The sequence below is a fragment of the Clostridium sp. JNZ J1-5 genome (assembly GCF_053901425.1).
In genome coordinates this window covers 3,013,771-3,244,456 of the sequence record NZ_CM132773.1, presented here as the reverse complement: position 1 = coordinate 3,244,456, position 230,686 = coordinate 3,013,771, and the positions used below count along the sequence as shown (strand labels likewise).

Sequence of the window (230,686 nt, the reverse complement as noted above, 5' to 3'; positions counted from 1 at the left end):
CTTAAAGATAACTGCTATGAAAATGCTAAAAGCTCCTATTGAAACAGCCAAATTGCATTATTCAGAACATGAAGGTAAACCATATTTTAATGATTTAATATCTTATATAACAAGAAATCCGTTATGTGCCTTAATTGTAGAAGGTGAAAATGCTATTTCTAGAGTTAGGGAAATCAATGGCAATACTGATCCCTCTAAAGCAGATAGAAATACAATAAGAGGTGAACTTGGCATTTCAAAAACCGAAAACTCAGTTCATGCTTCAGATAGCCTTGAAAATGCAAAAAAAGAAATAGACATTTGGTTTAAGTAAGCAGCAAATTTATTTATTATGTCTAACCATAAAATTAAGCCACTAAAGAAAGTGGCTTGATTTTATGATTTCTTACTACTTTTCAAGTAATAATATGACATTAAAGTTTTACTATCATTTATATTTCCTTCTAATATATTTTTCTCGAATTCTTTAAATGGCATCCATAGAGCTTCTGTTACATCAGCGTCATTAACTTTATTTGACTTAAGACTTTCTTGTTTTATTACAGTTTTAAATATTGTCATAGTACTTGTACTAAATCCCATAATAGGTTTATATTCTATTATCTTTTCTAAACTTTCTGGAGGAACTTCTACATTGGTTTCTTCTTTTATTTCTCTTGCTAAGCAATTTTCTATACTTTCACCTTCAACATCAAGGCATCCTGCTGGTATTTCTAAAGTTTCTTTCATATAAGCAGGTCTAAATTGTTTTACTAAAAGTATTTCATCTAGCTCATTTAGTATTATAGCTGAAACAGCATCATAATTTTTTAAAATATCATATCTTCTGCCATTTACTTCTCTGCTATATACTTTTAACCATCCATCATAAACTAATTTATCTTCCATATTACCATCCACCCTTTGCTGTTATATTATTACTGATTCATTAAATATAATCTTTTATATAGCTAATTAAATTATGATTCCTATAAAAATATTTAGCCCTTCATTAAATTACAGATATTGATAAGTCCTTTTCAGCACTTTTTAAAATTTTATTAGTAATTTTATGGTAGTTTTCAATATCTTTTATGAAGTTGGCAAGCTCTAAATTTACTGCAATGTTTTCAACGTCATATATTAAAGTAATTATCGCCATATCATTTTTCACAATACTTTCCTGACCATTTTTATTAATATAATACATAATCTCATCAATTAATGCTTTAACTTTTTTAATAGTAGTATCAGAGATTATCCCCTGTTCATGTTCTACTACTTTAAAAGCTAAATTTTCAAAAGTAGATTTTTCTTTATCAACTACAATTTCTAATATAGTCTGCTTGCCTTTTCCATCTGATACTCTATCCACTAAAATTCCTCCCTAACACTTTAATTATTATAATACTTTTACATTCTTCCAAAACTCTTTTTATTATTTGTAAAAAAACTTTTTTTATTTATTGGCTATTTTTAAAATCATCTATCACCTCTATCACTACATAGCATATTTATATATTGAATTCTTTTTTATAAGCGTTTTTAACTTAACGCCTTAATATTCTATTTAAAAATTAATAAGGAGGCTTTCTTATGTATTCAATGGATATGGGATGCTATTCTCCATCCACTGGAATGTATCCAAATATGGGAGTGTATCAAAATTCTGAGCTGCTTGATTTAATGGTTGAGGCAATGAAAGATGAAAGGTCAGATAGAGTAAAGTATAAAAAAATGATGGACATGGCTGACGATAAAAAGATGCGAAAACAAATTAATTTTGCTTATGAAGATGAAGGAAAACACTATAAAATGTTTCAGCAAATATATTATATGTTGACAGGTCAAATGATAAATATACCTGAGCCTAATCCGCCAAAACTTGGTTCATTCTTAGATGCTATAGAAAGTAGTATTAATGGCGAACTTGGAGCCGTTGAATTATATAGAAAAATTCGTTCTATGCTTCCTACCACTCAGATGAGAGATATGCTATATGAAATAATTACAGATGAACAAGAACATGCAACAAGATTTGTATACTTATATTCTATGGAGAAAAAACATTAATGTAAAAGTTCATATTTAATATAATAATCCTTCAGGTTTTTAACCTGGAGGATTATTATATATTATAAAAAGAGTTATACAAAATCGATTTTTTAAGATGACTTGTCTATGATAATTTTATCATTTTTTATATCTATAACTGCATTTCCTCCATTTGATAGTTTTCCAAATAGAACTTCATCAACAAAATAAGGTTTTATACCCTGCTGTACTATACGAAGTATTTCTCTGGCTCCATATATTGAGGACAAACTTTTTTTTGTAATCCAATTATAACATTCTTCCGTTACACTGATACTAATGTTTTTAGATAAAAGTTTTTCTGCAAACTGATCTATAGCTTTTTTAGCTATTAGATATGCCATATTTTCATCCATCTTGTTAAAGACAACTATCTCATCAAGCCTATTTCTAAACTCTGGAGAAAAAATTCTTTCAACCTCTTTTGTAATAGCATCGTCTTTTATCATTCGATCTCCAAACCCTAACATTACCTTTCCTACTTCTCTCGCTCCTGCATTAGAAGTCATAATCAAAATAACGTTTCTAAAATCAGCTTTTTTACCATTATTATCTGTAAGAGTTGCATAATCCATTATTTGAAGCAAAACATTTAGGATATCAGGATGAGCTTTTTCAATTTCATCTAGTAGAAGTACACAATAAGGATTTTTTCTTATTGAATCAGTTAATAATCCACCTTCTTCATACCCTACATATCCTGGTGGAGCTCCAATAAGTCTTGCTACTGTATGTTTTTCTTGGTATTCACTCATATCAAATCTAATTAATGGTATATCTAAACATGCTGATAATCTTTTTGCAATTTCGGTCTTTCCAACCCCTGTCTGCCCTACAAATAATAGATTAGATATAGGTTTTTCTTCTTCATTAAATCCTGCTCTAGACCTTTTAATAGCTCTAACAACAGTTTTAATGGCCTCATCTTGGCCAAATATAGTTTTCTTCAGTTCTTTATCTAAATTTTTTAATCTATCCAATTCGCTTAATGAAATATTTTTCTCAGGAATTTTCGCCATAGAAGAAACTATTTTTTCAACTTCTTTTTCCGTAATTATTATGCTTTTCTTTTCACAATCATCAAGTCTTGCAAAAGCTCCTGCTTCATCTATTACATCAATAGCTTTATCTGGAAGATATCTTTCATTAATATATTTAGCAGACAACTCTACAGCACTTTTCAATGCCTTGTCAGTATATACAACCTGATGAAACTTTTCGTAATTTGATTTAAGACCAAGTAAAATATTATAGGTATCCTCTTTAGAGGGTTCTGATACCTCTATTTTTTGAAATCTTCTAGACAAAGCTCTGTCCTTTTCAAAATACTTTCTATATTCCTCATAGGTTGTTGATCCTATAAATTTAAGTTTTCCATCAGTTAAGAAAGGCTTTAATATATTAGCAGCATCCATTGCACCACCTGAAACCGATCCTGATCCTATAACAGTGTGAATCTCATCAATATATACAATGGCCTTTCCTTGTTTTTTTATTCTAATTAAAACTTTCTTAATTCTCTCTTCAAAATCCCCTCTATACTTTGCTCCAGCTAGTAAACTTCCCATATCTAAGGAGTATATTTTACTTCCTTGGAGCACTTTAGGAACTTTATTTTCAATAATTAATTGTGCAAGACCTTCTGTTATTGCTGTTTTGCCTACCCCTGGTTCTCCTACATGTATTGGATTATTCTTTAATCTTCTTGATAACACTTGAAGGGTTCTCTTTAAGATATCCTCTCTTCCAATAAGAGGATCAAGCTCTCCTTTTTTCGCCCTTTCCGTAAGTTCTACAGTAAATAGTCTAAGTATATCATATCTACTCATTCTTTCACTGTCTTCCTCATACATTTCTTCATCACTATCCTCATCTGAATCTATAGAGATTTCATCCTCAAATTCCTCCTCTTTCCCCAATCCATAGGAAACACATTTTAGAAGTTCTAATCTTTGTATTCCCTGCTTCCTCATAAAATAGCTAGCAAAGGATTCTTTTTCATCATACATTGCTACTAACAAATGTGAAAACTTTATCACGCTTCTTTCAGAGGATAGTACCTGTGATCCAGCTGATGATATTATATTTTGAACGCCTATTGTTTGTATAGGCTCTCTTTCTTCCTCTAAAACTGGCACATGTTCTTTAAAATAACCTAACAAATCATTCTTAAGACTTTCAACCTCTCCACCACATTTTTCTATAATTTCTTTTCCTGCATCAAAAAATAGAGCAGAATATAATATGTGTTCCGGTGTAAAATATTCATGTTTTCCAATTTTAGCTTCACTATATGCAGCTATAAATATCTCACTTAATAAATTATCTAATTCCATAATTACTCCTCTTCAATAGTCAATTTTAGTGGAAATCCTTCTTGTTCAGCCATATAAGTAACCTGCCTTACCTTAGTTGAAGCAATATCGTATATGTATATACCAGCAATTCCAAATCCTTTTTTATGCACATCATACATAATCTTAGTAGCTTCTGCTGAGCTCTTATTAAATACCTTTATCAAAATCTCAACAACAAAATCCATAGTCGTGTAATCATCATTATGCAATATAACCTTGTACATATTCGGTTTTTTTAAAATTAATTTATTTTTTTCCTTAAAAGTAACTTTTTCTTTCAAATTGAACAACTCCACATATTAATTTATTATTAATAATTATAACAAAAAATACCCCACATATAAAATTATAAAGTGGTTACTATAAATAGTGTCAGAACGTTTCAAAGTTTAACTAAGATGTTTTAGCAATTATGTTAAGCAATAGGTAGTCATACTCTATGTTTGCATTAGTACAATCTGTATTCTTGTAGAATAAGGTTGACTGTCTATTTTAAATTCTTAGTGGCTATTGGCAAATTTATTAATAAATATTACAGAAGTGTTTATTGATAAATCAATAGCTATGTTAATTTGAACTTCTGATCATATAGATAAAGGTAGGTGTTCATACACCTACCTTTGCCTATTATATCAGATTAAATACACTTCTTGCAATCTTAACTGCCTCTTGTGCATCTTTTGCATAATAGTCAGCCTTTATCATATCTGCATATTCTTGATTTAAAACAGCTCCTCCAACAAAAATCTTGCAATCAACTTTATTTTCTCTAAGGACCTTTATTGTATCCTCCATATTTTTTACTGTAGTTGTCATAAGTGCGCTTAATCCAACAAGCTTTATATCTTCTCGCGTTGCTGTTTCAACTATATCTTTAATAGGTACATCTTTACCTAAATCTATAATCTCAAATCCGTAGTTTTCTAAAATTACCTTTACAATATTTTTACCTATATCATGGATATCTCCCTTTACTGTTGCTAAAATAATTTTTCCTTTTGTCACCCCTATTTCTCCTTCTGTTGACATTCCTTCTTTTATAATTGCAAAAGCATTTTTTACTGTCTCAGCAGATTGTATAAGTTGAGGTAAAAATATTTCTCCATTTTCATATCTACTACCAACAATGTCTAATGCCGGCAATAGATATCTGTTTACAATAGTTAAACCGTCCTGACTTTTTAAAAGCTCTCTTGTCTTTGGTGCAGCTTCTTCTTTTACTCCTCTAATTATTATCTCTTTTAAATCTTTATCACTGGATGATTTCCATATATCTCTTTCCTCTACTTCAGAGTAAGCATATATATAATTTTTTGCCTCTTTATCTATATTGGCCAGTACTTTAAAACTTCTTATAACATCCATTATGCCTTTATTATTAGGATTTAATATAGGTATATCTAATCCTTCAGCTAATGCCATGGCAAGAAAAGTTTGATTCAAAATCTCCCTTTTAGGCAATCCAAAGGACACATTGCTAACTCCTAAAAGTGTTTTAACTCCTAACTTTTCCTTTACAAGTCTTATAGTCCTTAATGTCTCCATAACTTCTTGTTGCTGGGCAGAAGCTGTAAGAACTAGACAATCTATTATTATATCTTTTTTACCTATACCGTATTTTTCAGCAGTATTTATAATTTTTTCAGCTATCTCTAACCTCTCTTCTGCGCTAGATGGAATTCCACTTTCATCTAAAGTAAGTCCCACTACGCAGGAACCATACTTTTTAGCAATAGGAAATACTGCCTTCATTATATCTTCTTTACCATTTACAGAATTTATAACAGGCTTACCATTATAAGTTCTTGCAGCAGCCTCTATAACATCTGGACTTGAACTATCTATTTGAAGTGGAAGATTAATTATGGATTGTATCTCATTAATTGCTCTAACCATTGTCTTAACTTCATCTATCTCTGGTAATCCTACATTTACATCTAATATATCTGCTCCTGCTTCCATTTGATTTATAGCTTCATTTAATATATGTTCAATATCATTATTTACTAAGGCTTCTTTAAACTTTTTTTTGCCTGTAGGATTTATTCTCTCACCAACTACTTTTACTTCCTCCCCTAATATCACAGATTTTGAAGCTGAACATACAGCAGTTATATTTTTAGGGGTTATACCTATAGGCGATAATTCCTCCAATTCTTCTACTGTCTTTTTTATGTACTCCTCATTTGTGCCACAACATCCACCTAGTATTCTCACACCTTTTTTAGCCAAAATTTTCATATAATATGCAAATTCTTTTGGAGTTATATTATAAATTGTCTCTCCCTTTAAAACCTTAGGCAGTCCTGCATTTGGCTGAACTATAACTGGAATAGATGAATATTGTAAAATTTTTTCTACTATAGGTATTACTTCTTTTGGACCTAATGAACAGTTTACCCCAAGTGCATCAACACCTAATCCTTCTAAAAGAATAACCATACTAAGAGGGTCTGTTCCCGTAAAGGTTCTTTCTTTTTCCCCAAAAGTCATAGTACAAAATACAGGTAAATCACAGTTTTCTTTTGCAGCTAAAACTGCCGCCTTTGCTTCATATAAATCTGATATAGTTTCTATCAATATAAAATCACACCCTGCATTAACTCCAGCCACTACTTGCCTTTTAAAAATTTCATAAGCCCTTTCAAAGCTCAATGTTCCTATAGGTTTAAGCATTTGGCCAATTGGCCCTATATCAAGAGCTATATATTTTTCTCCTTTAGCTTCTTTTGAAATTGCTACTGCTTTAGTTATAATCTCTTCTACAGAATACTTTGTTTCCTTAAGCTTTAATTCATTTGCTCCAAATGTATTAGTAGTTATTACATTTGAACCAGCCTTAATATATTTTTCGTGTATACTTTTTATTATATCTGGATTCAAAATATTATACACTTCTGGAATTTCTCCAGCAGCAAGTCCCTCTTTCTGAAGCATTGTACCCATAGCTCCATCGAAGAATAGAAATCTTTCTTTTAGTATATTTTTAATCTCCACAATAGCTACCTCCTCTCTTAAATTCACACCATCTAGAATTATTGCACTTTCTGCACCCAGGATGATTGCTTACTATATTTTTATCTTGAAATCCTATAATGGCTGTTATTGATTTTCTTGGTATTAAAATATTTTCTTCAGTAACTGTAAGTCCAATATTTTTTTGTGTTTCTAAAACATTTAATATTTTTGATTGAATATCTATTGGAAAATCTCCATATCCCGGACTATATCTATAAGTTATTCCTAAGCCATATATTTTAGCTTCTTCTTTTATTAAGCTCTGAACCTCTTCACAAATCCATTCTATAGCAGTGGATGCACATGCATCTAGTATTAAAGCTTTTGTAAGATTAACCTTTTCATAATACTTTATTTTTGTTTCTATCTCATTTCCTAAAGTCATTGCTAAAACAGCACACATTTTTGAATCTTTAAGATGCTCTGCTATATCCCTACCTTCAAATACCAATTTACTTCCAATTATTTTTACTTCACTATTATCTATTTTTATATCAAAAATCTTATAGGTATATCTATAGTTAATATAGTTTTTTATTTCTTCAATAGATTTATTAATAAGACTCCAAACTTCATCATATATTATTCCTCTTTTATATCCTAAATATCTTAAAACTTCATCTCTATCAATGTACAAATATCTTCCTCCTATAATTTTTATTTTTAGTCTTATGCTATATTAAAACTATTTAATGCAGTTACTATTGACGATATATTAGCTACTATTTTCTTAGCTACCTCTGGATTATTCATAGTATAAATATGAATACCATCAATTCCAGAAGATAATAAATCAATAATCTGCTCAGTAGCATAAGCAATTCCAGCATCCTTTAAAGCCTCAGGTCTGTCTATATATTTATCAAGTATTTTTACAAACTTATCCGGAACATGAGCTCCGCAAAGAGAAGTTATTCTCTTAATCTGTCTACTATTTACAACTGGCATTATGCCAACTTCTATAGGAATATCTATCTTCATAAGTTCTGTTTTTTCTTTAAAGTTATAAAAAATATTATTATCGAAAAATAGCTGGGTAATGAGGAAGTCAGTACCTTTTTCAACTTTATTTTTTAAATTAAACAAATCATCTACAATACTCCTGCATTCAATATGTCCTTCTGGATAACATGTCCCTCCTATACAAAAATAGCTATCTTTTTTTATATGCTCTACTAAATCCACAGCATGTGTGTAATGGATAGGGTTTGGAAATTTCAAATTAGGATCTTGTGGAAAATCTCCTCTAAGAGCAAGAACATTTTCTATATTATTTTTCTTTAATTCATCCAAAATATTATCTATTTCTTCCTTTGAAGATGCTATACAAGTTAAGTGTGCTAAAGATTCTATATTATATTTATTCTTTATAATAGACGCTATTTCAACTGTTGCGTTCTTACTAGTGCCGCCCCCAGCACCGTAAGTCACACTTATATAATCAGGATTTAAAGGCGCCAAAGCATCTATAGTTTTATAGATACTTTCAATTGAATAATCTTTTTTAGGCGGAAATATTTCAAATGAAATTACAGGTTTTTTATTTAAAAACAAATTTTTTATAAACATAAAATGCCCCCTTTTAAATAAAAAAGCTGCTTTCCCATAAGAAAAGCAGCTTAAATATCTTTACATAATTTACACTTAACTAATTTTAGCAGCTTTCTTATCTCTCAAAATCAAAGATTTTGCAGGATTTGACACCGTTGTATTTTTTTAATACCGGTTGTCGGGTTTCAAAGGGCCAGTCCCTCCACCTCTCATGATAAGAATTCTTTCTATTTAATTAAAAACTATTCTAATACTTTTATATTATGCTGTCAATGTAAAATAAAATAACTTTTTTAGGTAATAATATATTTACATACGAACTTATGTTCGGTAATATATATTTAAGATATAATTGGTATAGGAGAACTATTATGGATATGTTGGAAAAGTTAAAGATACTATCAGATGCAGCTAAATATGATGTTTCCTGTTCTTCCAGTGGAAGTAGCAGAAAAAATTCTAAAGGAGGTATAGGCAATGCCAGCTCTAGTGGAATATGCCATAGTTTTACTGCAGATGGAAGATGTATTTCATTACTTAAAATTTTACTTACAAACTACTGCTGTTATGATTGTGCCTACTGTATAAATAGATATTCTAATGACCTTCCTAGAGCAACTTTTACCCCTGATGAAATAGCTGACTTAACAATAAATTTTTATAAACGTAATTATATTGAAGGCTTATTCTTAAGTTCTGCAGTTTTTAAAAATCCTAACTATACTATGGAACAGATGCTAAAAGTTGTATCTAAACTTAGAAATGAACATAACTTTAATGGATATATACATATAAAAGCAATACCGGGAGCAGATCCAATATTAATTAAGAAAGCTGGGGAACTTGTAGATAGAATGAGTATAAATATTGAACTTCCTTCCTCATCTAGTCTTAAGTTACTAGCTCCGCAAAAAACTAAAGAAAATATATTAAAACCTATGTCTTTTATAGGATCTCAAATTGCTGTTTCAAAATATGAAAAAAAGTTATATAGAAATGCTCCTTCTTTCGTTCCAGCAGGCCAGAGTAGCCAGCTTATTATTGGTGCAACACCTGAAAGTGATTTGCATATTTTAAAGCTCTCTGAAAATCTATATAAACGCTTTGGATTAAAAAGAGTCTACTATTCAGCTTATGTGCCAGTATCAAATAATCCAAAGTTACCTGCACTAAATAGTCCTCCTCTATTAAGAGAACATAGACTTTACCAAGCAGACTGGCTTCTTAGATTTTACGGATTTTCGGCAAAGGATTTGTTAAATGAAAACAATCCAAATTTCGATGTACACCTGGACCCTAAAACTGATTGGGCTCTTAGAAATATAGATAAATTTCCAATAGAGATTAATAAAGCCTATGCAAAAGATCTTATAAAAATACCTGGTATTGGAGTAAAATCAGTACGGAAAATTGCCCTTGCTAGAAGAGTCCACTCTTTAAGTTTTGAGGATTTAAAAAAGTTGGGTGTGGTTCTAAAAAGAGCTCAATATTTTATAACCTGCAACGGAAGATATTATGGTCAAGTAGATTTTAAAGATATATTAATAAGAGAAAAGTTAGTAAGTGATGCAACTAATAAATTTAAATCAAATCCTATCTATAATGCTAAAAAAAATTATGAACAGCTTTCTTTTCTCTCCTCTCCTCCAGCCATATACCGCCCAGATGATGCTTATACAAGCATCACTGGAGAACTTTAAGAAGGTGAAATAAATGATTTGCTATATCTATGATGGCAGTTTTGAAGGCCTATTAACATCAATATATGAGGCATATTACAGAAAAGATAAACCTGAAGAAATATTTAGAGAAGATGAATTTATTCCTACTCTTATAACAAATCCGATTTATATAAAAAAAGATATGTCCAAATTTTCTAAGGTTTATGATGCTATTAGAAATAAAATTTCTTATAATTCTTTAAGATATGTATTTTATGTGTATCTCTCTGATATAGAAGGCTCTAGTACTTTAATCTATAAATACATAAAACTTGGTTTTAAATTAGGGAAAGATTTAGATATGCATCTTTACAAAGATTGTGTACTAAGAGTACATCAAATAGTAAAGAAAGTATTTGGAGAATATCATAGAATGCTTGGTTTTGTTAGATTTAACAGTATAAATAATAAATTTCTCTACTCACCTATAGAGCCAGATCATAATATACTAGCACTTATAACTCCTCATTTTACTAAGCGTCTTTCTAATGAAAATTTTATTATTCATGACCTAAAAAGAGGAATAGCCGCTGTATATGACAAAACTGATTGGTCTATTACTGAACTTTCTAAAGAATATGGATTAACCTTGCTTAGCAAGCATGGTAATTCTCTTTATGAAGAATTATGGAAAAGCTATTTCAAAAGCACCACTATTAAGGATAGAATAAATCCAAAACTTCAAATGGCACATATGCCAAAGCGTTATTGGAGCTTTCTAACAGAAGTCAATTAATTTTAAAGACCTTACTAGTAAATCCTAGTAAGGTCTAAAATATTTTATATTAATATATCTCTCTTTTTAAATACTACATGGGAAATAACGTAACTTACTATTGTCCATCCTAAAAGTATAGCTATAGAGAAAGTTGGTGTAATAACAGGATTGTTAGACCTTAGTGCAATATTTCCTGTTATTATTTTTGAAGGATCTCCAAAAGTAGTAAATAAGTAATGAGCATATTTATTTATATAAGGTATTGTTTGAGCTATAGTAAATGCTATTATTATAACTGTAGTACTTGCCATAGATACCATACTGCTCTTTACAACAGTTGATAATAAGAAAGCAAAAGATGCTGATGCTATTATGAATAATATTTGAATTCCAAACATTTGAACTATATATTTCCACATAGGTATAATGTGAGAACTTCCAGCTATTGCTGTTATTGCTTTTTGTCCCATTTCGCCTTTGACAGTTAAATCATACATAAACCTAGTTCCTGTAGTTACTGGATAGTCCATATTTCCAAAACTAAATATAAGCCCCATGATTAGAAATGCTAAAATTTCTATCACTACTATAATTATTGAAGAAGAAAGTATTAAAGCTATAAACTTTGAAAATAATACCTTTCCCCTTGAAACTGGCTGTGTCAGCAAAAATTTCATAGTAGGCGGAGTATATTCCCCCGATACCATGTCTGAACTAAATATAATTACTCCAACTGCAAGGAAAATCGCTCCTAGAATTTCAAATAATTGTCTTACAAACGCAGTTGCTGTTACATCATATGAATTATACTCTGGCTGTATATTATTTTCTAATAAGTATTTCTTAGTCATAAGCTCCAATTTTATAGACTCTTTGTCTTGCTCTCTTATTTGAGTATCCTTTAATTGTGCTTCCATTCCACTTATTTCTTTCTTTAAAGTTACTCTCCAATCAGGTTTTGCACCTTGTTTTTCTTTTTTAATCTCTTCAATCCTTTCGTAGGATTGCTTAATATCCTCATCAAAACGTTTCTTTTCCTCTTCAGGAATTTTAGGATCTTTTTTAAATTCTTCTAAGTGCCTTATATTCTCTTGTTCATTTTGTATTCTGCGCTCTGGTTTATTCCATTCCTTCATGCTTTCTGATGACTTATACATAGCAAAACCTATAAATGCTACTAAAATTGCAAATGCAATAGTTATTATAACTGTCTTTTTCCTACTCATTAATTTTATCATTTCATTTCTAATTAGTGTAAACATCATAATGATCTCTTACCCCCTTCTACAAGTTCCATGTATCTCTCTTCAAGTTCTGCATGTTTCTTATAAATTTCTTCTATATGAATACCTGCTTCAGCAAGTTTAAATATAACTTCAGGTACAGAATCCTTATCAACAGTACATTTTATCATATCATTTTCCCAGGAAATATTATGAACAATCTCTAATTTCTTTAATATTTCTTGGCACTCTTCCTTCTCTCTAACAGATAAAACTATATTTTCTGTATTATCCTTTACAACTTCTCCTCTTATACTTTCAACAGACTTTATTACTCCATCATTTATAAAAGCAACGGTATCGCAAACCATTTGAACTTCGCTTAAAATATGTGATGATATAAATACAGCTGCATCAGTTTCCCTTGCTGCCTTTTTAACTATGTCTCTAAAATCCATTATTCCCGTTGGGTCTAATCCATTGGTAGGCTCATCTAGAATTAGAAGTTTTGGCTTTGCAATAAGTGCTGCTGCAAGTCCCAATCTTTGCTTCATACCAAGTGAATACTTTTTAACTTTATCATCTATTCTTTCTTTAAGATTTACTAACTCTATAATCTTCTCCACATAATCTTTTTCAATTTTTCTAATCCTTGCAATTTGCATTAAATTTTCTCTTCCTGAAAGATATGTATACAGTTCAGGATTTTCAACTACTGCACCAACTGCTTCTAAAGCCTTTTCTCTTTCCTTTTCAATATCATGTCCATTAATTACTATGGTTCCTGAGTTGGGATGGATAAGTCCAACTAACATTCTTATTGTTGTTGTCTTTCCTGCTCCATTTGGTCCCAAGAACCCAAAAATCTCTCCAGCCTTTACATTAAAGGTTATTCCTTTTATTATTTCTCTCTTACCAAGATGCTTTTTTACATCTTTAACTTCTAATATATTCATCTTTAAACCTCTCTTTCAAATAAATTATATATATTTATTTCTTATTTGCTTCAATGATTTTACCAGTTACTACATACACAATGCATCCACATAAAAGTGCTATTAAAACCGTCAAACTTATAGCTTTATCAATTATAGGCAGGTGTTCTTTAACATTGTTAGAATTTGCTATTCTATAAAGCTCATAATAGGATGATATAAATCCTGAACCTATTGTCCCTCCCACAAGGCCAAAGCAAACAGATACTCCTATTTTTAATACAAACTCTAATGGTCTATAAATTACAACATATCCTATTCTTTCAAAGGGTAAGTTTTTGAATGAGTATATCATTAAAACTAATACGATTATAATGGATATTGCTAAAATAAGTTCCCTTTTATAGATTGATAAATTAAAACCTATGTTTTCATTATTGTAGAACCCTAAAGATATATTACTAAAAAATCTATCCATTCCATTAATAAAGCTATTGTATCCATCTCTTGTAAATACCTCAGGATTATAAGTCATAATTTCTGTGAATCCTCTAATTAAAACCCCTAACCCAAAAGGAAGCAATAAAAATATTGAACCAATAATCCCTCCTAGTATGTTTTTACCTAATAAAGTTTGTATAAACATTATAAAACTTATAATAAATAGATACGTAAGACTATTAATCAAAGCCCACTGTTCAATCATATTCCCATTTATATAAGGACTTAAAATATCTTTATTACATAAGTACATAATCTTTATTATTACAAAACTTAAAAAAATAGGTATTATTGTAGTCAAAGCTGCTACTATCCACTTTGTTACTATTATCTCTTCTCTTTTAAATGGCATAGACCCTATAGTGTCATATCTTCTCCCCATAATGTCCATCCCTACTATAAAAGTTCCTATAATTATCAAGGTAATTACTGTAAATTCTATTTCTGCTCTATTATTTCTAAAAAAACTGGTAAAAAAATATTCATATTCACTATATTTATATTCCCCTCTATTAATAGATTTTTTTAAATACTGCACATTATTAATAAATGGAACAATTAATTGTAAGCTCACCTGAAACAAAAACATAATTGATAGCCATTTTACACTTTTCCACTCTTTATAAAGGAGGGCTTTATTTAAATATCTCTTCATAATCAATATCACCTCCAATAGAGTAAATGAACATATCTTCAAGACTTAAATCAATCTCTTCCTGGAACATTAATTCACAATCATATAACTTTTTTTGAAAACTAGTATTATATTCCTTAGTAACTATATTGTAGACTCTCCCAATTTTCTCCACCTTTATTATCTCATCCCAGCTTCCTAAATCCTCTGGTGCCTTATCTTTGAAAACTACTTGTATTTTTCTAATTTTATTTTTCATGTCTTCAATTGAATTTGTATATTTCACTTCTCCATGATCCATAATTGCAATACTATCACATATTCTTTCTAATTCTCCAAGATTATGTGATGATATAAGAATAGTAGTCTCTCTTTCTGCAACGTCCTCTAAAAGTATATTCATAAACTGCTTTTTGACTATAGGGTCAAGTCCATTTGTAGGTTCATCTAATATTAAAACTTCAGGCATAATACTTAAATTTAATATTATGGAAAGTCTCATCTTCATCCCCTTAGAAAACTTTCTTGTAGGTGTTTTTTCTGGAAGATTAAAGATTTTGTTTAATTTATTAAATCTATCTCTATTAAATTTTTCATAAGTTAAAGAATAAAATTTAGCTATATCTTTTAGATTAAATGAATTAAAATAAGTATTTTCATCTGATACATATCCCATTATTTTTTTAATATCTGTACTTTTGAAAACAGACTCACCTTTAACCTTTATATCACCTTTATCCAGCCTATAAATTCCCATTATATTTTTAATTAAAGTAGTTTTTCCTGCCCCATTTGGACCTATAAGTCCAAAAATACTCCCTTTTTTCACACTTATATTTACATCCCTCAAAATAGATTTTCCACTTAGGCTTTTATGTCCATTGATAATTTCTATCAATCTTTTTTCACCTCTTCATAAAACTCATTTATGATTTTCAAAATCTCCTCTTTTGTAATTCCCATATAATGGGCTTCTACAATAATTTTCTTAATATCTTCCTTCAACTTTTCCATCCTCTCTTCCTCCACTTTAGGTTTGTAATCAGAAGATACATAAGTTCCCTTTCCTCTTACAGTTTCAATAACACCTTGTCGCTCTAGCTCCATGTAAGCTCTACTAACTGTATTAGGATTAGTGGTTATAAGTGAAGACATTTCTCTGACAGAGGGTAACTTATCTCCTGGCATTAATATTCCTTTTAGAATATTTTCCTTTATTCCATCTATAATTTGTTCATAAATAGGCCTACTACTTCTTACATCAATATTGATCAAGTTTCATGTCACCTCCCGGTGAATTTATATTATTTTAGCTAAAAAATTTTTAAAGTGTACTAAGTGTATTAATTGTTCTAGTACACTAATATTATAATGCTACCCCTAAATTTTGTAAAGGAATATTCTCTTAAATAAATCTTAAATATTTCTTAAACCGTATTAAATGCCTGTGTATTTCATATATTCAGCCTTTTAATCAGTCTGTCCTAAAGCAGTTATATTAGTTTATCCTTAACACAATTATGACTTTAAGGTATAATTATACATGTAAGTTGTTTGTTAACTTTGTTCATTACTAACATTAAAGATTAAAATTGTACTACCACTTATTTGAAAGTAATACTAGTAATATTTAATTAAATCTATTTTGTATTGGGGGAAATTTAAATGATAGATAAAGATATACATATTCTAGAAGGCATATGCGAATCTCTTCCCTACTTAAACCCTATAACACGAGATGATATAGCTTTCTCCGTAACTGATTTAGAAAAATGTATAGCCTATATCCCAGCTAATAATTTTAATTTAAATGTAAAAGTTGGGGACTCTATTTTAGACTCTAAAATTATAATAAATTGTATAAACACTGGAAAAATCATTAAGGATAGTGTACCAAAAGAAATATTTGGAGTAGATATAAAATTATTTGCCCATCCTATAAAAAATCATGAGGGAAAAATTATAGGTTCCATAACTTCAGCTATTGATCTTAATGAAAGCTTAGAATTAATTAATGAAATTAACGAACTTGCTGTATCTACTGAACAGGCTAATGAAAGTATAGATCAAGTAGCAGCAAGTGCTACAATTCTTGCTAAGTCCGGTCAAACAGCCACTGAAAAAGTTCAAGAAACTTTGAAAAAATCATTACAGACTAATGAAGCTTTAGAACTTATAAAAAATATATCCTCACAAATAAACTTATTAGGTTTAAATGCTGCAATTGAAGCTGCAAGAGCTGGTGATCAAGGAAGAGGATTTGGAGTTGTAGCAAGTGAAATTCGTAAGCTTGCAAATCAAAGTCAAGAATCTGTAAACAAAATAAAAAAGATACTTGAGGATATAAATAATGCCGTTCATCAAATAAGTACTGATATTGATAACGTAGCTTCCATAAGTCAAGAACAAGCTGCTTCCACCGAAGAAATAGCATCAGCTTTAGAAAATATTCATAATGCTACAAAGCACTTAGAAATTTTCTCAAAAAAATTTAGCTAACATATAATAAATATGTGATTATTAACGTGAAAGAGACTATATTAGTTTTTTTATTAGCCCTAATATAGTCTCTTATTTTAAACAAAATTATAATTTTTCAAATAATGTTTTAACTCCTGTAATCAGCTACATATCTATTAAAATTCCACTTACTTAAAAATTTTTCAGCACTTTCATATCCTGATTCAAATAGTTTATTAGCTAAATCCTTAGTAATATTAATTTGAGTAGTTCCTACATTTAATGTTGGTATTGGTATAGTTCTCACCCAATCTTTATTTTTAATATATATTTCTTCATTTTTATTTATCATTGCACTAATTACATCAAATGTAAAAGATATAATATCTGTTTTTCCACCTGCTGTAAATGTTTTTTTATCTTCTATGAGCTTCATACCAAAGGTTGGCCATCTAGGTTTATTATTTACATCAAAAACCCATATAGGATAATTACTTAAAATCCCTCCATCTACTATAAAACTCACTTCATTTTTATAACTCAGTTTTACAGGTTTGAATATAAAAGGCATACTGATACTCATTCTAACAACTTTGGCAATTTCAAATTCCATTGGATCAATATCATATTTTATTAAATCATCTGGAGCTATCAGCATATCTCCTTTAGTTATGTCAGAAATGATTATTTTAAGATACGATTTACCTTCTACGCTCAAATCTTTAAATTTTGTTTTTCCTTTAGCCTCTAAAAGTTCTCCTATGTATTTTTCTATTGGATCTCCTGAATATACCCCCCTATCTTTGAAGAGTGTAATAAAATTTTTTGCAAACATCAATGGTCTAATTTTTTTCAATTTATTATTATCTAAAAACTCATTATAATTAAGATTCATTATAATATCTTTTAATTCTCTGCAGCTATATCCTGCAGCTAATAATGCTGCTACAATAGCTCCTGCTGAAGATCCTGCAAAATTTTTTATATTATACCCTTTGTCCTGAAGACAACATGCTGCACCAACTAACCCAATAGCTTTCATTCCTCCACCTTCAAAAACAGCATCTATATTCATATAATCACCCCTTAGTATATAAGATATGTAAATAAAAACAGCTGTTGATAATTTTATTTAATAATTAATTATGAAACAACTTATGTACAATCCAATAGTTTATGGTATAATTTATATAGATAAAATTAAATATACGTATTGCAGGGGTGCCTATAATGGCTGAGAGGAACATATTCTAACCCTTTGAACCTGAAACTAGATAACACTAGCGTAGGAAGCAATGAAGAAGTTTATATAGTATATATAGCTCCTTTTGCTTTGTGCATAAGGAGCTTTGATATTATAAATAACTATTTGTTACTATAAAACACCTATGCAATCTTATCTCTGTATGGTGTTATTTTTTTCATCAAGAAAGGATGGGTATTATGATAAAAGTATTAACTATTGCCGGTTCCGATAGCTGTGGAGGAGCCGGAATACAAGCAGATTTAAAGACTATGAGTGCACTTGGAGTATATGGAATGAGTGTAATTTGTGCTGTAACAGCTCAAAATACTCAAGGAGTTACTGCAGTTCAAGAAATTAGTAAAGAAATTGTGGAAGCTCAAATGAGAGCAATTTTTGATGATATTGAAGTAGACGCTGTAAAAATAGGAATGGTATCTAATTCAGAAATAATACGAACTATAAAAAATATATTACTTGAATATAAAGTTAAAAACATCGTTTTAGATCCAGTTATGATATCTAAAAGTGGATATCATCTTTTAAAGCCTGAAGCAGTTGATGAATTGAAAAGTTTAATCCAAATTGCTGATATTGTAACCCCTAATATTCCTGAGGCTGAAGAACTTACAGGAATGAAAATAACATGTGAAGAAGACATGAAAGTAGCTGCCTTAAAAATAAAAGATTATGGAGTAAAAAATGTATTAGTTAAGGGTGGACATAGATGTAATAACTCAACAGATATCTTATGTTATGGAGATGAATTCTTAACACTGGAGGGAAAAAGAATAGATACTATTAACACTCACGGTACTGGCTGCACACTTTCTTCAGCAATTGCAAGTTTTCTAGCTAAAGGCTATTCTATTAATCATTCTGTTAAATTAGGAAAATATTACATAAAAATGGCAATTGAAAATTCTTTTCCTATAGGTCATGGAGTTGGACCTGTTGGCCATTTTATAGACTTATATAAAAAAGCTAATGTTAAATATGAATAATAAATAAATTACAAACTTACAAAACTAAATTTACTTAATTGGGGGAATTAATATGATTAACAGTGTTTCTAAAACTTTAAAAAAAGTTAGACAAACTACACCTCTTGTACATGCCTTAACAAACTATGTAACTATCAATGACTGCGCTAACATACTATTAGCCTATGGAGCATCTCCTGCTATGGCTGAAGCTTACGATGAATGCTACGATTTTGCAAAAATTGCTTCTTCTATCTATATAAACGTAGGAACTCTTACTAAAGAACAAGAACAAGCTATGCTTATGGCTGCTCTTTCTGCTAAAAATAATAATATTCCAGTAATTTTGGATCCAGTTGCCTGCGGAGCTATAAAAAGAAAAATAGATTTCATTGAAAGACTTTTTGAAATTGGTAAGGTAGATATAATTAAAGGAAACCTTGGAGAAATAAAATATTTAGCTGGTTATGAAGCTAAAACTAGAGGTGTAGATTCTATAGATGATGGAAGTAATTCAGTAGAAGCTTGTATATCTCTTGCTAAAAAACATAATTGCATAGTTGCTGCTACAGGGGCTGAAGATATAGTTACTGACGGTGAAAGAACAGCCATAATTAAAAATGGCACAAGTCTTTTAACATTAGTTACAGGGGCAGGATGTATGGTAGGAGCACTTACAGCTGCTACTGCTGCTGTAGAAGAAGACAAGTTTATAGCTGCTGTAGCTTCAGTTTTATCTATGAATTTAGCTGGAGAACATGCAGAAAAAGTAGCTAATACTCCTGGAAGCTTTAAGGTTAAACTTATAGATGAAATATACTTATTAAAAGATGAAGATATTGTGAAGGAAGGTAAAATTCAATGGATATAGATTACAAATTATATTTAATTACTGATAGATCCTTTTTAAATGGAAGAAACTTAAAGCAGTGTGTTGAAGATGCTATAAAATCTGGAGTAACGCTAGTACAAGTAAGAGAAAAGGATGTATCTACAAGAGAATTTTATGAGATTGCAAAAGAAGTTAAAGAAATTACATCAAAATATAATATTCCTATACTAATAAACGATAGAATTGATATAGCCTTAGCTATAGATGCTGATGGAGTTCACCTTGGTCAAAGTGATATGCCTATAGAATTTGCTAGAAAAATACTAGGCAAAGATAAAATCATAGGAATTTCCGCTAACACTTTAGAAGAAGCCCTAGAAGCGCAAGAAGCTGGTGCTGATTACGTTGGTCTTGGTGCCGTTTTCTATACTGGTACTAAGAAAGATATTAAAGAACCTATGGGACTTGAAGGGCTAAAACATATTGTAGATAATATCAATATACCTTCTGTGGCTATAGGTGGAATAAACCATGAAAACGCTAAGTCAGTTATATCCACTGGAGTTAACGGGCTTTCAATTATATCCTGTATTTTAGGCAGCGATGACATAGCCTTTGCAACAAAAGAATTATCAAAATTTTTCTATGAATAAACTTTTCATGGTAAAAAAAGGGCTTGAATTCTTAGTTATACTATAAGGATTCAAGCCCTTTTATTTTATTCATCTAATTCTAAAACACTCTCACCGTAATACTCATTATTCTCTAACTTTTCAGTATAATTTTTTATATTTTTTATTCTCTCTTCTACCTTTTCGTCTAACTTTTCTTTACATTCAGCTTCTTTTCCTATAACGCGGCCATCTTTGCATTTGTAAAAAAATTCTATTTTCATCCATGACACCTCCTACTATTATATATTATTATTAAAGGAGGTTTATGCTTTATATTGCCCACCTGTTGTTTTTGTTTTGTTAAAGTATAGTTCTATTTTTGATTACTCTGGTTCCACTTAATCCTCTTAATGCATCTTTAGCTTTATTTAAAGAAGCTATTATAGCAACTTTATTTTCTCCAAAAAGTACAAACTTTTTAGCAGCCTCAACCTTAGGCAGCATACTTCCTTGAGCAAACTGTCCTTGAATTATATACTCATCTAGTTCTGCAACTGTAACTTCTGATAATTCACTTTCATTAGGCTTATTATAATTAATACAAACCCTATTCACAGCAGTTAATATTAATAGCATGTCAGCATTTATTGTTTCTGCCAACTTTTCTGCTGCAAAATCTTTATCTATAACAGCTGCAATTCCCCTAGTTTTTTCACCTTCATATACTACCGGTATTCCTCCTCCTCCACAGGATATTGTTACTATTCCAGAATCAGCCATTGATTTTATGGCTTGCTTCTCTAATATATCTATAGGCTTAGGGGATGGCACCACTCTTCTATATCCTCTTCCAGCATCTTCTTTCATGATATAGCCATTTTCCTTTGTTAGTTTTTCTGCCTCTTCCTTTGAATAAAACTTTCCAATTGGTTTTGTTGGGTTGTTAAAAGCACTATCGTTTATGTCTACTATTACCTGAGTAATAATAGTTCCAACTGCCTTTTGTAAATTCCTAAATTTTAACTCATCTTCAATAGAATTTTGAAGATGATATCCTATATATCCCTGTGAATATGCACCACAAACATCTAAAGGCATTAATATATTTGTTTCTGAATCATACTTATATGCTGATTCAACAGAGCTGACAATTTGTCCTACTTGAGGGCCATTTCCATGTACTATAGATATATCATGACCCTCTTCAATTAAATCCACTATAGCCTTAGCTGTTTTTCTACAAGTTTCAAGTTGGCTTTTTGAAGAGGCATCCTTAGGGTTTAATTGAAGTGCATTTCCCCCCAAGGCTAAAACTATTTTCATTTATTTTCCTCCCATTGTAAGAACCATAACAGCTTTTGCAGTATGAATTCTATTTTCTGCTTCATCATAAACTACTGAATGAGGTCCATCTATTACTGAATCCTCAACTTCGTTATTTCTATCTGCTGGAAGCGCATGCATGTAGACAGAATTTTTATTAGTAAGAGCCATCATTTCTTCTGTGCACTTCCATCCCTTATAGGATTCTAGTAAATCATCTACAACTTCATTGCTTTGGTTATTAACCCAGCTTCCCCAGTTTTTAGGGATTACTACGTCTGCTCCTCTATACGCCTCTTCCATGTCATGAGTTATTCTAAATCTTCCACCATTTTCTTCTGCATTTTTCTTAGCTTTTTCTATTACCCAGTCTGGTAAATCATATCCTTCTGGATAAGCTAAAGTTACATCCATGCCAAACCTTGGGAATAATAGCACTTGAGATACCGGAACTGATATTGGTTTTTTATGAGTAGTTGCGTAAGCCCAAATTACAGAAACCTTTAAGCGTTTTGTATCATCAAATTTTTCTTTTATTGTCATAAGATCTGCAAGCCCTTGCATTGGGTGATAAAGGTCACATTGTAGATTCATTATTGGAACTGAAGAGTGCTCAGCCATTTCTCTTAAATATTTATTTCCTACTCCCCAGAAGCAGTTTCTACATGCTATAGCATGACCAAATCTTGAAAGTATTACAGCTGTATCCTTTGCAGATTCTCCATGGGAGATTTGCATAGTACTTGTATCAAGATAGTTTGCATGTCCTCCAAGTTGAGCTATACCTGCTTCCATAGAGTTTCTTGTTCTAGTTGACTGTTCAAAGAACATTAAAAACATAGTTTGATATGGTAAATATGGAGTTGTAACTCCCATAGCCATCTTTTTCTTTAAATCCCATGCTACTTCAAGCATAGTTTCAATTTCTTCTTTAGTATAGTCCTCTAGTGTTATAAAATGTCTTCCTCTAAATACTGTTTGCATTATAGGATCCTCCTTAATCTTTTAAATTGTTTCTATTTTTATTTTATTTTTGTTTATTTCCATACTCATTTACATATAATTTTGGAATAATTGCATACATAGCAGCACATTTAACCAGCTCGCTTTTCCATGTCTTTTCATTTGGTGCATGTGCTTGGTCTTCATGTCCTGGACCAAATCCTATACATGGTATTCCATACCTTCCCATTATTGAAACTCCATTAGTTGAAAATGTCCATTTATCTACAAATGGTTCTTCTTTGAACAATTTTTTATAAGAATCTACTAGTGTCTTACATGCCTCATCCTCTTCTGGTAGAACCCATGAAGGGAAATAGGATTCTGTAGGGTATACTAATCCTGTATATGATGGTCTTTCGTAAGTGTATATTTCTACTTCTGCCTTTGATGCCTTTACAGATGGAAGATTTCTAATTTGTTGAAGAGCATGCTCCCAAGTTTCTCCATCTGTTAACCTTCTATCTATGGAAATACTACAACCATCAGCTACTGCACATCTTGATGGAGATGAGAAAAATATTTCAGATACTGTTAAACTGCCTTTTCCTAAAAATTCATCATCTTTAAGATTTTCAGCTAGCGCTCTTAGCTCAGTTAATATAGGCGCCATTTTAAATATTGCATTATCCCCTCTCTCTGGAGCAGAACCATGACAACTCACTCCACGAGTTGTAACTTTTATTTCCATTCTCCCTCTTTGTCCTCTATATATATTGCAGGAAGTAGGTTCTGTAATAACTACAAATTCAGGTTTAATCTCATCTTCCTTTATAATATATTGCCAGCACAATCCATCACAGTCTTCCTCCTGAACTGTTCCTGTAACTAATAATGTGTAATCATCCTCAAGATTTAGATCTTTTATTATCTTTCCTGCATAAACCATGGATGCCATACCACCCCCTTGGTCACTTGCTCCTCTTCCTAAGATTATCTCTTCATCTTCATATCCTTCATAAGGGTTGTAATTCCAGAGATTAGCATCTCCTACTCCAACAGTATCAATATGAGCATCCATAGCAATTACATGCCTTCCATGGCCTATATATCCTAAAATATTTCCCATAGGATCAATATCTACTTTGTCAAATCCAACCTTTTGCATTTCTTCTTTTATTCTTAAAATTACCTTTTCTTCTCTACAGCTTTCACTTGGAATAGCTATCATATCTCTTAGAAACTTACTCATATCATCCTTATATTTTTCTGCCAGCTTTAATACTTCATCAACCTTTAAATCCTTTGACACATTACTCCCCCCAATTATTAATCTTTTTATTTCTCTTTATAAATCTTCCATAGCCTTTTTCTCCTATAAAAACATTGTCTCTTACTATTATCCTGCCTCTTACCATAGTCATTACTGGATACCCTTTAAGTTTAAAACCTTCATAAGCTGTATAGTCTATATTTCCATGAAGCATATGTTTTGTTAAAGTTACGTCTTTATCTGGGTCAATAAGTACTATGTCTGCATCTGCTCCCACTTGAACAGCTCCTTTTTTAGGATATAGTCCAAATATTTTTGCCGGAGCTGTGCAACATACATCTACAAATTTGGTAATACTTATTTTCCCCTTCATTACTCCTTCTGAAAACATAAGAGGTATCCTTTCCTCTACACCTGGAGCTCCATTAGGACATTTAGTAAAATCATCTTTTCCTCTCTGCTTATCTTTACCGAAAGCAAATGGACAATGATCTGTTGCAACAGTTTGAATATATCCATCTCTAAGTCCATCCCATAAGTGTTTCTGATTTTCTTTTTTTCTAAGTGGCGGACTCATAATATATTTAAGTCCACCATTATCAGCTTCACTATATTTCTCCTCATCTAAGAAGAGATATTGAGGACAGGTTTCTGCATACACATGCTGTCCCCTATTATGAGCTAGTTTTATATAATCAAGACCTATTGATGTGGATAAATGGACTATATATAGTGGAGCATCTCCTGCAATAGCTGCTAGATTAATCATCCTATTTATGGCCTCTCCTTCACATTCACAAGGCCTGCTTAGTGCATGATAAATTGGTGAGGTTAATCCATTTTTTACATAGTAATTCCTAAGATAATTTACAGCATCATTATTTTCACAGTGAACTGTTGTAATTCCACCTAATTCTTTAAGCCTTAAAAGTACCTTTATGGCACCTTCATCATCTACTCTATAATCATAGGTTAGATATATTTTAAAGCTAGGTATCCCCTCATTTTTCAATACATCACTCATTTCCCCCAATATGTCATCATTAACATGCTGAATTACCCCATGAAATCCATAATCTATTACAGAATTACCATCTGCGTATCCATGATATACCTTGGCTTGGTGGTGTAAATTACATCCTTTTGGTCCAAATCCCATGTGATCTACTATAGAAGTAGTTCCTCCGCAGGCTGCAGCTACTGTACCTGTATAAAAATCGTCGTTAGATCTAGCTATTCCCACATCTAAATTAAAATGTGTATGAACATCTACCCCTCCAGGAATTACATACTTGCCTTTAGCATCTATTGATTCATCAGCTGATCTATCTATGTTGATTCCTATTTCTTTAATAATCTCATTTTCAATATATATATCTCCTATATACGTATCACTGGCAGTTACTATTGTTCCGTTTTTAATAATTATTGACATAATATTCCCCTCACTGGTTATATGGATATTTTCCATCCCAAACTATTTTTCTATAGTTTTCAGGGTCAGTATCTCCTTCTGTACTTATAAGAAGTATTTTTGAACTTTCATTAATATTTAGCATTTCTTTTATTACTCTATACTTATTATCTGTCAGTATTGTATACAAAAATCCCATGGTAGCTGCTCCAGACTCTCCTGATATAATCTTTTTATCTTCGCCCATAGGATTACCTAATACTCTCATACCATTTGCAGCTATATTATCTGGACATGATGCAAAAAGATCACAATAGTCTTTTAAAATTTTCCATCCCATAGGATTAGGCTCTCCGCAAGCAAGTCCTGCCATTATAGTATCCATATGTCCTGTTACATTAGTGATCTTCCCATTTACTGCTGATCTGTACATGCAGTCTGCTTTATTAGGTTCTATTACTGCCGTAATAGGTCTTTCTCCATTATAGTAAGATGCAACAAACCCTTGTACTGCACCTGCAAGAGATCCAACCCCGGCTTGAATAAATACATGAGTTGGTCTTTCTACACCATATTCTACAAGTTGTTCTGCAACTTCGAACATCATTGTTGTATAACCCTGCATAATCCAAAGTGGTATATTTTCATACCCTTCCCAAGCTGTATCTTGAATAATCTGCCAACCATACTTTCTTGCATTTTCTAATGATAATCTAACAGCATCATCATAGTTTAATTCTGTTATATATGCCTCTGCTCCAGTGGCCTTTATATTGTCTAGTCTTATCTCAGAAGAACCTTTAGGCATATATACCACCGCCTTTTGTCCCAACTGCTGTGCAGCCCAAGCAACTCCTCTTCCGTGATTTCCATCTGTAGCTGTGGTAAAAGTAATTTCTCCTATTCTATCCTTTGTTTCATTGCTTCGAAGTTCGTCAAAGCTCATTTCAGATATATCTACACCTAACTTCTCTGATACAAACTTTCCTATTGCATAAGAACCGCCTAACACCTTAAAAGCATTTAGTCCAAATCTGTAAGATTCATCTTTTACAAATATATTAGATATTCCTAAATGCTCGGCTAAATTTTTCAGTGAAACTAATGGCGTCGGGCTATACATATGGAAGCTTTCATGAAAGCCTTTTACTTTTTTTATTTCTTCAGCACTTAGATAATCCACTGAAACCTTATTATCTATCTTCCTTGCTCTGGCATTTTTTATCCATTGAATTCTTTCCCCCATATTCATCCCCCTTCCTTTACTCTTATATGAATAGCATTATTTATGCCAACTTATTACAGTACATATTATCTACATTTTATAGAATTCACTATATAAAAATAGTTATCAATGTGATAATTTTTATCACACTGATAACTACTTTTTTCATAATTTTACTCATTATTTTATGCATTATACAGGTATATATATTATCATTTTGATAATATATAAATTAGCTCCATTTTTTTGTTAAATGCTTATTCCCCTGAATATTGTATCTTATCGCTTGTATTTCAGCTATTACAGATAGTGCTATTTCCTCAGGAGAATCTCCACCTATATCTATTCCAACTGGAGCATATAAAACACTTAAATCTATATCTTTTCCTACTTCATTTTTTAACTTTTCAATAATAATTCTGGCTTTTCTCTCCGATGCTAAAAGTCCAATATATTTAGGTTTACATTTTGAGCTGTAAATAGCCTTCAGCATTTCATAATCAATTTCATGAGTATATCCAGTGACTACAACATAACTCTCATCAGGTATTTGAAGTTCCTTTACTATACTTGAATAGTCACCTACTAGTACTTCATGTTCTCTAGCGATTTCTCTAGCAACCTCCTCTCTATCGTCAATTACTGTAGTGGTATAATCTAAATTTATTAATATGTCTGCTAGGCATTTTCCCACATGCCCAGCGCCTAATATGTATATTCTAGGGCTTATCCCTATATATTCATAATATAGAGTGACTAGGCCTCCACAAATCATGTCCACACAAACATCTGCCTTAGTTAGGTTTTCACCAGTAAAATCGTAGCTTACCATTGAATGTTTTTTTTCTTTAAATATATCCACTGCCTTTTCTATAGCAAAATACTCTAGTTCTCCTCCTCCTACAGTTCCCTTCTTACTTCCATCTCTATATACCAACATCTTTTTTCCAACATTAGCAGGACCATGTCCCTTTCTCTGAACAACAGTTACTAGAACTCCTTCTTTAGAACTCTTTTTCAGCTTATATATTTCTTCATACATATCCATAAAAGTTTTCTCCTCTCTTATATAAAATTTATGAACAAGTATCTATTGTCTTATTCATAAGATAATAGATACTTGTCGTCGGATTAAGTATTTTAATTATCCTCTATTAGACTAATTAGGAATTTTTCTAATAGTCTTAGAGCAGTTTTTTTTCTATAATCTGCAGTAGATCTTTGATCACTTATTGGATTGATGAGTTCAGAATACATTTGCTTTATGGATTTTATATCATATACTTCTTTTGATTCAGATATCATATTAATAATTTTTCCCTCTATATCTCTACTTCTTATTGTAGTTGGTGCCACTGCCCCAAACGCTATTCTTGTGTCTTCTATATTTTTATCATTAACCTTAGCTAATCCTATAAATGATATTTTAGATAAAGCCGTAGACTTTCTAGTCCCTACCTTCTTATAAAAAATATTATTAAAGTTACTTAGCTTAATCTTTATATCTGACAAGATTTCATTATTTTTCAAACGGTTCTTTCCTGGTCCTAATATAAATTCACTTATTGGTACTGTTTTTGTTCCATCTAAACTATTAATTACTAATTCAGCATCCAAAGCATAAAGTAAAGGTAAACTATCTCCCGCCGGAGATGAATTGCATATATTTCCGCCTATAGTAGCAATATTTCTTATAGCTGGTGACGCCATAAGCAAGAATACTTCTTTAAAATATTCAGGGACTATAAAACTTTCCGCAATGTCAGTACATGTACATGCAGCCCCTATGGTTAAAATTTCATCATTAATCTGAATCTTCTTAAGCTCTTGAAGATGTCCAATAAAAACTACATTTTCATTAAAACTAGGTTCTACCCCGGACCACTGTTTATTTTTAACCATTAAATCTGTACCACCTGAAAAAAGTAAACAGTCTTCCTTGTTGATTATTTCTAGTGCTTCTGTTAAGCTATTAGCTCTATATGCCTTTACCATAGACCGTCACCTCTTTTTTCAGCAAGTTTTATAGCATCTATAATCATGTTATAGCCTGTGCATCTGCATAAATTGCCCGATAATCCCTCTCTTATTTCATCTTCACTAGGATGAGGATTTTTGCTTAATAATGCCTCTGATGCCATAATCATTCCTGGAGTACAAAATCCGCACTGAACTGCTCCAGCTTCTTCAAAGCTATCCTTTAATACATTATATCTTTTAGTTTGCTGAAGTCCTTCTATGGTCAAAACTTCTTTCCCTTCCACTGTTCCTATGGGTACCATACATGAATTAATAAGCTTTCCATCTATAATAACACTACAAGCTCCACATTCCCCTTCTCCACAGCCTTCTTTTACTCCCGTGAACCCCATATCTTCCCTTAATACGTCTAATAATCTTTTTAATGGATTTATTGCTATTTCTATATCTTCAAAGTTCAATTTAAACCTTATGCTACTTGTCATGTTCTAACACCTCCATTAAATGCTCCGGCCTTACTGGTATCTTATTTATACTTACTCCCGTTGCATTTTCAACTGCTAATGCATAGGCTGAAGGTGATCCTACTAAAGTAAGTTCTCCTAATGCCTTAGCTCCAAAAGGTCCATAGTAATAAGGTTCGCAAATTAATTCACTTTCTATTTTTGGAGCATCTTTTGATGTTGGTATAATGTAGTCTGCATTACTTCTTTGCATAAACCTTCCATCCTTATTTTCCATGACTTCTATACCTGCATAACCTAATCCCTGAAGTATTCCTCCATCAATCTGTCCTTTTACTATTCTCTCATCAATAGCATTACCTATATCAAAAACAGCCCAGACCTTATCTATAGATGGTATCAGTGTAATAGGATCTACTTCTACCTCTACCACATTAGCACCCCATGAATAAGAATTATAAGCATCTCCAATAAAATGCTCATCATCCCAATAAAATCCTTCTGGGTGCTTATATTCAGCCATTACCTCTACTTTATCACTTTCATTCCATTTAAGCTTTAATGCTTCAGCAGCATCTTTTAGAAGCTTGCCAACAATTACTGTAGTTCTTGAAGCTACAGTAGGCCCTGAATTTGGAACTCTATCAGTATCTGGATTCTCGTATATTACCTTTTCTAAAGGTATTTCTAGAGTATAGGCTACTATTTTTCTTAAAGAAGTTTGAGTTCCTTGTCCCATTTCAACATTTGCAATTAATATTTCAACAATTTCATTAGCATGTTTAACTAATTTAACTTTAGATTTAATGTGCTCCCTCTCTCCACTTCCTGTAAATCCTCCACCATGAAAAAATAGGGATAATCCTATTCCTTTTAGCTTTCCACGCTTCCTCTCTTCTTGAAATCTAATCTTTTTTTCCCTGTAAGAAGATATTTCCAGTACTCTTTCAATCATTTTAGGCAATGGAACATTTTCTCTAAAAATTCCTCCTGTAGAAGACTTATCCCCCTTTTTAAGCAGATTTTTCATCTTAAATTCTAGGGAGTCTATACCTAGCTGCTTTGCTATATGTTCCATATGCATTTCAACTGCAAAAAATGCCTGTGGTGCTCCAAACCCTCTAAAAGCTCCGCTTACAGTTTTATTTGTAGCAACTGATTTTCCCTTAACTACTACATTTTCAACATTATAATTGCCTATTGCTGCAAACATAGTTCTCTGTAAAACCACATTGGACAAACCTGAATATGCGCCTGCATCTAGCTTTATATCTACTTCACTGCCCAATATCCTGTAATCTTTATCTAAATAGCTCTTTATCTTTATTTTTGATGGATGTCTTTTAGGAGTTACTTCTAAGTCTTCGTCCCTATCGTATATAATCTGTACGGGACGTTTAGTCTTTAGTGCTGCGCAGGCCGCTTGTCCTGCTATCAATGATGGGAAATCTTCCTTTCCGCCAAATCCTCCTCCTGTCACCGCCTGAATAATTCTAACTTTATCCTCTGGAGGCCCCATACATTGTTCAACAGCACCTTTTACATAATAAGGACACTGTATTGATCCATATATGGACACTTTATCTCCCTCACATACAGCAATAACCCCTTGTGGCTCAAGATAAAGCTGTTCTTGATATCCTGTCTCATATTCCCCTTCTACAACATAAATGCTTTTTTGTTTTATATCTTCAACATTACCTTTTTTATATTCATAATCTCCAAAGCAATTAGTATCTCCATATATGGCTTCCTTAGATTTATTTAATCCATCATCTATGGTCAGTATTGGTTCCAACTCTTCATATTCTATATTTATTTTTGATAATATATTTAATACTTCCTTTTTATCCTCTCCAACAACCAAAGCTATAGCTTCCCCAATATAATTTACTCTTTCATCAGCAAAAAAAGGTTGATCATTTATTATTATTTTTACTAAATTAGTTCCCGGAACATCATCTTTATCAACTATATAATATCCATCTGGAAGTTTTGGATATTCAATTTTTACTATTTTTGCCCTTGCCTTTGTAGACCTTAGAGTCTTTCCATAAAGCATTCCCTCCAGCTTATAATCTCCTATATACTTAGCCTTTCCAGCAATCTTATCAGGGACATCGATTCTCTTTGTAGGTTTACTGATATTGCATTCCATGAACTTTATTGCACCTCCTACCTACTATTTTTTTGTAATCTTCCATAGTATCAATATCTAAAAGTATTCCTTCGTTTTCTACAGGTACAAAAATTTGTTTTTTAACTTTTATGAATTCTCTAAGATTCTCGTATTTATCTTCTTCTAAAACTTCTTTTGCCATACTAGTCTTTATCAGTATTGGATGCCCTTTTCTTTCATTATACGTAGGAATAATTATGTCTCCATGATAGTTTAGTAGTTTTTCACATACCTTCTTATCTATTAGAGGATAATCTCCTGGCATAAAAAAAAATCTTTCTTCTTTTACCTTTGAAAAACCTTTTTTAACAGAACTAAACATACCTTCCTGAAAATTATCATTGTAGACTAACTGAACCTTTTCATATTTTGAAAGTATAGGTATTAAATTTTCAAATTTATATCCTCCTACTACAATAACTCTAGAACAAAACTCCAATATACTATCTATAGATCTTTCTATAATGGTTTTATCTCCTATTTTAAGTGTCATCTTATATGCTTTAGCTCTTGAAGAAAAACCTGCTGCTAAAATTACTCCTTCAACTCCCATTAAAGACCTCCTGTTTTTATTTTGGCTCTGTTTTAAATGAATGTTGGTTTTTACATTCATTTAAAACTTTCCATTAGTACGTTAAAGCTATTTTAAAGATTGTTGAGTTCATTATAATAAGAAACTCCTTGTCATTCTTCCAAGGAGTAAGCGATTCACACCAAATCATAGATTTGGGTTCTCTGCTTATGAAAAATTACAATTGTTATACTAAATTTAGAATTATTTTCGATATTATACGAAATCAACAATCTCTTAAAACTTAGCCTTTATTTTTTAAACCCATAAGCACCTTTTCAGGAGTTATAGGCAATTCTTTTATTCTCACTCCTGTAGCATTGTAAACTGCATTAGCAATAGCAGCTGGAGGAGTGTCTATGCCTATTTCTCCTACGGATTTAGCTCCATATGGTCCTGTAGGTTCATAGCTTTCAGTAAACTCCACAGTAAATTTATTAATATCTTCTCTTGTAGGAATTTTATAATTCATAAGATTATTAGTTAGCAATTTGCCTTTGTCATTGTATTTTACTTGCTCAAACATTGCCATACCTACACCTTGAAGTAATCCTCCCTCAACTTGTATAAGAGCAAGGTTAGGATTAATGGTCGTACCGCAGTCCACAATTGCTGTGTAATCTAATAAGTCTACTTTACCAGTTTCCAAATCTACTTCAACTTCTGCAAATGCAGCCATGAATGGTGGAGGAGATATTTCTCCAAAATAGGATTCACAGGCAACTAATTGTTTCTGAGAGTTACTATAATAAAGCTCTGTAGATAAATCTTTTAATGATATACTATTATCTCCATTTAAAGTTTTAATATTTTCTCCATCAAAAATAACTTTATCTTTAGATACATCTAATCTTCTTGCACCTTCTTCTTCTATCATTTCCTTCATCTTTTTTGCTGTTTTTATTACGGCATTTCCAGACACATAAGTTGTACTTGATGCATAGGCTCCACAATCAAAAGGAGTTAAGTCAGTATCAGAAGAATATACCACAACTTTACTTGTTGAAACTCCTAATACTTCTGCTGCAATTTGAGCAAGTATAGTATCGCTTCCTGTTCCAATATCTGTAGCACCAATTAAAAGGTTAAAAAATCCTTGATCATTCAATTTTAAAATAGCTGATCCCATATCAATATAAGGTATACCTGACCCCTGCATAGCTATTGCTGTTCCAACTGCACGAACCTTGCTTCCATTTACCTCTTTATTTTGGAACTTTTCCTTCCAATTAACTAGTTCAGCTCCTCTGTCTATACAGTAGTCTAGTTTACAACTTTCAACTACCATATCTACTCCTTCTGTACCCTCTCCCATTATCTTGAAAACAGGAGAGCTTTCACCTTCTTTTATAGAATTCATTTTTCTAAATTGAACAGGATCAATTCCAATCTCCTCAGCCAATTGGTCTACTGCTGATTCTAACGCAAAGTTACCTTGAATTGCTCCATATCCTCTAAATGCCCCTGCTGGTATAAGATTTGTATAAACTACTTTTCCTCCGAACCTTACTGCATCTACTTTATTGTATAATGGTAGAGTTTTTGAAGCTGAAACCATGAAAACTGTTAGAGCATGTTCTCCATAGGCTCCCGTATTTGATAGAAGATTCATATCAATAGCCTTTATATTACCTTCTTTATCCGCTCCAATGGCCACATTAAACCTCATAGCGTGCCTTGAATAACTAGCTTCAAAAACCTCTTCTCTTGTATAAATAAGTTTTGCTGGTTTTCCAGTTTTAAGAGCTACCAGTGACACTAAAAATTCTCCGTGTAACCCTTGTTTTCCGCCATATCCTCCACCAATCCTCGGTTTTATGACTCTGATTCTATCTATAGGCAAATCTAATGCTTCCCCTACTATTCTTCTAACATGGAATGGAGTCTGAGTAGAGGATATAATAGTAAGCCTTCCTTGAAGATCAACATAAGCTAAAGATGTATGAGTTTCTAACGCTACATGGGCTTGAGCTTGTGTGTAGTATGTATCTCTTACTACATACTCACATTCACTTAATATTTTTTCTACATCTCCTACATTCATGTGATATTCTGCTGCTATATTTTTCTTTGGATCAAATCCAATTGGAAACATTTCATGAGCTTCTGGTTCTGGATGTATTATAGAAGAATGTCCTTCAGCTTTTTCAAAATCTAATACCGGCTCCAGAATGTCATATTCAATCTTAATTAACTTTAATGCTTTTTTAGCAACTTCTTCACTTTCTGCAGCTACTGCAGCCACTTCATCTCCCACATATCTTACATATTCATCTAGAATATACTTATCATGAGGAGATGGTTCTGGATAGCCTTGCCCTGCTCTTGTTATAATATTTCTTGGAACATTTTTATAGGTTAAAATACATTCAACACCTGGAAGCTTTTCAGCATCTTCCGTGTCTATACTTTTTATTTTTGCAAAGGCATAAGGACTTCTTAGCACTTTAACTATCAATGAATTTTGAGGTGCCATATCATCTGTATATGCTGGCTTACCTTTAGCTAAACCTATTCCTTCAATCTTTGGAATAGACTTATTTACTTCTCTCATTCTGCCACCTCCTGTAAGTATTTTTTAACTGCTCTTAAATGTCCTAGGTATCCTGTGCATCTGCATAAGTTTCCAACTAAATAGTGTTTTATTTCATCTTCAGTAGGATTATTTAAAGCTTTTCTCATAGCAATTACAGTTAATATAAAGCCTGGGCTGCAGTATCCACACTGTGCGGCTCCTTCATCATTCAGAAATTTTCCTATTATTTCTGCCTCTTTACTAACTCCCTCTATAGTTGTTATATTATGTCCTTCTGCCTTTAATGCTAAATATGCACAGGAGGCTATAGGATTATCATCTATTAGGACAGTACAAACCCCACAGGAACCTGTCCCACAAGCTTTTCTTACACTTGTAAATCCATTTCTTCTTAAAACATCTCCTAGCATTTCACCTGGTTCTACTTTAAAGATTCTTTCTACATTATTGACTTTCAACTTTAGTTCCACTATATCACCTCCATAACTGCACGTTTAACTAAAGCTTTACAAACCTCTTCTCTATATTCTGCTGAACCTCTTAAGTTTGTTGTAAATTTCAATTCTTCTGCTACCTTTTTTCCAATCTCCTGAATATTTTCTTCATTTAATTCTACTTCTTTTGCAAATTTCATAGCTTCTAGAGCTAATTTAGCTATTCCAGGTCTTGCCCCCACAGCAATCTTCAATTCTTTATCTAATCTTGACACTGCTACATTAAGTACCGCAAAGTCAGTGCTTGTATTTCTTAAGCTTTTAAATGAAACCTTTCTTCCATCTTTATTAATAAGAACCTTTGTAAGTATATCTTTTTCGCTGTTATCTTCTTTTAGAAAGTCTTCTAGAGATACTTTTCCTCTATGATAAAATTCTAAATAAGTATCAAGTGAAAGAAGTGCTGTTATTACATCTGAAAAACCATATTTACCACATATACTTCCTCCTATAGTAAATATATTTCTCATTTGTACTCCTAAAATTGGTTTAACTGCTTCTACTAAAATTCCGTTAAAGTTATTTTTAATTGTAGGACTTACCTCTATTTGCCTTAGACTAGTCATAGCTCCTATTTCAATTATCTGATCTTTGTTCTTTATATAGGTTAGATTTAAATTTGAAAGATCAATAGCTGTATTTATCTCTCTATCCCATAGCCTTATATATGCTCCTCCACCAATTAAATTAGCTCCTTCCTTAGATGTCAAAATCTCATAGGCTTCATTTAAAGTTGACGGTCTAGCGTATTCTTTTATTATCAACTACCTCACTCCTTTCATTTAAATTATTTCTTTAGAACTCCACTTATTGCTTTCTTAGGACATTTTGATTCACATAAAGAGCATCCAAAACATTTGTATTTGTCTACATTTACTTTATCTTCAACTTTTATAGCAAAATATGGACAAATCTTTTCACAGAGGCCACATTTTATGCATTTATTATCATCTACTATAGGATTATCTGGAGTAAATTTTATTTTTCCTTTTGATAAGCTGGTATTGACTACTTCTTCTACGCTTGAAAAATTGAATTTATTAAGAGCTGCTGGTAAATCTTTTACTATCTTTTCATATAAATCTTTTCCTTTTAACATAGCTGCTGAAAGCATTTGTACTGCATCAGCACCAGCTAATAGGAATTCTATTACATCCTCCGCTGAAGCTATACCACCTACCCCTATAACAGTAAAATCTGGCATAGCTGTTTTTATTTTATTTACAATGGCTAGTGCTATTGGTTTAATTACAGGACCTGAAGCCCAAACTTCTCCACTTTCATTTCCAACTAACACCTTTCTATTTTCAATATCTATTTTCATGGTTGGACCTAGAGAGTTGATTGCTACAATACCACTTGCCCCATTTTCCCTTACTACTTTTGCAAAAGCCACAGGATCTGGAATGTGAGGACTTACTTTCATGAATATAGGCTTATTTGTATTATCTCTTATAGCCTTAACTGTTTCTCCAATAATACTTAAATCTTTTCCTACATAGTGTGTTGAAATTTCGAAAGCATCCGCATATTTATCTAACTTTGGTATTAAGACCTGCATATCCTCTTTTATGTAACCTACGCTGATTATAAGTGGAATATTAAGATTATTTTTTAGTTTTGGGAGTACTTCATCTAGCCAGTACTCTGGTGGATATTCTGACCAAAGTTCTGCATTCATTATCATATCTTTTTCACCATATATACATGGCCTTGGTACTCTTGCCCCTGCTGTTGAAATAGTTTTTGTAACCATACATCCTAAACCAAATCCTTCAAGAATCATCATCTTTTCATAGTCCCCAACCAATGGTCCTGAAGCAGGCATTAATGGGTTTTCTAATTTTATACCTGCAATAGTAGTACTTAAATTCATCTAACCACCCCTAAACTTATTTTTTAATTCTATTCCAAACTATCTCAGCTTCTTTAGAAGCTCTAGAGTATATACTCTCTATATCAAAATTAACTTTATAGTCCCTCATCAAACACTCTCCAGAACACCAGGTATCTCTTGGATGAAAGTAATCAAAAACTCCAAAAAAGATATGTCCCATTATATTGTTGCTATCCATTGGAGTCGGCGGAATATATGGAATAGTTATAAAGTCTGATTTATATCCCTCTTCAAATTTTCCAAGTTTTATACCTAAAAGGCTGCTTACATAATCATATCCATTTAATATAGCTTTAATTAAATCGTTTAAATCAAACTTTGTAGGACTTTTTAGTTTATACTTCATTCCAAATGTTAAATTAAGATATTCTCTAGTAATATTAGCTCCTAGTCCATCATTTCCAATAATGCAAGATATATTATGTTTTCTTAGAAGTTCATAATCTGGAAGGCCTACTGAATTATTCATATTTGATGTAGGATTTACTGCAACTATACAGCCTCTTTTAGCTATAATCTCCGCTTCCTTCTCATCTATATGGACACAGTGTGATAAAATAGATTTTTTATCTAATAGATTAAAGCTTTCTAATCTTTCAACTATACTTTTCCCATACATATGTCTGCATTTTCTTTCATCTTCTTCACTTTCAGCCACATGAATGTGTATTGGAATATCTCCTCTAATCTCCGATATCTTTTTTAGGGTTTCATCACTTAAGCTCATAGAAGCATGCATACCAAATAATCCAGCATGTCTATCACTTTTTGTCTTTGCAAATGCTATATTTTCCTTTATACATTCTTCCACACTAAACCTATCACTAGTTTCAAAACAGAATATTCCTCTCATTTTTAAATCATCACAAATACTCAATTTTAGTTCTTTTAATGTACCTTTTATCTTTAGACCACTGGCATGATGGTCTATTATAGATGTAACTCCGTTTCTAATACATTCACATCCATAAACTAGCCCACTATAATAAACTGCATTTCTATTTAACATACTGTCTAATTTCCACCAAAGTTGATCTAATATATCCTGAAAACTCATAGGATTGAAAGGTACACTCATACCTCTAGAAAAAGTTGAATAAATATGGGTATGACAATTTATTAGTCCTGGCATTACTATAGTTTCACTACAGTCATAAACTTCATCTGCTCCTGGGAAGTTTTCCATATTTCCAACTTCCACAATTTCATCCTTAAATAATACATACTGATTTACCCTAAAGCTGCAAAAATCAAACAATGAGGCATTTATTAGTGCTTTCAACTATTATCACCCTCAACTTAAAATTTAATTTAAAATTAATTCTACTTAACTATTAAATTAGCATTAATTATGCCAATTGTTGTAAGCTTTAAAATTAAGGTTCTTCGCAATTTCTAGAGTTCAATTTTACTATCAACTTGATAAATTTTATCAAATTAATAAGAACACTTTTTTGTAAATTATCCATCATTATACATATAGTCGTTTGACAATATATTTATCATTTTGATAAATCATATTCTTCTATTTTTCTATATAATGTTGCTATTCCTATACCTAGTTTACTTGAAATAATTTTCTTACTTTGTGTCGTATTACCGTACATATCTAATGCTTTCTTTATTTCATTCTTTTCCAATTCCTTTAATGTGAGAATATCCTTTAACTTATTTCTTACTCTTCTTTCATTATTTAGAATACTAGGAGGTGCTAACCCTTTATTCATTATTCCCTCTGGCCCTAACATGTTTATCATGAATTCTACTGCATTTTCTAATTCCCTCACATTTCCAGGCCAAGAATATTCATAAAAAACTTTCCAGAGATCTTTATCTATATTTATTGATGAAAATTCTTTATTGAGGAGCTTTGTATACTTATCAATAAAATAATGGACCAAAATTTCTATATCTTGAATTCTTTCTCTTAAAGGTGGGATATTAAAAGGTATGACATTAAGTCTATAGTATAAATCTTCTCTAAACTTATTTTGTTCTATAAGTTTTATTAAATCCTTGTTAGTAGCTGCAATTACTCTTACATCTATATCAATGGGCTTATTAGAACCAATCTTTATTATTCTTCTATCTTGGATAACTCTTAAAATTTTTGTTTGCAGATGAAGAGGCATATCACCTATCTCATCTAAAAAAATTGTTCCTTTATTAGCAAGTTCGAATTTTCCTAATTTTCCTGATGAATCTGCACCTGTAAAAGCTCCCTTTGTATATCCAAATAATTCACTTTCTAAAAGTGCGTCTGGTATAGCTGCACAATTAATAGCTATAAAAGGCTCATCTTTTCTATTTCCTTCGTTATGTATAGCTCTTGCAAACATCTCTTTTCCAGTACCACTTTCACCTAAAATTAGAACTGTAGAATTAGATAATGCTATTCTCTTTATATTCTTTTTAAGATTGTTCATAACATCACAATTTCCCAGTATATCTTCAGCTAATATCTTTCTATTTACATTACTGTATTTTGAAACTAACTCTTTTAAATTTTTAGGATCTTTAAATATAAATATTTTATCAAATTGACTTTCATTTAGTTCCATAGGATATAGATTACCAATAAAATAAAAATTTTGGTTTCCTATTGTAAGTCTATACTCATGCATACCAAGCACACTATCTCCAGTGTGTTCAATGTTTACTATATTCTCAAAACTTCTATCAACAAATTTTAATAGTTTTATTGCTTTTTCATTTATGTGAGTGACTTTATTTCCTTCATTTAATATAATTATTCCTTGGTCCATCTTATCTATTACTAAGTTTAGGGATTTTAATAATTTCTCTTCTCTTGCTTTCTCAATCCTCTCATAAGCTGTAATACTTATAAATTCAGAAATTTGCTTTAAAAAACTCATATAGGTTTCAAAGTCTGACATTAGGTGATTCTTTTGTTCATTATCAATGCAAACTAACCCTATTACTCCAATGCTTTCATTTCCTAATTTTATAGGTGTACACATTTCAAATTTTTCTTCACAGGTGTCTCTCTTAGGACAAGGTAAACAAAGTTCATCCTTACCTGGGTTATAAATTATTTGAGGCTTTCCTGTTATCAAGGCAGTTTTGTATACATATCCTTCTCTAGACATATTTCTATTGGTTTTATTTTTAAATATCCCAGTTCCTGCAATTCTAACTAGATTACTGTCTGCTATTTCAACCTCTACCTTTAAAACCTTTGATATTATATTGGCGTATCTCATTACAGATCCTTGAATATTCTTTAAGATAGATGCCAAAACCTTACCTCCTTAAAATAAATTACTTTCCAAAAGAACAATTAGGATACACACAATTTTCACAGAAAAGACAGTATCCTCCGTGACCAAGTGACACTATATGCTTCCTTTCAATTATTTCCCCTGATAATATTCTTGGTAATAATAAATCTAAGGAAGTTATTTTATAATACATACCTGCACCTGGAATTCCTAAAATAGCCACATTACCTCTATAAGCTAACATAAGCATATTTCCTGGCATAGCAGGTACTCCATAGGATATAACTCTATCTGAAACATTTTCTATGGCTAAAGGCGTTACATCATCAGCATCTACAGACATTCCCCCAGTAGCTAGTACTATTTCTGCCCCTTCATTTATAAGTTCAATTATTTCATTTTCTATTTTTTTTCTATCATCTGGAGCGTACTTAACACTTAAAAGCTTTGCTTCATAGTTCTTTAACTTCTCTTTTAATACTGGAGCAAACTTGTCCTTAATCCTTCCTTCATATACTTCAGTTCCTGTAATAATAATTCCGACCTTTAAGGACTTCATAATGCTTATGTCTATAACTTTTCCCAGTCTATTACATATTCTTTCTACTTCTTCTATTTTCTCACTCTCTATAATTAAAGGTATTGCCCTTGTAGCCCCTAATACTTCATTCTTTTCAACTAAAATATTATTATGTCTAGTAACTAAAGTTAATTTTCCTATACTATTTATAGCTTCTAATGCCTCTAGATTTATTTTTAATATTCCTCTTTCTTTTGCCATAAAGTTCACTTTTCCTTCTGAAGGCTCTGTAATATAAACCCCTTCACCAGATACTGCCTTGGCAATTCTTAAGCCTGCATCATTTTCATGCAAGAAATTTTCTGGTAACTCAATGACATTGATACGATTTTTGCCTATTGACTTTAACACTTCAATGTCTTCCTCTCTAATAATATGGCCTTTTTTAAAAATAGGTCCTTTCAATTTTCCTGGTATAATCCCAGTTAGATCATGTCCTAGTACTGTTCCTATAGCATCTTCCACAGAAATTTTCTTCATATGGTTTCCTCCTTAATTCTCAAATAGTCTTATATATTTATAAGATTTTGCTATAAATAAATATTGATTTTATATTTATTTATAACTTTCCATTAATAGGCTAATGCTGTTTTAAAATTAAATATTATTATTTCGTCCCCTGATTTTACATGTCCAGATTTAATCACCTTTGCAAATACTCCTTCTTTTGGCATTATACATTTACCAACCGATTTTTGTATTTTGCAGCCCTCATGACATTCCTTCCCTATCTGAGTTATCTGAAGCTCAGCTTCTCCAATTATAAGTTTTGTTCCAATTGGTAATTCATATAAGACTAAGCCTTCTGTCGTTAGGTTTTCTCCAAATTTTCCAGATTCCAGTCCCTCTACTCCTAATTTTTTCATTTTTTCTATACTTTCTTTTGCTAAAAGACTTACTTGTCTATGCCAATTTCCGCCATGCGCATCTCCACTTAAACCATAACCTTCTTCTAAAAATCCCATTTCTATTGGATTTTTAAATGTTCCTTTTTTATCACTTATATTTATTGATATAACCCTGGCCATAAAATCATTCCTCTCTTATAAAATCTCCGGATTTACCTCCGCTTTTTTTTAGAAGCCTCACATCTGTAATCACCATTTTTTTGTCTATTGCCTTACACATATCATATATAGTCAAAGCTGCTATTGATGCTGATGTGAGCGCTTCCATTTCTACGCCAGTCTTTTCAGATTTTATAGGAATAAGCTCTGGAAAAATTTCTAGTATCCTTACATTTATAAACGCTCTTATTACTACTAGGCATACAATATATGCACCTTAAATTACATTTATCTGTCAACGAAATTCTTAGATAGTCTATTTTTCTTTCATGGCTGTCCAACATAAATACTTCTCTCCTCTTATGAAATATTCTATCTTGCACATTCTTTTGCATTTCCCTTTAATATATCAATTCCATGTTTTAAAACTGGCATTACTACATGAAGGTTTTTTGCCGCTCCTTTAGGGCTTCCTGGAAGATTAATAATTAAAGTAGAATTCCTTATTTCTGATATTTCTCTTGATAATATAGCCTTTAGTATCAAATCAACTTTTAATTCATCAGCTATTTTATCAATATCATCTGGAATTATTTTATAATACGATACATCATATCCATTTTCTTTTAACATTTCATTTATAACTTTTCCTGTAACATCTTCTCTTTCTCCAATAAAACCTCTATCATTAATGGTTAAAATGGAAGTTCATAACATTATATCACCTCACTAGTATTCACCTTTTATATTCAATTTGATAAATATGATAAATAAAATTTAATTTAAACCTAATATTAAAGAAATAAAATTATAGTTAGTATTATTATATTATTATTGTAATTTTTTTACAATTATTTAAATATTATATTTATCATTTTGAAAATGAATTTTTAAATGTTTTATATTTTGCAATTACGTTTTTGGTAAATATTCCTATATGATGTTGTACAAAATTAAAAAAATGTAAAAATACTATTTAATAAATATAACTTTTAAAATTTGAATTATTAATATGCATAATATAAAATAGGATTATAATGTAATTAAATTACATAAATTAAATATAATTCCATAATCGAATAAAGGAGGAATACTCATGGACTTGCTATTAAAAAATCTATCACAAGTAGTTACTTTTAACGATAAAGACGAAATTTTATGCAAGGCAGATATATTAATCCACAAAAATGAAATTATATCCATAGATAAGAATATAACTCCACATGAAAATACTGAAGTTATAGATTGTTCTGGTTTAATTGCTTTGCCTGGCTTTGTGAATACTCATCATCACCTTTATCAAACTCTTTTCAGAGGTATAAAAGAAGTTCAGGAAATGCCCTTATTCCCATGGTTGAAAGGTCTCTATGAATTTTGGAAACATATAGGTCCAGAGGCTGTTTATTATGGATCATTAGTTGGTTTTAGTGAACTATTAAGAACAGGTTGTACAACAACAATGGATCATCACTATGTATTTCCCGAGAATAGTCCTTCAACACTCATTGACGAACAAATAAAAGCCTCTTCTGAAATAGGTATACGTTTTCATGCTACTCGCGGATCTATGTCCCTTGGTAAAAACAATGGTGGATTACCACCTGATTCAGTAGTTCAAAATGAAGATACCATATTAGAAGATTCTGAAAGATTAATTCATAAGTACCATGATAGTAGTAAATTTTCCATGCATAGAATAGCGCTAGCTCCTTGTTCCCCTTTTTCAGTAAGTAAGTCTCTTATGACTGGTGCAAGAGATTTAGCTAGGAAAAATGGAGTTATGCTTCATACACATCTAGCTGAAACTAAAGATGAAGAACAATTCTGCTTAAAGATGTATGGAAGAAGACCAGTAGAACTTATGGCCGACTTAGGTTGGACTGGACATGATGTTTGGTTTGCCCATGTAATTCACCTTAACGAAGCTGAAATGGGAATATTAAAAGGTTCAGGTGTAGCTCATTGTCCATCTTCTAATATGAAGCTTTCCAGCGGAATATGTCCTACTAATGATCTTCTAAAAGCTGGAGTTAAAGTAAGTATTGCAGTAGACGGAAGTGCTTCTAATGATGGTTCAAATATGTGGGAAGAAGTTAGACGTGCTTACTTATTAAATCACTTAAAATACGGATATGATGGCTTAAACGCTTATGAAATATTAAAATTATCCACAAGAGGAGGTGCCGAGGTTTTAGGAAGAGATGATATAGGAATTTTAAAAGAAGGAATGGCAGCTGATATTGCTATTTTTGATTTAGATGATATTGCTTACTCTGGATGTCACGATCCTTTGGTTGGGCTAGTGACCTGTGGAAATACTAGTCTAGTAAAAATGACTATAGTTAACGGCAAAGTTGTAGTTAAAGACGGAAAGCTCCTTACAATAGATACTCTAAAAACAGCAATTGAAGCACATAACGTAGCTAGTAAATTAGTTAAATTACAAAGGGGTATGGCATAAAAACTAATTATTTACCCTATTGAAATTTTATACAATATACTTTACAATGATGCATTTTTATATTTAACAGCAAAAATGGATGTTGAAAATCAACATCCATTTTTCATGCAATTTAACTATTAAATAAATCTATAAACTTAAAATTATTAAAATCAAATAATCCTCTAGCTGTTATTTTTAATTCTGGTATAACAGGAAGAGCCATAAAGCCTAATGTTAGAAATATATTCATATCTTTGTCAGCTCCATACTGTATACAAATATTTTTCATTCTTTTTAATTTATCCATTACAAAATCAGAATTTCTAAATGTCATAAGTCCACCAATTGGCAAGCTTAACTGTTCTAAGACTTCTCCTTTTGAAACTACAGCTATTCCTCCACCAATATTTATAACAGTATTAACAGCTATCTCCATATCTTTATCGTCACTGCCAACTACTATAATATTATGAGAATCATGTGCAATTGTTTGAGCTATGGAACAGTCCCTAATTCCTAGCCCCTCTATAAATCCTATAAAGTGCTTACCTGTATTTTTATGTCTTTCAAAAATTCCTATTTTCAGTATATTAGGATGCTTAACTTTTTCTAAGTATCCATCTTTTATCTCTACTTTTCTTAAAACTTTTTTAGTTTCAATAGTATTTTGTAAAACTTTAATCACGTTTATATTTTCCGATTTAGCTCTAATTTTGAAAACTTCATTATTTATATATCCAATATTCATGGAATTTTTAAAGGATATATCATAGTCTAATTCGTCTTTATCAACATAGATTTCTCCATCTCTAATTACTTCTTTTACTTTGAAATTTTTCAAATCTTCTATAATAGCTAAGTTGGCCTTATATCCAGGTGCAACTGCTCCTAATTTTTTCAATCCATAACATTGAGCTGCATTTAATGTAGCTATAGTAATTGCCTTTATTGGATCCAGTCCTTCCTGTACTGAAATTCTAAGACATTCATCTATAGAACCCTCTTCTATTAAATCCACAATATTTTTATCATCAGTACAAAATAGAAACCTATGAAAATTACTATTATCAACAGCCGGAAGTAAGTTTCTTAGGTTTTTAGCTGCTGATCCATGTCTAAGCATAACGTACATTCCTTTACCAATCTTGTTTAATGCTTCCTTCGGAGTTGAACATTCATGATCAGTATATATTCCACAGGTAATATAAGCATTTAACCACTGATTATTTATCCCTGGACAGTGCCCATCTAAATATTTATCTTCAAATAATTCTATTTTTTTAAGCATACTGTGATTTCCATTTACAACTGAAGGTACATCCATTACTTCCCCAAGTCCTAATACATTTTTATGGTTAATAAAATAAGCTAATTCATCAGCGCTTAATAATGCACCATTATCCTCGAATTCAACAGCTGGAACACAAGAAGGCATCATAAAAAATATATCAATTGCACTTTTTTTTGAATCATTTATCATAAATTTAATACCATCTGTCCCTAAAACATTAGCTATTTCATGAGGATCTGCAATACAAGTGGTTACCCCTTTTTTTATTAGTAAATGTGAAAATATTTCTGGTGTAACTTTTGATGACTCTATATGAACATGTGCATCTATAAATCCAGGAGCAACATAGTAGTTTGTACAATCTATTTCTTTTTCTCCGTTATAATTTCCAATTCCAACAATAGTATCTCCATTTATAGCTATATCTCCAGTTTCAATGCTACCTAGAAATACGTTCACAATTGATGCATTTTTCAAAACAAGCTGCGCCCTTTTGTTTCCTAGTGCAATATTAAGATTATCTTTTAACTTATTCATAAAATTCTCCTTCGCATGGCAGTCTTTTACATAAATAATACTTTATAATGTAATAAGTCTCAATATGAAAATTACGGCTAAAACATAAATTGTTGGTGAAATATTTTTAGACTTTCCTCCAAGTAAGTTAAATACTACATATGCAATAACTCCAAACATCAATCCGGTAGCTATACTATAAGTCAAAGGCATTAAAATTATTGTTAAGAAAGCTGGTATTGCTTCTGTATAATTTGTGAAGTCTATTTGAGTTATATTCTGCATCATAAATAATCCAACTATAATAAGTGCTGGAGCTGTTGCACAACCTGGTATTGCCATAAATATAGGTGCAAGGAATAGTGAAAGTAAAAATAAAATACCTGTAGCAATAGCAGTAAGTCCTGTTCTTCCTCCCTCTGCTACTCCTGCTGAACTTTCAACATAAGTTGTAACTGTAGAAACTCCCATTAAAGCTCCCATAGTAGTTCCAATAGCATCTACTAATAGTGCTTTATCTGCTCTTAATACATTTCCATCTTTATCTATCATATTAGCTTTAGACGCAACTCCAACTAGTGTTCCTACTGTATCAAAAAAATCTACAAATAAGAATGTCAATAAAATAGATATGAAACTTACAAGTCCCTCTGTATGAGTAAATACTGAAAAGTCTAGTTTACCAGCTATAGGCCCTATTCCATGGAAAGCAAATATACCCTTTGGTAAATAAATTCCATATAGTTCAGCAGCTTTAGCTGGTCCAATTATAACAGCATAAATCCATGATATAATTGTACATGCTAAAATGCCCCAAAGGATTGCACCTTTAACTTTTTTGTAGACTAGAGATCCTATGATTACTACTCCAATTACAGCAATAACTGCTCTAGGATCTTTAAATGTTCCTAATGTAAGTAAAGTGGCATCATCATTAACTACTATCTTTGCATTTTGAAATCCTATTAATGCAATAAACAGACCTATACCAGCGCTTACAGCTATTTTCAATGTTAAAGGAATTGAATTAACAACCATCTCTCTTACTTTAGTTACAGATAGAATTATAAATATAATTCCTTCAGCAAATACTGCAGTTAATGCAATCTGCCATGGCACTTTCATATTACCACACACTGAAAAGGCAAAGAATGCATTAAGCCCCATACCTGAAGCTAGGGCAAAAGGTAGATTCGCATAAATTCCCATAAGAATTGTAGTAAGACCTGCTGCAAGACATGTAGCCGTTAAAAGAGCTTCCTTAGGCATACCCGTAGTTGATAAAAATTCCGGATTAACTGCGATAATGTATGCCATAGTTAAGAATGTAGTTAATCCTGCAATCAATTCAGTTTTTACTGTTGTCCTATTTTCCGTCAACTTAAAAGTCCTCTCTAAAAAACTGTCGTTATTAATACCACTGTTCATACTCATAATACCCCTCCTTTCTTGCATCTTGGATAATATATTTAAATCCAAAATACTCTAATAAATGAGTATGCAAAATGTAATTAATTTAGAAAAACATTATGTCTTAGATCTAATAGCTTTAGACTATATAAGAGCAATATTAATGCCAAGTTTAAACATAACAAAATTAAAGATGAAAATGTAAATATCACTAAATTTACGTATATATCGCAAAGCCAACTATCATATTGATAAATTCTTTAGAATAATGACTTGGAACAGTGTATAATATTTAAGTTCAATTGAATTTATCAAAACTGTAAATTTTACCATTTTGATAGATGATTTATAGTTCCCTAATAATTTATCAAATATTTATTTATAAATTTTTCATTACCCTATTAACATTTTTTTCATTTATATGTTGACTTTTACATATAAATATTTTATACTGTGATAGTAAATTAAATAAAAATGATTAAAACTTAAAGGAGGTAGAGTTATGTTTAATACATGTATCAATATAAATACACTTAAAATTCAATACAGAATGTGTGAAAATAACTCTGCTGTAAAATACTCATTTTAAATACTATATAACCACATATGTAGATATTTAATAACAAGTAATTTCCGCCATGAGTTATAGTACTCATGGCTTTTAGTTTCTAATAATATATATTTTTCAAAATTTATTATTATGTTTTAAAGCCGTGATATTCACGGCTTTTTATATTTTAAAATTGACTTTATAAAAAAGCTAATATTATTTTTAAAAGTTATAATTAGCTAAAAAAAAGTCAAAAATTATAAAAAAGGAGTAGATGACTATGATCAAATTAGCAAATCCAACAACAAATTTAACAAACGGAAAGCAAAATAAAATATCAGGAGGTAATACATTTGTTAAAGCCCGGAGTAAGTTTTCAATATTTGAACCCTAATTTTAATTACCATAATCTTAATAGAGGATTGGAATATCAACTAAAAGATTATTGCAAATCTGAAGGTATAAATCTTTATTATTACTTATATTTATTAGAAAATAATAAATATAAAATTTCTAAATTCAAATTATTCGCTTTATCAGGAGGAATAATTAGCCTAGGAGTATTTATAATGACATTATTTTATTAATTTTAGTTAGACTTATAAATTGTAAACTTTATTACTATAAAGAAATTTTGGTCTTAATACATTGTTTATATGTATTAAGACCTTTTCTATTTTGTAAAAGATTATGCATAAGTTAATAATTAGTTTTCATTTTATTAAAACTCATGTTATTTACTCCGGGTAGATTATCTGTTAAAATTAAAGTTATGATAATTAATTACTAAATAATACATTATATCTTATGCAAAATGTCGATTAGACGGTAAACTTAAATATTAAAATACAAATAGGAGTAGGATAACTAATGAGTAAAAAAAGTAAATTTGATAATAACTACAGTTCTCTTGAAAGTAGCGAAGATACGAAAAAGTACATAAAAGAAATGCACGAAATGGCAGATAAAAATGCTAGAACTAGTAATATAGTTTTTACAGCCGTAGGAATACCTATTTTAGTTATTATTCTTGTTACAATAATACAAATGTTTTCTTTTACTATTAATCTAGCAAAAGGAAACGGAAAAATTAAAGCTCCTGAAGTAGTTTCGGACACTAATAAACCATCTCAGGGTAATTCTGATAAATCTGGGACAGATCAAAGTGGACAAGACAATAAAAATACTTCTGTTCAAGACAATACTGGTAAACTTAATGATAAAATTTATACTTATCTAAATGATAAAGCTAATAGAACTTCATCATTAAATAAAGCAATAAAATTGAATAACGGAAGTGATAAGGGTCTTTCTACAATATTTGTAGCACAAATTCTCCGCGATAATGGATATAATATTCCAAATACAGTTATAAATACAGATTCTTTAGTTAAGCAGCTAGAAAAGGATGGCTGGGAGAAAATCACAGATTATAACAAATTAGAAAAAGGTGATGTTTGTTTTACAACTAAATCCAAATCAGGGTCCCCTTCACAAACTTATATTTTTATGGGATGGATAACTGAAGGTAAAACTGATTATGGAAATATAGTTGATAATCAAGTTTCTGAATATAAGGATACTCTTCATAAGAGAAATATATCTGTTTCAACTCCTAAGAAAGATAAATTTGAATTCTTAATGAGAAAAAAACAATAATAAAAAAATCTAGACCTAAGCTTTTGGGTCTAGATTTTTTTATTTATTCTTTACTTTAAAATTTAAATATTTAATCTAATCAATACCCTTATATTCCATTTGATAAAGTTAATCATATAATGTAAACTATAATCATAACCATATGTAAAGGTTTTAATTACTCTAAATTGAGTAAAACTTTGTTCTGGTAGAGCCTATATTCTATCTAAATCCTAAAATATTAAATTGAGGTGAAATACTATGAATAATACTTTAAATATTATAAAGGATAAAGTGTTAACTTATGAACAAAAGGTATTAAACCTTGCAAGAGAAGCTGAAAATAGCCTTGACGTTTTAAATATAAGTAAAGAAGTTCAAGAGTACAGAAATGAAGGCATAATTTGTGATCTTAACGAGGGACTTGCTCCCTACAGACCTAGATATATAGCTCCTGACTACGAAAGTTTCATAAAAAATGGAAGTGAATTTTTAGGACTAGAACCTCCTAAGAATATTTGGGAAGCTACTAATAACTTGTTAATTCTATATAAACACGTACCCTCTATAACTTCATTTCCTGTATACATTGGAAATATAGATACTTTACTTGACCCATTTATACAAAATGAAGATGAAGCCTATTTAGCAATTAAGCTTTTTATAACTCATATTGATAGAACAATAACTGATTCTTTTTGCCATGCTAATATTGGTCCTAAAGATACAAAAGCAGGGAGAATAATCTTAAAAGTTCAAAGAGAACTACAAACCTCCATACCTAATATAAGTTTAAAGCTGAATAATGATACACCAGATAATTTTGTAATTGAAGCTATTAAAACAGCTCTAATTACAGCAAAACCAAGCTTTGCAAATGATTCCATGTTCTCAAAAGAATTTAATAATAACTATTGTATAGCAAGCTGCTACAATGGACTTCCTATTGGCGGAGGAAGTTACACCCTTGTAAGATTGAACTTAGCTACTCTAGCAAAGAAAGCTCTAAGTGAAGAAGATTTTATAAACAATTTTCTTCCAGATGCTGTTGTTAGAATGACTGAATATATGGATGAAAGAATTAAGTTTATAGTTGAAGAAAGTAACTTTTTTCAAAGTAGTTTCTTAGTTAGAGAGGGTCTAATTTCAAAAGATAGCTTCACAGCAATGTTTGGAATGTTTGGTCTTGCAGAATGTGTGAATCACTTTATAGATTCAAATGATCAAAAAGGTAGGTTTGGACATAGCGAAAAAGCTAATGATTTAGGCTATAAAATTATAAAAAAATTATATGAAGAAGTTAACAAGCATAAGAATCCATATTGTAAGATAACAAATGAAAACTTTCTACTTCATGCACAAGTAGGAATTGAAACAGATATTGGAATAAGCCCCGGATGCAGAATTCCTATAGGAGAAGAACCAGAACTTCATGAACATTTAATACAATCAGCTAGATTCCATAAATTTTTTCCCTCTGGTATAGGTGATATATTTGCATTTGACGAGACCACTAAGAAAAACCCTGATTTTCTACTTGATATTATTAAAGGTGCATTTAAGCAAGATATGAGATATATTTCATTATATTGCACTGACTGTGATGTAATTAGAATAACAGGATATTTAGTTAAAAAATCTGAAATAGAAAAGCTAAACCGTGGAGAACAAGTACTTCGTGATACCGTAGCATTAGGACTTGGAGCCGTTAAAAATTCAAGAATACTAGAAAGAAAGGTTAGAACTAATGAATAAAGGATTAATTAATAGAATTCTTCCATTTAGTTCAGTAGATGGTCCTGGTAATAGGACAGCAATTTTTCTCCAAGGTTGTAACTTTAACTGCTTATATTGTCATAATCCAGAGACAATTAATCTATGTTCTCACTGCGGAAAATGTGTTTCTAATTGTCCTTATGGTGCTCTTAATCTTGATGAAAATAAGGTATTTTGGAATAAGAATCTGTGTGAGAAATGTGATATATGTCTTAAAGTTTGCAATAAATCTAGTTCTCCAAAAGCAGTATATATGACAGTAGAACAGATTATAGCGAAAATTCAAAAAACCAGTGCCTTTATTTCAGGAATAACTGTTTCAGGTGGAGAGTGTACCCTCCAATCTGAATTTTTGATTAGATTATTTAGTGAAGTTAGAAAAATGGGATTAACCTGCTTTATAGATACTAATGGCTCTACTCCTCTATCAGAAAATAAAGCTTTAGTAGATGTAATGGATATGGCTATGGTAGATTTAAAATCCTATGATCCTGAAGAACATAAATTTCTTACAGGCATGGGCAATGATGTAGTTATAGAAAATATTAAATATCTCTCTAAAATTAATAAGCTTTATGAAGTTAGAACTGTTATTGTTCCTGAGCTTCTAAATAATAAGTACAATGTAGATATGACAAGCAAACTTATTGCTTCATTAAATCCAAATATAAAATATAAATTTATTAAGTATAGGCCTATGGGGGTTAGAACTGAAATAATAAATAGTTATACTCCTTCAGATGAAGTTATGGAAGAACTAAAAATAGTAGCACTTGAAAATGGCTGTACTGACGTAATTTTAGTTTAATTTTAAAGTAAATAGGTTATCTCAAAAGAGAGAGTAAATAGATTTATGTAAATTTAAATCTGTTTGCACTATTTTTTAGCTCATAGATAAAAGCAGCTATCTAAAAAATCTGGATAGTTGCTTTTTTTAAAATTTATATAATCTAGTCTATGCACTTTTTCAATGATACCTTTGTGTACTTTTAAATCTCTGTTAACATTATCAAAGATTTCGATAAAAAGATGTTTTTCCAAATATTGACTGAAACATATACATATTATATAATGAAAACAACTGGATTAAATGATTTTTATGGCGAAAGAACTATTTTCAAGTATTTGGCTATTAACTCATGGAATAGCTTATACTATTGCCATAAATCAGTATTCTTTTGATGAACAAAAAATCAGGAGAATTTTAATAAATTCATTCAAGGGTATATCATCTAACTGCAAAGGAGGAATTACTATATGAAAAGTAAGTTATCTGAAAAGCAGAAGCAGCTTGACACTGATATTTGGATTATTGCTTTATTCACAATGGCAGCATTCATTATTTATATGACATTTGAAAATGAAATGATGAAATATGTAAAAGATATAACGCACCCTATTATACTGAAACTATTAGTTAATGCTGTAGTACAGTTCTCTATTGCAGGGTTAGGAATTGTAGTTGTTTCTCTTATCCGTAAAGAAAGTTTTTTTCAATTTGGGTTATTTAAGTCAGGTGCCTTCAAATCCATTTTAGGATCAACTCTATGTTTTATTCCAAGTTTGATTTATATTATTACTTCAGGGCAATTTGTTAGTTATCGTCCTCTTTCTATCTTGATTTCAGATGAAATTCTCCAAAGTAGATTTCCTATAAATGTTTTAGGAATGGCGATTATTGCACTGGTATGGGGATTTTTTGAGGGATTTAATTATGTAGTTATCAGTGACAAACTTAATAAAAGATATCCTTCCAACAAAAAATGGATAAATATAGGGGCTATTACTTGTGCTTTAATTTGCATTTTATTTCACCCTTTCAGCACTTCTTTTTGGGGAATTATCGAAATAATCACCACATTTATTCTTATATATGGAATGCTTATAGTTAAGGAAAAAACAGGTAATGCCTGGGGATGCGTATTTGTTTTCTGCTTCTTGTGGAATGCGTTTTAGAGACTATTAAAGTCAGGTGGCAGCATGTGAAAATTATATAAAGACATTTATATTAAATAACTTTTTCATCTAGTCTAAAATCTCTCCACAGACTCAATAAGAAAAAACGCCTAAACCTCAAAACACTATATCTATGCGGAGTCTCGGCGTTTTTAATATTCTTATTTTACGATTAACATATTTGAGAATATGGAAAATATGTTACTTTTTATAGTTTTCTGTATTGTATACGATCTAAATCGTCTTCCCTGATTACCATGCCATAAAATTCATTTTCAACTTCCGATTTAAATTTCTTTCCATCTTCAGTATGTTCTTCTACAGGAGAGTCATCCATTACCACGTCCCTATATTCAAAAGGATGTGCTGAAGGTACATCATTTAATTTATCCATATCAATATGACTTTTCTTCGACATAATCATGCCTCCTAATCTATTAGGCTTATTCAGCCTAATATTAGTATATACAACTCTACATGATATTATTATTTTTCTTCAGCACCTTTATTTTCTTCTATAGACTAGTTAATAATAACATTACATTTAATATAGTAACTATAAATCCTATAATCCAAAGTAATATTCTTTCAATTCCTGCATTCGCGTATTTTCCCATAACTTTTTTAGATGAAGTCAAGTATATCTGTAGAAATATCGATATAGGTAATTGTATACTTAAAAACATCTGTGAATATACAAGCCCTTTGAAAGGATTACTTATAAAAAATATAACTATTGCTGCTGCAATTAATGTTATTCCTACTCCTATCTTTGTATGACTATCGTTTATATCATAAGGTTCTTTAAATATTCCAGCAAATATACTACCGCCTGCCATACCGGCTGTAACTGAAGATGAAATTCCTGCAAGCAGCAATGCAATGGCAAATACTATAGAAGCTGTATTACCTAATAATGGTTTTAACATTTGCTGTGCTTGATTCAACTCTGTAACTTGAACTCCTCTTGTAAAAAAAGTTGCTGCTGCTATAAGTATCATAGCACTATTTATAGCCCATCCTATTATCATAGAAAAGAAAGTATCTAAAAATTCGTATTTTAATTGTTTTGCAATTATTTTATCATCTTCTAAATTCCATTGCCTGCTTTGAATAACTTCTGAATGTAAGAATAAATTATGCGGCATAACTACAGCACCAAGTACACTCATTATTATTGGCATTGATCCACTTGGAAAGCTAGGTTTTACCCAACTTATAGCTGCTTGATTCCAATCTACATTTACAAAGCTTAATTCTATAATAAATGATATACCTATTAATGAAACAAAACCTATAATCCATTTTTCAAGTTTTTTGTAGGAATTAGTATAAAGCATCCACATAATAACAGCTAAAACAAGCAATGAACCTATTTTTATAGGTATATTAAATAGCATCTGAAGTGCTATAGCTCCCCCAAGAATTTCTGCAAGAGCTGTTGATATGGCTGCTAGCATCCCTGTACCAAGAGTTAATCTGCTAATCCAGGGTTTTAGGTAAACAGTAGCTGATTCTGATAAACAATACCCTGTTACAATACCAAGATGAGCTGCATTATGTTGAAGTACAATCAACATAAAAGTTGAAAGTGTAACCATCCAAAGCAATGTATAACCGTAGTCTGAGCCTGCTGCTACATTTGATGCCCAGTTGCCAGGATCAATAAACCCTACTGTTACTAATAACCCTGGTCCTATATATTTTAAAAAATCTAATGCCATTAATTTTGCTTTATGTTCTCCACCAAACATTTTTATTTTCTTTAATTTTTCCATATGTTAATTTCCTCCCCTCTGCCACATGGCTTACGGAAAGTTTTAAATGAATATAAAACTAATATTCATTTAAAACAGTTTAAAAAATTATTTATTAAATAACTACTTTTCCGATGTATTGCCCTTTTATATATTATACTAAAAATTGCTTTAAAATCAAATAATAATTATCAATTAATATTAAATATCATTTTATGTAAGGGTAATCATATTAATTATATGGAATTTAAGATTTTATTTTATATAAAAGTATAGACTGCATTTTAGTAGTTGTAGATATAATAATTTTAATTATTATATAAATACTAAAACACAGTCTACTATAAAGGAAATTTTAGTGAGAACTTAGTGATTAAAATCATATTAGAATAATTATAGAACACAAAAAATATTTTGTTAGATTTAATAATTTTAATTTGTTATTTTAACATTCTACCACACTAAATTATTAAAGTATATAGTTTTTTTAATTTTTTTACAAAAAACTAACGAAATTTACATAACATAATGATAAAATACCTCAGGCTTTATGCCTGAGGTATTTTATATATCTTTTCCCATTATCCAAACTTTTATGTCTTCTATTAGATTTTTGTCATATATATCTGCTAAAATATTTAACTTATTAAGTATTTCATTTTTAGTAAATTTTATTCCCTTTAAAGCTTTCTCTATATCTTTAATTAAGTTTGAATCCATAGCATCAGAAAATACTGCTATATCGCTTACATGAGCATCTTTTAAATTTAAGTTGATATCTAAATCTCCCCAGGTAAATCTATTATAAAGATTTATTTCAAAGTTCGGTGTCTCTCCATATCTCCATTTCCAAGAGGAATACTTCTCGTAAAGTTCTCTAAACTCACTTGTGTCTCCATCCTTTATTATGGCTTCACTTATTGTATTGTTATATATTAATTGAAAACTTTCCTCTAAGGCTTTACTTAAGCTATTTATATCTATAGCTGGATTTATATTGCTGAGATTTGTAACCCTAGCTTCTACAGATTCAATTCCCTTTGATTTTATCTTTTCTTTGCTCACTTGAAGATATTTAGCAAGCTTAGTCATCTCTGATGCCACTAAAAGTGTACCATGATGATAACAGTTATCTTCGTCATAATAAAAAGCATTTCCTGAAAACTTTCTTCCTTCTGCTATTATATCATTTCTTCCTGAAAACTCTGCATTTATGCCAAGAAGCTTAACTGCTTCTATAATTACCTGAAGTTGTTTTTCTATATTAAATATATTTTTTTTAGCAATAAAGGTAAAATTTAAATTTCCCAAGTCATGATAAACTGCTCCACCACCAGAAAGCCTTCTAGCTAACTTTCCTCCATCACCTTCTAGCTCATTATATCTACATTCTCTCCATGGATTTTGATTTCTGCCTATTACAACGGTATTATCATTCTGCCATAAATAAAATATTACTTCATCACTTTTTACGTTGTTAAAAAGGTATTCTTCTAATGCTAGATTATACCAAGGATTATAACTTAAAGATTTAACGAGTTTTAGTGTGAATTTATTCTGCAAAATGTAAAGCTCCCCCTTCTACAGATAAAACTCCTTCATGAATTACCTCTGCTGTTGTTGGATGAGCAAAGATTGTTTCTACTATCTGTTTTGTTGTCAATCCATTCTTAATAGCTAAAGTTAATGGAGATATTAAATCAGCTGAGTTTATTCCTATTATTCCTGCTCCTACTACTTTGTTTGAAGCTTTATCCTTTATAACTTTAATAAAGCCTCTTTCATCTCCCATAGTAAGCGCTTTTCCATTAGCTGCATATGGGAATTTTCCAACTTCTACATCCATGCCTTTTGATTTTGCATCTTTTTCTGTTAATCCTACTGTAGCTATTTCTGGATGTGTGAATATAGCACTTGGTACAGCTGAATAATCCATTCCTACATTATGTCCCATTATATTTTCTACTGCTACGATACCTTGATGAGAAGCTACATGAGCAAGTTGAATTATATTTGTAACATCACCAATAGCGTATATATTAGGTATATTAGTCTGCATTTGTGAATTTACCTTAATTCCTTTTTTGTTATCGTTTAACTCAATTCCAGCTTCTTCTATTCCTAAGCCTTCAAGATAAGGTTTTCTTCCTACAGACATTAAAACTTTATCCACTGATATATATTTTGACTCTCCACCTTTTGTAAACCTTACCACACACTTTTCATCTTCTGTATCTATTATTTCTTCTACTCTTGAGCCTGTATATAGCTTTATTCCTTTTTTCTCTGCAGCAGTTTTAATTTCATCTATTATATCTTGATCTAACATTTGAAGTACATTATCTAAATACTCTACTACAAATACCTCTACTCCAAATGATGCATATATAAAAGCAAATTCCATTCCTATTACTCCACCGCCTATTACAGCTAGCTTTTTAGGAAGCACCTTCATATCTAATATTTCTTTGCTTGTTAAAACGCCTTTAGAATTTGCTCCTGGAATAGGAAGATATACTGTTTCAGAACCTGTAGCAAGTATTATATTCTTACTATTTACTTCTACAATTTTATCTTCTGCTTCTGCTCTAACTGTGTTTTTATCTACTAATTTTCCACTTCCATTAATTAGTTTTATGCTATTCTTTTCTACTAGGTATTGTATACCTCCAACTAACTTACTTACAATGGAACTTTTTCTATTGATAACCTTTTCCATATCTACACTGTATTCTTTCACACTTAGTCCAAAGCTTTCAGCTTCTTTTAAACTATCATATACTTCTGCTGAACGAACTAAAGCTTTTGTAGGTATACATCCCCAATTTAGGCATGTACCTCCTAAGGATTCTTTTTCAACTAGCACAACCTTAGCTCCCATTTTAGCAGCTTTAATTGCAGCTACATATCCCCCAGGACCTCCACCAATTATAGTTATATCACTTTCAATTTTTTCAACTGGTTTTATCTTCTCTTCTTTAGCACTTCTTGTATTTGTTTCTACACATTGATTAATTTTGAACAATACATCTGTGGCTTTTACTTGTGCTCCTTCCTCTACTTCTATAGCTTCTATAGTTCCAGAAGATTGAGCTTTAACCACTGCATTACCTTTTTTTGTTTCTAATGATAATAGCTCTTGGCCAGCTTCAACTTTGTCTCCGACTTTAACATTTATCTTACCTATTGTCCCTAGTCTTGGACTCTTTATTAATACTGTCTCTACTTTTTCTTTTTCTACGCTAATTGTATTTTCTTCCTCGATTTTATCAACCCTAACTAAGACTTGCGCAGCTGTTACTTGCATTCCCTCTTCTACTTCTATAGCTTCTACAATTCCTGAAAATTGAGCCTTAACTACTGCATTTCCCTTTTTAGTTTCTAATGACAATAATTCTTGACCAGTTTCAACTTTGTCTCCGACTTTTATATTTATCTTACCTATAGTTCCTAATCTTGGACTTTTTATATCTACACTCATTTTATTTCCTCCAAAATTTTACTTTTAACAATCATAACGAAAAAACTAGCTACATCTATAACTAGTTTTCCCAACTTTATTTTATTAATTATCTTTCCATTGTAATTTTAGTTCTTTCAAGCTTTACTCCCTTGCCTAATGAATCCCCAACTGGGCATCTTTTTTCAATGAACTCTACAAATTCTTCAATTTTATCCTCTGGAGAACTACTCTTTATATGCATATTAAATCTTACATGTGAATAACCAGGTCTTACATCTGCTAGTCCTAAGAAACCATCAGTATCAAGGTCTCCTTCTAGTTCAACCCAAAAATCTTGTAAGTCTATTCCAAATTCATCTGCAAATGCTGATGCAACTATTGTTTGACATGCTCCAAGTCCGCATAATAATACTTCAACTGGATTCATTCCTGTATTTGTTCCGCCTAATTCTTCTGGTTCATCAAGTGTAATTTTAAATCCTCTTGCTTCAGTTTCTACTGATAATCCTTCTTTTTTTCTTGCTATTGCTTTAAAAGTTGTTAATGGCATTTAACCCACTCCTTTTTTAATAATTAATAATTTCTAAAGGTTATAATAAATATGTGTTATTAAAGTAATTGCTATTACAATAATTAGTATAGCAATTATTTTTATTTAAAGCAATATATAATTTGTACAAGTTGTTAAATTTTTTTCAATCTTTTTATATAATTGCACATAATGCTTTCTTTTGCATTATTTTTAACAATTTTTTATTTTTCTACTTTGTTTTGTTTTAAATGAATGTTAATCTTTACATTCATTTAAAACTTTTCATTTTATTTTTACCATTATCATTATAAAATTATACTGATATCAGATTTATATTTCAGGTATATTTCTTATCAAAAGCGTAACAATTATAGTTAACCAGAGTTAATAATAAAAAAGTTACTGCACTTTTAAGTGCAATAACTTTGTCTTTTCTATACTATTTTTCAATTGTTATCTTAGTTCTGTTAACTTTTACTCCTTGTCCTATTGTATCCCCTACTGGACATCTTGCTTCAACAAGTTCAACTAGATCTTTAATTTTTTCTTCTGGAGCATCACTTTTTACATGAATATTGAATCTTATGTCTAAGAAACCAGGCCTTACATCAGATAACCCTGCATTGCCATCTGAATCAATTTCTCCTTCAAGTTCTACCCAAACTTCTTGTAAATCTATACCAAGCTCAGGAGCAAGTACAGTTGCCATTATTGTTTGACAAGATCCAAGACTGCATAATAGAAGTTCAACTGGTGTCATTCCCTTATCTGTTCCTTCTTGGTCTATTGGCTCATCAATTAAAAGTTTAAATCCTCTTGATTCAGCTTCAACTAATACGCCTTCTTTTCTTCTTGTAACTGCTTTATATGTTCTTATCATTTAAGCTAATCCTCCTATTAAAATAATTGTCATCCTCACAATTAGTATATCAACAATCACTATATAAATCAAAACCGTTATAGACGATTTTTTAGGTATTTCTTAATTTTCTTCCTTCTCCACATTATCTGCCATAGCTTTTAGAACTTTTTTAAAAATTTTTATATCTTCATCTGAAATATCTTTACGTACTATTTCACTCATTCTTTCTCCTTCTGGAAGTAACTCTTTCCTTAGTTTTATTCCTTTATCAGTTAGCTTCAAGTATATTACTCTTCTATCTTCAGAACTTCTGACTCTGGAAATGTACTCCTCTTTCTCCATTCTGTCCACCAATCTTGCTACAGTAGAAGCTTTTATATTCATGAGGTTAGCAAGTTCAATTTGACTTATTTTTTCATATTTGCCTACATAATAAAGAGCTATCCACTGTACTTTAGTAACACCTTTCTTAAAGAGTCTCTCATTAAATGCATCACTAATTTTTTTAGCAGAATATCCTGTTATATATGCTAAACATGTATCTATATCAAACATCTATATATTCCTCCTAAATAAACTTATTCTCTTTATAATACATTACATAATATTATTATAATTCTTTTATAATTTCAATATGCAATTTATAGAACATTAAAAAACTGAAGATATATTATATTTATTAAAAGCTTAAACCCTATTAATAATAATTATTAATATTTTTATAAAAATAATACAGCTACACCTAATATAGTTATAATAGATCCTAATATTTCTTTTGGAGTAATTTTCTCTTTAAATAAAATAATTGCAGGAGGTATTATTAGGACAGGTACTATAGATGTTATTGTTGAAGATACGCCAGCCGTAGTATACTTTAGTGACATAAGCTGAAAAGATACCCCTAAAAAAGGCCCAAATAGAGCTCCTATAGAAATTTTCCCAATAGCATTTTTGTCTTTAAAAGCTTTGGCTAAGTTTCCCCATTTTTTCATAATGAAGAATAAAACCGCAAATCCAAATAATCCTGCTATTATACGTATTTGTGTTGCTGCAAAAGGATCATAATCCTTCATACCGAATTTACTTAAAATCATCCCCACAGATTGTCCAACAGCTCCTAAAAAGGCAAAAAGTAACCCTCTTTTAGGGTGTGAAAGTTTTATCTTTCCTTTACCTTCTGATTCATCCTCATTCCTTTTTAAAACAACAACAGCAATTCCAAGTACAGTAATAGACATGCCTATAATATTAGGCTTTGTAAGCTTTTCTCCTAAGACTATAAAACTTATTATTGCTGTTATAGGAGGAACAGACGCCATTACTAGCATTGAGATTCTAGATCCTATTTCAACATACGCTTGAAATAAAAATAAATCTCCTACAACCATACCTATAGCGCCAGATATTAGCAGCCAAAACCACGCACTTCCTGTAGCATCAATTGGTAAAAATAATCCTCTTGTAATTAGGGTATATATGCTTATTAATAAAAATCCAATAATAAGCCGTATAAAATTAACTGATAAAGAGCCTACTCTTTTTCCTGCTGATTCAAAAAAAAGTGATGTAGTAGTCCAAAATACTGCCGTTAATAGTGCTATAAATTCTCCTAAGTGTGCCTGAAACATTGTCATCCCCCCAAAATGCAAACCAAGTTTTTAAAGTTTTATTACTTTTCACCATATAGTTAACAAGCTAAGTATAACAAAAAAGTTTACTGTAAAACAATATCTTTATAAACTTACTTATAAAAGTTAAAGGAGATATTTCAAATTTATTTTCTTTGAAATATCTCCTTTATACTTATTGTATACCTACTTTTATAGGTAAATTTAGCTGAACAAGCCCTTTATCCATGCTACGAATCCTTTTTTATGTTCTTTTGTATCTACTTTTGCTTCTACTTTTGTTTCATTTTTTTCAGGAGTAGCAACTTTTATTTCGTCAGTTTTCATTATAAACTTAACTTTACCCTCCATATTTGTTCCAATTCCTGTGAAGGTCCCATAATTGTCTGATAATTTTATGAGCTCATCTTTAGCATCGATTATTTCCTTTACATTTCCTGTTTTATTTGAAACTTCACCACTTAGCTTTTTAATACCTTCCTCATCAAATTTCTTCATATTTGCACTTAACTCTTTTGTTCCATCATTAAGCTTATTTGCACCTTCTGTAAGCTTAACAGAATTTTTGGCAACCTCATTCACTCCATAGCTTAATTTTTGTGAACCAACCATTAATGGAACTATACCTTCTTTTTGAAGTTTAACCACACCTTCTGCTACACCTTTTGCTCCTCCTTGAAGTTTTTCAGTGTTCTCTACAAATGTGTTTGCTCCTCCATTAATTGATTTAGCTGCTTCTCCTAGTTTTTCAGCGCCTCCATAAAGTCCTTGACTCCCCTCTTTAAGGTTTGCACTTGCTGGCTTTAATTGTTCCGCACCATTTGCAAGTCCTTCTGCTCCTTTTGATATTTCTCCCATTTTGCCTGCCACTTGTTTTGTAGCCTTTGTTAATTCTCCTGCACTTGAAGCAGCTTTCTTTTGTCCCTCTTGTAGTTTATTCATACCAGAGTTTATATTCTCTGAACCTGCTTTAATTTTAGCTATTCCATCTTCAAGTCCAGTAAGCCCTGCCAATAATTCGTCCCCGCTACTTTTTAGCTGCATTAGCCCTTGCTTTTCATTTTCTAAACCTACTTTTAGCTTCTCTGCAACTTCTCCTGTTCCAGGTATTTTTCCTAATAATGAAACTAACCCATGTATTCCATCAATTCCTACTATTAAAGCATCTACTGCTTTCAATTCTAATTCTTTACCCTTTTTCAATTTTTTTATTCCTGATAAGCTTTGATCTGCTCCATCTATTACTTGTTTTTGACCTTGTTTTAGTTGTTCTGTGACATCAACTAATCCATTTAATCCCCCAGTTAGTCCTTCCATATTTTCAGCAACTTGAGAAGTTCCTTTTGATAGTTCATTTGCTCCATTGGATATAGTTTTTGAACCTTCTACCAGTCCACTAGTTCCCTCTGCTACTTTTACAGCTCCATCTGAAAAAGCACCTGCATTTTTAGCAAAATCAAGAGAACCGTCCCCAAATTGTTGTATTCCTCCACCAAGTTGTTTTGAACCTTCTGCTAACCTTCCCATACCATCAGAAAGTTGGTTTGCTCCATTTTGTAGGCCCATAGTAGCATCGTTTAATTTTAATAATCCATTATTAAGCGATGTAGCTCCTACTCCTAATTGGTTCATAACCCCTGATAATTTTATAATATTTGTTGTTAACTCTTGCTGTCCTTTTACAAGCTTATCAGAACCTTCAGCTAGTTTACCACTAGCATCCTTAAGCTGCTCTATTCCATCAATTAGCTCATTAATATTAGAAGCATTCTTAAAACTATCAACATCTGGAAGCTCTGGTGTTGCAGTTACAACAATAGGTCCCATTTCAAACTTTTCAGCTTTAGCTGTTATTTCAAGGGTATCCTTTAACCCTAATAAATCATCCTTTATATCAAGACTATCTTTCATTCCTGGGAAAGCTATAAAAGTTACAACTTGGTTATTCCCGTCATTAATCATTTTTCCACTATTAGTTTTTATATCTTTAAAGTTATCAAGAGGTAAATTTACTACTGCTACTGTACTAATAGGTGTATAAATAGTCCTGTCTTTACTATTTATTTTCACACTATGGCTATCTTTATTTTTTAAATCAATTTTTATTTTAACCTCACCAGATTTTCCTGCTAACTCCTTTGGAGATATAGCTTTCCCATCTAGTGTATAGGATACTTTAACCTCTAATGGCAGTTCCTTATCTACTGTTCCTCTATAAAATACATCATTTCCTTGAACTTTCCACACAATATTTTCATTTTCTATTATTGGCTTATCATCACTTTTTACATTCTTTATATCCTTTAATATAGATTTATCTCTAATTTCAATATTATTAACATCAGAGTGAAGCCAATCACTTACAATTCTTTCCTTCACATCTCCCTGCTGTGATAGTGTAACATACACTGTCTCATCTTTTTGTATAGTTTCGGCTGCATAAACTCCATTACTTGCAAAAATTGATCCAATAATAACTAAACTTATTACTTTTTTTGACATGCACTTTCTTTCTGTATATTTCATATTAATTTTTCCCCCTTTTAATTTTCCACAGTTTCTAGTTCAGCTGGATCTTCACTCTTTTGAACAAATCCTTTTGAAGTTGCAACTATTACTTTCTCTGATACTAGAAGTATTGATGGAAGTACAAATAGGATAATGGCCATACTTATCAAGGCTCCTCTTGCCATTAGGATACATAGTGAACTTATCATTTCAATGTTTGAAATAATACCAACCCCAGCTGTAGCTGCAAAGAAGCTTAATGCACTAGTAACTATTGATCTTGCGGATCCTTGAACTGCAATTTCCATAGCTTTGAATTTGTCATAGCCATTTCTCATTTCTTCTCTAAATCTTGTGGTTAGCAAAATAGCATAGTCGACAGTTGCTCCAAGTTGAATGGTTCCTATTACTATGGATGCAACAAAAGGTAATACCGTCCCTGTATAATATGGAATACCCATATTTATAAAAATAGCAAGTTGTATAGCTAAAACAAGTATTACTGGAATTGATAGGGACATGAAAACTATGAGTATTATTCCAAAAATAGCTATGATTGAAGCAATACTTACACGCTTAAAGTCTGTATCTGCAATTTCGATTAAATCTTTTGTAAGAGGACCTTCCCCTGCTACCATAGCAGTATGATCATAACTCTTTACTATCCTATTTAGTTCCTCTATCTGCCTGTTTTCCTCATTAGTTGCTGCCTTGTATCTTGAATTTGCAGCAATTAATTTATATCCACCCTTTTCAAAATTTTCTTTTATACTTTCTGGTAAAAAGCTACTTGGTATCTGAGGTCCTAAAAGCTCGTCACCTGAGAGAACACTTTCTATTCCATCTAGCTTTTCTATTTTCTTCACCATTTCCCTAACTTTATAACTTTGAAGAGTATCCTTTACAATTATAAAATGCGTAGTTGTCATTTTATAATCTTGCTTTAGTTTATTTGTTGCAACAATTGATTCCATATCCTTTGGAAGAGATTCATCTAAGTTATAATAAACTTTAGTATGATTATTTCCGTATATTGCCGGTATAAAGGTTATTATAAATATTACTATGAATACTTTATATTTACTTGTTACTATGGAAGCTGTCTTCTTAAACTCTGGAAGCAATGTCTTATGGCTAAATTTATGGATTGGTGTATCAAATACCAATATAAAGGCTGGAAGTATTGTTATTGTAGATATAACTCCTAATAAAACTCCTTTTGCCATAACAAATCCTATATCTTTTCCTAATGAAAGCTGCATTACACAGAGGGCTAAGAATCCTGCTATTGTAGTTAATGAACTTCCTGATATAGCAACTATAGTTTTTGATATAGCTTCTGACATAGCTTCCACTTTATTATTCGGCATAAGCTCTCTCTCTTCATCATACCTATGCAGCAAGAATATAGAATAATCCATTGTTACTCCAAGTTGAAGCACAGCCGCTAAAGCCTTTGTAACATATGATATTTCTCCGAAAAATATGTTGGTTCCAAGGTTATAAATGACAGCATAGCCTATACCCAATAAAAAAACAAATGGTATTATAACCGATTTATTAGTTAGTGATAATGCTATTACCGATAATATAACTGCGATTACTACATAGAAAGGTGTCTCTTTATCTGATAAATCCTTAGTATCTTTAACAATAGCTGACATTCCGCTTAAAAAACATTGCTTATTAGTTATCTTTCTTATACTTTCAATACCTTTTTGAGTAGTTTCTGATGCTGGTGATTCCTTAAATTTTATAACTAGCATTGTAGAATGATCTGTATACAAAGCATTTTTTACTTTATCTGGTAATATTTCTTTTGGTACAGTAATATCTACAAAATCATTTGTCCATATTACCTTTTCTACTCCTTCAACCTTTGATACTTTATCTTTGATTTTTGCTGCATCTTTAGATTCCATATCTTCAATGATGAGCATAGAAGTAGCTGCATTAGAAAAAGTTTTGTCTAATACTTTTTGACCTTTCGTAGAATCTAAATCTTGCGGCAAATAGGTTAAAATGTCATAGTTTATCCTAGTGTTTACCATCCCCAAAATTGATGGAATCAACAAAATAGTTGCGATAATTAATACTACTATTCTGTTCTTAGCTATAAAACTCCCGAATTTTTTCAATTTTGTCATCTCCCCCTAAATATTTAATGTTATTTTGATAATATTTTTTTAATAGCTTTATACAGCACTGGTTTCATGTTGTCTATATTGTCCGGCTCCTGAAGTATTATAGAGCTATAGCAAACAGAACCAACTAACTCAATTATTATAAATAGATTTTTCTCTGCCTCATCTTCATCTGTAGAATCATCTATAAAATTTTCCATAAATAGTCTAACTGTATGTCTCATTTCTTCATATTGCCCAGTTTCAACCACAGCTTTTCTATACATTCCCCAAGAAAGATTTTTATATATTAACTTTAGTAGTTTTTTATCATTTCTTAGATATTCAATTAAGTAATCCACAAAAGCTATTACTCCGTCTATAGGATTTTCATAATTTTTCATTAAAGTTGCTTCTATGGCTTCTCTCAAAATTTTAGAACTCTTTCTTAGGACAATCAGTTCCACAATACAATACTTATCTTTAAAGTATAAATAAAATGTTCCCTTAGCTACTCCCGCCATTTTCACGATATCATTTATAGCTGTATCATTTATACCTTTTGTTGTAAAAAGTTCATATGCTGCTTCATATAGTCTTTTTTCTTTTTTTAGCTTGTTCTCTTCTACTTTACTTAGCATCTTATTCATTTCTTCATCTTCTGCCATGATTTTCATATCACCCCCAAATATGACTGTAAGTCATTTTTACTACAATTGCTATTCTACTCTTTTTATGACTAATAGTCAATATATTTATTTATTACAATTTTGTTAACTAATTATTAATTCAAAAAATAGAAAAGAAGCTCTTGGAATTACTTCCTTAGAACTTCTCTAGCTTCTTCACTAATTATCTTTATTCCATTTTCTATATCTTTCATAGATGTTCTTGAAAATCCTAATCTAATAGAATCTCCCCCATTTCCATCAGTATAAAATATATCTCCTGGAGTAAATATAACATTTCTTTTATAACATCTTTCAAGTAAACTTCTAGCTTCTATTCCATCTAGCTTTATAAATAAATATAATCCTCCATCACCTAATATAAATTTATGAGGAATATATTTTTCCACAAGTATTCTACACAAATTGTATTTTTCTCTATATATGCCTCTAACCTTCTTAACATATTTTTCAAAACCGCCACTTTTCATATATTCATACAATATTCCCTGATCTAAAAATGATGTATGAATATTTTTACTCCGTTTAACGCTTTCAAGCACGTCTATAAGCCTCTTGTCTCCAAATACCCATCCTATTCTCATTCCCGGAAATAAAATTTTTGATAGACTTCCAATATATATAACTGAATTTTCTTCTCCACAAATAGCGGCTATAGGGGCAATATGACTTCCTAAATGCTGCAATTCCTCGTTGAACCCATCCTCAACAATGGGAACCTTATACTTTTTTAATAAATTATACACGTTTTCTCTCTTTTCATAAGACATTACCATTCCAGTAGGATTGTGATAAGAAGGAATAAGATATGCTGCCTTAATAGAGTTATGTTTAAGTGTATTTTTAATTTCTTCTAAATCTATGCCATCTTCATCTATATCAATGCCTATAATATTCAATTGATGAAGCTTCATAAGCTTTATTGCAGTATTATGAGTAGGGTTTTCACAAATTATATTATCACCTTTCTGGACTATAGATGATAGAACTATATCAAATCCTTCTGTAAAACCGTTGGTTATTATGACATCCTTACCTTTTGTATTTACACCTTTTTCTTTCATATATTCCATTATAAAATCGATTAATGGTTTATAACCTTTTGCGTATCCATAATTTAAGAGTTTCTCCCCTTCAATAGAAATTCTATTTAAAAAAGCTCTTTTAACTTCCTCCACATCAAATAAGCTTTCATCTGGAGCTATGCTTTTAAAAGAAATCATTCCTTTTTTATATAACTTTTCATGTTTCATTATATCCAACTCTTCTGCCATCTTTGCATAGTTAGTTATATTATTTTCCCAATTAATTTCCCATTCACTTTGTTTTACTAAGGGTACTTTTGATACAAAAGTACCTCTTCCTTTTATTGTGTGAACTAAGTTATTATCTTCAAGAAGTTCATATGCCTTTACTATTGTAGTTCTGCTTACATCTATCATTAAAGCCATTTCTCTTGTAGATGGAAGTTTACTGTCCTTAGATAGCATTCCATTTTCTATTATTTCCTTTAAATAGCTGTAAATTTGGATATAGATTGGCTCATCTTCATGAAGCTTCAAATTAAAAAACATTAAAACACCTCAAAATCAATTTTTACTTTCTCTTAGTGAAATTTCTATTATTTTATCTAATAGCTCACTAAAATTAAGCCCATAGGACTCAGCACTCTTTGGAAGCAGGCTATTCTTAGTCATTCCAGGAAGAGTATTTATTTCAAGTACATACACATTACCATCCTTTACTATCATATCAATTCTACAGTATACTTTCAAATCAAAGCTTTCCCAACACTTTAATGAAATTTTTTCAACTTCATTCTTTAGATAACCATCTAGTTCAACTATGACTTCTTCTGATTTTTCAGCATCGTACTTTGATCCATAATCAAAAAAATCAGTTTTATAGTTAATAGCAATTATAGGAAGGACTTTTCCATCAAGCATACAGCAGGTTATTTCCTGTCCTTTAATAAACTCTTCAACTAAAATATCATCATATTTTAATGCTTTGTTTAATGTTTCTTCTAACTCATATTTATTATTAATTATAGTTATTCCTATACTGGAACCCCCGCTATTTGGCTTTATTATAAGTGGATAGCCTATTTCTTCAATTTTGCTATAATCAATCTTACTTAGTTTTTTTATTAAAACCCATTTAGGAGTTTTTATATTTTCTGCAATAAATATTTTCTTACTCATACCTTTATCCATACATAATGCACTTGACAATACCCCTGATCCTGAATATGGTACTTCAAGACTGTCAAGTATTGCTTGAACTTTTCCATCCTCACCAAAACTTCCATGGAGAGCAATAAAGGCAAACTCTAAACATTTAACCCTATCTATAAGCTGAAATTTTGTATCTATTGGTACTGGTAAAACTTCATATTTATTTTTATCTAAATTATCTATAATTTCTTTTCCTGTCATAAGGGAAATCTCTTTTTCGCTTGATACTCCACCCATTATAACTCCAATTTGCATAGTATCCCTCCTAATTATCCACTAATCAGCAATAATAATTTTATTTACTTAATATAATTTTATTTGAAACTTTAAACAATAGAAATATCCACAATGTACTTATTTTATATATCATGTGGACTAGGAATCTAATTTTCTAAAGAATATTCTAATATATATATTTTTGTATACTAAAAAAATATATATTATCTATTATTAAAACTTAATTACTTAGTAATAAATATTATTTTAAAATAATATTTATTGACATTTTGTTATTGTTATTGTATTATTTAATAAAGAGTAAATACTTTCCACATTAAAGAACCTTTACTATTTTAAGATAGAATGATTAAGGTTCTATATAGTATTACAAATTTAGCCCTTAGCTTTATTCCTATAAAAAATTAAATCTTCCTTCTAAAATATTAATTTAATGTTTATACAGAGTAGCTAAGGGCTTACCCCTAAATACAATTAATATAATCCATAAACCCTAAATAAATTTAAAAGAAAAGATAGTTTTTATTATAAAAACTATCTTTTCTTACATTTTATAATCACTATTGCATTTTCAAACTAACCAAGTCAAATTGTTTAGTATATTCATAAATCTACGTCTTATAAATTGGTTATCATAGACATTTTCAAATATATACTTCCACTCATCTAAAGTTAATGTTACTTCATTCTCAATGATTTCTAGGGCTTCTTCGCTGCATACCTTCATAATATGCTCTCCAATTTCCATAGGAGTTTTGAAAACGTTAACAGAAAATAATACATCTTCTCTGTATGCCCAATATCTATTAAACTCATTTGAAAACTCCTTAAGTAATTCTAAGCATTCTATATCTCCTAGCTTCCACAAGGAATGTAATTTCCCAGCTTGTCTATTCATTTCAGGCATGTCCTCTTTATTCCTGCCTGTATTCAAATTATTAGACATGTAGATTAATTGATCCATAGTTCCAACTGGCAATATAAATTTTCCATCATATTCACTCATTAAAGCTTTAAAAAAAGCTGTAGTTAAAAATACATATTCTATAAAGCCTAGTGCAGCCTTTATATTAGGATAGTATACCCACTGATTTGAATTACAACCTTCGCAATCCATAATTATAGTATTAATAAATACTGATCTACGAGTTAAAGGCATTTTTTTAAAAGAATGATTCCATAAGTTCTCATGATTTTTTATTAAGTATTCCCAATAATAATAATCAATATAAGGTTTATCTCCCATAGCACTATCTCCTTAGTATGATAAGTAAGTAAACTTTACTATATAATTTATTTTATAGCATATTATAGTTTTTAAGCAATACAAAAATAAGGCTATGCTTTAAGATATTGTTGATTTCGTATAATCTCGAAAATATTTCTAGATTTAGTATAACAATTGTAGCTAAATCTTCATTAACTCGCATAGCTCAGACAAATGAAAGTTCTTAACGCTATAATAGTTATGCTAAATAAAAATTATAATTTCCTATAAGCTGAGAATCCAAATCTATGAATGGAAAGTTTTAAATGAATGTAAAAATCAACATTCATTTAAAATAGAGCCCAAAATAAAAAACACTAAGCAAATGCTTAGTGTTTTTTTATTTTACCTGGCTACGACCTACTCTTCCACACCGTCTCCAGTGCAGTACCATCGGCGCTTTGAAGCTTAACCTTCGTGTTCGGAATGGGTACGGGTGTTACCTTCAAGCCATAATAACCAGATAGCCAGACATCCAAAATCTTCGATTTTGTGATGGTCGGCTACTCATCAGCTATGCTGAGGAGTTTCCTTGAAAGAATTTTGTTCTCTCAAAATTGCACAGTGCTGGTTTGTCAAAATTCTATGATTTTGGTAACAAACCAGTACTCCTAAGTTAGATTAGGAGTTTCATATATTTTATTGATCAAGCCCTCGATCTATTAGTATCAGTCAGCTTAATGCATTGCTGCACTTACACCTCTGACCTATCAACCTGGTAGTCTTCCAGGGATCTTACTAGCTTACGCTATGGGAAATCTAATCTTGAGGTGGGCTTCACGCTTAGATGCTTTCAGCGTTTATCCCTTCCCGACATAGCTACCCAGCTGTGCTCCTGGCGGAACAACTGGTGCACCAGAGGTCAGTCCATCCCGGTCCTCTCGTACTAAGGACAGCTCCTCTCAAATTTCCTACGCCCACGGCGGATAGGGACCGAACTGTCTCACGACGTTCTGAACCCAGCTCGCGTGCCGCTTTAATGGGCGAACAGCCCAACCCTTGGGACCGACTACAGCCCCAGGATGCGACGAGCCGACATCGAGGTGCCAAACCTCCCCGTCGATGTGGACTCTTGGGGGAGATCAGCCTGTTATCCCCGAGGTAGCTTTTATCCGTTGAGCGATGGCCCTTCCATACAGAACCACCGGATCACTAAGCCCGACTTTCGTCCCTGCTCCACCTGTATGTGTCGCAGTCAGGCTCCCTTCTGCCTTTACACTCTACGCGCGATTTCCGACCGCGCTGAGGGAACCTTTGGGCGCCTCCGTTACCTTTTAGGAGGCGACCGCCCCAGTCAAACTGCCCACCTAGCAATGTCCTGTGACCAGATTCATGGCCGCCAGTTAGAATTCCAGTACTATCAGGGTGGTATCCCAAGGACGACTCCACGAAAGCTGACGCTCTCGCTTCTAAGTCTCCCACCTATCCTGTACAGACAATACCGAAATTCAATGCTAAGCTACAGTAAAGCTCTACGGGGTCTTTCCGTCCAACCGCGGGTAGCAAGCATCTTCACTTGCACTTCAATTTCACCGGATTTGCTGCCGAGACAGTGCCCAAATCATTACGCCATTCGTGCGGGTCGGAACTTACCCGACAAGGAATTTCGCTACCTTAGGACCGTTATAGTTACGGCCGCCGTTTACTGGGGCTTAAGTTCACACCTTCGCTTGCGCTAAGCATTCCCCTTAACCTTCCAGCACCGGGCAGGCGTCAGCCCCTATACATCAGCTTACGCTTTAGCAGAGACCTGTGTTTTTGATAAACAGTTGCTTGGGCCTGTTCACTGCGGCCTGCTCTCGCAGGCACCCCTTCTCGCGAACTTACGGGGTTAATTTGCCGAGTTCCTTAGCAGCAATTCTTCCGACGGCCTTAGGATTCTCTCCTCATCTACCTGTGTCGGTTTGCGGTACGGGCACCAATTTGCTCCATAGAGACTTTTCTTGGCAGCGTGGAATCAGATACTTCGCCAAAATAGGCTCCCCATCACACCTCAGGCTCAGTTGAGCGGATTTGCCTACTCAACACCCTAAGTGCTTAGACGCACATCCAATAGTGCGCACATCCTATCCTCCTGCGTCATCCCATTTGTCAAACGCATTTTGGTGGTACTGGAATATCAACCAGTTGTCCATCGCCTACGCCTTTCGGCCTCGGCTTAGGTCCCGACTAACCCTGGGAGGACGAGCCTTCCCCAGGAAACCTTAGATATTCGGCCAACAGGATTCTCACCTGTTTTTCGCTACTTATGCCAGCATTCTCACTTCTGCACTGTCCACCACTCCTTACGGTATGGCTTCAACCTGTACAGAAAGCTCCTCTACCACGTGTCGTTAGACACATCCATAGCTTCGGTGGTAAGTTTGAGCCCCGTTACATCTTCGGCGCAGGATCTCTCGACTAGTGAGCTATTACGCACTCTTTCAATGAGTGGCTGCTTCTAAGCCAACATCCTAGTTGTCTTAGAAATCCCACATCCTTTACCACTTAACTTACACTTTGGGACCTTAGCTGATGGTCTGGGCTGTTTCCCTTTTGACCACGGATCTTATCATTCGTAGTCTGACTGCCGGGGTACGAGTATATGGCATTCGGAGTTTGATAGGGTTCAGTAACTGTTGTCAGCCCCTAGCCCATTCAGTGCTCTACCTCCACTACTTATTACCCGACGCTAGCCCTAAAGCTATTTCGAGGAGAACCAGCTATCTCCGAGTTCGATTGGAATTTCTCCGCTATCCACAGCTCATCCCATGGTTTTTCAACACCAACGTGGTTCGGACCTCCACGAAATTTTACTTTCGCTTCATCCTGGCCATGGATAGGTCACCCGGTTTCGGGTCTACGATATGCAACTAGTTGCCCTATTCAGACTCGGTTTCCCTTCGGCTCCGCACCATAAGTGCTTAACCTTGCTACATATCGTAACTCGCTGGCCCGTTCTACAAAAAGTACGCCGTCACACATTAACGTGCTCCGACCGATTGTAGGCACACGGTTTCAGATTCTATTTCACTCCCCTCCCGGGGTTCTTTTCACCTTTCCCTCACGGTACTTCTCCACTATCGGTCACTAGGTAGTATTTAGCCTTGGGAGATGGTCCTCCCTGCTTCCCACAAGGTTTCACGTGTCTCGTGGTACTCTGGATTAGATCTTGCCTCATTTCCTTTTTACCTACAGGGCTATTACCCTCTGCGGCTGAACTTTCCAGTTCTATTCGGCTAAAGAAACTTTGGCGTTATGATCTATCCTCAACCCCAGAAACAAAGTTTCTGGTTTGGGCTCTTCCCCTTTCGCTCGCCGCTACTGAGGGAATCGATTTTTCTTTCTCTTCCTCTGGGTACTTAGATGTTTCAGTTCCCCAGGTGTTCCTCTATGCACCTATGAATTCAGTACATAGTATCTAGCGTTAGCTAGATGGGTTTCCCCATTCGGAAATCTGCGGATCACAGGCTATTTGCGCCTACCCGCAGCTTATCGCAGCTTATCACGTCCTTCATCGGCTCCTAGTGCCAGGGCATTCACCGTGCGCCCTTTGTAGCTTGATCTTTTTAGTATATTTAATATACTTAATTCAGCTTATTACTAAGTTTTACTTAGTTCTAGGTTTAATCTTTATATTCACTGTGCAATTTTCAAAGAACAATTTGATAAATAAAGTGTATAATCTAAATCAATAAATTATACACTCATAATGGTGGAGATAAAGAGATTCGAACTCTTGACCCCCTGCGTGCAAGGCAGGTGCTCTCCCAGCTGAGCTATACCCCCATATAAGAGAAACATTTAGTCTCTCAAAATTAAACAGAATTAAGAACCAGTCTATGAAAGCAGTGCTTTCATTTCTCCCTAGAAAGGAGGTGATCCAGCCGCAGGTTCTCCTACGGCTACCTTGTTACGACTTCACCCCAATCACCAATCCCACCTTCGACCGCTGGCTCCTTACGGTTACCTCACGGGCTTCGGGTGTTACCGGCTCTCATGGTGTGACGGGCGGTGTGTACAAGACCCGGGAACGTATTCACCGCGACATGCTGATTCGCGATTACTAGCAACTCCAACTTCATGTAGGCGAGTTTCAGCCTACAATCCGAACTGGGACCGGTTTTATAAGTTTAGCTCCCCCTCGCGGGATTGCATCTCATTGTACCGGCCATTGTAGCACGTGTGTAGCCCTAGACATAAGGGGCATGATGATTTGACGTCATCCCCACCTTCCTCCTGGTTAACCCAGGCAGTCTCGCTAGAGTGCTCAACTTAATGGTAGCAACTAACAATAGGGGTTGCGCTCGTTGCGGGACTTAACCCAACATCTCACGACACGAGCTGACGACAACCATGCACCACCTGTCTTCCTGTCCCCGAAGGGACTTCCTCAGTTACGAGTAATTCAGGAGATGTCAAGTCTAGGTAAGGTTCTTCGCGTTGCTTCGAATTAAACCACATGCTCCGCTGCTTGTGCGGGTCCCCGTCAATTCCTTTGAGTTTTAATCTTGCGACCGTACTCCCCAGGCGGAATACTTATTGCGTTTGCTGCGGCACCGAGGGTGGTACCCCCCGACACCTAGTATTCATCGTTTACGGCGTGGACTACCAGGGTATCTAATCCTGTTTGCTCCCCACGCTTTCGTATCTCAGCGTCAGTTATAGTCCAGAAAGTCGCCTTCGCCACTGGTGTTCTTCCTAATCTCTACGCATTTCACCGCTACACTAGGAATTCCACTTTCCTCTCCTACACTCTAGACACCCAGTATCAAATGCAGCTCCCAGGTTAAGCCCGGGGATTTCACATCTGACTTAAATGTCCGCCTACATACTCTTTACGCCCAGTAAATCCGGACAACGCTTGCCACCTACGTATTACCGCGGCTGCTGGCACGTAGTTAGCCGTGGCTTCCTCCTTGGGTACCGTCATTATCGTCCCCAAAGACAGAGTTTTACAATCCGAAGACCTTCATCACTCACGCGGCGTTGCTGCGTCAGGGTTTCCCCCATTGCGCAATATTCCCCACTGCTGCCTCCCGTAGGAGTCTGGACCGTATCTCAGTTCCAATGTGGCCGATCACCCTCTCAGGTCGGCTACGCATCGTCGCCTTGGTGAGCCGTTACCTCACCAACTAGCTAATGCGCCGCGGGCCCATCTCAAAGCGGATTACTCCTTTGATTATCTCTTCATGCAAAGAGATAATGTTATGCGGTATTAATCTCCCTTTCGGGAGGCTATCCCCCACTTTGAGGCAGGTTGCCCACGTGTTACTCACCCGTCCGCCGCTAATCCATTCCCGAAGGAACTTCATCGCTCGACTTGCATGTGTTAGGCACGCCGCCAGCGTTCGTCCTGAGCCAGGATCAAACTCTCAATTTAAAAGTTTAATCTTACTCAAATTTATTGACTGGCATTTCTTTTTACCTTAATTCTGTTTAATTTTCAAAGACCATTTCTGTTGCTGTCCCTTGACAGCTTATTCATTATATCAATTCGAAACTTTATTGTCAACAGCTTTTTTGAATTTTTTTAATCTTCTCAAATTCATTAGCTGTTTCCAGTTTTAATATTACTGGGTCGCCCTTGCGACGACATTGACTATCTTATCATAAATATAAAACTTTATATATTATTTTTAGCCTTTTAAGATGAATTAAATTCATCTTTCTTAAAATTACTCTGTTTTTTTTCATTTTTCTTAATTGGACACGCTTGGATATGTATTCTGTATATTTATTTTGGGCTCTGTTTTAAAGATTGCTGAGTGCATTATAAGCTATACTAAATTTAGAATTATTTTCGATACTATAAGTCATCAACAATCTCTTAAAACATAGTCTTATTTTTCTACATTATATCGATATGAGAGGTACGTGATTGTACCAGTAAATATTATTATTTGTCATTATTAAATCTTTGCATCTTCATTGTTGGATAAACCTTAGGAAAATAATTATATTGATAAAATTTCATAGTTTGTTCACTCCAATTTATTTCCTCTGCCCTTCCTATTTTCTTTAGATAATCCCTTAATATATCATCATATTCATCAATAAGCTTTGGAAGCTTTTCTTTATCATATATTTCATCATGTCTAAATGCTTCTTTTGGCATTCTTGGCTTTTTTTCAGAACAATCTGCTGGATATCCTATAGCTAAGCCCACTATAGGATAAGTATATTCTGGTAAATTTAAAATTTTTATCATTTCATCTGGACTATTACGAATTCCTCCAATTGGCACTATTCCAAGTCCTAATGACTCAGCAGCAGTTATTACATTTTGCATAGCAAGACCAATGTCTACAGCCATGACAAGAATGCCTTCAACACTTTCTGGAATTATAAGATTTTTTCCTACTTTTTCAGCTGCTATTTTAGCTTTATAAAAATCTCCAACAAATGTAAAGAACACTGGTGCTGTCCCTATCCATGGCTGTCCACCAGCAAGTTCAGCAATTTTTGCTTTCTTCTCTTTATCTCTTATAACTATAACACTTGTATGCTGTCCATTAATGGAACTTGGCGCAGACTGCGCAACTTCAATTAAAATGTCGATAATCTCTTCTGAAACTTGCTTATCTAAATAATCTCTTATAGATCTGTGATTTTTAATTACCTTTATTACTTCATTCATATTTTTCTCTCCTTTTTAGATATAACTTAACTCTATTAATTATTATTTTCTTTATTTTCAAAAAACTTTATACATATCCCCCCTTATCGATATATTAAATATTCTTAACACTTTTTTCTAATTTATATTTCGAATTTTAATTAATAATCTTTATTACATAATACATATTTTTATTGACAAGTTTTTATTTGCATTGTATAATAAGTACATAAAATATATTTAGTAAATATATTTTATGTACTAGTAAACATGATTAATTCCCTACCTCAATTAAATTACTAAACCAAAGACAAAGTTTTTAATAGCCCAGTTTTCAAACTTAACCATTATATCCTCTTACTCTACCCACAGTTTATTTACTAAACTATGGGTAGAGTTTAGTATTAATCATTTAATAACTCCTATCTAAAGTAACTGAGAAAAATAATTTGAATTAGTAAAATTATTTTTCTCAGTTATTTTAGATTTCCAATAATCATTATTAATAAATACAAATTATTATTGACATATTTTTCTCTATATAGTATCATAAAGGTACAAGATACATCAATTAGACTAGTTTTTAGTATTAGCTATAACTTATACTTATTGATGTATTAATGAAAAATATAAGAAGATGACTCCTACTAGGAGCATCTAACTTATTGAAAACCCATTAGTACAATTTAAAAATAATTAGCTACCCCAAACAAACCTATAAATATAAATATAAAAAGTTAGTGGAATAAATTAATTTATTCCACTAACTTTTTATATTTATTTAATTTTTCATTTTATGAAAATATACATATTTTCCCTTATATGTGATTTTAACATTGGTCACATATTAGTTTCATTTTTGTTTAATTTTAAATATATTCTATTAGACTCCCTAAAGCTATTGCTATTATCTGAGTTACATTTATTAACACAAAATTTTTAACTGCTAAAACAAATGTATCTTTTTTGGTTTGATTTTTATAAAATAGAATAATATTTTTTCTTACTGGAATTATAGTAAGTATTGTAATGAAACCTAGTATAGGTTCAATCTTCAATATTAATAAAATTATTATATCAATATAACTTATATAGTACAAAGCCTTAAATAGCTTTAAAGCATTCTTTTTACCTATGTAAATTGGCAATGTATATCGTTTGTTTTCAATATCTTCTTCAATATCACAGGTATTATTAGCAAGCATAATATTTGAAATTCCACTTACTGCCGGCAGTGAAATTAAGAAAATGTACAATAACTGCAAAACATTAATCTCCATACTTAAAATACCATCTTCATACATAAACGAAACTATATTTTCATCATATACATGTATGTATGTAGATATAAATACAATTACAAATCCCATACATAGTCCTGAAAAAATTTCGCCTAACGGCATCCTAGATATTGGCAATGGACCAAAAGAATACAGAATTCCTACTAAAAATGATAAAGCACCTATAATAAGTATCACAATATTTGTATTCAAAAACAACATAAATCCAAATATTGTAGCAATAATTAAAAGCATAAATATAGTACATAAAACTGCTGATTCTTTTAGATTATCCCTTACAATTGCATTATGTTTTTCATATCCGTATCCCTCAGTTTTATTAGCTTTTTTATAATCCATGAAATTATTTATAGCAGTTGTTGCCATATCAAATGCTAATAATGATATAAGCATAAATACAAAGTTTTTAAAGTTAAATCTATGAAAATGATACAAAGCATAAAGTGTACCTAGTGAAAATGGTATAATACTAGCAACTTTAGTTTGAATTTCCACTAATTTCAAGAAACTACTTAATGACATATTTAGCTCATTCCCCCTAATTTGTTTTTATCTTCTAAACTATTGTATCATAATCTAAAATGGCTTAGTTTTAAAATACGTATATCTTTTTAAAATTTAATTACCATTTATTATCTATTATAGTGTAATGTTAATAAAATAAAAATCGCCCTAAAGAAGCGTTCACTTAGGGATTGAAGAAAAACTTAAATGAGCAGCTTCAAGCGGAGGCAAAAAGGCCAGCCATATCCAAGCATATGTACTTGAAATGGCTGGTCTTTGTCTTTCGTCATTTTACTGTAATTCATTTTCAGACATTTTTTCTGCTTGTTCAATAATTAATTTAACTGCATCTGCCTGTTTATCAGGTGGATACTTATATTTACGTAGAAGCCGCTTAACGGTAATGCGCATCTGAGCACGTACACTTTCACGTACATCCCAGTCAACTTTCATGCTATTTCGTATATTAATTGTTAGTTCTTTTGCAATTTGCTTCAGCACATCATTTTCATAGAATTCTCTGGCGGATTCATTTTCAGATATAGCATCATAAAATGCTAACTCATCATCAGATAAACCTAGTTCTTCACCTCTTTTATGAAGACTATTTAAATCTTTTGCCATTTCGATAAGCGTCTTTATAACTTCAGCAGTTTCGATTGACCGTTTAGCATACTTATTAACTGATGCTTCTAGCATTTCTGAGAATTTTTTAGCTTGAACAACGTTTTTTCTAGAAATCGCCTTAATTCTACCATCAAGCAATCTTCGTAATAGTTCTAATGCTAAGTTTTTTTGCGGAAGCCCTTTAACTTCCTCTAAAAATTCATCAGAAAGTATGGATATATCTGGTCGATTTAAGCCTACCGCTGCAAGAATATCTACTATCTCTTCTGAAATAACAGATTTTGAAACTAGTTGTTCTATTTCATATTCAACTTGATCTTTTGTTTTCTTAGGTTTACCCTTGGGTAACAATTTTATTATTCCGGCTTTGACCGCTTTAAAAAAACTTATCTCAAGGTTAATTTCTTGTGCTTTTTCTGATGTGGCGCACAGAGCATATGCTTTTCCTATCTCAACTACAAAGTTTAGAAAGTCTTTTTTTTCTTCTTCTTTTTTTCCAAGAATGAAGTCTACACATCTAACTATACAATCTATTCTTTGAGATGCTGTACCATCTAAGTAACAGCTATAATCGAATCCGTATAACAAACCTTTTATTTGCTCATATTTTTCCATCATTAAATCTACTGCAACCTGAGGATCAATACCAGTTGTTTTTCTATCAGAAGGGGTATATTGTGCAAGGGCACTTCGAAGATTATCAGCTATACCGATGTAATCTACAACTAATCCACCAGGTTTATCTTTAAACACACGATTGACTCGCGCTATAGCTTGCATTAGGTTATGCCCGCTCATAGGTTTATCAATATACATAGTATGCAAACACGGAACATCGAAACCTGTTAGCCACATATCACAAACAATCACAACCTTTAACTCATCATGCGGGTCTTTCATCCTTTTTGCAAGAATTTTTTTCTGAGCAGAAGTAGTTGAGTGCATCTGGAATTCTGGTGGATCTGACGCAGCAGATGTCATAATAACTTTGATTGTTCCTTTATCCACTTCAGAATTATGCCATTCTGGACGATATTTAATAATTTTTGAGTATAGTTTAACAGCTATGTTTCTAGACATTGTTACAAACATAGCTTTGCCACTGAGTGCATTCTGTCTCAGATCATAATGGTGTAAAAAATCCTTTGCAATAACATCAAGACGAGTATCGGTTCCTACAAGAGCTTCAAGTCTAGCCCACTTTTTTTGTTGATTGATTACATATGTTTCTTCTTGTTCTTTTACAATTTCTGCATATTCAATATCTATTTTAGGCTTGAACTCCTGAGGAATATCAAGCTTAGCAATTCGGCTTTCATAATATATAGGAACGGTTGTTCTATCTTTGACTGCCTGCGTTAAATCATAGATATCAATATAATCTCCAAATAATGCAGGTGTGTTTTTGTCACTCAATTCTACTGGAGTACCAGTAAAACCTATAAAAGAGGCATTTGGTAAAGCATCGCGCATATATTTAGCAAATCCAAAAGATACCTTGCCATCCTTCTCTTTTGCTTCTAGTCCATATTGGCTACGATGTGCTTCATCTGCAATTACTATTACGTTACGACGATTTGTTAGTGCTTCATTACTTTGATCACTTTCATCAGGCAGAAATTTCTGGATAGTAGTAAATATAACTCCACCAGATTCAACACTTAATAAATCTCTTAATTGTTTTCGGTTTTCTGCTTGCTTTGGAATTTGACGTAGGTAGTGAGCACTTTTGGCAAATGTTCCGTAAAGCTGATCATCTAGATCGTTTCTATCTGTAATAATAACTATCGTAGGATTGTTTAGCTCAAGAACTAATTGTCGGGCATACATTAGCATGGAAAAGCTTTTTCCACTTCCTTGTGTATGCCAAATAACACCTACTTTTCTATCTCCATTTTCTGCAGCAGCAATATGTGTTTTATATAATGCTTTTTTTACTGCAAAATACTGGTGATAACCAGCAAGTATCTTAAAAGATTTATCCTCTTCATGAACAAAAAACGTGTAATTAGATATTATGTCCAAAATACGTTTTTTGTCCATCATTCCTTGTAGCATTACTTTCAATTGAGGTGAAGATTCTGGTGCTTCACCGTTTCCATCAACAGTTCGCCAAAACATAAAACGATCAAAATCTGAAGAAATTGTTCCTACCTTTGCGTTTATTCCATCGCTTGTAACTAAGAAAGCATTGTAATTGAAAATAGTAGGAATATCTTTTTTATATGTTTGTAATTGATTGAAGCCTTCAACAATACCAATATCTTCATTGGACGCATTCTTCAATTCAATGATTGCAAGCGGTATACCGTTTATAAAGACAACAACATCGGGACGACGTTCTTTACCATTCTCGATAATTGTATACTGGTTTACAGCTAAAAATTCATTATTATCAATGTCTGTTAAATCGAAAATATAGGCTTTTTCAGTTTTTACATTTCCGTCTTTTTTTCGTATTTCTACGTCGATCCCGTCAGTTATCATTTTAAAAAAAGCGACATTGTTCTGTGTGATAGACATACTTTGATGGCGCGTTATTTTTTTTACCAAATCATCAATTACCTTATCAGGGTACTGTCGGTTAACTCTCTTGAGGGCACTGTGCAGACGATCATACAAGACAACATCTCCAAAACTCTCCCGTTCAGCAAAACTGCCGCCAGGTGAGATATCTGGGCCATAAATTGTTTGGTAGCCTAAATCTTGAAACCACTCCATTACTGCTTGCTCAAGATGGTATTCAATAAAATTTGACATATCACTCACCTACCTTTATGTGATGTTTGCTTTTTATGTATGAAGTCTGATGTTCAAGCTCTGGATACACAAAAGCTTCATTAATACCTATAATATCTAGTTCTTTAAGTATCGATTGTTTGTGCTCTTGCGGAATAACCAATGAGCGTGGAATGCCATCGCCAAAGTCTTTAATAAGCTGATCCTTTAAATTAAATGTGTTCTTAAGAAAATAATCTGGTTTTTCAATGTCTATACCCAGTAGTAAGAAAGCTCCATTTTGCCTTTTAATTCGTTCGTTATTTTTGGGGGCAACAACAGGAATATATTTTGTTCTAAATATGTTCTCAAGTTTTTCATTCTTTTCTTTATAATCTAAAGCATTATTTATTAAACCTTTTTGAACAAAATAGTCGACAAAAGCTTCAATGCTTTTTCCATCATATTCAGCAAGTGCAGCAAAATACTGTACTTGTTTTTCTGTTGGACGCTGTAATGATTCTATAAGAATAAGTATTTCGCCATCTTTATCTTCGCAAGTTTTATCAGAGCAGGCAAAATATAAAGCTATAAGAGGATTTGTTGTAACATCAATTAACCTTGTTGGAAGCCCATAATGCTGCATTTTCACGAGCTGCTCAAAATCAGTCATGTGATTACCAAACTCATATGGTTCTTGCAAAATCAAGTCATTAATTAAAGCTGTTTCTTTACTAATCATGTTGTTGCGAAAAATACTAGCATCCATTGGAAAGTCAATATTTGCTTGCCCTCTAAATAGCAAAGTGCCTGTTGTGTTGTTTTCAATAATTGTGCTATTATATCTTGAAATCTTGTCGAATAAGTGTCCAACACTAAAAACTGTAGCTTCCTCTTCGAATGCTTCTTGTACATATTCTTCATAATCAGTCATTATGCTTCACCTACTTCCACTGGTAATTCTCCGCTTATAAGCTTTGGTAAAAGAGTATCTCTTATTTCAGCCAAAACAGCATTTTCTTCTTTTAGTTTTGCAATTTTCTGCTCTATAGGTTTTGCTATTTCTTCAAATCGCAACTGAAGCTCCATTGGAGGTACGATTATATCAAACATTTTAAATGCTTCAAACGGAAAATTCTGGCGTGTTGTACCTATAGCATGGTGCTTGATATTTTCTAAAAACATAGGCTGTTTCATATAATAATAGAAAAAAGTTGGGGTTATGGTCTCTTTCAATTCGAAGACAACATATATTGGGCTTACTAACCCAACATCAAAATCAGTCAGCATAGCAATGGAACCAATATTTGCTCTAGCAGGATTATATGCTACCTGATTACGTCTTACAATTTTGTAATTGGTAGTATCTTTGCTGTATACCTGTTTGGTAAAGATATCATCAGAAAGCTTAAATTCACCTTCTTTTACAACTGAAAGTACTGGATAGTCGTTATTTTCTTTATTTTTCTCTTTAACTTCAATTATGTTGTTAAAAACATTTGACTTTACCCAATCTTTTGGAATAACATTATCCAACTCTTTGGTTGCATTCGAATAACTAAAATCAGAAAACCAGTTATTATAAAGTTCAAACAATATTGAAAACAATATATTAATTCTTGAATTATTTGATTTTATTTTTAAATCAAGTGGTCTTAAAATACTTACAATTTTATTCTGAACTTCTATAGGTGGATATATAATAGGCAGCTTTCTTTGAGCTGTAATGCCTATATATGGTCTTGTGCTACCTGCTCCTGCTACAGAAGTTAATATAGCTTGAAATATTGGAGAATCAAAATAATATTTAAGAAAATAGTTATTCAGTTTGTGTTTAACTCTATAATAAGTTACTTGTGGGGTTAGAACAATTTCACAATGAGTATCATCTACAATAGCTGTTCGCCCAATAGTCCCCTTATGCGTCAGAAGTACATCGCCACATTTAGAAAACCCTTTTTTTAGAGTACTTGAAAGTTCTTTGGAAATATACGCACAAGAACTAAAGTTAACTTCACCATTTGACAAATCATTTGCCATTATAAATGGAATACCTTCCTCGACATAATCTGAAACTTTAGGGTGAGTTTTTCCATGATTGCCGTCCATTGGGGGTTCAATAATATTTTCATTTATTAATTCTTCTACGGTATAAATAGGATATTTAGACATTTCTTCACCACCTTAAATTTTCCATCCTATGCTACTAAGCTGCTCTTGAATCAATGCATCAATTTCTTTTGATTCTGCTATAATCTTTGAAAGTTTCATTGTCAACCTGCTCATTTTTTCTTCAAACGGCTCAGTATCTTTTTCAATAGGAGTGATACCCACATAGCTTGCAGGAGTAAGGTTATAATCTTTTGCTCGGATTTCATCAAGAGTAGCAATTTTCCAAAAACCTTGCTTATCTTCATAGGTTATTTCTGCACCATCTGCTCTTATTGCTTTCTTTTCATGATTTCTGAAAGCATGATAAATTGATGTAATATCATCGATGGTTTTATCTGTTAATTTTCGTTGTGTACGGCTATCTTCTAGTGGTTCAGTTTCCATATTGCGTGCATCAATAAAGAGTATTTCACCATGTCTATCACGATGCCCATTTTTTAATTTGTTTCTTGTTATAAACCAAAGGCATACAGGAATAGAGGTGGTCGAAAATAATCCACCTGGTAAGGTTACAATACAATCAATTTTGTCATCTTCTATTAAGTTTTTACGAATTGTGTATTCGCTTATAGTGGACGACGAAAGAGAACCATTAGCAAGAACAAAACCAGCTGTACCGCTCGGAGCCAAGTGATATAGCATATGTAGAATCCAAGCGTAGTTAGCGTTACCTGCAGGAGGGATTCCGTATTTCCCCCAACGTGGATCATCAATTAAACGCTCGCCTCCCCAATCGCTTATGTTGAATGGGGGATTGGCCATGATGTAGTCCGCCTTAAGATTTTTGTGTTGATCATTGTGGAATGAGTCGGCATTCTGCTGACCTAAATTCGCATCTATACCACGAATGGCAAGATTCATTTTGCAAAGTCTCCATGTATTATAATTGGACTCCTGTCCATAAATTGCAAGTTGACCGTCGATTCGTCCTTGCCTGTCTTTTACAAACTTTTCACTTTGAACAAACATTCCTCCAGAACCGCAGCAAGGGTCATATACTCTTCCATCGTGCGGCTCAATCATATTTACGATTAGTTCAACAACACTTCTAGGAGTATAGAATTCGCCTCCTAGTTTACCTTCAGCCCTAGCAAATTTACCTAGAAAATACTCATAAACTGTTCCGAGAGTATCTTTGTTTGGGTCATTCCCAATTTCAATATTTGCAAGTAAATCAACAAGCTCACCTAAGGCAGTTTTGTCTAGAGAAGCACGAGCAAAATCTTTAGGAAGAACTCCTCTTAAAGATGGATTTTCTTTTTCGATTGTATACATTGCATTATCAATTACTTGACCAATTTCTGGTGTTTTAGCTCTTGCAACAATATTATCCCAACGAGCTTCTTGGGGCACCCAGAAAACATTCTTAGCAGTATATTCATCTTTGTCTTCAGGATCTGCATACTCATCTTGTGAAATTTCTGCATATGCTTTGACAAAGCTGTCAGAAATATATTTTAAAAATATAAGTCCTAAACAAACGTGTTTATATTCAGCAGAATCCATATTATTTCTAAGTTTATCAGCCATTATCCATAAATCTTCTTTTCTTAACTCAGCCATTATAAAACTCCTCCATTACTAATGATGTTAAATGCTAAACATGGTTTTCATGAATTACATACCAAACTGATAGCAATTATATGTCGACACCTTCTTGCTCTTTTAACCTTATATATCTTTCATATGAAATAACAACAGCCTGCGGTTTATTCTGCTTGTTAACAATTACTATCTTGTCTTTTTCATTAACCTCTCTGAATATTCGAGATGCCTGTCCTTTTAAAAATTCAGTAATAGAATGATACTCTGGTATTGGATTTCCTTTTTCATTTACCACATGGACACCTCCTTAAGACAGCCATTTTGAATAATTATATCATAAAATCATTATAATTGTAAATACCTTTGACTAGATAAAAGTAATGACTTTTGATATTATATATTTCTTAAATTTCATTTTAAATAGGTGACTCTGAATCAAACTTTTAGACAAAAAAGTCGGAAAGTCTAATTGAAAAACCCAAAACTACAGCATTCAGCCTCCTTAAACTTAATACCACTTTCGCTCAAATTTGAGCAAAAGCATAAGCATTTCAGCCGTCTTTATCGGAAAAAAGACAGGCTGTTTTTTTATTTTAAGGGGTTCGAATCAATAGAATTCTTCGCTTATGAATGAGGAAGAAAATTATTTTTCTAAAATCCTCAACTAATGTGCCCTACCGTGGCTATAAAGTGAGAGGAAAAATAATCCCCCAATGAAAGCATAGTTTTTCTCTCACTGCTCCTTGACAACTGAATACCCCGAAATGCAAGAGATATTTCAAGCAGAATATGCCATGACGATAATTCCGAGCGCATTCCTTGAAAGATAACGAGGTTGTGTCAAACAAGGCAAACCCTCTGGAACAGTAGCGTTTCGGGTCATTTTTAACAGGCAAGGAGGTGAAATAACTGAAACCACAATATGATAACTTGCCACAGATACTCAAAAGTAAGCCACAGTTTTGCTGTTGGAAATATGAAGAGCGAAGTGGCAGAAAAACCAAAGTTCCCTATAATCCAGTAACAGGAAAAAGGGCAAAACCAAATAAACGTGATACATTTAAAGATTTTAGTTCGGCGATAGCTGCTATAAGTAAATATGACGGTATCGGATTTTTGGTGGGTAATGACATATGTGTTATCGACTTAGATGATTGCTTTGATAGCAGCGGTAAGCTTAAGCCTATTTCCCAAAGTGTTGTAGAGGCTTTTAGTGGTTGCTATATGGAACACAGTCCATCTGGAAAAGGGCTTCATATTTTCTTTAAGGCCACTGGCTATAACTTTGACAAAACAAAATACTATATCAATAACAGAAAGCTGGGAGTTGAGGTCTATGTGGCTGGAGCTATTAATCGCTTTGTTACCGTAACGGGAAATATGTTTGCAGATGGAGAGATAGCGGAGAAATCGAATGAGCTTCAGATGATACTAGACAAGTATATGCTACGTTCTACCCCTGTGAAGCAACTTCAGGATACAGAAAGTCAATCCTATCTGTCTGACAAGTCTGTTATTGAGAAGGCATTAAAATCGGCAAATGGAGAAAGGTTCAAAGCATTATGGCAAGGGGATACATCAGGCTATGCTTCTGCCAGTGAAGCTGATTTGGCACTTTGCGGTATGCTGGCATTTTGGTGTGGCAGGGATATTGGACAGATGGACAGACTTTTCCGGCAGAGCGGCCTAATGCGAGATAAATGGAATAGACCGCAGTCCGGCAGTACTTATGGAATGATAACCATAGAAAAAGCAATCGCAAATGCTACTGAAATATACAAACCAGGTGGTAAGCGTTCATCATCTACAGAGGATTTTGGTGAATGTTCTCTTACTGGCTTTAAGCCTGAGAGTAACGATCGCTACCCTTGGACGGATATTGGGGCAAGCAGGTTGTTTGCTGATTATTATAAGTCTTTTGCCCGCTATGTTCCTGAAAGGAAAATGTGGTTTTGCTATGAGAATGGTATTTGGATTCCTGATGTCGGTAATCTCAAAGTGATGGAAATGTGTAAATCATTGGCTAACCAACTGCTAACCTATGCTTTGACTATTCAGGATGAACATCAAAGAAAGGCATACATTGACTATTGCCGAAAGTGGCAGTCAAGAAGATACCGAGAAACGGTGCTTAAGGATGCACAGAGCGTATATCCCATATCAATGGCTGAATTTGACCAAGACCCGCAGGTGCTCAACTGTTCCAATGGAACATTGTTTTTAATATCCATGGATTTTCATCCCCACAACAGCGAGGACAGACTCACAAAGATATCTGGCGTTAAATATGACCCAGAAGCAAAAAGCGAGCGATGGGATAGATTTATCCATGAGATTATGAGCGGAGATGAGGAAAAGGCAAAATTCCTCCAAAAAGCCTTTGGCTACAGTATCAGCGGAGACACTCGGTATGAATGCCTGTTTGTTCTCTATGGTGCTACAACTCGAAACGGTAAAGGTACGCTATGTGAGAGCATTCTTAAGGTATTAGGCAGTTATGGCTGTACCGCAAGGCCAGAGACTATCAGTCTGAAAAAGAACAATAACAGTTCAAGTCCAAGTGAAGATATTGCCCGGCTTGCAGGAGTACGCTTTGTAAATATCTCAGAACCTAGTAGAGGACTTGTCTTAAATGCTGCACAAGTAAAAAGCATGACAGGTGGTGACACCATTAACGCAAGGTTTCTACATGAGAATTCTTTTGATTTTTCGCCAAAGTTTAAGCTGTATATCAACACTAATTATCTGCCCGTTATTACGGATATGACGCTGTTTTCCAGTGGCAGAGTGGTGATTATTCCTTTTGAACGACACTTCGATGAAAGCGAGCAGGATAAAAACTTAAAACGTGAATTCGCCAAAGCGAAGAATCAGAGTGCTATCCTCAACTGGCTAATTGAAGGCTACCAGTTGTTAAAGGAGGAGGGCTTGACTTTACCTGATTCCGTTAAGACAGCAACGGAGGCTTATAAACGTGACAGCGATAAAATAGCATTATTTTTCGAGGATGCCCTGGAGGAAAGTCCTAACAGTGAGGTGCGGACATCTGAAGTGTATGCCCGGTATCAGCGTTGGTGCAGTGCCAATGGATGTTATTCGGAGAATGCAAGAAACTTCAAACAAGCATTAACAGCTATCGCCCGTGTAGAACGGAAACGACCACGTTCTGGTGGTGGAATGACCACAATGCTTATCGGATATAAGCTGACAGAAGAAGAATTTCTTCTTATTTAAACACAGTGTAGCAGCTTGTAGCAAGAAAAACAGGTTATATAAAAAATCGCTCTCGTATAGAGAGTTTAGTTTTTACCTGCGACATCTTGCTACAAAGCTTAAGACCACTGGAAACAACCCTATGTGTTAATACCAGCCCCTAGGGGAGGTCAAATCTCCACACCTTTTCATCTGGACAACGGGCGTGGGGCAACGCGTAAAAAAACGCGGTTTCAAACGGGGTATATACCCCACATTAATAAAATTTAGGAGGTAAACGATTATGGCAACATCAACAACTTATAATAGAGCGTTTTGGAATGTTATGAAAGGAAGAGAAGAAAATAATCAAAATCTAAGCGAGGGCTTTGATAATGCAGGAGCCTATGTCGCACCAGATGAGTTCAGAAAAGGCTTTAACACTGCTTTGGCAAAGGAGAATATATTCCGCAGATTTGCTACTGTTATCAATCTATCTTCTGCAGAAGGTAAAATTCAAGCGGTATCCTCAACGGGTACAGCAGATTGGGTTGAAGACGGAGCTCCAATCCCCGAAAGTGCCGATACATTTACACAGTTTTTAGTGAAATCATATAAGCTGGCATCTCTTGTCAAGCTAAACCGCTCATTTGTCACCGATATGAACTTTAATCTAGAAAAATATCTGATTGGTGATTTTGCGAAGCGTTTTGGCAAGGCTGAGGAAAATGCATTGTTTAATGGAAATGGCACAACTCAGCCAACAGGTATACTTACGGCAGACGCAGATGTAACTACAGCAGACAATAGTACCATCTCTTTTGACGAGATTATCTCTCTGTATTTTTCATTAAAAGATGAATATCGCAATAACGCTGTGTTTATTATGCACGATAATACAGCCATGCTTCTTAGAACCCTTAAGGATACAAGCGGCAGTTATCTGTGGAATTCTTCAGATAACACCATCTTCGGAAAGCCTGTAGTTACCTCTCCATATATGCCTACAGTATCAGCAGGAGCAAAAAGCATTGTATTTGGAGATTTATCATACTACTGGCTGATTGAACGTCAACCAATAACGATAAAAAAATTAAGTGAGTTATATGCATTGCAGGGGCAAATTGGATTTTCTGCTTACGAGAGATTGGATGGCAAGCTAATTCAACCGGATGCTCTGAAAATATTACAAATAAAAGCTTAAATAATGGATTAGGCACTGAGTCATCAATTCTGCTCAGTGCCAGTTCCTTCAAAACATCGGACAGGAGGTCAAGATATGGAAAACCAAATTAACAGCCGCACAACCAAATCCGATATCGGAGGTACGGTCTATGTGGTGGAATCACGAATAAGTGATTCAGCAAAGGAAAGTGCATATTCCAAGCTGAAACGACTGATTACAGTCAACGCAAAAAGCCTTTCAAAGTTATCAGATAGTTCATATAAACCCACGGAAATCAACTCGACTTCTTCAAGGTAGTACGGTAGTATACATAGTGCTAAACCGCTTGAAGACTGTCGGAAATGGAGGAGAAAAATGAATAGACAGTCAACATTTAGCACTATACGTAAATCAACATTAGCATTTGAAGAAGCAAAAATTACTGCTCTGTACTGCAGGCTTTCACGTGATGATGAGCTTGCAGGAGACAGCAACAGTATAGTAAACCAGAAGGCAATTCTAAAAAAATATGCTGAAGACAACGGTTTTCGCAACATCGAATTTTATGTGGATGATGGGGTCAGCGGTACAACTTTTGATAGACCAGACTTTAACCGCATGATTGCAGATGTAGAGTCCGGTAGAATCGGAACGATTATCATCAAGGATATGTCCCGTTTCGGCAGGGATTACCTTAAAGTAGGTTATTATACCGAGATTATGTTTCCTGAAGCAGATGTACGATTCATTGCTATTAACAACGGTATTGATAGTGCAAACCAAGCAGACAGTGACTTTACACCGTTTCTTAACATTATTAATGAATGGTACGCTAAGGATACTAGCAAGAAAATCCGTGCTGTGTTCAAATCCAAGGGACAGTCCGGTAAGCCACTCTGCACCAATCCACCTTACGGTTATATTAAAGACCCTAAAGACAAGTTGCACTGGATTATAGATGAGAAAGCCGCCGAGGTGGTCAGAGATATTTTCCGACTGTGCATGGCTGGCTTTGGACCCACGCAGATAGCAAAGCAACTTGAAAAGCGATGCATTGATACACCTACGGTTCATCTTCGCAAAATGGGTATTAACACTCCAGCAAGACCACCTGAAAACCCATATGCTTGGTCGGCTCGTACCGTAGCAGATATTTTGGCTAAAATGGAATATCTAGGTCACACGGTAAATTTCAAGACTTCTAAAAAGTCATATAAGAGTAAAGTCAAGATATTGAACAATCCAGAAGATTGGCTGGTTTTCAAAAATACCCATGAAGCAATTATCGATGAGGGCACTTGGGAAACAGTGCAGAAAATCAGAGATGGCAAGCGAAGACCATCACGATTAGGTGAAATGGGAATGCTTTCTGGCATGATGTTTTGTGCCGACTGTGGAGCAAAGCTGTATCAGGTTAGAGGCAAGGGATGGACACACGATAAGGAATACTTCGTTTGTGCGACTTACCGCAAGAAAAAGGGTATGTGTAGTTCACACCAGATACGCAATGTTGTAGTGGAACAGCTTTTGCTGGAAGACTTAAGACGTGTAACCTCCTTTGCCAAAGACCATGAACAGGAATTCATCCGTATAGTTATGAATAATTCAGAAAAGGAGCTTGCCAAAGAACTCCGCCAAAGTAAAAAGGAGTACGAACAAGCACAGGCTCGTATTTCTGACATAGACAAAATCATTCGAAAGCTATATGAGGACAATGTAATGGGCAAAATTGCCGAAGAGCGTTTTTACAAGATGTCAGCTGAATATGAAGCCGAGCAGAAGGCTCTGGAAGAAAGGATAACCAAATTAAAGCATACCATTGATACAGCAAATGAACAGTCCCTCAATACCGACCGCTTTTTGGCACTGGTTAAAAAGTACACAGAAATTACAGAATTGGATGCAGAAATTATCCGAGAGTTTATTGACAAAATTATAGTATTCAAGGCTGAAAAGGTAGATGGTCGCAGAACCCAGCGGATTCAGATTTTTTATAACTGCATTGGTGCTATCGACTTACCAAAATAAACGAAAAAACGGCATAGCCGAATATCAACGACTATGCCGAATTTTTCAGGAATTATAAATCCCTATCTGACCGCTCCTAATGGACGATTTTTATTTTATTATTTATATTATTAGACAAACTTTACCATCCCTATTTAGCTGTTTCTGCATTTGTCCCTTTATTGACTTTACCTTTTGCTGAAGGCGCAATTAATATTACAAGTAAAGCTGATACAAGCATTAAATATGGATATACATTATATTTCATTATTTCAATAGTTGTTATTTTAGCAAGTCCTGCTGCTGCTAGTAATTGTCCACCATAAGGTATTATACCTTGGAATGCACAAGAGAATGTGTCAAGTAAGCTAGCAGATCTCTTAGGTTCTATTCCATATTCATCTGCTATATCCTTAGCTAAAGGTCCAGTCATTATAATTGCTATTGTATTGTTTGCAACACATATATCAACTATACTTACAAGGAAAGCTATTCCAAGCTCAGCTCCTCTTTTTCCTTTAATTCTTGAACCAACAAAGTCTATTAAGAAATCTATTCCTCCATTAGCTTTGATAACTTCAACAAGTCCACCTATTAATATAGCTATCATTGCAAGGTCTTCCATACCCATCATACCATTAGATGCTGATTGTATGAATTTTATAATAGTAAGATCTCCATAAGCTATTCCAACTATTCCAGCAAATATAGTTCCACCTATTAAAACAAGTAAAACATTTATTCCTATTAAAGCTGATGCAAGTACTGCAACATATGGTAATACTTTTATTATTTGATAAGGATGAGCTGCTGAACTAGCATTTCCTTGTCCAGCTGTCATTACAGCAAGTAATATCATAGTTGCTATAGCTGCTGGTAAAACGATCTTAAAGTTTGCTCTGAATTTATCTTTCATTTCGCAGCCTTGAGTTCTAGCTGCTGCTATAGTAGTATCTGATATCATAGAAAGGTTGTCACCAAACATAGCTCCTCCAACAACGGCAGCTACACATATTCCAAGTGATATTCCTGTTTGTTGAGATATACCAACTGCAATTGGAGTTAATGCAACTATTGTTCCCATAGAAGTTCCTATTGAAAGAGAAATAAAACATCCTATTACAAACACACCTGCAATTAATATATTTCCTGGCAATACGCTAAGACCTAGGTTAACTGTAGATTGAACTGCTCCCATATCTTTTGCAACTTGCGCAAAGGCACCTGCTAATATGAATATGATACACATTAAGATGATGTTAGGTTCTCCTCCACCTCTACAGAAATTATCAACCTTAACATCTAGTTTTAATTTCTTGTTCATTGCAATTGCAACAGCACCACAAATAACAAAGGCTACATTTACAGGCATACTGTAAAAATCTTTAGTTACAAGACCTGTTCCAATAAATAAAATTAAGAATAATAGCATTGGTAATAAAGCTTTGGCGTTTCCCTTGTACTTCTTTTCATTTGACATATTTTTTCCCCCCTGCAATTTTAATCTATAATAAACTTTTAGTTTATTAACACATTTACTTAAACTTATTTTTTTAGTTCAAAACTTTTTCTCAAGTATACGTTTACAATGGCTGTAACTGAAGACGACGCTTAATTCATCGTCTATTATAGTTAGTTTCATTTATTATATTTTTTAAGTGTTTCTATAAATTGCTCTCCTGTTTCATATCTACTTCTATTCATTATAAACTCTTTACCTGTTAAAATTAATATTTCTTCAACCTTAGCTCTTTTTTCTTCGTCTTTAATACTAGTAATGTCTTTAACTTTAGCATCTCCAACAATACGCCTTATCATCTCTAGCCCTACACTTCCAGCAGTATCTTCTAATATCCCCTCAAGATACCAGCTATCAAAGCCTTCAGTTTTAGCTAGTAGGTCTGAAACTTCTTCTTTGAACTTCTTAATAAATTTGTCCTTAAACATATTTACTATATCAACAATACATTTTTCTATATTTGATAAATAACTTAATCTTTCATCTTCATTTTCAATAGTTGCATATCCATGTCCCCATGCTAAAAACAAGTTAGCTATTACATTTCCCACATCATATCCTATTGGACCATAAAATGCGAACTCTGGATCAATTACTTTTATATCGTTTTCATTAATGAATATTGAACCAGTATGCAGATCTCCGTGTAGTAAAGCTTGTGCATTATTCATAAAATTAAATTTCAATTTTGCAGCCTCAAGTCTTAGCTTAATATCATCATAAAGATTTTTTTGTACAAAATCTTTCATTGAATCAAGGACAATATTTTCTCCTGAAAAATTACCAAATGGGTCTGTAAAAACTAGTTGTTCACTTATATCACACAAATCTGGATTTATGTGTCTCTTCACCAATTTCTTTTTCTCTTTATGGTTTAAAACTACATCAGTTGTTGGCAATAACGTATCAACCATAAACGTTGTTATATTGTCTGCAAAATGTGAAAACGTTTTATTTTGCAAAAGTGCTGTACGCATGATTGCATATTTAGAAAGATCCTCCATTGCATAGCAGCTCATAACTTCATCACACATATATATTTCAGGGGCAAATCCAGGACAATATTCATTGTAAAGTTGTAATATCTTACATTCTAATATATTTCTATCAATATTTAATTTTCTTCCTGATTTTGCTCTAGTATCTTCAGAAGAATGTTTTAAAATTAGTGATTTATTAGACTTTGTATCCACAACTCTAAATACATAATTTAAATTTCCGTCACCTATTTCTTTGCACTCTAAACTTAATGTATCTTCAAAGAAATCTAATTTTTCTTTCACATATTCTAATATATCACTTTCATCCATTAAAAAGTATTTATCAAAACGTACTGATTTTACACTAGTTTGTGCTTTGCTCATTTCACAATTTTTATTATCACCCATGACATTTCCCTCCACTTGATAATTATCAGCTATTAAATTATTCTGCGTATGTAGAAATAATTTTTCATAAACTACAACAAATACAATTCACTTTGGAAGGAGAGACATTGCCTACTCCTTCTCCTTATTCTTCATAGTACTTATTCAGATTATATGGAGAATAAATACCCTTGTCTGTAACAATTCCAGAAATCAATTTAGGTGGAGTTACGTCAAATGAAGGATAAAATCCTTTAACTCCCTCCATAGTAGTTTTTACTCCCATAGCTTGCGTTACGAAATCTCCATCTCTTTCTTCAATTTTAACAGAGTCAATATCTGGATGTTCATTATTAGGTATACCTGTAGTAAAGTAAGGTATTCCCCAATAATGGGCAGCTAAAGCCATTTGGAATGTACCAATTTTATTTACAACGTGCCCGTCCATTGTTATAGCGTCTGCAGCTGAAGTAAATAAGTCTACATTTTTTAATTTCATTACATAACCTGGCATATTATCAGTTATTACAGTTACATCAATTCCCATATCCCTAATTACGCTAGCTGTTAAACGAGCTCCTTGGAAATAAGGTCTAGTTTCTGCGCAGATAACCTTAATATTGTTGTTATTTTCTTTGCAAATTCTCATTAACATTCCAATAACTGTTTCACCAAAGCATTGTGTCATAATTGTTCCATCTTTAGGAACTTTCTCATATAGATATCTAGCTACTTTTTCATATCTTTGATATTTCTTATTAGCTTCATCAATTGCAGCTTCCATTACAATTTCAACTGCATTTTCACGGTTGTCAGCAACTTCAAGAGCAGTCTTGTAACATCTATCTACAGCTTTTATCATGTTTGCAACTGTAGTTGGCCTTGAATAACATAGTGTATGGGCAGCTTTATGAATGAATTCAATATATTTATCCTTTGGTAAATCCTTTGCCTCATAAACAGCTAAAACCATTCCCATATTTACTGCAGTATAAGGTCCTCCACTTTGAGTTACCATATCAGCTAAAGCTTTAGAAACTTCAACATGAGTTTTACATTCTACATATTTTGTTTCTAGAGGGTAAATTCTTCTATCTAAAATACGAACTTTTCCATCTTCAAACCATGCCACATTTTCATATTGTAATATAAACGCTAGCCCTTTATCTGCTCTAAACATTTTTACACCTCTTTTATATATTCATAATAAAGCTATATCTACAGATTGATTTAAGAGTTTCTCATTGCATTTATCTCTTCTTCTGAAATAACCTTTACGTCTCCACCAGTTTTAGCTATGTGGTATATTTTCGCAGCGTCTTCAAGATATATTGAAGCCATTAATGCTTTGTTAATTGTTTCTCCAATTGCTAGAGTTCCATGGTTGCTCAATAAGCAAGCTTTTCTGTCTTCTAACACTTTCAGTGCTTCAATTCCAATATTTTCTGTTCCCGGCATTCCAAATTTTGCAACCGGCACATCTCCTCCGATAAATGGTACCATTTCAATTAAAATTACTGGTATCTTTTCTTGGCATACAGCAAAACCTGTAGCATATGGAGAGTGTGTGTGTAAAACGCATTTAATGTCTTTTCGTTCAATATAAACTTTTGCATGCATTTTCCACTCTGAAGACGGCTGGTTGTAGCCTTCAATAATTGAACCATCAAGTTTTAATACAACTAAATCTTCTAAAGTCATTGTGTCATAAGGTATACTTGATGGAGTTATAACCATGACATCCGCTTCACTATCATAAGCACTTACATTTCCGCTTGTTCCAGCTACAAGACCTAATTTGTAAGAAGCTTTTGCCGTTTCTAATAATTCTTGTTTTAATTCCTTCAAATTCATCTTGCACACTCCTAAATTTTTATAATTCAACTACTATTAAGTCCTCTAAGTAGATACTAACTAAATTGCTAGTTTTAAAATTTCAACTATATCATCTTTTTTAAGTTGTTTAAATCTACCTACAAATTCTGAACCACCTATTGCTTTTAGCGCCATTTCTTCAAATCTATCTACAGGAACTCCCGCCTCAGTTAAGGTAGTTTTTAAGCCTAGTGATTTGAAAAATCCTTCTAAACGAGCTATCCCACTATCTACTATTGCTTGTTTATCTTCACCATTTGGAACACCAAACACTCTTGTAGCTAATTGTTCGAATCGCTCCATGTTTTCATTTTTAACATACTTCATCCAAGCTGGGAAAACTATAGCCATACCAGCGCCATGAGTTATATCATAAAGTGCACTTATTTCATGTTCAATTCTATGAGATCCCCAGTCTGAAACTCTTCCAGCATCCAGCATACCATTATGTGAAACTGTTGCTAGCCACATGATCTCTGAACAGTAATCATAGTTTTTAGGATCTTTCTTTATCTTAGGTCCAACTTCTAACACTGCTTTCATTGCACCTTCTAATAAATGATCGCTCAACACTGAACTTTTTGTGGTAGTAAAATATCTTTCAAATAAATGAGATAGGATATCAGCTATTCCACAAGACATTAAATATGGTGGTATTGTATAGCACATTTCAGGGTTTAAAATAGAAAACTCTGGAACAATCAATTCACAGTCTATACCACATTTTAAATTTTTTTCTTCGTTAGTGATTATGCTGCTTTCTGACATTTCCGAGCCAGAACCTGGTATTGTTAGAACCGTTCCAACTTTTAAAGCTGATTTAGGAGTAGCTTTACCAGAATAGAAATCCCATACATCACCATCATACTTTGCTCCTAATGCAATAGCCTTAGAAGAATCTATTGCACTTCCTCCACCAATAGCTAATACAAAATCAATGTTTTCTTCCTTACAAATCTTGATACCTTCATATACTAATGATAATCTTGGATTAGGAACAACACCATCTAAAACAACATATTCTATACCGTTTTTTTCAAGTGATTTAATAATTCTATCAAGGATTCCAAATTCTTTGAGATAATCTCCGCCGTAATGAATCAATACTTTACGACTGTATTTGGCAATATACTCTCCAACAGTATTTTCAGAATTCTTTCCAAAAACAATTCTAGTACCGCTTTTAAAAACGAAATTTTCCATTCTTATTTTCCCCTCCCACCATCGCTTGCGATAATTATTTCCACTTCACTTTTTAATAAAACATCTCTATATTTTTTAGTAATTTTTTTATCTGTTATAATTACATCCAACTCGCTTAACTTACAGATTTTATTGATTGAAGGTGAATCGAATTTAGTATAATCTAAAGCTAAATATTTTTTCATAGAATTCATCAACATCTTTTTTCTTACCATTGACTCTAATTCATGGTTATCTGTAACACCGAAATCTGCACTTATTGATGTGCAGCTTATAAAAGCTTTATCAGCAGATAATTTTTCTAGACCGTCAGTTGTCATGTATCCAACAAAAGAACTGGTGCTTTTTCGAAGTGTTCCACCGAGACAAATCAATTCAACATTTTTATTATTTTGAAACTCATCTGCGATTTTTAGAGAATTTGTGATAACAGTAACTTTCTTCTTGCTTGCATTTAAGTTTTTAGCAATATGTAGTACAGTTGTACTACTATCAAGCATTACACAGTCACCTTCTTCAATTAGTTCCACACATTTTTTGCCAATTAATTCTTTTTCCTCTAAAAATATTTTCTCCCTTATTCCAATTGGAACTTCATGGTCTGATGTTTCAGGTAAATAAGCCCCACCTCGGACACGTTTTAATTTATTTGTTTTTTCTAATTTTTCTAAATCTCTTCGAATGGTTTCTTCTGAAACATCTAACAACTCACTTAAATTACTAATCATCACACTACCGTTTTCCATTAGTAATTCTTCTATTTTTTTTAACCTGTCAACTGCTAACATTACTTTTCATAACCTCAACATTCTTAGTTTTATTTAGTTTTTAACTAACAACATCTTATCACATTTAGCCACTTTAGTCAACATTAAATAATATTTTTACACATTAGAACAGATTTAGTCACATTTATCCACATTTATTTCTTTAGTCTTATTTAAATAACTTGTCCCATAAAAGCCTATGACTTCTAAGTGCATCTGTATCCTTAAAAGCTGCATTTAATTCTTTCTCATCTATTTCATCTATATATTTAAACATTTTTTCTACTATTTCTATGGAATGTTCAACAGCCTCTATTTGATCTTCTCTCCAAGGTGACATGTCAAAACCTATCCACTCATTGTAATTACATTTCTTTAAATAATACAAAAACTCCAATGTTTCCCACAGATGATAAGTGCCTGTAATTAGGTCATCATCCCAATCTCTAGTATTATCATTTAAATGAACGTGGAATAATTTATTATATCTATTTAAGAACGCTGCTGCTTCAGCTGGACTTTCCTTTGCTGCTATAGAATGTCCAAAGTCTAAAGTAACTCCTAGATTTTCACTTTGAATTTCATTTGTAACTGCTAAAGCTTTACATGCAGTTCCAATTGTGGATCTCATTCTTGGTTCTCGTAATTTATATTCAAGAGAGTACTTAGTACTCGGATTAGCTTCTACGAATTGTTTTACTGAATCCATTAAAAGGTCATATTCCTTAATAAAATCTATTTGAAAAGAGTAATCAAATCCATCCGCTCCAGGCCATACATTTACAAGGGATGCGCCGAAATATTCTGACATTTCCCCCGCTTCTTTAACTATATCTACAGCCTTTTGTCTTACTACAGGGTCTGTTGCTGTTAAAGCTCCTTTGGCAAATATTCTGTTTCCGAAAGTTTCACAATTTATTGCAGATACTTTAAGTCCTGTGTCCTGTATTATCTTTCTTGTTTCTTCTGCATTTGCCTTAGTAAAATCTCCGTTATAATGTATTTCTATCCCATGAAGACCTTTTACTTTACCTGCACATTCTACTTTTTCTTTAAAAGTTTTCTTTTCATGATACCCTGATTCGCAAAATCTATCACTACAAGAGCCAAAAGCCCATACTCCAACTGAATATAAGCGTCTTTCCATAAGTGCTAACCTCCATTTTTAATATTGCTCTGTTTTAAATGAATATTGATTTTTACATTTATTTAAAACTTTCCATTAGTAGGTTAAGGCTGTTTTAAAACAGCCTTTTATTTATACTAAATTTTATCAAATGCTTGTTCTAAATCTCTAATTATATCTTCTGGATCTTCTATACCTATGGATAATCTTATTAATCCATCAGTAATTCCACTTACTCTTCTTTCTTCAACTGGTAATGATTTATGAGTCATTGTAGCTGGATGTTCTATTAATGTTCCAACATCTCCAAGACTTACTGCTATTTTTATCATGTTTAAGTTGTTGCATAAATCTTGTGCCTTTTCAAGTCCACCCTTTACTTCTATACAAATTATAGCTCCAAAACCTTTCATTTGTCGCTTTGCAAGTTCGTATTGTGGGAAAGATTTAAGTCCTGGATATATTACTTTTTCAACTTTAGGATGTTTTTCAAGATATTCAGCAACTTTCATTGCATTAGATAAATGTCTATCCATTCTAAGAGGTAATGTCTGCATTCCTCTCTTTACTAGGTATGCTGTAAAAGGAGAAATTAATGCTCCTAATTTTGTAACTCCTTCATGAAGTCCTTTTGTTATAAATTCTTTTGGTCCTACTATTGCCCCTGCAATGCAATCCCCATGACCATTTAAGTATTTTGTTGCACTGTAAACTACAAGGTCCGCTCCAAGCTCTAGTGGTTTTTGAACATAAGGAGTACAGAAAGTATTATCTACAACTAGCTTTAGATTATGTTTTTTGCAAAAATCAGAAACTTCTTTTATATCAGTTATTCTTAAAGTAGGATTTGCTGGAGTCTCTACATGAACAACCTTTGTATTAGGTTTTAATGCTTTTTCTAAAGCTTTCATATCTGAAGTGTCTACATAAGTTACATCTACTCCGAAGGGTCTTAACATTTTATCAAATAAACCATAAGTTCCTCCATATACAACATCCCCGCATATAGCATGGTCTCCCGCTTTCAAAAGCGCCATATGTGCATTTGCAATAGCAGCCATTCCTGATGCAAAGAACTTACAAGCTTCTCCACCCTCTAATGCTGCCAGCTTTTCTTCTAATTGTATTTCTGTTGGACTATGGTCTCTTCCATATAAGTAGCCAAACTTTTCACCTGTAAATATTTTATTTGCTTCATCTGTACTTTCATATGAATAAGTTGAAGTTTGGTATATCGGTGCTACCAATGCTCCTGTCGCTGGGCAAGGTTCTGACCCTACATGTACCGCTTTTGTACTAGGTCCCCAATTTTCAAATTCATTCATCTTCTCTTCCTCCTAAATAATTTATTTATATTGGTATAACATTCTCTCACCTTTTAAAAATTTTTTTATATCTTCAACAATCATTACTGAATGGTTATCTATAGCATCATATGTTGCTCCTGCAAGGTGAGGAGTAATAACTATATTATCTAATTCTGTTACAAATGGATGTTTTTTATATATTGGTTCAGCATGAAATACATCAAGAGCTGCTCCTGCTATTTTCTTTTCTCTTAAAGCTTCTATTAGTGCTTCTTCATCTACTATAGCCCCTCTTGAAGTATTTATAAAATAAGCTGTGCTTTTCATCATATCAAATGCTTCTTTACCTATAAGCCCTCGTGTACTTTCATCAACTTTGCAGTGACAGCTTATAAAATCTGATTCTCTAAGTAGTTTTTCAAAAGAGACCTTTGTTTGAACATTGTCATTTAATTCAATTTCTGAAACAAATGGATCATATATAAATATGTTCATTCCAAAAGCTCTTGCAATATTTGCAACTCTTTTTCCTATACTTCCATATCCTAAAAGTCCTAATGTATGGCCCTTAAGCTGCATTCCTTTAAACTCTATATATGGTGTTCCAGGTCCAAGGGCCCAAGTTATATCTTCTTTTAAGCCATCTTTAATTTGGCTTTCTGTATTTTCTTCTGACAAGTGTTTTCCATCCTTTAAGCTTTTATAGGCCATTGGAATTTTTCTTCCTATACTTAACATTAATGCTATGGTAAATTCTGCTGTGCAATCTGAATTTCTTCCAGGAGTATACAAAACAGGGATGTTTCTTTCTCTTGCACATTCGATATCTATATTTACAGGATTAGCTCTAGTACAAGCTATTAATTTTAGCTTTGGGCAAGCTTCTATAACTTTTCTTGTAATAGGATCATAGCTTGTAATTAAAATCTCTTTGTCTTTAAGATAATGAATCATTTCATCTTCTGTAAGCTTTCTTAATTCCTTTACCCATCCTTCATAGGTAAGTTCCATATAGTCTTTAAGTCCATTTATTATACTCTCATTTATTTCAGCAGTAACTAAAGCTCTCATTCTGTCCCCTTCTCTCTTTTGTTATACTAAATTTAGAATTATTTTCGATATTATACGAAATCAATAATCTCTTAAAACATAGCCGCTTTATTTTCCGTAAGCGTTTAAAAAGAAATCTCTCATGAAGCCTACTTGTTCGTCTGAAAGCGTTACAGGACTTCCTATACTCTTTGCAAGACAATATGATTGAAGAGAAACTTCTACAACTTTAGTTATCTTATAAGCATCTTTCATGTCTCTTCCAACGCATACTCCTCCATGGTTTGCAAGTAATACTGCCATTCTATCTCCAAGAGCGGTCACGCAATTTTCAGCAAGCTCTGCTGATCCTGGAAGTGCATACTCAGCAACCTTTATTCCACCTCCAACTATCTGTGCCATTTCGTCTAATACAGGAGGAACCTCTTCTCTTGTAGCTGCTATTGCACAAGTATATATGGAATGTGAATGCATAATAGCATTTACATCTTGTCTTTTCTTATATATAGCAAGGTGAAGTCCAGCTTCGATAGAAGGCTTTTTACCAGAAATTAAGTTTCCATCCATATCCACTACTGACATCATTTCAGGAGTTATGATTTCATAATCTACTCCACTTGGAGTTATTATCATATACTTTCCATCATCTGAACGAACGCTTATATTTCCCCACGTTCCCACAGTATATCCTTCCTTTAGCATTGACTTACCAGCTTGTATTACATCATTTTTCTCTTTTAAATAATTTCCCATCCAAATCACCTCATATAATTATATTTAAATCTAATTTAAGCTAACTTTAGTTTTTACATTGATAATAACTTTTTACTTTTAATCTATTTAATTTCCATGAAAAATTTCACTTCTAAGATTCCAATAATGAGATTCTACTTCTCTTAAACCTCTATATAATTTGTAAATTTTATCGTACATGACTTTATTTTTTTCATTTGGTATAAAAGTCTTCTTTATACGCAGAACACTTAAGGCTGCTTCACTTATACTACTGTAAACTCCCATTGCAACTCCTGCAGATAAAGCTGCTCCTTTTGCTGCATATTCTTTTCCGCTTTGTATTACCACTTCTTTTCCTGTACAATCTGCTATTATCTGAGCCCAATAATAACTTTTTCCTCCTCCTCCTCCTAAGTATATCCTGCCCTTACTTTCAACATCCTGCAAACAATCTTTAATAGATAGTGCAACTCCTTCATATATTGATTTTAATATATGATGTTTATTTGCATTAGACGAAATGCCAAAAAACTGTGCTCTAGCATTTGGATTAAAAAAAGGTGCTCTTTCTCCCCCAGTACTTATATATGGGTGGTGGATTATTCCTCCTGAACCTGGAGCTATGTCTTTTATAGACTCCTCTAAAATTTTATATATATCTTTTCCTATTTTTTTTGCCTCTTCTTTTTCACTTTGGAAAAATGTATTTATTGCCCAATCTAAGTTTGGTGTTCCTGCCATAGAAGCTATTACATTTAAGTAAAGATCTTGTATTGCGTGACACTCAAACCCCGAAGTATTTTCTCCATTAACATAGCAGCTCTTTCTTACAACACTATTGCAACAGGTTGTTCCTAAAATAGTACAACTATCACCTTCTTCTACTGCTGCCATTCCAACTGCTGCTGCTACAATATCCATAAGCCCAGCTGATACTGGAGTTCCTTCTAAAAGCCCCGTTAAATCAGAAGCTTCTTTTGTAACTCTTCCTACAAGCTTACAAGAATTAGAAAGAGGCTTGAATAGGAACTTATATTCACCAATTCCCAATATATCCAATATCTCTTCTGATATTTCTCCGGTTATTAAGTCTAACAAAGATGTTGATGTATCTGTAGTTTCAAGGCACAAATTTCCAGTTAACTTATACCTTAGCCAGTCCTTGCAAAATATGCACCCATAAGCTTTATCCAATGTTTCCTTTTCATGCATGGATAGCCATTTCAGTATAATCGAAGTGGCTCCCGGAAAAGGATGGGAACCTGTTATTCCCTTAATTTTGCAGGTCATCTTTTCATCCGTTTTTATACTTTCAACTATATCTATAGCTCTTCCATCAGACCACAGTATTGCGTCTCTCACAGGATTACCTTGATTATCTATAAGCCAGCAGCCTTCTCCTTGTCCTGTTATTCCCACACCAAGTATACTCTTAGGATTTATACCGTTATTAATCAAAACATTTCTTACTACGAAACAAAAATCTTCCCATAATAAGTTCATATTTTGTTCTGTCCAAGTTCTATGTTTAGTAATGATAGTATTATTTTTTTCTTCTACAAAGAGTTCTTCTCCCTTAAGATTAAACACTACTGCCTTTATATTAGAGGTACCTGCATCAATACCTAAAAGATAATTCTCATACACCATTTACACCCCCAAACTTTAATACTATGGCTTACTAATAATATTTAATATATTTTCAGCGGCTATATTATCAGTAATGAGAACATCTATAAATCCTCCTCTTAGCGCACCAAGTATAGCCTCAGCTTTATCTTTTCCTCCAGCTATACCTATCACTTTTGGAATTTTCTTTAAATCTTCCATACTTATCCCTATAACTCTGTTGCTTATACCTTCTCCTATTATCTCACCATCTACTGTGTAAGCTTGCAAACATATATCACCAACACCCTTATTTTCTTCTATCTTTTTAATTTCTTCTTCATTTAGATAGCTTTGCATATAGCTAGAAGATTTTTTAGCTATATTGCCTATACCAACTATTGCCATAGTACACTTTTTTATAATATTAAATGTATTTTTTATACTCTGTTCATTCATCATAGCTTCTTTAAAGTGCTCATCTTTTACTACGGCAGGTGCATATATAAGGTATGGTGTTCCATTAAGTTTTCTTGCCATAACTCTCGTTATTTCATCAGCCTTTATAGAAGGGTCCCTAAGGTTTGTCCCTCCAACAATTTGTACAACCGATATGTTATTCTTTCTGGCATTACTTAATGATGCAACAGTATTTGAAAGAGTTTTTCCCCAAGAAACTCCTATTATTTCATCATTATCTATAGCTCTTTCAAGATAAGAAGCTGCTGTCTTTGAAAGTCTATCTAGTAGATCATCCTCTTCTTCTACTGATGTTATCATTACTTCCCTTAAGGAAAATTCTTCTTCTAAAATTTGTTCTAACTTAACATAGCTTCCATCATAACCATTTACTTTTATTGTTACTATACCTTCTTCAACAAGACTGTTTACTATCCTATTTACTTTCTGCCTGGACATTTGAAACTTTTTTCCTATCTCTTCTTGAGTCATTCCAATATTATAATAATAATGGGCTATCTTAATAAGAGTCCTTCTATCTTTCATATTAGATTGATCTTCCTTTTCGTTTATTGTTACATTTGCTCATTTCATTTACTTTTGTCTTTTTATGCTTTTATTATACTCTGTACAATTTTGTTTTTCAATATATTTTTATAACATTTTATATTATTATTGTTTTTTATAAGTTTTGAGCATTTGTCACATATGTTGCATTTAAAAAATCATGTCAATATTTTTTCATATAAAAAAAGCTGTCAACAAAATTCTCTTGTTGACAGCTCTAAAATCAATAGCTCTTTTCTATTATCTATTCATAATTTTTAATATATATTCTGCAGTTTCATTATCAGTTATAAGAACATCTATAAAGTTTCCTCTTAATGCCCCAAGTATGGCTTCTGCTTTTTCCTTTCCTCCTGCTATACCTATTACCTTTGGAATCCTCTTTAAATCTTCTACTCCTATTCCTATTACCCTGCTGCTTATACTATTTTTTATTATTTCACCATTGATATTATAAGCTTGTAGACATATGTCTCCAACACATTTATCTTCTTCTAATCTTTTCAGTTCTTCCTTTGATAGGTAATTTTGCATGTATATTGTAGATTTTTCACTTAAGTTTCCTATTCCAACTATTGCTATAGTACACTTTTTTATTAGATTAAATATATTCTTTATACTTTGTTCACTCATCATAGCTTCTTTGAACTGCTCATCTTTTACTATAGCAGGAGCATACATAAGATATGGAATCCCATTTAGTTTACTAGCCATAGCCCTTGTTATTTCATCAGCTTTTATAGACGGATCTTTAATATTAGTACCACCTACTATCTGCACTACTGATATATTATTTTTTTTAATATTCCCTAAATTAGCCGCTGTTTTAGAAAGGGTTCTTCCCCAAGAGACTCCTATTATGTCATTACTATCAATTGTTCTTTCAAGGTAAGAGGCTGCCACCTTAGAAAGTTTATCCATTAAGTCTTCATCATTTTCTTTTGACGTTACTATTACTTCCTGTAATGAAAATTCTTTTTCTAAATCTTGCTCTAACTTTACATAGCTTTCTTCATAACCATTTATTTGTATAGTCACTATTCCATTTTCTATAAGACTATTGATTATTCTATTTACTTTTTGCCTTGACATTGAAAGCTTCTTTCCTATTTCTTCTTGAGTCATTCCAATATTGTAATAATAATGAGCTATTTTAATAAGAGTTCTTTTATCTTTCATAATTTACTTAATCATCCTTTACTTTTATTGTTGCATTTTATCATTAACTATCTGCCTTAATATATATTTGTAATTATTATACTTTGTGAATAAATTTAATTCAATACACTATTACATTTCGCTGAATTTATATATTTTAATACATACTTAACATTTGCTCACAAAAATATATTATATCTAGTCTCCATTTTATATTGACACTAGATATAATCTTTATAAATTAATATAATATATATGGCGATTCAATTTATATAGCAATTTACATTGATATTAATGAGATTAATTTTAAAATTAGATTAGAGGTGAAAATGTGAAAAGGACATATGGGATATTATATGCCATACTTTCTTCAGCAGCATTTGGTTTTATGCCAATTTTTGCAAAGTTAGCATATAATAACGGAAGTAACGCTCTTACAGTTTTAACACTAAGGTTTTTACTAGCTGCAATTATGCTTTATATATACTTTTCTATAAAAAAGGTTAATTTAAAAATTAGTAGAAATCAGCTTAAGATAATGTTTTTAATAGGCGTTATTGGTTATACTTCTACAGGAATAGGTTTATTTTTTTCCTATAATTACATTTCTGTAGGACTTGCAACTACAATGCATTTTGTATATCCTGCTGCTGTAATTATAATGAATTATATGATATATAAAGAGAAATTTACTAAATATAAAGTATTTTCTCTAATTTTATCACTGATAGGTGTATATATTTTAATAGGAGTAAAAGGACAAAGTATCCATCCTATTGGTGCAGCTTTAGCTATTACTTCAGGATTCACATACGCTGCATGTATTATGGGAATGAATCATCCTGAGATAAAAAAATTAGATAATACTATTTCGGTTTTTTATTTTTCTCTTTTTGCAGGTGCTTCACTTTTTATATTTACTGCTTTAAGCAATAAACTACGCTTTGATGTAAATTTTTATACAATTTCATCTGCTATAGGAATTTCTTTTTTATCTACTATAGTATCTATTGTTTTATTTATTAAAGCATTAAAAATAATAGGTTCTTCCTCTACATCAATATTGGGTACTTTTGAACCAATAGTAAGTATAATAATGGGAATAATATTATTTGGAGAAAAAATTACAATACCAATTATTATAGGAACCATTCTAATACTTTTTTCTGTAGTAATTATTGCAAAAGGTCAAGAAAAACCTAAAGAAGCTGATGTTCCTTTATAAAAATTTCAAATATAAAATAGTATTTTAAAAGCTTTATATAATTATAAATACAGGAATTTTCCTTGACTTAACTATATATTTTATTTAAAATTTGATTATTAAGTAAAGATAGGTGATAAATGATGAAATTACCCGAATTAATTATTGGAGATTTAAAAGCTTCAGTGCCAATAGTACAAGGTGGAATGGGAATTGGTATATCCCTTCACAAATTAGCTTCCGCAGTTGCTAATTCTGGCGGAATAGGAGTTATTTCTGCAGCACAAATTGGATTTGCAGAGTCAGATTTTCTAAAAAATAATCTTCAGGCTAACTTAAGAGCTTTAAGAAAAGAGATTAGATTAGCAAGAGAAATCAGTCCAAAAGGTATACTAGGAGTAAACCTAATGGTTGCAGCTAACAATTACAATGAATATGTTAAAATATGTATAGAGGAAGGCATAGATATAATCATATCTGGTGCCGGACTCCCACTTGAATTACCAAAGCTAGTGGAAGGAAGCAAGATTAAGATTGCTCCTATAGTTTCTTCTGCTAAGGCAGCTTCACTTATATGCAAAACTTGGGACAGAAAGCACAATGCTGCTCCTGACCTAGTTGTGGTAGAAGGACCTGAAGCTGGTGGTCATCTCGGTTTTCACAAAGAAGATATAACTGGCAATTCCACTACAATAGACGAAATTGTGGTAGCTGTAAAGAAAGCAGTTGAGCCTTATTGCGATAAATATAGTAAACATATTCCAGTAATTGCTGCTGGAGGAGTATTTGATGGCTATGATATTGCAAGGCTATTAAAACTTGGTGCAGATGGTGTTCAAATGGGAACAAGATTTGTAGCTACATATGAATGTGATGCTAGTAATGCATTTAAAGAAGCTTATGTAAACGCTCAAAAAGAAGACGTACAAATAGTAACTAGTCCAGTTGGTATGCCTGGAAGAGCCATTAAGAATAAGTTTATTGAAAGTGTTAATGGTAACGAAGGTAATATTAAATGTCTTTATAACTGTTTAAAACCTTGCAATCCAAAAACTGCTCCTTACTGTATATCTAAAGCATTAATCAATGCTATGGAAGGAAATCTAGATGAAGGACTAATCTTCTGCGGAAGCAATGTATATAAAATAGATAAAATAGTTTCTGTAAAAGATTTAATTCATGAATTAGTCCAACAAGCGGAATCAGTATAAAATCAGAGCCAGTTCTCTAGAATAAGTTTCTAGGGAACTGGCTCTTGATTATTAATTATATGATTTCCAAAAGTCACCATTAACATCAATAATATTCATTATTTCACTATAAGGTATCTTAAAGGTTGGGAATCCTGCCGCATATGGAGCTATTTCATAAGGATTAAAGTAAATATATAGTGCATCCTCATCTACATAGAAAGGCTGATCTTCTTTTATTCCCTTGTAACTATCAGGCCATACATAAGAATATTCTTTATTATTTTTTATTTCCTTCTCTATAATGTCACTTAGTACTTTTACGTAGTTACTGTCTTTTTTAAATAAATCTTTTAGGCTATAAAATTTTCCACTATTTAAATCTATATGATGATAATCTTTAGATGGAATACCATGAGCAGCACCAAAATAGTATTTATAGCCTATAATCTCTAATACAAGTAAATTCTTTTTAAAGAACTCCACTGAAAAATCACTAAGATATGTGTAATCTAACTGAATATCATTAGGGACATCTTTAACTTGTGATAATTCCTTTAGCTTTTTATTCACATCAACTTCTACACTTTTATCTTTTATACCTTCTATTTGTGGATAATACACTAAATAATCTTTATTAGGCTTAAACTTTTCTTCTCTTATCCTATATCCGTCTTGAAGAGGAATAATTGTGTTTTGTGTCCATATAATTTTTCCATGTTCATCTAAATAAGATATTCTAAAATCCACATCTGCTTTAATTAAATCTCCTTCAAAAGATAATGTGCCACTTCCATTAACTGTTGGCAATCTTTTTACTTGCTTTCCAGTGCTATCAATGAAAAATGTATTTTTAGCATCATATGCAGAAGCTAAGCCTTTATTATAATTAGATATACCGTAATAAATAAAACCTGTAAGGAAATTTCCATCAGTGTCAACCACAGCATACTTAGAACCTATATAGGGCTTTTCCTTATCTATAGCTATTCCAACAGCTACTCTATTTTCTCCTAATAAATTTATATTATTATATTTAGGATCTATTACATAATTACCTTTCTTATCAATAAGTCCATATTGGTTAATATAATCTTCTGACATATTTACTACAGCTCTTCCACCACTAAATGCTTCAACCCCTGTATATTTTGGAGGGATAACTACATTTTCATTTTCATCCATAAACCCAAATTTATCTCCATCATTTTTTTGAAAGGCTAAAAGCCCTTCTCCCATATTTCCCACATAGGAATACCTATTATAATTCTTCAATACTTCTCCATTAATTCCTATTAAAGCGTACTCTCCATTTCTTACTTTGACAATAGCCTTTTTATCTTTAAAATCACTAGCTGATTCATAGGCAGCATGAATTACTTCTTTTCCTTGTCTATCTAAATATCCATAAATCCAATTTCCTGCATTATCTACATCTGCATATAATGCTCTTCCTTCTTGAAAACTTCCTATAAAATTATAAGGTTTATCAGTTACTTCTCTTCCCATTTCATCTATTAAATTAAATCCATTGCTGTCAATAGCAACGGCTCTACCTTCTGAGAATTCATCTATGGTATCATATTTGGGATTTAGAATATATTCTCCCTTCATGTTTATAATTCCGTATAAACTATCAACTTCTACTATAGCAATACCATTTTCATTAAAATCACCGGCATATTTAAACTGAGGTTTAATTATGAAATTTCCCTTTTCATCTATATATCCCCACTTTACTCCATTAATAGTTTTAATAGATGCTGGATAAAGCTTTGTAACTCTATTTCGTGATTTTGACATTACCTCTTCTTTTAGCTTAGTCAACTCTTCTATAGATGGATATGGATACTGAAGCTTCATTGCTATTTCAATAGACTCTAATGCTTTTTTAAGTTCTCCAGACTTTATCTGTGCATCTGCAAGATAATACCAATAAAAACCAGCTTCTGGCATTTCTTTAATCTTTTCTTCATAATATTCAGCTACTTTTTTGAAATAATATGGGTATACATCTTCCGCTCTTACTAGCTTCCCATTTTCCCATCTATATACATCAACTTTATATGCTTCCCCTGTATCATGTCTCCAGAGTGCTATTTCATCTTTTCCATCTCTTCCAGATTTACTAGGCATATCTTCAACTTCAATTTTACTATAATATATGTCTTCATCTACTATATTTTTAAAGCCATAAGGCATCCATTTGTAGATATTAAGCTTAGCCCAAATTGCTCCTACCTGCCATCCTATAACTATTTCACTTGATCTCTTATTAGTAATAGCTGCAACCTTTAAGTAGTTTACATTATATCCTTCTCCTTCTATGTCAGCTACTACATGCCAAGAATTATAATAATTTTTCAATACAATAATATAAACTTTTTCTTTCCACTTATAAGCAGCAATTACTTCTGCTATTCCATCATTATCTATATCTCTTAGATATATAGCTGGCTTTTTCACAGAGTCCTGTAATTCTATAATCTGCCCTTCAGGAGGGAGATATTTTTTTACAAGATTAGAAAAACAAATATGGTACCACATAAAAAAACCCTTTCATAAATTTATATTCTCAAAATATTATATGAAAGGGTTTTTAACATGTGATTTTATATAGTTTAATTTAATTGTGCATCTCTTTTAATTTATTCATATCTTAATGCATCTATTGGGTCTAACTGAGCTGCTTTCCTCGCAGGATATATACCAAAGAATATTCCAACAGCAGAAGAAAATATTATAGATCCTAATACTGCAGCAATAGAAATAGATGGAGTTATCCCGGCAAAATTACCTATGATTTCTGCTCCTACAATTCCTAATGTCATACCAATGATTCCGCCAATTAATGAAATTATGATTGACTCAGTTAAAAATTGAACTAATATTATTTTAGTAGTTGCCCCTATTGCCTTTCTTATTCCTATCTCTCTAGTTCTTTCTGTAACGGATACAAGCATAATATTCATAACTCCAATACCTCCCACAAGCAGGGATATTGCAGCAACTGCTCCTATAAATGCAGTGAATATATTAAGAACATTATTAATTTGATCTACTGCTTTAAGTGCACTTTCTGCTGAATATACATTTTTCCCTCTATTATTATGTCTTGTTTGAATCAAATTTACTGCTGCATTTCCTGCAGTTTCACTATTTTCTTTTGAATCTGCCATAATTGTTATTACATCCATTTTAATTGGATTTGCTTGAATGTTTCCTATAAAAGTTATAGGAACAGTAACTAGTATAGGTCTACCGCTGTCATCTCCATTTCCGAATGGACTAGTGAATCCTTTTTCAACACCTATAATATTTATTTTCTTGCTGAGAGGTCCATCCCCTATTTTTATACTCTCTCCAACTACATCTTTATATCCAAATAATGCATTTGCAGAATATTCGTCTACTATTCCAACAGCTGCTCCTTTTTCGTATTCTCTTTCATTGAAGAACCTACCATGTGTTATTTCTGAATTATTAATATATACAAAGTCATGATTTCCAGCAGTAATCACAGCTCTTTTACTTTTTTCCTTTGAAACAGCTAATCCTCTTGTTTGAACTATAGGACTTACACATTTAACAGAATCAATTTTTTCTTTTATTTGTTCCACATCTTCAAAAGTAAAATAATCTGTAGATTGTGCTTTTGATTGGTCTAATCTAATATTTACAGAGGAAGCTCCAATTTTTTCGAATTCTTCAGTTATTGTCTTCTTTCCTCCTTGGCCTAAGGATATTATAGTTATAACTGAACTTATCCCAATAATTATACCAAGCATAGTGAGGAAAGAACGCATTTTATTTGCCTTTATACTTTCAAATGCCATCTTTACACTTTCAAATATATTCATTTTTTATCTCTCCCTAAAAGGATTCTGTTCTCTACCATTGAATCCGAAACAATTTCACCATCTTTAAAACGAATTACACGTTTTGCATGTTGTGCTATATCATTTTCATGAGTTACCATTACTACAGTAGCCCCTTCATTATTTAAATCTTGAAAGATTTTCATAATGTCTAAGGATGATTTTGTATCTAAATTCCCTGTAGGCTCATCTGCCATAATTACAGAAGGTGAGTTTACAATGGCTCTTGCAATAGCTGCTCTTTGTTTTTGTCCACCTGATATTTCATTAGGAAGATGTTTTGCTCTATCTCTAATACCAACCTTTTCAAGTGCATTTAGTGCCTTTTCCCTTCTCTCTTTTGATGTTATTCCTGCATATAACATTGGCAGCTCCACATTCTCTAAAATACTCATTCTTGGTATTAAGTTAAAAGCTTGAAATACAAATCCTATTTCTTTATTTCTAATATAAGCAAGTTCTTCATCCTTAAAACTTGATACATCTTTATCATTTAAAATATAACTACCGCTATCCATTTTATCAAGACATCCAAGTATGTTCATAAAGGTTGATTTTCCTGAACCTGAAGGTCCCATTATAGCAGCGAACTCACCCTTTTCTATTTTAAGATTTATGTTTTTTAAAGCAGTAAACTCTATGTCACCAGTTCTATATGTTTTGACTACATTATTTACCTTTAACATTGTCTTCTCCCCCTATAGACTCCTTTGCTTTTGTTCCATCTTTAATAGAAGTTGAAGGATTTAATATAACTTTTTCTCCTTTAATAATTCCTTTTTTAATTTCCATATATGTATCTGACTGAAGTCCTATTTCAACAGATTTTTCTTTAGCAATTCCATTTTCTAAAACATATACTAAATTTTTATTTCCCTTTTCAAATTTTACGCTTTCTACTGGAACCTTCAAAGCGTTATCTACCTCTCCTATGAGTATATCTATATCCACATCAAAATCAATTTTTAACTCTGGAGCTTTTTCTAAAATTGCTACCTCAACTCCTAATGTAGTATCATTTCCTGCCATTGAAGATATTTTTTTTGCTGCTGGATCAATAAAGGTGACCTTACCTTTATAAATTTTCTCTCCCCCTTTTATGGTTACTTCCTGTCCTACTTTAACCTTATTAGCATCATATTTTCCAAGAGAAACTATAGCTTTTAAATTCTCTATATCCTGAACAACAACAACTGGCTGCATTCCGTTACTTGCTGCTCCCTCCACTGCATTTAAAGCTGTTACAATACCTTCATTTTCCGCTATTATTGAACTTTGATTTTTCGAAAGATTTTGTTTTGCCATATCTAGTGATATTTTAGCTAGATTTACAGCATTATTTGTTTGTTTTAATTTTTCATCTGATATTGGCGTAATAGAACTTCTTTGCTGTTTTAGTGTCTCTAATTTAGCCTTATCCATTTGATTAGTACTTTTCTCAAGAATGCTAATCTGCCTATCCATATCTGATATTTTTTCTTTTATAATCTTACTTTGGTTGTACAAATCTTCCTTTTGAAGAATTGCATTATCATATTGTATTTGTGCTTGCTTTACTGTTAATGTTAAATCTTGAGTTTCATAAGTTAATAGTGTGTCCCCCTTCTTAACCTTATCTCCAACTTTAACATTTATTTTTTTTATCTTACCTTGGGTACCATAATATTCTTTGCTGTTTTGAGACTTTATAGTTGCTGTTGTAGATAAATATGACTTAATTTGTCCAACTTCGGACAAAGCTGTCTTTACGTTTGCCACACTATTATCTTTTCTTTTTCCTCTAATCCAAAATACTGCACTTATAATTACTAAAATAATTAAAATATAACTTATTAACTTTTTGTTTTTCATTAGTCTACCTCCAAACTTTATTCTAAGGCTTCCAGACTTAGCAATATATTAAGTCCATATAATTCACTTTATAACAATAACGCTTACTATTCAATGAAAAGCTGTAAAATTATATAAATTTCTAAACATCTACTGGCCTTTTAAGGACATTTATCATTAAAGCTGTGATTACTGAACCAATAAAAATTGAAACCAAATACATCGGCCAATTCTTAATTAATGGAAATATGAAAATTCCTCCATGTGGTGCTGGTGATGATGCACCAAAAATCATGGATAGTGCTCCTGCTACAGCTGAACCTATGACTATCGAAGGCAATACTCTCTTAGGATCTGCTGCTCCAAAAGGAATAGCACCTTCTGTTATAAAAGATAATCCCATTATATAATTAGTTTTTCCTGCCTCTCTTTCTGCTCTAGTAAATTTATCTTTAGAAAATGTAGTTGCTAGTGCAATTCCAAGTGGCGGAACCATCCCCCCAGCCATTACTGCCGCCATAATATGCCCATTTCCCTCTGCTATTGAGGCAACACCAAATACGTAAGCGGCTTTATTTATAGGCCCTCCCATATCTATAGCCATCATTCCACCCAAAAGTAATCCTAAAAATATTTTATTAGAGCAACTTAGAGAAGCTAACCAAGAATTAATCCCAATATTAATAGTTGATACTGGAGGATTAATAACAAATATCACCAAAAAACCTTCAAGCAATATTCCAAACAGTGGAAGCAACAATACAGGTTTAATGCTTTCTAGGGATTGTGGTAGTCTGCTAAAAGCTTTCTTTAAACCTCTAACTATATATCCAGCTATATACCCTGCTGCTAGTACCCCCAAGAATCCTGACCCACCAGATGCTGCCAAAGCTCCTCCTACAAATCCAGGAGCAAGAGCTGGTCTATCAGCAATAGCTGATGCTATAAATCCAGCAAGTACTGGCAGCATAAATCCAAAGGCTACCTCTCCCAAATCTTTAAAGAATTTAGCTATAACGTTTACAGAGCCATAGTTAGCTATACCGACATTGTTAATATCTAACATAAAGGATATTGCAACTAATATCCCCCCTCCTACGACAAAGGGAAGCATGTTAGAAACTCCATTCATAAGGTGCTTATAAGTCTGTATTTTGATACCATCTTGCTTAAACTGTTTGACACTTTTATCAGCTTCAAATATATCTCCCTGCTTATTTAAGGCCTTTTCTATAAGTTCTTGGGGCTTTTTTATTGCCTCTGAAGTAGGAACTTGAATAACTACTTTACCATGAAATCTATCCATATCTACTTGTTTATCAGCTGCAACTATTATTGCTGCAGCTTGCTTAATTTCATCAGCAGTAAGCATATTTTTAATTCCAGTAGAACCATTAGTTTCAACCTTAATATCTATATTCATTTTATTAGCCTTGTCTTTAAGGGCGTCTGCTGCCATATAAGTATGCGCTATACCAGTAGGACAAGCAGTTACAGCTAAAATCTTCATATTATTCTTAGTATTATCTTTTAAAGTATTCTCTGACTTTGGTTCTACATTATTTTTTTTATCTCCAAGTACTTTATTTTCTTCTTCATCTATTAACTTCAGTACTTCCTCTTCTGAATTAGCTTTTAAAATTCTTTCTCTAAAACTTTTATTCATAAGTAAAGTGGATAATCTTGAAAGAGTTTCTAAGTGCTCATTGTGCGCCCCTTCACTAGCAGCTATCATAAAGAATAACTTTGCAGGCCCACCATCAAGAGAGTCATAGTCTATACCTCTTAGAGCTCTTCCAAAACATATAGCTGGATTTTTCACTGCTGTTGTTTTTGCATGTGGAATGGCAATCCCCCTACCAATTCCAGTAGTGCTTTGACTTTCTCTCTCTAAAATTGCTTTTTTATACTCCTCTTTATTATTTAAACTTCCTGCATCATAAAGCTTTTCTACAAGTTTGTTAATAACGTCATCTTTTGAGGAAGCATTTAACTCTAAAACTATGGCCCCTTCTTTAATTAAATCTGTTATTTTCATTTTGTTCCCCCTGACATTTAAACTAGCTTCTTAATATCAACTTCCTTTAATAACCTCTTAACATCCTCTATTTTACACAAATCCTGTGAAAATGCTGTAGCACTACCAGCTGCAATTCCCCATTTAAAGGATTCTAAAATATTTTGCGATTTTGAATAATTGGCTAAAAACCCACCAATAAGAGAGTCTCCTGATCCTACAGAGTTTTTAACTAAACCCTTAGGAGCAATTGAATAGAATGCACCCATATTCGATACGAGGATTGCTCCTTCTCCTCCCATTGAAACGATTACATTCTCCGCTCCTAAATCAATTAACTTTTTGCCATAATTAATAACTTCTTCTTTACTATCTATTTTTGATTTAAAAATTTCACTTAATTCATAGAGATTAGGCTTTATTAAAAAAGGTCTATTCTCAAGAGTTGATGTTAGTGCCTCTCCTGTAGTATCAACTATTATTTTAGCATTAGTTTTTGAGCATCTCTTCTGGATCTTTGAATAGATATCTCTCGGTATTGACCTCTGAACATTTCCTGAAAGTACTAGAAAATCTTCATCTGTCAGTCTATTTAACTTTTCAAATAATTCATCTATTTTTTCTGATTTTATATATGGCCCCTGTCCGTTTATTTCAGTTTCACTATTTACTCTACTTTTTCCATTTTCATCAGTTCTTTCACTGCCGCTAATCTTAACATTTATCCTTGTATCCTCTTCTATTATTATAAAATCAGTATATATTCCTTCATTTTTTAAGCATCTGTCAATATATCTTCCAGTAAAACCTCCTATAAAACCTGAAGCTATGCTATCTGTGTCTAATCTTTTTAATACTCTTGATACATTTATTCCTTTTCCACCAGGATATTTATAGTTTTTCTCTGCTCTATTAACTTCTCCTATTAAAAGCTCTTCTACCTGAAGATAGTAATCTACTGATGGATTAAGAGTTACTGTATATATCATAGTTATATCACACCTTTTTAAGAGCCAGTCCCCCGGGAATTATTCCCAGGGGACTGGCACCTGCTTAAATTTGTAAGTTGCATAAAGCTGCCTTGATACTCATATAATCAACTTCTTCTGGAAGAGCATCCTTTATAGGTCTTAACTTTTCTCCCCCAACTTGTTTTATTGTTTCATATATAAGTTCTTTGTGTTCATTTGGAATAAAATCATCCAAATTAACTTCTAAACCTTCAAGATAGCATCTTATAATATGATCTTGTATGGTTGTAATTTTCAATTCTCTTTCTCTAGATATTTCGTCTAAAGGTTTACCCCCTTTATACATATTAAAAGTTATTACATGGCTTGGAATCTTTTCTTCTTCACTACTGTATTCTTCTTCTTTTTCTGAAGATGTAACTCCATTTTCCTCAGCATACTTTTTTATAATTTCTAAAAATTCCTCTCCGTACCTTTTAAGTTTCGATTCTCCAACACCTTTAATCTTAAGTAATGCAGATTCAGTTTGTGGAAGATACTCACTAATTTCTCTAAGAGTACTATCTGGAAAAATGATGTAGGGTGGAACTTTTTCTCTTTCAGATATAGACTTTCTAAGGCTTCTAAGAATCTCAAAGAGTGAATTATCCACTTTTGTTTTCTGAGCTTTTTTCTGAATCTTTTTAAATACCTGCTCTTCTCCTTTAAGTACAGTAAGTGCCCTTTGTGTTAGACGAACTACTGGATATTCACTTTCCGTAAGACACATATATTTTTCAGCAATTAAAACATTTATCATATTTTTAATTTCTTTTTCACTATATTGTTTCATAATTCCATAGGTAGATAACTTATCAAAGTTTTGCTCAAAAACTTTTTTATTCTTAGACCCCTTAAGTACTAACGCTATAAGTGTAGTTCCAAATCGCTGATTCATTCTTGCTACACATGAAAATATTTTCTGCGCCTCTATAGTTATATCTACACTTTCAGTTTCATTATTACAAGAACTACAATTATTACAGTTTTCTCCGAAATCTTGTTCTCCAAAATAATTTAATATATATCCTCTAAGACATCTTTCAGTATGGCAGTAATCGGCCATAATTTGAACTCTTTTATATTCCATTATTTTTCTATCATGAAAATTTGTATTTTGGTCAATTAAATATTTTTGAAGTACTACGTCCTGTTCTCCAAACAATAATATACATTCACTAGGCTCTCCATCTCTTCCTGCACGTCCTGCCTCTTGATAATAGGCTTCCATATTTTTAGGCATATTGTAGTGAATAACGTATCTTACGTTGGATTTATCAATCCCCATACCAAAGGCATTTGTTGCAACTATAATACTTATATCATCATATAAAAATGCCTCTTGATTTTTCTCTCTTTCAACTTCACTTAATCCTGCGTGATATCTGCCAGCACTAAAACCTTTTCTACTCAGCAATTCATATAAGCTGTCCACTTCTCTTCTAGTTGCAGCATATATAATCCCCACTTTATCCTTATTATTTTCCACATAATCTAATATAAAGTCTTTTTTATCTACTCCCTTTACAACAGATAAATAAAGATTTTCCCTATTAAATCCTGTTAAAAATACTTTAGGATTTCTTAATTCTAGTAGCTTTACTATATCTTCTTGTACTTCTTCTGTTGCAGTTGCTGTAAAAGCTGCCACAGTAGGTCTATTAGAAAGTGTTCTTATAAATCTTGCTATTTGTCTATAGCTAGGTCTGAAGTCATGTCCCCATTGTGAAACACAGTGGGCTTCATCCACTGCTATTAAAGAAATATTCATACCCCTCAAAATTTCACAAAAACTTTCAGATTCCAACCTTTCTGGAGCAACATATAGTAGAGAATATCCACCATTTTCAGCTTCCCAAATTCTTTCTTCCACTTCCAACTGGCTTAAAGTGCTATTAATATAAGCTGCTTTTATCCCCATATTATTTAAAGAATCTACTTGATCCTTCATAAGAGAAATAAGTGGAGATATTACTAGAGTCAGCCCTTCTAGCATAAGTGAAGGAATCTGATAGCATATAGATTTTCCTGCTCCTGTGGGCATTATAGCAAAGGTATCTCCCCCATTTAGAATGTTACCTATGCTCTTTTCTTGCCCAACTCTAAATTCGGAATACCCATAGTATCTTTTTAACAGTTCTTTAGCTCTTTCCAACAAAATAAATTACCCCTTTTGATTTTATTGTTTTTATTATATTTATTGTATTTATTTCCAATAAGCATTTTTTTATACTATCATTTTAATTATATATTATCACACTATCTTAACACGGCGAAGATTCTCTGTTGAATTATTCTTATGTTAATAATTCAAATATAGTTACTGTCTTGTTTCATCTTGATCCTCTAAATATTCAGGTCTTTTTTTAGAAAGCACTATATTACTCAAAAAGAAATCTTTTAAATCTTCAAAATTGAAAGGTGCTATAGGTGCCGTATAAGGTATTCCATAGCTTGTTATAGATGCTAACTTTACAACTATAAATGTAACTCCCATAATAAACCCAAACAATCCAAATATACCCGTAATGATTATAACTCCAAACTTTAATAGTCTTATAGGATCCATTATAGTATAATCTGGAATAGCAAAGGAAGACATTAGTGTAAGGGCTACTATAATTACCATTAATGGACTAACTAATCCAGCAGCAACTGCAGCCTGACCTATAACTATAGTTCCAACTATACCTATTGCTGGTCCAATCTGTTTTGGGAGTCTTGCACTGGCTTCCCTTAGCAATTCTACTACCATCTCCATAAGCACTGCCTCTACTAGTGCATTTACAGGAACTGTAGTTCTTGAAGCTGCAAGGGCTAATATATATTGTGAAGGTATAATATCAGCATGAAATGCAACTATTGCAACATACAATGCCGAAAGAGTAAGCGTTATAATTAGTGCTTCAATTCTTAAAACTTTAACAAATAATGCTATATAGGTACTGTCATAATGGTCATCGGATGAATCTAAAAATTCAATAAAATTTTTAGGGGTTATTAAAGCTAAATTGCTTCCATTAGCCATGACGCACACTTTTCCATCTAATATACTTGCACATGTAGAGTCTGATTTTTCAACAACCCCAATCTGCGGGAATAAAGTGGTTTCCTTATTAGAAATAAACTTTTGAATATATCCAGATTCCATGATTCCATCAACTTCTATGCCCTCTATCTTTTTCTTCACTTGATCTACATATTTTTTATTGGCTATATCAGCCATATAAATTACTGCTACAGTGGTTTTGGTTCTTTTTCCAACAATAATATAATCAATCTTCAATGATTTATCCTGTATTCTATATCTTATTAAGGATAAATTTGAATCTAAATTTTCAGTAAAAGCATCTTTCGGAGATCTTATAGTAGTTTCAACTTGTGGTGATTCAACACTTCTTTTTTCAAAACTTACAGTATTGGCAACTAAATATTTATCTTCATCTAATATTGCAATAACAGTTTTGCCTTCCAATACATATTTTTCAATTTTTAATTCATCCTTATCTTCAAAAACATCATCTATATAAATAACAGAACTAAAAATTGTATCTAAGTTTAAAGGCTCTTTTTTATTATACTGAAGTAGTGGTCTTATTATATTATTTGATATACTATCCCTATTTGTAATTTGTGGAATAAAAACTATATGAACCTCTTTATCATTAATCGTTATCTTTCTAACTATTAACCCAGAAATTTCATTTGTAATCTGTTGAATTTTATTTATATATTTATTTTTCATATGTTATTACCTCAATATTTTTTCTTCTTATTAAGATTTATTAAATTTACATCCTTAATTTTTGTTTTTACATTAACGTTTATATTAGCGCTAGGATATTCTTCTTTCCAATTTATTTCTTTGTAAGCTTTCGGATTATCTGCTTTAAAGTATCTTGAAAAATCAAATATATCAACTTTTAGCTCCTTTTGAGAACGACTTATAGCATATAAAACCTCTTTTTTTACCTCTTTAGTTATTTCATCTTCCAGTTCTTTTATAATACTTTCATTTAAAAGTTTTGTATAATATTGGTATTGCAGGTAAGAGCTTAATTTTAAATCTATATCTATATTTATTTTTTTATCAATATAACTTGTTTTTATTTTTCTTTTCTGTAGGATAGTTCTTACAGAATAAATTGTATCTTCCTTTCCGATCTTATAAATAGCCTTTGTGCTGGTAGTTTTTTTCGGCAGTAAATATAAAAAACCATTGCAATCATCCCTGTTAATTACTTCTATCATCTTATTATCAGTACTCATTACTGCTAAACCTAAAAAATCTATAGTTTTATCTTGCATTCCAATATAGGGAATAACATAACCTATCTCTTTGTTTTGTATGTCTTCTTGAATTTCCTGAGCTGTTTTATATATAGATTTTCCATTTTTGTACAATTGCCTTATTGTATCTTCTATGGCATATCCAACAGTGGTGTCATTCACTACTTCTTTTTGTAATAATTTTTCTGGAGCTTCTCTACTTATTACAATAGGGAGGGATTTTCTTAGTTCTGTTAAATGGTTAACTCTGTTTATATAGGATTCTATTCCACTTTCAGCATAACTTCTTCCAAAAATTATCACCCTTATGGCTCCTGAAAAATCTTGTAATGGATACTTAAAATCATATTCCTTTTTTGCTTCCTCAAAACTTCTGCCCATGGATACAACTGTATAATTGTTTTTATTTTGTGAACCTCCAATTTTTTCATTTCCACCTTGTGAAAACTTTGCAATCTCACAGGTAAACTGCTTCATATCATCTACTTCATCTACTCCAACTGTAAGTGTAATATTTCTTTTGTTAATGTCTTTATAATCCCAACAACCTGTTAGCAATGAAGATATTATTAACATAATAATTAGTTTAAATTTTCTTTTCATAATATCTCTTTTCTATTGCTCCTTTTTATTGTTAATATTAATTAAATTTACATCGCTAAATTTGGTTTCTATATTTAAATTAATAGTTGCCTTTGGATATTCTTCTTTCCAATTTATTTCTTTATAAGCTTTAGGATTTTGTGCCTTAAAATATTTTGCAAATCCAAATACATCAGATTTATATTCCTTTTGTGAAAGATTTACAGCATATAAAACCTCTTTTTCTACCTCTTTAGCTACCTTATCTTTTAATTCTCTTATAATACCCTCATTTAAAGCTTTTGTTTGGTACTGATATTGAAGTTGCAGAACTAATTTTAAATCTATATCAATATTAATTTTTTTATCATTATAATTTGTTTTTATCTTTCTTTTTTTAAGTTTAGTTCTTACAGAATATATGTTTTCTTTATTTCCAACATCTGAAATAGTTTTCATATCTGTAGCTTTATTTAATAATAAGTATAAAAATCCAAAGCTTTTTTCATTGCTAATTATTCCTATCATTTTATTTTCTTTCATTATTACAAACCCTAAGAATTCTATAGTATTGTTTTCTATCCCCACATAAGGAAGAATATATCCTATATCTTTATTTTGAATATCTGTCTGTACATCCTGTGCTGTTTTATAGATGCATTGGCCATTTTCATTCAATTGCCTTATAGTATCTTCTATGGCATACCCTATTGATATATCATTTGTAACTTGTCTTTGAAATAATTGTTTTGGGGCTTCTCTACTCACTACAATAAGAAGTGATTTTCTTAAATAAGTTAAATGGTTCACTCTATTTATATAGGGTTCTATACCATCTTCAGCATAATTTTTTCCCAAAACCACAACTCTCATAGCCCCTGAAAAATCTTCCTGTGGAGCTGATTCATCAAGTTTTTCTTTAACTTCCTCCAAACTTCTACCTGATGCAGTGTAATAGTAAGTCACAGGTATTTGTATTTTTTCTCCACTCTTTTCTGCTCCAGCTATAAGGCTTGCACTTTCACCATTGAAATCAAATCCATCCTCTGTCTTATCCAAACCAACTGAAAGTCTAATATTCCTTTTATTAACATCTTGATAATCCCAACAACCTGTTAATAATGAAGATAATATTAAAATAATCAGTAACCTATGATACCGTTTTGTCATTCTTCTTCACCTTCATAATTATTAATAAAATACCAGGTATTATAAATGCAGTTAAATAGCCTAAATATCCATTATATTTAAGCAGATTTTCTACATCATTAGTACTTCCAGGAATTTGAGATACAATAAATGCTAAAATTATTACATATATAGTCTTATCTCTACCTTGTGGACCCTTAAAAACTTTGTTTACGCATGTTACTAATCCATATCCCCATAAGCTGACACTACAAAATATATTAAAGGTCCAAATTATTACATATATACCATCAAGTCTTCTGAAGATTTCAAGATATGGTACGTCTACACCCCTTACAATATTAAATAAAGAAGCTTTATATAGCATAACCGTATCTACACCAACAACTGATATAACCGATTCTGCTGCTAGAATATATAATCCTCCTATTAATCCTATAATCCCAGTTGTATACTTAAAAGAATTCTTATTAGTTGTTTTGTTAAAAGGTATAAAAAGCAGCATTTCTATTCCTAAGAAAGCAAATATTAATTTAGGTATTCCAGTTATATATGTTAGCATATCCTCTTTTACAAATGCTGGTCTTAAATTTATAATTTTTCCTTGGGTAAATAAAATAATCCCCATAAAAATATTCCCTACTATATTTATAATTCCATACATTTCGCAAACTCTAGCAATAACATTTAATCCTTTTTTTAAAGCATAGTATACAACTATGAAGAAAAATAAAGCCATGGTCCAGGATGGAGTTTTAGGTAAAATCGTAATGCGCACTGTTTCAGAATATATCCTTGTAATCATAGTAAAAGATACAAAAAAGTAAATAGCATATACGATAAGTACTATGTATGCAAAAAACTTACCCGCCAACATTTTACAGAACTCAAATAAATCTTTTTCTTCAGCTATATATGCAATATAATTTACTGCATATGCAACTGCTATAAACATTAAGGTTAGAATAATTATTGTAACCCATCCTCCTGTTTCTCCTGCATCTGCAGCATCCCTAGGAATGTTTACTACACCAAATCCCACTATTGTGCAGTAAACAATAAAAGCAATTTGCCTATTTGTTAAAGAATTATTCATACCAATGCTCCCTTTAAGTAATTTAATATTAGTTTATCCATTTTTTATTTATAAACACATGTTTTTTACGCTTTAATCTAATTAAGGCTATGTTTTAAGACATTGTAAAAATCAACATTTATTTAAGACAGAGTCTTAAATAGAAATAATAAAATAGTACCTATAAAGTTTTAAACGACTTATAGGTACTACTTCTTGATTTAAAATTTATTTTATTTTTCTGCTCTCTCTACTCTAACTTTTTTCCCTTTTATAGTAGTATCTTTAAGTGCTTCTAAAACTATTTTTCCCTTTCCATCTAATATATCCACATAAGAGAATCCATCCTGCACATCTATAATTCCAATATCTTCTGGTGAAACCCCTTTAATATTAGTTATTGCTCCTACAATATCTCCAGCTCTTATTTTCTTTTTCTTTCCTGCATTTATATAAAGCTTTGTAATTTGTTTATTTAAACTAGCACTTTTATCTAATTTTTCTTTTGGTTTTAATTTAGCTTTTTCTTTTAAGATTCTTTTTCCTCTTTCAACTTCTTCTTCTGAGGGAATCTCTTTTTTAGTTATTCTATATTCTAAATATTCTTCAATAATATTTAAAAATTTAATTTCATAAGGATATACAAAGGTTAGAGCCTTTCCTATTTTCCCAGCTCTACCTGTTCTACCAATTCTATGGACATAGCTTTCCTTCTCTGTTGGAACATCATAATTTATAACATGAGTTATATCTTCTATATGAATTCCTCTAGCAGCCACATCTGTTGCAACTAAAAATTGAAATTCTCCTTTTTTAAATCTTTCCATTGTGTCTATTCTATCTTTTTGCTCCATTCCTCCATGCAATTTACTACAAGAATAATCTCTACTAACCATTTTTTGAAATACTTTATCAACTTCTTCTTTTGTGTTGCAGAATATAATACAGCTTTCTGGCAATTCAGTGCAAATTATTCTATTCAACAAGCTAAACTTTTTGTTAACTTCAGCATCGTAACAAACTTCTTCTATTTTTTCATTTGTAATATTTTGTGAATTAATTTCTATTCTATTAGGGCTATTCATGTATTTATTACATAAGGATTCAATTTCATCACTTATAGTAGCTGAAAATAACATAGTTATCCTATTTTTAGGTAACTTATTAATAACTGCTTCAACTTGTTCTATAAATCCCATATTCAGCATTTTATCTGCTTCATCAATAATTAAATATTTTATATCTTGGAAGTTCACATTTCCTTTTTCTATATGGTCTAATGTTCTGCCTGGTGTCCCAACCACCACATGTACTCTTTGCTTTAATTCCCTAACTTGAATATCCATGGGATGTTTCCCAAAAACAGCTGCACATCTTATTCTCTTCAGTCTTCCTATATTGGATACATCTTCTTTTATCTGTATTGCCAGCTCTCTAGTTGGAGTTAATATTAATGCTTGCGGTTCTCTCTTTTCAATTTTAATCTTTTCACAAATAGGAATAGCAAAAGCTGCAGTTTTTCCACTTCCAGTTTGAGACTTTACGATAATATCCTTATCTTCAATAGCGATAGGAATAACTTTTTCTTGTACTTGAGATGGTTTTTCATATTCTAGCATATGCAGCGCCTTTAATATTTCTTCACTTAAATTAAAATTAATAAAACTTGAATTATTCATATCTTCATACCTCATTTATTGCTGTATTTTATGCCTATATTATAATTTACGTTTCATGTAATTATACTCCATTATCTCATAAACTGCTTAACTTTTATAATTTTTTCTCACACTTATGTAAATTTACTAATAATTTATAGTGGACATCTTCTCTCAGATTCACCTAAATTATCTCTATGTTACTATTCCTCTAATTGATTAAATTGAAATGTTTTACTGATGATAATATAATATAGTCATTATATTAACTTAACTTTCAAATATTAAATAAAGGGGCGATAATATGTTTTCAAAAAAGATAGTAAACAATCTGAGCAAATCATCTTGGATAAGACTTATGTTTGAAGAAGGTGCCAGACTTACTGAAAAATATGGGGCAGAAAATGTATATGACTATAGTCTTGGGAATCCTTATGCAGAACCTCCTGTGGAAGTTCTGGAATCTCTAAAGAAGCATATATTAAATGATGAAAAAGGAATTCATAGGTATATGAACAACGCTGGATATCCAGAGGTTAGAGAAAAAATAGCTTATAAATTACAGAAGGAAAGTGGAGTTGAACTCTCAGCAAATAATATAGTTATGACAGTAGGTGCTGCTGGTGGATTAAATGTAGTTTTAAAGTCGCTTTTAAACCCTGGTGAAGAAGTGATTGTTTTTGCACCATATTTTGTTGAGTACACTTTTTATACTGATAATCATGGTGGAAAAACTGTAGTTGTACCTCCTAACCTTTCAAATTTCGAACCAGATTTAGTTGCTTTTGAAAAAAGTATTACACCAAAAACAAAAGCTATAATAATTAACAATCCTAATAATCCGTCAGGCGTTATATATAGCAAAGAAAAACTTAATGATATTGAAGAAATTATATTAGAAAAGGAAAAAAAATATAATACAAACATCTATATTATTTCTGACCAGCCATACAGTGAAATAATTTATGATGATATTGCACTTCCTAATATACTTTCTATTTTTAAAAATGCTATTATAGTAAATTCCTTTAGTAAATCTTTAGGTCTTGCTGGAGAAAGAATTGGATATATCGCTGTCAGCAGTAAAATTAAGAATAGTGATATTCTTATTTCAGCCCTAAGTTTTTGCAATAGAACTCTTGGATTTGTAAATGCTCCTGGATTATTTCAAAAGGTTGTAGCTGATGCACTAGATGCAAAGGTAGATATTAGCGGCTACAAAATGAGACGGGACTTTCTGTATGAAAATCTTACAAATATAGGATTCCAATGCGTAAAGCCTACAGGAGCATTTTATCTATTTCCAAAAGCATTAATTGATGATGATGTAGAATTTGTTAAGAGAGCTATGAAGTATAATCTACTTCTCGTTCCTGGCAGCGGCTTTGGCTGTCCAGGATATTTTAGAATGTCTTACTGTGTAAAGTTTGATATAATACAAAATTCCATCCCAGCTTTCCAAAAACTAGTTGAAGAGTTCAAATAGTTTTTAAAATTTTAGATTTATTGTGTATTATTTAATACAATGGGGCGCCCCCGGAAATAAATTCCAGAGGGCTGCCCCATTGTATGCTCATATAATTTCCCAAATAGGTGATACTATATTTAAACTTAACATAAATTGAAAGGAGTTTATAATATGGCAATTACTAATAAGGAAAAAACTTTAATTCAAGATAACTTAGTAGCAGAATACTTATGTATAAGAAAATATGAACAATATGCCGCGCTCTCTTCAGACCAACAACTAAAACAAGTATTTACAGACCTTGCAAATAAAGAAAAAGAGCATGCAACTACTTTAAAAAACATACTTACTCAAAATGGTATAAACAATCAAAATTTATTTGAAAGCTACACATCACCCCAAGGCGACTTATCAAATATGCAAAATAGCCTGGGTACTAGTGACGCTCAATTATTAAATGATGCTTTATCTACTGAAAAGCATGTGTCCAGTTCTTATAATAATGCTGTATTAGAATCAGTTGATCCTAATATAAGAAAACAACTTCAGCATATTCAGCAAGAAGAACAGGGTCACGCTGAAACACTATTTAATGCAATGAAATCAAGAGGATGGTACAATGTAGAATAGCAATAATCATTGTCAATTTGGCAAATGTAAACATAATATAAAGTAAAACTAAAGATTTAGATAGTGCTACTACTCTATCTAAATCTTTAACTAAATTAATTGGACTAGCATTTTTATGTATATCATAATAAAGTTAATCCTGGTTTAGGAGGAAAGTATATGGAAAATCTTAAAATTTCAGAAATTGCCAAAGCTATAGACGGTGAATTAGTAAATTGCAAGGAAGATATTAATATAAACGATATTGCTATTAAAAGTTGGAAAGTTAAATCTAATGACCTATATATAGCATTAGTTGATAAGGGCTCAGACCCTAGCGAACCTGTAAAAGTAGCTCTAGAGAATGGGGCTATTGCAGTCATTGTTCCGAAAAAAACTGATTTTAGCATACCTCAGATAGTAGTTGGTGATACTTGGTCTGCTTTATATTCCTTAGCAAAATATTATAAGAATATCTTTAACCTACCTACTATAATGGTTACAGGAAGTTCTGGAAAAACAAGCACAAAAGATATGGTAACCTCAGTTTTAAGAGAAAAATATAAAGTTCACAAAACACAACAAAATAATAATAGTAACCTAGGTGTACCTTATACAATTTTTCATATGAAAGGCATTCATGAAATATCTGTTTTAGAAGTTGGAATGGACAATTTTGGTCAAATAAAAAGTATGGCTGATTTAGTTAGACCTAAAATAGCTATAATGACAAATATAGGGACAGCCCATATTCAAAACTTAAAAACAAAAGAAAATATTCTTAAGGCTAAAATGGAAATAACAGAATACTTTAATGAAAACAATATATTAATAATTAATAACGACGATGAATATCTTTCAAGAATAAAAGATAAACCGTATAAAATAATAAGAATATCTACCTATGGAAAAGGAGACTACAATGCCTTTGATATAGTGAACTTAGGTGAAGCTGGAGTCCAATTTAAATGCAAATACAGAGATGAAATACTTCTTCTAAGAACTAACGCTGTGGGTATTCATAATGTATATAATGCTCTAGCTGCTATAGCAGTAGCAGACTTGTTTGATTTAGATGGTGGTGAAATACAAAGAGGCATTCTAAAATATAAATCTAGTCAAATGAGAATGAATATAATACGCCTTGAGGATCATATAACATTGTTAGAAGATTGTTATAATGCTAATCCTGACTCTATGAAATATGCTATAGATGTACTTTACTCTTTCAATGATGGCAGAAAAATAGCTGTTCTTGGTGATATGCTAGAGCTGGGAGAGTACAGTAAAATATCCCATGAAAATATTGGTAACTACTTGATAGACAAATGTGATGTTTTAGTAGCCGTTGGAAATGAGGCTAAATATATTTATGATAAAGCAAATTCCCGTATTACAAGCAAGCATTTTACATCTAAAGAAGACGCTTGTAGATACCTAGAAAAGACTATAAAATCTAATGATGTTATTCTTATAAAAGCTTCAAGAGGTATGGAAATGGAAGAGATAGTAGAATATCTAACCGCTAATAAAAAAACAATAGTATAATTAACTGTATAAATAAAAAATACTGTAGTAGATTTATAATTAAATAAATTCATTACAGTATTTTTATATAATATTTAATTTTAAGCCTGCAAAAACTTCATTCTACATAAATTCAATCATTAAAACCTACTAAATACCTTGCATATTCAAATATAGCTAGGTTTTGAGGAGGTATTCCGTCAAAATCATCATATCCTTCCACAAGATCTTTATCAGGTTTTGTATTTGCTTCTATAAACCATAGCTTACCATCTATATCTATAGCCATATCCATTCCAATCTCACCAAAGGAACCAAAAGCTTTTTCAATATATTCCGCAATCATAATAGTAGATTCTTCAATCTGTTTTTCACTTGGTATTTTATCTTCACCATAGAAATCTATTAAATCATTATACATATTTTCATAAAGTTCAAGTCCTCCTCCTGCACAATAATTTGTAATAGTGTAGTTAGCTTTTGCAATTCTACTCCAATTGCTTATAACTCTCCATTTCCCCTGATTATTTTTTATAGTAAGCAGCCTCATGTCAAAGACTTGACCTTTGTATTTTAGCAGCCTAATTCCCTCTTGAATTATAAATTGCCTTCCTTCTGTAAAATTTTCTACATAATCTCTTACTTCATTAATTTCTTTTAGATCTAGTTCTTTTAACCCTCCAGAATAGAATATAAGTTTATATTCTTCATTTTCCTTTTCTATAGATAATACCTGTTTTCCACCACTTCCAAGGGAAGCTTTTATAAAAACAAAATCATATTGCTTTAACATTATAATTACGTCGTTAAAACTTGTATAATTTATTGTTTTCGGGAAAAATTTATTGATTTCAGGGTATTTAAATAGCTTTTCATATGTTTCTTTTTTTGATAAATAGTTTCGTCTGTTTATTATTTTCATATTAGGATAATTTTTAAGTCTTTTTCGTATTTCTTTAACTAGCTGCTTTTCTTCCTGCTCAAATCCAACTCCTCTATCATAAATTACATCTGGCATAGGAAACCATCCATTAGCCCACTCTTCTGATGATGGCAATAAAGTATATCCCTTTATTCTTTTTTCATTCCAATCTATACTTTCTGTAGAAAAATAATAGCATAAGCAGTTTTGAGATATTGCTCCTCTAGCATGATGTTTTGGTGCAGATCCATCTTCATATAGCGGAAAATTGTAATGATTTATAAATATTCCTACTATAGGACCTAGATATATATTCTGATTTTCTTTTTTTATATTTAAATCTAGTTCATCTACTAAATATAATTTGTCAAATATATTATCTGGAATCATTATAGTATTTACTTCATTTTCTAATACTTTAATAAATGAATAATAATTAAGTTGTCCAACATGAATATTATACTCTGCTTTATCTGATAAATTTAATTTATCAAATATATCCCTAGAAATTAAACATTTATCATTATATTTATCATCAGATAATCTATTTACCTTAACTTTCATAAAATTCACCTCAACTTTAAACTATTAACATACTCTATGAATTTTTCCATAGATATTTTCCATATTCTAAAGGATTTAAAAAAGATTTTTTTATAGTTTCATTATCATAGGATAAATAAACAGTGTCTTTTCCTGGTTTTGCATTGCATTCTATAAACCACACTCTCCAATTTTTATCTATAGCAAAATCAATTCCTAATTCACCAAAGTTTCCATATTCATTTTCTATACATTTAAAATAAGAAAATAAAAATGTTTTTAGTCTTTCTTTTAATCCATTGATTTGCCCATCTGAGTAATTAAAAAACTTTTTAAAGAAATCCTCTAATGTATATACTGAAGAACCAGATCTTGTACTTGTAATTGGACATTCGGCTTTTCCTATTCTAACAGGGAAAGCCGTTGCTTCCATTTTGCCTTCACTGTTTTTTTGTACTGTAGCTCTCATATCTACATTACCCCCATCAATTTGCAACAAATCAATAGCACTCTGTATTATTACTTTCTTTCCCTGAAAAATATTTTCTATTTCTTTTATCAATTCATCAAATGAATTTAGATTATATTTAAATAACTTTTTAAAAAAATGACTTAATTCATATTTATTTTCTGAAAGTTTAACTACTCTCGCAACTCCTACACCGTTGTTACCGACACAATCTTTCATATATACAACAGAACTTTTTCCAGCATACTTTCTAAATTTTCAGGTTTATTATACAAAATTGTTAATGGCATCCACTCTCCTACATTCGTGTATTCTTTAAGCCTCTCATAAACATCCCACTTATCGAAAAAATATCTAGGGTTAATTTTAATTAGCTCTTTATTCTTTTCTAGTTCTTTTCTAATATAGTCTGATATTAAACTTTGGGACTTTAGTGTACCTCCTCCCCTATCATATAATATATCTGGATAAGGAAAATAGGTCCTTTCCCACTGCATATTTTCATAATTATAATAGGTTCCAAGGATTTTCTTGCAAGCAAAATCTACATCTTTTATAGAAAAATAGTATACTATTGTATTTGCAATTTCATTAGCTTTCATAGTTTCTATCCATCTAAAATTAGGATTTTGAGCATTTGCTTTTCTTACTTGTCCATTACTAATAAAAATTCCTATTACTGGACCAATGCAAATTTTATTATCTTTTATGACTAAATTAGTTATCTTATTATTAGATAATCCCATATATTCCTGAAGTTTTGATGAAAGCTCTAAAGTATCTTTAGTATGATTAGGTCTACATTCTACTTTCACTTCTAAATTTCCAACTTTAAAATTTACTTGGAGTTCACTATTTAGTTGCTGGTATATTTCATCTGGTAAACCTATACTGTGCTCTTCCCAGGAATTTTCTTCATAACTTCTTATAATTATATTCCACATCTCTTTATTCATTTTTTCATTCTCCTTTTACTTAAAGTTAAGTAAACTCAAAATTCATCTATAAATAGGGATATTTTTAGTAAATTTACATTATTATTTTTTACTCACTACTATAATATTCCCAGTTTATGCTTTAGTGAAGGCAATAAAAACTTTTATTGCTAATTCAGTACAATATCAATTTTAAAACATAATATGGTAATAGAAATCCTTAAATAAAAGTAAACATTCAATAAATTATAGCAAAATTAGGAGGTAACGTATGTCTGAATATGAAATCAAGAAAAACATTTCATTAAAACGAGCTGATGAATTAAAAAATAGAATATCAGATTATCTATCAATAAAAGATACTATTCCAAGGGGAATGTCATCAATTCAAGAAGAGAAAATAGAGGCTAAAAGAAACAAAATACTCCATGTGTTAAATGCAACTATAGAAGATTGGAAAGATTGGAAGTGGCAATTAAAAAATAGGATATCTAATATAGAATTATTGTCACAAATAATCAGCTTAAGCGATACAGAGATAGATCACATAAGAAAAGTAGAGAAGAACTTTAGATGGGGTATTTCACCATATTATGCTTCTTTAATTGACGATGAGGACAAATTAAATCCTGTTAAGCTTCAATCTATCCCAAATATATTGGAGCTTAATCCTGGTGGATGTCTTGATCCTATGGCAGAAGAATATACCAGCCCTGCTGCTGCAATTACAAGAAGATACCCTGATAGACTTATAATAAATGTAACCAATGTATGTCCTTCCTTTTGCAGACACTGCCAAAGACGAAGGAATATAGGAACTTTTGATAAAACTAAGCCAAAATGTGTTATTGAAGAATCCATTGAATATATTAGAAATAACCCCGAGATAAGAGACGTTTTAGTTACTGGTGGAGATGCACTTATGTTATCTGATAACATGCTAGATTGGTTACTTGGAGAACTCCACAATATTCCCACAGTAGAGTATATTAGACTAGGTACAAGGGTACTTGTAACTATGCCTCAGAGAATTACTGAAAGCCTTTTGAACATCCTAAAAAAATATCCTCCTATTTATATTAATACCCAATTCAATCATCCTCTTGAAATAACAAGAGAAGCTAAAGAAGCCTGTGATAAACTATCTAATATAGGAATACCACTAGGCAATCAAGCTGTATTATTAAATGGAATAAACAATGATAAATATATAATGCGTCTTTTAAACCAAGAACTTCTTAAATGTAGAGTTAGACCTTACTACATGTTCCATAGTAAAAATGTAGTAGGAACTACACATTTTAATACCTCTATAGATGATGGTATAGAAATAATGGAGTACCTAAGAGGATATACTTCTGGAATGGCTATCCCAGCATATATAATAAATGCTCCAAATGGCAATGGAAAAACTCCTATATTGCCTGAATACATTATCTCCAGAGGTAAAAATTATATCAAGCTAAGAACTTGGGAAGATAAAATATTTGATTACCCTAATTATCCTACTGAAGATTTACAGAAATTTTTAAACGAATATAGTGATTAAACTGAAAAAATCCCTAGTTTTATAACTTATGGATTTTTCTTATTATCTTTTATTAGTATTTAATTTTATAGCTATATTTCTTCATCAACTTCCTCTTTTTTATCTTTAACTTTCATATACACATAAAATGGTATACCTAAAAGCATCATTATAAACCCATACATTACAATAGTTGCTCCTGTGCCATAAATTGCATATATAGAGTAAGCAAAGGCTACCAGTGCAATGAAAGAACTTTTTATAAAATAGAACAAATTAAAATCTTTAGACTTCTTTACCAAAAGCTTCATCTCTGCTGCTGCTGTAAAGGTATAGACTGGAATAATTGATAAAGTTGAAAGCAATAATATAAAATTAAAAGCTGAAGTAAGACTACTTATATAATTAGTTATTAATAAAAGATTAGTACCTATGCTAGCTATTATTATAGAAGTATACGGAGTTTTATATTTAGGATGAATTTTACTAAATATGCTTGGAAACAATTTATCTTCTGCCGCTGCAAAAGAAGACCTACCTGATATTAGAATCCATCCTGAAATAGTTCCAAGAGTTGAAACTATTGCTCCAAAAGCTATAAAAGGGCCTCCCCAACTTCCACCAGTTGCCGCATTTATAATATTTGCAAGGGGTGCGTTAGAACCTGCTAATTTATCTTGTGACATAGCTCCAATAGCTAGTACACTAATTAAAATATATATAGCAGCAGTTACTATAGTTCCATATATAGTGCTTATCTTTATATTTCTTTCTGGATTCTTAATTTCTCCAGCCGGAACAGTAGCACTCTCTATTCCTAGAAATGACCATAGAGTTATACTAACTGCTGCTGGAATTGTAGATAAACCTTTTAATTCTGGAGATGACACAGTGCTAAAGTTACTTTCCTGAAAGTGTGTTGCTGCTATAATTACAAATACTATCAATGGAATTATCTTAAATATAGTAGTCACTATACCTGTAATTCCAGCTTGCTTTACTCCTTTTACATTTATAATAGTAAATATCCAAAGTATTGATGATGAAATCAAAAATGCTAATAATCTACTTTCTCCAAGTATAGGGAAAAAGTAACTTAAATAACTAGTTGCAGCTGTTATAATTGCTGCATCACCAACCCATATACCTATCCAATATAGCCATGCTACTAAAAAAGCAGCAAATTCTCCAAAAGCAGCTTTAGTATATACTATTGGCCCTCCTGTCTTTGGCATTGCCATACCAAGCTTTGCAAAGCTTAGTGCTAAGAAAATGGAACCAATAGAAGTAATAATCCAAGCGATAATAGTAGCTTTTGGACTTGATGCTGCTGCAAGCCCCTGTGGTGCCATAAAAATTCCTGACCCTATGGTATTGCCCACTACAATGGCTATTGCAGCAAAAAGTCCTAAATCTCTTTTTAATGTCACTGGTCCATCTGTATCTTTATAATTCTTCATTTTATCACATCCAATTTAGAATATATTTTATTAAATTTTTAGCTAAATTTTTCTCTGTATTAATATATGTTGTATTCTTTCTAGTGTGTCCAATTTATTCTTTATATTTATTTATCTTATTTGTAGCTAAATATATTGCATATTTAAAAATTGATAAAGCTTGAGGTAAAATTTTATATTGATTTTTAGTACTTATATTTCTATATTTTTCTGGTTTTGTATTTGCCCCTAAAAACCATATCTTATCATCCTCATCTATTGCTATGTTTATTTCCATTTCTCCAAAGTGTCCAAATTCCCATTCAATAAACTCACCTATTTTACACACTATCTCTGAAAATTCACTTTCACTAAAACTTTCCCATTTTCCTTCTTGATTTTTAATAATTAATACTTTTAAATTTCCTTTTTCATCATTACATTTTATTCCCTGTTGTACCATAAAACTAGTTTTACCTTCTTTTTTGCTGACATACTTTTCTATAGCACCTCTAATTTTCTCTATTTTATCTATAAGTGTAATTTTATATTTGCATGTATTAAACTGAAGTTTATATTTTTCACCTTCTTTTTCTATAGACAATACTTCATCTTCATGGCTTTCCTTTGAAGGCTTAAAGAATACATAATTAAACTTTTCAAGCATATATGAAACGTCATCAAAACTTTTATAGTAAATAGTTTCAGGTAAATAAAAATTATTTTCACTGTATTTCAACAAGCTTTTGTATAATAAATATTTATTTAAAGTTTCATTAGAATTAATAAATTCTATACTAAAAAAATTTTTAAATTGTCTTCGAACCTTATTGGATTCATTTGTATCATTAGGATTGTCAAATGGATCTCTATCGTATATAACATCTGGCATTGGAAGCCATAATTCTTGCCAATAATTCAACCTTTTTACGAAAGTATAACCTTTAATTTTTTTATTTTCCCAATCAATGTTGTCATTGGAAAAGCAATAACTTAAACAATTTACGTAGGGACTTGCATTTTTTATATAATCTACAATACTAACTGATATCTTATTGTTTTTTATTAATTTAAAGCTACTTTTACTCATATAGATTGCTACTACAGGTCCTAGATATAGATGATTATCCTTTTTCCACATATTTAAAGAAAGATTTTTATGAAGAAAAAAATAGTCATATAAAAATTTTGGAAAATAAATACAACTATTGCTATCATCTGTTGACTTTATTGAACAACTATTACTAAATTGCCCTAAATGAATTATATATTTATCTCTAGTATCTATTTTCAGGGCATCATATATGTCCTTGCTAAAATAACATACATTATTTTCTCTATCACTATATATTTTTTGCACTTGAATCTTCAAAAAATCACCCCACTAAAATTCATTAGCTCTCATCAAAGTGCCTATAATTTATTAAAATTTAATATATGTATTTCCCTATATTATATTGATACTACCATGGTATTCAATGATAAATTAGTGGTGATAGTATAAAGCTGATGTTAGTAAAAACTTAGTTTGTAAATTTATTTAAAATTCATTAACATAGCTAAATTAAATCTCATATATTGAAGTAGAAACATATGGGAGTGAAATTATGCTTATAAACAAATTAAAGATAAAGTACTTAAATTCAAATAATGTACTAACTTGCTATTTAACAGATAATCATATATCAAATTTAGAACTAAACAGCGAAAGCGATTATATGATAATATCTGCCGGCTCAATTACCCTTCGTTTAAAGAAGATTATCGTAAAAAGTAATGAATTAAATCCTAAAATTCTCTATTTATCTGAGGATTTAAAAAATCTAATTTATATACCAGAAGGTACAGTATTTCAGATAAAGACTTTATCTAGTGATAGATTAGAGTTAGGTCCAATTATAGGAATATTCATACCTGAGGAAGATATAAATAATTTGATTAGGGGAAAAATTATTAATTCTTATATCCACTTTACATTTACCTGTAAAATCCTAAACGGACTTTGTTGTTTTTTTTCTACTGGAAATATTGATTTTATAAATAATACTGTTAAAGGAATTGTTAGACAAAATTCAAAATGGATTCTAAGCACTTTTCCACTTCCTAAGGTAATTTATGATCAAAATCATAGAATTAATTCCCGTATGTACAGTATAGACTTGAGAAAAAGGCTTGGGAAAGAATATAACATACTTAATACCATGGCTAGACTAAAAAAATGGGAAACAATTAGAACACTTGGCAAATTTCCTAAACTTGCAAAATTTATTCCTAAAACAACTCTATATAAGTCTATTCTAGATTTAGAAAATAGCTTAAGAGATAACTCTTCTGTCTATTTAAAACCAAACTTTTTGAGTAAAGGAAAAGGAATTTTTAGAGTTACAAAGATAAGTGAAATTAAGTATAGAGTTGAATATAGGACTAATGAAGAAAATCACGTAGCAACCTTAAATTCTTTATATGATATAAATAAATTACTCTTTCAATATTTTTTTATTGGTAAAGGATATATTATTCAGCAGGAAATAAAAAAGGCTCTTTTTAGAGGTAAAGCCTTCGATCTTAGAGTTTTATATCAAAAAGATTATCAGGGTGAATGGCAGCCTAGTGGTATATCAACACGCATAAGTGCATTAGGAAGCATAATAACTAGTCCAAGGAGTGGTGGTACTGTTAAAGACTTCTCTACTATTTTAAATGAAGTTTTTAATGAAACTCTTTCCACTGAACATGGATTATACCAAGATATACTTCTTTTAGGTAGAAAAGTATGTCTAGCAATAGAATCTGCATTTGGCAATTGCGTGGAATTAGGGCTAGATATAGCTATAGATATACATGGACATATTTGGATTATTGAGGTGAACGGTAAGCCACTAAAACTAAGTTTAAAGCGTTTAAATGATCCAGAATTAATCTATAAAATTAACAGTCGCCCTATTGAATATGCTGCTTACCTATTAGGTTTTGAATCAAAACATGTTTTGTAAGGTAACTTATAAAAATATATCATTCTCTAACTAAGATTCATTTAAGTAAATAAAAAATTTTTTAATATAATTTTTTAAAATATAAGGTATAGGAGGTAAGATAGTTATGTCAAATGAAAACAGTTGTGATAAAATAGATGAAAAATTTGAATACGGCAAAACTTACTATTTTGATAAATCAGGAATATATATAAATGAAACTGAAGTACAAACTCTTAAAACAGAATGCGTTTCAATAGTGAAGGCTTGTTGTAGATTGCAGTTACCAAAGGGATTTAATTTTTCACATGATTGTCCAGGAATGTGTTTTGATCTTTCCAATTTAACTTGTATAAAAAGTCCTCTAACACAAAGATTAATCATTCCAGATGTAGGGAATAAACATGCTATTGAATGTGAACCTGTAGTAGGTTACGAAATTAGAACAGTTGGAGATGTAAACTTCTCAGTAAGTACACCTCTATGTCCAGTAAAAGGCAGTTGTTTTCCAGTAAGTTCTCACACCTGCTGCTCTGCCACAGCTCCAGTTAATCATGTTATTTCATATTCTTGCTGTCCACAACCATGTCCTCCAGGTCTTCCTTGCGTAGATTGGACTTTTGCTTTCTTCGTTGTTCGCAAAATAGAAGATCCTTGCGGTCCTTATTTGCATATAAATATGGGTGTAGCACTAGAATATACTGGTGTTTGTGAATGTGACGAAGAATAAATTTTAATACTTTAATGCTATCTAAAAGATTGTTGATTTTCATATACTGAAAATCAACAATCTTTTAAAATATATCTTGACTTTTATCTACTTAATTACTTTAAATTATCAGGATTTAAACATTTCAATTCATCGATTACAAATAATCCATCTTTTCTTATAAGTACATCATCAAAGTAAATTTCACCACCACCATATTCTGGTCTTTGAATGTATACTAAATCCCAGTGGATAGATGACTTATTTCCATTATCACACTCATCATAAGAAGCCCCTGGTGTAAAGTGTATTGAACCTGCTATCTTCTCATCAAATAGTGTATCCTTCATAGGCTTTAATATATATGGATTTACACCTAATGCAAATTCTCCTACATACCTTGCCCCTTCATCTGTGTCGAATATATGATTTATTCTTTCAGTATCATTTGCCGTAGCTTTTATTATTTTTCCATCTTTAAACTCAAGTCTAATATTCTCAAAAGTAAATCCATCATGAAGAGCTGGTGTATTGTATGTTATATATCCATTTACAGAATCCTTAACAGGTGCTGTAAATACTTCTCCATCTGGTATATTAGCTTCTCCATCACACTTAATAGCAGGGAGACCTTTTATTGAGAAACTTAAATCTGTATTTTCACCAACTATTCTAACTTTATCAGTTTGCTCAAGTTTTAAAACCAAGCTATCCATAGCTTTTGACATTTTGCTATAATCAAGGTTACATACATTAAAATAAAAATCCTCAAAGGCTTCTGTGCTCATGTTAGCACTTTGAGCCATAGATGGTGTTGGATACCTTAAAACAACCCATTTAGTCTTTGGAACTCTTATTTTCCCATGAACTTCATTCCAAAAGTATTTATTGTAAATTGTAAGTTTTTCTCTTGGCACGTCAGAATGTTCATCGGTATTCCATGCTGCTCTAACACCTATATAAGCATCCATATCAGCCATTCTTGCTGCTTCATATTTTGCCATCATCTTCATTTGTTCTTCGGTACAGTTCATAAGCATTGACCTATCTACTGTCTTATTTTTTATTGTTACAAAAGGTATTACCTTTGCCTCATAGGCAGCTTTTACAAGTTCTGTTATGAAAGGTATATCAGGATCAAAAGCCTCTATTAAAACTTTTTCTCCTCCTTCTAATTTACAAGAATAGTTAATTAGATTTTGTGCAAGTCTTGTCTGTCTTGGATCTAACATATTTTCTCCCTCCATTTTTTCATTAAATACTCAGGGGACTGTCCCCCGGACAATATTTACATACTTTCTTCTAGTGTTGATAAATTATGTTGCTTTGATAAATTGAATTTTCTAAGCTTCATATACAATATAAACCAAGTTGTGAGTACAATTCCTTTTATAATGCTTGAAATACTTATACTCCACCAAACTCCATTTAACCCTAAAAGCTTTGGTGAGGATAAAATTAAAGCCGCTGGTATTCTAAGACCAGTAAATATTATACCTACAAGGGATGGTGGTAGTGTTTTTCCCATTCCATTAAATGCTCCTGCAGTTGCTATCTCTATACACATAAAGAATTGGGATACTCCAAGTATTCTAAGATAAGCTATACCATAAGGTAGTGTTCCCTCCTCAGGTATAAAAAATGCAAATATAGACTCTGCTCCGATTATCAAGAGGAGAGTTGCAAATATTCCTATAACACTTACACTAAGTATTGCTGCCTTGTATCCCTTTGTAATTCTGTCCCACTTCCCTGCACCATAGTTTTGTCCTACAAAAGCACTTATAGCTGTTTGAAAACCTCCTGCTGTCATCCATGATATAGCCTCTATTTGAGAACCTACTTTTTGAACCGCTACAGGAACTTCCCCCCATCTTGCAATTATTCTAGCTATAATCATTGCAAAAATACAGAAAAGTCCATTTTGCATAGCTACTGGCAGTCCTACTTTAAACATCTTTTTTATATATTCCAGGTCAAATTCTTTAAATGAAAAGCCTTTGATTAATATAGAATGTTTTGCTGATATTATAAATAAAGAAGTTACTACTGCTTGCGAAAATACTGTAGCTATAGCTGCTCCTTTAACTCCCATAGCTGGGAAAGGTCCCATTCCAAATATAAGAACTGGATCAAGTATCATATTACTTATAAGTCCTACTACATTAAATCTAAAGGGAGTTTTACTCTCTCCTGATCCATTATAAATTCCAGTAAATACAGGATTTATAAAATAAAAATTTATTCCTAAAGCCACTATAACTAAATATTCTATGGCCATGTCTACTACATCTTTATTTTGAAGGTTAAAAAATCCTATAAGCTGTTTTCTAAATATAATTAAAAAGGCACCATAAAAAACTCCTAATATAATATTAAGAATAATAGTGTTCTTTGCGTATTTTTTTGCTGCCTTCATATCATCTTTACCTATAGATTGAGATACACCAATTTCAGCACCTATTTTAGGTATAAGAATTAGTGCCATGGCAAACCAAGTAAAAAATCCGGCTGTTCCAACCCCTGCTACAGCACTACTTCCAAGCCTTCCAATGTATATCATATCCGTCATGTTATAAGCCATTTGAACAAATGATGTTCCCATTATTGGAAGCGCTAGTTTTATAAGAGTTGATAATATTTTGCCTTCTGTCAATTTATTTTTCATTTAATCCCCCCATTAACCCCAGTTAAACTTTATTCTTTATTGTAATTTACATATGCATAAAAAAGATATGTTCATTATCTGAACATATCTTATTATATATTAATATTCATTTGTATGCTATTGGATTTTCTGTAAATTTTCCCGAAAACCTATATTCATATCATTGTTTTTGATCTTAAAATATTTTAGTATTCTATTCTATTTCTAGAGCCATAGCATCATATATAAAACTAGCATCTTGAAAACTATAATAGTATTTTCCTATTTTACTAAATCCACATTTTTCATAATACTTCATAGCTTTAATATTATCTTCGTGTACATCAAGCCAAACTGTAACAGGGGCAAATTTTTTAAATAATTCTTTGCACACTTCCATTATGGCTGTACCTATGCCTAATCTATGATACTTAGATATTAAATATATCTTCTGAAGTTGTATCTGATTTTTTGACTCATCAATACCTTCATATTTAGAATTTTCTTTAATCTTAACATATCCTACAGGTTCATCATCCAAATAAGTAACAAAGAAGTGGTTCTCTCCTTTTTTAAGACTCTCTTCTATCTTTTCACAGCTAAAAGTAGTTTCTAAATAATTCTCTAAGGTTTCTTGCTTAAATAGATATCCAAATGTTTCACTAAAAGTTACCTTTCCTAAATAGGATACATCTTTGTAATGTTTAGGCTCTCCCTTCACTATCTTTAATTCTCTGTTTATCCCATTATCATTTATTATTAACTTCTTCATAATTTGTTCCACCTTTCATCTTTCTATATTGTTTTGGCGTTATATCCATATGTTTCTTAAAATTATCATAAAAGCTGCTTAAGCTATTAAAGCCTACACAATATGCAATTTCAGTTATACTTTTTCCTGAGTTAATTAATAGTTCTTTAGATTTTTCTAACCTAATTTTAGTTACGTATTCTCTAGGAGTATGTCCATATTGTTTTTTGAACACTTTCATAAAATAAAACTCATTTATACCTAGGCATTTTGATAGTTTTTTTATAGATATACTATTTTTATAATTCAAATCAAAAGTTTTCTTAGCATTATCTATTATTTTTAATATCTGCTTATCCTGTCCTTCTAAAAGATCTGGCCTGCATCTTTTACATGGTCTAAAACCACTATTATATGCTTCAAAAATATCATTAAAGAATACTATATTTTTTTCTAGTGGTGCCTTAGATTTACAGGAGGGTCTACAGAATATTCCTGTGGTCTTTACTCCATAAAAAAATACTCCATCATAATTTGCATTGCATTCTGTAACTACCTTATACTTCGTTTGTTCTGAAAGCTTTCTCATATTTTTCACCCTATATTATTTTTATTAGGTACATATCTATTATAATTTATTATCTTCTTTTTTTCTTCTTGATTTTTGTTTTGTAATTTTTACGCAAAAATCACCTTTCAAAATTCATATGAGTAGGCATTTGAAAGGTGATTTTACATATTGTATAATTTTAATTTAAAACTTATTTAGGATAAATTTCTCTTAATAAAGAGTAGCCTCTATATACCTTTATCTTAGCATAGATTTCCCCTTGTAAAGCCTTTTGCTCCAGCTCTTTTCCTGTATTTTCCGGTAAGAAGTACTTATCTAATCGGTAATCTACAGCAATTCCAGTTATCTTTCCATTAGTGTTTTCAACGAAAACTGGATGCGAGTATTTAGCCATAATAAATATTCCATCCTTAGGCTTTTTTAAAGTTACTTTGTCTACAATGTAGAATCCTTTATCCTCTTTTAGTGTTACATATAGTTTTTTTCCTCTTAATACCTTAAAAGGATCATAATCTTCTTTCTTATCCTTCATATTCAGTATTCTATCCTCTAATCTATCTAGAGTTATATCGTTAATATCGTAGTATAATTGAACATAATCTCCTCTAAATACATCTCTTGGATCAAAGGGTTTTGTTTTAATTGTAATCTCTTTTCCAAATGTATTAGTCATCATAGGCTGTACAGTCATAGAAATCAGCATAAAAAACATCACTAAGAATGCCACTAGATATCTATTTCCTCTTTTTCTAAATATTTTTTTCATCTAAGGCACCTCCTGAATTTTTTCTAAGTCTTTCAAAATAATATCCAAAACCTAAAAGTATAAATCCTCCAACAATAAAGAATAATGATTTTGGCATAAAGTCATATAAAGTATCAAAATAATATCTCAAAATTAAAACACAAGTAAATACTAACGCTGTCAAAGAACCTCTTCTAACTAGATATAGCAGATATATTAAAAATAGAATTCCAAAACATATAGCTATATAACTACCATTTTTTATAAATAGTAACTCTTCCCAGCCCTGCTTATAAGTAAGCATAACCCCACTTATCCCAGATACAATAATTCCTTGAAGTTTAAATACCTCTATATTCAAGCGATGTTTTCCATAATACATAATAAGTCCTACTATAAAGAAAACTATTGCAACATATATATTATCTAAATACTTGTAATATAAAAAGTATAAAAGAAAATCTAATGCAACTAGATTGTTAAAAAATGTCACAATTTTATCATGATTAAAATACTTGCTTGCTATATAGAAAACACATATAAGAATTAAACTATAAACTATTATATTTTCATTAAAACTTCCACTTATATATATAATTGATAGCACATGGGCAAATAGGAATAATAACTTTTCTCTCAATAAAATTGACATGACTAAAACTCCTACTGACCACAATAGAAAAGCTAATTGGAACTCTCCACTATAGTTAAATATCTGCTCCATTAAAAATATTCCTGCACCATAAATTAACGTACTCAAATATAGCATTGCTCTTGATGTCTTAGGGTACCCCTTTTCCAACCTAAAGGATGCAAATATAGAAAATCCCAAAAATACTACAATAATCAATATCTTTGCAATCTTACCTATATACTCCCAGTTACTGGCTATAAAGCTTAGAATTCCAAGACCTATTAAAATAGAACCAATTGTAACTAATATTTTTATAAAATTTATTCCTGAATCCTCTTCATAGAAAGTCATCATATCATCTAATTGCTGCTGATTTATTATTCCTCTATCCTTATGCTCTGTTAACTCTGTCAGAAAGAATTTATAATTTGATTTACTCAATTTCTTCTTCATTGTCTTTTCCTCCTTCTAAAAGCAACTTGAATTTTTCTAATATATATTCCCTGTCAAAGGAACTGTACCATCTTCTATTGTTTCCATCTATTATTCTATAGTGAGAGCTTATTATATTTTTCTGAACTTTAAATTTACCTTTCACTTCAATGTCTCTCCATAATACTTTCCCACCACCAGTTAAATTTTTAGGCGAATCTATATTTTTAAATACTATAGCTTCCACTAGCTCTATTGGATCCTCACCTAAAATCATCTTCAATATTTCACTTTCTCTGAAAAGACCACAAATTGCTATTACCAAAGTCCATGAAGCTTCTGTTCTTTCCTTTTCAATTTGAATTAAGGTTTTTTTTGAAATTCCTAAAATTTCTACCATTTTATCCTGTGAAAAATTATATTCACTTCTTATAAGCCGTATCTTTTTTGAGACTATATCTATTAGTTCCTCTTGAGTTAATCCATTCATTTCAGCACCTCTATCATATATACACTTTTAATGTATTTTTATATCTTTAGTGTAATTTTACACTATAATAATTCTTTTTACAACTAGTTTTTAATAAATTTTTTCCTTATCTACCAGTCTAAATTGATATATAAATATAGCTTTATTTAAAATAAAACAAATATTAAAAGTAAACTCTCTATTATGGATTAATAATAATTAATATACTAATTTCCTATATCTAAAAATATCTGTCTAAACTAAAGTCTACTCTATACATAATAATTCCTTAAATGCTTATACTATTAACGACATAATATTACATACTTAATTTTAAGGAGTGATTAAAGTGGGCAAAAAGAAGGTTAAAGATAGTAAAGTTATGGATAAGAGAACTTCCAAACCAGATATCATCCATGAAGATGAAATGAAAAAACACAGATCTAAAGGCGTAATCAGAAACACTGATGGAACTGTATAGCAGTAATAGCTTTTAAAAAGGAGATACCTATGTCAAATAATAAAATGAGAAACACACAAAATAATAAAAAAGAAGATGGCAAATTCAAAAAAATTAATATAAAACACGGCCAAGCTGAAAGCTCAAGAGCTGCTTTTAATCCTAACGATGGAAAGGACATAAAAGAATAAAAAGGCATGTTATGTTATAGACAATAAACATTATAGTTAAAAAACTAAAGAGATTACTGTAAAAACTTCAGTAGTCTCTTTAGCACCTAAATATATTCATACTATAAAATTATATCTTATAATTTTATAGATTCTTTTAAGGTATGCCATGCTAGTACTGCACATTTTACACGTGCAGGCATATTGGATATATTCTTAAAGGCTATTGCATCTTCTAACATTTCTAGCTCTTCTTCATTATCAATATCTTTTTTTATCATACTTATAAATGTGTCAACAAGTTTTAATGCCTCTTCTTTTGATTTTCCCTTAATAAGATCTATCATTATAGAAGTTGAAGCTTGGGATATGGCACAGCCATTACCTGTAAAAGAAGCGTCCTCTATCATATCTCCATTAAACTTTATTTCTAAGGATATTTCATCACCACAGCTAGGATTATGGCCTAATTCTGTAACGTCTGGATTATTTAAATGATGTTTATTATGGCCACTTTTATTGTGTTCCATTATTAGTTCAGTGTATATTTCACTAAGCTCCATATCCTAACCACCTCCTTACATTTTTTAAACTCTCTATAAAAACATCTATTTCTTCTTTTGTATTATAGAAATAAAAACTTACTCTACAGGTAGCATTTAAATTCATATATTTCATAAAAGGTTGAGCACAATGATGCCCAGATCTCAAAGCAACTCCATAGGCATCTACTATAGAAGCTACATCATGTGGATGTACATCTATCATATTAAATGAAATTACAGCCCCTCTCTCTTTTAAATCCCTAGGTCCGTAAAGTTGTAGATTTGGAACTTCCGCCATCCTCTTAAGAGCATATTCAGTGAGCTCCTTTTCTCTTTCTTCTATAAACTCAAACCCTATATTTTCAATGTAATCTATAGCTGCTGCAAGACCAACAGCACCTTCTACATTTTGAGTCCCAGCTTCTAATTTAAATGGAAGCTCTGCAAAGGTTGCCTTCTGTTCAGAAACATATTCTATCATATCCCCACCATATAGAAATGGAGGAACTTTTTCCAGCAATTCTTCTTTTCCATAAAGTACACCTATTCCCATCGGGCCAAGCATTTTATGTGCTGAAAATGCCATAAAATCTACATTTAATTTTTGAACATCTACTTTCATATGGGGAACACTTTGGGCTCCATCTAAAACAACTATTGCACCTTTGCTATGTGCATAATTTACTATATTTTCTATGGGATTTATTACTCCAAAGGTATTAGTCATATGAGCAACAGAAACTATTTTTGTATTCTCAGTTATTTTTTCCTCTATTTCAGACTGTAAAAGCCTCCCCTCTTTATCTACATACATATATTTAAGTTTAGCCTTCTTCGCTTTAGCTACTATTTGCCAAGGTATTAAGTTACTGTGATGTTCTGATATTAAAATTACAATTTCATCACCTTCATTTATAAAGTTCATTCCATAAGAATTTGCTATAAGATTTAGAGATTCTGTAGCATTTTTAGTAAATATAATCTCTTTTGAGCTTTTAGCATTTATAAATTTCCTCACCTTTTCTCTTGAAGTTTCATAAGCTTCTGTAGCTCTTACACTTAAATAATGCGCTCCTCTATGAGGATTTGAATTTATACTTTTGTAGTACTCATCAATAGCTTTTATAACACACTCTGGCTTATGTGTTGTAGCAGCATTATCAAAATAAATAATATCTTTACCCTTTACCTTCTGAGACAGTATAGAAAATTCCTTTCTTATATCTTCAACATTATGTTTATTGTAATTAAATTCCAAATCAATCATTTATTATTCTCCTTTGAATTTCAGAATCAATAATATTTTTTATATCTTCAGAAGGTATTTCATCTATAATAGGTCTAAAGGCTGCTTCAATTATGAGCTTTTTAGCTTCTTTCTCACTGAAGCCTCTGCTCATAAGATAGAATAACTTATCTTCATTTATCTTTCCTGCACTTGCTGCATGCTGTCCTTCTACATCATCTTCAGCACATAGTAAAAGAGGTACAGCGTCTGATTTCACCCTAGGATCTAGAAGAATTGTATATTCTTCTTCAGAACCCTTAGCTTTCACAGATCCTTTTTTCAAATCTATAGTTCCTCTAAATATTTTTTTAGACTTATCCTTCAAGACTCCCCTGGTTTCAATATTACTTAAAGTTCTCATGGCACTGTGATTCATTTTATAGCTTAAATCTATAATTTTATTTCCGTCACCAAAATATATAGATTTAAGCTTTGCCTCTCCTGTAGGTTCATCTAGGTTGTTTACATAGTTTGTAACACTTATTGAAGCACCTATTTCCAGGGAAATATAATTTACTTTTGATCCATATCCTATAAATCCAACCACTGAATCGAAATGCTTTGAATTTTCATTCATAACTTGAACCTTTATAATATTTACCTTTGCTCCATCCATTGCATATATTTTAGTAATTCCATTGTGAAATACTTCAACTTCATCATTAGTTTTGTAATTAATAATTACGGTTATCTCACTATTTTCTTCTGCTACTATAGTATTATTGTCTATAAGGACAGGATTTTCTTTAGACATAGAGTAATCTATAATTATAGGCTGTGATATCCTAGAATTTTTATCTAGTTTTATACTTAATGGAGCATTATAGTTACTTTCAGCTAAATCTAAAAGCCTCTTTGAAACTCCATAACTTTCTCCTATTGTCTTAAATTTATTTGAATAATCTACCCTATTAATTTCTTTCTTTATCTCTACTACCTTCCCATTTTTTAGCTCTCCAAATTGTTTTATATAATCCTTTTTATAATCTGGAATGTTAGTAATTTCTCCTAAGTTTAGATCAAGATCATTTACTTTAAGCCATCTCCAAGTTATAACTGGGAGTTCATTTATATTTTTTAATTCCATAATGTATTCTCACCTCCTAACCTATAGTCCCTTCCAATTCTATATTTATAAGATTATTCATCTCTACCGCATATTCAAGGGGAAGCTCCTTTGATATAGGTTCTACAAATCCTCTTACTATCATAGCTTTAGCTTCTTCTTCACTTAATCCTCTACTCATAAGATAGAATATAGCTTCATCACTTATTCTTCCTATTTTTGCTTCATGACCTAAATCTACTTCATCATTCAATATGTCTATAACAGGTATTGTATCTGATCTTGAAATATTATCTAACATTAATGATTCACAGGATACAGTAGACTTTGAATGATGGGCATTAGCTGCCACCTTTACAGCTCCTCTATATATAGCTACTCCTCCATCCTTTGATATGGATTTTGAATTTATATTGGAGTAAGTATGTGGTGCTGCATGAATAACCTTAGCTCCTGTGTCTAGGTACTGTCCATTCCCCGCAAAAGTTATACCTGTAAATTCGCATCTTGCTCTCTCACCCTTTAATATACTCATTGGATACAACATAGAAACCTTTGATCCAAAAGAACCAGAAACCCATTCTATAGTTCCATCTTTTTCTACAATAGCTCTTTTTGTATTTAAGTTATACATATTCTTTGACCAATTTTCTATAGTGCTATATCTTAATGCTGCTCCTTCCTTAACAAATAGTTCAACACATCCTGCATGGAGGTTATTTACAGAATACTTTGGAGCTGAACATCCTTCAATAAAATGAAGCTTTGCTCCTTTTTCAACTACTATAAGTGTATGTTCAAACTGACCTGCTCCTGGAGCATTTAATCTAAAGTAAGATTGAAGCGGTATATCTACCTTGACTCCTTCTGGTACATATACAAAGGAGCCACCTGACCAAACTGCTCCATGCAATGCTGCAAATTTATGATCACTTGGGGGAACACACTTCATAAAATACTGCTTTATAATATCTTCGTATTCTCTTACAGCAGATTCCATATCAGTATATATAACACCCTGTCTTACTAGATCTTCCTTTATACTATGATATACAACCTCTGAGTCGTACTGTGCTCCTACTCCTGCTAGAGACTTTTGCTCTGCCTGCGGTATCCCAAGCCTATCAAAAGTATCCCTAATATCCTTAGGAACTTCATCCCAGCTTCCCACCATCTCTGTATCTGGCCTTATATATGTCACTATATTTTCAATATCAAGATCCGTAATATCTGGTCCCCAAGGTGGTAAATCTAATTTATTATAAATTTGAAGAGATTTTAATCTAAACTCAGTCATCCATTCAGGTTCATTTTTTTCTTTTGAAATTTGCATTATAATTTCTGGAGTAAGTCCGTTTTGAACCTTATAGCTGTATCTTACTTGATTTTTTATATCATATATTCCTCTATCAACATCTTCTATATAGGTTTTTTTTCTATCTTCCATATAAACTCACCCCTTAACTTTGAAAAACTTCTTCTTTAAAGCTTTCATATCCCTTTTCTTCTATTCTTCTAACTAGGGACATATCTCCAGTTTTAACTATTCTTCCATTTACAAGAACATGAACATAATCAGGCTTTAAATACTCTAAAATGTTATTATGATGTGTTATTATAAGTATTGATCTATTCTCATCCGCTAGAAGTTTAACTCCTTCAGATACTACTCTAACAGCATCTACATCAAGTCCTGAATCAGTTTCATCAAGAATTGCAAGCTTAGGCTCTAATATAGACATTTGAAGTATTTCATTTTTCTTCTTTTCTCCTCCAGAAAAGCCTACATTTAAATATCTCTTTGAATATTCTTCATCCATTTTTAAAAGTTTCATTTTCTTTTTCAGCTCTTTTTTAAAGGCCATGATTTTTATAGTTTCCCCTGTAACAGCTGCCTTAGAACTTCTTAAAAAGTTTTCTACAGTTATTCCCGGTACCTCTTCTGGATATTGGAATGATAAAAATATTCCCCTTTTGGCTCTCTCATCAGTTCTTAGATCATTTATAATCTCTTCTTCAAAATATATATCCCCTTCAGATATTGCATATCTTGGGTGCCCCATAAGAGTATTTGCAAGAGTTGATTTTCCTGCTCCATTAGGTCCCATTATTACATGAACTTCTCCTCTTCCTATCTCCAGATCTAGCCCTTTTAATATTTCTTTTTCATTAACTTTTGTATGAAGGTTTTTTATATCTAAAAGTAACTTTGACACTTTATTTCATCTCCTTAAATTCAAATTAAATTCTAAATTATTTATTATACAGTTTTATAGAAAATTATATCCGAGTATTTCACTCTGATATATTGTAATTATATCATACTATTTTACTCTGAATTAGTCAAAAAAATTTTTTGTAAAAAATAAAAAATCGACGAAAAACTTTCGCCGATTTCTAGGATATAATCTTATATATTTTATTATATAAGAGGGAGTTAGTATTATTTTTTAATTCTATATATGTCTTTTCTACTTGTATACATTATATATCTCATAGAATTCTTTAGCAAATGTATGGGTACAATACTTTTAATCTTGTTTGCAAACGTCTATCCATTTTCCGTTTGTTATGTTTTGAAGCTGCTCTAATGTAATTCTAACTGCAGAATTTTTTGAACCTGCTGCTGGATAAACATAATCGTATTTCTTTAATGAATTATCTAAATATATTTCAAGAGGATTTTTAAGTCCAAATGGGCAAACTCCTCCTACAGGATGACCTGTTATTTCTAACACTTCATCACCACTTAGCATTTTAGCTTTTGTTTTAAAGCAATCCTTATATTTTCTATTATCTATTTTAGCATCACCTTTTGAAACTATAAGCACATTTTTATCTCCTAGTTTCAATGCCATAGTTTTAGCTATTTGCCCAGGCTCTACCCCTATAGCCTCAGCTGCTAATTCTACTGTAGCTGTACTACCATCCATCTCCATAATCACAAGTCCAAGATTTGACTCATCTAAATGTTTCTTTACACTTTCTAAACTCATAAATATCGCCCCCGTTTATTTATAAATATTTTTATCATCTATTATAACATATCATTTTAATTATACATACTTTTACCGTTATTACTCATTATTATTAAAGATATTAAGCACAAAAGAGCTGTCGCACTAAGAACAAATACTACAATATATTGTTTTAACTTTAAACTTGCAAAACAGTATATTGTATGTAATTGCTTAATGCCACAGCCCCGTATTATCTTATTTTTCTACTGTAAATTCCATCCTAATTGGTGCCACTAACTTACTAGATTTTTCTCCTTTTACTGCAGCTTGAATACCTTTAATAAATAATGTATATTTTTTCCCTTTTTCATATGAAGCTTCTGGTTCTACCATAATAGATTTATTTTTCTTATCGTAACTTAGTTTTATTTTAACTTGGTGATTTTTATCATCTAACACATAAACATTTGATGCATTTACGGTCAATTCATCAAGTTCTTTAGAGAATTTAACATTCCATTTCTTCTCTACAGGAACATTTTCCTTTTTCTCTAAATCTAAAGCTAGTGATTTTTGATCCTCAGAATTCAAAATGCCCTTTATAACAGCAAAATTTTTCTCGTTTTCTTTTATCTTTGTTTCTCCTCCAACGACGCATAAATAATCCTGTTTTAATAGTGCATCTATGACTGGAGCTAAATTTCTTATGTCCTCTGCTTTAGTTGATATGATCTCTTCTCTTTCCTTTTGAATATCCTCTTGTTTAGTCATGCTTATATAAAAATTATCTGCCATCATTCCATCTGCAGCAGGTCCGATAATATTTCTTAGCATATTATTTGCACTATCGGCTTTTCCAATAGTTCCTATTACATAATTAGTCATCTCTTCTTCATCTGCATTGAAGTTTTTAAGATATTCTGGAATTCCATTAATAGTGTCTAAAGTCTCTTTTAAATTTGGATCTCTATAAGATGAAAAAATCAAGCTAGAGTTATTTAAAGTTACATTAGCTCCATAAGCTCCACCTTTTATTCTTATATTGTTCCATAAATATCCGCCTTCTAATATATTAGCAAGAACTTGAAGTTTTCCAGTTGCTTCATAACCTATTTTTTTCAAATCCCCGCCTTTTACTACATATTGTACTTTAGAAGGTGTCATTATTCCTTCATTTACCATAGAACTATCGAAATTATATGTGTTACTCTGAAGTTTTTCGTTTCTTAAATTGTCTGAGAAATTTTTAAAGTTTACAGTAAAATCTTCATAATCCTTATTTTCTCCTGTGTAACTTCCTATCATATCTTGCTTGTTAAATACAAGATTTCTAACTTCTTGTAAGCTTTTTACTATTTCATCACTTTTACTATCAAAATTTTTATCTAAATCACATAAAAATTTATAGAACTCTTCACTTGTATAGTTATCATATTTACCTGACTCTGACATATATGATAATAACTTTTGCATTGCCATTATATTGCCACTAGCCATTAATTCTGCTTCTTTCATCATTTTCATATTGCTTACTATTTCTTTTAGTCTTTTCTTATCATCTATTTTACTGTCATATACTATTTCTTTTACAAGGTCAAAACTCTTGGATGTTTTTTCTTTTAATGACACTATACTTACCATCATTTTAGGATAGTATAAATTATTGTCTTTACGATTTATGAAGTTAGTATTAGCAAGAGAAATTCCACCTGAATTATTTAGTATTTCCTCTACTAAACTCTCTTTAGTATAGTTTTTTGTATCAATATTACCCAAAGTACCCTCTAATAAATATAAATAACCTAGTTTCTCCTGAGGTACTTTAGTTGTATCAAAATATAATCTTATATAATCTACTCCATTAGTATATATAGGATGATGAAGCACCTTAACTCCATTTTCATTTTTTTCAATAGTACTATATGTCTCAGCTTTGCTTCCTATGTCTTCACGAGTAAGACTTGGTAATTTGCTTAAAGCTTCCTTTGAGTTTGGAGTCTCCTGCCACTTTTTAAGCTCTTTAGTTTCCTGTACTATTTTATTTATATCCTCTTTTGAAAGAGAATTCTTAATTTTTGCCAATTTTGATTTTAATTCTGTTTCCTTTTTTTCTTCAAGACCAGGTACAGGTTTTAAAACTACTAAAGAAGCATGTTTATTATCTACTAAGTATTTTTTTACCAATGTCTGTAGATATCCACTTTGCACCTTATCTCTTAAGTTATTCATGTCTGAGTCCAAATTTAAATATGCAATAGGATCTCCATCATATAGCCAGCTTCTCATTATTAAAGTGTTGTACATAAGAGCAAAATTACCCTTTACAGTACGATTAGAAAGCTCATACATATTGAGTACAGAGTTCAATAATTTTTTATCAAAGCCATTTTTAGCTATATCTTGAAGTGTTTCGTCTATTACTTTTTGGAACTTATCTTTTTGATTTTCATTTACATTTTGAGCTTTTATAGTGAAAACTGGCTGCAAGTAATTTATGTCAAATCCAGTAGTAACATTTTCGCCAAATCCATTATCCATTAATGCCTTTGTAATAGGAGAAGATGGTGTTCCACCAAGCAAGGTTTGAAGCAGTAAAAATCCTAAAATTGTGTCTTTATCTTTAGCTGTTCCTATTACATAGTTTGAACTTAAATATGTTTTATTTTCTATAGGAGTACCACTTGGTACTGAATATTCAGCAACTTTCGTCTTTCTTTCATCAAATGGTTTTTGAATCTGTATTTCAGTATTTACTTCTTTCTTTTCAAAATTATTTAGATATTTTTCTCCTATAAATTTTAATGTATTTTCTATATCTAAATTTCCAGATAAATAAAAATAACTATTTGAAGGAGTATAATATTCTTTATATGTACTAACAAATTTTTCATAAGTTAGATTTGGCATTTCCTCAGGATATCCGCCAGATTCATATTTATATGAAGTGTCTGGAAAAATCGATTGCATAATAGCTCTATTCAATATAACTTCTGGTTGAGAGTAATTTCCCTTCATTTCATTATAAACTATACCATTGTATTTTAATTCATCCTCAGGAGAATTCAGTTCGTATCTCCAACCTTCTTCTTGGAAAATCTTTTTATCATTAACCATATTAGGGTAGAAAACAACATCTAAGTATATACTCATCAAATTTTTAAAATCCTTATCATTTTTACTTGATACTGGATACATAGTGATATCGCTTCCTGTTAAAGCATTTAAAAAAGTATTTAGAGAACGTTTACTCATCTCTATAAATGGATCTTTTACAGGGTAATTTTTAGATCCCTGTAGAACAGAATGTTCTATAATATGATTTATTCCTGTATCATCCTTAGTCGGTGTTCTAAAAGCTACTGAAAACATTTTATCTTCATTTTTATTGTCTAAATATATAAGCCTAGCTCCACTCTTAGCGTGTTTATACTCATAAGCATTACACTTTAAGCCTTCAACCCATTTCTTGGATACTAACTGAAATCCCCCTAATGAATCATTTTCTAATAATGCCGCTCCATAATAAGCCTTGGAATTTAAATCTAATGCTTTAGCTTTAGTGAAATTGCCAAGCACTAAGGTTTGAGAAAACATAGTCACTGCTAAAGCTACAACCACTTTAGATTTTAACTTCTTATTCATTTGCAACTCCCCTTTTCATAAAATTTACATTACCAGTTCATGTTAGCATATAATCAAATTTTATACAATTATTGCAATCCCCTTTACTATTTAGATAATGCTAAGTTAAAACATTTCATATAATACTTAATTCCTTTTATTTAAATTTTCTTATCTTTTATCAATAATGCTGCTAAAATTATATATTTAACTTTTTCCCTTAAAACAAATATACCCAAGTAGACAAATATTATATATATAATTTAATTTTATTTATTACTTTTAGGAATATATACGATTCTTATACCATAGTTTTTACGTCTGCCTGATCTTGGGTGCAACTTACCTTGTATATATTATGAAGTAATGATAAAATAATGAATAATTATACAAATACTACTCTCTATTATCTTCTAGCATATTTTCTAAAATCACATTGAAGGGAATGAAATTAATATGGTTGAAAAAATTAAAATGAAAACACCTCTTGTGGAAATGGACGGAGATGAAATGACTAGAATAATCTGGAGCATGATAAAGGAGCATCTTTTAAAGCCTTATATAGAGCTTAACACAGCATATTATGATCTTGGGCTTGAAAAGAGAAACGAAACTGATGACCAGATAACTACTGATGCGGCAAATGCAATAAAAAAATATGGTGTAGGAGTAAAATGTGCCACAATAACTCCTAATGCAGACAGAGTTAAAGAATATAATTTAAAGAGTATGTGGAAAAGTCCTAACGGAACCATTAGGGCAATACTGGATGGCACTGTATTTAGATCACCAATAATAGTTAACAACATTGAACCTTTTGTAAAAACTTGGACAAAACCTATTACTGTTGCAAGACATGCCTATGGAGACATTTATAGAGATGTTGAATATAAAATAGATGGAGCTTCTAAGGTTGAATTAGTAGTTACAAAAGAAAGTGGTGAAGTATTACGTCAAACCATTCATGAATTTAAAGGTGATGGCGTGGTTCTAGGTATGCATAATACTGATAAATCTATTGAAAGCTTTGCAAGGTCATGTTTTAATTATGCCCTAGATCAAAAGCAAGACATATGGTTTGCCACTAAAGACACCATTTCAAAAACTTATGATCATAGGTTTAAGGATATATTTCAAGAAATATATAATGCAGAATATAAAAATAAGTTTGAATCTTCTGGAATAGAATATTTTTATACTCTTATTGACGATGCTGTAGCACGTGTTATTAAGTCAGAAGGGGGATTCATATGGGCATGTAAAAACTATGATGGAGATGTAATGTCCGACATGGTAGCCACAGCCTTTGGAAGTCTTGCAATGATGACTTCAGTACTGGTTTCTCCAGATGGATATTATGAATACGAAGCTGCCCATGGAACAGTTCAGCGTCACTACTATCAACATTTAAAAGGCAATCAAACTTCTACTAATTCTATGGCTACTATATTTGCTTGGACAGGTGCCTTGAAAAAAAGAGGAGAACTTGATAATAATGAAGCTTTAATTAATTTTGCAGATAAATTAGAAACTGCTTCAATTAAAACTATTGAAGCAGGTGTGATGACAAAAGATCTTTCCCCTCTTGCTAATATGGAAAATATTAAAGTTGTTAATACTGAAGATTTTCTATTAGAAATTAAGAATCATCTAGACAGTTTAATGTAAATTATATATTTATTTTTCTAAAAATAAATAAGTGTAATGTTGTGAGAAACAGCTAAAATCAGAAATAGCTTATATTACAACATTACACTTTTAATTTATATTATAAATTAAAATTCAAAGCTACACTTTTCTAGGCTACATTCCCACTTTTTCTAGAATTCAACAAATGGTTTGTCCTATCTATGGCAGCTTCAATATTATTGCAGAAGTTTTCCCTACCTAGTCTTTCTACATATTCATACTTTTCTAAAACCTTATATACATGTTTTTGTGCATTTAATATAATAAGCTCAGTATCTTGTTCTTCACATACATTATATAAATTTTCAAGTTCATGATATGCAGTTGCATCTATTGTTGATACTTTGCTCATTTTTATTATAAGGACATTGCATTTTTGTTCTAAATCCTTAGCAACACCTGCACACTTACCTGCTGCTGCAAAAAATAGCGGTCCTTTAATTTCATAAAAAGATACTTCTCTTGGAAAACGAACTTCCTCCATAAGCTTTAGGCAATCTTCATCCTTATTTTCATCTGAAAGACATTTAACATCTGCATAGTCCTCCATTTTCTTCATAAATAAAAATGCAGATACAACTACCCCAATTCCTATTGCAACTACTAAATCTAATAAAATAGTTAAAGAAAATGCTATTAAAAATACTAATGCATCACTTTTAGGTGCATTTTTAAGTCTTTTAAATACTTCCCACTCTCCCATATTATAAGATACAATTATAAGTATAGCTGCTAAAGATGACATAGGTATTAATTTAACCCAAGGCATAAATAGCATCATTATAAGTAATAAACTTATTGCATGGACAATGCCTGTTATAGGAGTTCTCCCACCATTCTTTACGCTGGCAGCAGTTCTTGCTATTGCTCCTGTAACAGGAATTCCTCCAAAAACTCCTGAAAATACATTAGCTACGCCTTGTGCAACTAACTCCATATTAGATCTATGATTTCCGCCAATCATTCCATCAGCAACTACAGCAGATAAAAGTGACTCTATAGCTGCTAATATAGCAATAGTTATAGAAGGAAGAATTAATTTCTTTATCATATTCATATTTATACTGTGAATTGCTATTTTAGGAAGTTCAGCAGATAAATTGCCAAAACGGCTTCCTATTGTCTCCACATTCAAATTAAATGTCATAGTTATTAAAGTCGCTGCTATTAACGCTATAAGTGTCCCAGGTACTTTTTTATTTATTTTAGGCCATAACAATATTATAGCAATAGAAATGGCTCCTATAGATGCAGCCTGTACATTTATTGTGTTCATATGGCTTATATAAGAGGCCCACTTATGTATAAACTGTGATGGTACAGTTTCTATATTCAATCCAAAGAAATCCTTAATTTGGGTTGAAAATATACAAACAGCAATACCACAGGTAAATCCAGTAGTTATTGGATATGGTATATATTTTATGGCTTTTCCGAACTTTAATACTCCCATAATAACTAAAAATACTCCTGCCATCATGGTGGCAACTGTAAGACCTGTTATACCATACTTTTCTACAATGCCATAAACTATTATAATAAAGGCTCCTGTAGGCCCACCAATCTGAACTCTACTTCCTCCTAAAAACGATACTATAAACCCACCTATTATAGCTGTATACAATCCTTTTTCTGGAGATACTCCTGATGATATTGCAAGGGCAATTGACAATGGTAGAGCTATTACAGCCACTATTAATCCTGCAATAAAATCTTTAAAAAATTGTTCTTTAGTGTATTCCTTCATACACGTAAATAACTTGGGAATTAACACGTATTTTCCTCCTCTTTTAATTGTTTTTAAAACCTTTTAATTAGCACAACATTATTGATTATATTACTATTTTCTCTTGTTGGCAACAATAAAAAGGGACAGTCCCCCAGGAATAACTTCCAGGAACTACCCCATTTTTTTTATTTCCATTTCCCTCATGATACCAAACTTACCCTTATACTGAAGCTTATTATCTTTAATTAGCTCTAATACTCTCCAAAATATATATGTATCACTTATTGGTTTTTCACTAAATCCTATTACATTTCCAACAGTTCTTGCAGATTTTCTAAATTCATTTTCAGTATACTTCATGATTAAGTTATCAAAATAATCTTCGCCAACACTTATGACACTACCATTTTCATAAACTCTAAGATTTCCATTTTCTTGTATTAAGGTTGATAGATTGTCCATAAAATTTTCATAGCAATCCTTTTCCACCTTCCTATTTATTTCTACAAAGTTTGGAAACCTTTCTGGTGCAACCTCCCCTACAGCCCTTGGAGTAAATTCATTTTTCATACCCTGATTATACGTAACTTTAGATACGTTTATAATATAAATATTGTATAAATCAATACTTAATAATTGAAGAGTATACATTAATCCCATTAATTCCATAGCATTTTCAGAACACCATAAATAAATAGTGTCATCGCTAGTTATTTCTAAGATATCTTTATTAAATTTATTATAGTTTTCTTTTAAAAACTCTCTTGTATCAAATTCATCAGATGATTCTAGATACTTCCACCATTTTACTCTATCTCCTATATCATTTAAATTACATATGGATCCATTAGAAAGGTCATCAAAAAATCCTATAACTTTATCTCCATCTATTATCTTACTTTTAATAGCATGTTTTAAACCCCCAGCAGAGCTTACCGAAAAGCATACATGAATTATTTTCCCCATATTAAATCACTCCTACTTTAACTTTTCAAAGGACAAATCTAAAATATTAAATTTATAGCTAGCCTTGCCTACAATATCATTAAAAGCTATTACACCTAACTCTCTACTATCTGAACTGTGATCTCTATTGTCTCCTAAAACAAAAACATAACCTTCTGGAACATTTACTTTCATTTCAGGCTTTGTATTCACATCGCTAGGAATGTAATCTTCGTTTAATATATTTCCATTTATATATACTTTTCCATCTTTAATCTCAACTACTTCATTAGGCATACCTACTATTCTCTTAATATAGTTAGCATCATTTTTATCATGGGATTTTAATATGATAATATCTCCTCTATTATAATTTTTTGAGAATCTCTTGTATTTCTCAACTATTACTCTATCATTATGGCTTCCATTATTTAATGTGGGATACATAGAAATGCCATATACCCTTGCATTTCCTATAATAAAAATATTAATCACTAATACAACTAATATAATAGCTAAAGTTTCCAGTAAATCTTTTGTTTTTTGACTAAGTTTGCTCATATTTAACGCTCCTCCTATTGTATGTTTTAAGGTACAATAAATTTTTCCATTTTTAGCTATTATACATCTTTTCATCAACATTTATCAACCTTCTGAATTCTTATCTTCTAGTTCCCCTCCTAATAATTGTTGGCGAGGCCTGATACCTATCTCTAGAAACTACTTCATCTTTAACAAGTTTTCCGTTTTCATAAACTCTCTTTACAAGTCGGGATTCATATCCTTCCTGCCCTACCTTTTCTATAAATGTTTTTCCTAGCCTCATTGTTGAATCATCTACATATTTTATTGGAATCTCTATATTTTTTAAAGTTTCAGCTTTAAGTTCTACCCATTTGTTACCCTTAGTTCCGAATAGGTCAAAGGTAATGGAGGTTTCAGTAATATTGGCATGAATGTATATATAATGATTACTATTATTTTTAAATTTAAAATCTTTATGCCCATAACTTACTGCTGCATCCCTGCTTAAAGGTACATAGTGAACTATTAAACTATGGTTACTTCTTTCCACAATTTCTAAATCAGCTATTAATGCTGCATTATATAAAGTAGTAGATACCTGACATATCCCACCACCTAATCCCGTATCTAGATTACCATTAATAAACACCCCAGCCTCCTGAAATCCACGCTCTTTTGTCCTCTCCCCTACTATCTTATTAAATGAAAAAATTTCTCCAGGTGCTATTACAGTTCCATCTATTATCCCTGCTGCTAGCCGCATATTAGTATTTCTTGGTTTGTTATAAGAAGTAAATCCTGTAGTAAAAGATGAAATTTTTTCCCTAATGCCTTGTTTTTCTAAAATTGTTTTTGTTATTTTAGGATTATCTTCTTTTACTTTTAATACAAATTCTTTCTGTTCTTCATTTATTTTTTTTAATAATTCCTCATATAAACTTTTTATATCTAATTCATATCCCATTTGTTCAGGAATAATTTGTATTTGCCCATTCTTATACCTGTATTCTGCATTAATAGGCTTAGGCAATTTAGAATTATCAAATACCTGTAGAGCATGACAAAATTTTGCATATTGAAGGCTATTAATAAATTCGAATTTTCTGCTGTGAATTCTTATGTCCACATAGTCTTTAACTTTTTCTATAGGATTTAAGTCATTATAGAGTATTGCAGAAATCTCTCTTTTAATTTCGTATTCATTTGTACAATAACCTAGCTCCTTTAATTTAAATTTATGTACTTGAGTATCACCATTGTAACTAAACTTAATAATTATCTCTTTGTTTTCAGCAGTTTTAACTTCCTCGTCAATAAAGCTTTCAACTTCTTTAAATGTCTTTCTTCCAACATCTATTTCATCTATATAAACATTTTTAGGCAATCTTTTTTCTCTTTTACCTATCATTTCTGAAGCGTAAGCTGATATAGGTATATTTAAAATAAAAGATAAAATAATAGAAACAGTAATTATATTCTTTCTTTTTAATCTAGCTTTCATTGGATGAGCCTCCATCTTCACTTAATATTCTTTAGTAGTTTGAATCAAAACAATAAAATTTATAAATAATCTTATTCACTATATACAAAACTAGTAATATTAATTGAAAAAGGCAGTCTAATGACTGCCCTCTATTCGCTCCTTATTTTCCTAAACTTTGCTTAAACTCAATTTTGATATTTATAAATTGTTCCATATCATTTAAAAACTGAATTAGCATTGCTCTATTTTCAAATTCTTCTCTAGTCAATGGAAGTGGCATTTTTCTAAAGTCTTCTCTTAATAATTCTAAGTCTTCCAGCAGTTCTTCTGCAGTATTCTCTTCATATATTGAACGTGCTACCTGCTCTGTAAAATTTGATATCATAATTGTTTGATCATAAGTCATAAAAAACCTTTTAAAATGTTCTCTCATTCTCTTAATAGTTTGAAATTGCTGTATTCTCATTTCTACATATTCTACATAATAGCTTGCATCCCAAAAAAAATAATTATTTAGGTTTTTATATGCACGACTTCGGGCTGATTTTAGTCTCATTCTAAGACCGTTGAATAATACTTCTTCATTTATTGAAACATAATTTTTTCGAAGTGCCTCAGCCATATAGAGCAAAATTCTCTTCATATGTTCTTCTATATAAACTTGATCTTCTCTAATCTCATTTTCTATATTAGGTATGTATAGATTTAATAATATAGCAACTCCTATACCAACGAACATAAGTGATAACTCATTTATAATCCAAAACATTCCTACCGATTTTTCAATTAATAAATGACTTATGAGAACAGAACTTACTACTATTCCCTCCTGCATATTGAATTTTACTGTTAGTGGAATAAATATTATCAAAAACATGCCAAAAACTATTTCGTGATACCCAAATACTTTGAAAATAATAGAAGAAATAATCAAAGCTAAAATACAAGCACCTATTCTATTAAATGCCACCTTTACAGACTGTCTCTTAGTACTTTGAATACTTAAAATAGTAATAATTCCTGCAGCTGAAGCGTATTCTAAATTCAATTTTTTTGCAATAATCATTGCTATTGCAGCTCCTATTCCTGTTTTTAATGTCCTACTCCCAATAAGCCTCATAGTTCCCCCTAGTTCCTAATAAGTTTCTTATTATTATATTATCATAATATAATAACTAATTCACCGTATTCTCTTCTCTTGGATAATTAGTCCATTTTATCAACCTTTTCAAGATGTAAAAACTTTACTATAATGCTTATATAAACATTTTCATAAATAATTATGATAATATATGGATTTAATATGTTAAGGCTAATTTAAGAGAGGAAGATTTAAATGAATTGGAAAACATCAAGTAAAATACTAAAAGGAAATATTATCTTCACTTCAAGTCCTGAAAAATTTACTATAGTAAAACATGGATTTATAGTTGTTATTAACGGTAAGGTAGATGGAGTTTATAAAGATCTACCGAAGGAATACAAGGACTGTGAAATAATTGATTATGGAAACAGATTAATAATTCCTGGCATGAATGATCTTCACTGTCATGCTTCACAATTTAAACATCTAGGAATGGCTATGGATAAAGAATTACTTCCTTGGCTTAATGACTATACATTTCCTGAAGAGTCAAAATTTCAAGATAGAGAATATGGTAAAAAAATATATCAAAGATTTATTAAAGAAATTTGGAAGCAAGGTACCACTAGAATAGCTGTATTTGCCACAGTACATAAAGATGCTACTATGGATTTAATGGACTTATTTATAAAATCTGGACTAGGAGCTTATGTTGGAAAGGTTAATATGGATCTAAACTGCCCTCCATTTATATGTGAGTCTTTAGAAAATTCTCTTAGAGATGCTGAAGAAATTATCCTTAAATATGGAAATAAGTCATCTTTAGTAAAACCTATAATAACTCCTCGATTTGTACCAAGCTGTAGTGGTGAGCTTCTAAGTGGATTAGGTATGCTTTGTAAAAAGTATAATACTCCAGTTCAGTCCCATCTATCAGAAAATAAAGGAGAAATCCAATGGGTAAAAGAATTACATCCTGACTCAAAATATTATGGGGATGTGTATAATAAATGCAATCTTTTTGGACAAACTCCAACTTTAATGGCTCACTGCAGTTTTTCTTCTGAGGAAGAAATAGCTTTAATGAAAGCTCATGACGTTTTTGCAGTTCATTGTCCAAGCTCTAATCTAAATGTCGGTAGCGGCATGATGCCCATTAGAAAATTTATTGACAATGATATCAAACTTGGCTTTGGCTCTGATATAAGCGGCGGACATACTACTTCGCTTTTTAAAACAATGGTATATGCAATTCAAGTGTCAAAGTTATTTTGGGCAAATTCTAATAAAGAAATACCTTTTCTCTCTAATTCCGAAGCTTTCTATATAGCTACAAAAGCTGGTGGAAGTTTTTTTGGCAAGGTAGGAAGTTTTGAAAGTGGATATGAATTTGACGCTCTTGTTATAGATGATTCTGAATTAAACTACTACGATTATTCACTAGAACAGAGATTAGAACGATTTATTTATATTGGAGATGATAGACATATATATCATAGATATGTTTCCGGTAATTTAATTGAAGAGCCAATATTCTAATGTATGCTCAGGTATGACCTCTATTTATCCATGTCTAATCTTTGTTTTTCTCACTTATATCTAATACACGCTTTTTTTATATTGGCTTTTGAAATATAATAGATAATTGAGCAGACTACTCCTTTGCTCATTTTACTACGGAATATTTTAAGATAATATAGCAAATGTAAGAAACTTTTAATGGAGGTTAACTTATGAAGAAATTAACTATGCTGGGTACTGGCTCTGCTATGGTTACAAAATGCTACAATACCTGCTTTACACTTTCAAATGATGATGAACACTTTCTTGTAGATACTGGCGGTGGAAATACCATCCTTACTAATCTTGAGAAAACTGGTATACCTATTAATAGGATTCACAGTGTCTTTATATCTCATGAACATAACGACCACCTTTCCGGGATTATATGGATAATAAGAGCAGTGGCTACAGAAATATCTAAGGAAAACTACACTGGCGACTTACATATTTATTGCCATAAAAATATAGAGGATATAACTAGAAAAATTTGTGCACTTATTCTTCAAACCAGATTTACCAAATTTATAGATAATAGAATCTTCTTTCGTGAAATTGAAGATAACCAAACTGTTAACATTTTAGGGTGTGATACTACTTTTTTCAATATTCAAAGTAAAGAAGTAATCCAATTTGGATTTCGCACAACACTGTCTAACGGAAAAATCTTAACTTTTCTTGGAGATGAAGCTTATAGAGATGCGGTTTTTGATTATGCCAATGAAGCGGATTATCTTTTACATGAAGCTTTTTGTCTATATTCACAAAGAGATATATTTCATCCTTATGAAAAGCACCATGTAACTGTTAAAGAAGCCTGTGAAAACGCTGAAAAGTTAAATATTAAAAACTTATTATTATTTCATACCATAGATCATGATATTTCTAACAGAAAAAAACTCTTCATTCAAGAGGGAAGTAAATACTTTAAAGGTACACTCTTAGTTCCTGATGATCTTGATATTATAGAGCTATAATAAAATAAGGCGCCAAGTATTTGGAAATTTAATCCAGAAAACTATCCCTGGATATTACTTCCAAACTCTTAGCACCTACTCTATTTATCTAAAAAATCTATTGCATATTGAACATAAAGTGCTGTTCCTATTTCTAATCCATCTTCGTCAACTGTGAAATTTGGATGATGTTGAGGATAACAAGCACCCTTTGCTTCATTTCCAACTCCTACAAGAGCAATTACCCCAGGTACTATATTCATAAATTCTGCAAAATCTTCTCCACCCATTAACTTTTCAAGGTGTACCGGTTTAGCACCTAATTTTTTTACCGCCTCAGTGGCTATCTTGGAACATTCAGTATCATTTATAACTACAGGTGTGGCAAAATCGTAGTGCAATTCTGCCTCTGCCCTATAGCTGCTTGCAGTGTCCTTAGCAATTCTTTCAAGCATTTTAGGGAAGTTTTCTCTTATCTCCATATTAAAACATCTTGTAGTTCCTTCTAATATTCCCTCACTTGCAATTACATTAAATCTTGAACCTGCTTTAAGTGCCCCTACACTAACAACTGCTGATTCAAGTGGGCTTAATTCTCTACTTACGATTGATTGTAAATTCATAACTATTGCAGATGAAGCAACAACTGCATCTATTCCTTGATGAGGAGCAGAGCCATGTCCACCTTTTCCTTTTACAGTTATAGTAAATAGATCTGCAGAGGCCATTCTAGGTCCTTCTTCTACACATACTTCACCACATTCTAAATCACTCCATACGTGTATTCCAAATACTCCATCTACTCCCTCAAGTACTCCTTCTTTTATCATGTTTTTAGCACCTTGTGCAACTTCTTCACCTGGTTGAAAAAATAATTTCACAGTACCATTTAAATTGTCCTTAATTTCATTTAGCACTTTTGCTGCACCTAAAAGCATAGAAGCATGGCAATCATGTCCACATGCATGCATAAAACCTTCATTTTTCGATTTAAATTCTATATCATTAACTTCTGTAACTGAAAGTGCATCTATGTCCCCTCTTAAAGCTACAGTCTTTCCACTCTTTTTACCTTCTATTGTTGCTACTACCCCTGTATTTGCAACTGAAATATACGGAATTCCCATTTTCTTTAATTCTTCTTTAATTCTTTTAGAAGTTCTTACTTCCTGAAGACTTGGTTCAGGATACATATGAAATTCCCTTCTTAAATCAATTACGTATTGTTTGTACTTCTTAGCTAAATCTCTTGTTTCCATATTAAATCACCCCCGCTAAATTTAAAACTTCATGATACATTACCTCAATACCTTTTTGTAGATCCTCATATTCAGTCCATTCCTCTGGACAGTGACTTCTTCCATCTTTGCTCTTAACAAATATAAGTCCTACATTTGTAATTGATGCCATTACCATAGCATCATGCCCAGCCCCACTAAGCATATTCTTCTTTGATAATCCTAATTCATCGCAAATGTTTTGAAAATCTTCTATGATTTTCTCATTTAGTTTTACAGGTAGCACACTTAATTTTTCTTCTATGCTGTATTTTATTTTACTTTTATGTGAAATTTGCTCTATCTCTTTTTTAATTTCACCAACAACATAATTAATAGATTCTTGTTCTTTTGATCTTATATCTACAGTAAACTTCACTTCCCCAGGAACAATATTTGAAGAACCTGGTGAAATATTAATTATTCCAACTGTAGCCACTGTACCTTCTCCTGCTCTATTAGCAAAACTGCTTATTTTACTTATTAACTGAGCTGATGCATCCAAAGCATCGATTCTCATGTTCATTGGAGTGGTACCAGCATGATCTGGCCTTCCTTTTACAGTTACTTCAATTTGACATATTCCAACTACATATTCTACGATTCCAATGTCCTTTACTTCATTTTCTAGTACAGGACCTTGCTCTATATGAAGTTCTAAAAATGCTCGTACTTTTTCACTTTCCCTAACAGCTTCATGAATTTTATCTGGATCAAATCCGAAACTTTTCATAGCAGCTGCTAAATTAATTCCATTAATATCTTTTGATGTGTCCAACTCATCTCTGCTTACTTTTCCCGTCATAGCTCTGCTAGCAAATAACCCCTTACCAAATCTTGCTCCTTCTTCTTCTATCATTGCAACGAATTCAACTGGAAATTTCAATCTTATATTACTTTCATTAATTACTCTAGCAACTTCGAGAGCTGTAACGACTCCTGCAGGACCATCAAAATTGCCTCCATTTCTTACGGAGTCATAGTGTGACCCTATCATTACAACTGGTGCATCTTTTATTTCACCATCTAGCCTCCCAACTATTGTACCTGCCGCATCCTCGTAGACTCTAAGGCCAGCTTTTCTCATTTCACTTTTTATATATTCTCTTGCTCCAAAGTCCTCTTTAGTAAAGGATAATCTAGTAAGACCCATGCCAACTGCTTCATTAAATTTTGATAATTCTTCTATATCATTTCTAATTCTATTTATATTAGTTTTCATCATATCTTACTCCTATTTTTAAACAATTTTAATTTAGCTTCAGTTGGAATATAAATTCCCACCGAAGCTAACATTTTTACTTTAAATTATATTGAATATCTATAATAGAGGAACAAAGAAACCTGCTATAATTACAGAAGCAATAGTTACAGTGGTAAATCCTCCTACAAGCATTTGTGGCAGCATATTATCTAAAACATATGCATTTTCTTCATCAGACTCACACACTGATTTTACTGCTTCATGAGTTAATATATAATCTGCTGGGAATCCAAACAATGCAGTTAACGCTACAGAGAAGGCCATTTCTTTAGTATATCCTAACAGTTTTCCTGACACCATTGAGAATACTGCAAGGCCTATAACTCCTAATATTATTATTCCGAAAAGTGGAACCACAATTTCTCCAAGCATAGCTGGTGTAGCCTGTGAAAGATTTGCAAATATAAATGCCATTAATACTGTCATAAGCCATCCAAATGCATTAGCTTTAACCAAAGCTTTTTCCTCAAGGAACCCTAATTCGCAAGCTATAACTCCGAAAACAAGACATATAACAAACTGATTTACATGAACAAAAGGTGCAACTTTATATGCTGCCCAAGCAACAATTGACAATTTTAATAATATTACATAAGAAGTCTGATATTGTTCAGGCAATGGTGGTATAAGCTTTTTCTTTACTTTAGGTGCTGATGCAGCGGCAACCTCTGTAGATGCTTGCACAACCCCATTTTCTTTATTTCTAAATATTTGAGATAATCTTTTTGCTTCTTTTTTCAAACATAATGCTGTTATAGGATAACCCACAAACCCTTGCATAACATACATAGCAGTTGCAAGTAAGGCTATGCTTTTTAATCCTTTTGCTGCTGCTGCTTTTGACATAAGTATAGATGCAACAACTCCGCCAGTAAGAGGAGGTGTTCCAGCTACAACCGTCTCCCATCCAAATAGCAGTCTACCAATAGTTAAAGTCATTAAACACATGCCTACTAATCCTAAAATAGCTATTAAAACTGTTCTCCACTGGCCAATCAGTTCCCTAACACTCATCAAAGTTCCCATGTGAGTTAACAATAGAAACATTGACAGATTGACAACTGGAGATGTTATAGATCCTAGTTCCATTAAATTTTTAGGTAAAAAAGTCCAAAATCCTATTAAAAAAATGATTGCAGAAATAAATACAGACGGTACAAAGGCTTTGGATTTTATTGATACAAATTCACCCGCCGTTAATACCAAAAGAATGATGCAAAACGCTGAAATTAAGCTTAAATTCATTAAAAGCCCCCCTTTATTATTTTATAGCGCCCCGTGCATATTTATATTGATTCATTTATAAATATGCTAAAGTTTTCTTATAAGATTATCAATATTTTTATCAATTGTCAAACAATTTAAAAATTCGAACACAATATTTTCGAAGGATTTATGTCCTTTTTTAACTTATATTTCTAATATTTCAGATATAGATTTAATTAAATATGAAATTATTATAAATATTTTGCACAATAATCTGACAATTGAATGATGTGCGTATAATTTGATTTCTACTGAATAATTTCATTGATATCTATTTTATCTTATATTAAAAATGTATAAAAATTCTTATTCTACATTTCAATTTATATAATAAATTATCTATTTCTACTAGTTTACGCTACATCAATGACACATTTAAATTCACAATCAAAATAAGACAACAATTTTCTTATGCAAGTATACTTTCTGTAAAAATTTTTTTATAATTTTAAAAATTTTTTTATGTAACTATTAATATTCATATCTATTCCTTAAAATATTAATTTTCTTTAATTAATTCGATTCTGCTTTTTTACGAATATTATAATATGTTTTATTGAAATATTTCGTATTATATGATATTATTACTTTGCATTTAAAGCACAATATTCGCTCTTATATATTTCTGATAATATGGTTCAGAAGTTTCTACAGAATAGCCGTAAACTATTCCACTATAGGAGATCTTGTTAAATTAAAATGATTTTTATCATAATATTTTAATGATATCTCCTTCTATCTTTAAGAGTAGACATAATTGAAAGGAGAAAAAATTATGAGTTTATGGAAAGACATTTTAGCAATCTTAAGTGTAATTCTTAATGGATTGCCTCAAGGACTACTTGCCCTGTCCTTTGGTTTTGCATCAATTCCTACTGCATTTGCATTTCTTATAGGAGCTGCTGGTAATGCAATAACAGGCAGTGTAGCACCTATATCATTTCAAGCTGAAACAATTACTTTAGCCGGAACTATGGGGGACAACCTTAGAGAAAGACTATCAATGATATTTTATGGTGGCTGCATAATGACTCTAATTGGAGTATTTGGACTAATGAGCAAAATTGTTGATTTTATTGGCCCTGTTATTACAGCTGGAATGATGGCTGGTGTTGGAATAATGTTAGCTAAAGTTTCCGTAGAAATGGCTAAGAAAGATAAAATCATAGGTTTTGTATCTATAGCCTCTGGAATAATAACATATTTACTTACCAAAGACCTGGTTTACACAATAGGAGTATCAGTAATATTATCAGCTATTATCTATAATATAGTTAGCAAAAATGTTGAATCTCCCGTAATTACTAGAGAAAAGATTCAGATGCAAAAACCTACATTAAGTGTGAAAATTTTAAGAGGAGCTATGAGTATGGTATGTCTAAATATAGGTGCTAACATAGCATTTGGTAATATTACTGGACAACTTGCTCAACGTGATGTTAATATAGATCACCTTTCTATAATTAGTTCTTTAGCTGATATGAGTTCTTCTCTTTTTGGAGGAGCACCTGTAGAATCTATAATTTCTGCAACAGGAGGCAGTCCTCATCCTATAGCTAACGGAATTATAATGATGTTGATTATGGCCGCAATTTTATTTGCAGGATTTCTTCCTAAAATCGGAAAGTACATACCAACTGGATCAATAGCTGGCTTTTTATTTGTATTAGGTGCATTAGTTACAGTACCAGTAGATGCCGCTGCTGCTCTTGGTTCTACAGTACCAAGCGGTTCACTTATCGGTGGAGTTACTATGGCAGTAACTGCTATAACAGATCCTTTTCTCGGAATGATTGCAGGATTATTATTAAAAATACTATTACCTATAATTGGATAAAATTTTTAGGAGGCTTTTATATGGATAAATATTATGAATTGAATATATGTGGAATTAAACGTAATCTTCCAATAATAAAATTAAATGAAGAACTTTCCATAGCTAGTTTTGTAATACTTGGAGATACTGAACTTATATCCACAACTGCTCCATTTCTAGCTGAAAAGTTGCCTGAGGTAGATGTATTGGTTACAGCAGAAGCAAAGGGAATTCCTTTAGTATATGAAATTTCAAAGTTACTGAATATGAAAGAATTTATAGTTGCAAGAAAAACTGTAAAACCTTATATGGTTAATGCACTATGTGATGAAGTAGTTTCTATAACTTCTCAAAAAAAACAAACCCTATGTCTTGATGGAATTGATGTTGAGAAAATTAAGGGTAAAAGAGTAGCACTAATTGATGATGTAATAAGTACTGGCGAATCATTAAGTGCTATTGAAAGATTAGTAGAAAAAGCTGGCGGAATCATAACTGCTAAAGCTGCAATTTTAGCAGAAGGTGATGCTGCAAATAGAGATGATATAATATTTTTAGAAAAATTACCTCTCTTTTAGAAATATAATAAATAAAAAAAATAAATTCGGCAGGTATATATCTGTCGAATTTATTTTCTAATCTAGGCTTACTCTTTTTTTTAATATTTCAATAATCACAATGGCTATTACTCCACCAATTAAAGCATTAACAAGCTGCGGTGTTCCCATCATTATAGCTAGATTTTTCATTACCTTTTGGGGTATTCCTAACTTAAGCGCTGTGGCGATTTTAGTAGCTGAAAAATAAAGAAATATATATTTTACAAAAGCCCCTACAGCTATACTTATATACCCTCCTATTCTTCCATAGTTTTTAAACAATCCAAAACAAATTACAAATAATGCATTTCCTGCGGCGATAAATGGTACAAAAGGCCCTAATGGAGCAGGCAAAACTCCGCTTACCAAAGCTAAAGCTGGTGTTAAAATTCCTACACATACAGCTAAGATCGTTCCACAATAAAAAGCTGTAAGTAGTAGTATTGCATTTACAACTGGTCCAACAAAAGGTTGATTCTTACCAACCATCTGAAATATCACTGCTATAGCAAGAAAAAGTGCACTTCTTACAAGTTTTTTTGTATTACTTTTCATTTTCTTTACCTCCTATCTTTACCAGGGGACAGTCCCCCAGTAAAAATTAACAATTATCAGCACAAAAATATATTAATTTTTTTGTATCTTCCCATCCAATACATGGATCTGTTATTGATTTGCCATACACACTATCGCAAGCATCCTGCTTACCGTCAAGAAGATAACTCTCCACCATTAATCCCTTTATCATATCCTTTAAATCACTATTATATTTTCTACTCATTAAGACTTCTCTTGCTATTCTTGGCTGCTCATAATGCTTTTTCAATGAGTTTGCATGGTTACAGTCAATAATCAAAGAAGGATTTGCTAAATTAAGTTCCTGGTACTCTGAAATCACATTGACTAAATCTTCATAATGATAATTAGGAATATTTCTACCATGAGAATCCACCGCACCTCTTAATATTCCATGAGCTAGCGGATTTCCACTTGTGTTAACTTCATAACCATTATATATAAAAGTATGATTAAGCTGAGCCGCTTTTATAGAATTAAACATTACAGATATATCTCCGCTTGTTGGATTTTTCATACCAACAGGAACATCTAGTCCACTTACAGTTAATCTATGCTGCTGATTTTCTACTGAACGAGCTCCTACTGCAACATAGGAAAGAAGATCAGATAAATAAATATAATTTTCAGGATATAGCATTTCATCTGCAGCAGGCATATTATAGTCAGTTACGGCTCTCATATGGAGTCTCCTAATAGCCTTAATTCCCTCCACAACATCTGGCTTTTTATGAGGATCTGGCTGAAGCATCATACCTTTATACCCTTCCCCTGTAGTTCTTGGTTTGTTTGTATATATTCTAGGAATAAGAAGTAACTTGTCCTCAACTTCTTCTTGAATTCTAGCTAGCCTTTCTAAATATTCGCAGACAGGTTCTTCACTATCAGCAGAACATGGTCCTATTATCAAAATAAATTTGCTGTTATCTCCCCTAAAAATATCAGCAATCTCACCATCTCTTTTCTTTTTTATCTTCATGGCCCCATCACTTAGTGGTATAGATTGTAAAATTTCTTCTGGACTTGGAATCTTTTTAATGTACTTTATACTCATTTTTTGCCCCCCCAAAATGAATAAATTCATAAGTGAATTCATTATATTTTATGTATAACTATATATTTTAGACTTCTTCCAGTCAATAGTCAAATTGGGAAAAGTCGTTTTTACTCTCTTTTACAATTTTCTTTAAATACAAATAAGGTGCCAAATTACCAGAGCAGCTCTATTTTCTCCGGCACCAGGCACCTTGCATTATTTCCTATTCTAGTCTTTTATGTCATTATCTTTAATATCCGCTATGGCACTTTCTATAATACTATTCTGGTTTAGCTTTTCTAAATCTGATTTTAATTTCTGATTTTCTTGTTCTAATTTTGATATAGTCTTTAAAGAATCCTTTACTTTTTTATTAAGTTTTACTTGTTTTATACTTCCTAGGAGCATCACTATTACTGCTCCAGAAATTATAGAAACAAGTATTACCAAAGCTTGCGAAATACTAAATTTTGCAAATAAAAAGCTAACAATAACAGTATTTGAGTTTTGTATTGTAAAAACTGCAATTAAAATAGCAAATACTAAAAAAGCGATAAATGCCATACTCATAACTTATCCCCTCTTTACCTAATAAAATAAAGTAAGCTTAATTCTCCATTTTATTCTATATAATTCTATAATATTATACATCATTTTAAACAATTTTAGCAACTAATGCCATATACTATTCACTAAACTTGAACAAGCTGTAAGTTATATATTACTTACAGCCTACTTTGAAGATTATTATTTTTAATATAATTGCTAGTCTATATTAAATCTATGCAAATCTATACATAAGCATAAATCCTATTTTTAGCTACTTATCGCTGTCTAAATTTCCATTATTATTGGAAGAATGATTGGTCTGCGTTTTGTCTTTTCATATAGATATCTCTCTACTGATTTCTTCATACTTGATTTCAAAACATGCCATTCGATAATTCTATTATCCAAGCATCTATTAATTTCCTTTTTAACAATTCCCTTTACTTCATCAATTAGTGCCTCAGATTCTTTTGCATATATAAACCCTCTAGTGATTATATCTGGGCCTGCTATAATACTATAGGATTCCCTTTCTAGAGTAACAACTATAGTAAGCATTCCGTCTTCTGCTAAGTGTTTTCTGTCTCTAAGGACTATGTTTCCAACATCACCTACACCAAGCCCATCAACAAACACAGATCCAGTAGTTACTTTGCCGCATATCTTAGCCTCATCTTGTGATACTTCTAAAACCTGACCCATATCTAGAGTAAAGATATTTTCACTCTTCATACCCAGCTTCTTTGCTAGATCAGCATGATGCCTAAGATGTTTATGCTCACCATGAACTGGCATAAAAAATTTTGGATGAACTAAGGTATGAATCAGCTTTAATTCTTCCTGGTAAGCGTGTCCTGATACATGTACTTCTTCCAAATCATCATAAATTACATCCGCTCCCTCTTTAAACAATTGATTAATAACCTTTGATATAAGTTTCTCATTTCCTGGAATTGGTGATGCAGATATAATAAACAAATCTTTCGGTTCAATTCTGATTTTTCTATGGGTTGAAAAGGCTATTCTAGCAAGAGCAGCCATAGGCTCTCCTTGGCTTCCTGTAGTTATTATAGTTATCTTTTCATTAGGATAATTTTTCATTTCATCTACATCTATAATTTGGCCTTCTGGTATATGAAGGTATCCAAGTTCCATAGCAACTTTAGAAATTCCCTCCATGCTTCTACCACTAAAAGCTACCTTCCTGCCATATTTAATAGAAGAATTTATTATCTGCTGCATTCTATGGATGTTAGAAGCAAAAGTTGCTACAATAACTCTTCCCTCAGCATTAGAAAATACCCTAGTTAATGTTTCTCCTATAGATTTTTCAGAAATAGTATGTCCTTGGCGTTCTACATTTGTACTATCTGCCATTAGGAGAAGTACTCCCTGTTTTCCAAGGTTTGAAATACGCTCTAGATCCATAACTAACCCATCAATAGGCGTATAATCCACTTTAAAATCACCAGTATGCAATATTACCCCAACTGGTGTATGAATTGCAATAGAGCAAGAGTCTGCTATACTGTGAGTATTTCTTATGAATTCAATCTTTAAATTTTCTACTTCTACTATATCTCCAGCTTCTACCCCATGAAGTTTACAGTCTGAAAGCATATTATGTTCCTCTAGTTTATTTTTAACTATCCCTAATGTTAATCTCGTACCGTAAACAGGAACATTTAGCTGACTTAAAATATAAGGTAATGATCCAATATGATCTTCATGTCCATGAGTTAGAAAAATTCCTTTCACTTTATTAGCATTTTCAAGCAAATATGCTATATCTGGAATTACTAAATCTACTCCATACATATCCTCATCAGGAAATGATATGCCGCAATCTATAACAATGATTTCATCTTTATACTCAAATGCTGTAATATTCTTACCAATCTCTCCAAGTCCTCCTAAAGGAATAACTTTCATACTATCAACGTTTTTCACTAAATCGACCCCTTTATTCTTTATGTATTGTATTAATAATTCTATTTATCTGATGACTACCATCCGTAATACTCCCACTTCTAAAGTGGGAGATAACGGCTGCTACGTCCCTAGATAAGGGCTTCACCTAAAGGATAACGACTTCTAAGGAGTAAAACTCCTAAGAATTCTGTTAATAACCTTCAGTTGGATAAAAGAGCTCCACCTGAAGCTTAGAATCCTCTTTATGTTATTTTGCCTTATATTATCAAATTTAATTCTAGTAAACTCAAGAAAACTCTTGCCAAATATATGATATAATAGGCATTGTAAATATACTTTTTCATATACCTATTTTGGAGGAATTAATAATGGAAAAAGTTATAATGCATGTAGATATGGATGCTTTTTTTGCTTCTGTAGAAGTTATGGATAACCCCAGTTTGAAAGGAAAGCCCATTATAGTTGGAGGAACCTCTGAAAGAGGAGTAGTTGCAACTTGTTCATACGAAGCTAGAAAATATGGAGTGAGAAGTGCCATGCCTATTTATATGGCTAAATCAAAGTGCCCTAATGGAATATTTTTGCCCACTAGAATAGGAAGGTATAAAGAAGTATCCAGAGAAATATTTAAAGTGTTTAATACATTAACTCCCTATGTAGAGCCTCTTAGTATAGATGAAGCCTATATGGATATTACAAATTCAAAAAAAGATCCCATTGAAGCAGCTATATACATAAAGGATTCTGTTGCAAAAGGTACAGGTCTTACACTTTCTGTGGGAATTTCTTATAATAAATTTCTAGCTAAATTGGCCTCTGATTGGAATAAGCCTAATGGATTAAAAATTATAACTAAGAATATGATGCCTGAAATCCTCTTTCCTCTTCCTATAAATAAAGTATATGGTCTTGGAAAAAAATCCGTAAAAAAGCTGAATGACATAGGCGTATTTACTATAGAAGAACTCTATAATATTTCATTAGAAATGCTAATTGAATTTTTCGGGAAATACGGAATTGAAATATATGATAGGATAAGAGGCATGGATAAAAGAGATGTACAAATTTCTAGGCAGATAAAATCTATTGGACGAGAAACAACTCTTAAAATAGATACAAATGATAAGGATGATCTTAAAAGATATATAAAAAACTTTTCTATTTCAATCTCTAAAGAACTTGAAAAGAAGAGTGCTAGTGGCAAAACCTTAACTTTAAAGATAAAAACATCACATTTTGATAACCACACAAGAAGCAAGACTTTACCCTTTTACATCTTAAGAGAAGAAGATATTTATAGAGAAGCTTGCGATATACTAGACAGTATTGTGTTAGAAGAAAAAATTAGACTTATTGGTATATCTGTTTCTTCTTTAAAGGAAAATAAACTTCAGCAGATAAGTCTATTTGATAAATAATTTCCGGGGACAGCCCCGGAAATTTATGGAATCTAATTATTATTTAGAAATCTCCGTAAAGCTCTCTATAGCCTTTTCTGCCCATTTAGAATCTTTATATATAGCTCTGCCTACACCAATAAGATCTGCTTTCCCTTCAGATAGTAATTCTTCTGCAGCCTCTGATTCAGTAATTCCACCTGTAAGAATTACTGGGATAGACACAACCTTTTTAATAGCCTCAGTAAGAGGTGAAAAATATCCTTGATCAGTAACTCCAGGTATGCTATATCCACATAAGCCGCCACTGATATCAAGAATATCAACTCCTGCTTTTTCAAATTCTCTCGCTGCAATTATGCTATCCTCAATAGTACTTCCACCCTCCATATAGTCTGAAGCCCCTAGTCGAAGTAAAATTGTGAAGTCTTCTCCAACAACTTCACGTACAGCTTTAATAATCTGAAGATGAATTCTTATACGATTGTTTACCTCTCCACCATATTCATCATTTCTTTTATTAGTAAGAGGGGAAAAAAATTGATTCAGAAGGTATCCATGAGCAGAATGGATTTCTACTCCATCAAAGCCTGCCATCTTTACACGTAAAGCAGCATGCTTAAAGGAATCAATAATATCATTAATTTCTTCTCTAGTAAGTTCCTTAGGTATACCATTACCTACACGTAAATTTTGCACAGCTGAAGGAGCAACTACAACTTCACCAGTAATTTCTGTGCTTGCTGCACTTCCAGCATGATTAATCTGCATAACTGCTTTAGAGCCATTACTATGGATAATGTCTGACAATTTTTTTAATTCTTCTACCAGACTGTCATCAGCAACTGAAAGTTGATTTTTACTAGCCTTCCCCTGCTGATTTATAAAGCTGTGTTCAATAATTATTAATGATATATACCCACCTTGAGATTTTTCATGGTAATAATCTAGAACAGCTTTGCTAACTTTTCCATCTTCTTCAGATTTGGCAGTTGCCATTGGGGGCATAATTAAGCGGTTTGATAAATTTAATTTGCCTACTTGCAGTGGTTTAATCAAATGATACATTCTTATCCCTCCCTCTATAATCTTTAAAATTTAACTTAAACCTTCTATTTATTCTTATAGCACTAATAGCAATAATTTTTCTATGCCATGAATTAAAAAATCTGCATCTGAATCTATTAAGGATTCTATAGAACCTATTCCATAAGTAACTCCACAAGTGTATATACCAGCGTTTTTACCACAAATCATGTCAAACTTACTATCTCCTACAATTAGTGTACTATTATGTTCCCCATCCACTTCTTCAAGTATTTTGTGTACTATTTCAGGATCAGGCTTTCTTTTTGTTACATTTTCAGGCCCCATTACTACATGAAAATACTTTAATATATCCATATTACTTAAAATTTTTTCAATGAATTCAACAGATTTGTTAGTAGCTAATGCTACCTTTATGTTATTTTCTTTTAACTCCTTTAAAACCTTTTCTACTCCAGGAAATAAGGAAGTAGATTTAATGCATTCTTCATTATAAGCACTAACATAAAACTTTAATATATCTTCAAATCGATACATGTTTTCTTCTTTAATACTTCGTTCAATGAGAAGCTCAACACCTTCTCCTACATAGCTTAGTATTACCTCTTCTGAAAGAGTTGGTATATTAAAATTTTCTAAGGTTTTGTTAACTGAATTTACAATATCCCTTCCTGAATCGATTAGTGTACCATCTAAATCAAAAATAACTGTCTTTATTTTCAATAGTCTTCCCCCCATCTTTCTCATTTGTTTCATTAAAGATATTTTACCACAAACAAGTAAAAACCTATTTACTATTTTTGCATAAGTCCTCAATTCCAATTTGAAACTTACTTAAATCTTTAATAAACTCGTCAAAAGTTAACACTCTTGAAGGTTCTAATATAAACTTAGCACTATCAAGTAATCTTTTATCTTCAGTGACTAAAATATATTTTTTATTCTTCTCACAAGCATATATAAGATTAAAATCATTCTTAGATATTTTATTATCATTTATAATGAAAATATTTCTCTTATATTCATATTTTATATTTTCGTCAGTATTATAATCCTCTGAAATATTAGTAATATTCACATCTACTATATGGTCTAAAAGCTCCAAAAATTTATCTGTAAGCACTGGTATACCATTATATTGGGCAAATTCTTTTATTGATAATTCCTCTGCTATATGTCTTGAAATTTTAAAATCTACCCCATCTGTTTTTTCTATATCCTTAAATAATTGAGGACATAGCTTCCATATCTTTATTATTATATTAGCGTCTAGTAAGTACTCTTTATTCACCATAGTTTATCTCCTTTTAATATCTAATGTACATCTCTGTATACTCATTATCCTCAACATCCATAGTTATAAATTATCACAAATCATTTTTAAATCCTCAATATAATGCTGAAGGGTTATAGAGTATTCCTTTAGTTTTTCGGGATTTTTTTCATATCCTTGTAGTAATTTATATTGCCTCTGATAATAAATCATTAATTTTTGAAAATCAGATGAAAATAAACTTATTTCTTCAGTCCTCTTGTTAACAACTATATATTCAATGTGTTGCATGGTTTCAAGAAACTGTTCAGCTGAATATCCTACTGTTTTCTTAAAATCACGTAGTACCCATTGACGTTCAAAAATATTTCTTTTCATCCAACCAGAATATTGTTCTTTATAAACTTTTACCGTATTTAGGATAGTTGGAATAATCTTTTGATAATCCTTATTATTAGAGTTTTCTTTACTATCTGACGTTGATAATAGCCCAGAGTCTGACAGAACCTGTATAGCACCAATCTCTTGACCGTTATACCTATCGGCCATTAAAATTGATATAGCAAATCCAGTACCAGCCTCTTCAACTCCAAGTATATGGCTTTCATTCATTCTATAAAATTCTTCAGTTGTTATTCCCATACGAGATGAAACTATTTCTATCCCTTTCATTGCTGTTTCTGTTTTAACAAGTCCTGGGCTAATAGTGTATACTCTTATGTTTGTACTTTCCAACTCTCCATATAGAGTGTTGCACAATTCAACTTGTGTTGTTTTGAATACTTCATATGCCCCCATAAAAGGAACTGCACCGGATGATGATACAAAAACAATTGTCCCCGAATTATTATGTTTTATGATTGGTAAAAATAACTGTGTCAATAGTAAAGGTGCTCTGAAATTAACAGCATAACTCTTGTCCCATACATCAATAGAAACTTCTTCTACTGAACCCATAGCAGTCATTGTTGCGTTATTAAATAGAACATCTATACTACCGTATTTTTCTTTCACATAAGAAACCATAGTATATATCTGGTTTTTGTCAGATAAGTCAATTTCATAAAACTCTACAGAATTATTTCCGAATATATTAGTTAGAACCTTTTCTGAATATAACAGTTTTTGCTTATCTATTTCAGATATAATAACTTTTGCCCCCATATAAACTAATGCTTTTGCAGTTTCTAAACCTATTCCTCCTCCTGCACCAGTTAAAAGAACCACTTTATCCTTTAATATATCTTTTAAAGATGGAACTTTTTCTATGAACATTATTTCCCTCCCTTTTAAATTACATACTTTTAAAAAATAATTATTGCCTTGCAACATGCTATAAACATACTACAATTGTTCAATAATTTTCACTTTTCCACAGTAGTAGCAGTGTCTTGCTACTACATAGTGAACTGCCATTTGAAGAATTTGATGGCCTAATATTTTTTATATTATGCTTATTCTCATTAAAATATTAAAAATGATACTTCTTTTTTAGGTGCTTTATCATATCAAGCTATTTGAATATATTTTAAAAATGTCATAACATATGATACAAACTTACATCTTTTTGTAATATGTATTCTTATATAATAATAGTCCATCAGTTATAAACATCACTGATGGACTATCAAAATTTTTTATAAATCTCTTCTAGGAATTTTAAATTGAATTTCCTTCTCTATTTGGTCTAGAGTATTTTTATCCTTTGGTGCTACAAATAAATATGCATATCCGCTTTCCCCTGCTCTGCCAGTCCTTCCTATACGATGGATATATGCTTCGGCATTTTCAGGAATATCGTAGTTATATACATGAGTAACTCCAGTTATATCTAATCCCCTAGCTGCCACATCTGTAGCTATGAGATATTGAATATCACAATTTTTAAAGGCCTTCATTATTCTTTCTCGTTTTGATTGAAGTATATCTGAATGCAGCTTTTCGCAATTATATCCCTTTTGATGGAGAGCCATTTCAAGATCATCAACCCTTCTTTTGGTCCTACAAAAGATAATAGCCATAAATGGATTATCACTATCTAATACCTTACGTAAATCATCCTGTTTTGTTCTATCCGTTGTTTCTACTACAAATTGTTTTATGTTTTTAAGAGTTACTTCTTCCTTTTCAATAATTACTAATTTGGGATCCTTCATATATCTATATGCCAATTTTTTTACTTGAGAGCTCATAGTCGCTGAAAAACAAAGTGTCTGCCTATCTTTGGATGTTTGTTTTATGATAGACTCAACTTCATTTTTAAATCCCATAAGAAGCATTTGATCAGCCTCATCAAGTACTAATGTTTTTAACTTATTAAGATTAATTGTACCTCTCTTTAAATGGTCTAGAAGTCTTCCAGGAGTTGCAATGACCAAATGAATATTTCCTTTTAATTTTTTTAACTGTCCCCCTATATCTTTGCCACCGTATGCAGCTAAGATATTTAAGTTTTTAGCCCCCTTAAGCTTCTTAGCTTCTTCTGTTATCTGTATAGCAAGTTCTCTTGTAGGGGTTACTATTAAGCCTTGAATTGAGCTTATATCTGGAGACATATTCTCAAACATAGGTAGCAGGAATGCCAGTGTTTTTCCAGTACCAGTTTGTGCTTCAGCTATAACATCATTTCCACTTTTTATTAACGGTATACTTTGCTCTTGAATTGGAGTTGGTTCACTAATTCTTTCAGTTTTCAAAACACTTAAAATGTCATCACTAAGCCCAAAGTCCTCAAATTTCATCATTATTATTTACCTTTCTATTTAAAACATATTTTTTATTTTTATACAAATCATTTAAGTATATCAAACATATCTATCAATGAAAAGGAACTTTAAAAATATCTCTCTAAAAAATAGCAAAATTAACTTTCAATAGCTATGTCTCTTTATCTCTATTTTGTTACAATCTATAAAAAAAATTCCCCTACAATGTCACAACAGCCCAGTAGCTACGAAGGTAACTACTGGACTGTCTATTAAATAATTATTCCTTTTAATATACTAGCAACACCACACAAAATAATTATTGTTCCAATTATTTTATCTACCAAGGAAAACTTCTCTATTTTGCAGAAGGTATTAGAGTTTTTTATTGAGTTAGTAATACAAAACCATAATATAGAAGATCCTAGAAAAATTGAAACAATGAACATTAGGTTTTTCGTTATTTCTTCTACCTTTACATCTATACCAACTTTAGCAAACACTCCTAAGAATACTAAACAAGTTAATGGGTTTGATAAACCCATTAGAAAATGTGAAATAAATGAAGGCATCATTTCGTCTTCTAATTTTTCTTTTGGTTCTTCTTTTACTGGTGCTATTTCATTTTTGTTTTTATTATTTTTTATAGAGTTAATAAGAATATTACTGCCAATAATTAAAAATAATATTCCAACTGCACCATTGATACGATTTCTATGTCTCTCTAAAAATTCATGGATAAAACCTACTCCCAAAACTGCAATTGTAGAATAAATCATATCTGATGCCGCTGCTCCAACCCCTGAAAGAAAACCTGTTTTCCAGCCTTTACTTATAGTTTTTTGTATAGCCAAGAGCCCTAGGGGCCCTACTGGTATTGCCACAAACATACCAATTGCAATTCCTTTTAACATAAATGCAGCACTTATAACATTACACCTCCTTTAGTTTTATAAATTAGGTTTTAGCATAATTGCTACACTTCCTACTTTAAGACTTATGAGATATTAAAAATCTTTATTACTGAAAATTCACTGAACTTTCCAACGCATATATTATACCACATATTTCTACATTATTCTTACAAAATTACCTAATTTAATTTTTACTCATAAAGAAACTTCTAAGCTTCAATTTAGTAAAATATTTTAGGCTGATTTTCATATGAATTCGTGGCATAATAGATAATAGTACTTATAATTAGGGGATAATGAAATGAATTATATAATATTTGATTTAGAATTTAACCAAAGCTACAATTCATCAAAGGAAAATAAATGCATAGTAAATAAGGATTGTCCTTTTGAAATAATTCAAATTGGAGCAGTTAAACTGAATGAAAGACTTCAATCAATTGGAAATATAGATAGATTGGTGAAGCCTGTAATATATACCGTGCTTAATCCTTTCGTAGAAAAACTTACTGGTATAACAATTAATGATCTTAACTCAGCTAATTCCTTCAAAGAAATATATGCAGAGTTTATTGATTTCATAGGAAATGACGAGACCGTGCTATGTGTATGGGGTAAAGCAGATATAAAAGAGCTGTTTAGGAATATACAATATCACCAACTGGATACTTCTTCTATTCCTAAAAAATATATTGATCTCCAACGTTATGCATCTAGATATCTTAATTGTCCAAAAGGAACTAGTATAGGACTGAGTAATGCAGTAAAATTACTGAACATCTCTTTTAAAAACGAGTTTCATAACGCTTTTGCTGATGCCTACTATACAGCAGAAATCTTCAAAAAAATCTATAACGAAAAATTGGAACCTAAAATATATAATCCTAGCAGGCATAACAGATTAAATACATATAGCAAAGAAAAGAAAAATATTGATACTCATAGCTTAATAAAACAATTTGAAAAAATGTTTAATCGAAAAATGACAGAAGAAGAGATAAAGATAATTAAACTAGCTTATATTATGGGTAAGACAAACCAATTTCAAATTAAAAGTTATGATAACCTAAATAATTAATTAATTTACAGATATAAAAAATCCAGAAGGTAATTTTCATACCTTCTGGATTTTCACTTGAAACTTTTTAATGATCAGCTACTTCTTCATTTTATAGACATATTGATTGCCCATTTCTTCTCCTGCTATATAGTAAATATAGTCTCCTGATATTCCCACTATATCTGTAGCCTTTTCGTCACTTACTTTTTCTACTCCAGTTCCATTAACTTTTACCTTATAAATATTATTGCTGTACATGCTTACATAATAAATTTCCCCATCATATACAGCATATCTATTCATAACTTCATCAGAAATAGATTCTTGTCCTGTTCCATCATGGTTCATTTTATATAAAGAAGACCCCACTCTATGTCTCACACAATAATATATGCCATCTTTATTTACTCCTAATGAATGTGTGGCAATTTCACCTAAATTTAATCTTGAAGTTCCGTCAGTTTTCATTCTATACAAAGTCCAGTCTTGGCTGTTTATATAGTAAACCCATTCTCCAAATGCAACTATTTCTTCTCCTCTGTCATAGTTTAACCTAACTAAATCTGTACCATCTTTTTTCATTTTATAGATGCCATCCATATTGTCACAATAATATATCCAATCTCCTAAAATACAAAAACTCTTTACAATAGCTCCATTAAGAGTGGTATCGCAAGTTCCATCTGTTTTAACTCTATGCAAATTAACTCCGTAACGAGCTATATAATATACCCATCCATCAGAAACCTGAATTTTTGATTTTGGTGATTTTGCAATTATTGTCTTTTCCCCTAAGTCCTTGCTAACTTTATATAAAATAGAATCATTTAAATCATATCTATTTTCACCAGCACTTTGCCAATGATCTTCAACATAATATACACATCTATTGTCTTCTATTAAGTCTTGTATTGACGACTTATCTCCCATTTCAGTATTATTATCTACATTATCATTATACTGGTTGTTGCTGTCCTCATTATTATCTTGTCCATCAGATTTGATTTCTTTAAAGCTTTCACAAGGAAAGAATTCGCTCTCTACTGCAAAGTCTTTGTACTCCCATTTTCCTGTAATTAAGTTGAATTTATAAGTAGTTTTAACACTGCATAAGAAATCACTATAAGACACTCCAACTAAGTAAATAGTTCTCTGTAACTCTAGAACTCCATCTTTATCTGAATCATTTCCTTCATAATATACTGTAAGACTAGGACTTATTCCTGTGTCTTTCAGATAATTATAATGGTCTTTATCATCTGAGCTAAGATCTAATAAATAGTATCCATTATTATCATCAGAAACTTTAATACTATTATTTAAAAGCTGGTATTTAAAATCCTTTCCTAAACTTGGAATCATTTTTTCATCAAATATTTTATTTAACTTGTTATCACTTAAAGAATATATATAGGTAGAATGTATACCTCTTTGCATATTAGTAAGCAAATCTATTTTTATATCATCTACACTATCTTTATTGAAATCCCCCAGTGATATTTCATTACCTCTATCTTCACAAGTTGCATTTATTAATGAATCATAGCTTAGTATTTGTCCATTTATAGGATCTTGGATAAATATCTTCAAGTTAACATAACTATAATTTTCGTAACTTCCTGTAAGAACTATGTTCTCTTTTTTACCGTCATTGTTTATATCTGAAGAAACATATTTAATAACTTTTGAGGATAGATTATTTACTCCCTTAACATAAAAAACTTTGCCTTCTTCTAAAGAAAAAGGAACTTCTGGTTTTAGTATATTATCATCTGTTCCGTTTGTACTACTTTCTAAAGAAATTTTACTTAATTCTCTATATGAATTATAGTACCATAACTGGCCGCCTACTATATTAATATTTGTATAATCTCCACTTGCTCTATCATCTAACAAGCTTTTTCCTGTACCATCTACCTTTACTTTATATATACTTCCTTCACATGAATAATATATATATCCATTAAATACATTTATATTTGATGCTTTTCCAAGAGAAGCTATTCTTTGCAGCCCTTCTCCATTTAAATCTGCTTTATACAACATTCCTGAAATATCTAAGTAGTAAACATACCCCTTGTCTATATTTACGTTATCTACATATAATTTTTCTGCGGAATAATTATTTACAATACATTGTTTTTGAGTTCCATCTGATTTTATTTTATAGATTCCTGTTCTTTTTCCTGTAGTATAATTAGTTCCCCAGAAATATATCCAGTCATCTTTAGCTAAAAATAAAATTTCATCGGAATTGTTTTCTATTTTATCAATGAATCTTGTAAGTTTTCCTCCTGTTACATCTCCCTTATATAGTCCAAACATATCTGAGTAGTATATATTTTCCCCATCTACCTGCATATGATTGGCAACTGATATATTACTATATAGTACTTCTACTTTACCTGTGCCATCTTTTTTAATCCTGCAGATTCTATCAGAATCTTCTTCAACATCAGGGTCATCCTCTACAAAGTAAACATAATCATTAACTATATTAAGATTAGAAGCTCCACTTTTGCCCTTATACAATAATTGTTTTGAAGTTCCATCCTTCTTCATTCTATATATGTATCCATTATCATTAAGGTTGCTGTAGTATATCCACTGTGTATCTTGTACTACTAAAGATCTATTTTGTGGATTATTAATAGAATCTTCTTTTATATTATCATTTTCATCCTGCGCTATGTAAAAATCTACTGAAACTTCTTTTTTTAAATCCTTGTTTCTTTTGCTCTTTAACCCTTTTGTAATTTTCAAGGTATATTTTTCTCCAGGCTTGTACCCCTTTGAATCTGGACTTACCTTTATGGACTTTTTATCTTCTGATAGCTCTAGTTGAACGTTTTGAGGTATTCCCTTACTATCAAGTACTTTAATGCAACTTTGAGAAATCTTATCTAGTTCAATATCATCATTAAACTTAATAGTCCACACTTTATAACTGTCTACGCCTTGTCCTGAACTCATAGATTCAGCATAAGCATTGAGTTTAAGTGAAGTTATTACAAAAAATAAAATTATAAAAGCAAGGCATGATTTAACTACTTTTTTCATCATATGTCTCATCTCCTTTTATTTGCTTACATTAATATATTACATAGAAATTATACATAAAACAACATTTTTTGCCACATACTATAAAATTTTAGTATACTTTCTAAAAAGCTCTTTACTTTACCATAAAAAATCCAGCAGTTAAAAATATACTGCTGGATTTTTATAATTAGGATTAGTATCATATTTTTGAGTAAGTTTAGATTCTATTTTACAGCCACTATTAATATCATCCGAAATTCTCATTCCGTCCTTAGTAAACTTAAAAACATTACTTGCAATAAATAAGCACCCTGTAATTACAAATATTATTAGAGTTAAAAATACACTAACTCCATCAAATTTCACCTTTCCTAGATTTTTTTCAGAGGAATAACCTGAGGCCAAGATTTCAACCCCAAATATTATTAATATTACAGGCCACCATTTTATAATGTTTCCTACAATAGAATAATTATATATATTTCCAAGTATAAAGGTTATTCCTATAAGGATTAATATTAAACCTAAACTTATAGAACCTACTCTCCATTGTCGCATTAATTAGACTCCCCCTTTTTATAAGGGGACTTTAGCAATCTGTTAGGATCAGTTATCACCTTATTACCTAAAATTAATTTCACTCCAATTAATATAGACACTGCTGAAACTATGCCAACTTTTATATAATTAATTGTTCTCCAATCAAAAACTATATCTAACATAGGGAATATTATTTCATTAACTATACTGACAGTTCCCATAACAATCAAAATATATCCTAATATTTTTATTTCCTTACCTGTCCATGGTATCTTAATTTCATCATTTTCCTTAGGTTGTGCATTAAGTTGATAGCACTTTCTCACATCAAAAATACTATAACACCATATTATAGGTATTGCAGCTGCAACCATACCAGCATTCAATAAATCTGCCAAACCTATTGAAAGGAAGAATAAGGTCATAATCTGTAGTCCTTTTTTCGAAAGTCCTAAATACATATGTCCTGCACCAGGTATAATTGAAAAAAATAATGCCCAAAACTTTTTATTATTCAAAAACTCCATCTCCTTTATATTATCTCTCATTGACTATATGATAATATGGAATTCTTAATAAAAATGGAGTTAATTTATTAACATTTTCTTAAAATTTTAATAAACTGTTTATCTGATGACTACCATCCGTAATACTCCCACTTCTAAAGTGGGAGATAACGGCTGCTACGTCCCTAGATAAGGGCTTCCCCTAAAGGATAACGACTTCTAAGGAGTAAAACTCCTAAGAATTCTGTTAATAACCTTCAGTTGGAGAAAAAAACTCCATCTGAAGCAAAGAATCCTCTTTATATAAATAATTCTGGTTCTCTTCTAGAAGCAAAATCAACTTCTAATTCATGCTTATGTCTTAAATAATCTTCATCATCATAGTACTTTGCATTAGACGGACATTTTTTTATACAAGCACCACATTTGATACAAATACCATTTAGCTTTGATACATCCTCATTATCAATTGATCCCATAGGACAAATCTTTACGCAAATTTTGCAATCATTACAATTGCTATTTGTTTTTGGGGTAACCTTTCTGATATCAACTGGGATGCCTTCTTTATTTATAGGCTTATAATATTTTCTATATGGCTTGTGTCCATTTACAACTACACTTTCCACTTGGCTTTCTGATGCTATTTTAGTATATATTTTATTGGCAAAATCATTTACTATAGCCATATCTTTTTCATCAGGTCTATTTTTAGCAAGAATTTTAGAGAAGGAATGTTCACCTATAAATGCCCCTCCTGCAATAACTTTAAAACCATCTAATTCAAGAATATCTTTTAATTCTATTAAAGCATCATCATAGTTTCTATTTCCATGGACAACTATAGAAACTGCCAATGCACCGTTACCAATAATAGAATTTAAATATTTTAGTAATACATTAGGAACTCTTCCTGCATAAACCGGAACTCCCATAATAACAATATCTTTTTCTGTAAAAGACACAGGTTCTTTTCTAACTTCTGGCAATGTAAAATCAATATTATTTATAGCTGTTTCATTGCCAATATTCTCAGCAATTTTCTTTGCTATTCCAGATACTATTTTTTTAGTTGTATCCGTGGCACTAAAATACATTGCATTAATTTTCTTATCCATTATAATACCTCCTGCAAGTGGACTTAATTTCCTTTTACTAAGTATAAAACTATTTATATAATAAAACAACAGTATTGCCCTTAGCTATAATCAATATAATAATTTCAGGCACCTCACATGTTTTCTCCTGCACTATATAATAGCAAACTGTCCCTTACTTGAGACACTTTATGTTAAAATTTATGCATGCCCCACCTTCCATATTGTTTTCAGCTTGGATATAGCCATTGTGTTTTTCTATAATATTTTTAACTATATATAACCCAAGTCCAGAATGTCCCTTTTCCTTAGAACGTGTAGGATCTCCTTGATAGAATTTCTTGAATATATTTTTTAAATCACCTTGTGAAAAGCCTGGCCCACTATCCTTAATAGTAAAGCTAATTTCCTGTTGCTCTATTACTGCCTTTAAACTTATGCTGCCTCCTTCTTCTGTAAACCTAAAACTATTTAATATAATGTTATCTAATACTTGAGAAATCCTATAATCATCAATTTCCATTAGGTTATTAAAATTTCTTTTATCTTCAATAAGCACATTAAATTTTATTGATTTTTCATCACACAACACTCTATAACCTTCACTTTTTCTATAGATAAAATTAATTATATCTATTGAATTACTTGATAACTGAAAATCTATCCTCTCAATCTTAGATAAGGTATTTATATCTTCTATAAGTTTTATTGCTCTATTAGTATTTTCTTCTATGATGCCTAAATATCTTTCTACTCTATCTTTATTATTTAAATTCCCATTCTGAAGTACTTCTGTATGTCCTTTTATAATTGTTAAAGGTGTTCTCAAATCATGAGCTATAGCAGATACCATTTCTCTTCTGTCCTGTTCAATTTCCCACTGACGATTTAAGGAAAGATTTAATTCTCTCCTCATACTTTCAAAGGATTGAGAAAGTTCTCCCAGCTCATTAGGAGCATTATAGGTTATACTAAAATCTAATTGCCTTTCCTGTATCTTCTTTGAAGCATTAATTAATTCTTTTATAGGCATGTTTATGCTATTACTAAATTTTTTTGAAAATATCCATGTAAAAATAGTAATATATATAAAAGGAGAAAGAAAAATCAATAATTCAGAAGGTACTAAAAAGTTGAACTTAGGATTAGCTGCTGTAGGTTTTAGAACATATTTTAATATTACTAATCCACTTTGTGAGCTTTTCTTTACTATTGGTACATATAATCTAACTTCATTTAATCTATTAATTCTTCTATCTTCTTTGTGAGATATAGTTTCTATATCTTTATTGCTTATGCTTTTTATGGTTCCATATAAAATTTGATTTTTATTATCTAGTACTGCATATTCAATTCCATGAAGAGGGATATTCTTCTCCAATTCATATTTTTCACCTACATTTAATAGCTCTTCACCTTTTTTATTAATATAATCTACAATACCTGGAATCTTTTTTTCATAATAATCGCTTCTTATAATTACGTTATTATCAATCAAAATTAGAAATACTCCATAAGTTAAAATTGAAAGGATTAGACTAGATAATATTACAAAAATAAAGTTCCAAATAAATTGCTTTTTTAAAGAAAGGTTCTTTATCATTTAAATCTCTCCCACTTATATCCAACGCCCCATATAGTTAAGATATACTCCTTTTCTCCTGATATGGATGACAATTTAGCTCGAATATTTTTAATATGTTCTGCAACAGCAGAGGAATCCCCCTCAGCATCATATCCCCATACATTTTCATATATATGTTCTTTTGAAAAAACTTGGCCTGGATGCATTGATAGAAGCTCTACTATATCAAACTCCCGTCTAGTAAAAGATATGAGTTTATCTTTAAAATAAGCCTCACGACCATTAATGTCTATACTCAGCTCTCCAAAATATAATCTTGATCTGTTAGCAGTGTTTATAGAGCGTCTCTCTCTTCTTAGATGTGCATCAATTCTAGCCTTCAATTCTCTTATGCCAAAAGGTTTTACTATATAATCATCTGCCCCTAGAATAAGTCCTTTAACTTTATCCATTTCTTCTTGTTTAGCACTTAAAAATATAATAGGAGATGTAACTATATCTCTTATGTTCTTGCAAACTTCGTAGCCATCCCTTTTAGGCATCATTATATCAAGTAATATTAAATCTGGTTTAGATTTTACTTTTTCTATAGCTTCATCTCCATTAAAGGCTGTTAATACTTCATATCCCTGATCTTCTAAAAAATCCTTAATAAAAGATACAATATCTTCTTCATCATCAACTACTAATATTTTTTCATACATATATTTACTCCCCTAAAAACATATTATATAAGCAATATTATAAATCTATAGAGTCATTTCTTAAAGTAAAACTAAAATACCCAGTCTTTTTTCTGCCACAAAAATATACTTCCTCCTATACTCATAATAATTATTGAGGATAATATACCATAAAAACTTAGTGGAGCTGAATTACCTAATGCGTCAAAAATAGTTTTAGTGCTGCTTAAAAAGAATTCAAAGACATCAGATATATATATGGTACCAACTGGAAATGCTATTGTTAATAATACTCCTAGGACTCCATTTGGTACAATGCTGCATATTAAGCTGCTTACTGAAAGTAATGCAAACAGTATTAAAAATTCTAAACTGTAGAATTTTAAACTATATATAAGTGTTCCAAAAACATTAAAAGTATTTGGGTTCTTAAAAAATTTAGTGGACTCCACAGAGTTAAAAAATAAATTTCCAAATAAACTAGATACTATAAATATTATAATCAATGCAATAGCAGTAACAATAGCCTGTACTATCAGCTTTGATACAATAAACTGCCATTTTTTATAAGAACGTGTCATAACGTTCCTATAACCTCCCTGGGTATGTTCTACATTTAAACCATCTACATAGAGCATAGGCAAAAATACAAACATTAATGCAGGGTGGATATCTCGAAGAATAAACACAGGTAGATTTAATGAGTTAAGCGCCATTGTATTATTGGCATCATAAAACCCCACATTCCACCCCCTCATGCAACTGCTCCATGCTAGAGTAATTAGAATAAGTATTATTAAAATAGCTTTGGTTTTAGAACGTGTCCATACTCTTTGTAATTCGCTTTCTATAAGTAACTTCATTTATTTTTTCCTCCTTCTTAAATATCTTTGGATCTTTTAGTAAAGAACAAATATGACAAAATTGTGAAAATTACAATGTAAACCAATAAAATAGCGATAATCAACTTTACAAATAATGAATTTTCTCCTAGCATCATAGCTATTCCCATATGCTGTATATGTGTTAAAGATAAAAATTGTAATTTAATCACTTTAACAGTTGGCTGGTGATTAAACATAAAAAGAATCTGTGGATAAACAAGAGAAGTTAATATAAATCCAATTCCAACCCCCATACCCGTTGTAATTGTCTTACTTATGGTGGCTATAAACATAATGACTGATTCCATAGCTACTATAGTTAAAAACGATACTGCATAATACTTTATTCCGTACAGTAATGAGCCCTTTATAGTAAAGGCATTAGCATAATAAAAAATGTGAACTTTATCTATTTTCGGCATACTCATATACCCTATAGGGATACTTAATAAAAAATATACTAAAATCAATAAAAATAAAGTTACAAGGATAGTTCCTATTTTTGCTAAAAATTGATGAGTGAAAGATATTGGCCGTATCATCACCATTCTAATTTGCCCACTTCTATATTCTTCTGTAATTGATAAAATCAAGAGAAGTACTACTGCTAAATTAAAAAACAATATTAGCTGTTCTTGTATAACAGCAGCTGGAAAGTTGCCAAAGGAAGTAAACTCAGGACTTATCTTCGATACATTTAAGTTATGACCTAAATAATATCTTGCAGATGCATACAGTACTATTGGAACAGATAAAAATGTAATCCAAGTGCTTTTTTTACACCATAGTCTTTCTAATTCACTTATAAACAACCCCTTCATCCTCTACATCCTTTCTTTTTGCAGCATAAGTTCAACAAAGGCATCTTCTAGTCTGTTGCTTCCATGGCTCTTTGCTAATAGTTCTTTAGTTAATCCCTGCCAAATAAGACGACCTTCTCTTATAACAATTAATTTATTACACATTTGTTGTAGTTCATCTAAAAGATGACTGGATATGAAAAAAGTAATTCCCTTTTCTTCCTGCAATTTTAATACAAGTTCCCTTAACTCTCTCATGCCCATGGGATCTAATCCGTTAGATGGTTCATCTAAAATTACAATATCCGGATTATTAAGTAATGCCTGAGCAATTCCTAGTCTTTGTTTCATACCAAGAGAATAAGTTTTCACCTTATCTTTAGCTCTATCTTGCAATCCAACAATATCTAAAACTTCTTCTACCTTACCTAACTGTTTTTTACGTGTCATGTTAGGATTGAGCCTAGCTAAATTTTGAAGATTTTTTCTTCCAGACATATATGGAAAAAATATAGGAGATTCTACTATAGCTCCAAGTTTTATCAGAGCAGTTCTGCGATCTTTTGCTACATTGTTACCTGATATAAGTATTTCACCTTTAGTAGGAGAAATAAGGCCTGTAATCATCCTAATTGTTGTTGTCTTACCTGAACCATTAGGCCCAAGAAATCCACATATATCTCCTTCTTCTATTTCAAATGATAAATCATTTATTATTGTCCTTCCTCCTATTTTCTTAGTCAAATTAATTGCTTGAAGTTTTTTCTCTTTCATCATTATCTACTCCTTTAAAATCCTTTAATTTATACTTATATATTAAAACTGAATTTTAAGGAATTTATAAAGTTTTTATAATTAATAAAAATAAGGTGGCACTTATCCAAAACATAGTTTTAAATAAATGCCACCTTATTTTAAAATTTATATTTTCCAAATTAGAATTTATCTTCAAGCTTTATGCCTGCTTTATCTATAATTTCCGTAAGTTTCTTTGCTTCTTCTTCACCCAGTATTTTAGAACATCTTTCATGCAAACTACCCCATGCTTTATCAATATCTAATTGAAGACTATTAGCCTTTTCTGTAGGATATATATAACAATTCTTACCTCCACATTTTCTTGTTACTAATCCCTTATCTTCTAACTTATCTATAAATCTTGTTATAGTTGAAGGAGTCATATGAAGTGCTTCTCCAATTTCTTTTTGACCTATACCTTCATTTTTATTAACTATATTAATTACAAAAGCATAAGTAGGTGATAATCCTGTTATTCTAAATTCATCTTCTGCCATTTTTCCAATTATTCTTGACAGCTTGTTTACTGTAAAATATAGACAACTACATAATGATTTTTTTGTATCTGCCATTAAAATTATCCCTTTCCCATTTAAATTCATCTAATTTTTCTCTATCCATTCCCTTTTAAGTATCCCATACAAATACATGTCAAATCTTTTATTATCCCTATTGATAAATTCTCTATGCGTCCCTTCTTTTATAAAGCCTAATCTTTCATATAGTTTTATAGCAGACGTATTGTATTCTAGTACATTTAGATATATCCTGTGAAAATTAAACTCTTGAAATCCAAATTCCATAGTCAAATACATAGCCTCTTTACCTATGCCCATTCCCCTATACTTTTCATTTCCTATTCCTATATATATTAGTGCTGTACCATTATTCCAAAGGATATTTTCAAAGCCTGTAACTCCAATAAATTCGCCACTTTCAATATGTCTTACAGCAAATATATACTTATCATTAGACATTTTTACTTCTTCAAGCATTTCTTTAATTTCTTCCATGCTTTTAGGGACTGCACCTATCATATCGTAATTTCTCATAAATTCAGTGTCATTATACCATTTGGTAAACTCTGGTATATCTTCACTTTCTATAGCCGTAAGTTTCACTTTTTTACCTTCTAACAATTTCTTCATAAAATCACCTTTTCCCATAGACTAACCTTTAAACAGAATATACATTCAATTTAAAGGTCATGTTTTCTAGCAACTAACAATGAATTTTTTCTCTAGTTTAATTGGATGATAGGAAAGTTTAGCCTTTCTAAGTCCCTCTATGCCTAAGTCTTGTTCTCTATTTATTATTTTCACATCGCTAAAACACATATCTATAAAGGTTTTATTAATAAAGCTGTATATTCCTCTATAATTCATATCGCCTTTCTCTATATGAATCACTGCCAATTTATCATTAAGTTTTTCTCCTAGACTAAAAGCTGCTACTTTGCCATCTACATAAACTGCTATTCCTTTCAGGTTAAATAGACTCATATTATTTGCAAGATCTTCTATTGACTTCATTTCATAATAGAGCATTTTATCATCATTATTATTTTCCACATACCATTTTTCTGCTGCTTCTATTACATCATCAATAACCTCTTCTTCTATTTCCTTAACTTCATAATTATATTCTTTAACAAAAAAATTATAGTGATTTTTCTTTCCATGAAGTTTTTTTCCTGAAAGTTTTATTAGTTTTTCTGCTTCATATAAATAGTCAAAGTTATCTCTATCCTCTTCAATATACATATACTGCTCTTCAGCACACAAAGCTTTTACCTTTTCTATAAAGTCCTCTTCTAAATCTTTAAATACATAATCCATATTGTTTTCTTTTTTATATTGTGCTAAATATTCTAGTATGTCTTGCAAATCTTCTTCTCTATAGCCTAAGGGCTGCATAAAGTGATAGTTTCCTTCAAAATCTTTTTTCTTTATGATTAACGCATCTTTATAAATTGCATACTGAATTTCACAAGCATCTTTCCAAATATATAGAGTAGTAAATGAGTATTCACAGCTTAAAAATTTATAGGGATTTATATACTTTTTAAATAGTTCTTTATCCTCTAATGTAAGCTTTTTAAAATCCATTTTATCAACCTTTCAAATATTATTTATTAATTTTACACGCATCATTTGTATATACAAATAATAAATCATAGTACTGCATAAGTCAACTATATAAGCAGAGAACCCAAATCTATGATTTGGTGTAAATCGCTTACTCCTTGGAAGAACTGACAAGGAGTTTCCATATAATGAACTCAACAATCTTTAGAACAGCCCTAAACTACTAATGGAAAGTTGTTTTCTATTTTTCTAATATTATGTAATTTACATTATACCCCTATAATGTTATCATTTTATTTAGATATCTAATTGAACAAGTAAAGGAGTGTTTTTAATTATGAATTTTAAGTTTGACCATAATAATATTAATGTTTTTGATTTAGAGAAAAGTGTTAATTTCTATAAAGAAGCTCTTGGCTTTGTAGAAGATAGTAGATATCATGAAGATGATGGCAGTTTTATATTAGCATTTATGAAGGATAATAGTAGTGACTACAAACTTGAACTTACCTGGTTAAGAGATAGAGATACAGCTTATAATTTAGGGGATAATGAAATACATATGGCTGTAAGAACTGATGATTTTGATGGTGCTTTTGAACGCCATAAGAAAATGGGTTGTATTTGCTATGAAAATAAAGAGATGGGCTTATATTTCATTGCTGATCCAGATGGATATTGGACAGAAATATTGCCTGCTAAATAGAGGGTGATACTTTGAGTAAAATAAACATACATTACTTTTATAACAGTGGTTTTTCTATAGAGACTTCTAATAGTATTCTAATATTTGATTACTATAGAGAAAGTGCTAACACGTTTGAAAATGCATATACTGTTGAAAATCTATTATCAAAAGAAAAACCTATATATGTTTTTGTATCCCATAACCATTCTGATCATCTTAATAATAAAATCTTTACTTGGAACAGTAAAAATACTAACGTAAAGTATATTTTAAGTAATGATATAAAACCTAAGAATATGGATAACTCTTATAGCTTTGTAAAGAAAAATGATACATTAACTTTAGACAATTTAACTATAAAAGTTTTTGGCTCAACTGATGCAGGGGTTTCTTTTTTAGTAGATCTTGATGGTTTTAATATATTTCACACTGGGGATTTGAACTGGTGGCATTGGAAAGAAGATAGTGAAGAGGATAATACCTATGCTGAAAAATGGTTTAAAGAAGAAATTTCTTGCCTAGCAGGTGAAAAAATAGACCTAGCTTTCTTTCCTGTAGACCCAAGACAAGCTGAATATTACTATTTAGGTGGACAATATTTCATTGAAAATATAAATCCAAAGTATTTTATTCCAATGCATTTTGGAAATGATGCTGAAATAATAAACTCTTTTAAAAATAAAGTAAAAGACTATCCTGTGACAGTTCTTGATATATCTAAAAAAGATATTGAATTATCTATTTTATAAAAAACTGTCCCAGTATAATTTTACTTTCATAGACAAAAGGGGCTGTCGCATTAAGGAATTCATACAATATACTGTTTTGCAAGTTTAAAGTTAAAACAGTATATTGTAGTATTTATTCTTAGTGCCACAGCCCTTCTTTATTTCACTGTTTAATAAATTGGATTTTATTATATCCTTCTACTCTCTAGCTCCTTCTCTTGGAGTAATTGGTTTGTATATAATCTATAGTAATATCCTTTTTTCCTAAGTAATTCTTTATGGTTTCCTGCCTCAACTATCTTTCCTTTTCTTAACACAAGAATTTTATCAGCAGATACTATGGTTGAAAGTCTATGAGCAATTATAAAACTTGTTCTTCCTGATAAAGTTTTCTCTATGGCAGTTTCTATGATTTTTTCCGTTTCTGTATCAATAGAGGAAGTAGCCTCGTCCAGTACGAAAATAGCTGGGTCTGCTATGATTGCTCTAGCAAAGGAAATAAGCTGCTTTTCTCCAGTAGATAGATTTCCTCCTCCTTCGCCTACGTCGGTGTCATAGCCCTTTTCCATATTCATAATGAAACTATGAGCATTTACAAGCTTTGCTGCTCTTTCAATTTCTTCTTGTGAAGCGTCAAGTTTTCCATATCTAATATTATCTTTAATGGTCCCGCTGAATAAATGTGGGCTTTGAAGTACATATCCTAAATTTGATTGAAGCCATAAAAGAGATCTTTCTCTATAATCCTTTCCATCAATTAATATTTCTCCACTATCTGGCTCATAAAATCTACATAACAAATTTACAATAGTACTTTTTCCAGAACCAGTTTCCCCAACTAAAGCTATGGTTTCTCCACTATTAACCCTTAAATTAAAGTTTTCAAGTACAGTTTCTCCATTTTTATAAGAAAAGGTTATATTTTTAAATTCTATATCACCATAGATTTTTTCCCAGTTTTCACACTTTGGATTGAATAAATCTCCATACTTTTCTATTACATCTTCTTCATCCCATATATCAGCCTCAGTTTCTATAAGAGTTATTATTCTCTCTGCAGAAGCTTGAGCATTTTGAAGCTCTGCCAAGGTTTCTGCAAGCCTACTTAGTGGGTCAAAGAACTGTATTGTATAAGAAATAAACATTACAAAGGTTCCATAGGTTAAAGCTTCTGTAATTACTTTATTCCCTCCAAACCAAAGAGCTAAACCTGTCCCTATGCTTCCCATGGATATAACTATAGGAAGGAAAAGTGACGAAAACATTACTGCCCTTACTGCTGAATATTTCATGCTGTCTGCATCATTTTTAAATTCTCTTAAATTTTCATCTTCACGTACTAAAGTTTTAGTAGTCTTTGCAGCTGCCACTTCTTCACTAAAATCTGCTGTTATCTGTGAATTTAACTTTCTAACCTTTCTATAAGACTTTAAAATTTTCCTTTGGAAAAACACACCTATAACAAATAAAACAGGGACTACAGACATGCTTATAAGTGTTAGTTCTACATTGTTATATAGCATTATAATTACAAATCCTATCATCATAGCTACAGCCCATACCATATCAATTAATCCCCAAGAGACTATTTCACTTAGCCTTGTTATATCCGATGTCATTCTTGACATAAGCCATCCCACCGAAGAATTATCATAATAAGAAAAAGATAACTGCTGTAATCTTTTAAATCCAAGTTTTCTTATATGATAAGCTAATCCAGTTTCTATTTTGCCTGCCTGCATTATAAATAGTTTAACATTTATAGCTTGAAGAGCAAAAATACCAAAATAAACTATAGCAAAAGTTTTAAGCCCCACAGTAGTTTTCTTTGCTATAAAATTATCTATAGCATATCTAGTTAAAAGAGGCATTACTGCATCTATTCCTGCAACTATAATCATAAGAAAAGCCATTTTAAAAAGACCACTTCTAAATTCATATAGATACTTAAAAAATCTTTTCCATATATTTAAATTCAGCTTTTCTGTTATCTTATATTCATCCACTCTCTCCATAAAAATCACCTCCCAGATTATTCATTACACGCCTTATCTTCTTCTATAGAGCTATCAACTGAATTTTGTATTTCCCAAATTCTCTTGTATACACCATCTTTATTTATCAAATCATCATGCTTTCCTATAGCTTCTATTTTTCCTTTATTTAAAACTATAATTTTATCTGCATCCATAACAGTAGAAATTCTATGGGAAATTATAAAAGTAGTAACCCCTTTACTTTTTTCTCTAAGCTTCTGCCTTATAATTTTGTCTGTTTCTGCATCTACTGCACTTAAAGAATCATCAAAAATCAGTATAGGAAGATTTTTTATAAGAGTTCTTGCTATAGATACTCTCTGCCTTTGACCTCCAGATAGTGTAACACCATTTTCTCCTACTATAGTGTCATATCCCTTTTCAAAAGAAGTTATTACACCATGAACTGATGCCATAGAAGCTGCAGTTTTTACTTCTAGGTCATCTGCATCCAGTTTAGCTATCTTTATATTATCTCTAATAGTTCTTGAATAAAGAAAAGCTTCTTGAAGTACCATACCTATTTTACTTCTTATCCACTTTCTTTCTATATCCATAAGTTCTACTCCATCAATTTTTATAGACCCTTTATCATAATCATAAAGTCTTAATAAAAGGTGTACTAATGAGGACTTTCCTGAGCCTGTAGGCCCTACCACAGCCACTGTTTCACCCTTATTTATTTTAAAACTTACATCTTTAATTACAGGAGCATCTTTTTCATATCCAAAAGTAACATTTTCAAAACATATATCACCCTTTATTTCAGGTTTCAATGCCTTGCCTCCTTCTGTTTCTTCTGGCACTTGTAGAATCTGCCATATCCTTTCAATTGAAACTGTCATCTTTCCCATATCCGAAAGAATTCTACCAAGTTGTCTTACAGGCCAAAGCAGCATAGTTTCATAAGTTATAAATACTACTAAGGTACCAAGGCTAATTTCACCGCCTACAGTAAAGTAAATTCCTGAAATAAGCACTAGACCTATTTGAATAGTACAAAGAAAGTCTGATATTCCCCAGTAATTTGACAATAGATAAATTATTTTATAAATATAATCTCTGTATTTTTTATTCTCTCTTTCATATTTTTCTATTTCAAAATTTTGTCTTCCAAAGGCTTTTACAACTCTAACTCCTGTTAAATTTTCTCTTAATGTAGAGGTAAGAGCCCCCTCTTGCTCATCTGCCTTCCTAAAATTATGCTGGATTTTGTTAAAGAATATTAAAGAGAAAACAAATATTATAGGAACCATAACCATGGCAATTATAGTCATCTTTTTACTTAATGAACTCATAATAGTTACAGCAAATGTCACAATGAAAATAGCTCTTCCTATCTCTACCATTTGAAGTGCAAAAAACTTTCTTATGGTCTCTACATCTGATGTACATCTTTGAATTAAGTCACCAGACTCTGCTTTTACATGGTATTCATAGGGAAGTTTTTGAATGTGATCATATAATCTAATTCTTATATTTCTTGCCATATTTTCAGCAGCCTGTGCCGAAAGTTTTCCTTTTAAATAGAGGAAAATTCCTCTAACGCAGGTTAAGCTTATTAAGGCTAAAGAACATATCCATAGATTTCTCCCTAATATTTCTCTCCCCCCTATAGTTTGTACTAACTTTTCAATAGCTAAAGGGGCATCTAGCGGTTTATTACCTATAATAGAATCTATAGTAATTCTAACAACCATAGGCTCTACCATGGCTATAAATGATGCAATTCCAATAGATATTATTGCTACTATATATAAGAGCCTGCTGCCTTTAGTTAGTTCAATAACTTTTTTCATTATCTTGTCTCCTTTCTACTGCAAATCTTGTTTCACCGCTAAAGTACTTAGCTATTCATACAATGTAGAATCCCAGCCTTTAATTTTTCTAAAAATCTCTTTTTTACTCATTACTATCACTCCTTCTAAAATATAAAAAAATCGCTATTGCGGTTCCGCTATGGAATCTTAGGTTCCCTTCGGCGACGCATTAGCGTCTGAGCACCCTCCTTAAAGAAGCGGGGAATTATTCCCCTGCACCCCTTCTTTTTATTCTATAGAATAAAAAGCCGTAGAAGTTTTTTCTACGGCTTTTATATATAAATTAACACATACTTATTCAATCACATTAAATGTATATGGACAATTTAATCATTAAAAAAAGCCATAGGCACACAACCTACAGCTCTCCAATCATAACTAATATTAAACATTAAAAATATCTACACTAAGGTCGTATACATGTTTTTATTTAGTTTTATATTCAAATCACTTGATAATAACATTAATCTTCTAAACATATTTACGACCTCCTTATTTTTAATATTTGTTAATACTACATTATTCATTTTATAACTAAATTTAGAAATTTTCAATACATATTTTTAAATTAGTCTATTTATATTATAGAATATAAATTTTAAATGTTTTTTCCTTTAAGTAGTTTTAATTCTTGTTGTAGTAATTTTACCATATACCTTGCTAAGGTTTTTAATTTTTAATGTTGGATTACTAACTCCACATTCATCAATTATATCTTCAAATACTTTAAATTCATTTCTCTTAATCACCACTTCCACTTTATATCTTCTGTCACCATTATTACCTCGAGCTAGAAAATTATTAACCGTATAACCTTCTCCTCTAAGCTTTTCTGCTATTTTCACCATTTTATTTTTATTATTCAAAAATAAATCCACTTCCAAAATTCCTAGGGCCAATCTTTCTTCAAGTTTACTCCCTATAAATACTCCCATTGTCTTACCTAAAGCATATGCCATGGTAAAATGAATCCCCTTTGAACTAGTCACTTTAGAAACTACCGTTGCAAAAATCACAGCATCCAAAAATACTAAAACATAAACTGGATTCATGATTTTTTTAGACATCAATATTGATTTTAATGTTGCTAAAACATTAGTAATAGACGTTATTAAAAATAAACCTATCAGCGAAAGGATTACACTTATTGTCATCAAAACACCTCCTTTTAATTTTTGGTTCTATATATAACAAAGTAAAATCATCATATTTCTATAATTAGAATTTAGCACTCAAATATTACACAACAAAAAAACTAACATAGCGCTATCATGTTAGCAAATAATCCATTATGTAATGAGATTTAATAATTAAAGCTTAAATTTAAATAAATCCACGTTCACTAAACAACTCGAATATTTTAAGGATTTCTAATACAAAATGAAAAGCATTTTTGTCTTTGTAACACTTGAAAATTATTTGAAGAGCATATTGATAATTTTGAAAATAATGATAAGATTATTGCAAAAATTACTTATTTCTACTCTAACGAGTTTTACCTAATTAATAAACTAACTTTTTAAGTATATCACAAATGTATAATTTTTGCAATCTAAATTCCCAAACTACTTCCAATTAATAATTTCTATAAAAATTTATATGATTAAGAAATCCTGATACTCTATTATCTAAAGTATCAGGATTTTTTGTTTTTGAAGGTATATACCTCACACCTATTTAGAATATAAATTTTTTTTCAGTACTTTTTCGATAAATATTTTAGTAAGTTCTAAATCAAACTGGATACCTGCATTTTTTCTTAACTCTTCTATGGCTACTTCTTCCGGTAATGCATCTCTATAGCTTCTAGAACTAGTCATGGCATCGTAAGAATCAGCAATAGTTATGATTCTTGATTGAAGTGGTATTTCTTTTCCCTTTAACCCCCGAGGGTATCCACTTCCATCCCATCTTTCATGATGATATAATACATATTGGGCTATTTCAGTCATATCATTTACTGTGTTAAGTATTCTATAGCCTATTTCTGGGTGACGCCTTACTTGCTCCCATTCATCCCCTGTCAACTTTGAAGGTTTATTTAATATACTTTCTTCTATAGCTATTTTACCTATATCATGGAGTAACCCAACAGTTTTAAGTTCTTGTATTTTTCCTTCAGATAACTGAAGAGCTTCTCCCATGCTTTTGCATAATTGTGAAACCCTATGAGAATGCTGTTCTTCTCTCTTATTTTTTTCATGAAGAGTATTTATAATGGCTTTAATAGTCTTTCCTCTAATGCTTGGGCTTTCAAATAGTTTCTTCTTATACATATGATTTTCAGCACTTTTAAAAATTTCCTGTATTTTTTCATTTTCATCTTCTTTAGTTTCATGTCCAAAGGAAATGGATATATCTATAGATCCTATTTTTTCATTTGACGCTATATCCTTAATTTTGTTGATTACTTTTTCTGCTTCATATCTATCTGCTTTGGGTAATAAAATAACAAATTCGTCTCCACCAAGCCTTGCAATTATATCATTTTTTCTGCAGCCCTTGGTTATTATCTCAGCTACTTTTATTAAAAGCTTATCTCCTACTGCATGTCCAAAAGAATCGTTAATAAGCTTCAATCCATTAACATCTCCCATAGCAAGGGTTAGTGGAAAATTCTCTTTATGATCTAATCTATTTAATTCTTTCTCGAAGAATCTTCTATTATATAGACCTGTAAGTTGATCATGATAACTTAAATATATTATTTTCCCTTCTGCCCGTTTTTGTTCACTAATGTTAATTAGAAAACAATTTATACCTATAATCTTTCCTTTTCTGGAGAATACAGGAGACCAATATTGTTGCCAAAATACATTTGAATCTTTCCCTCTTCCCACTTCCTCCATTATAGTGAAACTTTCTTCAGCCATTACTCTTTCACAATTCTTCTTCATTTTATGGCAATACTCATTTTCTCCTATAGCATCTAAAATATTCATTCCAATTTCTACGTTTTTATTAAATATTGAAAACATTGTTTCCTTGTATTTTTTATTAAAGCTTAAATGGCAATAGTTAGTATCCAATGTAAATGAAATTATCTGTGGTGAACTTTCTAAGATAGCTTGAAGCAAATTGTTTGATTTATCAAGTTCATAATTTAACTTATTCAGCTGATTTGTTCGCTCTTTTTCCTTATTTTCCCGTTCCTTTATGTTCTCTTTCATTACATCAAAATAGTTATATAACTCTATAAATTCACTATATCCATCATATTCAGGCTGTACATTATAATTTCCACTAGAAATAAGTTTAGTCTTTTCTAAAAGACTCTTTAAAGATCTTGTAATCATTTCTATGCTTAATATTGATATGCTGAAACTTATAATTAAAAAAGTAAAAATTCCAATATAAAATATCTTTTTAAAGGTAATGACTAGCTCAAATATCTTATCGTACTTCATTGAAATAATAGAATACCATCCTGTTAACTCTATTTTTGTTGAATATAAGAAAGTCCTTCCACTATCATCTACCTCTATAATTGCTTTTTTCTCCTTAATTCCTTCTTTTATATCATTAAAAAATTTAAATCTTTTCCTCTCACTTACATTGCTATCATCATTATCAATTATATAGGTCCCTTTCTCATCAATAATTGAAATGTTTTCAACTTGATCTATATTTTTATTTTCCATAATCTTTATCATATTAGAAAGATTTAAATTTTCCACTAATAATTTTCCATTAACATAAAGCGAGATAGTTGCTGTTGGTTTATGTGTTTGAGCTGATATAAACACTCTAGAAAACACAGGCCTTCCGCTTTTGTCCATTGTAATAAAAAATTCTTCATTTATAGCACTTGTCCCAATATAATCTTTATTTAAAGAAGAAATATTAGTAATTATGCCCTTTTCATTAATAATCTGAATTACATCTATATAAAGGTGTGTCCTAGTTATATTGCTTAAATATTCATTAATCTCCTCATTGCTTTTTAAATTTCCACTTATTAATTGAAATTTAACTTGATTTAATGCATTTATTTGGTTTTCAATAAAACTTTCTACTTGATTGTTTATATTATCTGCAATAATACTATTGTTGTATTCAATATTTTTTTTGGTTCTAACATTAAATATGGATATAATAATATATGCAAAAATTAAAGTTGGCAAAATAAATACTAATACATTATTTAATATCATTTGCTTTTTTAAACTAAAAATTTTTTTCATAAATTAATCAACCTTTCTGGGTTGTCCATTTTCTAATCTAAAAATTAGATATTTTCTAATATTATCTCCAAAATTATTTATTTCATAATTACCTTGTAAGCCTTTAAAATTTTTAATTTTAATAATATTATTTTTAATTGTAGAAGGTTTTAAATCTGGTCCCATTTTCATAGCTTGGAATAATGCAATTGCAGTTTCATAGGAATACATAGAGGCAAATGTTGGGTTTTCACCATATTTATCTATGTAATTTTCTTTAAATGTTACAAAATCTAGTGACTTATCATTAATATCCATTCCTCCTACTATGAACATACCGTCAATAGCAGTACCTCCCTTTTTAATCAAATCATCTGTATTTGACCATAAAGGTGAATAAATCTGGACCTTGCATCCTATTTTTCTTATTTGTTGGGTTATAGCTGCGTTATCTGCAGAATTGGAAATTATGAATAGTGCATCTGCCTTTGATTTTAAAACTACTCTAGCTAGATCTGCATAGTCAACTCTTCCATTAGATGTGAAGGCCTTTGTTAAAACAATTTCTCCTTTATTTGCTTGCAAGAGCTTATTAAAATTACTATAAAGAGATTCATTAAATCCTTTATTTTCCAGGTCATATATTACTGCAAATTTTTTATTATTGTTTTTCTTAGCCATATCAGTCAAAATAATTGCTTGTTCTTTAGTAGTTGCAATGAATCTAATAAAATTATCATCTATATGATCCAGTGAATCAGCACTTATTGTAGGTCCTAAAATTAATATATCCTTATTTCTTAAATAATCTATTGCATCTACAATCATACCACTTGTGTAAGGTCCAATTACAACTGGTACTTTTTCATCAATGAATTCTTTATATTTATTTAGTGATGTTTTTGAATCATTTTTATCATCCTTAAAAACTAACTCTACTTTTCTTCCATTTACTCCTCCTGCTTTGTTTATATGGTCAACTGCCAATTCTACTCCCCGCCGCCCGGAAACAGATAAATCTGAATTAATCCCAGACATAGTTCCTATAACTCCAACTTTAATCGTTTCAATTTTCTTTCCGCATCCATATAAAAATATAAGACTAGTAATGAGAATTCCGTAGAAAAATCTTTTATCAAAATTAATAAATTTCATAGAAATCCCTTCTTTTTATAAACAATATTTTTCAAAATAAAACATTTTAATATAAATTCCCACCAATTTCTTAAAATTACTATTTATACTTCATATTTTATTCTCTGTTAATTACTATGTCAAATAGTTTAATAGTAAAACAATTAACTATCATATCATTAAACAAATAGACATATTTCTTATATTAAGTACTAAAATTAATATAAAAAATACGCCTATTCTAGATTTATGTTATTAACTATGAATATCCATATTCACTTTTCCATCTTTAATTTCTACTATTCTATCCGCCTTTGCTGCTGACCTCCAGACATATTTGTAGCTAAATTGTTTTTAACCTCCTTAAGTCCAACCATATCTAGTAGTTCATTAGCTCTATTATATATTTCTAAGGGTGAAAAAATCTGCTGCCATCTTGGCACCAATTTCATGATACTATTCTGGTGGACATACTACTACAACTTTATCTCATTTATTTCCATCATACTTTTCATGTCTTTCTTTCATAATATAAGGATAACAGCACTCAACTATAGTTCTAATAATAGAAATTCTAACATGTTCTCTCCAAATACATATATTTTTTTCATCAATTTTACATTCCATTGTATTTAATGAAGGAGCTAAAATTTTTGTATACAAGGTTACTATGTCAATCTCATTACTTTCTAACTTTTATAATATATAAAAGACTGCATTTTCTTTATCTTCTGTTTGTAAACAATTTAAAAATTCTTCATATAATTTATACAATATACTCCCTCTTATTTTATAGAACTGTATGTTATATGATAACTACTATTACGTAATATATTATACAACTTTTTTTGCTATCATAAACTATTTTCAAAAAACAAAAAAGCTTCTTAATAGGTTTCCATAAGAAGCTTTTTATAATGCTAATTTATTTCATAAAGCTTGTTCAAAATAAAAATCATATGTTTTTTTTCTTCCTTTATAAGTGTTTCAAAGATTTTATATTCATAACAATCAGCTTCAAAACTCCCTAAAAGTTTTGTATATATATCTATTGAATTCTTCTCTATTTGCAATGCAAATTGAAAAAATTCCTTTTCATCATTAAAATCGAAATTTTTTCCCTTATTCATATAATCGACTTAATAATTAAAGATTTTTTCAATATCTTCATCTAGTTTTTGTAATTTAAATCTACCCTCTTTATGCAATTCCATCATGGTATTCTTGTGTTCTTTTTCTTCTTGGTAAAAGGAAAGTATGGCTGGTCTTAATTTTTCGCTACATTTCAGTGAAGCTTTCTTGTATAATTCAGCACCCTCTTCTTCAATTTGTGTAAGTTTTAAAAAGCATTCTTGTAAATTCATCTTTTTTCCTCCTTAGTAAAAGAGCTTCTTTTTATAGTTCCCCACTGTTTACTTCCTTTCTTAAAATTAAAGAAAGATTTTACTCTCCACCAAACTGTAATTTGCCTATATATAAACTGTTCAAAGAAAGTATATATAACAAGCTTTGTAATTTCTCTAATGTTGTTATATCTTTTATAAGAGAACTGTTCAAGTAGTATTGCAGAAAGTGAAAATAATATCCCATATAAATAAGCCATTAAAAATACAAATATAAAGAAATTTGATAAAGTTCCAGTTAAAATTGAAATTATAAGCATTATATAACCTATGATTTCAACTACAGGACCTAACATTTCAACTAATAAGAAATAAGGCATAGATAAAAGTCCTACAGTACCGTATTTAGGATTAAATATCATCTTTTTATGTCTTAAAATTGAATCTGTAAGTCCTCTATGCCATCTTATTCTCTGTGTTTTAAGTCCTTTAATCTTACTAGGTGCTTGAGTCCAGCATACTGCATCAGAAGTAAAATCTATTTTATATTTTATTTTATTTTTTCTAAAATACTCATGTATTTTTAAAGTTAATTCCATATCTTCACCTATAGTTCTGCTATACCCACCAACTTTTACTACAGCAGACTTTTTAAATACTCCAAAGGCACCAGAAATAATAAGTAAGGCATTTATTTTGTCCCAGCCTATTCTACTAGTTAAAAAAGCTCTAAAGTATTCTATTATTTGGAATCTAACTATAGCCTCTCCAGGTAATTTTGCTTCTAAGAGCTTACCGTTTTTTATATTACACCCATTGGCAATTCTAACTATTCCTCCAACTGCTACAGTCTCCTCATATTTCAAAAATGGCTTTACAATTCTAAGTAGTGCATTTTTCTCTATAATACAGTCTGCATCTATTCCACAAAAAAGCGGATACCGTGACACATTTATTCCTGCATTCAACGCATCAGACTTACCTCCATTTTCTTTGTCAACTACTACAAGATTAGGTATAATAAATGAGCCATATACATTTTTTATTTTATTGCAATTAATCTGCATGTTTATGTCTACATCTATTTTTCTTAATTTAAAATGGTCAATTATCTTTTTTAAAGTGTTATCCTTGGATCCATCGTTTACCACTATTATTTCAAATTCGGGATAATTTAAATCTAATAATGATGTTATGTTATCTATTATAGTTTCCTCTTCATTATAGGCAGGAACAACTATTGATATAGGCTTAGTGTAGTTACTTATTATAGTTACATCATTATTAATTATTTTAATAAAATCTCTTAGCTCCCTGGAAGATACAAGTATGAGTATTATATAAAATATACTTATTACAAAAAAATATATAAGTATTATTCGGCTGTAAATTGAAATTATATCTACTACTATATCCATATTTTATACCTCTATATTCTTTACTATATTATAAACTTCTCTATTTGAATTTAAAAAATAATAAGCTGAATCAGATATATTTTTATCTTCCTTTTCTAAAGATAAATCTATGAGAGTAAATACTCCTTCTTCTCCCATAGCTACAATGGATTTTAATGCATTATATCTTACCCACCATTCCTTGTCTTTTGTCATTTTTAACAATACATCCTTTACCTTATCAAATTTAAAATTTCTAAAACCCTTAGCAATAATTACTCTTACTTGCCAGTTTTCTTCACTTTCATATATATCTTTAAGCTTGTCCACATATTTATCATTCTTACTATTACAAAGAGCAAGAATAGTAGATATTTTTACTTCTACCTGGTCATCTAGAAATTTTAATAATCTATCAGAGTTTTCAACTTTCTTCATTTCTTCCTTTGGAGTTATAGTCTTTATAAATATAACTTTTCCATTAGTACTTTCCTCTTTCTCTAATAGTTCTAACCAATGTTCAAAACTAAGCTGAAACCTGTTTAAAATTTCAATAATTCTATCACTTAAAATATTAGAGTATATTAATTTTTTTATAACAATTTCTTTTTTCCACTTTTCATTATTTATCATAGATAATCCAAAAAAGCTTATATAACTTATATCTAAGTCTTCTGAAGAAGATAATTTCAATAGAGTATCATATGCTGTTTCTACTCTCATAAAACTAAGTTTTTTAATATAATCTATTTTGGCTTTTTCTCTGATTTTGTCTATTATAAATCTGTCCAAATTAAGTTTTATAAACTTTTCACTTATATCTACATCATTTTCTTGTGAATAATTCACCATTATATCTATAGCTACATTTTTATTGAAATCTTTATTTAGTAATTGCTGAATTTCTAATATCTTGTCCTCATTTTTAATATAGTCTAAAATTTTTGATTTCAATTTTTCATAGGCTTTTTCATAATGTTTTGTTCTTACCTTATTCTTAATAATTTCAAAATATATTCCTAAAAGTAAAAATATATCTACAACTATTAGAAAATATATGTTGAAAAATATAAAAGATTTAATATTACTTGAAAACATACATTCTCACCACTCTAATTTACATTTTTTATTATATTTTTAATTAATGGGTAATACACATTCCAATAAAAATAATTTTGATTTGCGTCCTCATCAAAGGTAGTTATCTTATTTAGAAATTGTATGCCGGATGCACTGTAAAACTTAGGTGTAGAATTACTATCAGCAAAATCTCCTGCAAAATAATAGCTTGTATAGCTACCTGTTTTTCTTATAATAGCTGGAAATTCACTTGGCAGTTTATATTTATCCATAAGTTTTTGTCCTTCTTTAGTTATATCTAATTTATATTTAGCAATAACCTCTGTATCTTTATCACTATTAGTTATTTCGAACCAATAGTAATAATTCAAATTATTTTTAACTTGGAATTCCTCTTCTGCTTTTTGAGTAAAATTTATTTTATTTAAACCTTTACCTAACTCTATGTCCTTTCTTAATACTATAATTGTATCCTCTGAGTTTATTAAAACTATTCCTGCCCCTTTAAAATTCCACTTTTCACCATGCTGAATAGCATAGTTTTCCTTCATCCAGTTAGGTATCTCAGTATTTTCTTTAGAAAGATCTGAAAAATATCTACCTATCCATCCATTCCACTTTAATCCAAATATATCTTCTAGCTGGTTTCTTGCCTTCACACCTGTTGGGCTAGCTAATGTATTAAATTCACCTATTATAGTATTATTACTTAAAGTATTTTTTATCTGTTCTACTTCTTTCTCCTTTACCCCTCCGTAAATTATCTGAGATCTATTTCCTATTACAATATTTTTATAGAAGTCTTCCTTATACACTCCATAAGTATCTGTTATATATATAAGATTAGGATTCCCAACGTTTTCAGGAAGTTCTTTTATATTATATTTTTCATTTGGCAGAGGAAAAAATCCATAATAATCTTTATCATATTGAAAAGAAGTTTTTAGCGTACCATTTTTAACTTTTAAGTTGTTTAATATCCACATAAAACCTTTATGCTCTCTATATGTATTATTTGGAACGGTTTTATTAATTATAATAACATTTAAATTTTTTGATGATTTAAACCTCCAAATAATAAATGGTGAGGATATTATTATAAAAATTGCTACAATTGTAGCACAGACTATTTTTAGGGTTTTTCTTTTCTTCATATTCCACCTCTCTACTTATACAGGCTAAAGGCATCTTTTAATATATAATAAGATTGTTTTAATCTTTCATGATAAGTCGGTATATCCCATGAATCCCAACTATATAAATTCATTTCTATGTTTTCAGTTGAATTATTATTTTTTAAAATTCCTATACCAGCGTATATTCCCTGAGTTTTAATTGGTTTTATACCATCAATGTGTAAGTCATTCATTACCATCTTAGTTGATGGGTCCATTACATTAAGAAGCTGCCAAGGTATTCTTATTTCTACTATGCTACCTTTTGTGTAAAAATCCGCCAGTGAATTATAATCACTATTTTTCGGATTTCCGTCTCCATAAATAAGCTTTCCTGTTTCATATTTGCTAAAAGGCACCTTTGCTTTATCCTCTGGTAAATAGAGCTCTTTATTTAAACATAAATACATAGGCACAAATTCTCCACTATTTTTCACATCATATTCTGGTCTCTTAGGAATCATATTTAGCTTTCTTCCATAAATATATTGGAAGCTATCATAATAAAGATCTACAAGTATTTGAGATTTTTCTTTTCCATTTATTGATATTATAAAATCAGCTGCCCTACTAAATGTAACTCCATATTTTTTGTAATTCTTATTTCCTTGATTTTGGAGAATATCTATAGGAATAATTATGGTATCTTTATTAAAATCAAACTTTTCATTTTTAACCATAAAATATACATAGGCCTCATCAGACTTCATATATAATTCAGTATCCCTGTTTTTATAAACAGCTTGGCTTCCTTCCCATTCCTTTGCATCTCCATCCACATAACAAACACTTTCCTTTTCTCCTGGGTCAAAAGCTAATACTCCAAAATGCTGCTCATTTGTCTGAAGATTGTTCCAATGTGGTCTTCTTTCAGGTAAATCTAAATCCATAGTATTCCAGGTTCTTTTAAACCATTCATCTTGAAATGTAAATACTAGTCCACCTGCATACCCTTCTTCATATATATCCTTTAACATAGCCGCATCCATTTCCCCTTGGGATCTTTCCGAAACATTTCCTTGATTAAATCCCATGTATATGTTGTCGTGTGCTTTTCCTCTAGCAGACGGAACTCCAAATTCCGCTACTAAAACAGGCATTGTATGCTCTTTTTTTAAATCCCTCAAATATGCTCTATAGGCATTTATTTTTCCATCCTTATCTTTAAAAATTATATAATCCTTTTGGTAATTCATAGTATCAGGATAATAAGGGTAAACATGGTAAGAGGCGAAAAGTCCTGCTATAAATGAATCTTTCTTTTTTATATGTTCCATATTTACAGAAACTATATCCTCGTTGGGAAGTGGTTCATTTGGATGGCTAAGCATGTCCGTAGTAACCCAATTTGTAAAACTTACAGGCTTTTGCATACTATAATTTTTAGTTTCATAATCTATACAGGAATCTCCCATCTCACATAAAAAGTTTTCAAAGGGTGAAGCCTCTTTACTGTATAAATACTTTCCACTATAATTTACTTTATCTTTATTTTTGGCATTAGTTGCAGTAACAAATTCAGGATCCCACTCTATGCCTAAAACGTATCCTAAAACATATGGCGATATGTCATTTTCATAAATTCCGTAGGCATACCCTGGTGCTTTTTTTATTACTTTATTTCCATGTAAAACATCTATAGTTTTCTCTATGTCTTTTATAAAATTATTTTTAATTTCTCCATTAAATGCATCCTTATATTTCAATATATTTTCCTCATTAATCCATACCCCTTGTAATAAATATAAAGGCTTATCTACTGATTCATTATATTCATATAAGGCATCATAAAAATCTGGCTTTAATATTGTATAAACTCTAATAGTATTTGCATTCATTTCACTAATATATTTAAACCATCTTAAATAATCTTCCTTTGTAATACCAAATTCCCCTGGAAAATACCCTGGTTTTGCAGCTCCAATGTTTACACCTTTTATAAATTCTTTTTCCCATTTTTTATCTTTGTAAATATAAAAATTTGAGGAATCTACCATTGACATATATTTAATAGAGTCTTTATCTTTGAAAACTTCTTGTACACGTTCTGCTTTGTTGAAATATTCCTTGTACATGATAAAGCAAACTAAAACAGTGACTACAAAAATAAGCAATACAAAAGATTTTTTTTTCATTATATGGTAGCCCCACTTTCTTTCAATTTATAACAATTTTCTACAAAATTATATTAGATTATAAATAATTCTATTTTGTAATTATTATAACACTTTATCTATGAATACGTATTCGTTTTCAAATAATTACTATACCTACCTTAGTAACTTAAACAGTTAAAAACCAATAGCTAGTAGATAATACTACTAGCTATTGGTCTTCAATCCTTCTTTGTTTTATCTTTCTTGTTTTTACCTAATTTTTTTGATTCATTAGAATAACCTATTTCATTCGACATTTCAACTTCCATTTTCATCAGTTCTTTTTTAGTCTTTTGGCCAGACTTCTTATTATCTTTGCTATTTTTGTTATTTTTATGTGACATATTCACCACTCCTTCTTTAAGCTCTATTTTAAATGAATGCTGATTTTTATATTCATTTAAAACATAGCCTTTTCATATATTATTTTCACCAAAATTAAAAATAATATAGTGGCTTATATGAAAAACCAGGTATTTCTTCTATGAAAAAAGCTTAGAAAAAATGCTGCCGATTACTTCAAATAACTTAGCAAAAAAGCTAGCAATTGCTCCAAATAACTTGGCAAAAAATCCTTTTGCCTCATCACTTGTTAAATTTGCTTTTAATTTATCTGTAACATCATTTAATTGATCTTTTATCTGGGAAAAATCTAGATTTAAATCATTTATTTTTCCCATTAAAGCAGTTATCTTCTTAATATCATCACTATTCAAATTCTGATTACTATCCTTAACTGCATTTACTACTATTTTTTCTATTTCCTTTTGACTTTTAGGTTTTTCTTTAACAACGTCTTTTTTTATTTCATTCATTAAATTAGCAGCATTATCTTTTCCTATTTTTTCACCTAAATCACCAGTAACAACTAGTTCTTCATTAGCAGTTTTCTTTTTGTCTTCATCAATTTTTTTACCACCTTCGCTGCTTTCAAAGCCTTTTAATATACCTGTAAGTGCTGCTGTGCCAGATACTTCAAAAGGAGCAGATACTTTTACATTTGCATTTGCTACACCAGCTGTAATAAGAGCATTTCTAATCATACTTTCAGTAACCCATGACATATTATTAACGGATATATTTAATCCTCCTTTTTCAGTGGGTTCCACATAAGAACAGGATATAGCTTTTGTTCCTATTTGACTTTGAGAAGCTACACCTTTTAAATATTTATTTTCTTCTTCATTGCTTACTTCTATTATATTAGCTTCTTTTTTAGTAACATTAAAATATTTAAGCATGTCTTCTTTTTGCTTATCATTTAGATTTGCTCCTAAGGTAACGGCTTTAAAAGAATCAGCATAAACCTGCTTTACTGGTACAGATATTACTATAGATATAGTAAATAGTAATATTATAAGTTTACTCATACTTGTTTTTAATTTCATGGCTAACTCTCCCTTATCTAGTTAAAAATAATTCTATTCCATTTAATATGTATATTATAACATACATGTTAATATGAAAAACTTAATATTAGCCTATTCCTCCATATATAATCCCCAATATTACAACTATAATAGTAGTTATTGTAAACACATATTTAACTAGTGGTATAAACATCCTTCCTACTGGTTTTCTTGAACCTATATTGATTTCCTCAATTGCTTTTTTATCACCAAATACATAGAAAAAAGTTATTGCTATAATTAATGTGCCTACAGGTGTAATAAATATAGTTATAAAATCAGAGAAATTACTAAATAATTTCATATTTAAATCCATAGGAATTGATAATAAAAAACAAGCTATAGCTATTATAATTGTTCCCTTTTTACGACTTATGTTTAGTTCACTCATAGCTGCCTCTACAGGTCCTTCCAGCATTACTATGCAGGAAGATATGGAAGCAAATATTATACTTAAGAAAAATAATGTACTTAATAATGCTCCAAAAGGCATAGATTTAAAGATACTTGGTACTGTAACAAATAATAATGCTGGACCTGAACCAACATCTAAACCGCAGGCAAAAACTGCAGGTATTATAACAAATGCTGCTAACAATGCTGCTAAGGTATCAAATATAGCTGTGCGAATGGCAGCTGAAGGTAAATCTACTTTCTCGTCTGTATAACTTCCATATACAACTAATGCACATCCTGTCAATGAAACTGTAAAAAATGCTTGTCCAAGTGCCATTACCCATGTCTTTACTACTAAAAGTTGTTCCCACCTTGGATATAAAAGATATGCAACACCTTTACTAGCTCCTGGCAATGTCAATGATCTTATAGCTAATACTATAAATATTACAAATAATGCTGGCATTATAACTCTATTTATCTTTTCAATTCCCTTTGACACTCCAAATATAACTATTAGTAATGTTAATCCTACTGCAAGTCCATTCCATAATATAGTCTCTTTACTTGATACAAAATTATTAAAATATGTTGCTGCATCTATACTGTTAATTTTACCAGTTAAACTAATTGCAAAATACTTTAATATCCATCCTACAACAATGGTATAAAACATGAACACTCCAGCAAGTCCTAAAGTAGGTATATAACTTATAATCCTTCCACCCTTTACTTTTTTATCTCTAAACACTTTTCTAATTCCACTCATGGAGCCACTTCTCATAGTTCTACCAAATGCTGTTTCAGTTATAATACCTGAAGTTCCTAATATGAATACAAAGATAAAATAGGGTATTAAAAATGCTGCTCCTCCATTTTGTCCCAATCTATAAGGAAACATCCAAACATTTCCTAAACCTACTGCAGCTCCTATACAGGATAAAATAAAGCCTAGTTGCCCTGAAAATTTTTCTCTTTTGCTGTTACTCATCATTATTCCTCCTTAAAAAGTAAAAGGCCACATAGCAAATTGCCTGTGACCTTATGTTACTTCCTAGGATATATCTAAAGCCACACAGCATACTCTATGTGGCTCTTATTATTAAAATAAATTAAACTAACTTTAGCCATCATAGATACAAAACCAAAAGTTTTATTGCTTGGTTTGTATCTATGAAAATTTTATAATCACAAATACAAACCTATCTAAAAAAGCTAAAGTAAAAGAATTCAGTATTAAATTGTGCAACTTTTTTAATTGACAGGTTCATAATGTATTTCTCCCTTTATTGATTTTTTTATATAGTATCACTATTAAAAAAATTTGTCAACAATTCATTATTAATTCAAATATTCCTATTCTCCCAATATTTCTTCCATAACTTTAAATTCTTTGTTTATAGAATCATCTGGCTTTTTAGTTAAAAGACTGATACCTATAACTGCAATAAGAGATAGGAAAAAGCCTGGAATCATCTCATATAAGTAAGAAGATAAACCTGAAGTAATCCATATTATAACTGTTAAACCTCCTACAAGCATTCCTCCTAGTGCTCCCCATTTAGTCATCCTCTTCCAATAAAGGCTTACTAAAAGAACTGGTCCAAATGATGAACCAAAACCAGCCCAGGCTTGCCCAACTATATCCAATATAGTTTTATTTGGCAAGTATGCAAAAAAAGTTGCAAAGGCTGAAACTACAAGTACAGATATTCTTCCTATTAGTACTTGTTTTCTATCTGATGCCTCTTTATTAAAAAAGGTTAGATAAAAATCTTTTGTAATAGAACTAGAGCAAACTAAAAGCTGAGAAGAAATAGTGCTCATAATAGCAGCAAGTACTGCAGCTATTATAATCCCTGTAATAAATGGATGAAATAGAATATCTCCAAGGCGAAGGAAAACTGTTTCAGGATCTTGCAGCGGATTATTATTTCCTGTAAAATATACAAGTCCTGTAAGACCACTTCCAACCGCACCTAATAGCCCAACAGCCATCCATCCAATTCCTATTCTTCTTGCTGATTTTAGCTCTTTTACAGATTTAATTGCCATAAAACGTACAACAATATGAGGCTGTCCAAAGTAACCAAGTCCCCATGCTAAAAATCCAATAATAGTTGCAAAGCTTGTTCCCCTAAATATATCAAATAGTGCTGGATCAATAGCTCTTACTTTATTAACAAAGGTACCTGGCTCCACTCCTATATTCATATATGTTACGACTGGTACCAAAATAAGTGTAATAAACATTAGGCATCCTTGAAAGAAGTCTGTAAGACTTACTGCCAAAAATCCACCAAAATATGTATATAACACAACTATAGATAGAGTAACTACTACACCAGTTGTATATGTTAATCCGAATGTATTTTCAAATAGTTTACCTCCCGCTACAATTCCAGATGAAACATACAAAATAAAGAAAATAAGTATTATAGCTCCAGATACAAGTCTAAGCATTTTAGAATCATCTTTAAAACGGTTTTCTAAATAATCAGGTACAGTTAGAGAATCATTTGCAACTTCTGTATAAACCCTAAATCTTGGAGCCAGCAATAGATAATTAAAATAAGCACCTATTGTTAACCCAATTCCAAGCCAAAGACTAGAAAGTCCTGTTGTATAAACTGCACCTGGAAGCCCCATTAGCATCCAGCCACTCATGTCACTTGCTCCTGCAGATAGTGCTGTTACCATGGGTCCAAGGCCTCTCCCCCCTAGCATGTAGTCTGAAATGTCATGCGTCCTTTTGTAAGAATAATAACCTATTGCAAGTAAAATAAATACATATACCGCAATAGCAATAAGCGACCAATGTTCCACGGTAAATTCTCCTTTTTATAGTTTATTGTATTTTAATTGTTATACTAAATTTAGAATTGCTTTCCACATTATAAGTCATTAACAATCTCTTAAAATATAGCCTAATATATTAATCTGTAAAATTAGATATTGAATCTATTAACCTTACTTTAAAGCTACCACTGCCTCCATCAATTGATGCAAGTTTTTCATATGCTCTTTCACCAGCTACTCCCATGGTCATAACTCCTGCAGCAGCTGCAGTAAAATAATCTTTTGTAACAGCACAATAAGTCCCTATGATAGAAGTACACATACATCCTGTACCTGTTACTGTAGATAGCATTTTATGTCCATTTTTTATAAAAGTTGTTTTTGTTCCATTAGAAATAATATCCGTAGCACCAGTTATTGCAATAACACAGTTTAATTTTAATGCTAAATTTTCTGCAATATTTTTCCCATACTCTAAATTCTCTAATTCTACAATATCTTGCTGAGAAGCATCTACTCCTTTATTTTCAGAATTAATCCCACTTATCCACTTTATTTCTGAAATATTGCCTCTGATAACTTCTAATTTTACTTCCTTTATAATTCTATTGGCGGTGTTACCCCTAAAAATAGTTGATCCTACCCCTACAGGATCTAATATTACTGGAATTCCAAGCTGATTTGCTTTCTTTCCAGCAACTAACATAGCTTCAGCATTATTTTTACTCAAGGTTCCCATATTAAGAACCAACGCAGATGCTAATGAAACAACCTCCTCTACTTCCTCTAAAGCATTTGCCATTATAGGAGATGCTCCCATTGCCAGAACTATATTTGCAGAATCATTTGCAGTAACATAATTTGTAATATGATGTATTAACGGCTTTTTTTCTTTTATTAACTTCAAAAGATGGCATGCTTTTACAGATATATTCTCTTCCATCTACTTTCTCCTTCTTCAATAAAACAATTTTAAATGCAAATCTCAATTTGTTCAATAGCTAATATAATGGAAAATAAAATTTAATTAATATAGAATACTATAATTATTAGTAACGGTATAAGTTATTCTCCTACTTTTACTATATTCCTCTTTGTCAATTCTGCTGCCTTTAAAAAGAAATAAGCAATTAAACTGCCACAAACTGTATTAATCAAAAATGGCACTATAAAAAAGAATGCAGCTACATTTTTACCTAATATGAACTTAGCTATAGGAAAGGCTACTATAGCACCTATGATACCTGTCCCAAAAATTTCTCCTATAACTGCTAAAAACTTTTTATTTGTGCTTTTATAAAGCATTCCAGCTATAAAAGCTCCTATCATGCTACCAGGGAAAGCTAGAAGTGTACCTGTTCCCATCATATTTCTTATAAGTGATATGCAAAATGCACTTAGTACAGCATATCCTGGTCCAAGTATAACTGCTGCTAATACATTGATTATATGCTGAACGGGTGTACATTTAGATGCTCCTATTGGAAAGTATATAAGATTTCCACCTATAGCTCCAATTGCCACCAACATTGCTGCATATGTAAGTTTTTTAGTTTTCAACAAAATCTCCCCCTAAATTTATTATTTTAAAATAAAAAAATGTTTACCCAAAGGTAAACATTAAATATCGAACGTATTTACAGATTATATACTTATAAATTCGATTTGTTTCCCTACGGTAGTGTTAACTACATCAGGTTCTAAGGGTCAGGTTTTAACCTTCTCAACCAAAATGGTCCCCCCACAAAACTTTATATAATATTATTTATTTATATATTCAGTATACATTTTACTTATATATTTGTAAAGATAGGTTTGGCGTAAACTATTATTCACCTACAAATTCAGCTTTTCTCTTCTCAATAAAAGCTGTCATTCCTTCTTTTTGATCTTTTGTTGAAAAGCACATACCACAAAAATTTGATTCCATACTTAAGGCCGTGTCCATATCAATCTGTATACCTCTATTAATTACTTCTTTACTGTATCCAACGGCAAGCATGCTATTTTTAATTATTTTATCTGCTAGAGCTTCTGCTTCATCAATTAACTTCTCAGGTTCAACAATTTTGTTTATAAGTCCTATTTTCAAAGCTTCTGCGGCATCAATTATTTCACCTGTATAAATTAATTCTTTAGCTTTTGTTATCCCTACTATTCTTGGTAATCTCTGTGTTCCACCATATCCTGGAATTATACCAAGTCCTACTTCAGGCTGACCAAATTTTGCATTCGAAGAAGCAATCCTCAAATCACATGCCATGGATAATTCACATCCACCACCAAAGGCAAATCCGTTAATTGCTGCAATAACCGGTTTGCTCATTAATTCAAGTTTTCTCAAAACATTACTTCCATGAGCAGAAAATCTAGCTCCCTCTCCAGCAGACATATTTTGCATAACTAAAATGTCTCCGCCAGCAACAAAGGCTTTTCCCACCCCAGTAATAATTGCAACTTTTACATTAATATCGCTTTTAATATCATCAATAACAGAATCCAGCTCACTAATAACCTCATCATTAAGTGCATTCAAGCTTTTTGGCCTATTGATTTTTACAATGCAGATGCCTTGGTTTTTTTCAACAATCAAATTGTTATACCCCATTGTTAAGCCCCCTTCATTTCAATATAGCGTAAATTAAATTATTTTGTAGACTTAATTTTTCTCCCATTTTTATCATAAGTATAAAACCCTCTTCCTGTTTTGCGGCCAAAACGTCCTGCTGCAACCATCTTTCTTAGGAGGATAGAAGGTCTATATTTGGAATCGCCAAAATCTCTATGAAAAGACTCCATTACTGCAAGAATAATCTCAATACCAATCATATCCATTAATTCTAAAGGTCCCATAGGATGATTACATCCAAGCATCATTCCTTTGTCTATATCCTCGGCTGTTCCTACTCCTTCATCATACATGCATATAGCCTCATTTAACATTACAACTAAGGCTCTATTTACAATAAATCCAGGACTATCCTTTGCAATAATAGTCTCTTTACCAAGCATTTCTCCAACTTTAAGAGCTGTGGCAATAGTTTCTTGTGATGTAGACAGCCCAACAACAATTTCAAGAAGTTTCATCACTGGCACTGGATTAAAAAAATGCATTCCTATGAAATTTTCTGGCTTTTCCAAAACAGAAGAAATTGAAGTTAAAGACAAAGAAGATGTGTTACTTGCAAGTATGGCATTTTCCTTTTTAAGCTTATCAATTTCCTTAAATATTTTCTTCTTAGCATCAATGTTTTCATAAATTGCTTCAATTACAAGATCAGCTTCTGCAACTTTATCATAAGAATCACATAATATAAGCCTCTCTAAAGCTGCATTCTTTTCATCTTCAGTGATGATTCCCTTTTCTACATTTTTTATAAGCTGCTTCTCTATTCCTATCTTAGATTTTTCCACCCTGTACATTGTTACATCGTTTAAAATAACATGAAAGCCTTTTACAGCTGCTGTTTGTGCAATCCCCGCTCCCATTGCACCTGCTCCAATTACGAAAATTTTCTTAATATCCAAAATAGACTCCTCCTTAATTATTATAAATTTTTTATATTACATATTTTCAAGCACTATAGACATTTCTTCTTAATAATTTAGTTTTCTATCTAACTTTTTAATAAGAGCAACAACTGTGCCAACCTTTAGAATTAGCGCTATTAGACTTGAGTTTAGGTTCTTAAAGCTTTTCCTTGAAATATTAAATATATAAAAAACGCATATGAACCTTAATCGGTTCATATGCGTCTATATGTATCTCTCTAAAGCCTTATAAATTAAAATTCAATGATGATTTACTACTGGTTCTCATGAACCTTTTATGGTTCAATCACTTAGTCTAGCTCTAGCTTCTTTAAATTTTCTTACTACTGAAGTTTGACTAATATTTAAAACCTTAGCTGCTTCTCTTGTTGAAGTACACCGTTCCATAGCTAAATTAATCAATTGAGTTTCTGCCTGATCCATTAGATCTTTTAACGGAACAATATCTTTTAATATAATATGAAATTTATCATTGCTGCTTATACTGGTTATAAATTCATTAGGTAACTCTTTTTCAGTAATTAAATCATTAACGGTAACAACAACTAATCTTTCTATAACATTCTTTAATTCTCTTACATTACCTGGCCAATCATATGCCTCAAGGTATTCTAGTGCATCTACAGAAATTTCTTTATTACGCTTGTACTTTTTATTAAAATATTTTAGGTAATGCATGATTAATGGTACAACATCCTTATTTCTTTTTCGAAGAGGAGGTATATAAATTGGAACAATTCTTAATCTAAAATATAAATCTTGCCTAAATAACTTTTTATCTATTAGTTCTTCCAACTTTTCATTTGTAGCTGAAATTAGTCTGAAATTTACTCTATTTGATTTCACTGAACCTATCCTTGTAACTTCAAAAGTCTCAAGAACCCTTAATATCTTTCCTTGCAGAGCAATAGGCAAGGAGTTAATTTCATCTAAGAAAAGAGTTCCTCCTTCCGCAAGTTCTAATAGTCCAGCTTTTCCTCCCTTCTTAGCTCCTGTAAAAGCACCTTCTTCATAGCCAAAAAGTTCAGCCTCAAGTAAAGTCTCAGGTATTCCTGCACAGTTTATACTTATAAATGGCCCATTATTACGTGAACTCATCTCATGAATAAATCTTGTAAATACTTCTTTTCCAGTACCAGACTCGCCTTCCAATAAAACAGTGGAATCTACTTGTGCTACACGATATGCTAGATTCATCAGCTGTTTCATCTCTTCACTCTCAGCAATTATCTTTTCTTTATAATTTTTCTCCATTATTAATTGGGAATAATATTGCTTTGAAAGTAATTGAGCTTTGTTGCATTCATTTTCTAAGTTAATTAAATCAGTCATATCTCTCAAATTTGCTACAATATATTCTACTTCTCCAACTTCATCTAATATAGGTGTAGCTGTTATCATTACTTCTTTGAGTTTTTCAGCTTTAATAGTTTGATTTATGGTTATACGCTCTTTAGCTTCAATTGCCATTTGTATTACAGAACGATGAATAACCCCTTTTCCTATTAAATCTTGCGCATAACTGCCTATTAACTCCTCTTTCTTTAGTCCAATGATTCTTTGCATTCTACTATTTAAGTCTAAAATTAACCCTTTTCCGTCAGTTATGTATATTCCATCATAGCTAGATTGTAAAATAGCATTAAATTTAGCATTTACAATTTCAAATTTTTTGCCTTCTTCACCCATATTTTCTCTCTCCTTAAGGAATTCTATGGTACACTTTCTGACTTGTTATTATGCAAAAACTTTCCACTAATTAATTATAATTTTAAATTACTAAAGCTAATGTGTCTATACTATTATATGGCAGCTAATATTCATATAGATGCATCTTTCATTTAGATTCAGTTATGTTGACAATTTAATTTAAATATTGTAATATGTTTAGTAAATCCAATAAATAACTCCTTTGATAAGGAAGAGTAGCTAAAGTCTTAGGTTAAAGAGAGTCTGTGGTGGTGAAATACAGATACTGATGTCTTTAATGAATGGTCCTTGGAGGAGCTTGTGCGAAATTTATATTAGTTTTAGAGTAGCATTGGCCGTGAAGCTTCACGTTACAAAAGCAGGATATCGATTTATTTTAGTATAGTAAATCCGTATCTGATAAAGACACAGAATTTTTTCTGTTGCTTAGGTGGTATAACGAAATTTTAACTTCGTCCTAAATAGGATGGAGTTTTTTTATTTTATTATTATTGCCTAGCAGCTTGTAAAGTTCTGTAAACTAGAGTGGTACCACGAAATATTAGCATTTCGTCTCTTACAAGAGATGAAATGCTTTTTTTATTAAAAAATTTATTATACAAGGAGGAATCATTTATGGAAAAAATTAAAGAAAGTATGTTTGGGGAATTCGGAGGACAATATGTTCCGGAAAATCTAAAAAATTCACTTATGGAATTAGAATCTGAGTATAATTCTGCATTGGATGACCCTAACTTCATCCAGGAACTAAATTACTACCTAAAAGACTATGTAGGTAGAGAAAATCCTCTCTATTATGCAGAAAAATTCAGTAAATCTGTTGGTAATGCTAAAATTTATTTAAAAAGAGAAGATTTGAACCATACAGGCGCTCATAAAATAAATAATGCACTTGGCCAAGGATTATTAGCAAAAAGAATGGGCAAAAAGAAAGTTATAGCAGAAACTGGTGCTGGCCAACATGGCGTTGCTACTGCAACCGTTGCAGCTCTTTTAGGACTTGAATGTGAAGTATTTATGGGAACAGAGGATATGAGAAGACAAAGTCTTAATGTATTTAGAATGAATCTTCTTGGAGCAAAAGTTACTGGAGTATCAAAAGGAACTGGAACTCTAAAAGATGCTGTAGATGTAGCTATAAGTACATGGATTAATAGAGCTGAAGATACCTTCTACATTCTAGGTTCTGCTGTAGGCCCTCATCCCTACCCTTCTATTGTAAAAAACTTTCAAAAAGTAATAAGCGATGAAGCTAGAAAACAAATTTTAGAAAAGGAAAATCGACTACCTGACTATGTTATAGCTTGCGTAGGAGGTGGAAGTAATGCTATAGGAGCTTTCTCAGCCTTTATCCCAGATAATAGTGTAAAATTAATTGGCGTTGAAGCTGCTGGATTGGGGTTAGATACAGACATGCATGCTGCAACTTTAACTAAGGGAACCATTGGTATAGTAGATGGTATGAAAACCTATGTTATAACAGATGAATTTGGTAATGTAAAGCCTGTTTATTCCATATCTGCTGGATTAGATTACCCTGGAATAGGTCCTGAACATGCTTATCTAAAAGAAATTGGAAGAGCTGAATATGTAAGCATAACTGATATGGAAGCAATTGAAGCCTTTAAAACTTTATCAAGAGAAGAAGGCATAATACCGGCTATTGAAAGCTCTCATGCCTTAGCTTATGCTATGAAACTTTCAAAGCAGGTAGAAAAGGATACTATTTTTATAGTTAACTTATCTGGCAGAGGAGATAAAGATGTAAAAGAAATTATGGAAAAAGGCTATATAAAAGAAGTTTAGAGAATATGAAAGCCACAGCATAATTTATGCTATGGCTTTTCTCTAATACTTATTTTTAATTTATAGGGTTCTGTAAACATATCATATACAGAATTTTCAATTATGCAATGCCTAACTGTAAACAAAAATCCATTATTAACTGGATAAGCTACTTCCTTACTATTCATCATTACAAGTATTTCATCATTAGTTAATTCTTTTTCAATATTGTTTTCTGGAAGTGCTTTGCCGTTAATATCTTTAAATTCAAATATTACTCTCATAAGTTTTCCTCCTTAAAAGTCGTTAGCAAAACATTTTAACCTAATGCCATAAACTCTCTATTTTATTATAGCATTTATGTTTTACCAATCAATCTAGCACTGTAAATCTTAGTAAAGGTCATAAGGGCTAAACTTGCTCACCATAGTGCTAAAAAAATCTAGTAGCTATATTTTTAACTACTAGATCTTACATTAGTGGTTATATGTTTTTTAACAGCTTTAGAATTCAACTCCATATAATTTTATTGATTTTTGCTTAAGGATCTTTTCTCTAGATCTTTTAGAGCTTCTATAATACTTATAAAATCCTCACTTTCTCTAATCAAATCAAAGACCGGCTGTTCGAAAATTCTAAATACATTTTCATACAAATTCATTGTTATTGTAGGTTTTCCATCTGGAATTTCATTAAAGCACCAAACATTTCTAAACTTACCTGGTTTGTTAATATCATTGTTTCTCATATCTTCTGCCATTTTTTGCAGTATAGCAATGGCCTTTTCCACCTCATTAAATTTCAAATAAGTTTCTGCAAAATTTAAATATTCCATTGATAACCCTAGCACTGACTCCCCTTCGGTGGAAAGTACTTTTTTAATATCAATAGCTAAATTATAATATCTTTCTGCCATATTTAAATCTTTTTCATCTTTAATATAGGAATTGGCTAGTCCTATACATATAAGGGTTATATCATTTATATTCTTATACATTTTGCTTTGAAACAACTCTCTAGCTTTTTTAGTTTCGCCTTTTTTAACATATATACTTGCAAGTATATCATTAGGATCACACTGACTTTTATGAATTTTATTTAGAGCATCTATTGCTTTATCTTCTTCTCCAATTGATGAATAGAGAGCGCCAAGCTGGAATAATGCAGCTTCAACTAAGTCCATTCTACTACAATTTTCAGCTACACTCTCAAATAATTCAATAGAATAACTTAGCATATTCATATGATTTTCCTCATGATCTTCTTTCCATGAGTACATACTAAATAAAAATCCTATTCTAAGCTTTAGGAAGTAGCTTCCTGAATGCTTTAGTATATAACTTTTGCTTTTCTCTATTGCTTCATCTAAATTGCCATTACTAAAAATTGCTTCACACTCACTGAATATTTTCATAACTTCATCATCGGAAAGTTCAATTTTAAAGTTTAATAGTCTATCTATAGACACATTAAATAAAGTTGCAAGAGTAGGTAATAAGGTTATATCTGGATAGCAAATTCCACTTTCCCATTTTGATACTGCTGCTGTTGAAACTCCAATAAAATTTCCTAGCTGATCTTGAGTAATACCTTTTTCTTTTCTTAATTTAAAAATAACTTCACCTATTGGTAATTTGTCCATGTATTATCACTCCATAATTTTATTATAAGGCCTTATAAATTTAGTATATCTTAATCCATCCTGTATACCAATGGATACATAGTTAAACATTACCTAAAAAATTTAACTAATGGTTAAGTTTTCATGACAGTATTCTAAATTTTGGTTATAATATATAGTAACCTAAAGAAAAAACATATACCTTGAGAGGAGTTTTATTGTGAACAATACTTTTTTAGAAAAATATGCAGAACTTGTAGTAAAAGCTGGTATTAACATTCAAAAGAATCAAATTCTTGTTATATCAAGCCCAATAGAATGTGCTTTTTTTACTAGAAAAATAGCTGAAATAGCCTATAAAGAAGGTGCAAAGGATGTAGTCATAAATTGGGGAGATGAATTATTCTCAAAGATTAGGTTCTTGAATGCTCCAGAAAAGGTTTTTGAGGAATTTCCAGAGTGGCAAAAGGAGTTTTATTTATCCTATGTAAATCAAGGAGCAGCTTTCTTAAGTATATCTGCCTCTGATCCAGAACTTATGAAAGATGTAAATCCTGAAAGAATGTTAAAAGCAAGAAGAACTAGTAGTGTTGCGCTAGCAGAATATAGAGAAAGACTTATGAGCAATAAAAATGTGTGGAGCATTGTATCAGTTCCTACAAAAGCTTGGGCAACAAAGGTATTTCCAAATCTATCAGAAGAAGAAGCTATTGATAAACTTTGGGAATATATATTCATAGCTGTTAGAGCTGATAAAGGAGACCCTGTACTTGCTTGGGAAGAGCATAAAAATAACTTAAAGAAAAATATTTCATTTTTAAACAATAATAAATTTAAATATCTAAAATATAAAAATTCTCTAGGCACTGATTTAAAGATAGAGCTTCCTGAAGGCCACATATGGCTAGGTGGTTCAGACTATACACCTGATGGCTTAGAGTTTATTGCAAATATGCCAACAGAAGAAGTATTTACTCTCCCTAAAAAGGATGGAGTCAATGGAACAGTAGTAAGCTCTATGCCTTTAAATAGCAATGGAAACTTAATCGAAAATTTCTCAATTACGTTTGAAAATGGAAAGATTGTAGATTTTAAAGCTGAAAAAGGCTATGATACCCTTAAAAATATTATTGCAACCGATGAAGGAGCTCACTATCTTGGTGAAGTAGCCTTAGTTCCTTATGATTCACCTATTTCAAACTTAAAAACAATATTCTTTAATACTCTTTTTGATGAAAATGCATCTTGCCATTTAGCCATTGGAAATGCATACCCAGTATGTATAAAAGATGGTGAAGAAATGAGCAAAGAAGAATTAGATAAGAATGGTGTAAACTCTTCTCTTACCCATGTAGATTTCATGGTAGGAACAAAAGATCTCCAAATTATAGGAGTTACATCAGAAGGCACAGAAATACAAATATTTAAAGATGGTAATTTTTCGTTTTAAAATAAAAAACCCTTAAATAGTTATTCTATTTAAGGGTTAAAATATTCATTAATTAGATAGTAGTTATATTTTCTGCTTGAGGTCCTTTTGGTCCGTTAACAACGTCATAAGAAACTTTTTGACCTTCTTCAAGAGATTTGTAACCTTCTGAATTTATTTGAGAAAAATGTGCGAAAACATCTTTTCCATCTTCTCCTGTAATAAATCCAAATCCTTTTTCTGAATTAAACCATTTTACTGTACCATTCATATAATGTGTACCTCCGAAATTTTATTTGTCTTAAACTCTTTATAATAATACACCAATAAAATTCCGTTATTAAAATACTATATGTAAGTACTAATTGAAATATATTTATGTTTTATTATTTACCATTAATTTAAGCAATAGGTTTACTATACCACACTATATTATATAAAGCAAGTTATTTTAATACATGGAATGTAATTTTAAATTCCTATCTTTGTATATTTAAGAAATCCATCTTTCATAATTAACTGAATCTTTCCTGTTTCATTTAAGTATTCCACATATGATTTTAACATTCTTTCTATTACGGAATATCTTTGTATGCTTTTCACCCTAATATTAAAACTTTTAATAACGGCCTTCATAATTTCTTCCATTGTCATAGTACCATCTATGGCATCATACACTCTTTCAGCTCTGTTTTTATAGAAATTTACATTGTCAGTTATAAGTTTTGTGATATCATCATAGATACCATTGTGTG

191 protein-coding genes, 1 tRNA gene, 3 rRNA genes, 2 pseudogenes, 4 riboswitches and 1 other annotated feature (2 of these 202 running past the window's edge) are annotated in these 230,686 nt (G+C 31.3%); of the genes and pseudogenes, 39 read left to right on the top strand and 158 right to left on the bottom strand.

Features of this window, described 5'->3' with window-relative positions; genetic code table 11:
* Positions 1-313: the 3' portion of a nucleoside-diphosphate kinase gene (ndk, locus tag ACWW38_RS15495; protein WP_456258426.1), read on the top strand. Its footprint begins 86 nt before the window's first position; 313 of the gene's 399 nt are visible here — the last part of the coding sequence; its start codon lies off the left edge, out of view; the stop codon is at positions 311-313.
* A 62-nt stretch (positions 314-375) separates the two neighbouring features.
* Here ndk and ACWW38_RS15490 read toward each other — a convergent pair whose 3' ends face one another.
* Positions 376-888, bottom strand: a complete 513-nt coding sequence (locus ACWW38_RS15490; protein ID WP_456258425.1) for an NUDIX hydrolase — start codon at positions 886-888, stop codon at positions 376-378.
* Between the two features lie 103 nt (positions 889-991).
* Positions 992-1,354, bottom strand: a complete 363-nt coding sequence (locus tag ACWW38_RS15485) for a hypothetical protein (RefSeq protein WP_456258424.1) — start codon at positions 1,352-1,354, stop codon at positions 992-994.
* Positions 1,355-1,575: 221 nt separating this feature from the next.
* Here ACWW38_RS15485 and ACWW38_RS15480 point away from each other — a divergent pair, with 221 nt between their 5' ends.
* Positions 1,576-2,052, top strand: a complete 477-nt coding sequence (locus ACWW38_RS15480; RefSeq protein WP_456258423.1) for a rubrerythrin — start codon at positions 1,576-1,578, stop codon at positions 2,050-2,052.
* 92 nt (positions 2,053-2,144) lie between these two features.
* Here the strand turns inward: ACWW38_RS15480 and clpA are convergent, their stop codons facing one another.
* The 5 genes from clpA to metF all read right to left on the bottom strand — a co-directional run bounded on the left by clpA (position 2,145) and on the right by metF (position 9,017).
* Positions 2,145-4,409 (bottom strand): ATP-dependent Clp protease ATP-binding subunit ClpA, encoded by a 2,265-nt coding sequence (gene clpA / locus ACWW38_RS15475; RefSeq protein WP_456258422.1) that lies wholly within the window; start codon positions 4,407-4,409, stop codon positions 2,145-2,147.
* A gap of 2 nt (positions 4,410-4,411) precedes the next feature.
* Positions 4,412-4,711: an ATP-dependent Clp protease adaptor ClpS gene (locus tag ACWW38_RS15470; protein ID WP_456258421.1), complete on the bottom strand. Its 300-nt coding sequence runs from the start codon at positions 4,709-4,711 to the stop codon at positions 4,412-4,414.
* A 346-nt stretch (positions 4,712-5,057) separates the two neighbouring features.
* Positions 5,058-7,427 carry a homocysteine S-methyltransferase family protein gene (locus tag ACWW38_RS15465; protein ID WP_456258420.1) on the bottom strand — a complete coding sequence of 790 codons (2,370 nt, stop codon included), beginning with the start codon at positions 7,425-7,427 and terminating at the stop codon, positions 5,058-5,060.
* Entirely contained in the window at positions 7,417-8,085 is a 669-nt protein-coding gene (locus ACWW38_RS15460; RefSeq protein WP_456258419.1) for a methionine synthase, read from the bottom strand. Before ACWW38_RS15460 ends, ACWW38_RS15465 begins: the two co-directional genes overlap by 11 nt.
* A 32-nt stretch (positions 8,086-8,117) precedes the next feature.
* Positions 8,118-9,017, bottom strand: coding sequence for a methylenetetrahydrofolate reductase [NAD(P)H] (gene metF / locus ACWW38_RS15455; RefSeq protein ID WP_456258418.1), 900 nt, complete (start codon positions 9,015-9,017; stop codon positions 8,118-8,120).
* A 94-nt stretch (positions 9,018-9,111) separates the two neighbouring features.
* Positions 9,112-9,220: riboswitch (SAM riboswitch) on the bottom strand.
* A 150-nt stretch (positions 9,221-9,370) separates the two neighbouring features.
* On the opposite strand from metF, the gene ACWW38_RS15450 reads away from it, so the two are divergent.
* Together ACWW38_RS15450 and ACWW38_RS15445 are read left to right on the top strand one after the other, a co-directional pair.
* A complete protein-coding gene (locus tag ACWW38_RS15450) occupies positions 9,371-10,699 on the top strand; it encodes a putative DNA modification/repair radical SAM protein (protein ID WP_456258417.1) in 1,329 nt (442 codons plus the stop codon).
* A 13-nt stretch (positions 10,700-10,712) separates the two neighbouring features.
* Positions 10,713-11,456 carry a TIGR03915 family putative DNA repair protein gene (locus ACWW38_RS15445; RefSeq protein ID WP_456258416.1) on the top strand — a complete coding sequence of 248 codons (744 nt, stop codon included), beginning with the start codon at positions 10,713-10,715 and terminating at the stop codon, positions 11,454-11,456.
* Between the two features lie 44 nt (positions 11,457-11,500).
* On the opposite strand, the gene ACWW38_RS15440 is transcribed toward ACWW38_RS15445, so the two are convergent.
* The 5 genes from ACWW38_RS15440 to ACWW38_RS15420 are packed head-to-tail and all read right to left on the bottom strand — an operon-like array spanning position 11,501 to position 16,006.
* Positions 11,501-12,703: an ABC transporter permease subunit gene (locus tag ACWW38_RS15440; protein ID WP_456258415.1), complete on the bottom strand. Its 1,203-nt coding sequence runs from the start codon at positions 12,701-12,703 to the stop codon at positions 11,501-11,503.
* Positions 12,700-13,617: an ABC transporter ATP-binding protein gene (locus ACWW38_RS15435; RefSeq protein ID WP_456258414.1), complete on the bottom strand. Its 918-nt coding sequence runs from the start codon at positions 13,615-13,617 to the stop codon at positions 12,700-12,702. The genes ACWW38_RS15440 and ACWW38_RS15435 overlap by 4 nt, the downstream gene beginning before the upstream one ends.
* 34 nt (positions 13,618-13,651) lie before the next feature.
* The gene (locus tag ACWW38_RS15430; protein ID WP_456258413.1) at positions 13,652-14,752 is read right to left on the bottom strand and encodes an ABC-2 transporter permease; all 1,101 of its coding nucleotides are present in this window, start codon (positions 14,750-14,752) and stop codon (positions 13,652-13,654) included.
* Complete coding sequence (locus ACWW38_RS15425; protein ID WP_456258412.1) at positions 14,733-15,629, bottom strand: ABC transporter ATP-binding protein; 897 nt, start codon at positions 15,627-15,629, stop codon at positions 14,733-14,735. The genes ACWW38_RS15430 and ACWW38_RS15425 overlap by 20 nt, the downstream gene beginning before the upstream one ends.
* On the bottom strand, positions 15,626-16,006 hold the full coding sequence (locus tag ACWW38_RS15420; RefSeq protein WP_456258411.1) for a GntR family transcriptional regulator: 381 nt from the start codon (positions 16,004-16,006) through the stop codon (positions 15,626-15,628). The genes ACWW38_RS15425 and ACWW38_RS15420 overlap by 4 nt, the downstream gene beginning before the upstream one ends.
* A 390-nt stretch (positions 16,007-16,396) precedes the next feature.
* On the opposite strand from ACWW38_RS15420, the gene ACWW38_RS15415 reads away from it, so the two are divergent.
* Entirely contained in the window at positions 16,397-17,230 is an 834-nt protein-coding gene (locus ACWW38_RS15415) for a methyl-accepting chemotaxis protein (protein WP_456258410.1), read from the top strand.
* A 109-nt stretch (positions 17,231-17,339) separates the two neighbouring features.
* On the opposite strand, the gene ACWW38_RS15410 is transcribed toward ACWW38_RS15415, so the two are convergent.
* Positions 17,340-18,266, bottom strand: coding sequence for a patatin-like phospholipase family protein (locus ACWW38_RS15410; protein WP_456258409.1), 927 nt, complete (start codon positions 18,264-18,266; stop codon positions 17,340-17,342).
* A 132-nt stretch (positions 18,267-18,398) separates the two neighbouring features.
* Positions 18,399-18,500: riboswitch (TPP riboswitch) on the top strand.
* A gap of 134 nt (positions 18,501-18,634) precedes the next feature.
* Between ACWW38_RS15410 and thiD the strand changes: the two genes are divergently transcribed.
* From thiD to thiE, 3 genes are read left to right on the top strand one after another with little or no spacing between them, the layout of a single operon-like run.
* A complete protein-coding gene (gene thiD / locus ACWW38_RS15405) occupies positions 18,635-19,438 on the top strand; it encodes a bifunctional hydroxymethylpyrimidine kinase/phosphomethylpyrimidine kinase (protein ID WP_456258408.1) in 804 nt (267 codons plus the stop codon).
* Between the two features lie 52 nt (positions 19,439-19,490).
* The gene (gene thiM, locus ACWW38_RS15400; RefSeq protein ID WP_456258407.1) at positions 19,491-20,288 is read left to right on the top strand and encodes a hydroxyethylthiazole kinase; all 798 of its coding nucleotides are present in this window, start codon (positions 19,491-19,493) and stop codon (positions 20,286-20,288) included.
* Entirely contained in the window at positions 20,279-20,902 is a 624-nt protein-coding gene (thiE, locus tag ACWW38_RS15395) for a thiamine phosphate synthase (RefSeq protein WP_456258406.1), read from the top strand. Before thiM (ACWW38_RS15400) ends, thiE begins: the two co-directional genes overlap by 10 nt.
* A 65-nt stretch (positions 20,903-20,967) precedes the next feature.
* On the opposite strand, the gene ACWW38_RS15390 is transcribed toward thiE, so the two are convergent.
* The 21 genes and pseudogenes from ACWW38_RS15390 to ACWW38_RS15290 form a co-directional block, all read right to left on the bottom strand.
* Positions 20,968-21,144, bottom strand: a complete 177-nt coding sequence (locus tag ACWW38_RS15390; protein ID WP_456258405.1) for a hypothetical protein — start codon at positions 21,142-21,144, stop codon at positions 20,968-20,970.
* Between the two features lie 79 nt (positions 21,145-21,223).
* Positions 21,224-22,186, bottom strand: a complete 963-nt coding sequence (gene arcC / locus ACWW38_RS15385; RefSeq protein WP_456258404.1) for a carbamate kinase — start codon at positions 22,184-22,186, stop codon at positions 21,224-21,226.
* On the bottom strand, positions 22,187-23,170 hold the full coding sequence (locus tag ACWW38_RS15380) for an ornithine carbamoyltransferase (protein ID WP_456258403.1): 984 nt from the start codon (positions 23,168-23,170) through the stop codon (positions 22,187-22,189).
* A gap of 43 nt (positions 23,171-23,213) precedes the next feature.
* The gene (locus ACWW38_RS15375) at positions 23,214-24,440 is read right to left on the bottom strand and encodes a YgeY family selenium metabolism-linked hydrolase (protein ID WP_456258402.1); all 1,227 of its coding nucleotides are present in this window, start codon (positions 24,438-24,440) and stop codon (positions 23,214-23,216) included.
* A 1-nt stretch (position 24,441) separates the two neighbouring features.
* A complete protein-coding gene (hydA, locus tag ACWW38_RS15370) occupies positions 24,442-25,836 on the bottom strand; it encodes a dihydropyrimidinase (protein ID WP_456258401.1) in 1,395 nt (464 codons plus the stop codon).
* 10 nt (positions 25,837-25,846) lie between these two features.
* On the bottom strand, positions 25,847-27,061 hold the full coding sequence (gene dpaL / locus ACWW38_RS15365) for a diaminopropionate ammonia-lyase (protein ID WP_456258400.1): 1,215 nt from the start codon (positions 27,059-27,061) through the stop codon (positions 25,847-25,849).
* A gap of 211 nt (positions 27,062-27,272) precedes the next feature.
* Entirely contained in the window at positions 27,273-28,088 is an 816-nt protein-coding gene (locus ACWW38_RS15360) for an XdhC family protein (RefSeq protein WP_456258399.1), read from the bottom strand.
* Between the two features lie 92 nt (positions 28,089-28,180).
* Positions 28,181-29,035 carry an FAD binding domain-containing protein gene (locus tag ACWW38_RS15355; protein ID WP_456258398.1) on the bottom strand — a complete coding sequence of 285 codons (855 nt, stop codon included), beginning with the start codon at positions 29,033-29,035 and terminating at the stop codon, positions 28,181-28,183.
* Positions 29,029-29,505, bottom strand: a complete 477-nt coding sequence (locus tag ACWW38_RS15350) for a (2Fe-2S)-binding protein (RefSeq protein WP_456258397.1) — start codon at positions 29,503-29,505, stop codon at positions 29,029-29,031. The genes ACWW38_RS15355 and ACWW38_RS15350 overlap by 7 nt, the downstream gene beginning before the upstream one ends.
* Positions 29,495-31,642: a xanthine dehydrogenase family protein molybdopterin-binding subunit gene (locus ACWW38_RS15345; protein WP_456258396.1), complete on the bottom strand. Its 2,148-nt coding sequence runs from the start codon at positions 31,640-31,642 to the stop codon at positions 29,495-29,497. The genes ACWW38_RS15350 and ACWW38_RS15345 overlap by 11 nt, the downstream gene beginning before the upstream one ends.
* A complete protein-coding gene (locus ACWW38_RS15340) occupies positions 31,623-32,216 on the bottom strand; it encodes a nucleotidyltransferase family protein (RefSeq protein ID WP_456258395.1) in 594 nt (197 codons plus the stop codon). Before ACWW38_RS15340 ends, ACWW38_RS15345 begins: the two co-directional genes overlap by 20 nt.
* 262 nt (positions 32,217-32,478) lie before the next feature.
* Positions 32,479-34,788 (bottom strand): xanthine dehydrogenase family protein molybdopterin-binding subunit, encoded by a 2,310-nt coding sequence (locus tag ACWW38_RS15335; RefSeq protein ID WP_456258394.1) that lies wholly within the window; start codon positions 34,786-34,788, stop codon positions 32,479-32,481.
* Positions 34,785-35,240 (bottom strand): (2Fe-2S)-binding protein, encoded by a 456-nt coding sequence (locus ACWW38_RS15330; protein WP_456258393.1) that lies wholly within the window; start codon positions 35,238-35,240, stop codon positions 34,785-34,787. The genes ACWW38_RS15335 and ACWW38_RS15330 overlap by 4 nt, the downstream gene beginning before the upstream one ends.
* The gene (locus ACWW38_RS15325) at positions 35,240-36,028 is read right to left on the bottom strand and encodes an FAD binding domain-containing protein (protein WP_456258392.1); all 789 of its coding nucleotides are present in this window, start codon (positions 36,026-36,028) and stop codon (positions 35,240-35,242) included. The genes ACWW38_RS15330 and ACWW38_RS15325 overlap by 1 nt, the downstream gene beginning before the upstream one ends.
* A 23-nt stretch (positions 36,029-36,051) precedes the next feature.
* Positions 36,052-37,140 carry a 4Fe-4S binding protein gene (locus ACWW38_RS15320; RefSeq protein WP_456258391.1) on the bottom strand — a complete coding sequence of 363 codons (1,089 nt, stop codon included), beginning with the start codon at positions 37,138-37,140 and terminating at the stop codon, positions 36,052-36,054.
* Between the two features lie 16 nt (positions 37,141-37,156).
* Positions 37,157-38,443, bottom strand: a complete 1,287-nt coding sequence (locus tag ACWW38_RS15315) for an amidohydrolase family protein (protein ID WP_456258390.1) — start codon at positions 38,441-38,443, stop codon at positions 37,157-37,159.
* Between the two features lie 220 nt (positions 38,444-38,663).
* Positions 38,664-40,385, bottom strand: a complete 1,722-nt coding sequence (locus tag ACWW38_RS15310) for a sigma-54-dependent Fis family transcriptional regulator (RefSeq protein WP_456260472.1) — start codon at positions 40,383-40,385, stop codon at positions 38,664-38,666.
* Between the two features lie 58 nt (positions 40,386-40,443).
* Positions 40,444-41,463, bottom strand: coding sequence for a molybdopterin-binding protein (locus ACWW38_RS15305; RefSeq protein ID WP_456258389.1), 1,020 nt, complete (start codon positions 41,461-41,463; stop codon positions 40,444-40,446).
* A 92-nt stretch (positions 41,464-41,555) separates the two neighbouring features.
* On the bottom strand, positions 41,556-42,011 hold the full coding sequence (locus ACWW38_RS15300) for an MOSC domain-containing protein (protein ID WP_456258388.1): 456 nt from the start codon (positions 42,009-42,011) through the stop codon (positions 41,556-41,558).
* 4 nt (positions 42,012-42,015) lie between these two features.
* A pseudogene (locus tag ACWW38_RS15295) lies at positions 42,016-42,174 on the bottom strand (cyclic pyranopterin monophosphate synthase MoaC); the annotation flags it as partial.
* Positions 42,175-42,362: 188 nt separating this feature from the next.
* Positions 42,363-42,692 (bottom strand): MogA/MoaB family molybdenum cofactor biosynthesis protein, encoded by a 330-nt coding sequence (locus tag ACWW38_RS15290; protein WP_456260471.1) that lies wholly within the window; start codon positions 42,690-42,692, stop codon positions 42,363-42,365.
* Between the two features lie 394 nt (positions 42,693-43,086).
* Here ACWW38_RS15290 and ACWW38_RS15285 point away from each other — a divergent pair, with 394 nt between their 5' ends.
* The gene (locus ACWW38_RS15285; protein WP_456258387.1) at positions 43,087-44,451 is read left to right on the top strand and encodes an 8-oxoguanine deaminase; all 1,365 of its coding nucleotides are present in this window, start codon (positions 43,087-43,089) and stop codon (positions 44,449-44,451) included.
* A 112-nt stretch (positions 44,452-44,563) separates the two neighbouring features.
* On the opposite strand, the gene ade is transcribed toward ACWW38_RS15285, so the two are convergent.
* A complete protein-coding gene (gene ade, locus ACWW38_RS15280) occupies positions 44,564-46,261 on the bottom strand; it encodes an adenine deaminase (RefSeq protein WP_456258386.1) in 1,698 nt (565 codons plus the stop codon).
* Positions 46,262-46,303: 42 nt separating this feature from the next.
* Positions 46,304-47,674 (bottom strand): NCS2 family permease, encoded by a 1,371-nt coding sequence (locus ACWW38_RS15275; protein WP_456258385.1) that lies wholly within the window; start codon positions 47,672-47,674, stop codon positions 46,304-46,306.
* Between the two features lie 879 nt (positions 47,675-48,553).
* Between ACWW38_RS15275 and ACWW38_RS15270 the strand changes: the two genes are divergently transcribed.
* The 5 genes from ACWW38_RS15270 (at position 48,554) to ACWW38_RS15250 (ending at position 53,570) form a co-directional block, all read left to right on the top strand.
* Positions 48,554-48,787: a hypothetical protein gene (locus ACWW38_RS15270; RefSeq protein ID WP_456258384.1), complete on the top strand. Its 234-nt coding sequence runs from the start codon at positions 48,554-48,556 to the stop codon at positions 48,785-48,787.
* Between the two features lie 283 nt (positions 48,788-49,070).
* The gene (locus ACWW38_RS15265; protein WP_456258383.1) at positions 49,071-49,859 is read left to right on the top strand and encodes a hypothetical protein; all 789 of its coding nucleotides are present in this window, start codon (positions 49,071-49,073) and stop codon (positions 49,857-49,859) included.
* A 240-nt stretch (positions 49,860-50,099) separates the two neighbouring features.
* Positions 50,100-51,593 carry a YjjI family glycine radical enzyme gene (locus ACWW38_RS15260; protein ID WP_456258382.1) on the top strand — a complete coding sequence of 498 codons (1,494 nt, stop codon included), beginning with the start codon at positions 50,100-50,102 and terminating at the stop codon, positions 51,591-51,593.
* Positions 51,586-52,422 carry a YjjW family glycine radical enzyme activase gene (locus ACWW38_RS15255; RefSeq protein ID WP_456258381.1) on the top strand — a complete coding sequence of 279 codons (837 nt, stop codon included), beginning with the start codon at positions 51,586-51,588 and terminating at the stop codon, positions 52,420-52,422. Before ACWW38_RS15260 ends, ACWW38_RS15255 begins: the two co-directional genes overlap by 8 nt.
* 449 nt (positions 52,423-52,871) lie before the next feature.
* Positions 52,872-53,570 carry a hypothetical protein gene (locus ACWW38_RS15250; RefSeq protein WP_456258380.1) on the top strand — a complete coding sequence of 233 codons (699 nt, stop codon included), beginning with the start codon at positions 52,872-52,874 and terminating at the stop codon, positions 53,568-53,570.
* Between the two features lie 208 nt (positions 53,571-53,778).
* On the opposite strand, the gene ACWW38_RS15245 is transcribed toward ACWW38_RS15250, so the two are convergent.
* The 25 genes from ACWW38_RS15245 to ACWW38_RS15125 form a co-directional block, all read right to left on the bottom strand.
* Positions 53,779-53,988 (bottom strand): hypothetical protein, encoded by a 210-nt coding sequence (locus ACWW38_RS15245; RefSeq protein WP_456258379.1) that lies wholly within the window; start codon positions 53,986-53,988, stop codon positions 53,779-53,781.
* A gap of 97 nt (positions 53,989-54,085) precedes the next feature.
* Positions 54,086-55,348 (bottom strand): Nramp family divalent metal transporter, encoded by a 1,263-nt coding sequence (locus ACWW38_RS15240; RefSeq protein ID WP_456258378.1) that lies wholly within the window; start codon positions 55,346-55,348, stop codon positions 54,086-54,088.
* Positions 55,349-55,891: 543 nt separating this feature from the next.
* A complete protein-coding gene (locus ACWW38_RS15235) occupies positions 55,892-56,890 on the bottom strand; it encodes a lipoate--protein ligase (RefSeq protein ID WP_456258377.1) in 999 nt (332 codons plus the stop codon).
* Positions 56,880-58,808: a dihydrolipoyl dehydrogenase gene (lpdA, locus tag ACWW38_RS15230; protein ID WP_456258376.1), complete on the bottom strand. Its 1,929-nt coding sequence runs from the start codon at positions 58,806-58,808 to the stop codon at positions 56,880-56,882. The genes ACWW38_RS15235 and lpdA overlap by 11 nt, the downstream gene beginning before the upstream one ends.
* Positions 58,809-58,896: 88 nt before the next feature.
* Complete coding sequence (locus ACWW38_RS15225; RefSeq protein ID WP_456258375.1) at positions 58,897-59,340, bottom strand: OsmC family protein; 444 nt, start codon at positions 59,338-59,340, stop codon at positions 58,897-58,899.
* 421 nt (positions 59,341-59,761) lie between these two features.
* Entirely contained in the window at positions 59,762-60,202 is a 441-nt protein-coding gene (locus ACWW38_RS15220; protein ID WP_456258374.1) for an OsmC family protein, read from the bottom strand.
* Between the two features lie 102 nt (positions 60,203-60,304).
* Positions 60,305-60,739, bottom strand: coding sequence for a MarR family winged helix-turn-helix transcriptional regulator (locus ACWW38_RS15215; RefSeq protein ID WP_456258373.1), 435 nt, complete (start codon positions 60,737-60,739; stop codon positions 60,305-60,307).
* 164 nt (positions 60,740-60,903) lie between these two features.
* Complete coding sequence (locus tag ACWW38_RS15210) at positions 60,904-61,812, bottom strand: DMT family transporter (protein ID WP_456258372.1); 909 nt, start codon at positions 61,810-61,812, stop codon at positions 60,904-60,906.
* A 204-nt stretch (positions 61,813-62,016) separates the two neighbouring features.
* The gene (locus tag ACWW38_RS15205) at positions 62,017-64,338 is read right to left on the bottom strand and encodes a hypothetical protein (RefSeq protein ID WP_456258371.1); all 2,322 of its coding nucleotides are present in this window, start codon (positions 64,336-64,338) and stop codon (positions 62,017-62,019) included.
* A gap of 17 nt (positions 64,339-64,355) precedes the next feature.
* Positions 64,356-66,458, bottom strand: coding sequence for an efflux RND transporter permease subunit (locus ACWW38_RS15200; RefSeq protein WP_456258370.1), 2,103 nt, complete (start codon positions 66,456-66,458; stop codon positions 64,356-64,358).
* Between the two features lie 29 nt (positions 66,459-66,487).
* On the bottom strand, positions 66,488-67,120 hold the full coding sequence (locus ACWW38_RS15195; RefSeq protein ID WP_456258369.1) for a TetR/AcrR family transcriptional regulator: 633 nt from the start codon (positions 67,118-67,120) through the stop codon (positions 66,488-66,490).
* Between the two features lie 140 nt (positions 67,121-67,260).
* The gene (locus ACWW38_RS15190) at positions 67,261-68,706 is read right to left on the bottom strand and encodes an aminotransferase-like domain-containing protein (protein WP_456258368.1); all 1,446 of its coding nucleotides are present in this window, start codon (positions 68,704-68,706) and stop codon (positions 67,261-67,263) included.
* A gap of 15 nt (positions 68,707-68,721) precedes the next feature.
* Positions 68,722-69,624 carry a D-alanine--D-alanine ligase gene (locus tag ACWW38_RS15185; RefSeq protein ID WP_456258367.1) on the bottom strand — a complete coding sequence of 301 codons (903 nt, stop codon included), beginning with the start codon at positions 69,622-69,624 and terminating at the stop codon, positions 68,722-68,724.
* A 553-nt stretch (positions 69,625-70,177) separates the two neighbouring features.
* Entirely contained in the window at positions 70,178-70,852 is a 675-nt protein-coding gene (locus ACWW38_RS15180; protein ID WP_456258366.1) for a hypothetical protein, read from the bottom strand.
* A gap of 368 nt (positions 70,853-71,220) precedes the next feature.
* Positions 71,221-71,337: ribosomal RNA gene (gene rrf / locus ACWW38_RS15175) — 5S ribosomal RNA — on the bottom strand.
* 178 nt (positions 71,338-71,515) lie between these two features.
* Positions 71,516-74,418, bottom strand: a 23S ribosomal RNA gene (locus ACWW38_RS15170).
* 147 nt (positions 74,419-74,565) lie between these two features.
* Positions 74,566-74,641, bottom strand: a tRNA-Ala gene (locus ACWW38_RS15165).
* 82 nt (positions 74,642-74,723) lie between these two features.
* Positions 74,724-76,235, bottom strand: a 16S ribosomal RNA gene (locus ACWW38_RS15160).
* Together the 16S, 23S and 5S rRNA genes with 1 tRNA gene alongside form the textbook arrangement of a ribosomal RNA operon.
* Before the next feature lie 516 nt (positions 76,236-76,751).
* Positions 76,752-77,492 carry an NADPH-dependent oxidoreductase gene (locus ACWW38_RS15155; RefSeq protein ID WP_456258365.1) on the bottom strand — a complete coding sequence of 247 codons (741 nt, stop codon included), beginning with the start codon at positions 77,490-77,492 and terminating at the stop codon, positions 76,752-76,754.
* A gap of 848 nt (positions 77,493-78,340) precedes the next feature.
* Positions 78,341-79,294, bottom strand: a complete 954-nt coding sequence (gene menA / locus ACWW38_RS15150; RefSeq protein WP_456258364.1) for a 1,4-dihydroxy-2-naphthoate polyprenyltransferase — start codon at positions 79,292-79,294, stop codon at positions 78,341-78,343.
* Between the two features lie 273 nt (positions 79,295-79,567).
* Entirely contained in the window at positions 79,568-82,663 is a 3,096-nt protein-coding gene (locus ACWW38_RS15145) for a type I restriction endonuclease subunit R (protein WP_456258363.1), read from the bottom strand.
* Between the two features lies 1 nt (position 82,664).
* Positions 82,665-83,555, bottom strand: a complete 891-nt coding sequence (locus ACWW38_RS15140; RefSeq protein WP_456258362.1) for an FRG domain-containing protein — start codon at positions 83,553-83,555, stop codon at positions 82,665-82,667.
* Positions 83,555-84,793, bottom strand: a complete 1,239-nt coding sequence (locus ACWW38_RS15135) for a restriction endonuclease subunit S (protein ID WP_456258361.1) — start codon at positions 84,791-84,793, stop codon at positions 83,555-83,557. The genes ACWW38_RS15140 and ACWW38_RS15135 overlap by 1 nt, the downstream gene beginning before the upstream one ends.
* A gap of 12 nt (positions 84,794-84,805) precedes the next feature.
* Positions 84,806-86,356 (bottom strand): N-6 DNA methylase, encoded by a 1,551-nt coding sequence (locus ACWW38_RS15130; protein WP_456258360.1) that lies wholly within the window; start codon positions 86,354-86,356, stop codon positions 84,806-84,808.
* Positions 86,357-86,432: 76 nt separating this feature from the next.
* Entirely contained in the window at positions 86,433-86,633 is a 201-nt protein-coding gene (locus ACWW38_RS15125) for a type II toxin-antitoxin system prevent-host-death family antitoxin (protein ID WP_053430236.1), read from the bottom strand.
* 635 nt (positions 86,634-87,268) lie between these two features.
* Between ACWW38_RS15125 and ACWW38_RS15120 the strand changes: the two genes are divergently transcribed.
* The 4 genes from ACWW38_RS15120 to ACWW38_RS15105 all read left to right on the top strand — a co-directional run bounded on the left by ACWW38_RS15120 (position 87,269) and on the right by ACWW38_RS15105 (position 92,723).
* Positions 87,269-89,572 (top strand): phage/plasmid primase, P4 family, encoded by a 2,304-nt coding sequence (locus ACWW38_RS15120; RefSeq protein WP_456258359.1) that lies wholly within the window; start codon positions 87,269-87,271, stop codon positions 89,570-89,572.
* Between the two features lie 262 nt (positions 89,573-89,834).
* Positions 89,835-90,734 (top strand): phage major capsid protein, encoded by a 900-nt coding sequence (locus ACWW38_RS15115; protein WP_456258358.1) that lies wholly within the window; start codon positions 89,835-89,837, stop codon positions 90,732-90,734.
* Positions 90,735-90,809: 75 nt separating this feature from the next.
* Positions 90,810-91,013, top strand: coding sequence for a transposon-encoded TnpW family protein (locus ACWW38_RS15110; RefSeq protein WP_429148774.1), 204 nt, complete (start codon positions 90,810-90,812; stop codon positions 91,011-91,013).
* Positions 91,014-91,070: 57 nt separating this feature from the next.
* Positions 91,071-92,723: a DUF4368 domain-containing protein gene (locus ACWW38_RS15105; protein WP_456258357.1), complete on the top strand. Its 1,653-nt coding sequence runs from the start codon at positions 91,071-91,073 to the stop codon at positions 92,721-92,723.
* A gap of 130 nt (positions 92,724-92,853) precedes the next feature.
* On the opposite strand, the gene ACWW38_RS15100 is transcribed toward ACWW38_RS15105, so the two are convergent.
* The 13 genes from ACWW38_RS15100 to ACWW38_RS15040 all read right to left on the bottom strand — a co-directional run bounded on the left by ACWW38_RS15100 (position 92,854) and on the right by ACWW38_RS15040 (position 107,464).
* Entirely contained in the window at positions 92,854-94,182 is a 1,329-nt protein-coding gene (locus ACWW38_RS15100) for a Na+/H+ antiporter NhaC family protein (RefSeq protein ID WP_456258356.1), read from the bottom strand.
* 158 nt (positions 94,183-94,340) lie between these two features.
* Entirely contained in the window at positions 94,341-95,609 is a 1,269-nt protein-coding gene (mtnK, locus tag ACWW38_RS15095; protein ID WP_456258355.1) for an S-methyl-5-thioribose kinase, read from the bottom strand.
* Positions 95,610-95,733: 124 nt separating this feature from the next.
* The gene (locus ACWW38_RS15090; protein WP_456258354.1) at positions 95,734-96,768 is read right to left on the bottom strand and encodes an S-methyl-5-thioribose-1-phosphate isomerase; all 1,035 of its coding nucleotides are present in this window, start codon (positions 96,766-96,768) and stop codon (positions 95,734-95,736) included.
* 50 nt (positions 96,769-96,818) lie between these two features.
* Complete coding sequence (locus ACWW38_RS15085; RefSeq protein WP_456258353.1) at positions 96,819-97,442, bottom strand: class II aldolase/adducin family protein; 624 nt, start codon at positions 97,440-97,442, stop codon at positions 96,819-96,821.
* 60 nt (positions 97,443-97,502) lie between these two features.
* Entirely contained in the window at positions 97,503-98,666 is a 1,164-nt protein-coding gene (locus ACWW38_RS15080) for an iron-containing alcohol dehydrogenase (protein WP_456258352.1), read from the bottom strand.
* A 2-nt stretch (positions 98,667-98,668) separates the two neighbouring features.
* On the bottom strand, positions 98,669-99,454 hold the full coding sequence (locus ACWW38_RS15075; RefSeq protein ID WP_456258351.1) for a DeoR/GlpR family DNA-binding transcription regulator: 786 nt from the start codon (positions 99,452-99,454) through the stop codon (positions 98,669-98,671).
* Between the two features lie 148 nt (positions 99,455-99,602).
* Complete coding sequence (locus ACWW38_RS15070) at positions 99,603-100,580, bottom strand: sugar phosphate isomerase/epimerase family protein (RefSeq protein WP_456258350.1); 978 nt, start codon at positions 100,578-100,580, stop codon at positions 99,603-99,605.
* 116 nt (positions 100,581-100,696) lie between these two features.
* Positions 100,697-101,884: a trans-sulfuration enzyme family protein gene (locus ACWW38_RS15065; protein ID WP_456258349.1), complete on the bottom strand. Its 1,188-nt coding sequence runs from the start codon at positions 101,882-101,884 to the stop codon at positions 100,697-100,699.
* Positions 101,885-101,905: 21 nt separating this feature from the next.
* Entirely contained in the window at positions 101,906-102,937 is a 1,032-nt protein-coding gene (locus tag ACWW38_RS15060; RefSeq protein ID WP_456258348.1) for a 2-hydroxyacid dehydrogenase, read from the bottom strand.
* Positions 102,938-103,024: 87 nt separating this feature from the next.
* Entirely contained in the window at positions 103,025-103,669 is a 645-nt protein-coding gene (locus tag ACWW38_RS15055; RefSeq protein WP_456258347.1) for a class II aldolase/adducin family protein, read from the bottom strand.
* Positions 103,670-103,756: 87 nt separating this feature from the next.
* Entirely contained in the window at positions 103,757-105,301 is a 1,545-nt protein-coding gene (locus ACWW38_RS15050; RefSeq protein ID WP_456258346.1) for an FGGY-family carbohydrate kinase, read from the bottom strand.
* A gap of 21 nt (positions 105,302-105,322) precedes the next feature.
* Positions 105,323-106,264: a sugar-binding transcriptional regulator gene (locus ACWW38_RS15045; RefSeq protein ID WP_456258345.1), complete on the bottom strand. Its 942-nt coding sequence runs from the start codon at positions 106,262-106,264 to the stop codon at positions 105,323-105,325.
* 261 nt (positions 106,265-106,525) lie between these two features.
* Positions 106,526-107,464: a sugar-binding transcriptional regulator gene (locus ACWW38_RS15040; protein ID WP_456258344.1), complete on the bottom strand. Its 939-nt coding sequence runs from the start codon at positions 107,462-107,464 to the stop codon at positions 106,526-106,528.
* Between the two features lie 310 nt (positions 107,465-107,774).
* Between ACWW38_RS15040 and ACWW38_RS15035 the strand changes: the two genes are divergently transcribed.
* Together ACWW38_RS15035 and ACWW38_RS15030 are read left to right on the top strand one after the other, a co-directional pair.
* Positions 107,775-108,668, top strand: coding sequence for a DMT family transporter (locus ACWW38_RS15035; RefSeq protein ID WP_456258343.1), 894 nt, complete (start codon positions 107,775-107,777; stop codon positions 108,666-108,668).
* Positions 108,669-108,790: 122 nt separating this feature from the next.
* Positions 108,791-109,858, top strand: a complete 1,068-nt coding sequence (locus ACWW38_RS15030; protein WP_456258342.1) for an NAD(P)H-dependent flavin oxidoreductase — start codon at positions 108,791-108,793, stop codon at positions 109,856-109,858.
* A gap of 51 nt (positions 109,859-109,909) precedes the next feature.
* Here ACWW38_RS15030 and ACWW38_RS15025 read toward each other — a convergent pair whose 3' ends face one another.
* From ACWW38_RS15025 to ACWW38_RS14970, 12 genes are all read right to left on the bottom strand, one after another.
* Complete coding sequence (locus ACWW38_RS15025; protein WP_456258341.1) at positions 109,910-112,384, bottom strand: WG repeat-containing protein; 2,475 nt, start codon at positions 112,382-112,384, stop codon at positions 109,910-109,912.
* 101 nt (positions 112,385-112,485) lie between these two features.
* Positions 112,486-113,697: an ABC transporter permease gene (locus ACWW38_RS15020; protein ID WP_456258340.1), complete on the bottom strand. Its 1,212-nt coding sequence runs from the start codon at positions 113,695-113,697 to the stop codon at positions 112,486-112,488.
* Positions 113,694-114,401: an ABC transporter ATP-binding protein gene (locus ACWW38_RS15015; protein ID WP_456258339.1), complete on the bottom strand. Its 708-nt coding sequence runs from the start codon at positions 114,399-114,401 to the stop codon at positions 113,694-113,696. Before ACWW38_RS15015 ends, ACWW38_RS15020 begins: the two co-directional genes overlap by 4 nt.
* Positions 114,385-115,566 carry an efflux RND transporter periplasmic adaptor subunit gene (locus ACWW38_RS15010; protein WP_456258338.1) on the bottom strand — a complete coding sequence of 394 codons (1,182 nt, stop codon included), beginning with the start codon at positions 115,564-115,566 and terminating at the stop codon, positions 114,385-114,387. Before ACWW38_RS15010 ends, ACWW38_RS15015 begins: the two co-directional genes overlap by 17 nt.
* Positions 115,567-115,687: 121 nt before the next feature.
* Positions 115,688-117,583: a PTS fructose transporter subunit IIABC gene (locus ACWW38_RS15005; RefSeq protein ID WP_456258337.1), complete on the bottom strand. Its 1,896-nt coding sequence runs from the start codon at positions 117,581-117,583 to the stop codon at positions 115,688-115,690.
* 17 nt (positions 117,584-117,600) lie between these two features.
* Positions 117,601-118,551 (bottom strand): 1-phosphofructokinase, encoded by a 951-nt coding sequence (pfkB, locus tag ACWW38_RS15000; protein WP_456258336.1) that lies wholly within the window; start codon positions 118,549-118,551, stop codon positions 117,601-117,603.
* Between the two features lie 64 nt (positions 118,552-118,615).
* Positions 118,616-120,730: a DNA helicase RecQ gene (recQ, locus tag ACWW38_RS14995; protein WP_456258335.1), complete on the bottom strand. Its 2,115-nt coding sequence runs from the start codon at positions 120,728-120,730 to the stop codon at positions 118,616-118,618.
* Positions 120,731-120,892: 162 nt separating this feature from the next.
* On the bottom strand, positions 120,893-122,317 hold the full coding sequence (locus ACWW38_RS14990) for a spore germination protein (protein ID WP_456258334.1): 1,425 nt from the start codon (positions 122,315-122,317) through the stop codon (positions 120,893-120,895).
* Positions 122,318-122,328: 11 nt separating this feature from the next.
* Positions 122,329-123,465, bottom strand: a complete 1,137-nt coding sequence (locus tag ACWW38_RS14985) for a Ger(x)C family spore germination protein (protein ID WP_456258333.1) — start codon at positions 123,463-123,465, stop codon at positions 122,329-122,331.
* Between the two features lie 12 nt (positions 123,466-123,477).
* On the bottom strand, positions 123,478-124,614 hold the full coding sequence (locus ACWW38_RS14980; RefSeq protein ID WP_456258332.1) for a Ger(x)C family spore germination protein: 1,137 nt from the start codon (positions 124,612-124,614) through the stop codon (positions 123,478-123,480).
* Positions 124,595-125,689, bottom strand: coding sequence for a GerAB/ArcD/ProY family transporter (locus ACWW38_RS14975; RefSeq protein ID WP_456258331.1), 1,095 nt, complete (start codon positions 125,687-125,689; stop codon positions 124,595-124,597). Before ACWW38_RS14975 ends, ACWW38_RS14980 begins: the two co-directional genes overlap by 20 nt.
* A 212-nt stretch (positions 125,690-125,901) precedes the next feature.
* Positions 125,902-127,347, bottom strand: a complete 1,446-nt coding sequence (locus ACWW38_RS14970; protein WP_456258330.1) for a DEAD/DEAH box helicase — start codon at positions 127,345-127,347, stop codon at positions 125,902-125,904.
* A 283-nt stretch (positions 127,348-127,630) separates the two neighbouring features.
* Between ACWW38_RS14970 and ACWW38_RS14965 the strand changes: the two genes are divergently transcribed.
* The 3 genes from ACWW38_RS14965 to ACWW38_RS14955 all read left to right on the top strand — a co-directional run bounded on the left by ACWW38_RS14965 (position 127,631) and on the right by ACWW38_RS14955 (position 130,951).
* Positions 127,631-128,812 (top strand): pyridoxal phosphate-dependent aminotransferase, encoded by a 1,182-nt coding sequence (locus tag ACWW38_RS14965; protein ID WP_456258329.1) that lies wholly within the window; start codon positions 127,631-127,633, stop codon positions 128,810-128,812.
* Positions 128,813-128,965: 153 nt separating this feature from the next.
* The gene (locus tag ACWW38_RS14960; RefSeq protein WP_456258328.1) at positions 128,966-129,424 is read left to right on the top strand and encodes a spore coat protein; all 459 of its coding nucleotides are present in this window, start codon (positions 128,966-128,968) and stop codon (positions 129,422-129,424) included.
* A gap of 159 nt (positions 129,425-129,583) precedes the next feature.
* Positions 129,584-130,951, top strand: a complete 1,368-nt coding sequence (locus tag ACWW38_RS14955) for a UDP-N-acetylmuramoyl-tripeptide--D-alanyl-D-alanine ligase (RefSeq protein ID WP_456258327.1) — start codon at positions 129,584-129,586, stop codon at positions 130,949-130,951.
* Between the two features lie 112 nt (positions 130,952-131,063).
* Here the strand turns inward: ACWW38_RS14955 and ACWW38_RS14950 are convergent, their stop codons facing one another.
* Both ACWW38_RS14950 and ACWW38_RS14945 read right to left on the bottom strand, forming a co-directional pair.
* A complete protein-coding gene (locus ACWW38_RS14950; RefSeq protein ID WP_456258326.1) occupies positions 131,064-132,416 on the bottom strand; it encodes a YheC/YheD family endospore coat-associated protein in 1,353 nt (450 codons plus the stop codon).
* Between the two features lie 34 nt (positions 132,417-132,450).
* Positions 132,451-133,361: pseudogene (locus ACWW38_RS14945) on the bottom strand (YheC/YheD family protein).
* Positions 133,362-134,070: 709 nt separating this feature from the next.
* On the opposite strand from ACWW38_RS14945, the gene eam reads away from it, so the two are divergent.
* On the top strand, positions 134,071-135,348 hold the full coding sequence (gene eam / locus ACWW38_RS14940; protein WP_456258325.1) for a glutamate 2,3-aminomutase: 1,278 nt from the start codon (positions 134,071-134,073) through the stop codon (positions 135,346-135,348).
* Positions 135,349-135,419: 71 nt separating this feature from the next.
* Here the strand turns inward: eam and ACWW38_RS14935 are convergent, their stop codons facing one another.
* The gene (locus ACWW38_RS14935; protein WP_456258324.1) at positions 135,420-136,787 is read right to left on the bottom strand and encodes an amino acid permease; all 1,368 of its coding nucleotides are present in this window, start codon (positions 136,785-136,787) and stop codon (positions 135,420-135,422) included.
* A gap of 94 nt (positions 136,788-136,881) precedes the next feature.
* On the bottom strand, positions 136,882-138,138 hold the full coding sequence (locus ACWW38_RS14930; RefSeq protein WP_456258323.1) for a YheC/YheD family protein: 1,257 nt from the start codon (positions 138,136-138,138) through the stop codon (positions 136,882-136,884).
* A gap of 235 nt (positions 138,139-138,373) precedes the next feature.
* Between ACWW38_RS14930 and ACWW38_RS14925 the strand changes: the two genes are divergently transcribed.
* The gene (locus ACWW38_RS14925) at positions 138,374-139,759 is read left to right on the top strand and encodes a YheC/YheD family endospore coat-associated protein (protein WP_456258322.1); all 1,386 of its coding nucleotides are present in this window, start codon (positions 138,374-138,376) and stop codon (positions 139,757-139,759) included.
* A 106-nt stretch (positions 139,760-139,865) separates the two neighbouring features.
* Complete coding sequence (locus ACWW38_RS14920; RefSeq protein WP_456258321.1) at positions 139,866-140,468, top strand: hypothetical protein; 603 nt, start codon at positions 139,866-139,868, stop codon at positions 140,466-140,468.
* A gap of 95 nt (positions 140,469-140,563) precedes the next feature.
* On the opposite strand, the gene ACWW38_RS14915 is transcribed toward ACWW38_RS14920, so the two are convergent.
* The 7 genes from ACWW38_RS14915 to ACWW38_RS14885 all read right to left on the bottom strand — a co-directional run bounded on the left by ACWW38_RS14915 (position 140,564) and on the right by ACWW38_RS14885 (position 146,717).
* Positions 140,564-141,679, bottom strand: coding sequence for an aminopeptidase (locus ACWW38_RS14915; RefSeq protein ID WP_456258320.1), 1,116 nt, complete (start codon positions 141,677-141,679; stop codon positions 140,564-140,566).
* A 56-nt stretch (positions 141,680-141,735) separates the two neighbouring features.
* Complete coding sequence (locus ACWW38_RS14910) at positions 141,736-143,115, bottom strand: MATE family efflux transporter (protein ID WP_456258319.1); 1,380 nt, start codon at positions 143,113-143,115, stop codon at positions 141,736-141,738.
* Positions 143,116-143,308: 193 nt separating this feature from the next.
* Complete coding sequence (locus ACWW38_RS14905) at positions 143,309-143,866, bottom strand: GNAT family N-acetyltransferase (protein ID WP_456258318.1); 558 nt, start codon at positions 143,864-143,866, stop codon at positions 143,309-143,311.
* On the bottom strand, positions 143,844-144,434 hold the full coding sequence (locus ACWW38_RS14900) for a bifunctional transcriptional activator/DNA repair enzyme AdaA (RefSeq protein WP_456258317.1): 591 nt from the start codon (positions 144,432-144,434) through the stop codon (positions 143,844-143,846). The genes ACWW38_RS14905 and ACWW38_RS14900 overlap by 23 nt, the downstream gene beginning before the upstream one ends.
* Before the next feature lie 172 nt (positions 144,435-144,606).
* Positions 144,607-145,182: a GDYXXLXY domain-containing protein gene (locus ACWW38_RS14895; RefSeq protein ID WP_456258316.1), complete on the bottom strand. Its 576-nt coding sequence runs from the start codon at positions 145,180-145,182 to the stop codon at positions 144,607-144,609.
* Entirely contained in the window at positions 145,166-146,248 is a 1,083-nt protein-coding gene (locus tag ACWW38_RS14890) for a DUF2157 domain-containing protein (RefSeq protein WP_456258315.1), read from the bottom strand. The genes ACWW38_RS14895 and ACWW38_RS14890 overlap by 17 nt, the downstream gene beginning before the upstream one ends.
* Positions 146,229-146,717 carry a helix-turn-helix transcriptional regulator gene (locus ACWW38_RS14885; RefSeq protein WP_456258314.1) on the bottom strand — a complete coding sequence of 163 codons (489 nt, stop codon included), beginning with the start codon at positions 146,715-146,717 and terminating at the stop codon, positions 146,229-146,231. Before ACWW38_RS14885 ends, ACWW38_RS14890 begins: the two co-directional genes overlap by 20 nt.
* A 328-nt stretch (positions 146,718-147,045) precedes the next feature.
* Between ACWW38_RS14885 and ACWW38_RS14880 the strand changes: the two genes are divergently transcribed.
* Both ACWW38_RS14880 and ACWW38_RS14875 read left to right on the top strand, forming a co-directional pair.
* On the top strand, positions 147,046-147,177 hold the full coding sequence (locus ACWW38_RS14880) for a hypothetical protein (RefSeq protein WP_456258313.1): 132 nt from the start codon (positions 147,046-147,048) through the stop codon (positions 147,175-147,177).
* Positions 147,178-147,206: 29 nt separating this feature from the next.
* A complete protein-coding gene (locus ACWW38_RS14875; protein ID WP_456258312.1) occupies positions 147,207-147,347 on the top strand; it encodes a CPC_1213 family protein in 141 nt (46 codons plus the stop codon).
* A 116-nt stretch (positions 147,348-147,463) separates the two neighbouring features.
* Here the strand turns inward: ACWW38_RS14875 and sufU are convergent, their stop codons facing one another.
* The 7 genes from sufU to ACWW38_RS14840 all read right to left on the bottom strand — a co-directional run bounded on the left by sufU (position 147,464) and on the right by ACWW38_RS14840 (position 156,827).
* The gene (gene sufU, locus ACWW38_RS14870; RefSeq protein ID WP_456258311.1) at positions 147,464-147,889 is read right to left on the bottom strand and encodes a Fe-S cluster assembly sulfur transfer protein SufU; all 426 of its coding nucleotides are present in this window, start codon (positions 147,887-147,889) and stop codon (positions 147,464-147,466) included.
* On the bottom strand, positions 147,879-149,138 hold the full coding sequence (locus ACWW38_RS14865) for a cysteine desulfurase (protein WP_456258310.1): 1,260 nt from the start codon (positions 149,136-149,138) through the stop codon (positions 147,879-147,881). The genes sufU and ACWW38_RS14865 overlap by 11 nt, the downstream gene beginning before the upstream one ends.
* Positions 149,131-150,246: a Fe-S cluster assembly protein SufD gene (sufD, locus tag ACWW38_RS14860; protein ID WP_456258309.1), complete on the bottom strand. Its 1,116-nt coding sequence runs from the start codon at positions 150,244-150,246 to the stop codon at positions 149,131-149,133. The genes ACWW38_RS14865 and sufD overlap by 8 nt, the downstream gene beginning before the upstream one ends.
* Positions 150,247-150,262: 16 nt before the next feature.
* Positions 150,263-151,672: a Fe-S cluster assembly protein SufB gene (gene sufB, locus ACWW38_RS14855; protein ID WP_456258308.1), complete on the bottom strand. Its 1,410-nt coding sequence runs from the start codon at positions 151,670-151,672 to the stop codon at positions 150,263-150,265.
* A 13-nt stretch (positions 151,673-151,685) separates the two neighbouring features.
* Positions 151,686-152,441 (bottom strand): Fe-S cluster assembly ATPase SufC, encoded by a 756-nt coding sequence (gene sufC, locus ACWW38_RS14850; protein ID WP_456258307.1) that lies wholly within the window; start codon positions 152,439-152,441, stop codon positions 151,686-151,688.
* A gap of 315 nt (positions 152,442-152,756) precedes the next feature.
* Entirely contained in the window at positions 152,757-153,221 is a 465-nt protein-coding gene (locus ACWW38_RS14845) for a YbaK/EbsC family protein (RefSeq protein ID WP_456258306.1), read from the bottom strand.
* Positions 153,222-153,440: 219 nt separating this feature from the next.
* Positions 153,441-156,827 carry an insulinase family protein gene (locus ACWW38_RS14840; RefSeq protein ID WP_456258305.1) on the bottom strand — a complete coding sequence of 1,129 codons (3,387 nt, stop codon included), beginning with the start codon at positions 156,825-156,827 and terminating at the stop codon, positions 153,441-153,443.
* 435 nt (positions 156,828-157,262) lie between these two features.
* On the opposite strand from ACWW38_RS14840, the gene ACWW38_RS14835 reads away from it, so the two are divergent.
* Complete coding sequence (locus ACWW38_RS14835) at positions 157,263-158,474, top strand: NADP-dependent isocitrate dehydrogenase (protein WP_456258304.1); 1,212 nt, start codon at positions 157,263-157,265, stop codon at positions 158,472-158,474.
* 130 nt (positions 158,475-158,604) lie between these two features.
* Here ACWW38_RS14835 and ACWW38_RS14830 read toward each other — a convergent pair whose 3' ends face one another.
* From ACWW38_RS14830 to ACWW38_RS14810, 5 genes are all read right to left on the bottom strand, one after another.
* Positions 158,605-160,269: a SulP family inorganic anion transporter gene (locus ACWW38_RS14830; protein ID WP_456258303.1), complete on the bottom strand. Its 1,665-nt coding sequence runs from the start codon at positions 160,267-160,269 to the stop codon at positions 158,605-158,607.
* Positions 160,270-160,395: 126 nt separating this feature from the next.
* Positions 160,396-161,190, bottom strand: coding sequence for a DUF1835 domain-containing protein (locus tag ACWW38_RS14825; protein WP_456258302.1), 795 nt, complete (start codon positions 161,188-161,190; stop codon positions 160,396-160,398).
* A gap of 12 nt (positions 161,191-161,202) precedes the next feature.
* The gene (gene lepB / locus ACWW38_RS14820; RefSeq protein WP_456258301.1) at positions 161,203-161,811 is read right to left on the bottom strand and encodes a signal peptidase I; all 609 of its coding nucleotides are present in this window, start codon (positions 161,809-161,811) and stop codon (positions 161,203-161,205) included.
* 19 nt (positions 161,812-161,830) lie between these two features.
* Positions 161,831-163,195 carry a VanW family protein gene (locus ACWW38_RS14815; RefSeq protein ID WP_456258300.1) on the bottom strand — a complete coding sequence of 455 codons (1,365 nt, stop codon included), beginning with the start codon at positions 163,193-163,195 and terminating at the stop codon, positions 161,831-161,833.
* 142 nt (positions 163,196-163,337) lie between these two features.
* Positions 163,338-164,297 carry an aromatic acid exporter family protein gene (locus ACWW38_RS14810; protein ID WP_456258299.1) on the bottom strand — a complete coding sequence of 320 codons (960 nt, stop codon included), beginning with the start codon at positions 164,295-164,297 and terminating at the stop codon, positions 163,338-163,340.
* Positions 164,298-164,513: 216 nt separating this feature from the next.
* Here ACWW38_RS14810 and ACWW38_RS14805 point away from each other — a divergent pair, with 216 nt between their 5' ends.
* Positions 164,514-165,800 carry an amidohydrolase family protein gene (locus ACWW38_RS14805; protein ID WP_456258298.1) on the top strand — a complete coding sequence of 429 codons (1,287 nt, stop codon included), beginning with the start codon at positions 164,514-164,516 and terminating at the stop codon, positions 165,798-165,800.
* 194 nt (positions 165,801-165,994) lie between these two features.
* Positions 165,995-166,798 (top strand): MBL fold metallo-hydrolase, encoded by an 804-nt coding sequence (locus tag ACWW38_RS14800; protein WP_456258297.1) that lies wholly within the window; start codon positions 165,995-165,997, stop codon positions 166,796-166,798.
* Between the two features lie 80 nt (positions 166,799-166,878).
* Here the strand turns inward: ACWW38_RS14800 and ACWW38_RS14795 are convergent, their stop codons facing one another.
* From ACWW38_RS14795 to ACWW38_RS14785, 3 genes are all read right to left on the bottom strand, one after another.
* Entirely contained in the window at positions 166,879-168,036 is a 1,158-nt protein-coding gene (locus ACWW38_RS14795) for a M20 family metallopeptidase (protein WP_456258296.1), read from the bottom strand.
* 1 nt (position 168,037) lies between these two features.
* A complete protein-coding gene (locus tag ACWW38_RS14790) occupies positions 168,038-169,276 on the bottom strand; it encodes an allantoate amidohydrolase (RefSeq protein WP_456258295.1) in 1,239 nt (412 codons plus the stop codon).
* 99 nt (positions 169,277-169,375) lie between these two features.
* Entirely contained in the window at positions 169,376-170,563 is a 1,188-nt protein-coding gene (locus tag ACWW38_RS14785) for a hypothetical protein (protein ID WP_456258294.1), read from the bottom strand.
* A gap of 616 nt (positions 170,564-171,179) precedes the next feature.
* A riboswitch (purine riboswitch) is annotated at positions 171,180-171,281 on the top strand.
* A gap of 78 nt (positions 171,282-171,359) precedes the next feature.
* Between ACWW38_RS14785 and ACWW38_RS14780 the strand changes: the two genes are divergently transcribed.
* Positions 171,360-172,421 carry a solute carrier family 23 protein gene (locus ACWW38_RS14780; RefSeq protein ID WP_456258293.1) on the top strand — a complete coding sequence of 354 codons (1,062 nt, stop codon included), beginning with the start codon at positions 171,360-171,362 and terminating at the stop codon, positions 172,419-172,421.
* Positions 172,422-172,441: 20 nt separating this feature from the next.
* Complete coding sequence (locus ACWW38_RS14775; protein WP_456258292.1) at positions 172,442-172,978, top strand: phosphoribosyltransferase family protein; 537 nt, start codon at positions 172,442-172,444, stop codon at positions 172,976-172,978.
* 57 nt (positions 172,979-173,035) lie between these two features.
* On the opposite strand, the gene ACWW38_RS14770 is transcribed toward ACWW38_RS14775, so the two are convergent.
* The 4 genes from ACWW38_RS14770 to ACWW38_RS14755 all read right to left on the bottom strand — a co-directional run bounded on the left by ACWW38_RS14770 (position 173,036) and on the right by ACWW38_RS14755 (position 177,110).
* Positions 173,036-173,554, bottom strand: coding sequence for an ECF transporter S component (locus ACWW38_RS14770; protein ID WP_456258291.1), 519 nt, complete (start codon positions 173,552-173,554; stop codon positions 173,036-173,038).
* 46 nt (positions 173,555-173,600) lie between these two features.
* The gene (locus ACWW38_RS14765; protein WP_456258290.1) at positions 173,601-174,629 is read right to left on the bottom strand and encodes a 3-deoxy-7-phosphoheptulonate synthase; all 1,029 of its coding nucleotides are present in this window, start codon (positions 174,627-174,629) and stop codon (positions 173,601-173,603) included.
* A 210-nt stretch (positions 174,630-174,839) separates the two neighbouring features.
* The gene (locus tag ACWW38_RS14760; RefSeq protein WP_456258289.1) at positions 174,840-175,181 is read right to left on the bottom strand and encodes a LapA family protein; all 342 of its coding nucleotides are present in this window, start codon (positions 175,179-175,181) and stop codon (positions 174,840-174,842) included.
* Between the two features lie 264 nt (positions 175,182-175,445).
* Complete coding sequence (locus ACWW38_RS14755; protein ID WP_456258288.1) at positions 175,446-177,110, bottom strand: ribonuclease J; 1,665 nt, start codon at positions 177,108-177,110, stop codon at positions 175,446-175,448.
* Between the two features lie 350 nt (positions 177,111-177,460).
* On the opposite strand from ACWW38_RS14755, the gene ACWW38_RS14750 reads away from it, so the two are divergent.
* The gene (locus tag ACWW38_RS14750; protein ID WP_456258287.1) at positions 177,461-178,510 is read left to right on the top strand and encodes a DNA polymerase IV; all 1,050 of its coding nucleotides are present in this window, start codon (positions 177,461-177,463) and stop codon (positions 178,508-178,510) included.
* A gap of 39 nt (positions 178,511-178,549) precedes the next feature.
* On the opposite strand, the gene ACWW38_RS14745 is transcribed toward ACWW38_RS14750, so the two are convergent.
* The 6 genes from ACWW38_RS14745 to ACWW38_RS14720 all read right to left on the bottom strand — a co-directional run bounded on the left by ACWW38_RS14745 (position 178,550) and on the right by ACWW38_RS14720 (position 184,428).
* Positions 178,550-179,557, bottom strand: a complete 1,008-nt coding sequence (locus tag ACWW38_RS14745) for an NADH:flavin oxidoreductase (protein WP_456258286.1) — start codon at positions 179,555-179,557, stop codon at positions 178,550-178,552.
* Between the two features lie 54 nt (positions 179,558-179,611).
* Entirely contained in the window at positions 179,612-180,259 is a 648-nt protein-coding gene (locus ACWW38_RS14740; RefSeq protein ID WP_456258285.1) for an HAD family hydrolase, read from the bottom strand.
* A 64-nt stretch (positions 180,260-180,323) separates the two neighbouring features.
* Complete coding sequence (locus tag ACWW38_RS14735) at positions 180,324-180,830, bottom strand: hypothetical protein (protein ID WP_456258284.1); 507 nt, start codon at positions 180,828-180,830, stop codon at positions 180,324-180,326.
* A gap of 63 nt (positions 180,831-180,893) precedes the next feature.
* On the bottom strand, positions 180,894-182,084 hold the full coding sequence (locus tag ACWW38_RS14730; RefSeq protein ID WP_456258283.1) for an SDR family oxidoreductase: 1,191 nt from the start codon (positions 182,082-182,084) through the stop codon (positions 180,894-180,896).
* Between the two features lie 362 nt (positions 182,085-182,446).
* Positions 182,447-183,553 (bottom strand): DEAD/DEAH box helicase, encoded by a 1,107-nt coding sequence (locus ACWW38_RS14725; protein ID WP_456258282.1) that lies wholly within the window; start codon positions 183,551-183,553, stop codon positions 182,447-182,449.
* A gap of 233 nt (positions 183,554-183,786) precedes the next feature.
* Positions 183,787-184,428, bottom strand: a complete 642-nt coding sequence (locus tag ACWW38_RS14720; protein WP_456258281.1) for a LysE family translocator — start codon at positions 184,426-184,428, stop codon at positions 183,787-183,789.
* Between the two features lie 301 nt (positions 184,429-184,729).
* Here ACWW38_RS14720 and ACWW38_RS14715 point away from each other — a divergent pair, with 301 nt between their 5' ends.
* Complete coding sequence (locus ACWW38_RS14715) at positions 184,730-185,506, top strand: exonuclease domain-containing protein (RefSeq protein WP_456258280.1); 777 nt, start codon at positions 184,730-184,732, stop codon at positions 185,504-185,506.
* A gap of 78 nt (positions 185,507-185,584) precedes the next feature.
* Here ACWW38_RS14715 and ACWW38_RS14710 read toward each other — a convergent pair whose 3' ends face one another.
* From ACWW38_RS14710 to ACWW38_RS14655, 12 genes are all read right to left on the bottom strand, one after another.
* Complete coding sequence (locus tag ACWW38_RS14710) at positions 185,585-188,551, bottom strand: DUF5050 domain-containing protein (RefSeq protein WP_456258279.1); 2,967 nt, start codon at positions 188,549-188,551, stop codon at positions 185,585-185,587.
* A 138-nt stretch (positions 188,552-188,689) separates the two neighbouring features.
* Positions 188,690-189,088 (bottom strand): LiaF transmembrane domain-containing protein, encoded by a 399-nt coding sequence (locus ACWW38_RS14705; RefSeq protein ID WP_456258278.1) that lies wholly within the window; start codon positions 189,086-189,088, stop codon positions 188,690-188,692.
* Positions 189,088-189,588, bottom strand: coding sequence for a hypothetical protein (locus ACWW38_RS14700; RefSeq protein ID WP_456258277.1), 501 nt, complete (start codon positions 189,586-189,588; stop codon positions 189,088-189,090). Before ACWW38_RS14700 ends, ACWW38_RS14705 begins: the two co-directional genes overlap by 1 nt.
* A 287-nt stretch (positions 189,589-189,875) precedes the next feature.
* Entirely contained in the window at positions 189,876-190,694 is an 819-nt protein-coding gene (locus ACWW38_RS14695) for an EFR1 family ferrodoxin (protein WP_456258276.1), read from the bottom strand.
* 154 nt (positions 190,695-190,848) lie between these two features.
* On the bottom strand, positions 190,849-192,276 hold the full coding sequence (locus tag ACWW38_RS14690) for a sensor histidine kinase (protein ID WP_456258275.1): 1,428 nt from the start codon (positions 192,274-192,276) through the stop codon (positions 190,849-190,851).
* On the bottom strand, positions 192,273-192,962 hold the full coding sequence (locus ACWW38_RS14685) for a response regulator transcription factor (protein WP_456258274.1): 690 nt from the start codon (positions 192,960-192,962) through the stop codon (positions 192,273-192,275). The genes ACWW38_RS14690 and ACWW38_RS14685 overlap by 4 nt, the downstream gene beginning before the upstream one ends.
* A 71-nt stretch (positions 192,963-193,033) precedes the next feature.
* Positions 193,034-193,804: a hypothetical protein gene (locus ACWW38_RS14680; protein WP_456258273.1), complete on the bottom strand. Its 771-nt coding sequence runs from the start codon at positions 193,802-193,804 to the stop codon at positions 193,034-193,036.
* 17 nt (positions 193,805-193,821) lie between these two features.
* Entirely contained in the window at positions 193,822-194,646 is an 825-nt protein-coding gene (locus ACWW38_RS14675; RefSeq protein ID WP_456258272.1) for a hypothetical protein, read from the bottom strand.
* A 3-nt stretch (positions 194,647-194,649) separates the two neighbouring features.
* Positions 194,650-195,399, bottom strand: a complete 750-nt coding sequence (locus ACWW38_RS14670) for an ABC transporter ATP-binding protein (protein ID WP_456258271.1) — start codon at positions 195,397-195,399, stop codon at positions 194,650-194,652.
* A 161-nt stretch (positions 195,400-195,560) separates the two neighbouring features.
* Positions 195,561-195,995 carry a MarR family winged helix-turn-helix transcriptional regulator gene (locus tag ACWW38_RS14665; protein WP_456258270.1) on the bottom strand — a complete coding sequence of 145 codons (435 nt, stop codon included), beginning with the start codon at positions 195,993-195,995 and terminating at the stop codon, positions 195,561-195,563.
* A gap of 30 nt (positions 195,996-196,025) precedes the next feature.
* A complete protein-coding gene (locus ACWW38_RS14660; RefSeq protein WP_456258269.1) occupies positions 196,026-196,571 on the bottom strand; it encodes a GNAT family N-acetyltransferase in 546 nt (181 codons plus the stop codon).
* Between the two features lie 66 nt (positions 196,572-196,637).
* Positions 196,638-197,531, bottom strand: coding sequence for a DUF2156 domain-containing protein (locus ACWW38_RS14655; protein ID WP_456258268.1), 894 nt, complete (start codon positions 197,529-197,531; stop codon positions 196,638-196,640).
* A gap of 316 nt (positions 197,532-197,847) precedes the next feature.
* On the opposite strand from ACWW38_RS14655, the gene ACWW38_RS14650 reads away from it, so the two are divergent.
* Together ACWW38_RS14650 and ACWW38_RS14645 are read left to right on the top strand one after the other, a co-directional pair.
* Positions 197,848-198,216 (top strand): VOC family protein, encoded by a 369-nt coding sequence (locus ACWW38_RS14650; protein ID WP_456258267.1) that lies wholly within the window; start codon positions 197,848-197,850, stop codon positions 198,214-198,216.
* A gap of 11 nt (positions 198,217-198,227) precedes the next feature.
* Positions 198,228-198,947: an MBL fold metallo-hydrolase gene (locus ACWW38_RS14645; RefSeq protein WP_456258266.1), complete on the top strand. Its 720-nt coding sequence runs from the start codon at positions 198,228-198,230 to the stop codon at positions 198,945-198,947.
* A gap of 167 nt (positions 198,948-199,114) precedes the next feature.
* Here the strand turns inward: ACWW38_RS14645 and ACWW38_RS14640 are convergent, their stop codons facing one another.
* The 20 genes from ACWW38_RS14640 to ACWW38_RS14545 all read right to left on the bottom strand — a co-directional run bounded on the left by ACWW38_RS14640 (position 199,115) and on the right by ACWW38_RS14545 (position 225,075).
* Entirely contained in the window at positions 199,115-200,941 is a 1,827-nt protein-coding gene (locus tag ACWW38_RS14640; RefSeq protein WP_456258265.1) for an ABC transporter ATP-binding protein, read from the bottom strand.
* A gap of 17 nt (positions 200,942-200,958) precedes the next feature.
* Positions 200,959-202,761: an ABC transporter ATP-binding protein gene (locus tag ACWW38_RS14635; protein WP_456258264.1), complete on the bottom strand. Its 1,803-nt coding sequence runs from the start codon at positions 202,759-202,761 to the stop codon at positions 200,959-200,961.
* A gap of 635 nt (positions 202,762-203,396) precedes the next feature.
* Positions 203,397-203,936, bottom strand: a complete 540-nt coding sequence (locus tag ACWW38_RS14630) for a DUF5698 domain-containing protein (RefSeq protein WP_456258263.1) — start codon at positions 203,934-203,936, stop codon at positions 203,397-203,399.
* Positions 203,937-204,455: 519 nt separating this feature from the next.
* Positions 204,456-206,966, bottom strand: coding sequence for an HD domain-containing phosphohydrolase (locus tag ACWW38_RS14625; protein WP_456258262.1), 2,511 nt, complete (start codon positions 206,964-206,966; stop codon positions 204,456-204,458).
* A 3-nt stretch (positions 206,967-206,969) separates the two neighbouring features.
* Positions 206,970-208,100 (bottom strand): ABC transporter substrate-binding protein, encoded by a 1,131-nt coding sequence (locus tag ACWW38_RS14620; RefSeq protein WP_456258261.1) that lies wholly within the window; start codon positions 208,098-208,100, stop codon positions 206,970-206,972.
* A gap of 899 nt (positions 208,101-208,999) precedes the next feature.
* Positions 209,000-209,209, bottom strand: a complete 210-nt coding sequence (locus ACWW38_RS14615; protein ID WP_456258260.1) for a hypothetical protein — start codon at positions 209,207-209,209, stop codon at positions 209,000-209,002.
* A 9-nt stretch (positions 209,210-209,218) separates the two neighbouring features.
* Complete coding sequence (locus tag ACWW38_RS14610; RefSeq protein ID WP_456258259.1) at positions 209,219-209,443, bottom strand: hypothetical protein; 225 nt, start codon at positions 209,441-209,443, stop codon at positions 209,219-209,221.
* Positions 209,440-210,840 carry a glycosyltransferase family 2 protein gene (locus tag ACWW38_RS14605; protein ID WP_456258258.1) on the bottom strand — a complete coding sequence of 467 codons (1,401 nt, stop codon included), beginning with the start codon at positions 210,838-210,840 and terminating at the stop codon, positions 209,440-209,442. Before ACWW38_RS14605 ends, ACWW38_RS14610 begins: the two co-directional genes overlap by 4 nt.
* Positions 210,841-210,843: 3 nt before the next feature.
* Positions 210,844-211,917: a HEAT repeat domain-containing protein gene (locus tag ACWW38_RS14600; protein WP_456258257.1), complete on the bottom strand. Its 1,074-nt coding sequence runs from the start codon at positions 211,915-211,917 to the stop codon at positions 210,844-210,846.
* A gap of 14 nt (positions 211,918-211,931) precedes the next feature.
* Positions 211,932-213,053: a hypothetical protein gene (locus ACWW38_RS14595; RefSeq protein ID WP_456258256.1), complete on the bottom strand. Its 1,122-nt coding sequence runs from the start codon at positions 213,051-213,053 to the stop codon at positions 211,932-211,934.
* Positions 213,054-213,064: 11 nt separating this feature from the next.
* Positions 213,065-215,209, bottom strand: a complete 2,145-nt coding sequence (locus tag ACWW38_RS14590) for a family 2 glycosyl transferase (RefSeq protein WP_456258255.1) — start codon at positions 215,207-215,209, stop codon at positions 213,065-213,067.
* Between the two features lie 200 nt (positions 215,210-215,409).
* On the bottom strand, positions 215,410-215,574 hold the full coding sequence (locus tag ACWW38_RS14585; RefSeq protein WP_456258254.1) for a small, acid-soluble spore protein, alpha/beta type: 165 nt from the start codon (positions 215,572-215,574) through the stop codon (positions 215,410-215,412).
* Positions 215,575-215,712: 138 nt separating this feature from the next.
* Positions 215,713-216,618 (bottom strand): DUF1002 domain-containing protein, encoded by a 906-nt coding sequence (locus ACWW38_RS14580; protein ID WP_456258253.1) that lies wholly within the window; start codon positions 216,616-216,618, stop codon positions 215,713-215,715.
* Between the two features lie 88 nt (positions 216,619-216,706).
* Positions 216,707-218,026, bottom strand: coding sequence for a sodium-dependent transporter (locus ACWW38_RS14575; protein ID WP_456258252.1), 1,320 nt, complete (start codon positions 218,024-218,026; stop codon positions 216,707-216,709).
* A 365-nt stretch (positions 218,027-218,391) separates the two neighbouring features.
* Positions 218,392-219,861, bottom strand: a complete 1,470-nt coding sequence (putP, locus tag ACWW38_RS14570; protein ID WP_456258251.1) for a sodium/proline symporter PutP — start codon at positions 219,859-219,861, stop codon at positions 218,392-218,394.
* Positions 219,862-219,970: 109 nt separating this feature from the next.
* Positions 219,971-220,777, bottom strand: coding sequence for a hydroxyethylthiazole kinase (gene thiM / locus ACWW38_RS14565; RefSeq protein WP_456258250.1), 807 nt, complete (start codon positions 220,775-220,777; stop codon positions 219,971-219,973).
* Between the two features lie 122 nt (positions 220,778-220,899).
* The gene (gene thiW, locus ACWW38_RS14560) at positions 220,900-221,394 is read right to left on the bottom strand and encodes an energy coupling factor transporter S component ThiW (protein ID WP_456258249.1); all 495 of its coding nucleotides are present in this window, start codon (positions 221,392-221,394) and stop codon (positions 220,900-220,902) included.
* Positions 221,395-221,486: 92 nt separating this feature from the next.
* A riboswitch (TPP riboswitch) is annotated at positions 221,487-221,587 on the bottom strand.
* Between the two features lie 75 nt (positions 221,588-221,662).
* Positions 221,663-222,442 carry an enoyl-CoA hydratase-related protein gene (locus ACWW38_RS14555; RefSeq protein WP_456258248.1) on the bottom strand — a complete coding sequence of 260 codons (780 nt, stop codon included), beginning with the start codon at positions 222,440-222,442 and terminating at the stop codon, positions 221,663-221,665.
* Positions 222,443-222,480: 38 nt separating this feature from the next.
* Complete coding sequence (locus tag ACWW38_RS14550; RefSeq protein WP_456260470.1) at positions 222,481-223,356, bottom strand: 3-hydroxyacyl-CoA dehydrogenase family protein; 876 nt, start codon at positions 223,354-223,356, stop codon at positions 222,481-222,483.
* Between the two features lie 312 nt (positions 223,357-223,668).
* Positions 223,669-225,075 (bottom strand): sigma-54 interaction domain-containing protein, encoded by a 1,407-nt coding sequence (locus tag ACWW38_RS14545; RefSeq protein ID WP_456258247.1) that lies wholly within the window; start codon positions 225,073-225,075, stop codon positions 223,669-223,671.
* 214 nt (positions 225,076-225,289) lie between these two features.
* Positions 225,290-225,559: a binding site (T-box leader), on the top strand.
* 152 nt (positions 225,560-225,711) lie between these two features.
* Between ACWW38_RS14545 and trpB the strand changes: the two genes are divergently transcribed.
* Positions 225,712-226,902 carry a tryptophan synthase subunit beta gene (trpB, locus tag ACWW38_RS14540; protein ID WP_456258246.1) on the top strand — a complete coding sequence of 397 codons (1,191 nt, stop codon included), beginning with the start codon at positions 225,712-225,714 and terminating at the stop codon, positions 226,900-226,902.
* Between the two features lie 29 nt (positions 226,903-226,931).
* On the opposite strand, the gene ACWW38_RS14535 is transcribed toward trpB, so the two are convergent.
* Positions 226,932-227,165, bottom strand: coding sequence for a hypothetical protein (locus tag ACWW38_RS14535; RefSeq protein WP_456258245.1), 234 nt, complete (start codon positions 227,163-227,165; stop codon positions 226,932-226,934).
* A 242-nt stretch (positions 227,166-227,407) separates the two neighbouring features.
* Positions 227,408-228,523: a helix-turn-helix domain-containing protein gene (locus ACWW38_RS14530; RefSeq protein ID WP_456258244.1), complete on the bottom strand. Its 1,116-nt coding sequence runs from the start codon at positions 228,521-228,523 to the stop codon at positions 227,408-227,410.
* A 199-nt stretch (positions 228,524-228,722) separates the two neighbouring features.
* On the opposite strand from ACWW38_RS14530, the gene ACWW38_RS14525 reads away from it, so the two are divergent.
* Positions 228,723-229,952, top strand: coding sequence for an aminopeptidase (locus tag ACWW38_RS14525; RefSeq protein ID WP_456258243.1), 1,230 nt, complete (start codon positions 228,723-228,725; stop codon positions 229,950-229,952).
* Between the two features lie 52 nt (positions 229,953-230,004).
* Here the strand turns inward: ACWW38_RS14525 and ACWW38_RS14520 are convergent, their stop codons facing one another.
* Positions 230,005-230,202, bottom strand: coding sequence for a cold-shock protein (locus tag ACWW38_RS14520; RefSeq protein ID WP_456258242.1), 198 nt, complete (start codon positions 230,200-230,202; stop codon positions 230,005-230,007).
* Positions 230,203-230,402: 200 nt separating this feature from the next.
* Positions 230,403-230,686, bottom strand: the 3' end of a protein-coding gene (locus ACWW38_RS14515; RefSeq protein WP_456258241.1) for an MBL fold metallo-hydrolase. It continues 616 nt past the right edge of the window; the window shows 284 of its 900 coding nt (coding positions 617-900); its start codon lies beyond the right edge, outside the window; the stop codon is at positions 230,403-230,405.

What these genes read in the sequence shown, in the direction of transcription:
- ACWW38_RS15490 (WP_456258425.1), bottom strand. Translation starts at nt 888, where the DNA reads ATGGAAGATAAATTAGTTTATGATGGATGGTTAAAAGTATATAGCAGA.
- ACWW38_RS15480 (WP_456258423.1), top strand. Translation starts at nt 1,576, where the DNA reads ATGTATTCAATGGATATGGGATGCTATTCTCCATCCACTGGAATGTAT.
- clpA (WP_456258422.1), bottom strand. Translation starts at nt 4,409, where the DNA reads ATGGAATTAGATAATTTATTAAGTGAGATATTTATAGCTGCATATAGT.
- metF (WP_456258418.1), bottom strand. Translation starts at nt 9,017, where the DNA reads ATGTTTATAAAAAATTTGTTTTTAAATAAAAAACCTGTAATTTCATTT.
- ACWW38_RS15450 (WP_456258417.1), top strand. Translation starts at nt 9,371, where the DNA reads ATGGATATGTTGGAAAAGTTAAAGATACTATCAGATGCAGCTAAATAT.
- ACWW38_RS15445 (WP_456258416.1), top strand. Translation starts at nt 10,713, where the DNA reads ATGATTTGCTATATCTATGATGGCAGTTTTGAAGGCCTATTAACATCA.
- ACWW38_RS15440 (WP_456258415.1), bottom strand. Translation starts at nt 12,703, where the DNA reads ATGATGTTTACACTAATTAGAAATGAAATGATAAAATTAATGAGTAGG.
- ACWW38_RS15435 (WP_456258414.1), bottom strand. Translation starts at nt 13,617, where the DNA reads ATGAATATATTAGAAGTTAAAGATGTAAAAAAGCATCTTGGTAAGAGA.
- ACWW38_RS15430 (WP_456258413.1), bottom strand. Translation starts at nt 14,752, where the DNA reads ATGAAGAGATATTTAAATAAAGCCCTCCTTTATAAAGAGTGGAAAAGT.
- ACWW38_RS15415 (WP_456258410.1), top strand. Translation starts at nt 16,397, where the DNA reads ATGATAGATAAAGATATACATATTCTAGAAGGCATATGCGAATCTCTT.
- ACWW38_RS15410 (WP_456258409.1), bottom strand. Translation starts at nt 18,266, where the DNA reads ATGAATATAGATGCTGTTTTTGAAGGTGGAGGAATGAAAGCTATTGGG.
- thiD (WP_456258408.1), top strand. Translation starts at nt 18,635, where the DNA reads ATGATAAAAGTATTAACTATTGCCGGTTCCGATAGCTGTGGAGGAGCC.
- thiM (WP_456258407.1), top strand. Translation starts at nt 19,491, where the DNA reads ATGATTAACAGTGTTTCTAAAACTTTAAAAAAAGTTAGACAAACTACA.
- thiE (WP_456258406.1), top strand. Translation starts at nt 20,279, where the DNA reads ATGGATATAGATTACAAATTATATTTAATTACTGATAGATCCTTTTTA.
- ACWW38_RS15390 (WP_456258405.1), bottom strand. Translation starts at nt 21,144, where the DNA reads ATGAAAATAGAATTTTTTTACAAATGCAAAGATGGCCGCGTTATAGGA.
- arcC (WP_456258404.1), bottom strand. Translation starts at nt 22,186, where the DNA reads ATGAAAATAGTTTTAGCCTTGGGGGGAAATGCACTTCAATTAAACCCT.
- ACWW38_RS15380 (WP_456258403.1), bottom strand. Translation starts at nt 23,170, where the DNA reads ATGCAAACAGTATTTAGAGGAAGACATTTTATAACACTAGAGGACTAT.
- hydA (WP_456258401.1), bottom strand. Translation starts at nt 25,836, where the DNA reads ATGTCAATAATTATTAAAAACGGAACAATAGTAACTGCCAGTGATACG.
- dpaL (WP_456258400.1), bottom strand. Translation starts at nt 27,061, where the DNA reads ATGGGGGAAAGAATTCAATGGATAAAAAATGCCAGAGCAAGGAAGATA.
- ACWW38_RS15360 (WP_456258399.1), bottom strand. Translation starts at nt 28,088, where the DNA reads ATGGATATGTATGAAGAAATATATAAGCTGAAAAAGAGTTCTAAAGAA.
- ACWW38_RS15355 (WP_456258398.1), bottom strand. Translation starts at nt 29,035, where the DNA reads ATGGTAAAGGCATATAGAGCTAATAGCTTAACAGAAGCACTAGAAATA.
- ACWW38_RS15350 (WP_456258397.1), bottom strand. Translation starts at nt 29,505, where the DNA reads ATGACAAGTAGCATAAGGTTTAAATTGAACTTTGAAGATATAGAAATA.
- ACWW38_RS15345 (WP_456258396.1), bottom strand. Translation starts at nt 31,642, where the DNA reads ATGGAATGCAATATCAGTAAACCTACAAAGAGAATCGATGTCCCTGAT.
- ACWW38_RS15340 (WP_456258395.1), bottom strand. Translation starts at nt 32,216, where the DNA reads ATGGGAGTTGAAGGAGTAATTTTAGCAGCAGGTTTTTCTTCAAGAGCT.
- ACWW38_RS15335 (WP_456258394.1), bottom strand. Translation starts at nt 34,788, where the DNA reads ATGAGAGAAGTAAATAAGTCTATTCCAAAGATTGAAGGAATAGGTTTA.
- ACWW38_RS15320 (WP_456258391.1), bottom strand. Translation starts at nt 37,140, where the DNA reads ATGAATTTAAGTACTACTATTGCAGGTATAAAATTAGAAAACCCATTA.
- ACWW38_RS15310 (WP_456260472.1), bottom strand. Translation starts at nt 40,385, where the DNA reads ATGAGATACGCCAATATAATATCAAAGGTTTTAAAGGTAGAGGTTGAA.
- ACWW38_RS15305 (WP_456258389.1), bottom strand. Translation starts at nt 41,463, where the DNA reads ATGAAGAAAATTTCTGTGGAAGATGCTATAGGAACAGTACTAGGACAT.
- ACWW38_RS15300 (WP_456258388.1), bottom strand. Translation starts at nt 42,011, where the DNA reads ATGGCCAGGGTTATATCAATAAATATAAGTGATAAAAAAGGAACATTT.
- ACWW38_RS15285 (WP_456258387.1), top strand. Translation starts at nt 43,087, where the DNA reads ATGGACTTGCTATTAAAAAATCTATCACAAGTAGTTACTTTTAACGAT.
- ade (WP_456258386.1), bottom strand. Translation starts at nt 46,261, where the DNA reads ATGAATAAGTTAAAAGATAATCTTAATATTGCACTAGGAAACAAAAGG.
- ACWW38_RS15275 (WP_456258385.1), bottom strand. Translation starts at nt 47,674, where the DNA reads ATGAGTATGAACAGTGGTATTAATAACGACAGTTTTTTAGAGAGGACT.
- ACWW38_RS15265 (WP_456258383.1), top strand. Translation starts at nt 49,071, where the DNA reads ATGAGTAAAAAAAGTAAATTTGATAATAACTACAGTTCTCTTGAAAGT.
- ACWW38_RS15260 (WP_456258382.1), top strand. Translation starts at nt 50,100, where the DNA reads ATGAATAATACTTTAAATATTATAAAGGATAAAGTGTTAACTTATGAA.
- ACWW38_RS15255 (WP_456258381.1), top strand. Translation starts at nt 51,586, where the DNA reads ATGAATAAAGGATTAATTAATAGAATTCTTCCATTTAGTTCAGTAGAT.
- ACWW38_RS15250 (WP_456258380.1), top strand. Translation starts at nt 52,872, where the DNA reads ATGAAAAGTAAGTTATCTGAAAAGCAGAAGCAGCTTGACACTGATATT.
- ACWW38_RS15245 (WP_456258379.1), bottom strand. Translation starts at nt 53,988, where the DNA reads ATGTCGAAGAAAAGTCATATTGATATGGATAAATTAAATGATGTACCT.
- ACWW38_RS15240 (WP_456258378.1), bottom strand. Translation starts at nt 55,348, where the DNA reads ATGGAAAAATTAAAGAAAATAAAAATGTTTGGTGGAGAACATAAAGCA.
- lpdA (WP_456258376.1), bottom strand. Translation starts at nt 58,808, where the DNA reads ATGAGTGTAGATATAAAAAGTCCAAGATTAGGAACTATAGGTAAGATA.
- ACWW38_RS15225 (WP_456258375.1), bottom strand. Translation starts at nt 59,340, where the DNA reads ATGCCATTAACAACTTTTAAAGCAATAGCAAGAAAAAAAGAAGGATTA.
- ACWW38_RS15220 (WP_456258374.1), bottom strand. Translation starts at nt 60,202, where the DNA reads ATGATAAGAACATATAAAGCAGTTACAAGAAGAAAAGAAGGCGTATTA.
- ACWW38_RS15215 (WP_456258373.1), bottom strand. Translation starts at nt 60,739, where the DNA reads ATGTTTGATATAGATACATGTTTAGCATATATAACAGGATATTCTGCT.
- ACWW38_RS15210 (WP_456258372.1), bottom strand. Translation starts at nt 61,812, where the DNA reads ATGTTTCAGGCACACTTAGGAGAATTTATAGCACTATTAACGGCAGTA.
- ACWW38_RS15205 (WP_456258371.1), bottom strand. Translation starts at nt 64,338, where the DNA reads ATGAAATATACAGAAAGAAAGTGCATGTCAAAAAAAGTAATAAGTTTA.
- ACWW38_RS15195 (WP_456258369.1), bottom strand. Translation starts at nt 67,120, where the DNA reads ATGAAAATCATGGCAGAAGATGAAGAAATGAATAAGATGCTAAGTAAA.
- ACWW38_RS15190 (WP_456258368.1), bottom strand. Translation starts at nt 68,706, where the DNA reads ATGTTTTTTAATTTGAAGCTTCATGAAGATGAGCCAATCTATATCCAA.
- ACWW38_RS15185 (WP_456258367.1), bottom strand. Translation starts at nt 69,624, where the DNA reads ATGCAAATTGGAGTTATAATGGGTGGAGTATCAAGCGAAAAAGAGATT.
- ACWW38_RS15180 (WP_456258366.1), bottom strand. Translation starts at nt 70,852, where the DNA reads ATGGGAGATAAACCTTATATTGATTATTATTATTGGGAATACTTAATA.
- ACWW38_RS15155 (WP_456258365.1), bottom strand. Translation starts at nt 77,492, where the DNA reads ATGAATGAAGTAATAAAGGTAATTAAAAATCACAGATCTATAAGAGAT.
- menA (WP_456258364.1), bottom strand. Translation starts at nt 79,294, where the DNA reads ATGTCATTAAGTAGTTTCTTGAAATTAGTGGAAATTCAAACTAAAGTT.
- ACWW38_RS15145 (WP_456258363.1), bottom strand. Translation starts at nt 82,663, where the DNA reads ATGTCAAATTTTATTGAATACCATCTTGAGCAAGCAGTAATGGAGTGG.
- ACWW38_RS15140 (WP_456258362.1), bottom strand. Translation starts at nt 83,555, where the DNA reads ATGACTGATTATGAAGAATATGTACAAGAAGCATTCGAAGAGGAAGCT.
- ACWW38_RS15135 (WP_456258361.1), bottom strand. Translation starts at nt 84,793, where the DNA reads ATGTCTAAATATCCTATTTATACCGTAGAAGAATTAATAAATGAAAAT.
- ACWW38_RS15130 (WP_456258360.1), bottom strand. Translation starts at nt 86,356, where the DNA reads ATGGCTGAGTTAAGAAAAGAAGATTTATGGATAATGGCTGATAAACTT.
- ACWW38_RS15115 (WP_456258358.1), top strand. Translation starts at nt 89,835, where the DNA reads ATGGCAACATCAACAACTTATAATAGAGCGTTTTGGAATGTTATGAAA.
- ACWW38_RS15110 (WP_429148774.1), top strand. Translation starts at nt 90,810, where the DNA reads ATGGAAAACCAAATTAACAGCCGCACAACCAAATCCGATATCGGAGGT.
- ACWW38_RS15105 (WP_456258357.1), top strand. Translation starts at nt 91,071, where the DNA reads ATGAATAGACAGTCAACATTTAGCACTATACGTAAATCAACATTAGCA.
- ACWW38_RS15100 (WP_456258356.1), bottom strand. Translation starts at nt 94,182, where the DNA reads ATGTCAAATGAAAAGAAGTACAAGGGAAACGCCAAAGCTTTATTACCA.
- mtnK (WP_456258355.1), bottom strand. Translation starts at nt 95,609, where the DNA reads ATGGGTGATAATAAAAATTGTGAAATGAGCAAAGCACAAACTAGTGTA.
- ACWW38_RS15090 (WP_456258354.1), bottom strand. Translation starts at nt 96,768, where the DNA reads ATGTTTAGAGCAGATAAAGGGCTAGCGTTTATATTACAATATGAAAAT.
- ACWW38_RS15085 (WP_456258353.1), bottom strand. Translation starts at nt 97,442, where the DNA reads ATGAATTTGAAGGAATTAAAACAAGAATTATTAGAAACGGCAAAAGCT.
- ACWW38_RS15080 (WP_456258352.1), bottom strand. Translation starts at nt 98,666, where the DNA reads ATGGAAAATTTCGTTTTTAAAAGCGGTACTAGAATTGTTTTTGGAAAG.
- ACWW38_RS15075 (WP_456258351.1), bottom strand. Translation starts at nt 99,454, where the DNA reads ATGTTAGCAGTTGACAGGTTAAAAAAAATAGAAGAATTACTAATGGAA.
- ACWW38_RS15070 (WP_456258350.1), bottom strand. Translation starts at nt 100,580, where the DNA reads ATGGAAAGACGCTTATATTCAGTTGGAGTATGGGCTTTTGGCTCTTGT.
- ACWW38_RS15065 (WP_456258349.1), bottom strand. Translation starts at nt 101,884, where the DNA reads ATGAATGAATTTGAAAATTGGGGACCTAGTACAAAAGCGGTACATGTA.
- ACWW38_RS15060 (WP_456258348.1), bottom strand. Translation starts at nt 102,937, where the DNA reads ATGAGAGCTTTAGTTACTGCTGAAATAAATGAGAGTATAATAAATGGA.
- ACWW38_RS15055 (WP_456258347.1), bottom strand. Translation starts at nt 103,669, where the DNA reads ATGGGAAATTATTTAAAAGAGAAAAATGATGTAATACAAGCTGGTAAG.
- ACWW38_RS15050 (WP_456258346.1), bottom strand. Translation starts at nt 105,301, where the DNA reads ATGGTGTATGAGAATTATCTTTTAGGTATTGATGCAGGTACCTCTAAT.
- ACWW38_RS15045 (WP_456258345.1), bottom strand. Translation starts at nt 106,264, where the DNA reads ATGAAAGATAGAAGGACTCTTATTAAGATAGCCCATTATTATTATAAT.
- ACWW38_RS15040 (WP_456258344.1), bottom strand. Translation starts at nt 107,464, where the DNA reads ATGAAAGATAAAAGAACTCTTATTAAAATAGCTCATTATTATTACAAT.
- ACWW38_RS15030 (WP_456258342.1), top strand. Translation starts at nt 108,791, where the DNA reads ATGAAATTACCCGAATTAATTATTGGAGATTTAAAAGCTTCAGTGCCA.
- ACWW38_RS15025 (WP_456258341.1), bottom strand. Translation starts at nt 112,384, where the DNA reads ATGTGGTACCATATTTGTTTTTCTAATCTTGTAAAAAAATATCTCCCT.
- ACWW38_RS15020 (WP_456258340.1), bottom strand. Translation starts at nt 113,697, where the DNA reads ATGAATATATTTGAAAGTGTAAAGATGGCATTTGAAAGTATAAAGGCA.
- ACWW38_RS15015 (WP_456258339.1), bottom strand. Translation starts at nt 114,401, where the DNA reads ATGTTAAAGGTAAATAATGTAGTCAAAACATATAGAACTGGTGACATA.
- ACWW38_RS15010 (WP_456258338.1), bottom strand. Translation starts at nt 115,566, where the DNA reads ATGAAAAACAAAAAGTTAATAAGTTATATTTTAATTATTTTAGTAATT.
- ACWW38_RS15005 (WP_456258337.1), bottom strand. Translation starts at nt 117,583, where the DNA reads ATGAAAATAACAGATTTAATTAAAGAAGGGGCCATAGTTTTAGAGTTA.
- pfkB (WP_456258336.1), bottom strand. Translation starts at nt 118,551, where the DNA reads ATGATATATACAGTAACTCTTAATCCATCAGTAGATTACTATCTTCAG.
- ACWW38_RS14990 (WP_456258334.1), bottom strand. Translation starts at nt 122,317, where the DNA reads ATGAAAAATAAATATATAAATAAAATTCAACAGATTACAAATGAAATT.
- ACWW38_RS14985 (WP_456258333.1), bottom strand. Translation starts at nt 123,465, where the DNA reads ATGAAAAGAAAATTTAAACTAATTATTATGTTAATAATATCTTCATTG.
- ACWW38_RS14980 (WP_456258332.1), bottom strand. Translation starts at nt 124,614, where the DNA reads ATGACAAAACGGTATCATAGGTTACTGATTATTTTAATATTATCTTCA.
- ACWW38_RS14975 (WP_456258331.1), bottom strand. Translation starts at nt 125,689, where the DNA reads ATGAATAATTCTTTAACAAATAGGCAAATTGCTTTTATTGTTTACTGC.
- ACWW38_RS14970 (WP_456258330.1), bottom strand. Translation starts at nt 127,347, where the DNA reads ATGAATAATTCAAGTTTTATTAATTTTAATTTAAGTGAAGAAATATTA.
- ACWW38_RS14965 (WP_456258329.1), top strand. Translation starts at nt 127,631, where the DNA reads ATGTTTTCAAAAAAGATAGTAAACAATCTGAGCAAATCATCTTGGATA.
- ACWW38_RS14960 (WP_456258328.1), top strand. Translation starts at nt 128,966, where the DNA reads ATGGCAATTACTAATAAGGAAAAAACTTTAATTCAAGATAACTTAGTA.
- ACWW38_RS14955 (WP_456258327.1), top strand. Translation starts at nt 129,584, where the DNA reads ATGGAAAATCTTAAAATTTCAGAAATTGCCAAAGCTATAGACGGTGAA.
- ACWW38_RS14950 (WP_456258326.1), bottom strand. Translation starts at nt 132,416, where the DNA reads ATGAAAGTTAAGGTAAATAGATTATCTGATGATAAATATAATGATAAA.
- eam (WP_456258325.1), top strand. Translation starts at nt 134,071, where the DNA reads ATGTCTGAATATGAAATCAAGAAAAACATTTCATTAAAACGAGCTGAT.
- ACWW38_RS14935 (WP_456258324.1), bottom strand. Translation starts at nt 136,787, where the DNA reads ATGAAGAATTATAAAGATACAGATGGACCAGTGACATTAAAAAGAGAT.
- ACWW38_RS14925 (WP_456258322.1), top strand. Translation starts at nt 138,374, where the DNA reads ATGCTTATAAACAAATTAAAGATAAAGTACTTAAATTCAAATAATGTA.
- ACWW38_RS14920 (WP_456258321.1), top strand. Translation starts at nt 139,866, where the DNA reads ATGTCAAATGAAAACAGTTGTGATAAAATAGATGAAAAATTTGAATAC.
- ACWW38_RS14915 (WP_456258320.1), bottom strand. Translation starts at nt 141,679, where the DNA reads ATGTTAGATCCAAGACAGACAAGACTTGCACAAAATCTAATTAACTAT.
- ACWW38_RS14910 (WP_456258319.1), bottom strand. Translation starts at nt 143,115, where the DNA reads ATGAAAAATAAATTGACAGAAGGCAAAATATTATCAACTCTTATAAAA.
- ACWW38_RS14905 (WP_456258318.1), bottom strand. Translation starts at nt 143,866, where the DNA reads ATGAAGAAGTTAATAATAAATGATAATGGGATAAACAGAGAATTAAAG.
- ACWW38_RS14900 (WP_456258317.1), bottom strand. Translation starts at nt 144,434, where the DNA reads ATGAGAAAGCTTTCAGAACAAACGAAGTATAAGGTAGTTACAGAATGC.
- ACWW38_RS14895 (WP_456258316.1), bottom strand. Translation starts at nt 145,182, where the DNA reads ATGAAAAAAATATTTAGAAAAAGAGGAAATAGATATCTAGTGGCATTC.
- ACWW38_RS14890 (WP_456258315.1), bottom strand. Translation starts at nt 146,248, where the DNA reads ATGAAGAAGAAATTGAGTAAATCAAATTATAAATTCTTTCTGACAGAG.
- ACWW38_RS14885 (WP_456258314.1), bottom strand. Translation starts at nt 146,717, where the DNA reads ATGAATGGATTAACTCAAGAGGAACTAATAGATATAGTCTCAAAAAAG.
- ACWW38_RS14875 (WP_456258312.1), top strand. Translation starts at nt 147,207, where the DNA reads ATGTCAAATAATAAAATGAGAAACACACAAAATAATAAAAAAGAAGAT.
- sufU (WP_456258311.1), bottom strand. Translation starts at nt 147,889, where the DNA reads ATGGAGCTTAGTGAAATATACACTGAACTAATAATGGAACACAATAAA.
- ACWW38_RS14865 (WP_456258310.1), bottom strand. Translation starts at nt 149,138, where the DNA reads ATGATTGATTTGGAATTTAATTACAATAAACATAATGTTGAAGATATA.
- sufD (WP_456258309.1), bottom strand. Translation starts at nt 150,246, where the DNA reads ATGGAATTAAAAAATATAAATGAACTCCCAGTTATAACTTGGAGATGG.
- sufB (WP_456258308.1), bottom strand. Translation starts at nt 151,672, where the DNA reads ATGGAAGATAGAAAAAAAACCTATATAGAAGATGTTGATAGAGGAATA.
- ACWW38_RS14845 (WP_456258306.1), bottom strand. Translation starts at nt 153,221, where the DNA reads ATGAGTTTAGAAAGTGTAAAGAAACATTTAGATGAGTCAAATCTTGGA.
- ACWW38_RS14840 (WP_456258305.1), bottom strand. Translation starts at nt 156,827, where the DNA reads ATGAATAAGAAGTTAAAATCTAAAGTGGTTGTAGCTTTAGCAGTGACT.
- ACWW38_RS14835 (WP_456258304.1), top strand. Translation starts at nt 157,263, where the DNA reads ATGGTTGAAAAAATTAAAATGAAAACACCTCTTGTGGAAATGGACGGA.
- ACWW38_RS14825 (WP_456258302.1), bottom strand. Translation starts at nt 161,190, where the DNA reads ATGGGGAAAATAATTCATGTATGCTTTTCGGTAAGCTCTGCTGGGGGT.
- lepB (WP_456258301.1), bottom strand. Translation starts at nt 161,811, where the DNA reads ATGTTGATGAAAAGATGTATAATAGCTAAAAATGGAAAAATTTATTGT.
- ACWW38_RS14815 (WP_456258300.1), bottom strand. Translation starts at nt 163,195, where the DNA reads ATGAAAGCTAGATTAAAAAGAAAGAATATAATTACTGTTTCTATTATT.
- ACWW38_RS14810 (WP_456258299.1), bottom strand. Translation starts at nt 164,297, where the DNA reads ATGAGGCTTATTGGGAGTAGGACATTAAAAACAGGAATAGGAGCTGCA.
- ACWW38_RS14805 (WP_456258298.1), top strand. Translation starts at nt 164,514, where the DNA reads ATGAATTGGAAAACATCAAGTAAAATACTAAAAGGAAATATTATCTTC.
- ACWW38_RS14800 (WP_456258297.1), top strand. Translation starts at nt 165,995, where the DNA reads ATGAAGAAATTAACTATGCTGGGTACTGGCTCTGCTATGGTTACAAAA.
- ACWW38_RS14795 (WP_456258296.1), bottom strand. Translation starts at nt 168,036, where the DNA reads ATGGAAACAAGAGATTTAGCTAAGAAGTACAAACAATACGTAATTGAT.
- ACWW38_RS14790 (WP_456258295.1), bottom strand. Translation starts at nt 169,276, where the DNA reads ATGAAAACTAATATAAATAGAATTAGAAATGATATAGAAGAATTATCA.
- ACWW38_RS14785 (WP_456258294.1), bottom strand. Translation starts at nt 170,563, where the DNA reads ATGAATTTAAGCTTAATTTCAGCGTTTTGCATCATTCTTTTGGTATTA.
- ACWW38_RS14780 (WP_456258293.1), top strand. Translation starts at nt 171,360, where the DNA reads ATGAGTTTATGGAAAGACATTTTAGCAATCTTAAGTGTAATTCTTAAT.
- ACWW38_RS14775 (WP_456258292.1), top strand. Translation starts at nt 172,442, where the DNA reads ATGGATAAATATTATGAATTGAATATATGTGGAATTAAACGTAATCTT.
- ACWW38_RS14770 (WP_456258291.1), bottom strand. Translation starts at nt 173,554, where the DNA reads ATGAAAAGTAATACAAAAAAACTTGTAAGAAGTGCACTTTTTCTTGCT.
- ACWW38_RS14765 (WP_456258290.1), bottom strand. Translation starts at nt 174,629, where the DNA reads ATGAGTATAAAGTACATTAAAAAGATTCCAAGTCCAGAAGAAATTTTA.
- ACWW38_RS14760 (WP_456258289.1), bottom strand. Translation starts at nt 175,181, where the DNA reads ATGAGTATGGCATTTATCGCTTTTTTAGTATTTGCTATTTTAATTGCA.
- ACWW38_RS14750 (WP_456258287.1), top strand. Translation starts at nt 177,461, where the DNA reads ATGGAAAAAGTTATAATGCATGTAGATATGGATGCTTTTTTTGCTTCT.
- ACWW38_RS14745 (WP_456258286.1), bottom strand. Translation starts at nt 179,557, where the DNA reads ATGTATCATTTGATTAAACCACTGCAAGTAGGCAAATTAAATTTATCA.
- ACWW38_RS14735 (WP_456258284.1), bottom strand. Translation starts at nt 180,830, where the DNA reads ATGGTGAATAAAGAGTACTTACTAGACGCTAATATAATAATAAAGATA.
- ACWW38_RS14730 (WP_456258283.1), bottom strand. Translation starts at nt 182,084, where the DNA reads ATGTTCATAGAAAAAGTTCCATCTTTAAAAGATATATTAAAGGATAAA.
- ACWW38_RS14725 (WP_456258282.1), bottom strand. Translation starts at nt 183,553, where the DNA reads ATGATGAAATTTGAGGACTTTGGGCTTAGTGATGACATTTTAAGTGTT.
- ACWW38_RS14720 (WP_456258281.1), bottom strand. Translation starts at nt 184,428, where the DNA reads ATGTTAAAAGGAATTGCAATTGGTATGTTTGTGGCAATACCAGTAGGG.
- ACWW38_RS14715 (WP_456258280.1), top strand. Translation starts at nt 184,730, where the DNA reads ATGAATTATATAATATTTGATTTAGAATTTAACCAAAGCTACAATTCA.
- ACWW38_RS14710 (WP_456258279.1), bottom strand. Translation starts at nt 188,551, where the DNA reads ATGATGAAAAAAGTAGTTAAATCATGCCTTGCTTTTATAATTTTATTT.
- ACWW38_RS14705 (WP_456258278.1), bottom strand. Translation starts at nt 189,088, where the DNA reads ATGCGACAATGGAGAGTAGGTTCTATAAGTTTAGGTTTAATATTAATC.
- ACWW38_RS14695 (WP_456258276.1), bottom strand. Translation starts at nt 190,694, where the DNA reads ATGGATAAGAAAATTAATGCAATGTATTTTAGTGCCACGGATACAACT.
- ACWW38_RS14690 (WP_456258275.1), bottom strand. Translation starts at nt 192,276, where the DNA reads ATGATAAAGAACCTTTCTTTAAAAAAGCAATTTATTTGGAACTTTATT.
- ACWW38_RS14685 (WP_456258274.1), bottom strand. Translation starts at nt 192,962, where the DNA reads ATGTATGAAAAAATATTAGTAGTTGATGATGAAGAAGATATTGTATCT.
- ACWW38_RS14680 (WP_456258273.1), bottom strand. Translation starts at nt 193,804, where the DNA reads ATGAAGTTACTTATAGAAAGCGAATTACAAAGAGTATGGACACGTTCT.
- ACWW38_RS14675 (WP_456258272.1), bottom strand. Translation starts at nt 194,646, where the DNA reads ATGAAGGGGTTGTTTATAAGTGAATTAGAAAGACTATGGTGTAAAAAA.
- ACWW38_RS14670 (WP_456258271.1), bottom strand. Translation starts at nt 195,399, where the DNA reads ATGAAAGAGAAAAAACTTCAAGCAATTAATTTGACTAAGAAAATAGGA.
- ACWW38_RS14665 (WP_456258270.1), bottom strand. Translation starts at nt 195,995, where the DNA reads ATGGCAGATACAAAAAAATCATTATGTAGTTGTCTATATTTTACAGTA.
- ACWW38_RS14660 (WP_456258269.1), bottom strand. Translation starts at nt 196,571, where the DNA reads ATGAAGAAATTGTTAGAAGGTAAAAAAGTGAAACTTACGGCTATAGAA.
- ACWW38_RS14655 (WP_456258268.1), bottom strand. Translation starts at nt 197,531, where the DNA reads ATGGATTTTAAAAAGCTTACATTAGAGGATAAAGAACTATTTAAAAAG.
- ACWW38_RS14650 (WP_456258267.1), top strand. Translation starts at nt 197,848, where the DNA reads ATGAATTTTAAGTTTGACCATAATAATATTAATGTTTTTGATTTAGAG.
- ACWW38_RS14640 (WP_456258265.1), bottom strand. Translation starts at nt 200,941, where the DNA reads ATGGAGAGAGTGGATGAATATAAGATAACAGAAAAGCTGAATTTAAAT.
- ACWW38_RS14635 (WP_456258264.1), bottom strand. Translation starts at nt 202,761, where the DNA reads ATGAAAAAAGTTATTGAACTAACTAAAGGCAGCAGGCTCTTATATATA.
- ACWW38_RS14630 (WP_456258263.1), bottom strand. Translation starts at nt 203,936, where the DNA reads ATGACAATAAGTGTAATCCTTTCGCTGATAGGTTTATTTTTAATAACG.
- ACWW38_RS14625 (WP_456258262.1), bottom strand. Translation starts at nt 206,966, where the DNA reads ATGAAAAAAATTTTTAGTTTAAAAAAGCAAATGATATTAAATAATGTA.
- ACWW38_RS14620 (WP_456258261.1), bottom strand. Translation starts at nt 208,100, where the DNA reads ATGAAATTTATTAATTTTGATAAAAGATTTTTCTACGGAATTCTCATT.
- ACWW38_RS14615 (WP_456258260.1), bottom strand. Translation starts at nt 209,209, where the DNA reads ATGAATAAGGGAAAAAATTTCGATTTTAATGATGAAAAGGAATTTTTT.
- ACWW38_RS14610 (WP_456258259.1), bottom strand. Translation starts at nt 209,443, where the DNA reads ATGAATTTACAAGAATGCTTTTTAAAACTTACACAAATTGAAGAAGAG.
- ACWW38_RS14605 (WP_456258258.1), bottom strand. Translation starts at nt 210,840, where the DNA reads ATGGATATAGTAGTAGATATAATTTCAATTTACAGCCGAATAATACTT.
- ACWW38_RS14600 (WP_456258257.1), bottom strand. Translation starts at nt 211,917, where the DNA reads ATGTTTTCAAGTAATATTAAATCTTTTATATTTTTCAACATATATTTT.
- ACWW38_RS14595 (WP_456258256.1), bottom strand. Translation starts at nt 213,053, where the DNA reads ATGAAGAAAAGAAAAACCCTAAAAATAGTCTGTGCTACAATTGTAGCA.
- ACWW38_RS14590 (WP_456258255.1), bottom strand. Translation starts at nt 215,209, where the DNA reads ATGAAAAAAAAATCTTTTGTATTGCTTATTTTTGTAGTCACTGTTTTA.
- ACWW38_RS14585 (WP_456258254.1), bottom strand. Translation starts at nt 215,574, where the DNA reads ATGTCACATAAAAATAACAAAAATAGCAAAGATAATAAGAAGTCTGGC.
- ACWW38_RS14580 (WP_456258253.1), bottom strand. Translation starts at nt 216,618, where the DNA reads ATGAAATTAAAAACAAGTATGAGTAAACTTATAATATTACTATTTACT.
- ACWW38_RS14575 (WP_456258252.1), bottom strand. Translation starts at nt 218,026, where the DNA reads ATGAGTAACAGCAAAAGAGAAAAATTTTCAGGGCAACTAGGCTTTATT.
- thiM (WP_456258250.1), bottom strand. Translation starts at nt 220,777, where the DNA reads ATGGAAGAGAATATATCTGTAAAAGCATGCCATCTTTTGAAGTTAATA.
- ACWW38_RS14555 (WP_456258248.1), bottom strand. Translation starts at nt 222,442, where the DNA reads ATGGGGTATAACAATTTGATTGTTGAAAAAAACCAAGGCATCTGCATT.
- ACWW38_RS14545 (WP_456258247.1), bottom strand. Translation starts at nt 225,075, where the DNA reads ATGGGTGAAGAAGGCAAAAAATTTGAAATTGTAAATGCTAAATTTAAT.
- trpB (WP_456258246.1), top strand. Translation starts at nt 225,712, where the DNA reads ATGGAAAAAATTAAAGAAAGTATGTTTGGGGAATTCGGAGGACAATAT.
- ACWW38_RS14535 (WP_456258245.1), bottom strand. Translation starts at nt 227,165, where the DNA reads ATGAGAGTAATATTTGAATTTAAAGATATTAACGGCAAAGCACTTCCA.
- ACWW38_RS14530 (WP_456258244.1), bottom strand. Translation starts at nt 228,523, where the DNA reads ATGGACAAATTACCAATAGGTGAAGTTATTTTTAAATTAAGAAAAGAA.
- ACWW38_RS14520 (WP_456258242.1), bottom strand. Translation starts at nt 230,202, where the DNA reads ATGAATGGTACAGTAAAATGGTTTAATTCAGAAAAAGGATTTGGATTT.